The organism is Stenotrophomonas sp. JC08, assembly GCF_052180205.1.
Taxonomy (GTDB): domain Bacteria; phylum Pseudomonadota; class Gammaproteobacteria; order Xanthomonadales; family Xanthomonadaceae; genus Stenotrophomonas.
Window position 1 is genome coordinate 1,075,149 of record NZ_CP197473.1, and the last position, 225,409, is coordinate 1,300,557.

Annotated in this window: 206 protein-coding genes, 11 tRNA genes and 5 pseudogenes (1 of these 222 running past the window's edge); 134 read left to right on the top strand and 88 right to left on the bottom strand. The window is 66.2% G+C overall.

What is annotated here, in order from left to right; translation table 11 throughout:
* Positions 1–856 carry the 5' portion of a hypothetical protein gene (locus ACSBPQ_RS04835; RefSeq protein WP_442683918.1) on the bottom strand. Its footprint begins 413 nt before the window's first position, so the window shows 856 of its 1,269 coding nt (coding positions 1–856); it begins with the start codon at positions 854–856; its stop codon lies beyond the left edge, outside the window.
* Between the two features lie 75 nt (positions 857–931).
* On the bottom strand, positions 932–2,437 hold the full coding sequence (locus ACSBPQ_RS04840; RefSeq protein WP_442683919.1) for a helicase HerA-like domain-containing protein: 1,506 nt from the start codon (positions 2,435–2,437) through the stop codon (positions 932–934).
* 123 nt (positions 2,438–2,560) lie between these two features.
* Between ACSBPQ_RS04840 and ACSBPQ_RS04845 the strand changes: the two genes are divergently transcribed.
* Entirely contained in the window at positions 2,561–4,132 is a 1,572-nt protein-coding gene (locus ACSBPQ_RS04845; protein WP_442683920.1) for a transglycosylase SLT domain-containing protein, read from the top strand.
* A gap of 237 nt (positions 4,133–4,369) precedes the next feature.
* Here ACSBPQ_RS04845 and asd read toward each other — a convergent pair whose 3' ends face one another.
* Positions 4,370–5,212 (bottom strand): archaetidylserine decarboxylase, encoded by an 843-nt coding sequence (asd, locus tag ACSBPQ_RS04850; protein WP_442683921.1) that lies wholly within the window; start codon positions 5,210–5,212, stop codon positions 4,370–4,372.
* Positions 5,209–5,856 (bottom strand): SCO family protein, encoded by a 648-nt coding sequence (locus ACSBPQ_RS04855; protein WP_442683922.1) that lies wholly within the window; start codon positions 5,854–5,856, stop codon positions 5,209–5,211. Before ACSBPQ_RS04855 ends, asd begins: the two co-directional genes overlap by 4 nt.
* 217 nt (positions 5,857–6,073) lie before the next feature.
* Between ACSBPQ_RS04855 and prmB the strand changes: the two genes are divergently transcribed.
* The 13 genes from prmB (at position 6,074) to ACSBPQ_RS04920 (ending at position 24,292) form a co-directional block, all read left to right on the top strand.
* Positions 6,074–7,000: a 50S ribosomal protein L3 N(5)-glutamine methyltransferase gene (gene prmB / locus ACSBPQ_RS04860; RefSeq protein WP_442683923.1), complete on the top strand. Its 927-nt coding sequence runs from the start codon at positions 6,074–6,076 to the stop codon at positions 6,998–7,000.
* Complete coding sequence (gene aroC, locus ACSBPQ_RS04865; protein ID WP_442683924.1) at positions 6,997–8,100, top strand: chorismate synthase; 1,104 nt, start codon at positions 6,997–6,999, stop codon at positions 8,098–8,100. The genes prmB and aroC overlap by 4 nt, the downstream gene beginning before the upstream one ends.
* Complete coding sequence (locus tag ACSBPQ_RS04870) at positions 8,093–9,145, top strand: 2-hydroxyacid dehydrogenase (RefSeq protein WP_442683925.1); 1,053 nt, start codon at positions 8,093–8,095, stop codon at positions 9,143–9,145. The genes aroC and ACSBPQ_RS04870 overlap by 8 nt, the downstream gene beginning before the upstream one ends.
* Positions 9,146–9,228: 83 nt before the next feature.
* Entirely contained in the window at positions 9,229–10,254 is a 1,026-nt protein-coding gene (locus tag ACSBPQ_RS04875; protein ID WP_442683926.1) for an aspartate-semialdehyde dehydrogenase, read from the top strand.
* 93 nt (positions 10,255–10,347) lie between these two features.
* Complete coding sequence (locus ACSBPQ_RS04880) at positions 10,348–12,240, top strand: FimV/HubP family polar landmark protein (RefSeq protein WP_442683927.1); 1,893 nt, start codon at positions 10,348–10,350, stop codon at positions 12,238–12,240.
* Between the two features lie 13 nt (positions 12,241–12,253).
* The gene (locus ACSBPQ_RS04885; protein ID WP_442683928.1) at positions 12,254–12,613 is read left to right on the top strand and encodes a VOC family protein; all 360 of its coding nucleotides are present in this window, start codon (positions 12,254–12,256) and stop codon (positions 12,611–12,613) included.
* 43 nt (positions 12,614–12,656) lie between these two features.
* Complete coding sequence (truA, locus tag ACSBPQ_RS04890) at positions 12,657–13,430, top strand: tRNA pseudouridine(38-40) synthase TruA (RefSeq protein WP_442683929.1); 774 nt, start codon at positions 12,657–12,659, stop codon at positions 13,428–13,430.
* Positions 13,427–14,092, top strand: coding sequence for a phosphoribosylanthranilate isomerase (locus ACSBPQ_RS04895; RefSeq protein ID WP_442683930.1), 666 nt, complete (start codon positions 13,427–13,429; stop codon positions 14,090–14,092). The genes truA and ACSBPQ_RS04895 overlap by 4 nt, the downstream gene beginning before the upstream one ends.
* Before the next feature lie 159 nt (positions 14,093–14,251).
* On the top strand, positions 14,252–14,935 hold the full coding sequence (locus ACSBPQ_RS04900; protein ID WP_442683931.1) for a hypothetical protein: 684 nt from the start codon (positions 14,252–14,254) through the stop codon (positions 14,933–14,935).
* Positions 14,935–16,935 (top strand): hypothetical protein, encoded by a 2,001-nt coding sequence (locus tag ACSBPQ_RS04905; protein WP_442683932.1) that lies wholly within the window; start codon positions 14,935–14,937, stop codon positions 16,933–16,935. The genes ACSBPQ_RS04900 and ACSBPQ_RS04905 overlap by 1 nt, the downstream gene beginning before the upstream one ends.
* Before the next feature lie 131 nt (positions 16,936–17,066).
* Entirely contained in the window at positions 17,067–22,415 is a 5,349-nt protein-coding gene (locus ACSBPQ_RS04910) for a DNA repair ATPase (RefSeq protein WP_442683933.1), read from the top strand.
* The gene (locus ACSBPQ_RS04915) at positions 22,408–23,121 is read left to right on the top strand and encodes a hypothetical protein (RefSeq protein ID WP_442683934.1); all 714 of its coding nucleotides are present in this window, start codon (positions 22,408–22,410) and stop codon (positions 23,119–23,121) included. Before ACSBPQ_RS04910 ends, ACSBPQ_RS04915 begins: the two co-directional genes overlap by 8 nt.
* A 64-nt stretch (positions 23,122–23,185) precedes the next feature.
* Complete coding sequence (locus ACSBPQ_RS04920; protein ID WP_442683935.1) at positions 23,186–24,292, top strand: toxic anion resistance protein; 1,107 nt, start codon at positions 23,186–23,188, stop codon at positions 24,290–24,292.
* A 157-nt stretch (positions 24,293–24,449) separates the two neighbouring features.
* On the opposite strand, the gene ACSBPQ_RS04925 is transcribed toward ACSBPQ_RS04920, so the two are convergent.
* The gene (locus ACSBPQ_RS04925) at positions 24,450–25,340 is read right to left on the bottom strand and encodes a LysR family transcriptional regulator (RefSeq protein WP_442683936.1); all 891 of its coding nucleotides are present in this window, start codon (positions 25,338–25,340) and stop codon (positions 24,450–24,452) included.
* Positions 25,341–25,554: 214 nt separating this feature from the next.
* On the opposite strand from ACSBPQ_RS04925, the gene trpB reads away from it, so the two are divergent.
* The 45 genes and pseudogenes from trpB to ACSBPQ_RS05150 all read left to right on the top strand — a co-directional run bounded on the left by trpB (position 25,555) and on the right by ACSBPQ_RS05150 (position 70,107).
* Positions 25,555–26,772, top strand: coding sequence for a tryptophan synthase subunit beta (gene trpB, locus ACSBPQ_RS04930; protein ID WP_442683937.1), 1,218 nt, complete (start codon positions 25,555–25,557; stop codon positions 26,770–26,772).
* Positions 26,769–27,404: a hypothetical protein gene (locus ACSBPQ_RS04935; RefSeq protein ID WP_442683938.1), complete on the top strand. Its 636-nt coding sequence runs from the start codon at positions 26,769–26,771 to the stop codon at positions 27,402–27,404. The genes trpB and ACSBPQ_RS04935 overlap by 4 nt, the downstream gene beginning before the upstream one ends.
* Before the next feature lies 1 nt (position 27,405).
* Positions 27,406–28,215 carry a tryptophan synthase subunit alpha gene (trpA, locus tag ACSBPQ_RS04940; RefSeq protein WP_442683939.1) on the top strand — a complete coding sequence of 270 codons (810 nt, stop codon included), beginning with the start codon at positions 27,406–27,408 and terminating at the stop codon, positions 28,213–28,215.
* A gap of 240 nt (positions 28,216–28,455) precedes the next feature.
* Complete coding sequence (gene accD, locus ACSBPQ_RS04945; protein WP_442683940.1) at positions 28,456–29,343, top strand: acetyl-CoA carboxylase, carboxyltransferase subunit beta; 888 nt, start codon at positions 28,456–28,458, stop codon at positions 29,341–29,343.
* On the top strand, positions 29,344–30,714 hold the full coding sequence (gene glmM, locus ACSBPQ_RS04950; RefSeq protein WP_442683941.1) for a phosphoglucosamine mutase: 1,371 nt from the start codon (positions 29,344–29,346) through the stop codon (positions 30,712–30,714). It begins immediately after the preceding gene.
* A gap of 211 nt (positions 30,715–30,925) precedes the next feature.
* A complete protein-coding gene (locus ACSBPQ_RS04955) occupies positions 30,926–31,861 on the top strand; it encodes an isopenicillin N synthase family dioxygenase (protein ID WP_442683942.1) in 936 nt (311 codons plus the stop codon).
* Between the two features lie 164 nt (positions 31,862–32,025).
* The gene (tpiA, locus tag ACSBPQ_RS04960; protein WP_442683943.1) at positions 32,026–32,781 is read left to right on the top strand and encodes a triose-phosphate isomerase; all 756 of its coding nucleotides are present in this window, start codon (positions 32,026–32,028) and stop codon (positions 32,779–32,781) included.
* A gap of 27 nt (positions 32,782–32,808) precedes the next feature.
* A complete protein-coding gene (gene secG, locus ACSBPQ_RS04965; protein WP_442683944.1) occupies positions 32,809–33,231 on the top strand; it encodes a preprotein translocase subunit SecG in 423 nt (140 codons plus the stop codon).
* Between the two features lie 48 nt (positions 33,232–33,279).
* A tRNA-Leu gene (locus ACSBPQ_RS04970) sits at positions 33,280–33,364 on the top strand.
* 112 nt (positions 33,365–33,476) lie between these two features.
* A complete protein-coding gene (locus tag ACSBPQ_RS04975) occupies positions 33,477–33,833 on the top strand; it encodes an NADH-quinone oxidoreductase subunit A (RefSeq protein WP_442683945.1) in 357 nt (118 codons plus the stop codon).
* Positions 33,824–34,378 (top strand): NuoB/complex I 20 kDa subunit family protein, encoded by a 555-nt coding sequence (locus ACSBPQ_RS04980; protein ID WP_442683946.1) that lies wholly within the window; start codon positions 33,824–33,826, stop codon positions 34,376–34,378. Before ACSBPQ_RS04975 ends, ACSBPQ_RS04980 begins: the two co-directional genes overlap by 10 nt.
* Before the next feature lie 32 nt (positions 34,379–34,410).
* Positions 34,411–35,163, top strand: a complete 753-nt coding sequence (locus ACSBPQ_RS04985) for an NADH-quinone oxidoreductase subunit C (RefSeq protein WP_442683947.1) — start codon at positions 34,411–34,413, stop codon at positions 35,161–35,163.
* An 89-nt stretch (positions 35,164–35,252) separates the two neighbouring features.
* Entirely contained in the window at positions 35,253–36,482 is a 1,230-nt protein-coding gene (locus ACSBPQ_RS04990; protein WP_442684516.1) for an NADH-quinone oxidoreductase subunit D, read from the top strand.
* 91 nt (positions 36,483–36,573) lie between these two features.
* Positions 36,574–37,101, top strand: a complete 528-nt coding sequence (gene nuoE, locus ACSBPQ_RS04995) for an NADH-quinone oxidoreductase subunit NuoE (protein WP_442683948.1) — start codon at positions 36,574–36,576, stop codon at positions 37,099–37,101.
* A 3-nt stretch (positions 37,102–37,104) separates the two neighbouring features.
* On the top strand, positions 37,105–38,442 hold the full coding sequence (gene nuoF / locus ACSBPQ_RS05000; RefSeq protein WP_442683949.1) for an NADH-quinone oxidoreductase subunit NuoF: 1,338 nt from the start codon (positions 37,105–37,107) through the stop codon (positions 38,440–38,442).
* Positions 38,439–40,685 (top strand): NADH-quinone oxidoreductase subunit NuoG, encoded by a 2,247-nt coding sequence (nuoG, locus tag ACSBPQ_RS05005; RefSeq protein ID WP_442683950.1) that lies wholly within the window; start codon positions 38,439–38,441, stop codon positions 40,683–40,685. The genes nuoF and nuoG overlap by 4 nt, the downstream gene beginning before the upstream one ends.
* Positions 40,682–41,776, top strand: coding sequence for an NADH-quinone oxidoreductase subunit NuoH (gene nuoH, locus ACSBPQ_RS05010; protein ID WP_442683951.1), 1,095 nt, complete (start codon positions 40,682–40,684; stop codon positions 41,774–41,776). The genes nuoG and nuoH overlap by 4 nt, the downstream gene beginning before the upstream one ends.
* Positions 41,777–41,779: 3 nt before the next feature.
* Positions 41,780–42,268 carry an NADH-quinone oxidoreductase subunit NuoI gene (gene nuoI, locus ACSBPQ_RS05015; RefSeq protein WP_442683952.1) on the top strand — a complete coding sequence of 163 codons (489 nt, stop codon included), beginning with the start codon at positions 41,780–41,782 and terminating at the stop codon, positions 42,266–42,268.
* 9 nt (positions 42,269–42,277) lie between these two features.
* Complete coding sequence (locus ACSBPQ_RS05020) at positions 42,278–42,934, top strand: NADH-quinone oxidoreductase subunit J (protein ID WP_442683953.1); 657 nt, start codon at positions 42,278–42,280, stop codon at positions 42,932–42,934.
* A complete protein-coding gene (nuoK, locus tag ACSBPQ_RS05025; RefSeq protein WP_442683954.1) occupies positions 42,931–43,236 on the top strand; it encodes an NADH-quinone oxidoreductase subunit NuoK in 306 nt (101 codons plus the stop codon). Before ACSBPQ_RS05020 ends, nuoK begins: the two co-directional genes overlap by 4 nt.
* Before the next feature lie 7 nt (positions 43,237–43,243).
* Positions 43,244–45,364, top strand: coding sequence for an NADH-quinone oxidoreductase subunit L (gene nuoL / locus ACSBPQ_RS05030; protein ID WP_442683955.1), 2,121 nt, complete (start codon positions 43,244–43,246; stop codon positions 45,362–45,364).
* A 19-nt stretch (positions 45,365–45,383) separates the two neighbouring features.
* A complete protein-coding gene (locus ACSBPQ_RS05035) occupies positions 45,384–46,895 on the top strand; it encodes an NADH-quinone oxidoreductase subunit M (RefSeq protein ID WP_442683956.1) in 1,512 nt (503 codons plus the stop codon).
* Between the two features lie 36 nt (positions 46,896–46,931).
* Positions 46,932–48,392 carry an NADH-quinone oxidoreductase subunit NuoN gene (gene nuoN, locus ACSBPQ_RS05040; protein WP_442683957.1) on the top strand — a complete coding sequence of 487 codons (1,461 nt, stop codon included), beginning with the start codon at positions 46,932–46,934 and terminating at the stop codon, positions 48,390–48,392.
* Positions 48,393–48,589: 197 nt separating this feature from the next.
* A tRNA-Met gene (locus ACSBPQ_RS05045) sits at positions 48,590–48,666 on the top strand.
* Positions 48,667–48,868: 202 nt separating this feature from the next.
* The gene (gene rimP, locus ACSBPQ_RS05050) at positions 48,869–49,459 is read left to right on the top strand and encodes a ribosome maturation factor RimP (RefSeq protein WP_442683958.1); all 591 of its coding nucleotides are present in this window, start codon (positions 48,869–48,871) and stop codon (positions 49,457–49,459) included.
* 4 nt (positions 49,460–49,463) lie between these two features.
* On the top strand, positions 49,464–50,975 hold the full coding sequence (gene nusA / locus ACSBPQ_RS05055; protein ID WP_442683959.1) for a transcription termination factor NusA: 1,512 nt from the start codon (positions 49,464–49,466) through the stop codon (positions 50,973–50,975).
* A 95-nt stretch (positions 50,976–51,070) separates the two neighbouring features.
* Positions 51,071–51,593, top strand: a pseudogene (locus tag ACSBPQ_RS05060) (translation initiation factor IF-2 associated domain-containing protein); the annotation flags it as partial.
* Positions 51,594–51,688: 95 nt separating this feature from the next.
* Positions 51,689–53,707: pseudogene (gene infB / locus ACSBPQ_RS05065) on the top strand (translation initiation factor IF-2); the annotation flags it as partial.
* Positions 53,708–53,779: 72 nt separating this feature from the next.
* Complete coding sequence (rbfA, locus tag ACSBPQ_RS05070) at positions 53,780–54,163, top strand: 30S ribosome-binding factor RbfA (protein WP_442683960.1); 384 nt, start codon at positions 53,780–53,782, stop codon at positions 54,161–54,163.
* A 128-nt stretch (positions 54,164–54,291) separates the two neighbouring features.
* Positions 54,292–55,203 carry a tRNA pseudouridine(55) synthase TruB gene (truB, locus tag ACSBPQ_RS05075; protein ID WP_442683961.1) on the top strand — a complete coding sequence of 304 codons (912 nt, stop codon included), beginning with the start codon at positions 54,292–54,294 and terminating at the stop codon, positions 55,201–55,203.
* Between the two features lie 173 nt (positions 55,204–55,376).
* A complete protein-coding gene (gene rpsO / locus ACSBPQ_RS05080; RefSeq protein WP_442683962.1) occupies positions 55,377–55,637 on the top strand; it encodes a 30S ribosomal protein S15 in 261 nt (86 codons plus the stop codon).
* Positions 55,638–55,788: 151 nt separating this feature from the next.
* The gene (gene pnp / locus ACSBPQ_RS05085) at positions 55,789–57,897 is read left to right on the top strand and encodes a polyribonucleotide nucleotidyltransferase (protein ID WP_442683963.1); all 2,109 of its coding nucleotides are present in this window, start codon (positions 55,789–55,791) and stop codon (positions 57,895–57,897) included.
* 154 nt (positions 57,898–58,051) lie between these two features.
* Positions 58,052–60,581 (top strand): annotated as a pseudogene (locus ACSBPQ_RS05090) (DNA internalization-related competence protein ComEC/Rec2); the annotation flags it as partial.
* Complete coding sequence (locus ACSBPQ_RS05095) at positions 60,475–61,140, top strand: MotA/TolQ/ExbB proton channel family protein (RefSeq protein ID WP_442683964.1); 666 nt, start codon at positions 60,475–60,477, stop codon at positions 61,138–61,140. The pseudogene ACSBPQ_RS05090 and the gene ACSBPQ_RS05095, both read left to right, overlap by 107 nt.
* A gap of 4 nt (positions 61,141–61,144) precedes the next feature.
* Positions 61,145–61,567 carry an ExbD/TolR family protein gene (locus ACSBPQ_RS05100; RefSeq protein ID WP_442683965.1) on the top strand — a complete coding sequence of 141 codons (423 nt, stop codon included), beginning with the start codon at positions 61,145–61,147 and terminating at the stop codon, positions 61,565–61,567.
* Positions 61,564–63,309: a lipid A export permease/ATP-binding protein MsbA gene (gene msbA / locus ACSBPQ_RS05105; protein ID WP_442683966.1), complete on the top strand. Its 1,746-nt coding sequence runs from the start codon at positions 61,564–61,566 to the stop codon at positions 63,307–63,309. The genes ACSBPQ_RS05100 and msbA overlap by 4 nt, the downstream gene beginning before the upstream one ends.
* A complete protein-coding gene (gene lpxK / locus ACSBPQ_RS05110; protein WP_442683967.1) occupies positions 63,309–64,331 on the top strand; it encodes a tetraacyldisaccharide 4'-kinase in 1,023 nt (340 codons plus the stop codon). The genes msbA and lpxK overlap by 1 nt, the downstream gene beginning before the upstream one ends.
* 101 nt (positions 64,332–64,432) lie before the next feature.
* Positions 64,433–65,197 (top strand): 3-deoxy-manno-octulosonate cytidylyltransferase, encoded by a 765-nt coding sequence (gene kdsB, locus ACSBPQ_RS05115; protein WP_442684517.1) that lies wholly within the window; start codon positions 64,433–64,435, stop codon positions 65,195–65,197.
* A complete protein-coding gene (locus ACSBPQ_RS05120) occupies positions 65,194–65,682 on the top strand; it encodes a low molecular weight protein-tyrosine-phosphatase (RefSeq protein WP_442683968.1) in 489 nt (162 codons plus the stop codon). The genes kdsB and ACSBPQ_RS05120 overlap by 4 nt, the downstream gene beginning before the upstream one ends.
* Complete coding sequence (locus ACSBPQ_RS05125; protein WP_442683969.1) at positions 65,679–67,091, top strand: hypothetical protein; 1,413 nt, start codon at positions 65,679–65,681, stop codon at positions 67,089–67,091. Before ACSBPQ_RS05120 ends, ACSBPQ_RS05125 begins: the two co-directional genes overlap by 4 nt.
* Positions 67,088–68,935 carry an excinuclease ABC subunit UvrC gene (gene uvrC, locus ACSBPQ_RS05130; RefSeq protein ID WP_442683970.1) on the top strand — a complete coding sequence of 616 codons (1,848 nt, stop codon included), beginning with the start codon at positions 67,088–67,090 and terminating at the stop codon, positions 68,933–68,935. The genes ACSBPQ_RS05125 and uvrC overlap by 4 nt, the downstream gene beginning before the upstream one ends.
* Positions 68,936–68,942: 7 nt before the next feature.
* On the top strand, positions 68,943–69,557 hold the full coding sequence (pgsA, locus tag ACSBPQ_RS05135; RefSeq protein WP_442683971.1) for a CDP-diacylglycerol--glycerol-3-phosphate 3-phosphatidyltransferase: 615 nt from the start codon (positions 68,943–68,945) through the stop codon (positions 69,555–69,557).
* A gap of 50 nt (positions 69,558–69,607) precedes the next feature.
* A tRNA-Gly gene (locus ACSBPQ_RS05140) sits at positions 69,608–69,683 on the top strand.
* Between the two features lie 193 nt (positions 69,684–69,876).
* A tRNA-Gly gene (locus tag ACSBPQ_RS05145) sits at positions 69,877–69,952 on the top strand.
* A gap of 81 nt (positions 69,953–70,033) precedes the next feature.
* Positions 70,034–70,107, top strand: a tRNA-Cys gene (locus ACSBPQ_RS05150).
* A 530-nt stretch (positions 70,108–70,637) separates the two neighbouring features.
* On the opposite strand, the gene rnt is transcribed toward ACSBPQ_RS05150, so the two are convergent.
* Positions 70,638–71,258: a ribonuclease T gene (gene rnt / locus ACSBPQ_RS05155; protein ID WP_442684518.1), complete on the bottom strand. Its 621-nt coding sequence runs from the start codon at positions 71,256–71,258 to the stop codon at positions 70,638–70,640.
* Between the two features lie 430 nt (positions 71,259–71,688).
* On the opposite strand from rnt, the gene ACSBPQ_RS05160 reads away from it, so the two are divergent.
* The gene (locus ACSBPQ_RS05160) at positions 71,689–72,612 is read left to right on the top strand and encodes a M14 family metallopeptidase (protein ID WP_442683972.1); all 924 of its coding nucleotides are present in this window, start codon (positions 71,689–71,691) and stop codon (positions 72,610–72,612) included.
* Between the two features lie 17 nt (positions 72,613–72,629).
* The gene (locus tag ACSBPQ_RS05165) at positions 72,630–72,998 is read left to right on the top strand and encodes a transporter (RefSeq protein ID WP_442683973.1); all 369 of its coding nucleotides are present in this window, start codon (positions 72,630–72,632) and stop codon (positions 72,996–72,998) included.
* Between the two features lie 96 nt (positions 72,999–73,094).
* Here ACSBPQ_RS05165 and ACSBPQ_RS05170 read toward each other — a convergent pair whose 3' ends face one another.
* Positions 73,095–74,000 carry a LysR family transcriptional regulator ArgP gene (locus ACSBPQ_RS05170; RefSeq protein ID WP_442683974.1) on the bottom strand — a complete coding sequence of 302 codons (906 nt, stop codon included), beginning with the start codon at positions 73,998–74,000 and terminating at the stop codon, positions 73,095–73,097.
* A gap of 136 nt (positions 74,001–74,136) precedes the next feature.
* On the opposite strand from ACSBPQ_RS05170, the gene ACSBPQ_RS05175 reads away from it, so the two are divergent.
* Positions 74,137–74,772: a LysE/ArgO family amino acid transporter gene (locus ACSBPQ_RS05175; protein ID WP_442683975.1), complete on the top strand. Its 636-nt coding sequence runs from the start codon at positions 74,137–74,139 to the stop codon at positions 74,770–74,772.
* A gap of 46 nt (positions 74,773–74,818) precedes the next feature.
* Here ACSBPQ_RS05175 and ACSBPQ_RS05180 read toward each other — a convergent pair whose 3' ends face one another.
* Positions 74,819–75,598, bottom strand: coding sequence for an alpha/beta hydrolase-fold protein (locus ACSBPQ_RS05180; RefSeq protein WP_442683976.1), 780 nt, complete (start codon positions 75,596–75,598; stop codon positions 74,819–74,821).
* A gap of 148 nt (positions 75,599–75,746) precedes the next feature.
* Between ACSBPQ_RS05180 and ACSBPQ_RS05185 the strand changes: the two genes are divergently transcribed.
* Entirely contained in the window at positions 75,747–76,958 is a 1,212-nt protein-coding gene (locus ACSBPQ_RS05185) for an MFS transporter (protein WP_442683977.1), read from the top strand.
* Between the two features lie 39 nt (positions 76,959–76,997).
* The gene (locus tag ACSBPQ_RS05190; protein ID WP_442683978.1) at positions 76,998–77,294 is read left to right on the top strand and encodes a hypothetical protein; all 297 of its coding nucleotides are present in this window, start codon (positions 76,998–77,000) and stop codon (positions 77,292–77,294) included.
* Positions 77,295–77,378: 84 nt separating this feature from the next.
* On the opposite strand, the gene ACSBPQ_RS05195 is transcribed toward ACSBPQ_RS05190, so the two are convergent.
* Together ACSBPQ_RS05195 and ACSBPQ_RS05200 are read right to left on the bottom strand one after the other, a co-directional pair.
* Positions 77,379–78,440: a 4Fe-4S dicluster domain-containing protein gene (locus ACSBPQ_RS05195; protein ID WP_442683979.1), complete on the bottom strand. Its 1,062-nt coding sequence runs from the start codon at positions 78,438–78,440 to the stop codon at positions 77,379–77,381.
* A complete protein-coding gene (locus tag ACSBPQ_RS05200) occupies positions 78,437–78,724 on the bottom strand; it encodes a hypothetical protein (RefSeq protein WP_442683980.1) in 288 nt (95 codons plus the stop codon). Before ACSBPQ_RS05200 ends, ACSBPQ_RS05195 begins: the two co-directional genes overlap by 4 nt.
* Positions 78,725–78,883: 159 nt before the next feature.
* Here ACSBPQ_RS05200 and ACSBPQ_RS05205 point away from each other — a divergent pair, with 159 nt between their 5' ends.
* The 5 genes from ACSBPQ_RS05205 (at position 78,884) to ACSBPQ_RS05225 (ending at position 84,067) form a co-directional block, all read left to right on the top strand.
* Complete coding sequence (locus ACSBPQ_RS05205) at positions 78,884–79,270, top strand: group III truncated hemoglobin (protein WP_442683981.1); 387 nt, start codon at positions 78,884–78,886, stop codon at positions 79,268–79,270.
* A gap of 111 nt (positions 79,271–79,381) precedes the next feature.
* Entirely contained in the window at positions 79,382–80,791 is a 1,410-nt protein-coding gene (gene hemN, locus ACSBPQ_RS05210; protein WP_442683982.1) for an oxygen-independent coproporphyrinogen III oxidase, read from the top strand.
* Positions 80,792–81,014: 223 nt separating this feature from the next.
* Positions 81,015–81,101 (top strand) — tRNA-Leu (locus tag ACSBPQ_RS05215).
* Between the two features lie 22 nt (positions 81,102–81,123).
* Positions 81,124–82,413, top strand: coding sequence for a nucleotide sugar dehydrogenase (locus ACSBPQ_RS05220; RefSeq protein WP_442683983.1), 1,290 nt, complete (start codon positions 81,124–81,126; stop codon positions 82,411–82,413).
* A 31-nt stretch (positions 82,414–82,444) separates the two neighbouring features.
* Positions 82,445–84,067, top strand: a complete 1,623-nt coding sequence (locus ACSBPQ_RS05225) for an FMN-binding glutamate synthase family protein (protein WP_442683984.1) — start codon at positions 82,445–82,447, stop codon at positions 84,065–84,067.
* Positions 84,068–84,183: 116 nt separating this feature from the next.
* Here ACSBPQ_RS05225 and ACSBPQ_RS05230 read toward each other — a convergent pair whose 3' ends face one another.
* Together ACSBPQ_RS05230 and ACSBPQ_RS05235 are read right to left on the bottom strand one after the other, a co-directional pair.
* Positions 84,184–85,434, bottom strand: a complete 1,251-nt coding sequence (locus tag ACSBPQ_RS05230; protein WP_442683985.1) for a TIGR03862 family flavoprotein — start codon at positions 85,432–85,434, stop codon at positions 84,184–84,186.
* Positions 85,418–85,849: an FKBP-type peptidyl-prolyl cis-trans isomerase gene (locus ACSBPQ_RS05235; RefSeq protein WP_442683986.1), complete on the bottom strand. Its 432-nt coding sequence runs from the start codon at positions 85,847–85,849 to the stop codon at positions 85,418–85,420. Before ACSBPQ_RS05235 ends, ACSBPQ_RS05230 begins: the two co-directional genes overlap by 17 nt.
* Before the next feature lie 61 nt (positions 85,850–85,910).
* Between ACSBPQ_RS05235 and ACSBPQ_RS05240 the strand changes: the two genes are divergently transcribed.
* The 3 genes from ACSBPQ_RS05240 (at position 85,911) to ACSBPQ_RS05250 (ending at position 88,207) form a co-directional block, all read left to right on the top strand.
* Entirely contained in the window at positions 85,911–86,276 is a 366-nt protein-coding gene (locus ACSBPQ_RS05240) for a DUF6164 family protein (RefSeq protein ID WP_442683987.1), read from the top strand.
* A gap of 76 nt (positions 86,277–86,352) precedes the next feature.
* Positions 86,353–87,108 (top strand): sulfurtransferase, encoded by a 756-nt coding sequence (locus ACSBPQ_RS05245; RefSeq protein ID WP_442683988.1) that lies wholly within the window; start codon positions 86,353–86,355, stop codon positions 87,106–87,108.
* Positions 87,109–87,217: 109 nt separating this feature from the next.
* Entirely contained in the window at positions 87,218–88,207 is a 990-nt protein-coding gene (locus ACSBPQ_RS05250) for an LLM class flavin-dependent oxidoreductase (RefSeq protein WP_442683989.1), read from the top strand.
* A 55-nt stretch (positions 88,208–88,262) separates the two neighbouring features.
* Here the strand turns inward: ACSBPQ_RS05250 and ACSBPQ_RS05255 are convergent, their stop codons facing one another.
* Together ACSBPQ_RS05255 and ACSBPQ_RS05260 are read right to left on the bottom strand one after the other, a co-directional pair.
* Positions 88,263–88,916 (bottom strand): exopolysaccharide biosynthesis protein, encoded by a 654-nt coding sequence (locus ACSBPQ_RS05255; RefSeq protein ID WP_442683990.1) that lies wholly within the window; start codon positions 88,914–88,916, stop codon positions 88,263–88,265.
* The gene (locus ACSBPQ_RS05260) at positions 88,900–90,243 is read right to left on the bottom strand and encodes a hemolysin family protein (RefSeq protein ID WP_442683991.1); all 1,344 of its coding nucleotides are present in this window, start codon (positions 90,241–90,243) and stop codon (positions 88,900–88,902) included. The genes ACSBPQ_RS05255 and ACSBPQ_RS05260 overlap by 17 nt, the downstream gene beginning before the upstream one ends.
* Positions 90,244–90,520: 277 nt before the next feature.
* Here ACSBPQ_RS05260 and ACSBPQ_RS05265 point away from each other — a divergent pair, with 277 nt between their 5' ends.
* A complete protein-coding gene (locus ACSBPQ_RS05265) occupies positions 90,521–91,147 on the top strand; it encodes a DUF47 domain-containing protein (RefSeq protein ID WP_442683992.1) in 627 nt (208 codons plus the stop codon).
* Positions 91,148–91,159: 12 nt separating this feature from the next.
* Positions 91,160–92,281, top strand: coding sequence for an anion permease (locus ACSBPQ_RS05270; protein WP_442683993.1), 1,122 nt, complete (start codon positions 91,160–91,162; stop codon positions 92,279–92,281).
* A gap of 299 nt (positions 92,282–92,580) precedes the next feature.
* Here ACSBPQ_RS05270 and parE read toward each other — a convergent pair whose 3' ends face one another.
* On the bottom strand, positions 92,581–94,470 hold the full coding sequence (gene parE / locus ACSBPQ_RS05275; protein ID WP_442683994.1) for a DNA topoisomerase IV subunit B: 1,890 nt from the start codon (positions 94,468–94,470) through the stop codon (positions 92,581–92,583).
* A 160-nt stretch (positions 94,471–94,630) separates the two neighbouring features.
* Here parE and ACSBPQ_RS05280 point away from each other — a divergent pair, with 160 nt between their 5' ends.
* The 8 genes from ACSBPQ_RS05280 (at position 94,631) to truD (ending at position 101,772) form a co-directional block, all read left to right on the top strand.
* Entirely contained in the window at positions 94,631–94,882 is a 252-nt protein-coding gene (locus tag ACSBPQ_RS05280) for a hypothetical protein (protein WP_442683995.1), read from the top strand.
* A gap of 130 nt (positions 94,883–95,012) precedes the next feature.
* On the top strand, positions 95,013–96,677 hold the full coding sequence (locus tag ACSBPQ_RS05285) for a CTP synthase (protein ID WP_442683996.1): 1,665 nt from the start codon (positions 95,013–95,015) through the stop codon (positions 96,675–96,677).
* Positions 96,678–96,786: 109 nt separating this feature from the next.
* Positions 96,787–97,620 (top strand): 3-deoxy-8-phosphooctulonate synthase, encoded by an 834-nt coding sequence (gene kdsA / locus ACSBPQ_RS05290; RefSeq protein WP_442683997.1) that lies wholly within the window; start codon positions 96,787–96,789, stop codon positions 97,618–97,620.
* Positions 97,621–97,832: 212 nt separating this feature from the next.
* Complete coding sequence (gene eno / locus ACSBPQ_RS05295) at positions 97,833–99,125, top strand: phosphopyruvate hydratase (protein ID WP_442683998.1); 1,293 nt, start codon at positions 97,833–97,835, stop codon at positions 99,123–99,125.
* A 3-nt stretch (positions 99,126–99,128) separates the two neighbouring features.
* Positions 99,129–99,482, top strand: coding sequence for a cell division protein FtsB (gene ftsB / locus ACSBPQ_RS05300; protein ID WP_442683999.1), 354 nt, complete (start codon positions 99,129–99,131; stop codon positions 99,480–99,482).
* Positions 99,479–100,180: a 2-C-methyl-D-erythritol 4-phosphate cytidylyltransferase gene (ispD, locus tag ACSBPQ_RS05305; protein WP_442684000.1), complete on the top strand. Its 702-nt coding sequence runs from the start codon at positions 99,479–99,481 to the stop codon at positions 100,178–100,180. The genes ftsB and ispD overlap by 4 nt, the downstream gene beginning before the upstream one ends.
* A gap of 51 nt (positions 100,181–100,231) precedes the next feature.
* The gene (ispF, locus tag ACSBPQ_RS05310) at positions 100,232–100,732 is read left to right on the top strand and encodes a 2-C-methyl-D-erythritol 2,4-cyclodiphosphate synthase (protein ID WP_442684001.1); all 501 of its coding nucleotides are present in this window, start codon (positions 100,232–100,234) and stop codon (positions 100,730–100,732) included.
* Positions 100,729–101,772: a tRNA pseudouridine(13) synthase TruD gene (gene truD / locus ACSBPQ_RS05315; RefSeq protein WP_442684002.1), complete on the top strand. Its 1,044-nt coding sequence runs from the start codon at positions 100,729–100,731 to the stop codon at positions 101,770–101,772. Before ispF ends, truD begins: the two co-directional genes overlap by 4 nt.
* Positions 101,773–101,781: 9 nt before the next feature.
* Here the strand turns inward: truD and ACSBPQ_RS05320 are convergent, their stop codons facing one another.
* Positions 101,782–102,321, bottom strand: a complete 540-nt coding sequence (locus ACSBPQ_RS05320) for a Smr/MutS family protein (protein WP_442684003.1) — start codon at positions 102,319–102,321, stop codon at positions 101,782–101,784.
* A 181-nt stretch (positions 102,322–102,502) separates the two neighbouring features.
* Between ACSBPQ_RS05320 and surE the strand changes: the two genes are divergently transcribed.
* The 4 genes from surE to ACSBPQ_RS05340 are packed head-to-tail and all read left to right on the top strand — an operon-like array spanning position 102,503 to position 105,372.
* Positions 102,503–103,282: a 5'/3'-nucleotidase SurE gene (gene surE, locus ACSBPQ_RS05325; RefSeq protein WP_442684004.1), complete on the top strand. Its 780-nt coding sequence runs from the start codon at positions 102,503–102,505 to the stop codon at positions 103,280–103,282.
* Complete coding sequence (locus tag ACSBPQ_RS05330) at positions 103,279–103,956, top strand: protein-L-isoaspartate(D-aspartate) O-methyltransferase (RefSeq protein WP_442684005.1); 678 nt, start codon at positions 103,279–103,281, stop codon at positions 103,954–103,956. Before surE ends, ACSBPQ_RS05330 begins: the two co-directional genes overlap by 4 nt.
* Positions 103,957–103,975: 19 nt before the next feature.
* Complete coding sequence (locus tag ACSBPQ_RS05335; RefSeq protein ID WP_442684006.1) at positions 103,976–104,590, top strand: YqaA family protein; 615 nt, start codon at positions 103,976–103,978, stop codon at positions 104,588–104,590.
* Positions 104,587–105,372, top strand: coding sequence for a peptidoglycan DD-metalloendopeptidase family protein (locus ACSBPQ_RS05340; protein WP_442684007.1), 786 nt, complete (start codon positions 104,587–104,589; stop codon positions 105,370–105,372). The genes ACSBPQ_RS05335 and ACSBPQ_RS05340 overlap by 4 nt, the downstream gene beginning before the upstream one ends.
* Before the next feature lie 340 nt (positions 105,373–105,712).
* Here ACSBPQ_RS05340 and ACSBPQ_RS05345 read toward each other — a convergent pair whose 3' ends face one another.
* Positions 105,713–107,116: a GntP family permease gene (locus ACSBPQ_RS05345; protein ID WP_442684008.1), complete on the bottom strand. Its 1,404-nt coding sequence runs from the start codon at positions 107,114–107,116 to the stop codon at positions 105,713–105,715.
* 161 nt (positions 107,117–107,277) lie between these two features.
* Between ACSBPQ_RS05345 and ACSBPQ_RS05350 the strand changes: the two genes are divergently transcribed.
* Together ACSBPQ_RS05350 and ACSBPQ_RS05355 are read left to right on the top strand one after the other, a co-directional pair.
* Positions 107,278–109,515 (top strand): TonB-dependent receptor, encoded by a 2,238-nt coding sequence (locus tag ACSBPQ_RS05350; protein ID WP_442684009.1) that lies wholly within the window; start codon positions 107,278–107,280, stop codon positions 109,513–109,515.
* Between the two features lie 115 nt (positions 109,516–109,630).
* On the top strand, positions 109,631–112,969 hold the full coding sequence (locus ACSBPQ_RS05355; RefSeq protein ID WP_442684519.1) for a PAS-domain containing protein: 3,339 nt from the start codon (positions 109,631–109,633) through the stop codon (positions 112,967–112,969).
* A gap of 19 nt (positions 112,970–112,988) precedes the next feature.
* Here ACSBPQ_RS05355 and ACSBPQ_RS05360 read toward each other — a convergent pair whose 3' ends face one another.
* From ACSBPQ_RS05360 to ACSBPQ_RS05375, 4 genes are all read right to left on the bottom strand, one after another.
* Entirely contained in the window at positions 112,989–113,345 is a 357-nt protein-coding gene (locus ACSBPQ_RS05360; RefSeq protein WP_054667199.1) for a carboxymuconolactone decarboxylase family protein, read from the bottom strand.
* Positions 113,346–113,407: 62 nt separating this feature from the next.
* Positions 113,408–113,779, bottom strand: a complete 372-nt coding sequence (locus ACSBPQ_RS05365) for a rhodanese-like domain-containing protein (RefSeq protein ID WP_152984955.1) — start codon at positions 113,777–113,779, stop codon at positions 113,408–113,410.
* A complete protein-coding gene (locus ACSBPQ_RS05370) occupies positions 113,776–114,129 on the bottom strand; it encodes an ArsR/SmtB family transcription factor (protein WP_442684010.1) in 354 nt (117 codons plus the stop codon). The genes ACSBPQ_RS05365 and ACSBPQ_RS05370 overlap by 4 nt, the downstream gene beginning before the upstream one ends.
* Positions 114,130–114,131: 2 nt before the next feature.
* A complete protein-coding gene (locus tag ACSBPQ_RS05375) occupies positions 114,132–114,521 on the bottom strand; it encodes a rhodanese-like domain-containing protein (protein ID WP_442684011.1) in 390 nt (129 codons plus the stop codon).
* Between the two features lie 97 nt (positions 114,522–114,618).
* Here ACSBPQ_RS05375 and ACSBPQ_RS05380 point away from each other — a divergent pair, with 97 nt between their 5' ends.
* From ACSBPQ_RS05380 to ACSBPQ_RS05390, 3 genes are read left to right on the top strand one after another with little or no spacing between them, the layout of a single operon-like run.
* Entirely contained in the window at positions 114,619–114,822 is a 204-nt protein-coding gene (locus tag ACSBPQ_RS05380) for a YgaP family membrane protein (protein ID WP_054667196.1), read from the top strand.
* Between the two features lie 9 nt (positions 114,823–114,831).
* Positions 114,832–115,905: an efflux RND transporter periplasmic adaptor subunit gene (locus tag ACSBPQ_RS05385; protein ID WP_442684012.1), complete on the top strand. Its 1,074-nt coding sequence runs from the start codon at positions 114,832–114,834 to the stop codon at positions 115,903–115,905.
* 1 nt (position 115,906) lies between these two features.
* Positions 115,907–119,182: an efflux RND transporter permease subunit gene (locus tag ACSBPQ_RS05390; RefSeq protein ID WP_442684013.1), complete on the top strand. Its 3,276-nt coding sequence runs from the start codon at positions 115,907–115,909 to the stop codon at positions 119,180–119,182.
* A 33-nt stretch (positions 119,183–119,215) separates the two neighbouring features.
* Here ACSBPQ_RS05390 and ACSBPQ_RS05395 read toward each other — a convergent pair whose 3' ends face one another.
* Both ACSBPQ_RS05395 and ACSBPQ_RS05400 read right to left on the bottom strand, forming a co-directional pair.
* Positions 119,216–119,881, bottom strand: a complete 666-nt coding sequence (locus ACSBPQ_RS05395) for a response regulator transcription factor (RefSeq protein ID WP_442684014.1) — start codon at positions 119,879–119,881, stop codon at positions 119,216–119,218.
* Between the two features lie 14 nt (positions 119,882–119,895).
* Entirely contained in the window at positions 119,896–120,693 is a 798-nt protein-coding gene (locus tag ACSBPQ_RS05400) for a 3-hydroxybutyrate dehydrogenase (protein ID WP_442684015.1), read from the bottom strand.
* A gap of 214 nt (positions 120,694–120,907) precedes the next feature.
* On the opposite strand from ACSBPQ_RS05400, the gene ACSBPQ_RS05405 reads away from it, so the two are divergent.
* Both ACSBPQ_RS05405 and ACSBPQ_RS05410 read left to right on the top strand, forming a co-directional pair.
* Positions 120,908–122,641, top strand: coding sequence for a 3-hydroxybutyrate oligomer hydrolase family protein (locus ACSBPQ_RS05405; RefSeq protein ID WP_442684016.1), 1,734 nt, complete (start codon positions 120,908–120,910; stop codon positions 122,639–122,641).
* Between the two features lie 57 nt (positions 122,642–122,698).
* Entirely contained in the window at positions 122,699–123,286 is a 588-nt protein-coding gene (locus ACSBPQ_RS05410) for a HutD/Ves family protein (RefSeq protein ID WP_442684017.1), read from the top strand.
* Positions 123,287–123,393: 107 nt separating this feature from the next.
* Here the strand turns inward: ACSBPQ_RS05410 and ACSBPQ_RS05415 are convergent, their stop codons facing one another.
* From ACSBPQ_RS05415 to ACSBPQ_RS05505, 19 genes are all read right to left on the bottom strand, one after another.
* On the bottom strand, positions 123,394–125,004 hold the full coding sequence (locus ACSBPQ_RS05415) for a sulfite reductase subunit alpha (RefSeq protein ID WP_442684019.1): 1,611 nt from the start codon (positions 125,002–125,004) through the stop codon (positions 123,394–123,396).
* Positions 125,001–125,975 carry an FAD:protein FMN transferase gene (locus tag ACSBPQ_RS05420; RefSeq protein ID WP_442684020.1) on the bottom strand — a complete coding sequence of 325 codons (975 nt, stop codon included), beginning with the start codon at positions 125,973–125,975 and terminating at the stop codon, positions 125,001–125,003. The genes ACSBPQ_RS05415 and ACSBPQ_RS05420 overlap by 4 nt, the downstream gene beginning before the upstream one ends.
* Before the next feature lie 45 nt (positions 125,976–126,020).
* Complete coding sequence (locus ACSBPQ_RS05425) at positions 126,021–126,827, bottom strand: DUF4198 domain-containing protein (RefSeq protein ID WP_442684021.1); 807 nt, start codon at positions 126,825–126,827, stop codon at positions 126,021–126,023.
* Positions 126,828–126,854: 27 nt separating this feature from the next.
* Positions 126,855–127,376 carry a DUF2271 domain-containing protein gene (locus ACSBPQ_RS05430; RefSeq protein ID WP_442684022.1) on the bottom strand — a complete coding sequence of 174 codons (522 nt, stop codon included), beginning with the start codon at positions 127,374–127,376 and terminating at the stop codon, positions 126,855–126,857.
* 65 nt (positions 127,377–127,441) lie between these two features.
* Positions 127,442–128,056, bottom strand: a complete 615-nt coding sequence (locus ACSBPQ_RS05435; protein WP_442684520.1) for a PepSY-associated TM helix domain-containing protein — start codon at positions 128,054–128,056, stop codon at positions 127,442–127,444.
* Positions 128,057–128,411: 355 nt separating this feature from the next.
* On the bottom strand, positions 128,412–130,829 hold the full coding sequence (locus tag ACSBPQ_RS05440; protein WP_442684023.1) for a TonB-dependent receptor domain-containing protein: 2,418 nt from the start codon (positions 130,827–130,829) through the stop codon (positions 128,412–128,414).
* Between the two features lie 124 nt (positions 130,830–130,953).
* Positions 130,954–131,415, bottom strand: coding sequence for a hypothetical protein (locus ACSBPQ_RS05445; RefSeq protein WP_442684024.1), 462 nt, complete (start codon positions 131,413–131,415; stop codon positions 130,954–130,956).
* 41 nt (positions 131,416–131,456) lie between these two features.
* Positions 131,457–132,194 carry a tetratricopeptide repeat protein gene (locus ACSBPQ_RS05450; protein WP_442684026.1) on the bottom strand — a complete coding sequence of 246 codons (738 nt, stop codon included), beginning with the start codon at positions 132,192–132,194 and terminating at the stop codon, positions 131,457–131,459.
* Positions 132,179–132,871, bottom strand: coding sequence for a Fe2+-dependent dioxygenase (locus ACSBPQ_RS05455; protein ID WP_442684027.1), 693 nt, complete (start codon positions 132,869–132,871; stop codon positions 132,179–132,181). Before ACSBPQ_RS05455 ends, ACSBPQ_RS05450 begins: the two co-directional genes overlap by 16 nt.
* Before the next feature lie 51 nt (positions 132,872–132,922).
* Positions 132,923–135,208 carry a TonB-dependent receptor gene (locus tag ACSBPQ_RS05460; protein WP_442684028.1) on the bottom strand — a complete coding sequence of 762 codons (2,286 nt, stop codon included), beginning with the start codon at positions 135,206–135,208 and terminating at the stop codon, positions 132,923–132,925.
* 129 nt (positions 135,209–135,337) lie between these two features.
* On the bottom strand, positions 135,338–135,760 hold the full coding sequence (locus ACSBPQ_RS05465; RefSeq protein WP_442684029.1) for a hypothetical protein: 423 nt from the start codon (positions 135,758–135,760) through the stop codon (positions 135,338–135,340).
* Positions 135,761–135,915: 155 nt separating this feature from the next.
* Positions 135,916–136,248: a Rieske (2Fe-2S) protein gene (locus tag ACSBPQ_RS05470; RefSeq protein ID WP_442684030.1), complete on the bottom strand. Its 333-nt coding sequence runs from the start codon at positions 136,246–136,248 to the stop codon at positions 135,916–135,918.
* Positions 136,245–136,781, bottom strand: a complete 537-nt coding sequence (locus ACSBPQ_RS05475; RefSeq protein WP_442684031.1) for a GNAT family N-acetyltransferase — start codon at positions 136,779–136,781, stop codon at positions 136,245–136,247. The genes ACSBPQ_RS05470 and ACSBPQ_RS05475 overlap by 4 nt, the downstream gene beginning before the upstream one ends.
* 117 nt (positions 136,782–136,898) lie before the next feature.
* On the bottom strand, positions 136,899–138,155 hold the full coding sequence (locus ACSBPQ_RS05480; RefSeq protein WP_442684032.1) for a cysteine desulfurase: 1,257 nt from the start codon (positions 138,153–138,155) through the stop codon (positions 136,899–136,901).
* On the bottom strand, positions 138,152–139,414 hold the full coding sequence (gene sufD, locus ACSBPQ_RS05485) for a Fe-S cluster assembly protein SufD (protein ID WP_442684033.1): 1,263 nt from the start codon (positions 139,412–139,414) through the stop codon (positions 138,152–138,154). The genes ACSBPQ_RS05480 and sufD overlap by 4 nt, the downstream gene beginning before the upstream one ends.
* Positions 139,414–140,178: a Fe-S cluster assembly ATPase SufC gene (sufC, locus tag ACSBPQ_RS05490; RefSeq protein WP_442684034.1), complete on the bottom strand. Its 765-nt coding sequence runs from the start codon at positions 140,176–140,178 to the stop codon at positions 139,414–139,416. The genes sufD and sufC overlap by 1 nt, the downstream gene beginning before the upstream one ends.
* A 36-nt stretch (positions 140,179–140,214) precedes the next feature.
* Positions 140,215–140,625: a lysozyme inhibitor LprI family protein gene (locus tag ACSBPQ_RS05495; protein WP_442684035.1), complete on the bottom strand. Its 411-nt coding sequence runs from the start codon at positions 140,623–140,625 to the stop codon at positions 140,215–140,217.
* Entirely contained in the window at positions 140,622–142,097 is a 1,476-nt protein-coding gene (sufB, locus tag ACSBPQ_RS05500) for a Fe-S cluster assembly protein SufB (protein WP_442684036.1), read from the bottom strand. Before sufB ends, ACSBPQ_RS05495 begins: the two co-directional genes overlap by 4 nt.
* A gap of 20 nt (positions 142,098–142,117) precedes the next feature.
* Positions 142,118–142,564, bottom strand: a complete 447-nt coding sequence (locus ACSBPQ_RS05505) for an SUF system Fe-S cluster assembly regulator (protein WP_442684037.1) — start codon at positions 142,562–142,564, stop codon at positions 142,118–142,120.
* A 164-nt stretch (positions 142,565–142,728) separates the two neighbouring features.
* Here ACSBPQ_RS05505 and ACSBPQ_RS05510 point away from each other — a divergent pair, with 164 nt between their 5' ends.
* Positions 142,729–143,196 carry an SET domain-containing protein gene (locus tag ACSBPQ_RS05510; protein ID WP_442684038.1) on the top strand — a complete coding sequence of 156 codons (468 nt, stop codon included), beginning with the start codon at positions 142,729–142,731 and terminating at the stop codon, positions 143,194–143,196.
* 116 nt (positions 143,197–143,312) lie between these two features.
* Here the strand turns inward: ACSBPQ_RS05510 and ACSBPQ_RS05515 are convergent, their stop codons facing one another.
* The 3 genes from ACSBPQ_RS05515 to ACSBPQ_RS05525 form a co-directional block, all read right to left on the bottom strand.
* On the bottom strand, positions 143,313–143,900 hold the full coding sequence (locus ACSBPQ_RS05515) for a DUF1439 domain-containing protein (RefSeq protein WP_442684039.1): 588 nt from the start codon (positions 143,898–143,900) through the stop codon (positions 143,313–143,315).
* 100 nt (positions 143,901–144,000) lie between these two features.
* Entirely contained in the window at positions 144,001–144,306 is a 306-nt protein-coding gene (locus tag ACSBPQ_RS05520) for a DUF3861 family protein (RefSeq protein WP_442684040.1), read from the bottom strand.
* A 194-nt stretch (positions 144,307–144,500) separates the two neighbouring features.
* On the bottom strand, positions 144,501–144,899 hold the full coding sequence (locus tag ACSBPQ_RS05525; RefSeq protein WP_442684521.1) for an HU family DNA-binding protein: 399 nt from the start codon (positions 144,897–144,899) through the stop codon (positions 144,501–144,503).
* A 292-nt stretch (positions 144,900–145,191) separates the two neighbouring features.
* On the opposite strand from ACSBPQ_RS05525, the gene ACSBPQ_RS05530 reads away from it, so the two are divergent.
* The 3 genes from ACSBPQ_RS05530 (at position 145,192) to ACSBPQ_RS05540 (ending at position 148,214) form a co-directional block, all read left to right on the top strand.
* Positions 145,192–145,626, top strand: coding sequence for an OsmC family protein (locus ACSBPQ_RS05530; protein ID WP_442684041.1), 435 nt, complete (start codon positions 145,192–145,194; stop codon positions 145,624–145,626).
* Positions 145,627–145,729: 103 nt separating this feature from the next.
* Positions 145,730–146,422: a glycine zipper 2TM domain-containing protein gene (locus ACSBPQ_RS05535; protein ID WP_442684042.1), complete on the top strand. Its 693-nt coding sequence runs from the start codon at positions 145,730–145,732 to the stop codon at positions 146,420–146,422.
* Between the two features lie 100 nt (positions 146,423–146,522).
* Positions 146,523–148,214: an amidohydrolase gene (locus ACSBPQ_RS05540; protein ID WP_442684043.1), complete on the top strand. Its 1,692-nt coding sequence runs from the start codon at positions 146,523–146,525 to the stop codon at positions 148,212–148,214.
* 424 nt (positions 148,215–148,638) lie between these two features.
* On the opposite strand, the gene ACSBPQ_RS05545 is transcribed toward ACSBPQ_RS05540, so the two are convergent.
* Together ACSBPQ_RS05545 and ACSBPQ_RS05550 are read right to left on the bottom strand one after the other, a co-directional pair.
* A tRNA-Leu gene (locus ACSBPQ_RS05545) sits at positions 148,639–148,725 on the bottom strand.
* Positions 148,726–148,924: 199 nt separating this feature from the next.
* Positions 148,925–149,011 (bottom strand) — tRNA-Leu (locus ACSBPQ_RS05550).
* Positions 149,012–149,347: 336 nt separating this feature from the next.
* Here ACSBPQ_RS05550 and rnr point away from each other — a divergent pair.
* Positions 149,348–151,585 (top strand): annotated as a pseudogene (gene rnr, locus ACSBPQ_RS05555) (ribonuclease R); the annotation flags it as partial.
* A gap of 115 nt (positions 151,586–151,700) precedes the next feature.
* Entirely contained in the window at positions 151,701–152,447 is a 747-nt protein-coding gene (gene rlmB / locus ACSBPQ_RS05560; protein ID WP_442684044.1) for a 23S rRNA (guanosine(2251)-2'-O)-methyltransferase RlmB, read from the top strand.
* A gap of 450 nt (positions 152,448–152,897) precedes the next feature.
* Here rlmB and ACSBPQ_RS05565 read toward each other — a convergent pair whose 3' ends face one another.
* Entirely contained in the window at positions 152,898–153,230 is a 333-nt protein-coding gene (locus tag ACSBPQ_RS05565) for a hypothetical protein (RefSeq protein WP_442684045.1), read from the bottom strand.
* A gap of 161 nt (positions 153,231–153,391) precedes the next feature.
* Between ACSBPQ_RS05565 and ACSBPQ_RS05570 the strand changes: the two genes are divergently transcribed.
* Entirely contained in the window at positions 153,392–154,462 is a 1,071-nt protein-coding gene (locus tag ACSBPQ_RS05570) for an HDOD domain-containing protein (protein ID WP_442684522.1), read from the top strand.
* Here the strand turns inward: ACSBPQ_RS05570 and ACSBPQ_RS05575 are convergent.
* Positions 154,459–156,039 (bottom strand): phospholipase D family protein, encoded by a 1,581-nt coding sequence (locus ACSBPQ_RS05575; RefSeq protein WP_442684046.1) that lies wholly within the window; start codon positions 156,037–156,039, stop codon positions 154,459–154,461. The two genes, ACSBPQ_RS05570 and ACSBPQ_RS05575, sit on opposite strands and share 4 nt — an antisense overlap.
* Positions 156,040–156,162: 123 nt before the next feature.
* Here ACSBPQ_RS05575 and sstT point away from each other — a divergent pair, with 123 nt between their 5' ends.
* The 3 genes from sstT to ACSBPQ_RS05590 are packed head-to-tail and all read left to right on the top strand — an operon-like array spanning position 156,163 to position 158,394.
* Positions 156,163–157,368: a serine/threonine transporter SstT gene (gene sstT / locus ACSBPQ_RS05580; RefSeq protein ID WP_442684047.1), complete on the top strand. Its 1,206-nt coding sequence runs from the start codon at positions 156,163–156,165 to the stop codon at positions 157,366–157,368.
* 4 nt (positions 157,369–157,372) lie between these two features.
* A complete protein-coding gene (locus tag ACSBPQ_RS05585) occupies positions 157,373–158,095 on the top strand; it encodes an AzlC family ABC transporter permease (protein ID WP_442684048.1) in 723 nt (240 codons plus the stop codon).
* Entirely contained in the window at positions 158,092–158,394 is a 303-nt protein-coding gene (locus ACSBPQ_RS05590; RefSeq protein ID WP_442684049.1) for an AzlD domain-containing protein, read from the top strand. Before ACSBPQ_RS05585 ends, ACSBPQ_RS05590 begins: the two co-directional genes overlap by 4 nt.
* A gap of 82 nt (positions 158,395–158,476) precedes the next feature.
* Here ACSBPQ_RS05590 and ACSBPQ_RS05595 read toward each other — a convergent pair whose 3' ends face one another.
* On the bottom strand, positions 158,477–159,187 hold the full coding sequence (locus ACSBPQ_RS05595; RefSeq protein WP_442684050.1) for an RNA pseudouridine synthase: 711 nt from the start codon (positions 159,185–159,187) through the stop codon (positions 158,477–158,479).
* Between the two features lie 65 nt (positions 159,188–159,252).
* On the bottom strand, positions 159,253–159,750 hold the full coding sequence (locus tag ACSBPQ_RS05600; RefSeq protein WP_442684051.1) for a M48 metallopeptidase family protein: 498 nt from the start codon (positions 159,748–159,750) through the stop codon (positions 159,253–159,255).
* 73 nt (positions 159,751–159,823) lie between these two features.
* On the opposite strand from ACSBPQ_RS05600, the gene ACSBPQ_RS05605 reads away from it, so the two are divergent.
* Both ACSBPQ_RS05605 and ACSBPQ_RS05610 read left to right on the top strand, forming a co-directional pair.
* Positions 159,824–160,378, top strand: coding sequence for a DUF2058 domain-containing protein (locus ACSBPQ_RS05605; protein ID WP_442684052.1), 555 nt, complete (start codon positions 159,824–159,826; stop codon positions 160,376–160,378).
* Positions 160,379–160,451: 73 nt separating this feature from the next.
* Positions 160,452–160,715: a DksA/TraR family C4-type zinc finger protein gene (locus tag ACSBPQ_RS05610; protein ID WP_442684053.1), complete on the top strand. Its 264-nt coding sequence runs from the start codon at positions 160,452–160,454 to the stop codon at positions 160,713–160,715.
* An 18-nt stretch (positions 160,716–160,733) separates the two neighbouring features.
* Here the strand turns inward: ACSBPQ_RS05610 and ACSBPQ_RS05615 are convergent, their stop codons facing one another.
* From ACSBPQ_RS05615 to ACSBPQ_RS05630, 4 genes are all read right to left on the bottom strand, one after another.
* Positions 160,734–161,993 (bottom strand): sugar transporter, encoded by a 1,260-nt coding sequence (locus ACSBPQ_RS05615; RefSeq protein ID WP_442684054.1) that lies wholly within the window; start codon positions 161,991–161,993, stop codon positions 160,734–160,736.
* 195 nt (positions 161,994–162,188) lie between these two features.
* Positions 162,189–162,788, bottom strand: coding sequence for a hypothetical protein (locus ACSBPQ_RS05620; RefSeq protein WP_442684055.1), 600 nt, complete (start codon positions 162,786–162,788; stop codon positions 162,189–162,191).
* 87 nt (positions 162,789–162,875) lie between these two features.
* Positions 162,876–163,529 (bottom strand): mechanosensitive ion channel domain-containing protein, encoded by a 654-nt coding sequence (locus ACSBPQ_RS05625; RefSeq protein ID WP_442684056.1) that lies wholly within the window; start codon positions 163,527–163,529, stop codon positions 162,876–162,878.
* 142 nt (positions 163,530–163,671) lie between these two features.
* A complete protein-coding gene (locus ACSBPQ_RS05630; RefSeq protein ID WP_442684057.1) occupies positions 163,672–165,030 on the bottom strand; it encodes an Hsp70 family protein in 1,359 nt (452 codons plus the stop codon).
* Between the two features lie 164 nt (positions 165,031–165,194).
* Here ACSBPQ_RS05630 and ACSBPQ_RS05635 point away from each other — a divergent pair, with 164 nt between their 5' ends.
* Positions 165,195–165,527 carry a zinc ribbon domain-containing protein YjdM gene (locus tag ACSBPQ_RS05635; RefSeq protein WP_442684058.1) on the top strand — a complete coding sequence of 111 codons (333 nt, stop codon included), beginning with the start codon at positions 165,195–165,197 and terminating at the stop codon, positions 165,525–165,527.
* 9 nt (positions 165,528–165,536) lie between these two features.
* Here the strand turns inward: ACSBPQ_RS05635 and ACSBPQ_RS05640 are convergent, their stop codons facing one another.
* A complete protein-coding gene (locus ACSBPQ_RS05640; RefSeq protein ID WP_442684059.1) occupies positions 165,537–166,676 on the bottom strand; it encodes a tetratricopeptide repeat protein in 1,140 nt (379 codons plus the stop codon).
* Between the two features lie 274 nt (positions 166,677–166,950).
* Between ACSBPQ_RS05640 and thpR the strand changes: the two genes are divergently transcribed.
* The 5 genes from thpR to ACSBPQ_RS05665 all read left to right on the top strand — a co-directional run bounded on the left by thpR (position 166,951) and on the right by ACSBPQ_RS05665 (position 169,536).
* Positions 166,951–167,538, top strand: a complete 588-nt coding sequence (gene thpR, locus ACSBPQ_RS05645) for an RNA 2',3'-cyclic phosphodiesterase (RefSeq protein ID WP_442684060.1) — start codon at positions 166,951–166,953, stop codon at positions 167,536–167,538.
* Between the two features lie 62 nt (positions 167,539–167,600).
* On the top strand, positions 167,601–168,200 hold the full coding sequence (locus ACSBPQ_RS05650) for an HD domain-containing protein (protein ID WP_442684061.1): 600 nt from the start codon (positions 167,601–167,603) through the stop codon (positions 168,198–168,200).
* A gap of 44 nt (positions 168,201–168,244) precedes the next feature.
* Positions 168,245–168,436 (top strand): oxidoreductase-like domain-containing protein, encoded by a 192-nt coding sequence (locus ACSBPQ_RS05655; protein WP_442684062.1) that lies wholly within the window; start codon positions 168,245–168,247, stop codon positions 168,434–168,436.
* 87 nt (positions 168,437–168,523) lie between these two features.
* The gene (locus ACSBPQ_RS05660) at positions 168,524–169,192 is read left to right on the top strand and encodes a DUF998 domain-containing protein (protein WP_442684063.1); all 669 of its coding nucleotides are present in this window, start codon (positions 168,524–168,526) and stop codon (positions 169,190–169,192) included.
* On the top strand, positions 169,189–169,536 hold the full coding sequence (locus tag ACSBPQ_RS05665; RefSeq protein ID WP_442684064.1) for a RidA family protein: 348 nt from the start codon (positions 169,189–169,191) through the stop codon (positions 169,534–169,536). The genes ACSBPQ_RS05660 and ACSBPQ_RS05665 overlap by 4 nt, the downstream gene beginning before the upstream one ends.
* Positions 169,537–169,636: 100 nt before the next feature.
* Here the strand turns inward: ACSBPQ_RS05665 and rnfB are convergent, their stop codons facing one another.
* The 8 genes from rnfB to ACSBPQ_RS05705 form a co-directional block, all read right to left on the bottom strand.
* Positions 169,637–170,110, bottom strand: coding sequence for an Rnf electron transport complex subunit RnfB (gene rnfB / locus ACSBPQ_RS05670; RefSeq protein ID WP_442684065.1), 474 nt, complete (start codon positions 170,108–170,110; stop codon positions 169,637–169,639).
* Positions 170,111–170,162: 52 nt separating this feature from the next.
* Complete coding sequence (locus tag ACSBPQ_RS05675; RefSeq protein WP_442684066.1) at positions 170,163–170,753, bottom strand: HAD family hydrolase; 591 nt, start codon at positions 170,751–170,753, stop codon at positions 170,163–170,165.
* A 46-nt stretch (positions 170,754–170,799) separates the two neighbouring features.
* Positions 170,800–172,914 carry a methionine--tRNA ligase gene (gene metG, locus ACSBPQ_RS05680; protein WP_442684067.1) on the bottom strand — a complete coding sequence of 705 codons (2,115 nt, stop codon included), beginning with the start codon at positions 172,912–172,914 and terminating at the stop codon, positions 170,800–170,802.
* A gap of 129 nt (positions 172,915–173,043) precedes the next feature.
* Positions 173,044–173,490, bottom strand: a complete 447-nt coding sequence (locus tag ACSBPQ_RS05685; RefSeq protein ID WP_442684068.1) for a DUF2147 domain-containing protein — start codon at positions 173,488–173,490, stop codon at positions 173,044–173,046.
* Between the two features lie 119 nt (positions 173,491–173,609).
* On the bottom strand, positions 173,610–174,017 hold the full coding sequence (gene gloA2 / locus ACSBPQ_RS05690) for an SMU1112c/YaeR family gloxylase I-like metalloprotein (RefSeq protein WP_442684069.1): 408 nt from the start codon (positions 174,015–174,017) through the stop codon (positions 173,610–173,612).
* Positions 174,014–175,072, bottom strand: coding sequence for a serine hydrolase domain-containing protein (locus tag ACSBPQ_RS05695; RefSeq protein ID WP_442684070.1), 1,059 nt, complete (start codon positions 175,070–175,072; stop codon positions 174,014–174,016). The genes gloA2 and ACSBPQ_RS05695 overlap by 4 nt, the downstream gene beginning before the upstream one ends.
* A gap of 30 nt (positions 175,073–175,102) precedes the next feature.
* Entirely contained in the window at positions 175,103–176,998 is a 1,896-nt protein-coding gene (locus ACSBPQ_RS05700) for a DUF885 domain-containing protein (protein ID WP_442684071.1), read from the bottom strand.
* Positions 176,999–177,136: 138 nt separating this feature from the next.
* On the bottom strand, positions 177,137–177,829 hold the full coding sequence (locus ACSBPQ_RS05705) for a DUF502 domain-containing protein (protein ID WP_442684072.1): 693 nt from the start codon (positions 177,827–177,829) through the stop codon (positions 177,137–177,139).
* A 149-nt stretch (positions 177,830–177,978) separates the two neighbouring features.
* On the opposite strand from ACSBPQ_RS05705, the gene ACSBPQ_RS05710 reads away from it, so the two are divergent.
* The gene (locus tag ACSBPQ_RS05710; protein ID WP_442684073.1) at positions 177,979–179,373 is read left to right on the top strand and encodes a hypothetical protein; all 1,395 of its coding nucleotides are present in this window, start codon (positions 177,979–177,981) and stop codon (positions 179,371–179,373) included.
* Between the two features lie 56 nt (positions 179,374–179,429).
* Here ACSBPQ_RS05710 and ACSBPQ_RS05715 read toward each other — a convergent pair whose 3' ends face one another.
* The 4 genes from ACSBPQ_RS05715 to trxA form a co-directional block, all read right to left on the bottom strand.
* Positions 179,430–179,918 (bottom strand): DUF4442 domain-containing protein, encoded by a 489-nt coding sequence (locus ACSBPQ_RS05715; protein WP_442684074.1) that lies wholly within the window; start codon positions 179,916–179,918, stop codon positions 179,430–179,432.
* 66 nt (positions 179,919–179,984) lie between these two features.
* Complete coding sequence (locus ACSBPQ_RS05720) at positions 179,985–181,613, bottom strand: CHASE2 domain-containing protein (protein ID WP_442684075.1); 1,629 nt, start codon at positions 181,611–181,613, stop codon at positions 179,985–179,987.
* Positions 181,610–183,271, bottom strand: a complete 1,662-nt coding sequence (locus tag ACSBPQ_RS05725; RefSeq protein ID WP_442684076.1) for a FecR domain-containing protein — start codon at positions 183,269–183,271, stop codon at positions 181,610–181,612. Before ACSBPQ_RS05725 ends, ACSBPQ_RS05720 begins: the two co-directional genes overlap by 4 nt.
* 161 nt (positions 183,272–183,432) lie before the next feature.
* Positions 183,433–184,293: a thioredoxin gene (gene trxA / locus ACSBPQ_RS05730; RefSeq protein ID WP_442684077.1), complete on the bottom strand. Its 861-nt coding sequence runs from the start codon at positions 184,291–184,293 to the stop codon at positions 183,433–183,435.
* A gap of 327 nt (positions 184,294–184,620) precedes the next feature.
* Between trxA and ACSBPQ_RS05735 the strand changes: the two genes are divergently transcribed.
* The 9 genes from ACSBPQ_RS05735 (at position 184,621) to ACSBPQ_RS05775 (ending at position 192,036) form a co-directional block, all read left to right on the top strand.
* Positions 184,621–185,226, top strand: coding sequence for a DUF998 domain-containing protein (locus ACSBPQ_RS05735; protein ID WP_442684078.1), 606 nt, complete (start codon positions 184,621–184,623; stop codon positions 185,224–185,226).
* 140 nt (positions 185,227–185,366) lie between these two features.
* Complete coding sequence (leuS, locus tag ACSBPQ_RS05740; RefSeq protein ID WP_442684079.1) at positions 185,367–188,009, top strand: leucine--tRNA ligase; 2,643 nt, start codon at positions 185,367–185,369, stop codon at positions 188,007–188,009.
* 310 nt (positions 188,010–188,319) lie between these two features.
* A complete protein-coding gene (locus ACSBPQ_RS05745) occupies positions 188,320–188,871 on the top strand; it encodes an LPS-assembly lipoprotein LptE (RefSeq protein ID WP_442684080.1) in 552 nt (183 codons plus the stop codon).
* A gap of 43 nt (positions 188,872–188,914) precedes the next feature.
* Complete coding sequence (gene holA / locus ACSBPQ_RS05750; protein ID WP_442684081.1) at positions 188,915–189,958, top strand: DNA polymerase III subunit delta; 1,044 nt, start codon at positions 188,915–188,917, stop codon at positions 189,956–189,958.
* Between the two features lies 1 nt (position 189,959).
* Positions 189,960–190,652 carry a nicotinate-nucleotide adenylyltransferase gene (gene nadD, locus ACSBPQ_RS05755; RefSeq protein ID WP_442684523.1) on the top strand — a complete coding sequence of 231 codons (693 nt, stop codon included), beginning with the start codon at positions 189,960–189,962 and terminating at the stop codon, positions 190,650–190,652.
* A 58-nt stretch (positions 190,653–190,710) separates the two neighbouring features.
* A complete protein-coding gene (gene rsfS, locus ACSBPQ_RS05760) occupies positions 190,711–191,145 on the top strand; it encodes a ribosome silencing factor (protein WP_442684082.1) in 435 nt (144 codons plus the stop codon).
* Positions 191,146–191,230: 85 nt separating this feature from the next.
* Complete coding sequence (gene rlmH / locus ACSBPQ_RS05765; RefSeq protein WP_442684083.1) at positions 191,231–191,701, top strand: 23S rRNA (pseudouridine(1915)-N(3))-methyltransferase RlmH; 471 nt, start codon at positions 191,231–191,233, stop codon at positions 191,699–191,701.
* Between the two features lie 24 nt (positions 191,702–191,725).
* Positions 191,726–191,802: transfer RNA gene (locus tag ACSBPQ_RS05770), tRNA-Asn, on the top strand.
* A 75-nt stretch (positions 191,803–191,877) separates the two neighbouring features.
* Positions 191,878–192,036 carry a hypothetical protein gene (locus ACSBPQ_RS05775; RefSeq protein WP_442684084.1) on the top strand — a complete coding sequence of 53 codons (159 nt, stop codon included), beginning with the start codon at positions 191,878–191,880 and terminating at the stop codon, positions 192,034–192,036.
* 216 nt (positions 192,037–192,252) lie between these two features.
* On the opposite strand, the gene ACSBPQ_RS05780 is transcribed toward ACSBPQ_RS05775, so the two are convergent.
* A complete protein-coding gene (locus ACSBPQ_RS05780; RefSeq protein ID WP_442684085.1) occupies positions 192,253–192,804 on the bottom strand; it encodes a hypothetical protein in 552 nt (183 codons plus the stop codon).
* A gap of 75 nt (positions 192,805–192,879) precedes the next feature.
* Here ACSBPQ_RS05780 and ACSBPQ_RS05785 point away from each other — a divergent pair, with 75 nt between their 5' ends.
* Entirely contained in the window at positions 192,880–193,119 is a 240-nt protein-coding gene (locus ACSBPQ_RS05785) for a helix-turn-helix transcriptional regulator (protein WP_442684086.1), read from the top strand.
* 117 nt (positions 193,120–193,236) lie between these two features.
* Here the strand turns inward: ACSBPQ_RS05785 and ACSBPQ_RS05790 are convergent.
* From ACSBPQ_RS05790 to ACSBPQ_RS05825, 8 genes are all read right to left on the bottom strand, one after another.
* Positions 193,237–193,312 (bottom strand) — tRNA-Phe (locus ACSBPQ_RS05790).
* Positions 193,313–193,543: 231 nt separating this feature from the next.
* Positions 193,544–193,619: transfer RNA gene (locus ACSBPQ_RS05795), tRNA-Ala, on the bottom strand.
* A 158-nt stretch (positions 193,620–193,777) separates the two neighbouring features.
* Positions 193,778–194,374, bottom strand: coding sequence for an SCO family protein (locus ACSBPQ_RS05800; RefSeq protein ID WP_442684087.1), 597 nt, complete (start codon positions 194,372–194,374; stop codon positions 193,778–193,780).
* The gene (locus ACSBPQ_RS05805; protein WP_442684088.1) at positions 194,371–195,138 is read right to left on the bottom strand and encodes a formylglycine-generating enzyme family protein; all 768 of its coding nucleotides are present in this window, start codon (positions 195,136–195,138) and stop codon (positions 194,371–194,373) included. Before ACSBPQ_RS05805 ends, ACSBPQ_RS05800 begins: the two co-directional genes overlap by 4 nt.
* A 15-nt stretch (positions 195,139–195,153) precedes the next feature.
* On the bottom strand, positions 195,154–196,227 hold the full coding sequence (gene nirK / locus ACSBPQ_RS05810) for a copper-containing nitrite reductase (RefSeq protein ID WP_442684089.1): 1,074 nt from the start codon (positions 196,225–196,227) through the stop codon (positions 195,154–195,156).
* 171 nt (positions 196,228–196,398) lie between these two features.
* Positions 196,399–197,646 carry a hypothetical protein gene (locus tag ACSBPQ_RS05815; protein ID WP_442684090.1) on the bottom strand — a complete coding sequence of 416 codons (1,248 nt, stop codon included), beginning with the start codon at positions 197,644–197,646 and terminating at the stop codon, positions 196,399–196,401.
* Entirely contained in the window at positions 197,643–197,915 is a 273-nt protein-coding gene (locus tag ACSBPQ_RS05820; RefSeq protein ID WP_442684091.1) for a DUF2249 domain-containing protein, read from the bottom strand. Before ACSBPQ_RS05820 ends, ACSBPQ_RS05815 begins: the two co-directional genes overlap by 4 nt.
* A gap of 71 nt (positions 197,916–197,986) precedes the next feature.
* A complete protein-coding gene (locus tag ACSBPQ_RS05825) occupies positions 197,987–199,216 on the bottom strand; it encodes an NnrS family protein (RefSeq protein WP_442684092.1) in 1,230 nt (409 codons plus the stop codon).
* Positions 199,217–199,564: 348 nt separating this feature from the next.
* Between ACSBPQ_RS05825 and ACSBPQ_RS05830 the strand changes: the two genes are divergently transcribed.
* Positions 199,565–200,416 carry a pirin family protein gene (locus ACSBPQ_RS05830; RefSeq protein WP_442684093.1) on the top strand — a complete coding sequence of 284 codons (852 nt, stop codon included), beginning with the start codon at positions 199,565–199,567 and terminating at the stop codon, positions 200,414–200,416.
* A 46-nt stretch (positions 200,417–200,462) separates the two neighbouring features.
* On the opposite strand, the gene ACSBPQ_RS05835 is transcribed toward ACSBPQ_RS05830, so the two are convergent.
* From ACSBPQ_RS05835 to nfi, 4 genes are all read right to left on the bottom strand, one after another.
* On the bottom strand, positions 200,463–200,927 hold the full coding sequence (locus ACSBPQ_RS05835) for a hypothetical protein (RefSeq protein WP_442684094.1): 465 nt from the start codon (positions 200,925–200,927) through the stop codon (positions 200,463–200,465).
* A gap of 236 nt (positions 200,928–201,163) precedes the next feature.
* Positions 201,164–201,883, bottom strand: coding sequence for an aquaporin Z (aqpZ, locus tag ACSBPQ_RS05840; protein ID WP_442684095.1), 720 nt, complete (start codon positions 201,881–201,883; stop codon positions 201,164–201,166).
* A gap of 104 nt (positions 201,884–201,987) precedes the next feature.
* Entirely contained in the window at positions 201,988–202,848 is an 861-nt protein-coding gene (locus ACSBPQ_RS05845) for a pirin family protein (protein WP_442684096.1), read from the bottom strand.
* Positions 202,849–202,953: 105 nt separating this feature from the next.
* Complete coding sequence (gene nfi / locus ACSBPQ_RS05850) at positions 202,954–203,655, bottom strand: deoxyribonuclease V (RefSeq protein ID WP_442684097.1); 702 nt, start codon at positions 203,653–203,655, stop codon at positions 202,954–202,956.
* A 109-nt stretch (positions 203,656–203,764) separates the two neighbouring features.
* Between nfi and gpmA the strand changes: the two genes are divergently transcribed.
* On the top strand, positions 203,765–204,514 hold the full coding sequence (gpmA, locus tag ACSBPQ_RS05855) for a 2,3-diphosphoglycerate-dependent phosphoglycerate mutase (RefSeq protein ID WP_442684098.1): 750 nt from the start codon (positions 203,765–203,767) through the stop codon (positions 204,512–204,514).
* A 75-nt stretch (positions 204,515–204,589) separates the two neighbouring features.
* Here gpmA and ACSBPQ_RS05860 read toward each other — a convergent pair whose 3' ends face one another.
* Positions 204,590–205,021 carry a helix-turn-helix domain-containing protein gene (locus tag ACSBPQ_RS05860; RefSeq protein ID WP_442684099.1) on the bottom strand — a complete coding sequence of 144 codons (432 nt, stop codon included), beginning with the start codon at positions 205,019–205,021 and terminating at the stop codon, positions 204,590–204,592.
* A 312-nt stretch (positions 205,022–205,333) separates the two neighbouring features.
* Between ACSBPQ_RS05860 and ACSBPQ_RS05865 the strand changes: the two genes are divergently transcribed.
* A complete protein-coding gene (locus ACSBPQ_RS05865; RefSeq protein WP_442684100.1) occupies positions 205,334–205,834 on the top strand; it encodes a GNAT family N-acetyltransferase in 501 nt (166 codons plus the stop codon).
* A gap of 234 nt (positions 205,835–206,068) precedes the next feature.
* Here ACSBPQ_RS05865 and ACSBPQ_RS05870 read toward each other — a convergent pair whose 3' ends face one another.
* The 4 genes from ACSBPQ_RS05870 to ACSBPQ_RS05885 form a co-directional block, all read right to left on the bottom strand.
* Entirely contained in the window at positions 206,069–206,689 is a 621-nt protein-coding gene (locus tag ACSBPQ_RS05870) for an HD-GYP domain-containing protein (protein WP_442684101.1), read from the bottom strand.
* 103 nt (positions 206,690–206,792) lie between these two features.
* Positions 206,793–210,266 carry a transcription-repair coupling factor gene (mfd, locus tag ACSBPQ_RS05875; RefSeq protein ID WP_442684102.1) on the bottom strand — a complete coding sequence of 1,158 codons (3,474 nt, stop codon included), beginning with the start codon at positions 210,264–210,266 and terminating at the stop codon, positions 206,793–206,795.
* A 120-nt stretch (positions 210,267–210,386) separates the two neighbouring features.
* The gene (locus ACSBPQ_RS05880) at positions 210,387–210,932 is read right to left on the bottom strand and encodes a GNAT family N-acetyltransferase (protein WP_442684103.1); all 546 of its coding nucleotides are present in this window, start codon (positions 210,930–210,932) and stop codon (positions 210,387–210,389) included.
* A gap of 99 nt (positions 210,933–211,031) precedes the next feature.
* Positions 211,032–211,889, bottom strand: a complete 858-nt coding sequence (locus ACSBPQ_RS05885; protein ID WP_442684104.1) for a 23S rRNA (adenine(2030)-N(6))-methyltransferase RlmJ — start codon at positions 211,887–211,889, stop codon at positions 211,032–211,034.
* A gap of 45 nt (positions 211,890–211,934) precedes the next feature.
* On the opposite strand from ACSBPQ_RS05885, the gene creB reads away from it, so the two are divergent.
* From creB to creC, 3 genes are read left to right on the top strand one after another with little or no spacing between them, the layout of a single operon-like run.
* Positions 211,935–212,633 carry a two-component system response regulator CreB gene (creB, locus tag ACSBPQ_RS05890; RefSeq protein ID WP_442684105.1) on the top strand — a complete coding sequence of 233 codons (699 nt, stop codon included), beginning with the start codon at positions 211,935–211,937 and terminating at the stop codon, positions 212,631–212,633.
* A gap of 10 nt (positions 212,634–212,643) precedes the next feature.
* Positions 212,644–213,123, top strand: coding sequence for a hypothetical protein (locus tag ACSBPQ_RS05895; RefSeq protein WP_442684106.1), 480 nt, complete (start codon positions 212,644–212,646; stop codon positions 213,121–213,123).
* Complete coding sequence (gene creC / locus ACSBPQ_RS05900) at positions 213,108–214,544, top strand: two-component system sensor histidine kinase CreC (protein ID WP_442684524.1); 1,437 nt, start codon at positions 213,108–213,110, stop codon at positions 214,542–214,544. The genes ACSBPQ_RS05895 and creC overlap by 16 nt, the downstream gene beginning before the upstream one ends.
* Before the next feature lie 30 nt (positions 214,545–214,574).
* Here creC and ACSBPQ_RS05905 read toward each other — a convergent pair whose 3' ends face one another.
* A complete protein-coding gene (locus ACSBPQ_RS05905) occupies positions 214,575–217,595 on the bottom strand; it encodes a bifunctional diguanylate cyclase/phosphodiesterase (RefSeq protein ID WP_442684107.1) in 3,021 nt (1,006 codons plus the stop codon).
* A gap of 235 nt (positions 217,596–217,830) precedes the next feature.
* Here ACSBPQ_RS05905 and creD point away from each other — a divergent pair, with 235 nt between their 5' ends.
* The 3 genes from creD (at position 217,831) to ACSBPQ_RS05920 (ending at position 221,448) form a co-directional block, all read left to right on the top strand.
* Positions 217,831–219,189 carry a cell envelope integrity protein CreD gene (gene creD, locus ACSBPQ_RS05910; RefSeq protein WP_442684108.1) on the top strand — a complete coding sequence of 453 codons (1,359 nt, stop codon included), beginning with the start codon at positions 217,831–217,833 and terminating at the stop codon, positions 219,187–219,189.
* 64 nt (positions 219,190–219,253) lie between these two features.
* Positions 219,254–219,805, top strand: a complete 552-nt coding sequence (locus tag ACSBPQ_RS05915; protein ID WP_442684109.1) for a hypothetical protein — start codon at positions 219,254–219,256, stop codon at positions 219,803–219,805.
* Between the two features lie 44 nt (positions 219,806–219,849).
* Positions 219,850–221,448, top strand: a complete 1,599-nt coding sequence (locus tag ACSBPQ_RS05920; RefSeq protein WP_442684110.1) for a M20/M25/M40 family metallo-hydrolase — start codon at positions 219,850–219,852, stop codon at positions 221,446–221,448.
* Between the two features lie 322 nt (positions 221,449–221,770).
* On the opposite strand, the gene ACSBPQ_RS05925 is transcribed toward ACSBPQ_RS05920, so the two are convergent.
* Positions 221,771–222,781 carry an IS110 family transposase gene (locus ACSBPQ_RS05925; protein ID WP_442682525.1) on the bottom strand — a complete coding sequence of 337 codons (1,011 nt, stop codon included), beginning with the start codon at positions 222,779–222,781 and terminating at the stop codon, positions 221,771–221,773.
* A 258-nt stretch (positions 222,782–223,039) separates the two neighbouring features.
* On the opposite strand from ACSBPQ_RS05925, the gene gltX reads away from it, so the two are divergent.
* The 3 genes and pseudogenes from gltX to ACSBPQ_RS05940 form a co-directional block, all read left to right on the top strand.
* Positions 223,040–224,443 carry a glutamate--tRNA ligase gene (gene gltX, locus ACSBPQ_RS05930; protein WP_442684111.1) on the top strand — a complete coding sequence of 468 codons (1,404 nt, stop codon included), beginning with the start codon at positions 223,040–223,042 and terminating at the stop codon, positions 224,441–224,443.
* Positions 224,444–224,460: 17 nt separating this feature from the next.
* Positions 224,461–224,946, top strand: coding sequence for a transcriptional repressor (locus ACSBPQ_RS05935; RefSeq protein ID WP_442684112.1), 486 nt, complete (start codon positions 224,461–224,463; stop codon positions 224,944–224,946).
* Positions 224,947–225,108: 162 nt separating this feature from the next.
* Positions 225,109–225,363, top strand: a pseudogene (locus ACSBPQ_RS05940) (IS3 family transposase); the annotation flags it as partial.
* Positions 225,364–225,409 lie beyond the last annotated feature (46 nt).

The window sequence follows — 225,409 nt, forward strand, 5'->3', positions numbered from 1 at the left end:
GCAGCAGGCGCTGATACAGCTCATGCACCGGCAGCGAGACCGCGCGGGTGCGCACGGCGCCGCGCAGTGCTTCCATCGCCGCCTCCGGATGGCCTTCGCGGACGAAATGCTCGGCCTCGTCCAGCAGCTGCTGGTCCGGCGCATGCCGCGACAGCGCCTCCGGCGCACCTTCCGGCTCGAAGCCCAGCTCGGCGTGGTACTGGTAGACCAGATAGCCGAGCAGGTGGAAGGTGGTGAACAGTCCCCAGATGCTGAAGAAGGTGAGGGTCAATTCACCAATCACCGGCGGCATGAGCTTGTGCAGCCAGGTGCCGGCGGTCAGTGCGCTGGCCTGGATCACGAACAGCAGCGCGAAGGCCGCCAGGTACGGCCAGCCGATCCGCGCGGCCAGGGTGATCGGAGTGGCCGGATTGGCGGCGGCGCGCAGGCTGCCATCCATCGCCAGCGAGATCACGCAGCCCGGTTGCAGGAACACCACCGCCGCCAGCGACAGCAGGCCGATCACCGGGCCGAGGAAGCCGGCCACCAGCACCACGAAGATGCCCATCAGGATCATCAGCGCCAGCAGCCGGATCACGGTGCCGTCGCTGGAGCCGAGTGTGTGCTCGGGCGAGGTCATGCGGCCATGGGCGGTTTCGCGCAGGATCTCGAACGCATAGCGGTACACCGCCACCCAGACGATGAGGCCGATGATCCAGCCGATCATCGGCAACATGCCCAGCAGCGTGCACAGGGTCAGCGCGATCAGCGAATACAGGGCGGGTCCGCGCAGCGGATAGAAGGTGATGGCGCGCAGCTGCAGCCAGAACGGCTGCGGCGGCTGGCGGGTACTACGGCTGTGATTGCGGTCCTGCATGGCATCCCCCGGTGACAGCGCCGATTGTGGCGGGGATGCCGGGGAGCCGGCAATGGGCCGGCTCCGTGCGGGAATTCAGCGCTTGCCGCCGAAGATGCCGCCGAGGATGCCGCGCACGATCTGGTTGCCCAGCTTGGTGCCGACCGTGCGGGTGGTCTGCTTGGCCATGGTTTCGATCATGCCCTGGCGACGCTTGGTGCCGAAGATCGCGTCCTTGACCGCCTGGCCGAAGCCTCCCTCCTGTTCCTCGTCCTGCTGGCGGGTGCGGGCCTTGGGCGCCTGTGCCTGCTCGGCGGCCTGCTCGGCGCGACGGGCGAGGATTTCCGCCGCCGATTCGCGGTTGACCGCGGTGTCGTAGCGGCTGCCCACCGGGCTGCCGGCACGCACCTGGGCGCGTTCGGCCTCGGTGATCGAACCCATGCGGCAGCGCGGCGGGGCGATCAGCGTTTTCTGCACGGGCGAAGGGATGCCCTTGTCCTGCAGGGTCGACACCAGCGCCTCGCCGGTGCCCAGCTGCGACAGTGTGGCGACCACGTCGAGCCTGGGGTTCTGCACGAAGGTTTCGGCTGCGGTCTTCACCGCCTTCTGGTCGCGCGGGGTGAAGGCGCGCAGCGCGTGCTGCACGCGGTTGCCGAGCTGTCCGAGGATGTTGGCCGGCACGTCGTCGGGGAACTGCGAGCAGAAGTACACACCCACGCCCTTGGAGCGGATCAGCCGCACCACCTGCTCGATGCGCTGCACCAGCGCGGCCGGGGCGTCGTCGAACAGCAGGTGCGCCTCGTCGAAGATGAACACCAGTTTCGGCTTTTCCAGATCGCCGACTTCCGGCAGCTTCTCGAACAGCTCCGACAGCAGCCACAGCAGGAAGGTGGAGTACAGGCGCGGCTTGAGGATCAGCTGCGCGGCGGCGAGGATGCCGATCACCCCGCGGCCGTCGTGGTTGACGCGCATGATATCGGCCAGTTCCAGCGCCGGCTCGCCGAAGAACTGCTCGGCGCCGTCCTGCGACAGCCGCAGCAGTGCGCGCTGGATCGCCGCCACCGACTGCGCGCTGACCAGCCCGTACTCGGTGGAAATGTCCTTGCGCTCGGCAGCGACCAGGGTCAGCAGGGCGCGCAGGTCGTCCAGATCCAGCAGCAGCAGGCCACGGTCGTCGGCCAGCTTGAAGACGATGTCGAGCACACCGGACTGGGTGTCGTTGAGTTCCAGGATGCGCGCCAGCAGGGTCGGGCCCATCTCGCTGACGGTGGTGCGCACCGGGTGGCCGAGCTGGCCGTACAGGTCCCAGAACACGGTCGGGCTGGCGGCCGGGCCGTAACCCTGCACGCCGATGTCGGCCGCCCGCTGGGCCAGCTTCTCGCTGATCTCGCCGGCGACCGCCAGACCGGCCACGTCGCCCTTCACGTCGGCCATGAACACCGGCACGCCGAGCCGTGAAAAGCCCTCGGCCAGCGTCATCAGCGTCACCGTCTTGCCGGTACCGGTAGCGCCGGCCACCAGACCGTGGCGGTTGCCGAAGCGCGAGAGCAGGGTGACGGCGATGTCGTCGGTGACGCCTTTGCCGAGCAGGATCGGATCCATGGAGACACTCATTGATGAACGGAAGAGGGATTCTAACGGCCGACTGTATCGGCGCGCGGCGCATGTTGCCCGTGGCCAAGGCGGGCGGCTACCCTGCCTGACCTCCCGTCCGCAGTGCCGCTGATGTCCGCTTCCCTGTTTTCCCTCCGTCCCTGGCCGCTGCTGCTGGCCACCGCGCTGTTGACCGTGATGCCTGCGGCGCATGCCCTTTCGGCCCGTGACAAGGCCAGGGTGGACGCCCTCCACGCGCGCATGGCTGCTGCCGAGAAGCGCTATGCCGACGCACTGGTGCTGGTCAACAACGCCGATCCCAAGGGCAGCAGTGAAGGCGACGCGGCGCTGGAGGACATGGAGGATGTGATCGCCGACTGCATCGCGCAGAAGGGCTGCCAGGTCAGCGGCCTGCTCAGCAGCTACAAGCGGTTGCTGAAGCAGCGCGTGGACGGGGCCGGTGAAGCAGGCGAGGACCAGGAGCTCGGGCCGCTGGAGGCGGATCCGGACCATGTCGCGCCGCTGGTTGCCGACGTGCCCGAGGCCGCGCGTGCGGCGGCGCTGCTCAACGACCACCGGCATGCCTTCGACGACATGGTCGAGTACAACCCGGCGGTGCAGGCCGGTATCCGCCGCTGGCTCACCGACATGCGCCCGGCGTTGCTGACCAGCTATGAGAACTACATGAACCTGCGCGCGGTGATGTGGCCGGAGTGGGAGAAGAGCACGCTGCCGGAAGCGTTGCTGTTCGGCATCATGGCCAAGGAATCCAACGGCCGCGTGCATGCCTCCTCGCGCGCCGGTGCGGCCGGGCTGATGCAGTTCATGCCCGCCACCGGGCGCCGCTTCGGCCTGGGCCCGGACGGCACCGGTTTCGATACCCGCTTCGATGCGCGCAGCTCGGCCGAAGCCAGCGCCGCCTACATGAACGAGCGGATGCGGGCGCTCAACAAGAACATCGAATACGCGCTGGCCGCCTACAACGGCGGCGAGGGCCGCGCCGCGCGCATCTACCGCGAGGCGGGCGGGCAGAGTTTCTGGACCGAATCGGCTTACACCCAGTTTCCCGGCGAAACCAAGGACTACGTGCCGATGGTGATCGCCGCAGCCTGGATCTTCCTGCACCCGCAGCAGTACGGCGTGGAATTCCCCAGGGTCAACGCACAGCCGGCGACACTGCGGTTGAGTAAATCGACCACGATCTACGAGCTGACCATCTGCCTGGGCAGCGCCGGCACCCGCGACGGCTACATGCGCGTGCTGCGCAACCTCAACCCGCGCTACGAGGCCGATGGCTGGATTCCTGCCGGTACCACGCTCAACGCGACCACCCGCATCGCCGGCCTTTACAACCGCTATTGCGTCAGCGGCCCGCGTGCCGACCTGGCACGGGCGCTGATCACCGCCGACCTCAATGCCGCGATCAAGCGCCCGTCGGCGGCATCGGTCACCGGCAGTGTCGCGGTGGGCGATGTCCAGTCCATGCAGGCCGCACAGGCGGTCGCCCCGGTGGCGGCATCGGCACCGCGTCCGGCAACCCGCACGCCGCGCACCTACAAGGTCGCCAAGGGCGACACGCTGGGGCGCATCGCCAGCCGCTTCCAGTGCGAGGTACCGGCGCTGGCCCGCGCCAACGGCCTGCGCGCGCCGGGCTATGCCATCAGGCTGGGGCAGACGATCAAGCTGGAAGGCTGCGGCCGCTGAGTGATCGGCTGACCGGATAAGGCAAAGGGCGCCGTGGGCGCCCTTTGTCATTCATGGCTTCTGCGCTGCCGCAATGCGGGATTACTTCAGCCGCGCCAGCGCCTGATCGAGCTGCACGGGGCTTTCGGCGTACAGTGAAGGATCGAACTCGGCCACGCCGCGCCTCGCAGAAAGACAGGCGCCGGAGTGGTGGGCGCGTCGCCACGCGCCGCGGTGTTGCCGGGTCGGAATCGAGCGTTACTTCAGCCGCGCCAGCGCCTGCCCCAGTTGCACAGGGCTCTCCGCATGCAACGAAGGATCGAACTCGGCCACATCCGGCGGCAGCAGCACGATCACGGTGGAGCCGTAGTTGAAACGGGCCATCTCACCAAACCGTTCCAATGTGACTCCCTTGCCGCGCCAGTCCTTGCGAGTGATGCGGTCGCCATAGGCGGGGATCTCCTCGCCGCTCCATACCGTTTCCACGCCGCTGACCAGCAGTGCGCCGACCATCACCTGCACCATCGGCCCGAAATCGGTGTCGAAATGGCAGACCAGACGCTCGTTGCGGGCGAACAGGCGCGGCACGTTGGCGACCGCGTCGGTGCCGACGCTGAACAGGCGGCCGGGCACGTGCACGGTTTCGCGCAGGGTGCCGGTCCACGGCATGTGCACACGGTGGTAGTCGCGCGGCGACAGGTACACGGTGGCGAACAGGCCGTCGCGGAACGGCGCCGCATCGGTGGCATCGCCGAGCAGTTCGGCGGCGGTGAAGGACTGCCCCTTGGCCTGGAAGATGCGGCCGTCCTCGATCGCGCCCAGCTGGCTGATATGGCCGTCGGCGGGCATGGTCAGCGTGCGCGGATCGGCGGCGGGCACGCGCGCACCGGTTTTCAGGGCGCGGGTGAAAAACGCGTTGAAACTGGCATAGCTGCGCGGATCGGGATTGGCGGCTTCGGCCAGGTTGACGTTGAATTTCTCCGTCACCGTATCGATCAGCCAGTGCGAGATGCGCGGATTCTGCGAATAGGCCAGCGAGCGCGCCATCGAGGACAGCAGGCGGTGCGGCAGGACGTAGCTGAGCGTTGTTACCAGACTCATGGGGCGGATTTCTCGGTGAGCTTGAGCAGATCGCTGGCGATCGCCTGCGGGTTGAGCGGAGGACGGATCAGCCCGGCCAGGCGGCCTTCCGGGTCCAGGACGGCGATGCTGGCCGAGTGGTCCATGCTGTAGTCGGCGGGATTTTTGTCGAAATGCTTGCCGGGGGCCTTCTGGAAGACCATGCCCAGCGCGGTGGCGAAGCGCTCCAGCGACGGGATGTCGGCGGTCGCGGCCAGGGTGTCCTTGTGGAAGGCGTGGGCGTACTCGCCCAGCCGCGCCGGCGTGTCACGCTCCGGATCCACCGATACCAGCACCACGCGCGGACGCAGGCTGTCGGGCAGGTTTTCCCACTGCTTCTGCGCCCCGGCCAGCTCGGTCAGCGTGGTCGGGCAGATGTCCGGGCAGGAGGTGAAGCCCAGGAACACCAGCGTCCAGTGGCCACGCAGCTCACCGGGAATCAGCCGGGTGCCGTCGGACTGGGCCAGGTCGAAGTCCGGCAAGGTGCGCGGGGTGCCGTAGAACACGATCGAACTGCTGTCGTGGTTGCCGGCCTTGCCCGGGCCGAAGACCTTCTGTGCCAGCAGCAGACCGAGGCCGGCGGCCAGGGCGACGGCGAGGATGATGCCGGTATTGCGATTGAACATGGGCCGTTTATCCATACTGGTGCCGGCGGCGCAGGCAGCGGTCGCGGGCGGGACAGGCGAGTGTAGGGGATGCAGCGATAGGCTGGCCGCGCCCCGGAGCAGGGCGCCGGTGCCGGGCCCGATAGCGGCGCCTGCCGAAGTTTCGGCTGCAACTGGGCAGTCAATATACCGGCCAAGTGCCTATAATCGCAGACCTTTCAAGTATTTCCGTATTCCCATGACAGCCGAAGCGGCCGCCGAACTCCACACGATCATCGATCTGATCCGCTACGGCGCCAGCCGTTTCAATGCCGCAGGCCTGACCTTCGGCCACAGCTATGACAACGCGCTGGACGAGGCCACCCAGCTGGTGCTGCACAGCCTGCAGCTGCCGCCGGATCTGGGCCCCGCCTATGGCGCGGCGCGCCTGCTGCGGCACGAGCGCGAGCAGGTGCTGGCGCTGTTCGAACGGCGCATCAACGAGCGCCTGCCGGCCGCCTACCTGACCGGCGAGGCCTGGTTCGCCGGCCTGAGCTTCAAGAGCGATGCACGTGCGCTGGTGCCGCGTTCGCCGATCGCCGAGCTGATCCTCGGCGGCTTCGAACCGTGGCTGGCCGGCCGCGATGTCACCCGCGCACTGGACCTGTGCACCGGTTCGGGCTGCATCGCCATCGCCATGGGCCACTACTACCCGAACTGGCAGGTGGACGGCAGCGACATCAACGATGCCGCGCTGTCGCTGGCCCACGAGAACAGGGAGCGCCTGCTCGCGAACAATGTCGAGATCGTCAAATCCGACCTGTTCAACGGGCTGGAAGGCCGCGTCTACGAGCTGATCGTCACCAATCCGCCGTACGTCACCAATGACGAAACCGATGCGCTGCCGCAGGAGTATTCGTACGAACCGGACCTGGCGCTGCGTGCCGGCGACGATGGCCTGGATCTGGTGCTGAAGATTTTGCGTGATGCACCGGACCACCTCACCGAAGACGGCCTGCTGATCTGCGAGGTGGGCGATTCCGAGCAGCACCTGGTCAAGCTGCTGCCGGAGGTGTTCATGTCCTGGATCGAATTCAAGGTCGGGCAGATGGGCATCTTCGCGGTTGAAGCCAGCGAGCTGCGCGCGCACCACGCCCGCATTGCCGAACTGGCGGCGCAGCGATGAGTGCCAATGCCTTCGGCAAGCTGCTGACGGTCACCACCTTCGGCGAGTCGCACGGGCCGGCCATCGGCTGCGTCATCGACGGCTGTCCGCCGGGGCTGGAGATCAGCGTCGAAGAGTTCGCCCATGACCTGCAGCGCCGCGCCACCGGCAAGAGCCGCCACACCTCCGCGCGCCGCGAGGCCGACGAGGTGGAGATCCTGTCCGGCGTCTACGAAGGCCGCACCACCGGCACGCCGATCGGCCTGCTGATCCGCAATACCGACCAGCGCAGCAAGGACTACAGCAACATCGCCGCGCAGTTCCGGCCGGGCCATGCCGACTACAGCTACTGGCAGAAGTACGGCATCCGTGATCCGCGCGGTGGTGGCCGCTCCTCGGCGCGCGAGACCACCATGCGCGTGGCCGCCGGCGTGATCGCCAAGAAGTGGCTCAAGCAGCGCTACGGCGTGAGCGTGCGCGGCTATCTGTCGCAGCTGGGCGAGATCGTCCCGGCCGGGCACGACTGGAGCGCGGTGGAGGAAAATCCGTTCTTCTGGCCCGACGCCGCGCAGGTGCCGGCGCTGGAGGCGTACATGGATGCGCTGCGCAAGTCCGGCGACTCGGTCGGCGCGCGCGTGACCGTGGTCGCCGATGGCGTGCCGGCGGGCTGGGGCGAGCCGGTCTACGGTAAGCTTGATGGCGATATCGCCGCGGCGCTGATGAGCATCAACGCGGTCAAGGGCGTGGAGATCGGTGACGGTTTCGCCAGCGCCGCGCAGAAGGGCACCGAGCACCGCGACCTGATCACGCCCGAAGGCTTCCAGTCCAACCACGCCGGCGGCATTCTCGGTGGCATCGCCACCGGGCAGCAGATCGTCGCATCGATGGTGCTCAAGCCGACTTCCAGCCTGCGCCTGCCCGGCGCCACGGTGGACACCGCCGGCAACGCGGTGGAGGTCATCACCACCGGTCGCCATGACCCTTGTGTCGGCATCCGCGCCACGCCGATTGCCGAGGCGATGCTGGCGCTGGTGCTGATGGACCAGGCGCTGCGCCACCGCGCGCAGTGTGGCGATGTGGGCGAGGTCACGCCGCGCATTCCCGGCAGCGTCGATGGCTGACCAGCGACCCCGCGTCTGGGTTTCGCAGCCCCTGTTCGACGATACCGTCGCGCAGCTGGCCGCGTACTGCGACGTGGTCGCCACCCCGGAGATCACCGCGCACGACAGTGCCGCGCTGGCCGCGCAACTGGCCGGTGTGGACGGTGCACTGGTGACGCTCAACGACCGTATCGGTGCGGCGGAAGTTGCCGCTGCGTCCCAGCTGAAGGTCATCGCCAACGTCGGCGTCGGCTACAACAACCTCGATATCCCGGCGCTGAGCGCGGCGGGAATTCTGGCCACCAACACCCCGGACGTATTGACCGAAACCACCGCCGATCTGGGCTTCGCGCTGCTGATGGCGGCGGCGCGGCGCATCGTCGAATCCGACCGCTGGCTGCGTGACGGCCAGTGGGGACAGTGGTCGTTCACCACCATGCTCGGCACCGACCTGCATGGCAGCACGCTGGGTATCCTCGGCATGGGCCGGATCGGCCAGGCCATCGCCCGCCGCGGCCATCACGGCTTCGGCATGAAGGTGCTGTACCACAACCGCTCGCCGCTGCCGGAAGACGTGGAGCGCGAGGTTGGTGCCCGTTACGCCGGTTTCGACGAGCTGCTGTCGCACGCCGATCATCTGCTGCTGGTGCTGCCGTACACCGCGCAGAACCACCACATCATCGATGCCACCGCACTGGCGAAGATGAAGCCGAGCGCCACGCTGGTGAACATCGCCCGTGGCGGTATCGTCGATGAGCTGGCGCTGGCCGATGCGCTGAGCAATGGCCGGCTGGCTTCGGCGGCGCTGGATGTCTACGAGAACGAGCCGCAGGTGCGGCCGGAACTGCTGGCGCTGCGCAACATCGTGCTGACCCCGCATATCGGCAGCGCCTCGCTGGCCACGCGCCGCGCGATGGTGCAGCTGGCGGTGGACAACCTGCAGGCCGGGCTGGGTATCGGCCCGGACGCAGGCCGTCCGGTCAATGTGGTCAACGCCGACCTGCTGGACTCCGGTACGGCTCGCGTTGCCACTTCCGGCGGCAAAACCATTATCAAAAAACGGTAGGGAGCCTCCGCGGCTGTCTGCCGGAGGTTCCCCGAACCTGGCTCGACGTGTGTCCCCCATCTCCCTTTTTTCGAGTGCACCCCATGAGCAATGAAGCCCGTCGTTTCCACGTAGCCGTTGTCGGCGCCACCGGCGCGGTCGGCCAGACCATGTTGTCGATCCTTGCCGAGCGCAAGTTCCCGATCAGCACGCTGACCCTGCTGGCCTCGTCGCGTTCGGCCGGCCAGCAGGTCGACTTCAACGGCGAGAAGATCACCATCCAGGACCTGGCCACGTTCGATCCGGCCGGTGTCGAGATCGCGCTGTTCTCGGCTGGCGGCGGCATTTCCAAGGAATTCGCGCCGAAGTTCGCCGCGGCCGGCGCGGTGGTGATCGACAACTCGTCCTCGTTCCGTTACGACGATGACGTGCCGCTGGTGGTGTCCGAGGTCAACCCGGAAGCGGCGAAGAACCGTCCGCGCGGCATCATCGCCAACCCGAACTGCTCGACCATGCAGCTGATGCCGGTGCTGGCACCGATCCACCGCGAGTACGGCATCGAGCGCGTCAACATCGCCACCTACCAGTCGGTGTCCGGCGCCGGCCAGACCGGCATGGAGGAGCTGGGCAAGCAGACCGCGCAGCTGCTGGGCTTCCAGGAGATCGAGCCGACGAAGTTCCCGGTGCAGATCGCCTTCAACCTGATCCCGCACATCGACGACTTCCTCGACAACGGCTTCACCAAGGAAGAGATGAAGCTGGTCTGGGAGACCCGCAAGATCCTCGGCGATGACAGCATCCAGGTGAACCCGACCGCGGTGCGCGTGCCGGTGTTCTACGGCCACTCCGAGGCGGTGAACGTGGAGACGAAGAAGAAGATCACCACGGAGAAGGCGCGCGCGCTGTTGGCCGCCGCGCCGGGCGTCGAGGTCGTGGACGAGCGCAGGGCCGGCGGCTATCCGACCCCGGTCACCCACGCCTCGGGCACCGATCCGGTCTATGTCGGCCGTATCCGCGAGGACATCTCGCACCCGCGTGGCCTGAACATGTGGGTGGTGGCCGACAACATCCGCAAGGGTGCCGCGCTCAATGCGGTGCAGGTGGCCGAACTGGTCGCCGCCGGCGGCTGATGCACCGGCGGGGCCGGCCCGACGGGTCGGCTCCGCAGCGGGACTGTGCGTGCGCGGTATTCGAAAGCCGGGTGAGCCGTTATATTGGCCGCCATGACAAATAGGGGCAGGAGCGCCATGCGCTCGATACAAGGCGCGCTGGTTCTGATCCTGGCGCTGTTCAGCAGCGCGGCGATGGCCCTGGGGTTGGGCGATATCCGCGTGCTGTCCAAGCCCGGGCAGCCCTTTCTGGCCGAAATTCCGGTCATTTCCAGCGATCCGGGCGAGCTGCAGAGTGCCAGCGTCGGGTTGGCATCGCCGGCCACCTTCGAGCGGGTCGGGCTGGCACCGCCGCAGGGCCTGGTCAGCGAGCTGCAGTTCCAGTTCGCACAGGATCGTGAGGGCCGTTCGGTTATCCGCGTGAGCAGCGCCACCCCGGTGGACGTGGCTTCGCTGGGTTTCCTGATCGAAGTGGACTGGGGGCAGGGCCGGCTGGTGCGCGAGTATTCGGCGCTGGTGGCCGCGCCGCAGACCGCCACGGCGGTGGCCGAGCCGGTGATCGACGCACCGGCGGGCGCATTGTCCAACCTGATCACCCGCGACCCGGAACCGTTTCCGGAAACACCCTCGCCGGTCCCGCCGCCGGCGGCACCGGAACCGGCAGCTGTGCCTGCATCGGCAACGCCCGCACCCGCACCCGCACCAGTGGTCCAGGCGCCGCCAGCCCGGACACCCGGCCAGCTGGCGCCGGTGCAGCGCGGGCAGACCCTGTCGCACATCGCCCGTGAGCTGTCGCGCGAGAGCGGCGTTTCAATGAACCAGGCGATGGTGGCGTTGCTGCGCGCCAACCCGGAGGCGTTCATCCGCGGCAACATCAATCTGCTCAAGCAGGGCGCGGTACTGCGTAATCCGGGGCAGGAAGAACTGGCGCAGGTGGATGTGGCGCAGGCGCGCGCGATCGTGCGTGAGCAGACTGCGCAGTGGCGACAGGCGCGTGCGGCGATACCGCAGCCGGCGGTGGCCGATGCCGGGGAACGCCCGGTTTCTTCACCATCGGCAGGCACCGCTGCCCCCACGGGGGCGCGGCTGGAAATCGCTCCGGCAGTGGCGGGCGGAGAGCAGACTGCAGGAATGACAACCGGACTCGATGCCGGTGGCGAGGGCGACATGTTGGCAAACGAACAACTGCGGCAGGCGCGGGAAGACCTGGCCACGCGTGATGCGGAGCTGCAGGAACTGCGTGAGCGCGTCGGGGAGCTGGAAAAGCTGCAACAACAGCAGCAGTCCCTGATCGCGATGAAGGATTCGGATCTGGCCGCGGCCCAGCAACGCCTGGCCGAAGCCGGCAAGCGTGATGACGGTGCCTCGTTCGGCTGGCTGTGGCTGGGACTGGCATTGCTGGTACTGGGAGCGATCGGCTGGTGGCTGTCGCGGCGGCGCAAGCCGTTGCCGCCTGCGCCCGGTCGCGGCTTCGGCCCGGAAGGCCTGGCGGCGGCGATGCCGGCGATGGGGACGGCGGCTGTCGATGAGGCGGTCGACGATGAGGCAATGCCGGCCGATGAAGCGCTGCCGGAGGAGGCCGATGTCACGGCCCAGGCGGCGGAGGACGACTTCGACCCGTCACCGGCCACCTATGAAGAGCCGATGCCGGCATGGTTGCGTGCGGCCGCCGCGGTCGACCCTGATCCCGTGCCGGCCCCCGTGGCGGACAAGCCGGTACTGCTGTTCGAGGCCTCGCAGCCGCGTGCGGACACCGTGCAGCGGCAGGAGCCGACGTTTGGTGCTGAGCCGGTGGCCCGGCAGGAAAGCGCCTGGCTGGCCGATGACATGGCTGCGGTGATGCCGCTGAATCCGGCGCCGGCGGGCCGCGAGCGGCTGGAGCTGGCCATCGCCTACCTGGATCTGGGTGATGCCGAAACCGCGCGCACCCTGCTCAGTGAAGTGGCGCTGGGCAGCGACCAGCAGGCCCGCGCCGAGGCGCTGGAGCTGCTCGGGCGGATGGGATGAAAGAGGGGCCGGGATGAAGCGCGAGCGCGGTATCGACTACGTGGAGTTCGCTTCATCCGATCCGGCAGCCAGTCGCCGCTTCTTCGAGCAGGTGTTCGGCTGGCGCTTCGAAGACTATGGCCCGGACTACACCGCCTTTGATGACGGTCAGCTGCAGGGCGGTTTCTTCCGCGGCACCCCCGTGACCTCAATTGCAGGTGCGCCGCTGGTGGTGCTGTATGCGGCGCAGCTGGCACCACTGCAGGCGGCGGTGCAGACGCATGGCGGCGAGGTGGTGAAGCCGGTGTTCGTGTTCCCGGGTGGCCGCCGCTTCCAGTTCATCGAACCCGGTGGCAACGAGCTGGCGGTGTGGTCCGACAGCGACAGCGACTGAGCACGGCATCCGCCGCGCCAGCGAAATTCCAAGAGGTTTGACGATGCGTTATGCGCTGGGCGTGGAATACGACGGCAGCGAATTCAAGGGCTGGCAGCAGCTCGGTGAGCACGGCTGCGCCAGTGTGCAGGCGACGTTGCAGGACGCGCTGTCATCGGTGGCCAATGCGCCGGTCCATGTGGTCTGTGCCGGCCGTACCGATGCCGGCGTGCACGGCGAATGCCAGGTGGTGCACTTTGACAGCGAGGTCGAGCGCACGCCGCGCGGCTGGGTCCTGGGGACCACCACGCGCCTGCCACCTTCGGTCTGCGTGCGCTGGTGTGTGCCGGTCGATGAACAGTTCAGTGCGCGTTTTTCGGCCCAGGCGCGGCGCTACCGCTACCGGTTGATGAACCGGCAGATCCGCCCGGCGCTGTACCGGCAGACGCTGGGCTGGGAGCGGCGCCCGCTGGATACACCGGCCATGCACCGCGCCGCGCAGGCGCTGCTGGGCGAGAACGACTTCGGCGCGTTCCGCAGCGCGCAATGCCAGGCCCTGCATGCCCGCCGTGAGCTGCAGGCGATCTCGGTCCACCGTCATGGCGAGCTGGTGGAAATCAATGTGCAGGCCAATGCGTTCCTGCACCACATGGTGCGCAACATCGTCGGCTCGCTGCTGATGGTCGGGGCCGGCGAGAAACCGGAAAGCTGGATCGGCGAGGTGCTGGCAGGGCGCGACCGCAACCAGGCCGGGCCGACCGCGCCGCCGCAAGGTCTGGTGTTCGTCGGCCCGCTGTATCCTGCACAGTGGAAATTGCCGGACGAGGTGACGCTGTGAGCCGTACGCTGTTCCGTACCCGCATCAAGTTCTGCGGTATGACCCGTGCCGGCGATATCCGCCTGGCCAGCGAGCTGGGCGTGGACGCGGTCGGCTTCATTTTCGCCAGGGAGAGCCGCCGCCGGGTGGCGCCGTCCGAAGCGCGGGCGATGCGCCAGGCGATCGCGCCACTGGTCGATGTGGTGGCGCTGTTCCAGAACAATGGCCGCGAAGAAGTGCGCGAGGTGCTGCGTGCGGTGCGGCCCACCGTGTTGCAGTTCCATGGCGACGAGGATGACGGCTTCTGCCGCAGCTTCAACCTGCCATACCTGAAGGCGATTGCGATGGGGGGCGATGCCGAGGTCAGTGCGCGTGGACTGCAGCAGCTGTATCCGCACGCGGCCGGCTTCCTGTTCGACAGCCACTCGGCCGGCGGCAGTGGTGGTACCGGCGTGGCATTCGACTGGTCGCAGATTCCGCCGGGTATGCAGCGGCCTTATCTGCTGGCCGGCGGCATCCGGCCGGAGAACGTGCACGAGGCGGTCATCGCCACCCGCCCGTGGGGCGTGGATGTCTCCAGCGGCATCGAATCGGCGCCGGGCCTGAAGGATGGCGACAGGATGCGCCGCTTTGTCGAGGAAGTGCGTCGTGCCGATGTTGCCGAGGTTGAGCCGGCAGCCTGAGCGGGCTCTGCTGCACCCACCGATTATGTGGCCGTTTTGGCATCCGTCCGCAGGGGCTATCCCGTATGATGCGGACGAAGGTGGAGGTGCAGCTGCGCGGGATGCAGCGACGCGGAGGTGAACGCCGCAATCCGCCGGGGACCACAGGGAACGGGGTGCATGGCGGAATTTCTGGAAGTAGCGCTGTCCTATCCGACACTGCCGTACAGCGTTGTGCTGTGCTTTGCGGTCATCTACTGGATGCTTGCCGCCACCGGCATCATCGACGAGGGCGGCATTGGCAGCGGTGACGGTGCCGATTTCCATAGTGGCGCTGATGGCGCCAGTGGTCTGGCGGGCATGTTCGCGCGCATGGGCCTTGGCGGCGCGCCGACCATGCTGGTGGTGTTGCTGCTTGCGTTCTTCGGCTGGTCGATCACCTACCTGGTGCAGCTGTTCTTCCTGCAGCCACTGCCGGCCCTGCTGCGCTGGGGCATCGGTACCGGCGTGGCGTTTGCCGCGCTGATTCCGGGGGCGATCGTCTCGTCCTGGGTGCTGCGGCCGATCCGCCGTTTCCTCATGAAGCTGCGCGCGGTGCCCCAGGAAAACATCCTCGGCAAAGTCGGACAGGTGTCCTCGCCCGAAGTCACCGCCGGGCATGGCTACGCCAGCATCGATGATGGCGGGGCCGGCCTGATCCTGCAGGTGCGTGCGCAACCTGGCAGCCGTTTCGAGCGCGGTGAGCGCGTGCGCCTGGTCCGCTACCTGCCGCAACACAATCATTACCTGGTGGTTGGCGAAGCCGACCTGCCCACGTTGGACATTCCCATTTCCCAAGTATCAGTTGGCAAGGAGAAGCACTGATGAGTCAAGCTGCGCTGGCCCCGTTCATTATTGGCGTAGGCATCCTGCTGGTGTTTTTCCTCGGGCTTGCAGGCCTGTTCAAAGCGTTCTACAAGAAGGTCGACCAGGGCACCGCCCTGATCGTCAACGACATGAGCTCCACGCCGAAGGTGCATTTCACCGGTGCGCTGATCATCCCGGTGCTGTACCGCGCCGAGCACATGCGCATCAGCCTGATCACGCTGCAGGTGGACCGCCGTGGCAAGGAAGGCCTGATCTGCCGCGACAACATGCGCGCGGACATCACCGTGGCCTTCTACCTGCGCGTCAACGAGACCCAGGCCGACGTGCTGCGCGTGGCCAAGGCCATCGGCGCGGATCGGGCCTCGGACAAGCACGCGGTGGATGAGCTGTTCAACGCCAAGTTCTCCGAAGCGCTGAAGACGGTGGGCAAGAAGTTCGACTTCACCCAGTTGTTCGAGAAGCGCCAGGAGTTCCGTGACGAGATCATCGCGGTGATCGGCAACGACCTCAACGGCTATGCGCTGGAAGACGTGGCCATCGATTACCTGGAACAGACGCCGAAGAATCTGCTGGATCCCAGCAACATCCTCGACGCCGAAGGCATCCGCAAGATCACCGAGCTGACCGCTGCGCAAAACGTGATCACCAACGAGCTGGCGCAGAACGAGCGTCTGGCCATCACCAAGAAGAACGTCGAGGCCAAGGAAGCCACGCTGGCGCTGGAGCGCCAGCAGGCCGAGGCTGAAGCGCGGCAGAAGCGCGAGGTGGAAACCATCCGCGCCCGCGAGGAAGCCGAGACCCTCAAGGTGCAGGAAGAGCAGCGCCAGCTGTCCGAGAACGCCCGCATCGAGGCGCAGCAGCTGATCGACATCCGTGACCAGAACCGCCTGCGCGAAGTGGAAGTGGCCGAGCAGAACCGCCAGCGTGCCGTGGCCATCGAGGTCGAGCGCGTCGCCCGCGCGCGCCAGTTGGAGCAGGTCACCACCGACCGCGAGGTGCAGCTGCAGGGCGTGGAGCGTGACAAGGTGGTCGAGCAGGGCAAGATGGACGTGGCCAACATCACCCGCGAACGCATCTCCATCGACAAGACCGTGGCGCAGGAGGAAGAGCGCATCAAGGAAGTGCGACAGGTGTCCGAGGCCGATCGCCTGAAGCAGGTGGCCATCCTCGAGGCCGAGGCCGAGGCGCAGGAGGCGCTGCTCAAGCAGGTCAAGGAGGCCGAGGCCGCCGAAGCCGCCGCCAAGCACAAGGCGGTGGAGATCACCACGCTGGCGCAGGCCGAGTTCGATGCGGCCGGCAAGCAGGCCGAAGCCAAGAAGGCCCTGGCCGAGGGCATCCGTGCCGAACGTGCGGCGCCGGGTCTGGCCGACGCGCAGGTTAAGGAGGCCGGTGCGCTGGTGATCGAGAAGGTCGGCATCGCCGAGGCCCGCGTGGTCGATGCGATGGCCGACGCCAACCTCAAGCAGGGCACCGCCGAAGCCAAGGTGCTGGCCGAGCAGCTGGCCGCACGCGCGCAGGGCGAGGAACAGATGGGCCGTGCCAAGGCCACCGCCGCCGAAACGCTGGGCGTTGCCGAAGCCTCGGTGATCGAGAAGAAGCTGTTTGCCGAAGCCGACGGTCTGACCCGCAAGTTCCAGGCGATCGATTCGCTGGGCGATACCGCGCGCGGTCATGAAGAGTTCCGCATGACGTTGGATACCGGTCTCAAGCAGGCTCTGGCCACGCTGGAAGCCGGCAAGGAGATCTCCAAGGAGAACGCCGAGGTCATCGCCAGCGCGTTGCGCAATGCCGACATCGACATGGTGGGCGGCGACGGCGGCATGTTCGAGAACCTGGTCAAGGCGATGTCGCTGGGCCGCTCGATCGAAGGCCTCACCGACAAGAGCCCGATCGTGCAGGACCTGATGCAGCGCTACCTGGGCGTGGACATGGCCGCACGCGGCAAGCCGGCCAAGCGGCTGGCCGATGACGCCGCAGCGGCAAGCGACGCAGGCTGAGTGTGCATGCACCCGTGCGCTGGCGCGCGGGTGTGCAACCGGGGTCGCCACTGTCTGGCAGCGGCGACCCGCGTGGATGATGGCGCCCGCTCCGCCACCGGCCGGGTGGGGGCCATGGCAGGGAACAATCGATGGCTGATAGCAACGAGGGCGCAAGCCCGCTGGACAGCGCGTCCATCGCCGACCAGGCGGTGGCACAGGGCGGTGCCTACGAGGTGCTGCGCAAGCGCCTGAGCGACCAGGGCGCGCGCCTGCGGCAGGTGGTGGAGGCGATGAACCAGCGCCGCCTGCAGGAGTTCGGTGACAGCCGCATGGAGGTGATCGAACGCTTCCGCATCCGCACCGAGAACAATTGCGTGGGCCGCGACATCGTCCAGGTCGGCGATGACCTGCTGCTGTTCGGCTACAACGTTTTCATCGGCCTGAAGACGCAGACCCGGGTGGAGGATGTGTTCGGGCTCTACCGCATGGTGGAGGGCGCCGAAGGCTACGACGTCACCCCGGTGGACCTGAAGACCAGTTTCCTGGCGCAGCCGGGCTTCGTCCACGATTTTTCCGAGCTGTACGCCTATTACAAGCACGCGCGCCTGCTGCAGCTGATCGTGCGCGACGGCAAGCTGCTGGCCGCGTTCCAGATCGGCGAGCGCAGCAGCGATGTGCGCGTGTTCCGCTGGGCCATGGCCAGCAGCGGTGAGTTGACCTATATCGACGCACGCGGCGAGCGCGACATCGCCTTGCCGGCCCCGTTTGATTTCGAGTGGATGCGCGCCGGGCGCGACATGCTGGTCAGCGGCCGCTTCCCGCACCTGAACCTGCTCGACACCATCTTCGTAGAGACCACCGGTGGCAATCTCACCATCAAGGTGGAGAACAACACCGAGACCGGGCAGGGCGTGTACAGCGAGCCGGTCGAGGACAGCACGCAATCGGTGGACGATGCCACCATCGATTTCGCCCGGGTCGGCTCGCTGATCCTGCTCAAGGTGCAGCCCTACCGCGAGGACAGCTGGCGCGGCCTGATCTACAACACGCTGACCGGCAAGGTGGTGCGCAACGACGCCATCGTCCAGGCCTGCGTGCAGCTGCCCGATGATCACGGCATCATCTTCCCCGGCGGCTACTACCTGCAAAGTGGCGAGCACAAGGCGTTCGACGCCTCGATGCAGGGCATGAAGTACAAGCGCTCGGTCCGCTCGCCCAACGGCGAGGACATGCTGTACATCTTTTACGAGCGCGAGGCCGGCAAGTCGGCGCTGTTCGTCTACAACAGCATCCAGCGGGCGCTGCAGAACCCGGTGTTCGGGCTGGGCTACGCCTTCCTGCGCGATGGCCGCATGGTGCTGTTCAATGCCGAGAACGGGGAGCCCACCCGCATCCATCCGATGCAGGTCTGGCAGACCCCGTTCAGCAGCGACGAGTTCGCTGCCCACCGCCAGGCCGGCACCAGTTTCATGGCCCGCATCGGCAATGCCGAACTGGTGCGTGGCATCTCCAACCTGCTGGACTTGGGGCGCGAGATCGACAGTCGCGAAGTGTCGCTGGCACGTTACGAGCTGCTGACCCACAACGCGCGCCGCCTGTTCGATGCCCATCATTGGCTGGACGACGCCCACTGCGACGGCGCCGCCACGCTGCTGCGCGAGATCAGCGCGACCGGCGAGTCGATGCTCGACGAGTACGAGAAGGTCGAGAGCATCCGCAAGCAGTCGGCGCAGGCGATGGCCGAGGTCACCAGCCAGCACAGGACCCTGCTCGGCCGCCTGCAGCCGCAGAACTGGTCGAAGATCGGCGAGTTCGTTGACAGCCTTGGCGAGATCGGCAAGCTGCGCGGACGGCTGCTGACCGTGCGCGACTTCCGTTATGTGGATGTTGCCACCATCGATGCGATGAATGCCTCGTTGCAGGAGGCACATGACCACGTGGGTGCGGCGGCGGACGAGTTCCTGGGTGGCGACAAGGCCCTGCAGCCGTTCAACGAGCGTCTGCAGGAGCTGGATGCCACCGCGCAGGCGGCGCAGACCGCCAGGCAGCTGTCCGAACAGATTGCGCAGATGCAGGCGATGTCGGCCGAGCTGGACATGCTGTCCGAGCTGATGGCCGGCCTGAAGGTCGACGATGCCGCGCAGCGTACGCGCGTGGTGGAAGCCATCTCCGGCATCTACGCCAAGCTCAACCAGGCGCGTGCACGCGCCGACCAGCGTCGCCGTTCGCTGGGCTCGGCCGAGGCCGTGGCCCAGTTTGGCGCGCAGTTTTCCTTGTTCAGCCAGGCCATCACCAGCGCACTGGGACTGGCCACGGATCCGGAACGCGCCGACGAACAACTGTCGCGCCTGATGGTGCAGCTGGAAGAGCTGGAGAGCCAGTTTGGCGAGCACGAGCAGTTCCTGGGTGACATCCTCAGCAAGCGCGAGGAGTTGCTGGACACCTTCGAGTCGCACAAGCAGACCCTGCTGGATGCCCGCCAGCGCAAGGCGCAATCGGTGCTGGATGCGGCCAACCGCATCCTCGACGGCCTGGCCAAGCGCACCGAGCGTTTCACCACGGTTGACGAGCTCAATGCGTTCTTCGCCGGCGATCCGCTGATCCTGAAACTGCGCGAGCTGGCCGAGCGCCTGCGCGAGTACAGGGACAGCGTCAAGGCCGATGACGTGGAAGCACGGCTGAAGGGCGTGCGTGACCAGGCGGTGCGGGCGCTGCGTGACCGCAGCGATCTGTTCGAGGGCGGCGGCAATGTCATCCGTCTGGGCCGGCACCGCTTCAGCGTCAACACCCAGCCGCTGGACCTGACCATCCTGCCGCGCGGCGACGGCCTGGCCGTGCACCTCACCGGCACCGACTACTACGAAACCATCGTCGATCCGGAACTCGAAGCGCTGCGTGCGTATTGGCCGGTGACGCTGGATTCGGAATCGCCATCGCTGTACCGCGGCGAGTACCTGGCCGGCCTGCTTCTGGATGCAGCCATCAACAACCGCGATGGCCTGAGCATCGAACTGCTGCTGCGCGAGGCCGCGCAGCCCGAAGCGCTGGCCAGGCGGGTACGCGACTTCGCCGCGCCGCGCTATCGCGAAGGTTATGAAAAGGGCATCCACGACCACGATGCCAGCCTGATCCTGCAGGCGGTGTTGCCGCTGTACCAGGCCGCCGGTTCGCTGGTACATGCGGCAGCGCCGCGTGCCCTGGCGTTGTTGTTCTGGGCGCGCGAAGGCAAGCACGAGAATGTCAGCCAGTGGGTGGAGCGCGCCGCCGGTGCGTTTGCCATCGCCCAGCTGTTCAATGTGCGGGATGGGCTGGAGGCCTTGCGCGGTGAGATCGCGTTGGCGCTGGCCGAATTCCAGCAGGTGCACGCGCTGCCGTTCGACAGCGGCATGCCGGCGCTGGCGGCGGAGTACCTGCTGGCCGAGCTGGCCAATGGTGAGCCGACCTTCGCCTTCAGTGGCTATGCGCGGCAGCTGTTGACTGGCTTGCGCGAGCAGTTGCAGGCGGCTGGCCAGGCCGATGCCTTCGATCGCAGTCTGCAGCGGTTGTCCAAGCGCCTGGCGTTGCAGTGGGCGCAGGCGGTGCAGTGGTTGCAGGCGATGTGCGGGCAGGGCAAGTACGCAGCGATGACCGGCTATGTGCCGGAAGCCGCGGCCATGCTGCTGGGCGAACGCGATCTGCGCAGCCAGGTGCGCGAGGTGACCTTGATTGCCGACGTTGCCGGCCTGCTGGGCGAGCATGCCCGCATCAGCCAGGGCCATCTGCAGTTGGCGGTCGATGACTTCCTGCAGCGTTGGCAATCCCACCGGCGCCAGTTCCAGCCGGGCTTCGAGCAGTACCAGGCGCTGCGCCAGCGCATCAGTGCGCGCGAGCGTGAGGCGCTGCGGCTGGGTGAGTTCCAGGCGCGGCCATTGAGTTCCTTCGTCCGCAACAAGCTGATCAACGACGTCTACCTGCCGATCATCGGTGACAACCTTGCCAAGCAGATGGGCACGGTGGGCGAGAACAAGCGCAGCGACCTGATGGGCCTGCTGATGATGATCAGCCCGCCCGGCTACGGCAAAACCACCCTGATGGAGTACGTGGCCAACCGCCTGGGCCTGGTTTTCATGAAGATCAATGGCCCGGCGCTGGGCCACGAGGTGCGTTCGCTGGATCCGGAGCAGGCGCCGGACGCCACCTCACGGCAGGAGCTGCACAAGCTCAACCTGGCGCTGGAGATGGGCAACAACACCATGCTGTATGTCGACGACATCCAGCACACCCATCCGGAATTCCTGCAGAAGTTCATTTCCCTGTGCGATGGCACCCGCCGTATCGAAGGCGTGTGGAAGGGCCGCACCAAGACCTATGACCTGCGCGGCAAGAAGTTCTGTGTGGTGATGGCCGGCAATCCGTATACCGAGTCCGGCGAGGTGTTCAAGGTGCCGGACATGCTGGCCAACCGTGCTGACATCTACAACCTCGGCGATGTGCTGGGTGGCATGGAAGACGCGTTCAAGCTCAGCTATATCGAGAACAGCCTGACCTCCAGCCAGGTGCTGGCGCCAATGGCCACCCGCGACCTGGACGATCTCTACCTGCTGGTCGACAAGGCCAATGGCAAGGAGGTGTCCACCAACGCGCTCAGCCATGCCTACAGCGGCGCGGAGATCAACGAGATCGTCGCCACCCTGCAGCGGCTGATGCAGGTGCGTGAGGTGGTTTACCGGGTCAACCAGCAATACATCGCCAGTGCCGCCCAGGCCGACAAATACCGCGTCGAGCCACCGTTCCGCCTGCAGGGCAGCTACCGCAACATGAACAAGCTGTCGGAGAAGATCTCGCCGGTGATGAATGCCGCCGAGCTGCAGCAGCTGATCGCCGATCACTACCTGGGCGAGTCGCAGCTGCTGACCAGTGGCTCGGAAGAAAACCTGCTCAAACTGGGCGAGCTGCGGGGTGTGCTCGATGCGCAGCAGCTGGCGCGCTGGGAGCAGATCAAGCGCGACTTCATGCGTGACAAGGCGATGGGCGGCGACGATGCCGATACCGGCGCGCGCGTGGTGGCGCAGTTGGCCGATATCGCCAGCGGCCTGCAGGGGTTGCGCAACAATGAGCCGGAGCAGGTGGCGGCAACCACGCCAGCAGTGGAAGCACCATGGGAGCAGATCCTCGCCTTGCTGCAGGCGGTGGCCGAGCGCCCCGCGGCGGTGATGCAGGCGGCCGTACCTCCGCCCACAACGCCGGCGCAGGATCTGGCTCCGTTGCTGCAGGCACTGGTCGCCGCCCAGCAGCAGCAAGGGCAGGTCGGTGATGCGTTGTCCGCATTGGTGGCGCAGCTGCATGAATGGTTGTCGAAGGAGGGCGGCACGACCAAGTCCGCACCGCGTGTGCGACGGGCGCGGACACCCGAAGAAAAAGCGCTGGATGAAGCGTTGATGCGCCACTTCTACGGCGGCAGCGTCGTGGTGCCCGGCCAGCAGGGCAGCCACGGCAAGGACACGCCGGGCGATGCCTGATCTACTGCTGCCCACGCCGCCGCATCCGGCCTTGCAGACCACTGATCCGCTGGCGGTGGCCGGCTATGGCGGTGAGCTGCTGGCTGCGGTGGAGCGCTTGATCGGCGCGCCTGCCAAGACGGGGGCGGCCGCCGTGCTGGTGGCGGAAATGGACAACGTCCGTCAGGCCATGCAGGCCCATGATGGCCGCCGGATCCGGCGCTCGGTGGGTTTGTGGGGGCGGCTGCTGGGCCGTGATGTCGAAGCGCAGGTGCAGGCCGAACAACTGGCCGGACAGCTGGATGTCTGCCTGCTGCGCGCCGATGACGGCTTGCAGGCATTGCAGCAGGAGCTCGACCGGCACCAGCAGCAACTGGCGCGGGTGGAAGCGGCGGTGGCGGCAATCGATGTCTGGGCTGCCGCCGGCGAGGCCCTGCCAGCGCCCAAGGAACCCGTATCGCAGGCCGCGCTGCAACGGCGCCTGCAGCACCTGCGCGGGCTGGCCCGGCTGCGGCAGACCGAAGCCGGTCAGCTGCGCCTGCTGCATGCCCAGGGCGTGGAGTTGATCGAACGCTACCAGCGCATCCGCGACGTGCTGCTGCCGCTGTGGCGACAACAGACCTTGGCGCAACACGCCGCAGGCATGCCCGCGGCACTGGCCAAGGCGGCCGAAGCCCAGGCGCGCATTGTCGATGAAGTCATGGCCATGCAGGCTAGACTGCGTTGAATAACCGCCCCGCAACTGACTGCTCGCGCGATGTGTCGCGCGTCTTGCTCAAGGAGAACAGCTGATGACCCAGGACACCCTGCCACTGCCGGCCGGTCCCTCCGCGGACGTGGACGCCACCACGCTGGTGGCACTGGGCCTGACCGAGGCCGATCGCCCGCAGATCGCGCAGATCGTGCGCACACTGGATGACATCAGCCCGGGCAACCTGCACGTGTTCGGCCGCGAGGCGGCGGGCAAGAGTGCGGCGTTTTCCAGCCAGCTGCTCGAGCACGTGCGCAACCGCGACCTGGATGCGTCCGGCGACAAGTTGGGCGAGGTGGTGCGTATTGCCCGCTCGCTGAAGCTGGATAGCCTGCATGAGCGCTCCAAGGTGCCGGTCATCGGCGGTCTGATCGACCGCATGCGCGCGTCCAAGGGTGAGCTGGTACAGAAGTTCAGCGACACCAACCAGCAGATCGAGCAGCTGATGCGCGACGTGGGTGAGCAGCAGTCACAGATGGGGCAGCGGGTCGGTGAGTTCGACCGCATGCACGCCATCATCCGTGACGAGCGGCAGAGCCTGGGCCTGCACATTGCCGCCGGCAAACAGCGGCTGGCCGGACTCAACGCCGAGCTGCATGCCTTGGCCGGCCACGAAGACCCGCAGTCGCGCATCCGTCGCGGCGAGGTCGACAACGCCATCCGCCTGCTCGACAAACGGGTGGGCGACCTGACGGTGATGCAGCATGCCGCCGACCAGTCGCTGCCGATGATCCGGCTGATCCAGGCCAACGCCATCCAGCTGATTGAAAAGTTCAATGCGGTGCGCGACATCACCATTCCCTCGTGGAAGCGCCAGTTCGCCATCCAGCTGTCACTGGGCGAGCAGAAGAACGCGGTGGACCTGTCCAACGCCATCGACGACGCCACCAACGAGCTGATGCGGCGCAATGCCGACCTGATGCGGCAGACCTCGGTGGAAACGGCCAAGGCCAACCAGCGGGCGGTGATCGACGTGGCGACCTTGCGGCATGTGCACGAGCAGCTCATCGCTACCGTGGAGGAGGTGCGCACCATCCACCGCGAAGGCATGCAGCAACGGCAGCAGGCCGAGGTGGAGCTTGCACGCCTGCGCGAGGATGTGCAGCAACGGTTGGCGCTGCCGACCCGGCCGGCAGGCGCGGCGTAAGCCGCAGAACAGGAGCCTGCCGGTAGTGAGGGCTGCGGTCTGTTGCAGCCCCTGCGCGCATCAATGAAGTGAGACTTCGCCGCCTTCCTGTTGCGCGGCAAAGGGGAGGAGGCTTCAGGCTTTTGGGGCTGTACCCGCTTCGCGGCTTGCGCCGCTCTTACCGGGCCAGCTGCTTTTCCAGCCAGTTGGCGAGCATGGCGGTCCGCGGATCCTCGCGCCCCCCCGCCGTGCACAGCGCCCAGCAGCCTTCGGTATCGACAAAGCCCCAGGGCGCGATCAGGCGGCCGCTGGCAAGTTCCCCGGCGACCAGTGGCTGTGGTGCGATGGCCACTCCCAGTCCGGCGACAGCCGCTTCCAGCAGGTAATAGAGATGCTCGAAACCGGTGCCGTAGTGCAGGCGCTGGTGATCGATACCGTTGCGCGTGGCCCAGGTTGGCCAGGCCTGCGGGCGCGAGCGGGTGTGCAGCAGCGCCTGCTCGTGCAGGGCGCCGGGCGGCTGCTGTGCCAGCAGCTGCGCGCCGGGCATGGCTGGACTGAACACCGGGCCGATCCGCTCCGGCGCCAGGGTGTGGACCTGCCAGCCCGGCGGCCACGGCGCCTGTCCCAGCATCAGCGCGGCATCCAGGCCGTCCAGGCGCGGAGCGAAATCGCCTTCCTGCGCCGCCAGGTGCAGGGTCAACTGCGGCAGGTCGCGCTGCAGGTCGTGCAGGCGCGGGATCATCCAGCGGGCGAGGATGCTGCCCGGGCAGCCGAGCACGAAGGCCTCGTCGCGCTGCGGCCGGCGCAGCGCCGCCACGCAGTTGCCGATCTGCGCGAATGCCGCCGAGCTGGCCTCCAGCAGGCGATGGCCGGCGGCGCTGGGGCGGATGCCGCGGCCATCGCGTTCGAACAGCGCCAATCCCAGCTTCTCCTCAAGCAGTCGTAACTGGCGGCTGACCGCACCGTGGGTGACGTGCAGCTCGGTGGCGGCCAGACTGACGCTGCGCAGCCGCGCGGCGGCCTCGAAAGCGCGCAGGGCGTTGAGTGAGGGCAGGGCATGGTCGCTCATGGCGCACATCTGACCGCCATGGATGGCGGGAATGCCGGTTTTGCATGAGCAAAAACCGGCCCTGCGCCATCCTTAGGGCGGCTTCGCTGTGGAAAACAGCTGTCCTGTCGCTTTTTCATGTGAGTTTTTCTAACACATGGCCGAGGAATTATCGATATTCATGTCAGCTTGGCTGCGCTAGATTGCAGTCCTGTTTATTGCTGCCGTGATTGCCATGACCGCCTCGCCGATCGACGATTTCCACGCCTTCCCGGACGCCCGTGGCCACTTCGGCCGTTATGGCGGCAGTTTCGTCGCCGAGACGCTGGTCGGGCCGCTGCAGGAATTGACCGCCGCCTACGACCAGGCGCGGGTTGATCCGGCTTTCATCGCCGCCTACGACAAGGACCTGAAGCACTACGTCGGCCGTCCCAGCCCGATCTATCACGCCGAGCGCCTGAGCCGCGACGTCGGCGGGGCGCAGATCCTGCTCAAGCGCGAGGACCTGAACCACACCGGCGCGCACAAGATCAACAACACCATCGGCCAGGCGCTGCTGGCCGCGCGCATGGGCAAGACCCGCATCATCGCCGAGACCGGCGCCGGCCAGCACGGCGTGGCCTCGGCCACGGTGGCCGCGCGGCTGGGCCTGGAGTGCGTGGTCTACATGGGCGCCACCGACATCGAGCGGCAGAAGATCAACGTCTACCGGATGAAACTGCTGGGTGCGACGGTGGTGCCGGTCAACAGCGGCTCGGCCACCCTCAAGGACGCGCTCAATGAGGCCATGCGCGACTGGGTGACCAACGTGCGCGACACCTTCTACATCATCGGCACCGTGGCCGGGCCTGAGCCGTATCCGCGCATGGTGCGTGACTTCAACGCGATTGTCGGCCGCGAGGCGCGGGCGCAGATGCTGGAGGACTACGGCCGTCTGCCCGATGCGATCACCGCCTGCGTCGGCGGCGGCTCCAATGCCATCGGCCTGTTCCATGCTTTTCTCAACGACCGTGAGGTGAAGATCTACGGTGCCGAGGCCGCCGGCGACGGTATCCATACCGGCCGCCATGCCGCATCGATCTCGGCCGGTCGGCCGGGTGTGCTGCACGGCAACCGCACCTATGTACTGTGCGATGACGACGGCCAGGTCACTGAAACCCATTCGATCTCCGCCGGGCTGGATTACCCCGGTGTCGGCCCGGAGCACGCGTTCCTGTCCGACAGCGGCCGCGCGCAGTACGTCGGCATCACTGACGAGGAAGCCCTGGCCGCGTTCCATCGCCTGACCCGCACCGAAGGCATCTTGCCGGCGCTGGAATCCAGCCATGCGGTCGCGCAGGCGATCAAGCTGGCGCGTGAGCTGCCGAAGGACGCGCTGGTGTTGTGCAACCTGTCCGGTCGTGGCGACAAGGACGTGCACACCATCGCCGCGCGCGAAGGCTTGTCGCTGTGAGCCGGCAGTTGATCCGCAGCGGCGCGCTGGCCTGCCTGGGCATGGCGCTGCTGGCCTGCAAGCCGCCGGAGCCGGAAGTGCGTCCACTGCCAGCAAGCGCGCCGCCCACATCGCCGGAAGCTGCACCGGTAGCGGAACCGGCCTCGCCGGCTGCCGCCGCGCAACTGGCCGCCGTTGGCGAACTGCGCATCGGTGCGTTGTTCGGCAAGGGGCCGGGCGATGACGCCTTCGTATCGGCAGGTATGCGCGAGGCGATGGAAGGCGACTGCGAGTATTACGACCGTGGCACCTTGCCGGAAGGCATGTCGATGATGGTGATCGGCGAGCGCATCGCACGCTTCGACGTGCATGGCGAAGGTGACCTGAGCGTGCGCGTCGATGCGCCGCCGGCTGCCGCGCCGCCAATTCCGTTTGGCCTGTGGGTGGGCATGGGCGTAGCCGAGGCGAAGCAGCGCCTGCCTGCCGGCGTGGTGGTCAGCCCGCACGCCTATGTGTCGCCCGACGGCGATTACCTGACCTGGGCCGACAAGGCCACCCAGCTGGCCTTGCGCCTGGAAACACTCAATGGTCTGGTCACCTCCATCTACTGGGGCCAGCCTGACGCGGTTGAACTGATTGAAGGATGTGCCTGAGATGGCTGTGACCCGAATCGACGAATGCTTCGCCCGCCTGCGCGCCTCCGGCCGCAAGGCGCTGATCCCCTTCATCACCGCCGGCGATCCGTCGCTGGAGGCGACCGTGCCGGTGATGCACGCGCTGGTGGACGCCGGTGCCGATGTGATCGAGCTGGGTGTGCCGTTCTCCGACCCGATGGCCGATGGCCCCACCATCCAGCGCAGCTCCGAGCTGGCGCTGGCCCGCGGCGCCGGCCGCCAGTACGTAATGGACACGGTGGCGCAGTTCCGGCAGACCGATGCGGTGACGCCGGTGGTGTTGATGGGCTACCTGAATCCGGTCGAGATCCGTGGCGCCAGCCGCTATGCCGAAGAGATGGTCGCGGCCGGTGTGGATGGCGTGCTGCTGGTGGACCTGCCGCCGGAAGAGGCCGATGAGATCCGCGCCGCGTTCGACGCCGTAGGGCTGGCGCTGGTGCTGCTGGCCTCACCGACCAGCAGCCCCGGGCGCATGGATACCTTGTGCGCGGCTGCGCAGGGCTATCTGTATTACGTCAGCTTTGCCGGCGTTACTGGCGCGTCGGAGCGGTTGGACAGCGCCGCTGCCGGCGAGCGCCTGCGCCTGCTGCGCAGCCGCACGAAAACGCCAGTGGTGGCCGGCTTCGGCATCAAGGATGCGGCCAGTGCGGCGGCGATGGCGGTTGATGCCGATGGCGTCGTGGTCGGCAGCGCGCTGGTGGCGACGATGGCGGGCGCAGGATCGGCCGAAGAGGCCGCACGTCGTGCGGCGGAGTTCCTGATCCCGCTGCGACAGGCATTGGATGCCTGATTCCGGGTGTCACGTCGTGCTTCGGCGGTTTGCCACAGGCAGCGTAGCCGCCTCCGCTATCTGTCCGCTGGCGCGGCGATAGACCGCCGCTTTTCGGTCCGAGCCCTAAGCGCCGGCGCCGTGTTTCCCCGCGGAATAAGTAGGGGCGGCTTCTGTACGCTACCGTCGGTTTGCGACCGCGCGCTAGACTGTCGGTCTGTCGCGGCCGCAGGGTCGCCCTGAACGGAAGTGTCATCCAGCATGAGTTGGCTCAGCAAGTTGATGCCGTCCGGCATCCGTACCGACAACACCCCCTCCAAGAAGCGCAGCGTTCCCGAGGGCTTGTGGGAAAAGTGCAGCAGTTGCGGCGTGGCCCTGTACCGCCCGGAGCTGGAGGAGAATCTCGAGGTCTGTCCCAAGTGCGGGCACCACATGGCGATCCGCGCGCGCGCGCGCCTGGCTGCGCTGTTCGACCCCGGCAGTACCGCCGAGATCGCCGCACGCCTCGGGCCGACCGACGTGCTCAAGTTCAAGGACCAGAAGAAATACGTCGATCGCATCAAGGCCAGCCAGAAGAGCACCGGCGAGTACGACGCGCTGATCGCCATGCGCGGCTTGCTGAAGGGTCGGCCGCTGGTGGCGTCCTCGTTCGACTTCGCCTACATGGGCGGTTCCATGGGCTCGGTGGTGGGCGAGCGTTTCTCGCTGGCGGCCGAAACCGCGTTGGAGCTCGGTTGCCCGTATGTGTGCTTCTCCGCCAGCGGTGGCGCGCGCATGCAGGAGGGCCTGTTCTCGCTGATGCAGATGGCCAAGACCTCTGCGGCGCTGGGCAAGTTGCGCGCCGCCGGCCTGCCGTACATCTCGGTGCTGACCCACCCGACTACCGGTGGCGTGTCGGCTTCGTTCGCGATGCTGGGGGATATCAACATCGCCGAACCGCAGGCGCTGATCGGCTTTGCCGGCCCGCGCGTGATCGAGCAGACCGTGCGCGAGAAGCTGCCCGAAGGCTTCCAGCGCTCGGAATTCCTGCTGGAACATGGTGCCATCGACCAGATCTGTGATCGCCGTGAAATGCGTGATCGCCTGGCCGCATTGATGGCGATGATGATGCTGCAGGAGCAGCCCGAAAAAGACTCTGTGGCCGCCTGAATGTCCGCACGCAAATACTTCGGGACCGACGGCATCCGTGGTCGGGTTGGTGAAGGGGCGATTTCCGCCGATTTCGTGCTGCGTCTTGGCAACGCCTATGGCCAGGCACTGGTACAGGAGGTTCGTGCCCGTGGCAGCGACCGCAAGCCGCTGGTGGTGATCGGCAAGGACACCCGCATCTCGAACTACATGTTCGAGGCGGCGCTGGAGGCCGGGCTGGTCGCGGCCGGTGTGCATGTGCAGTTGATGGGGCCGATGCCGACACCGGCGGTGGCACACCTGACCCGCTCGTTGCGTGCCGATGGCGGCATCGTCATCTCCGCCTCGCACAATCCACACCACGACAACGGCATCAAGTTCTTTTCCGCACAGGGCGAGAAGCTCGACGATGCGACTGAACTGTCGATCGAGGCTGCGCTTGACCAGCCTTTCACAACGGTAACGTCGGAGCGGTTGGGCAAGACCGTGCGCACGCGCGATGCCATCGGCCGCTATGTGGAGGCCTGCAAGAATTCCGTGCCGCGCGACTTCGGTCTGGAGGGCATGCGCATCGTGGTGGATTGTGCCAATGGCGCGACCTATCAGGTGGCGCCGCTGGTGCTGCGTGAGCTGGGCGCCAGTGTCGATGCCATCGGTGCCGAACCCAATGGCGTGAACATCAATGCGGGCGTTGGCTCGGTCCACCCCGAGGCGCTGGTTGCGCGCGTGCGCGATACCGGCGCCCATCTGGGTATCGCCTTCGATGGTGATGGTGACCGGCTGCTGTTCGTCGACAGCGATGGTGGCATCCATGACGGTGACGACCTGCTGTACCTGCTGGCGATGGACTGGAAGGAAAGCGGGCGGCTGCACGGGCCGGTCGTGGGCACGTTGATGACCAACTTCGGTTTCGAGCAGGCGCTGTCGCAGGCCGGTATCGGCTTCGTACGCGCCAATGTCGGCGACCGCTACGTGCACAAGGCCTTGCTGGAACACGGCGGGGTGCTCGGCGGTGAGGCGTCCGGCCACCTGCTGTGCCTGGACCGGGCGACGACCGGTGACGGCATCATCAGTGCATTGCAGGTGCTGGAGGTGCTCAAGCGCCGGGACATCACCCTGCAACAGGCGCTGGAAGGCTTGAGCCGGGTACCGCAACAGACGGTCAATGTCCGTATCGGCGCAGGAGTGTCGGCCAGGGATGTGGTCCAGTCCGCGGCGGTGGTCGCGGCGCTGGCTGGCGCGCAGGAAGCGGTGGCCGGACGTGGTCGCGCCTTCCTGCGTCCCTCCGGCACCGAACCGGTAGTCCGGGTGACGGTGGAGGCCGGGGATGCCGCGCTGGTGCAGGCCACGCTTGGGCGTCTGGCCGAAGCGGTCGAAGCCGCCGCCGCGTAAACACGTATCCACGCTGCCTGGCGTAGCGGTGCTGGCTGGGAGGAAAGGGCCGGGCAGAGGGGTGACCTTCTGCCCGGTATTTTTTTGCCGGGCAGCCATCCGGACGCCTGGATTGGCGGCACCTGACGGCATGCAGGGGCTGATCTGCGACAATGCAGGCACGTCCGGCGCGGCCGGACCCCTGTCCAGAATCCTTCTAGAGAATTGTGTTGTGAGCCAGATTCCAACCCTCGATATCACCCGTTTCGAGACCGACCGCGACGCCTTCGTCGCCGAGCTGGGGGCCGCTTATCGGCAGTGGGGCTTTGCCGGTATCCGCAACCACGGCATCGCCCAGACCGATATCGATGCCGCCTACGCCGCGTTCAAGGCGTTTTTCGCGCTGCCGGAAGAGGTGAAAAAGCGTTACCACGTCGCTGGCGGGGGGGGCGCGCGCGGCTATACCCCGTTCGGCGTGGAGACCGCCAAGGGCTCCAAGCACTTCGACCTGAAGGAGTTCTGGCACGTCGGCCGTGAGATTCCGGATGACTCGCCGTACCGCGAGGTGATGCCGCCGAACCTGTGGCCGGAGGAAGTGCCGGGTTTCCGCGAGCATGGCTATGGCCTGTACCAGAAGCTCGATGCCCTCGGCTCGCGTGTGCTGTCGGCGTTGGCGCTGCATATCGGCCTGCCGCAGGACTATTTCGCCGACAAGACCAACAACGGCAACTCGATCCTGCGCCCGATCCATTACCCGCCGATCACCACCGACGACATCCCCAATGTCCGTGCCGGTGCCCATGGCGACATCAACTTCATCACCCTGCTGGTCGGTGCCAGTGCCGCCGGTCTGGAGGTGCAGTCGCACGAGGGCGAGTGGGTGCCGTTCACCTCCGATGCCGACACCATCGTCGTCAATATCGGCGACATGCTGCAGCGCCTGACCAACCACGTGTATCCGTCCACCATCCACCGGGTGGTCAATCCTCCGGGTGAGCTGGCCCGCCAGCCGCGCTACTCGGTGCCGTTCTTCCTGCACCCGAACCCGGATTTCCTGATCGACGTGCTGCCCTCGTGCATCACCGCGGAGAACCCGAGCCGGTATCCGGAGGCGATTACCGCCCATGGCTTCCTGGAAGAGCGTCTGCGCGAGATCAAGCTGAAGTAAGCCTCGGCTGGCCGGGTCATCGGCCTTGCCCATTCATGGCGCCGCCAGGCCTTCGGGATTGGCGGCGTGCGTGCATGTTGTCCCGGATTGTCTGCGGGCTGTCCTGCCGGTGTCTGCATTTCGGCTATCCTTCGCCCACCTTTTTAGCTGGGAGTCACTCCGCAATGCGCCAGAAGATCGTTGCCGGTAACTGGAAGCTGCATGGCAGCCGTCAATTCGCCGCTGAACTGCTCGGACAGCTGGTTGCCGGGCTGCCGCAGGCCGGGGTGAAGCTGCTGGTGCTGCCGCCGTCGCCGTATCTGGCCGCCTTGTCGGAGGATTTCAGTGGCGCTGGCGTGGCCTTCGGCGCGCAGGACCTCAGCTGCCATGGCGAGGGGGCCTACACCGGCGAGGTGTCGGCTTCGATGCTGGTGGATGTGGGCGCGGAGTATGTGCTGGTCGGGCATTCGGAGCGACGCCAGTACCATCACGAAAGCAATGAGCTGGTGGCGCGGAAGTTCGTTGCTGCCATCGAGGCCGGGCTGGTGCCGGTGCTGTGCGTGGGCGAAACGCTGGAACAGCACGAGGCGGGGCAGACCGAGCAGGTGATCGCCGCGCAGCTGGCGCCGGTGCTGGAACTGGCGGGCGTGGAGGCCTTCGGCCGGGCCGTGGTGGCCTACGAGCCGGTATGGGCCATCGGTACCGGCAAGACCGCCACGCCGGCACAGGCGCAGGCCGTGCATGCGTTCATTCGTGGCGTAGTCGCCCGGGGCGATGCTAGAATTGCCGATTCGCTGCCGCTGCTCTATGGCGGCAGTGTCAAGCCCGGCAATGCCGCAGAGCTGTTTTCGCAGCCTGACGTTGATGGCGGGCTGGTAGGCGGCGCTTCGCTGGTGGCGGCTGATTTTCTGGCCATCGCGAGGGCGGCAGCCGGTCGCTAACGGGTAATTGTCCGGGACGGATTTCAAATGCTGATGTTGATCCTCAATGTGGTCTATGTGCTGGTGGCGATCGCGATGATTGCGCTGATCCTGATGCAGCGTGGCTCGGGTGCCGCCGCCGGCTCCGGCTTCGGTGCAGGGGCGTCGGGTACGGTGTTCGGGTCGCGTGGCGCCTCCAACTTCCTGTCCAAGTCCACCAAGTGGCTGGCGGTGGTGTTCTTCGGCATCAGCCTGTTCATGGCCTGGTATGCCAGCCACGGCTCGCGCCCGGCCGGTGAGGGGCTTGGCGTGATGTCCCAGGTCGAAGCGCCGGCAGCGGCTCCTGCAGCGCCGGTAGGCGACCTGCAGCCGGTGCCTGCTGTGGGTGAGGTGCCGCAGGCGGCCGCCCCGGTGGAAAATATTCCCGCGCAAGCTGAAGAAAAGCCGGCTGAAGGCGCACAGAAAGACTGAAGACGGTTACAATGCGCGGCGCACTGCAGAGCAGCTGCGCTGACGTAGGCCCAGGTGGCGGAATTGGTAGACGCACTACCTTGAGGTGGTAGCGACGAGAGTCGTAGGGGTTCGAGTCCCCTCTTGGGCACCATTAGTACTGGCGGGTTCGCGGGATGCGGCAGCATTCCGCCCTGATATTCCCGACAATCACCCACGCCGGGCAGCCTGCAGGCTCGCCCCGGCTGAGGCAAGAGAGAATCGCTGTGCTGGCCGAATATTTGCCGTCTCTGCTGTTTCTGATCGTCGCCACCGGCATTGGTGTATCGCTGATGCTGATCGGCCGGTTCCTCGCTCCCCGTAGCCCGGACAACCAGAAGCTTTCGCCGTACGAATGCGGCTTCGAGGCGTTCGAGAACGCGCGCATGAAGTTCGACGTGCGCTATTACCTCATCGCCATCCAGTTCATCGTGTTTGACCTGGAAATCATCTTCATCGTGCCTTGGACCCAGGTCTTCATGGAGCTGGGTGCCCGTTCGCTGGTCACCATGGGCCTGTTCGTCGGCATGCTGTTTCTCGGCTTTATCTACGTGTGGAAGAAGGGGGCGCTGGAATGGGAGTGATCCAAACTCTCGACGGCCTGATGAACAACCCGATCCCGGAAGGGCGGGTGGATGACATCCTGCGGCCTGAAGGCGACAACCCGCTGCTCGACAAGGGCTATGTGACCACCAGCGTCGATGCGCTGCTGAACTGGGCGCGTACCGGTTCGATGTGGCCGATGACCTTCGGTCTGGCCTGCTGCGCGGTGGAGATGATGCATGCCGGTGCCGCGCGCCTCGATCTGGACCGTTACGGCATCGTGTTCCGTCCGTCACCGCGCCAGTCCGACGTGATGATCGTGGCCGGCACGCTGGTCAACAAGATGGCCCCGGCGCTGCGCAAGGTCTACGACCAGATGCCCGACCCGAAGTGGGTCATCTCCATGGGCAGCTGCGCCAACGGTGGCGGCTATTACCACTATTCCTATTCCGTGGTGCGCGGTTGTGATCGCGTGGTGCCGGTGGACGTTTACGTCCCGGGCTGCCCGCCGACCGCCGAAGCCCTGGTCTACGGCATTTTGCAGTTGCAGAAGAAGATCTGGCGCACCCAGACCATCTCCCGCTGAATTCCTTTCATTTCAAGAGCACGCCAGCCCCCATGGCCCAGCAAGCACATTCATTGATCGATCGACTTCGCGCGCGTTTCGCCGGTGCGCAGGTCTTCGTGATCGAACCGCGCGGCGAAGTTACCCTGGAGCTGGCTGCCGCCGACTGGAAAGCCGCCGCACTGGCGTTGCGTGACGAGTTCGGCTTCGAGCAGCTGGTCGATCTTTGCGGGGTCGACTACCTCGGCTACGGCAGCGCCGAGTGGGACACCTCGGACGTGTCCTCGAACGGTTTCAGCCGTGGCGTGGAGGGCAAGAACGTCGGGCGCTTCGCCTGGGGCGAGTTCCCCAGTCACGAGAGCGGCGAGGGCGCCCGTCCCGATGCCATGCCGAAGCAGCGCTTCGCCGTCGTCGCCCAGCTGCGTTCCTACCAGCACAACCAGCTGCTGCGTATCCGTTGCTACGCGCCCAGTGAAGAGCTGCCGGTGGTGGCGTCGTTGACCGATGTCTATCCGGGCGTGAACTGGTTCGAGCGTGAGGCGTTCGACCTGTTCGGCGTGGTCTTCGAAGGCCATCCGGACCTGCGTCGCATCCTGACCGACTACGGTTTTGTCGGCCATCCGTTCCGCAAGGACTTCCCGCTGATCGGCAACGTCGAAGTGCGTTACGACGAAGAGAAGAAGCGGGTGATCTACGAGCCGGTGACGTCGGTCGAACCGCGCGTCGGCGTGGCACGCGTGATCCGTGAGGATTCGCGCTACCAGACCGCCGAAGGCGAGCGTGCGCAGTCGGAGGCAAGCAAGTGAGCGCTGAAGTGAGCAAGTCCCTGCCGCAGGCCAGCCAGGCCTTCGCCAGCAATCCTGCTGAAGAACAGCAGGAAATCCGCAACTACACGATGAATTTCGGTCCGCAGCATCCGTCCGCGCACGGCGTGCTCCGCCTCATCCTCGAGATGGATGGCGAGACCGTGATGCGCGCCGACCCGCATGTCGGCCTGCTCCATCGTGGTACTGAAAAGCTTGCCGAGTCCAAGCCGTTCAACCAGTCGATCGGCTACATGGATCGTCTGGATTACTGCTCGATGATGTGCAACGAGCATGCGTATGTGCGCGCCATCGAGAACCTGGTCGGTATCGAGGTGCCCGAGCGTGCGCAGTACATCCGCACCATGTTCGACGAAATTACCCGCATCCTGAACCACCTGATGAACATCGGTACCGGTGCGCTGGATCTGGGTGCGATGGCGGTAATGCTGTACACCTTCCGCGAGCGTGAAGAGCTGATGGACTGCTATGAGGCGGTTTCCGGCGCACGCATGCATGCGGCCTATTACCGTCCGGGCGGCGTGTATCGTGACCTGCCCGACACGATGCCCAAGTACAAGGAATCGCGCTGGCACAAGGGCAAGGCCCTCAAGCGCCTGAACGCTTCGCGCGAAGGCTCGCTGCTGGACTTCCTGGAAAACTTCACCAACGAGTTTCCCTCGCGTGTCGACGAATACGAGACCCTGCTGACCGAGAACCGCATCTGGAAGCAGCGTACCGTCGATGTCGGCATCGTCACTCCCGAGCATGCCCATGCATGGGGCATGACCGGCGTGATGCTGCGCGGCTCCGGTATTGCCTGGGACCTGCGCAAGAAGATGCCGTACGCCAAGTACGACGCGGTGGATTTCGATATCCCGCTGGGAACCAATGGCGACTGCTATGACCGCTACCTGGTTCGTGTCGCCGAGATGCGTGAATCCAATCGCATCGTCAAGCAGTGCGTGCAGTGGCTGAAGGCCAATCCGGGCCCGGTGATCGTGCAGAACTTCAAGGTCGCTCCGCCTTCGCGTGCGGAAATGAAAGACGACATGGAAGCGCTGATCCACCACTTCAAGCTGTTCAGCGAGGGCTACTGCGTGCCGGCCGGCGAAACCTATGCGGCGGTGGAAGCGCCGAAGGGCGAGTTCGGCTGCTACCTGGTTTCCGACGGTGCCAACAAGCCGTTCCGCGTGCACCTGCGCGCGCCGGGCTTCGCCCACCTGTCCTCGCTCGATTCGATCGTGCGTGGCCACATGCTTTCCGACGTGGTGGCGATGATCGGCACCTACGATCTTGTGTTTGGTGAGGTTGACCGCTGATGTTGGCCGATTTCACAACGTCCGTTGCCTGCGCGGTTGTGCTGCCGCAAGCGCCGGTTTTCCTGAATCTGGTTTTCGTTGAGGTCGGCCAATGAAGGCGACAGGTAATTACGAGGCGGCGCGCGACGTCGATCCGATGGTGGTGCTGAGCGACAAGACCCGCGCTCATATCGATCACTGGGTGGCAAAATTCCCGCCGGAACGCAAGCGCTCGGCCGTGCTGCAGGGCCTGCATGCGGCGCAGGAACAGAATCAGGGCTGGCTCAGTGACGAACTGATGGCGGGCGTGGCCAAGTACCTGGACCTGCCCTACGTGTGGGTCTATGAAGTCGCCAGCTTCTACTCGATGTTCGAGATCAAGCCGGTCGGCCGCAACAACGTCGCCATCTGTACCAACATCAGCTGCTGGCTCAACGGCGCCGACAATATCGTCCGCCATTGTGAGAAGAAGCTGGGCATCAAGCACGGTGAATCGACCCCGGACGGCCGCGTCTACCTCAAGAAAGAGGAAGAGTGCCTGGCCGGCTGCGCGGGCGCGCCGATGATGGTCATCAACGGTCACTACCATGAACGTTTGACGCTGGAGCAGGTTGATGCGCTGCTGGACGGGCTGGAGTAAGACATGGCACATCAGAAATCCACGGGACCGGTAGGTCCGGCGCCGCTTCCGCACAACGTGGTCTACACCACGTTGCATTACGATACTCCGTGGTCGTACGAGAACTACCTCAAGACCGGGGGCTATGCCGCGTTGCGCAAGATCCTCGAAGAGAAGATCGCGCCGGCCGATGTCATCGAAATGGTCAAGCAGTCCGGTCTGCGAGGCCGTGGCGGCGCGGGTTTCCCGACCGGCCTGAAGTGGTCGTTCATGCCCAAGGGCGACATGCAGAAGTACATCCTCTGCAACTCGGACGAATCCGAGCCGGGCACCTGCAAGGACCGCGACATCCTGCGCTACAACCCGCACGCGGTGATCGAGGGGATGGCCATCGCGTGCTATGCCACCGGCTCGAGCGTGGGCTACAACTACATGCGTGGCGAGTTCCACCACGAGCCGTTCGAGCATATCGAACAGGCGCTGGCCGATGCCTACAAGCATGGCTGGCTGGGCAAGAACATCCTTGGCAGCGGCGTGGACATCGACATCCACAACGCGCTGGGTGCCGGTGCCTACATCTGCGGCGAGGAAACCGCGCTGATGGAATCGCTGGAAGGCAAGAAGGGACAGCCGCGCTACAAGCCGCCGTTCCCAGCCAATTTCGGCCTGTACGGCAAGCCGTCGACGATCAACAACACCGAGACCTACGGGTCGGTGCCGGCGATCATCCGCAACGGTCCGGAGTGGTTCAAGGGCCTGAGCAAGACCGCCAGCGGCGGGCCGAAGTGCTTCTCCGTTTCCGGCTGCGTGCAGCGTGGCGGCAATTTCGAAGTGCCGCTGGGCACCACCTTCAACGAGCTGCTGGAAATGGCCGGTGGCCTGCGTCCGGGCCGCAAGCTGAAGGGCGCGATTCCCGGTGGCGTCTCGATGCCGGTGCTGACCGCCGCCGAGCTCGACGGGCTGCCGATGGACTACGACACCATCCGTGCACTCGGTTCCGGCCTGGGTTCGGGGGCGATCGTGGTGATCGACGACAGCGTCTGCGCCGTCAAGTTCACCTGCCGCATCAGCCGCTTCTTCCACAAGGAATCCTGCGGCCAGTGCACCCCGTGCCGTGAAGGCACCGGCTGGATGCATCGTGTGCTGGAGCGCATCGTCGCCGGGCAGGCCACGATGGAAGACCTGCACCAGCTCAAGACGGTGGCCGGTCAGATCGAAGGCCACACCATCTGCGCGTTCGGTGAGGCCGCCGCATGGCCGGTCCAGGGTTTCCTGCGCCAGTTCTGGGATGAATTCGAGTACTACATCGTCAACGGTCATTCGATGGTTGACGGCAAGAAGGTGGAGGCTGCTGCCGTATGAGCGCGCAACCGGTAAATTCCAACGAGGCGCCCGTGGCTCCGGAAGGGCACGTCACCATCGAGATCGATGGACAGACGATGTTCGCCCCCAAGGGCTCGATGATCATCCATGCGGCTGACAAGGCCGGCATCCCGATTCCGCGCTTCTGCTATCACGAGAAGCTCTCGATCGCCGCCAACTGCCGCATGTGTCTGGTCGACGTGGAGAAGTCTCCCAAGCCGTCGCCCGCCTGCGCCACGCCGGTGATGGATGGCATGAAGGTGCAGACCCGCAGCGACAAGGCGCTGAAGTACCAGCGTTCGGTGATGGAGTTCCTGCTGATCAACCATCCGCTGGACTGCCCGATCTGCGATCAGGGCGGCGAGTGTGAGCTGCAGGACGTGTCGCTGGGCTACGGCCGCTCGGTCAGCCGCTTCAACGAGCGCAAGCGCGTGGTGGCCGATGAGGACATGGGGCCGCTGGTCGCCACCGAGATGACCCGCTGCATCCAGTGCACCCGTTGCGTGCGCTTCACCGACGAGGTGGCCGGTACCCAGGAGCTGGGTGGCCTGTACCGCGGTGACGAGCTGCAGATCGGCACCTATGACGGCAAGCCGCTGACCACCGAGCTGTCCGGCAACGTCATCGACGTGTGCCCGGTCGGTGCATTGACCAACAAGGTGTTCCAGTTCAAGGCGCGTCCGTGGGAGCTGACGGCCCGCGAATCGCTGGGCTACCACGATGCGATGGGTTCGAACCTGTTCCTGCACGTGCGCCGCGGTGAAGTGCTGCGCGTGGTGCCGCGTGAGAACGAGCTGGTCAACGAATGCTGGCTGTCCGACCGCGACCGTTATTCCCATGAAGGCCTGTATGCCGCTGATCGTGCGACCCAGCCGCTGCAGAAGATCAATGGCGAATGGAAGGAAGTGAGCTGGGCTGAAGCGTTGGCGGCTGCCCGCGAAGTTCTCGAGGCCAATCGTGGCGACGACCTGGGCGTGCTGGTGCATCCGTCGACGTCGAACGAAGAGGGCGCGCTGCTGGCACGCCTGGCGACGGCGCTGGGCTCGGGCAACATCGACCACCGCATCAACAACCGCGATTTCTCCGATGCTCCGGTTGCCGAAGCATTCGGCATGCCGCTGGCCGAAATTGAGAAGGCCGACCACATCGTGTTGCTCGGCAGCAATGTGCGCCATGAACTGCCGCTGCTGCATGCCCGCATGCGCAAGGCGCAGACCAGCAACGGCGCGCAGATCCATGCGATCAATCCGGTCGATTTCGACTTCACCTTCAAGCTGGCCGGCAAGCAGATCGTCGCGCCGTCGCGCTTTGCCGAGGCGCTGGAAAACGTCCAGCTGATCGATGCGGTGAAGGCCGGTGGCAACACCGTCATCATCGTCGGCGCAATCGCCGAGAACCATCCGCAGGCGGCCTCGATCCGTGCGGCGGCGAGCCGTTTTGCGGCAGCCACCGGTGCGCGCGTGTGCCGGATTCCGCAGGGCGCCAACGCACTGGGTCTTGCCCGCGCTGGCGTGCTGCCGGCGGGCAAGGATGTCAATGCGATGCTGGCGCAGGCGCGCAAGGCATACGTGTTGTACGGCATCGAGCCGGGCCTGGACTTCGCCGATACGGCCGCGGCGCGCAAGGCGCTGGCCGGCGCGACGGTTGTCGCTTTCAGCCAGTTCGCATGCGCCTCGACCCGTGATGTGGCCGATCTGATCCTGCCGATCGGCGCGCTGCCGGAAATCGATGCGACGCTGACCAATCTCGATGGCCGCGAGCAGCAGGCCCGTGCCGGCGGCAAGCTTCCGGGCGAAGCCCGCGAAGGCTGGCGTGTGCTGCGCGCCCTGGGGGGCGACATGCAGCTGGACGGTTTCGGGTTCACCGATCTGGCCGGCCTGCGCGCCAGCCTGCAGCCGGTGGCCGTGAAGGTGGCCGCTTCGGCGCAGCCGCAGATCAGCGGTGAGGGTTTCGAAGTGGCTTCGACGCCGGCGATCTATCGCACCGATGCCGTTGTGCGTCGTGCCCAGGCCCTGCAGTCGCACCCGTTGAACCACGCACCGCGCATCGTGCTCAATGGTGATGACGCCGCGCGTCTGCAGCTGGTCGAGGGGCAGATGGCCAAGGTCGGCACCGATGCCGGCAAGGCGACGCTGCCGGTGGTGGTCGACGCACGCGTCGCCGCCGGTACGGTTTGGATTGAGTCGGGCCATGGCGCAACCGCGCCGCTGGGCGCCGCTCGGGTAACAGTGGTGGCTGCATGAACGAGTTGCTGTTGAACGCGGTCGATCCGCTGTACCAGTGGTTTGTCGCCCTGGGTGATATCGGCATCGTGCTGTGGACGGTGCTGAAGATCCTGTGCATCGCGATGCCGGTGATCATCTCGGTCGCCTTCTACGTGTTGTGGGAACGCAAGCTGATCGGCTGGATGCATATCCGCCACGGACCCATGTATGTCGGTCTGGGTGGCCTGCTGCAGGCGTTTGCCGACGTCACCAAGCTGCTGTTCAAGGAAATCATTGCGCCGACCAGCGCGCATCGGGCGATGTACATCCTCGCGCCGCTGGTGGTGCTGGCACCGTCGTTCGCGGCCTGGGCGGTGGTTCCTTTCGACTACCAGCTGGTGCTTTCGAACTCCAACGTCGGTCTGCTGTACCTGCTGGCGATGACCTCGCTCGGCGTGTACGGCGTGATCCTCGCCGGCTGGGCCTCCAACTCCAAGTACGCCTTCCTCGGTGCGATGCGCTCGGCCGCGCAGGTGGTCAGCTACGAGATCGCCATGGGCTTTGCGCTCATCGGCGTGATGATCGCCGCCGGCAGTTTGAACCTGAGTGACATCGTGCTGGCGCAGAAGGGTGATTCGGGCCTGTTCGACTGGTTCCTGCTGCCGCTGTTCCCGCTGTTTGTCGTGTACTGGGTTTCCGGCGTGGCTGAAACCAACCGCGCGCCGTTCGACGTGGTGGAAGGCGAGTCGGAAATCGTTGCCGGCCACATGGTCGAGTATTCCGGCGGTGCATTCGCGCTGTTCTTCCTGGCCGAATACGCGAACATGATCCTGATCAGCTTCCTGATCGCATTGTTCTTCCTCGGCGGTTGGCTGAGCCCGATCCAGGGCTGGGTCACGGCGGATATCTCGCCTTGGATCAACTGGATCTGGATGGGCGGCTGGCCGTGGCTGCTGCTGAAGATGCTGTTCTTCGCAAGCTCGTATATCTGGTTCCGTGCCAGCTTCCCGCGCTTCCGCTATGACCAGATCATGCGTCTGGGCTGGAGGGTTTTCATCCCGTTGACCATTTTCTGGATCGCGGTGACGGCACTGATGGTGTTCTACGGCGTGATCGAGAAGGGCGTTTGATTCATGAATAAGATCACCCATTATTTCAAGAGCCTGCTGCTCATCGAGCTGATCCAGGGGTTGTGGCTGACGTTGAAGTACACGTTCAAGCCCAAGTACACCGTGCTGTATCCGATGGAGAAGTTCCCGCAGTCGCCGCGCTTCCGTGGTCTGCACGCGCTGCGCCGTTATCCCAACGGTGAAGAGCGTTGCATCGCCTGCAAGCTGTGCGAGGCGGTGTGCCCGGCGCTGGCCATCACCATCGATTCGGCCAAGCGCGAGGATGGCACCCGCCGTACCACGCGTTACGAGATCGATCTGTTCAAGTGCATCTTCTGCGGATTCTGTGAGGAGAGCTGCCCGGTGGACTCGATCGTCGAGACCCACATCCTCGAATATCACTTCGAGAACCGTGGCGAGAACATCATCACCAAGCCGCAGCTGCTGGCCATTGGCGACCGGCTTGAAGCCGAAATCGCCGAGCGCCGTGCCGCCGACGCCGCTTTCCGCTGAGGTCTTGAGATGGATTGGATCAATATTTTCTTCTGGCTGTTCTCGATCATCGCCGGCATTTCCGCCGCCGCGGTGATCAGCGTGCGCAACCCGGTGTATGCCGTGCTGTGCCTGATCCTGACCTTCTTCTCGGTGGCCTGCGTGTGGTTGCTGGTCGGGGCCGAGTTCCTGGGCGTCACGCTGGTGCTGGTCTATGTCGGCGCGGTGATGGTGCTGTTCCTGTTCGTGGTGATGATGCTCGACATCGACACCTCGACCCTGCGCCAGGGCTGGGTGCGTTACCTGCCGGTCGGACTGCTGGTAGCGGTGGTCATGCTGGTGCAGATGCTGATCCTGATCGGTGTCAAGGCGCGCTCGGCGGTGCCGTTCCCGGCGGACAATGCCGCGGCCATGGCTGCTGAAAGCTCCAACATCACCTGGCTGGCGCGCAGCCTGTTTACCGAATACCTGCTGCCCTTCGAATTCGCCGCAGTGATCCTGACCGTTGCGGTGGTCGCTGCCGTGACCCTGACCCTGCGTCGCCGCGAGGGCCTGAAGAAGCAGGATCCAACCGAACAGACCATGGTCCGCGCCGGGCATCGCCTGCGCATCGTCAAGATGGCCGCCGAGAAGCCGGTGGTGCAGGTCGATACCAAGAACGCCGGTGGCGAGGAGGCCAAGCCATGATTTCCCTGGGCCACATGCTCGCGCTGGGGGCGGTGATGTTCTGCATCAGCGTCGCCGGCATCTTCCTGAACCGGAAGAACATCATCGTCCTGCTGATGTCGATCGAGTTGATGCTGTTGTCGGTGAACATCAACTTCATCGCCTTTTCGCGCGAACTCGGCGATACCGCCGGCCAACTGTTCGTTTTCTTCATCCTGACCGTGGCCGCAGCCGAAGCTGCAATCGGGCTCGCGATCCTGGTGACTCTGTTCCGTACTCGCCGCACCATCAACGTGGGCGAAGTCGATTCGCTGAAGGGCTGATCCGAAGATGGAAATCACTCTCTCCAAGAGTCTGTTGATTGCAGTGGTGCTCGCACCGCTGTTCGGCAGCATCATCGCCGGTCTTTTCGGACGTCAGGTGGGGCGCAAGGGTGCCCAATACGTCACGATCCTCGGTGTGGCCATCAGCTGCGCGCTGTCGATATACGTCTTCTCGCAGTTGCTGTGGGGGGGCGCGCAGCCGTTCAACCAGAACGTCTATACCGTGTTCGAGGTTGGGCAGTACGCGGCCCATGCCGGCTTCATGGTCGACAAGCTGACCGCGATGATGATGGTGGTGGTGACCTTCGTGTCGCTGCTGGTGCACATCTACTCGATCGGCTACATGGCGGAGGATGACGGCTACCAGCGTTTCTTCAGCTACATCTCGCTGTTCACCTTCTCCATGCTCGCGCTGGTGATGAGCAACAACTTCCTGCAGCTGTTCTTCGGCTGGGAAGCGGTGGGCCTGGTGTCGTACCTGCTGATCGGTTTCTATTTCAAGAAGCCGACCGCCATCTTCGCCAACATGAAGGCGTTCCTGGTCAACCGTGTCGGCGACTTCGGTTTCCTGCTCGGCATCGCTGGCGTGCTGTGGGCCTTCGGTTCGCTGGACTACGCCACGGTGTTCGCCAACGCGGGCATGCTGGGCGACCCGAACGCGCTGATCCAGGTGTGGTCGGGCTCGATCAACTTGTTCGGCCAGCAGATCCAGGTGTTCGATGAGCCGCTGATCTGGTCGGTGGCGACGCTGATCTGCATCTGCCTGTTCATCGGTGCGATGGGCAAGTCGGCGCAAGTACCGCTGCACGTGTGGCTGCCCGATTCGATGGAAGGCCCGACCCCGATCTCGGCACTGATCCACGCCGCGACCATGGTCACCGCCGGTATCTTCATGGTCACCCGCATGTCGCCGCTGTTCGAGCTGTCGCAGACGGCCTTGAACTTCGTGCTGTTCACCGGTGCTACCACTGCGTTCTTCACCGGCCTGATCGGCATCGTGCAGAGCGACATCAAGCGCGTGGTCGCCTACTCGACGTTGTCGCAGCTGGGCTACATGACCGTGGCGCTGGGTGTATCGGCCTACTCGGGCGCGGTGTTCCACCTGATGACCCACGCCTTCTTCAAGGCGCTGCTGTTCCTCGGCGCCGGCTCGGTGATCATCGGCATGCATCACGAGCAGAACATGCTGAAGATGGGCGGCCTGCGCAAATACATGCCGATCACCCACATCACCATGTGGATCGGTACCCTGGCGCTGGTGGGTACGCCGTTCTTCTCCGGCTTCTATTCGAAGGACACCATCATCGAGGCGGCCGCGCTCAATGCCCATGCCGCCGATGCGAGCTGGGTAGCGACCTACGGTTACTGGGCGGTGCTCGGTGGCGTGATCGTCACCAGCTTCTACAGCTTCCGCCTGCTGTTCCTGACCTTCTTCGGCGAGGAGCGCTTCCGCAACAACAGCCATGACGACCATGGTCACGGCCATGGCGCGCATGTGCCGCACGAGTCGCCGTGGGTGGTGACCCTGCCGCTGGTGTTGCTGGCGATTCCTTCGATCTTCATCGGCTTCTTCACCGCCGGCCCGATGCTGTTCGGTACCGACTGGGCCGGAAACGCCAGCGTCCACGGGGTTCCGGGACAGGCGATGACGTTCTTCACCGGTATCGTCGATTTCTATGATCCGGCGCGAGACAGCATCGCTGCGGTGGCGGCCGAGTTCTGGCACGGCCCGGTGAAGTTCGCCTTGCACGGCATGATGATGCCGGCGTTCTGGCTGACGGTTGCAGGCCTGGTACTGGCATGGGTGTTCTACATCTGGAAGCCGGAACTGGCAGGCAAGGCACGCAAGTCGCTGGCACCGGTGGTTTCGGTGCTGGAAAACAAGTACGGCTTCGACAAGCTCTGGATTGACGGTTTTGCCGGCGGCAGCGTGCAGCTCGGCAAGGCCGCACGCACCGTGGACAGCTCGATCGTCGACGGGGTGATGGTCAACGGTTCGGCCCGCGTCATCGAGCTGGCTGCCAACCTGTTGCGCCGTACCCAATCCGGCTTCCTCTACCACTACGCCTTCGCGATGATCATCGGTGTGATTGCCCTGCTGGGCGTCCTGATGCATTTCTGGCGTTGACTTGTACGGAATAGAAAACGTGTCGAACTGGCCCTTGCTTAGTATTCTCATCTGGCTGCCGATCTTTGGCGGTGCATTGATCCTTGCCGTGCGCAATGCACAGGCGGCCCGTTGGGCGTCGCTGGCGGTGGCGCTGCTCACCTTCCTGCTCAGCCTCGGCCTGTACACCGGTTATGACCGGGGTGCGACGGAGGTGATGCAGTTCGTCGAGCAGCACCCGTGGATTCCGGCCTTCGGCATCGGCTACAACCTTGCCGTCGACGGTATAGCCATCGCGCTGGTCCTGCTGACCACCCTGGTCGGGGTGCTGGTGCTGGTCGGTGCCTGGGGCGTGATCGACAAGCGCGTGAACCAGTACGTCGCCGCACTGCTGATCCTGGAAGGCGTGACCGTCGGTATTTTCGCCGCGACCGACGCGATGCTGTTCTACGTGTTCTTCGAGGCCATGCTGATCCCGATGTTCCTGATCATCGGTGTCTGGGGTGGTCCGCGCCGCATCTACGCGGCAATGAAGTTCTTCCTGTACACCTTCCTCGGCTCGGTGCTGATGCTGGTGGCGCTGGTCTACCTGTACATCAAGGGTGGCAGCTTCCAGCTGGCAGACCTGTACCAGCTGCAGCTGTCGGCCAAGGAACAGACCTGGATCTTCTTCGCCTTCCTGGTCGCTTTCGCGGTCAAGGTGCCGATGTTCCCGGTGCACACCTGGCTGCCGGATGCGCACGTCGAGGCGCCGACCGCCGGTTCGGTGATCCTGGCCGCCATCGCGCTGAAGATCGGTGGTTACGGTTTCCTGCGCTTCAACCTGCCGATCGTGCCGGACGCGAGCAGCGAGTGGGCTTGGCTGGTCGTCGCGCTGTCGCTGGTGGCGGTGATCTACGTCGGCCTGGTGGCGATGGTGCAGGACGACATGAAGAAGCTGATCGCCTATTCGTCGGTCGCGCACATGGGCTTTGTCACTCTGGGTACCTTCATCGCCCTGTGGCTGGTGCGTGAGGCCGGCAACGCCGATGCCGCCCGCCTGGGCCTGCAGGGTGCGATGGTGCAGATGATTTCGCACGGTTTCGTGTCCGGAGCCATGTTCTCCTGCATCGGTGTGCTCTACGACCGGCTGCACACCCGTCGCATCGCCGATTACGGCGGCGTGGTGAACGTGATGCCGTGGTTTGCCGCTTTCGCGCTGCTGTTCTTCATGGCCAACTCTGGCCTGCCGGGCACCAGCGGTTTCGTTGGCGAATTCATGATCGTGTTGGCCAGCTTCCAGTGGCACCCGCTGGCGGCACTGGCGGCGGCAAGCACGCTGATCATCAGCGCGGCGTACTCGCTGTGGCTGTACAAGCGCGTGTTCTTCGGTGAGGTGGGCAACTCCCATGTTGCCGGGATGAAGGACATCAACGGCCGCGAATGGCTGGTGCTGGGTGTGTATGCGATCGGTACGCTGGTGCTGGGCTTCTACCCGATGCCGCTGACCGACCTGATGGAGCCGTCCATCGCCAAGCTGGCGATGCAGATCGCTTCGAGCAAGCTGCTGTAAGCGGCCCGTCGAGAGTATTGATTCCAGGATTTGATGATGACCACGCCGACGCTTCTGCCGTTGACCACCACTGACCTCCTGCCGCTGCTGCCCGAACTGGCAGTGATCGGCGGCGCCTTTGCCCTGTTGATGCTGGACCTGTTCATCAGCAACCGGAACAAGGTCTGGACCCATTTCATTTCGGTGGCCATTCTCGCCGTCGTCCTCATGCTGCTGGTTGGCGGCGTGGGCGGGCAGGGCGAAGTGTTCCAGGGCATGTTCGTCCGCGACACCGCTGCGGACGTCATGAAGACGGTCATCGTGCTGGTCAGTGGCCTGAGTCTGCTTTATGGCTGGAGCTACCTGCGCGAACGCAACCTCTACCAGGGCGAGATCGCCGTGCTGATCCTGTTCGCCACCGCGGGCATGATGATCCTGGTATCGGCCGGCACGCTGCTGATGGTGTACCTGGGCCTGGAGCTGCTGGCGCTGTGCTCCTATGCGCTGGTCGCCAGCAATCGTGACAACAAGCTCGCCGCCGAAGCCGGCATGAAATACATCGTGCTGGGTTCGCTGGCCTCGGGCCTGCTGCTGTACGGCATGTCGCTGGTCTATGGCGCCACCGGCACGCTGCATCTGGACGTGATCCATGCCTCCATTGCGCAGTCCGACGAGCGCTTGTTGCTGCTCACCGGTGCGCTGTTCATGGTGGCCGGCGTGGCCTTCAAGCTCGGCGCGGCACCGTTCCACATGTGGCTGCCTGACGTCTACCAGGGCGCACCGGCACCGATCGCGCTGTTCATCAGTTCGGCACCGAAGCTGGCCGCGTTCGGCATGGCCTACCGCCTGCTGGAAGCCGGGGTCGGCCCGCTGTCGACCGAACTGCAGTACGTGCTGGCCGGCCTGGCGGCGCTGTCGCTGATCGTCGGTAACCTGATGGCGATCGCGCAGACCAACCTGAAGCGCATGCTCGGCTATTCGACCGTGTCGCATATCGGCTTTCTGCTGATGGGCATCGCCGGTGGCGGTGAGCAGGGCTATTCGGCGGCAATGTTCTACGCCATCACCTATGCGCTGATGTCCACCGCCGCGTTCGGTGTGATCATCGCGCTGTCGCGTGCCGGCTTCGAGGCCGAGAGCATCGACGACTTCAAGGGCCTGAACGCGCGCAACCCGTGGATGGCGGGGCTGATGTTGTGTGCGATGTTCTCGTTGGCCGGTATTCCGCCATTCCTCGGCTTCTGGGCCAAGCTGTCGGTGCTGGGTGCGGCGGTCAACGGTGGTCTGCTGTGGCTGGTGATCCTCGGCGTCATCAGCGCAGTGGTCGGCTGCTTCTACTATCTGCGCGTGGTCAAGGTGATGTATTTCGACGAGCCGGTCGGTGAGCCGCTGCCGCGTCACAACGACCGTATCCTGGGTATCGTGCTGGGCGTGAACTCGCTGGTGCTGCTGCTGCTGCCGGTAGGCTTGGGGCCGATCATGGAGTGGATGCGCAATTCTTTTGCACATTTGTCCTGAAACAGGATACAAAACGGCGCAAAGTGTGTAGTATGTGCGACCTGAGTTGAGTGCAATACCGGTTCGCCGGTTTTGCAGGAGTCGCCAAAGTGCGGCTCGACCGGAAGAATTATTCCGGGCCTTTCCGGAGACGGGACGGCAAGAAGTAAATCAAGGCTTGCATTATTTTCTTGGTTACTTCATAATTCCGCTTCTGATGCGGGGTGGAGCAGTCTGGCAGCTCGTCGGGCTCATAACCCGAAGGTCGCAGGTTCAAATCCTGCCCCCGCTACCAGCTTCGGTCTTTAGCAGCACAGTCGTGTTGATGAGGCAAAAGTTGGGCTCGCAGGAACGCTTGCTTCCGTTCCTGCAACCGGAATCCAGTCATCGGATTCATATCGGACAAAGGGCCCAGTCGGGCCCTTTGTTGTTTCCGCAATATGGAAACCCGGCCGGGTGAAGCCGCACTCTTAAACTTCTATGAATCAAGGCGGGCTGTGAGCGACAAGGCTAGTGAAATCGCGAATCTGCTGAGCCCCACCGTGCAGGCGTTGGGGCTCGAGTTGCTTGGTGCTGAATATCTGCCGGCTCCGGGTGGTGCGACATTGCGTCTGTATATCGATGTGCCGCTGTCCGAGCAGCCTGCGCGCATGGTCAATATCGATGACTGCGAACGGGTGAGCCGCGAAGTCTCGGCACAGCTGGACGTCGAAGATCCGATCAGTGGCAATTACACGCTGGAAGTGTCGTCTCCGGGTGTGGATCGCCCGTTGTTCACGCTGGAACAGTTCGAGCGTGCCATCGGCGAGTCGGCCAAGGTCGGCCTGAAGCTGCCGCAGGAAAAGCGGCGCCGGCTGCAGGGCGAGATCGCCGCGGTCGATGCGCAGGAAGGCACGGTGACGTTTGTTGTCGATGGCAAGCCGTTTGTCGCCGCCTTCGACAACATCGACAAGGCGCGCATCATTCCGGACTGGGCCGCGCTTGGCCTGGCTCCCACCAAACCGACCGGTCCGGCGCCCAAGCAGGGTGGCAAGGCCAAAAACAAATCCAACAACGAAACGGCGGCGGACAAGCCGCGCGCGGAGTGAGTCGATGAGCAAGGAACTTTTGCTGGTAGTTGATGCAGTCGCCAATGAAAAGGGCGTGCCGCGTGAAGTGATTTTCGATGCGATCGAAGCGGCGCTCGCATCTGCTGCGAAGAAGCGTTATGTCGACCAGGACGTGCTGACGCGCGTGTCGATCGACCACAAGGACGGCACCTATGAAACCTTCCGCCGCTGGGAAGTGGTGGCCGATGACGTGGTGATGGAGTCCCCGGACCGCCAGCTCCGCATGATGGACGCGGTCGACGAGGCCGATGACGTCGAGATCGGCGACTACATCGAAGAACAGATCGAGAACCCGGATTTCGGGCGCATTGCCGCGCAGGCTGCCAAGCAGGTGATCGTGCAGCGCGTGCGCGAGGCCGAGCGCCAGCAGGTGGTCGATGCGTGGAAGGACCGCGTGGGCGAACTGGTCACCGGTGTGGTCAAGCGTGCCGAGCGCGGCAACATCTATGTCGACCTGGGCGGCAACGCCGAGGCGTTCATTTCCAAGGACAAGGGTATTCCGCGCGATGTGCTGCGCGCCGGCGACCGCGTGCGCGGCTATCTGGCCGAAGTGCGCTCGGAGCCGCGTGGCCCGCAGCTGTTCATCAGCCGCGCTGCGCCGGAGTTCATGATCGAGCTGTTCAAGCTGGAAGTGCCGGAAGTCGGCCAGGGTCTGGTCGAGATCAAGGCCTGTGCGCGTGACCCGGGCGACCGCGCCAAGATCGCCGTGCTGGCCCACGACACCCGCACCGATCCGATCGGCGCCTGCATCGGCATGCGCGGTTCGCGCGTGCAGGCGGTGTCCAACGAGCTCAACGGTGAGCGCGTGGATATCGTGCTGTGGAATGAAAGCCCGGCCAACTTCGTCATCAACGCGATGGCGCCGGCAGAAGTGCAGTCGATCATCGTCGATGAGGAAAAGCATTCGATGGACCTGGCGGTGGCTGAAGACCGCCTGGCCCAGGCCATCGGCAAGGGCGGCCAGAACGTGCGCCTGGCCAGCCGTCTGACCGGTTGGCAGCTGAACGTGATGACCCAGGACCAGGTCACCGCCAAGTCCGAGGCCGAGCAGGCCGTGGCCCGCCAGCTGTTCATGGACAAGCTGGAAGTGGACGAGGAAATCGCCGGCATCCTGGTCAGCGAAGGCTTCAACACCGTCGAGGAAATCGCCTACGTCCCGGTGGGCGAGTTGCTGGCGGTGGAAGGCTTTGACGAGGGCATCGTCGAGGAACTGCGCGCCCGTGCGCGCGATGCGCTGCTCAATGAAGCGCTGGCGGTGGAAGAGGGTGCAGAGAGCGGCGTGCCGGCCGAAGACCTGCTTGCCCTGGAAGGCATGGATGAAGCCACCGCGTATGCGCTGGCCGGCAATGGCGTGTGTACAAGTGAGGATCTGTCGGACCTGGCTGCTGACGAGATCCTGGAATTCGGCATCGAGGGTATGGATCTGGAGCGCGCCGCGGCGTTGGTCCTGGCAGCCCGCGCCGAGGAGATCGCCCGCCTGGAGCGTGGCGAATGAGCCAGCGATGAACAGTGCCCTGATCCGCTCAGGGCGTAGACTCTGCGCTGCCTTCGTTCGTGACGAGGGGGCGCCAACAAGATCATAGGATCCGAATGTCGCAGCAAACCACCATCCGCAAGCTCGCCGAACTGGTCAATACGCCGGTTGAGAAACTGCTGGAGCAGCTGGCACAGGCCGGCATGAAGTTCAGCGGTCCCGACCAGGTCGTGACCAGCGCCGAAAAAGTGAAACTGCTTGGCTTCCTGCGCCGCTCCCACGGCAAGGACGAGCCAGCGGCAGAAGTTGCCGAAGCGGCGCCGAAGCGAATCGTCCTGAACCGCCGCAAGGTGCAGGAAGTGACGGTCAACGCCGGCCGCAACAAGACCACGGTCAATGTCGAGGTGCGGCAGAAGCGCAGCTACGTCAAGCCGGACGGTGGCAAGGCGGCGATGACGCCGGACGAGGAGCGCGCCGATATCCTGCGCAAGCTGGAGGAGTCGCGGCAGCGCAACCTTGAAGAGCAGCGCATGCTGGCCGAGAAGGACCGTCAGCGTGACGAGGAAATGGTGCGGCAGAAGGAAGCTGCCGAAGAGGCCGAGCGCAAGGCAGCCGAAGAGGCCGCCGCGGAAGCAGCGCGGGCGGCAGAAGCCCAGAAGGCACCGCCGGTCAGGCAGCGGATCGTCGAGACGCTGGAGAAGCCCGAGCGCAAGACCCCGACGCAGCGTGCTGCGGCGGCAACGCCGGCACCCGCGCGCGAGGAGCGCGGCGGAGCGGCGGCCAAGGCCGGCAACAAGTCGCGTGGCTCCGAGGGTGAGGGCGGCAACCGCTTCGGTGGCCAGCTGCACCTGTCTGCCGCCGACCGTGCGCGCCGGGGCAACAGCAACAATTCGCGTGGTCGTCCGGGTGCCCGTGCACCGCACGGCCGTCGTGGCCAGGACCAGTCGCGTAGCGGCAGTGGCAGCCACGCCTTCGAGCGGCCGGTCGCTCCGGTGGTGCGTGAAGTCGCCATCGGCGACACCATCACCGTGGCCGATCTGGCGCAGAAGATGGCGCTGAAGGGCGGCGAGGTGGTCAAGGCGCTGTTCAAGATGGGCGTGATGGCGACCATCACCCAGAGCATCGATCACGACACCGCGGCGCTGGTGACCGAAGAACTGGGCCACACCGTGGTGCGTGCCAACAGCAATGACGCTGAAGACGCGCTGCTGGCAATCGCCGATGCCGACCAGGGTGAGGCGGTGGCACGTCCGCCGGTGGTCACCATCATGGGGCACGTCGACCATGGCAAGACCTCGCTGCTGGATTACATCCGTCGCACCAAGATCGCCACGGGTGAAGCCGGTGGTATCACCCAGCACATCGGTGCCTACCATGTGACCACGCCCAAGGGCGTGATCAGCTTCCTCGACACCCCCGGCCATGCCGCGTTCTCGTCGATGCGTGCCCGTGGCGCGCAGCTGACCGACGTGGTGGTGGTGGTGGTGGCGGCCGATGACGGTGTCATGCCGCAGACCAAGGAAGCCATCCAGCACGCCCGTTCGGCCAATGCGCCGATCGTGGTGGCGATCAACAAGATCGACAAATCCACTGCCGATCCGATGCGCGTCAAGAACGAATTGCTGGCCGAGCAGGTCGTTGCCGAAGAGTTCGGTGGCGATGTGCAGATGGTGGAGATCTCCGCCAAGACCGGTCTGGGCATCGACGACCTGCTGGATGCGATTTCGCTGCAGGCCGAAGTGCTTGAACTCAAGGCGGTGGCCGAAGGCCGCGCCAGCGGCGTGGTGATCGAATCGTCACTGGACAAGGGCCGTGGCCCGGTGGCGACTGTGCTGGTACAGCAGGGCCAACTCAAGAAGGGCGACTATCTGGTGTGCGGTATCCAGTATGGCCGTGTACGTGCCCTGTTCGACGAGACCGGCAGCCAGGTGGACGGTGCCGGCCCGTCGATCCCGGTGCAGGTGCTGGGTCTGTCCGGCGTGCCGGAAGCCGGTGACGATTTCGTCGTCGTGGAAGACGAGCGTCTGGCCAAGGAAGTCGCGCAGGCGCGTGAAACCAAGCGGCGCGAGTCGCGTCTGGTGGCCACCGCGGGCAGCCGCATGGAAGACATCATGGCGCAGCTGGGCAAGGGCGAAGGCCAGCAGGTGCTGAACCTGTTGATCAAGGCCGACGTCCAGGGTTCGGTGCAGGCACTGAGCCAGTCGCTGGTAGGCCTGTCCAACGACGAGATCCGCATCAACGTGATCCACTCCGGCGTGGGCGGCATCACCGAATCGGACGCCAACTCGGCGGCGGCCTCCAAGGCCACCGTGATCGGCTTCAACGTGCGCGCGGATGCATCGGCGCGTCGCATCATCGAAACCCACGGCGTGGACCTGCGTTACTTCTCGATCATCTATGACGTGATCGACCAGGTGAAGCAGGTGGCCTCCGGCCTGCTGGGCGTGGAGATCCGTGAAGAGATCATCGGTATCGCCGAGGTCCGCGACGTTTTCCGCAGCTCCAAGCTGGGTGCCATTGCCGGCTGTATGGTGGTCGAGGGTGTGGTCAAGCGGAACAAGCCGATCCGCGTGCTGCGTGATAGCGTGGTGGTGTTCGAGGGCGAGCTGGAATCGCTGCGTCGCTTCAAGGAAAACGTCGAGGAAGTCCGCAACGGTACCGAGTGCGGTATCGGCGTGAAGGCCTACAACGACGTCAAGGCTGGCGATCAGATCGAGTGCTTCGAGCGTATCGAAGTGGCGCGTACGCTGTAATCGTCACAACAGCCGGCCCGCACCGCAGCGGGCCGGCCGATTTTCTCCGTATCGAACCAGAAGAGCTGACAAGTGCCCAAGACTTTCCACCGTACCGACCGTGTTTCCGCACAGATCCGTCGCGATCTGGGCACTTTGGTGCATGCCATCGTGCGCGAGCACGGGCTGCCATCGGTCAGCGTTTCCGATGTGGAAGTCACCCGTGACATGGCCCATGCCAAGGTGTTCGTGACGGCGCTGATGCCGGAACGTTCAGCCGAGGCGGTCCAGGGACTGCGTGAGCTGGCGGGCGAACTGCGCACCGGTCTGGCGCGGGCGATGAAGCTGCGGCACGTTCCGGAGCTGCATTTCCATTACGACGATTCGGTGGATCGCGGCGAGCGGATCGACAATCTCCTGCGCAGTCTTCCCGATACGCTGGCGGCGCAGTCGTCCGCCCCGGACGAAGACGAATAAGTCCGAGACAGCCCGCAAGGGCTGTTCTTTTATCTGCCTTCCGGGCGGCGCACCGCCGTCGGGCGGGCGCTGTTTTCAACAGCGCGTGTGGCCGCGCCATCCGCGCAGATCCGACCCCCAGGTGGTGCATGCGTCCTCGAATCCAATTCCGTCGTCTGGACGGTATCGTGCTGCTCGACAAGCCCGCGGGCATGAGCTCCAACACCGCGTTGCAGGTGGCCCGGCGCCTCTTCCGCGCGGAGAAAGGCGGTCATACCGGCAGCCTGGATCCGCTCGCCACCGGCCTGCTGCCGCTGTGTTTCGGCGAGGCGACCAAAATCGCAGGCCTGCTGCTGGGCTCGGCCAAGGCCTATGACGCGGACATCGTGCTGGGCGTGACCACCGACACCGATGATGCCGATGGCGTGGAGTTGTTGCGACGCCCGGTGCCGGACATTGCCGAGGCGACCCTGTCCATGGCGCTGGCATCGCTGACCGGCCATATCCGCCAGCGTGCCCCGATCTATTCGGCGCTCAAACAGGGCGGTGAGCCGTTATATGCCAAGGCCCGCCGGGGGGAGGTGATCGAGGCCCCGGAGCGCGAGGTGCACGTGCAGGCGATCGAGGTGCTTGTGCGCGATGGCGAGCGTCTGTCGCTGCGGGTCACCTGCGGCTCGGGCACCTACATCCGCGCCCTGGCACGGGATCTGGGCGAACTGCTGCGCTGCGGCGCGCACATTACCGGGTTGCGCCGGCTGTGGGTGGAGCCTTTTCTGGCGCCGCGCATGATCGGGCTGGATGCGCTGCGGACGCTGGCCGAAAGTGGTGACGAAGCCGAATTGATGGAATGGCTGCTGCCGGTGGATGCGGGGCTGAGCCACTTCCCGCGGATCGAACTTGATGCTGAACAGGTGCGGCGCGTTCGCATGGGGCAGCGTCTGCGCGATCCGGCCTGGCCGGAAGGGCTGGCCGCGCTGTTCGAGCGTGATGGTGGGGCGGTGGGGCTGGCGCAGGTGGAGGCGGGCGGGCGTTTGTCGCCGCAGCGCCTGTTCAACCTGTGAACGGTTTGCCGCATGTCCGGTCATGCGCCTTGTGAGCGGGAGCCGGGATCGTTACAATTTTGCGGCCCTTGATAGGGCACCGTCTGCCGTCGGCAGGCGGATTCCTGAAACGGCGAGCTGCGCGGTGCGTCAACAGAACGTTCCTGCGGGCCACGCATCCATGAGAAAAAGAAATGTCGATCGACACCCAGAAGGTTATTGAAGCCAACGCGCGCGGCGCCAACGACACCGGCTCGCCGGAAGTCCAGGTCGCCCTGCTGACCGCCCGCATCGAACTGCTGACCGGCCACTTCAAGGAACACAAGAAGGACCACCACAGCCGTCGCGGCCTGCTGCAGATGGTCAACCGCCGCCGCAGCCTGCTGGACTACCTGAAGAAGAAGGACGTCGAGCGTTACAAGGCCCTGATTGAAAAGCTCGGCCTGCGTCGCTAAGAACTCCACCGGCCGCGGCGCAGCGATGCGCCGCGGTTTTGCTTTTACCGTTTCAAATTGCAGTAGAGCGGTCGGAACCGTCCGGCCAACCATCGCTGGCAAGGGTCGGCGGCGGTCCATCTGAAGAAAGCATCATCCAAGGACACCCCCCGTGGCAAAAATCACCAAAACCTTCCAGTACGGCAAACACACCGTCACGCTTGAGACGGGCGAAATCGCCCGCCAGGCCGGCGGCGCCGTCATCGTCAAGATGGACGACACCGTGCTGCTGGTCACTGCCGTCGCCGCCAAGAGCGCGCGCGAAGGCCAGGACTTCTTCCCGCTGACCGTCGATTACCAGGAAAAGTTCTACGCCGGTGGGCGTATCCCGGGTGGCTTCTTCAAGCGCGAAGGCCGCGCGACCGAGAAGGAAACACTGATTTCGCGCCTGATCGACCGTCCGATCCGTCCGCTGTTCCCGGAAGACTACAAGAACGAAGTGCAGATCATCGCCACGGTGATGTCGCTGAACCCGGAAGTGGACGGCGATATCGCCGCGCTGATCGGTGCTTCGGCCGCCCTGTCGCTGGCCGGCACGCCGTTCAAGGGCCCGATCGGTGCCGCCAAGGTGGGTTACAAGGATGGCGAGTACATCCTCAACCCGACCGTGTCCGAACTGAAGGAATCGCAGCTGGAGCTGGTGGTCGCCGGTACCGCCAATGCCGTGCTGATGGTGGAATCGGAAGCCGCACTGCTGTCCGAGGACGTGATGCTGGGCGCCGTGACCTTCGGTCACCGCGAGCTGCAGAAGGTCATCAACGCGATCAACGAGCTGACCGTGGAAGCCGGCACCAAGCCGAGCGACTGGGTGGCCCCGGCCAAGAACGAGGTGCTGATTTCGGCGCTGAAGGAAGCCGTCGGCGGCAAGCTGGCCGAAGCCTTCCAGGTGCGCGACAAGCTGCAGCGCCGCGACGCCATCGCCGCGATCAAGAAGGACGTGCTGGAATCGCTGGCCGGTCGTGCCGAGAGCGAGGGCTGGAGTGTCGCCGAGCTGGCCAAGGAATTCGGCGAGCTGGAATACCACACCATGCGCGACTCGGTGCTGGACACCAAGGTCCGCATCGACGGCCGTGCGCTGGACACCGTCCGCCCGATCGCCGTGAACACCGGCGTGCTGCCGCGTACCCACGGTTCGGCGCTGTTCACCCGTGGCGAGACCCAGGCCATCGTGACCATCACCCTGGGCACCGCCCGTGACGGCCAGGTCATCGACGCCGTTGCCGGCGAGTACAAGGAAAACTTCCTGTTCCATTACAACTTCCCGCCCTATTCGGTCGGTGAGTGCGGCCGTTTCGGCGCGCCGAAGCGTCGCGAGATCGGCCACGGCCGTCTGGCCAAGCGTGGCGTGCTGGCGGTGATGCCGTCGCTGGAAGCGTTCCCGTACACCATCCGCGTGGTCTCGGAAATCACCGAATCCAACGGCTCCTCGTCGATGGCCTCGGTCTGCGGCTCGTCGCTGGCGCTGATGGACGCCGGCGTGCCGGTGAAGGCTCCGGTGGCCGGTATCGCCATGGGTCTGGTCAAGGAAGGCGAGCGTTTCGTGGTCCTGTCCGACATCCTGGGTGATGAAGATCACCTGGGCGACATGGACTTCAAGGTGGCCGGTACGTCCGAGGGCATCTCCGCCCTGCAGATGGACATCAAGATCGAAGGCATCACCGAAGAGATCATGAAGCAGGCGTTGCAGCAGGCCAAGGCCGGTCGTCTGCACATCCTGGGCGAAATGGCCAACGGTCTGACCGCGCCGCGTTCGGAGCTGTCCGATTACGCACCGCGTCTGCTGACCATCAAGATCCACCCGGACAAGATCCGCGAAGTGATCGGCAAGGGTGGCTCGACCATCCAGGCCATCACCAAGGAAACCGGCACCCAGATCGATATCCAGGACGATGGCACCATCACCATCGCTTCGGTAAACAACGCCGCCGCGCAGGCTGCCAAGGCCCGCATCGAGCAGATCACTTCGGACGTCGAGCCGGGCCGCATCTACGAAGGCAAGGTCGCCAAGATCATGGACTTCGGTGCGTTCGTGACGATCCTGCCGGGCAAGGACGGTCTGGTCCACGTGTCGCAGATCTCCAGCGATCGCGTCGAGAAGGTCGGCGACGTGCTGAAGGAAGGCGATGTGGTCAAGGTCAAGGTGCTGGAAGTCGACAAGCAGGGCCGTATCCGCCTGTCGATGAAGGCCGTGGAAGAAGGCGAGGGCACCCCGGCCGAATAAGGTCGCGGAGTTGCGCTGAGAGAAAAGCGGGCCTTGCGCCCGCTTTTCTTTTGTCCGTCACTTTCCTCTTCACCTACCCGCAGGTAGTCGCTTGCCTGATAGCCGCCCGCAGGCAGGGGCGCGAGCATCGTTGACCTCCATCAGGGACGAGGGGATGGCGGTGGGCGTCGTGGCGCGGGGCAGGGCATGGGCGGTGCGGACGCGGCCTGCAGCCGCAGTGGCACCGTTCGGCGTGGCGGTGGCGGCGCTGTTCGTGGCCGGCACCTGTGCCGCGCTGTACGCACCGTGGCTGTTGCCGGACGCATTTCGGCAGTGCTGCTTGCCGCCGGCATCGTTGGCTGGTGGTGGGGAGGCATGTGGCGCTGCGTGGGCGCATTGTTGGCCGGCGCGGGCTGGGCGGCGCTGCACGCGGGCTGGGTGCTGGGTGGCCAACTGCCGCCTGCGCTGGAAGGACAGGCGCTGCAGGTGAGCGGGGTGGTCGCCGGTCTGCCCGATGCCGAGGCACGCCGTACCCGTTTCCAGCTGCGGGTGGACGCCGATGCCACTCAGGTGCCGGCCCTGCAGGGGCGTCTGCTGCAACTGGCCTGGTATGACGATTTCGGGGCGACCGGGATCGGGCCACGCCATGCGCTTAAAGCCGGCAGTCGCTGGCAGTTCCAAGTGAAGCTGCGGGCGCCACGTGGCCTGCAGAATCCCGGTGGTTTTGACGCCGAGCGACATGCGCTGGCCCGGCGTCTGGTTGCGACCGGACTGGTCAGGCCGGGAACGGAGCAGGCGCTGATGCCGCCACGCGGCATCGATGCGTGGCGCGAGCGGATGGCGACGCGGATCGACGCGGCGGTGGTTTCGCATTCCTCACGCTATGTACGGGCATTGGCACTGGGCGATACGCGGGCATTGGCGGATGGCGACTGGCACATATTGCGGGCGACAGGCTTGACCCACCTGATCGCCATTTCCGGTTTCCACGTCGGAATGGTTGCCGGCTGCGTCGGGTTGTTGGCCGCGCTGCTCTGGAGGATGGCGCCGTGGTTGGGACGTGTCCTGCCGCGACCGCAGGCGGCGGCATTGGCAGCGTTGGCCGGTGCTGTGGGTTACGCGGCGGTGGCGGGATTTTCCCTGCCGACGGTGCGCACGGTGCTGATGATCGCGGTGGTGGTGGCGGCACGCGGGTGGCGAAGGCCGCTCGACCTGCCCGGCTCGCTGGCGCTTGCGGGGCTGGCGGTCTTGCTGTGGGATCCGCTGTCGATCCTGATGGCGGGGTTCTGGCTGAGTTTCGCCGGCGTGGCCTGGTTGCTGTGGTGCCTGCCCGAACGCCAGCACTGGTTCCGTGGATTCCTTGCGGCGCAGTGGGTGGCCACGCTCGGGCTGCTGCCGTTGACGGTGATGCTGTTCGGCCAGGCTTCCGCTGCCGGTCCGCTGGCCAATCTGCTGGCGATCCCCTGGTGGACGCTGGTGGTGGTGCCGCTGGCCTTGCTCGGTACGGCCCTGGAAGCGCTGCTGCCCGGGGCCGGTGGCTGGGCCTGGCAGTTGTCGGCCGCCTGCTTCGATCTGAGCTGGCCGCTGTTTTCATGGTTGTCCGGCAGCCGCTTCGCGCTGTGGTGGCTGCCGGAGGCGGGGCCATTTGCATTGCCGCTGGCGCTGGCCGGGGCGTTGTGGCTGTTGCTGCCCAACGGTGTGCCGGGCAAGGGGATGGCGCTGCTGCTGTGGCTGCCACTGTTGTGGCCGTCCCGCGAGCTGCCGGCAGAAGGCGAGTTCGAGTTGCAGGTGTTCGATGTCGGGCAGGGGCTGTCGGTGCTGGTGCGGACTGCACGGCACAGCCTGCTCTACGACACCGGCCCGGCGGTCCGGGATGGTTTCGATGCCGGCGAGCGGGTGGTGGTGCCGGGACTGCGGGCACTGGGTGTCGCATATCTGGATGCGGGCGTCATCAGCCATGGCGATGCGGATCATGCCGGTGGCCTGGAGGCGGTCCGCGCGGGGGTGCCGGTTGCGCGCTGGCAGGTGCCGCCCGGATGGACCCTGGAGGGGGCTACGTCCTGTGTGGCCGGGCAGCGCTGGCGCTGGGATGGTGTCGAGTTCGAATTCCTGCATCCGACACCCGGCTTCCCCTACCTGGGCAATGAATCCAGCTGCGTGCTGCGGGTGGGCTCGGCCCATGGTGTGGCCTTGCTGACCGGCGATATCGGCGAAGTGATCGAGCGGCGACTGGTCCGCTCCACGCCGGCGCTGCTCAAGGCCGATGTGGTGCTGGCACCGCACCATGGCAGTGGCGGCTCCTCGCAGGCTTCCTTCATCGCCGCCACGCAGGCGCGGCTGGTGCTGGTTTCGGCCGGGCATGGCAACCGCTTCGGGCATCCGCGTGCGGAAGTCGTGGAGCGCTGGCAGCGTGCCGGCGCCGAAGTGCTGCAGACCGGCAGCAGCGGCGCGGTGCGGGTATGGCTTGGGAAGGCCGGCCTGCAACTGCGTGAGCGGCGCACCTGGCGGCCACGTATATGGGATGCCGCGGAGCGGACGCGGGCGGCTGCTATCCTATCGCCGATCGAACAGGCGGCCGTGGTGCCGGAGGGTTGAAACGTGTGGGAACTGGTCAAGGCCGGCGGTTGGCCGATGGTGCCGCTGCTGCTGTTGGGTGTGCTGGCTTTGGCGATTGTCCTGGAGCGTTTCTGGACGCTGCGGCGCAACGAGGTGTTGCCGCCGGGGCTGGGGCAGGAAGTCCGCAACTGGGCCGCGCGCGGCAAGCTGGATGCTTCGCATATCCAGTCGCTGCGGGCCAACTCGCCGCTGGGCGAACTGCTGGCCACCGCGCTGGAGGCCCGCAACCGTCCGCGTGAGCAGATGCGCGAACGTATCGAGGACACCGGACGCCACCTGGTGCACCGGATGGGCCGCTTCCTCAACGCGCTGGGCACGATCGCCTCGGCCGGGCCGCTGCTGGGCCTGCTGGGGACGGTGATCGGCATGATCCAGATGTTCCTGGGCATCCTCGACCACGGCGTGGGTGATGTGAACCAGCTCGCCGGCGGTATCGGCAAAGCGCTGGTCTGCACTGCCACCGGCATGATCGTGGCGATTCCCGCGCTGATGTTCCACCGTCATTTCCGCAGCGTCATCGATGGCTATGTGATCGAGATGGAGAAGGAGGCCTCGGCGCTGCTGGATTCGCTCGATGGCCGTCCGGCGGTGCTGGCTGCCGGCAAGGCGGTGGGCGGCAAGCAGCCGGCGGCAATGGAAAAGGCCTGAGCCGATGCGTATACGCGACAACCGTGCGCAGGATGAGCCGCATATCGATCTGGTTCCGCTGATCGACGTGATCCTGGTGCTGATCATCTTCTTCGTGATCACCACCACCTTCGATGCACGCTCGACCTTGCAGGTGCAGCTGCCGACCGCCAGCGACCAGAAGAGTGCCGAGCCACCGCGTTCACTGAGCGTGCTGGTCAACGCTGATGGCCGTTATTTCGTCAACGACCAGGAAGTGCTGCGCACGGACGTGGAGTCGGTCAAGCAGACGATTGCCCAGGTGGCCGGTGATGATCGCGAGCAGACGGTATTGCTGCGTGCCGATGCGCGCACGCCCTACCAGGCGGTGGTGACGGTGCAGGATGCCCTCGGGCAGCTGGGCTTCCGCCGCATCGCCATCGCCACCGCGCCGGAAACCGGCCAATGAGCGTGGAAAGCACCGCGTGGCAGACCTACAAGCGGTTGCTCGGCTTCGCGCGGCCCTATCGTGGCCTGCTGCTGCTGGCCGGGGTGGGCATGCTGATCGAGGCGGCGGCGGGCAGCTATTTCGCGCTGATGATGAAGCCGATCACCAACAGCCTGGTGAACCCGGCCGACATCAACCTCTTGATGCCCCTGACCATCGTCGGCCTGTTCGTGTTGCGTGGTATTGCCGGTTACCTGACCGACATCGGCATGGGCAAGGCCGCGCGCAGCATCGCCCGCGACATGCGGGTGCGGGTGCTGGCCAAATACCTGCGGCTGCCCGGCCAGCGCTTTGATGTCGAACCGGTGCCATCGATGCTGGTGCGGCTGGGGTCGGACAGCGACCAGGTGGCGCAGGCCGCGGTCGATGCGATGAAAGTGGTGTTGCAGCAGTCGTTGCAGGCACTGGGGCTGCTGCTGGTGATGCTGTACCTGAGCTGGCAGGTCACGCTGACGATCTTCGTGCTGGCGCCACCGCTGGCCTGGGTGATGAACAAGGTGGCCAAGCGTTACCGGCGCATCAGCCACCGTATCCAGGAAAGCGGTGCGGAGCTGCTGCAGGCCGCGGACCAGACCCTGTCCAGCCAGCAGGAAGTGAAGGTCTACGGCGCGCAGGACAGTGAGCTGGGGCGCTACACGTCACTGGCCGATACCAACCTGAAGCTGGCGATGAAGGTGGAGGCCACGCGCAGCATCTCCTCGGCGATGGTGCAGCTGATCGGTGCCATCGGGCTGGCGGCGCTGCTGCTGATCGCCAGTTACGAAGCTGCCGCCGGGCGCCTGACCGCCGGTGATTTTGTCGGCCTGATGGTGGCGATGATCGGCATCATCCCCGCGCTCAAGCAGCTGACCAATGTGCAGAACATGACCCAGCGCGGCATCGCCTCGGCCCAGCGCCTGTTCACCGTACTGGATGCGGACGACGAGCCCGACCACGGCACGGTGCCGTTGCAGCGTGCCAGTGGTTTGCTGGAGTTCCGCCAGGTCACGGCCCGTTATCCGGGGCAGGAGAGGCCGGCGCTGGAGGACATCAGTTTTGTCGCGCGTCCGGGCACGGTCACCGCCATCGTCGGCCGTTCCGGCAGCGGCAAGTCGACGCTGATCAAGCTGATTCCGCGTTTCTACGAGATCGAGGCCGGGCAGATCCTGCTCGATGGGCACTCGTTGAACGACTACAAGCTGGCGGACCTGCGCCGGCAGATCGCCTTCGTGGGGCAACAGGTCACGTTGTTCAACGGCAGCGTCGCGCAGAACGTGGCCTACGGCGAGCTCAGCGGGCGCAGTGCCGGTGAACTGGACAAGGCCATCGCCGGTGCCAATGCGCTGGAATTTGTCGCGCAGATGCCCCAGGGCCTGCAGGCGCAGGTGGGGGCCAAGGGTGGCAAGCTGTCCGGCGGCCAGCGCCAGCGCCTGGCCATCGCCCGGGCGATGCTCAAGGACGCGCCGATCCTGATCCTGGATGAGGCCACTGCGGCGCTGGACAATGAATCCGAGCGGCTGGTGCAGGACGCGCTGCAGAAGCTGATGCCCGACCGCACCACGCTGGTGATCGCACATCGCCTGTCCACCATCGAGCATGCCGACCAGGTACTGGTGATGGACCAGGGGCGCATCGTCGAACGGGGCACCCACCAGCAGCTGCTGGAACTGGGCGGCCTGTATGAGCACCTGTACCGCATGCAGTTCCGGGAACGGCAGGACTGATGGCAAAGCAAGGTCCACAGACACCGGCGTACTGGTACGACGGAGGAAACGTGCCGGTGCCCGCACGCGTGCTGGCGCTGCTCTATGGGGCGCTCGCCGGGATGCGGCGCGGGCTGTACCGTCGCGGCATATTGCGCAGCCGGCAGGTGCCGGTCCCCGTGATCGTGGTAGGCAACATCACCGCTGGCGGCACCGGCAAGACGCCGTTGACCATCGAGCTGGTGACACGCCTGCGTGAAGCCGGCTGGAAGCCGGGCGTGGCGAGTCGCGGTTATGGTCGTGATGATGCCGGTACCGCCCGCTGGGTCACGCCGGACATGTCGCCGGCACTGGCCGGTGACGAGCCGTTGCTGATCGCCTGGAAAACCGGTGTGCCGGTGCGGGTGGATCGCAACCGGGTCGCGGCTGCGCGGGAACTGCTGGCGGCCGGTTGCAATGTGGTCGTCTGTGACGACGGTCTGCAGCACTATCGGCTGGCCCGCGATATCGAGATCGAGGTGGTCGATGCCCAGCGCCGTTATGGCAACGGCCTGCTGCTGCCCGCCGGCCCCTTGCGTGAGCCGGTGGCGCGCGCGGCCAACTGCGACTTCCGCGTGGTGAACCTGGGGCAAGCCAGTGATGCGGGCGCTGAAACGTCCACTTCAGGCTTCGGCGAATGGGCGATGCGGCTGCGCATCGACTCGGCGCGTCCGCTCAAGGGCGGGCGCAACCGGAGCTTGCAGAGCTTTTCCGGGCAGCGCGTGCATGCGGTGGCGGGCATCGCCCATCCCCAGCGCTTCTTCCAGATGCTGCGTGCGCGCGGCATCGGCGTGGTGCCGCATGCCTTCGCCGACCATCACCGCTATCAGCCAGCGGATCTTTCTTTCGGCAGTGAGCTGCCGGTTTTGATGACCGAAAAAGATGCGGTGAAGTGCCAGTCGCTGGCGACGGACTGGCACTATGCGGTGCCGTTGCAGGCCGAATTGCCGGCCGCCTTCTGGGTGGCGTTGCTGGACCGGCTGGGAAAGCTGGCCCGCGGGTGATTCGCTGATGGCGGCTGTCGTGCAGTCAGGCTCCGCGCCGCGTGTGCGGTAGGGATGGATTGCCGGCGCTCACCGCCGGCCAAGGAGTGAACATGGATTCGATACCCGATTTTGTCGTCGCCATTCCGGCGCGTTACGCCTCCACCCGGTTGCCGGGCAAACCGCTGGCATTGCTGGCCGGTGAGCCGATGGTGCTGCACGTGGCCCGGCGTGCGCTGGCCGCCGGCGCGCGCGAGGTGTGGGTCGCCACTGATGATCCGCGTATCGCCCGCGTGCTGGAAGATGTGGCGGGTATCCGTGTGGCGATGACCGGTGCCGGTCATGCGTCGGGCACCGACCGTCTGGCCGAATGCGCGCGCCACGCCGGCTGGGGCGACGATGTGATCGTGGTGAACCTGCAAGGTGATGAGCCGTTCGCACCTGCCAGCGGTATCCGTGCAGTGGCGGCGGCGCTGGCCGGCAGCGGTGCGCCGATGGCGACCCTGGCCACACCGGTGGAGGATGCGGCCGCGCTGTTCGATCCGAACGTGGTGAAGCTGGTGCGTACCGCCGGGGGAGATGCGCTGTACTTCAGCCGGGCGCCGATTCCGTGGCATCGCGATGCGTTCGCACACTCCACTGCGCGCCTGCCGGCCGGGGAGTGGCTGCGCCATATCGGCATCTATGGTTATCGCGCGGGGTTTCTCCAGCAGTTCGCGGCGATGCCGGCGGGCCGGCTGGAGCAGATCGAGTCACTGGAGCAGTTGCGTGTGCTCGAGGCCGGTTTCCGCATTTCGGTGGCACTGTCGCCGGCGCCGTTCCCGCCGGGCATCGATACTCCTGAAGACCTTGAGCGTGCCGATGCGCTGATGAGGGCACAGGCATGAGGCTGCTGGTGGTGTGCCTGGGGAATATCTGCCGCTCGCCGATGGGCGAGGGGGCATTGCGGCAGCAGATCGCACAGGCCGGCCTGGCGGGGTGGATCGAAGTGGATTCGGCGGGCACTTCCGACTGGCATATCGGCCGTGCGCCGGATCCACGTGCCATCGCCTGTGCCGGACGGCACGGCGCCGATATCAGCGCTCTGAAAGCGCGGCAGCTGCTGCGCGAGGACTTCAGCCATTTCGACCTGATCCTGTGCGCCGATCAGAGCAATCTGGACGATGCGCGCGCCATTGCCCCGGCCGACAGCATCGACAAGGCCGTACTGTGGCTGCCATGGCTGGGGCTGGAAGGGCCGGAATCGGTACCTGATCCGTACTACGGCGACGAGCGTGATTTCGAACACAGCTGGTCGCTGGTGGATGCCGCGGCGCGGGCCACGGTGCAGCGTCTGTCAGCGACGGTGGACTCCGGCATAATCGGCCCATGAACGATCTGTCCGCGATGGAACTGCCCAAGACCGGCATCTGGCTCAACGCCGCTCCTTCAACCTTGCAGGATTACCGTGGGCGACCACTGGTAATGGCTTTCGTCAACGCCGCCTCGGTGTGGTGTTCGCAGCGCCTGGCCGAGATCGCGCAATGGCAGGCGCGTAATCCCGGGCGGCTGCAGCTGCTGGTGATCCATGTGCCGCGCTTTGATTTCGAGCGGGAGCCACAGCCGGCGCTGAAGCTGCTGCGCCGGCACGGGGTGAGTGCGCCGGCCATTCTGGATGCGCAGTGGGAAATCTGGCGCAAGTTCAATGTCGAAGCCTGGCCGACGCTGCTGCTGATCGATGCACAGGGCCAGGAGCGTGAGCGCATCGTCGGCAGCGCGACCGACCTGGAGCGCGCATTGAATGGCCTGTGCGAAGGCCTGATGCGGCCGTTGGACGTGGAGGGCGAGACACGCGAAATCAATGCCGAACCGATCCTGCCATTGCGTTTCCCGGCAGGGCTGGTGGCCACCGATGAGCGTCTGTATGTCGCCGACACCGGCCATCACCGCATTCTGGAGTGCTCACACAACGGGCGCGTGCTGCGCCAGTTCGGTGTGGGTACTGCGGACATGGTGAACGGCTCCGCCGCCGAAGCCGCTTTCAACCGCCCGCAGGGCATGGCGCTGGTGCGTGATGTGCTGTACGTGGCCGACACCGGCAACCATGCGCTGCGCCGGATCAACCTGGTGTCCGGGCAGGTCGATACGCTGTGCGGCACCGGGCGTGCCGGCGACCCGGTGGAAGGCGTGCTGTCGCAGCCCTGGGACAGCCAGTTGAACCATCCGATGGACGTGGTGGTCGCCGACAACCAGGTGCATATCGCCATGGCTGGCGACAACCACATCTGGAGTTATGACCTGGGCAGTCGGGCGCTGCGCTGGCGGGCCGGTGCGGGGGCGAACGAGATCCGTGATGGCAGTGGTCACCTGGCCGCGTTCGCGCAGCCGTGCGGGCTGGTGGCGGTGCAGCAGGTGCTGTACGTCTGTGACGCATTGGGTTCGGCGATCCGCTCCGTGCAGTTGCGTGGTGACCTGGTGCAGACGCTGGTTGGCAAGAGCGTGTGGGAATTCGGCTGCGAAGATGGCGAGCGTACGCAGGCGCGCATGCAGTATCCGCTGGCGCTGGCGCTGGGTGCGGAGTCGCCGCTGCTGTGGATCGCCGATGCCGGCAATGGCAGCCTGCGCACCTTGCGACTGGGGGGCGGCGTGCTTTCCACCGTCGATCTTCCTCGCCGCCTGCATGGCCCGGGCGCGCTGGCGCTTGCCGCAGGTGTGGTATGGATCGCGGAAACCGATGCCCATGCGGTGCTGCGTTTTGATCCGGCCACCGGCGAGCTGAGCGACGTGCCGATCGACGGATGAGTGGCGGGCAGTCCAGCGGTTTCGACGGCAAGGCTTTCGCGGCGGCGTTAAGCACCGCGCCGGGCGTCTACCGCATGTATGCCGAAGACGACACCTTGCTGTATGTCGGCAAGGCCGGCGCGCTTCGCAAGCGCGTGGGCAGCTATTTCAACGGCTCGCCGAAGAACCGGCGGATCATGATGATGCTGTCGCAGGTGGCGCGCATGGACGTCACCGTGACCCGCAACGAAGCCGAAGCGCTGTTGCTGGAAAACCAGCTGATCAAGTCGCTGGCACCGCGCTACAACGTGTCCTTGCGCGATGACAAGACCTATCCGCAGGTACTGCTCACCCGTGAACAGTGGCCGCGGATCGCGCTGCATCGGGGCCCGCGCGCGGTTCCGGGGCGCTACTTCGGGCCGTACCCCAGCGTCGGCGCCGTGCGCGAAACCCTCAATCTGATGCACAAGCTGTTCCGCCTGCGCAATTGCGAGGACAGCGTGTTCCGCAACCGCTCCCGGCCCTGCCTGCAGTACCAGATCGGCCGCTGCAGCGCGCCGTGCGTGGATCTGGTCGCGGCCGAAGAGTATGCCCGTTCGGTTCATCGCGCCGAGCTGTTTCTTGAAGGAAAAAGCGACCTGCTGGCACAGGAGCTGGCGCAGTCGATGCAGGAGGCCAGCGATGCACTGGAGTTCGAGCGGGCCGCTCGACTGCGTGACCTGATCACCTCGCTGCGCAGCATGCAGAACCGGCAGTATGTCGATGGCCGTGCCGCCGATCTGGACGTGCTGGCCTGTGCGATGCAGGGCGCCAGCGCCTGCGTGATGCTGCTGTCGTTCCGTGATGGACGCAATCTGGGAACGCGCGCCTTCTTCCCGCGTACCAACGGCGAGGAAAGTGCCGATGAGGTGCTCGCCGCCTTTGTTTCCCAGTATTACGGTGAGCACGCACCGCCCGCGGAAATCCTGTTGGACCGGGAGATACCCGACGCGGATGTGATCGAAACCGCACTGAGCACCGCGGCCGAGCGCAAGGTAGTGTTGAAGTGGAATGTGCGCGGTGAGCGGGCCGGCTATGTGGAGCTGGCCAACCGCAACGCACAGATCACCCTGGCAAGCGAACTCGACAGTCGTGGCGCGCAACAGGCACGCAGCGATGCGGTAAGGGATCTGCTGGGACTGGCCGAGCCGGTCAAGCGTGTGGAATGTTTCGATATCAGCCACACGATGGGGGAGGCGACGGTGGCCTCCTGCGTGGTATTCGATGCTGCCGGACCGGTGCGTGCGCATTACCGTCGCTTCAACATCAGCGGCATCGAGCCGGGTGATGACTACGCCGCGATGCGCCAGGCGATTGACCGCCGCTTCCGGCGTGCGGTGGCAGAAGGCGGGCCGCTGCCTGACGTGCTGCTGATCGATGGCGGTGCAGGGCAGCTGGCTCAGGCTGCCGCTGCGCTGGTCGAACTCGGTGTTGAGGGGGTGATGCTGGTTGGAGTGGCAAAGGGCGTGGAGCGGCGTGCCGGCCATGAGGCATTGGTCCTGCCCGATGGCCGCGAACTGCGCCCGGGAGCGGCATCGCCGGCGCTGCAGTTCATCCAGCAGGTGCGTGACGAGGCCCACCGTTTTGCGATCACCGGGCATCGCGGACGGAGGCAGAAGGCACGCATGACCAGCAAGCTGGAGGATATTCCGGGCATCGGTCCCCGACGCAGGGCCAGTCTGCTGAAACATTTCGGTGGCCTGGCCGGGCTCAAGGCCGCCGGTGAGGCGGAGATCGCGCGCGTGGAAGGCGTCAGCGCAGCCCTCGCCGCACGGATATACGCTAACCTTCATGGACTGTCGGTTCCGGATTCGGCAGCGGAGTAGAGCTGCAATGAATTTGACTGTACCCACCTGGCTGACGTTGCTGCGGATCCTGATGATCCCGGTGCTGCTGCTGGTGTTCTATCTGCCGTATGGCTGGACCAACTTCGCCGCTGCGGCGATCTTCGGTCTGGCGGCCATCACCGACTGGCTGGATGGCTGGGTGGCGCGCCGCTACCAGATGCATTCGGCATTCGGCGCCTTCCTGGATCCGGTGGCGGACAAGCTGATGGTGGCTGTCGCGCTGTTCCTGATCGTGCAGGGGCACCCGACGCCGTGGATGGCGTTCTGGGCGGCGGTCATTGTCGGCCGTGAGATCGCCGTGTCCGCACTGCGCGAATGGATGGCGGAAATCGGCCAGCGCGCGAAAGTCCGCGTGGCGATGATCGGCAAGATCAAAACCACCGCACAGATGGTCGCCTTGCTGTGCCTGCTGTATTCGGTTTCGCCCAACACCGCCATTGCCGACATCTGGATGGGTGTTCCGGTTTTCCACATCGGTGACTGGATGCTGGCCATTGCCGCGGTACTCACGCTGGTGTCGGCATTGCAGTACCTGCGTGCCGCCTGGCCGAGCCTGCGCGAGGATGAAAAAGCCGCCCGCTCGCAGATGAAAAAAAGTTGAGGAAAGGCGGTTGACACATGCGTGAATGCATGTAGAATTTCGCCTCCCAAGCGGGAATAGCTCAGTTGGTAGAGCGCAACCTTGCCAAGGTTGAGGTCGCGAGTTCGAGTCTCGTTTCCCGCTCCAGTCGAGTATCAGTACGAACTCTATGTTCAGCTGATATCGGCGGGATAGGAGTGAATTCCAGTGTGTCGTGGGCGTTGCCGGTCGCAATGCTTGACTGTTCGGAAAGCACTCCATCTTCTTCCAGTGATGTGAAGAAGAATGTTAAAAAGCTGGCGCAATTGATACGAAGTCTGTACAATAAGCCGGACACAATGCGGGAATAGCTCAGTTGGTAGAGCGCAACCTTGCCAAGGTTGAGGTCGCGAGTTCGAGTCTCGTTTCCCGCTCCAAATTACTGAAAAAACCCCGGCAGCGGGGTTTTTTCATATCATCGGAAGTCGCGACTGTAATCCGGTGATGAAGCGTTTCAAGGCCTGGTAGCAGAGTGGTTATGCAGCGGATTGCAAATCCGCGTACGCCGGTTCGATTCCGACCCAGGCCTCCAATAAGTTATACCGGGATATCCCGGTGCATCATTTGACCCCTGAGAAATCAGGGGTTTTTCTTTGCCTGTTGTCTGGCGATATCCGGATAGACCACTGCAGATCCCAAGAGTCTGCCGGTATGGCTGGTAGCGTGACTTTCCGGCCATGTACCACCGAAACGGATGCCGCCGTTCTGCTTGAGCGGATCTGGCCGCTTTCCCGGCCGGATAAATGCCAGGGCGCATCCGGACTCTGCCCGCTATCCGGCGATATGTTCTGTTGATGAGTCCAGGTGATGGCGAGGTTGTGATGATTGGACGGCTGGCGTCCGGGACGCTGCTACCAGGTGTGCTGCCGCGTTGATGTGTTCGATGCTCCGTGGAGCGCTACAACCCGGTTCGGAAAAAGGCGGTCAGGCGCGGCAGAGGCCGTCCATCTTTTGAACCCTCGGTGTAAACCTCCGCGATCCGCCGGATGACCGTCGATACGGACGGCGGAAGTTGGTTGTATGCGGTGATTCAGATCCCGGCACCGCGGGCCGCGGCAGGGTTCAGCGCGAGTCGGAAGCGGCCGGGCTGGCCAGCGGTGTAGTGGGCCACGCATTGACGATCTTGCAGAACAGGCGTGCTGTCTGCTCGGTGTCGTAGACCGCGCTGTGTGCTTCGTTTGCATCCCACGGAAAGCCGGCGGCCTGTACCGCGCGTGCCAGCACGGTCTGGCCGTAGGCCACGCCGGCGAGGGTCACCGTGTCAAACACGCTGAACGGATGGAACGGATTGCGCTTGTGGCCGCAGCGGGCAACCGTGGCGTTGAGGAAGTTGAGATCGAAATGGGCGTTGTGCCCGACCAGGATCGCGCGCTGGCAGTTGTGCTTTTTCATTGCCGCGCGAACAGGGGCGAATACATGCTCCAGCGCCTCGCGCTCGGGCTTGGCCAGGCGAAACGGGTGGTCGAGCACGATGCCGGTCACTTCCAGTGATTTCGGATCTATTTCGGTGCCTTCTGCCGGGATCACGTGTGCGCTGGCGGTCTGGCCAGGATGAAGCAGGCCGTTTTCGTCGATCTCCAGCGGCACTGCGGCGATTTCCAGCAGGGCGTGCCGGTTCCAGTCGAAGCCACCGGTTTCCACATCCACCACGACCGGCAGGAAGCCGCGGAAGCGCTGTGCCATCGGCGTGAAATGGGGCGCGGAGGAGATGGCGTGTTCATCCTGGGTGGAAGGGGTCATCGGCATGCCACGACTCCGTCCGCCAGTGTGTATACGAGTCTGCCGGCGTACGGCTCCAACCGGATTGAAGCCTCCACGGGAAGGCCGGTTTTGCGACGCTCAAGCCAGGTTGATGGACTCGGATATGACATGCGGGATGTGGAACAAGGCGGCTGGCCAGTGTATCCGACCCGTCCATCGCCCTGCAGGCAATGCGACGATCGCGCCATCGGATTTCCGGACTGTCACCGCTGCCGCAGGGTAATTGTGGGCGTGTGTTCCACGCTGGATAACCGCCAGCCGCTGCCTGCCGGTAGTGACACGTCCGTCCTGAGCGGGGTTGTGGCTTGGGTGTAGAGTTCTGTCCTGTCTTCGGCTTTTGACGGATTTCCGTATGAATACCACTGCTGCTTTCTATCCCGTGGGTACGCCCGGCCAGTCGTGGGGGACGCCGGAACGAGCGCAGTGGCTGGCGCGGCAGACGGTGCAGCGCAGCTACGCCGACGAGGTGGTCAGCAAGATCAATGCGCTGCGCGGGCGTTTCGATGTGTCGCAGCATGGCGAGCTGGACTATCCGGGCGGCCCTTATCCGCTGTTCGCGATCCGCAGCCGCAACTGGGACGATGCGTTGCCAGTGATGCTGGTGACCGGCGGCGTGCATGGCTACGAGACCAGTGGCGTGCAGGGTGCGCTGCAGTTTGTCGATCGCCATGCGGATGATTACGCAGGCAGATGCAATCTGCTGGTTGCACCGTGCGTGAGCCCGTGGGGCTATGAGCGTATCCAGCGCTGGAATGCGATGGCGCTGGACCCGAACCGCTCCTTCGTGACCAACAGCCCGGCGCAGGAATCAGCGGCGCTGATGGCCTTGGTGGCACCGTTGAAGGGTCACTTCCTGATGCATATCGATCTGCACGAGACCACCGACAGCGACGAATCCGAATTCCGTCCGGCGCTGGCCGCGCGCGATGGCCTGCCGTTCGAGCCGGGCGGGATTCCCGACGGCTTCTATCTGTGTGCCGACTCGCTGAACCCGCAGCCAGCGTTCCAGCAGGCGGTGAACGCCGAGGTCGCCAAGGTGACGCATATCGCCCCGGCCGATGCGCAGGGGCAGATCATCGGCTCGCCGGTGGTGGCGCAGGGTGTCATCGAATACCCGCTCAAGGCGCTGGGGCTGTGCGCCAGCATCACCGGTGCACGCTACACCACCACCACCGAGGTGTATCCGGACAGCCCCCGGGCGACGCCGCAACAATGCAATGACGCGCAGGTGGCAGCGGTCCGCGGTGGACTGGACTACGCGCTGGCGCATCGCTGAATGATCGTGGCTGCGGTTTGAACGCGCTCTTGCCGGAGAGCGGGAGCGAAGCCTGGCGGGCACGGTGCCTAGGTCATCGCAGCGCTTCTGTAAAGCGCGGTACCGACAGTTGGAGCCATCCTGCGCTGTATGGCGAGCGGCAATGGGGGGATGCTGGCAGCGGCTGGCTGTTCTCGCTCAGTTACGGTTTTCCACTTGGCGAAGAGGTTTCGGCCTACGTTGAGGCCGGTTACGGTACCGGTGCCCAACACATGCGTGCGGCCGGTGCCGGTGTGACCTGGATGGCCACTTCGCGGTTGCAGCTGGATGCCTCCTTCCTGCGTGGGCTGGATGCGGCGAGTAGTGACTGGCAGGGCGGCATGGGACTGGCGCTGTATTTCGACTGAGCCGGGGGCGTTGTAAACCACCGCTGCGGGAGGCATCGCAATCCTGTCCATGTGACGGCAGGCGATGAAGATGTGCATCGATCGGTAAGCAGGTGGCTACTTGCGCTTGCGCACCAGCAGTGTCGAGGCCTGCAGCACGGCACGGGTGAGCAGCGCCATGCTGTTCACCTCACCCTTCCAGTGCTGCCAGTAAAGCGGCACGTCCTCCCATGCACGGGTTTTGACGTAGACCAGCCGCCCGCTTTCCAGATGCCGGCGCACCAGTGGCAGTGGATTCATGGTCCAGCCCAGGCCGCCCAGATTGGCGTGTACGAAGGCGCGGGTGGAGGGAATCCACCAGGTGGGGGCGTCCAGCGGGTGCTCGACACCGGCCAGCCGCCGTGCATAGCGCGCTTGCATGTCGTCCTTGCGGTTGAACACCAGCACCGGTGCCTGCGCCAGTGATTGCGCATTCACCCCCTTGGCGAAATAGCGCGCATGGAACTCCGGGGTGCAGGTGGCGGCGTAGCGGATGCTGCCCAGGGCGTGGATCTGGCAGCCCTGCACCGGCTCGGACAGGGTGGTGACCGCGCCGAGCACAGCGCCCTGGCGCAACAGGGCGACAGTGTGATCCTGGTCTTCGGTGTGCAGGTCCAGCGTGGTGCTGGTGCTGCGCGAGAAGGCCAGCACCGCCTCGGGAAACCAGGTTTCCATGCTGTCGTGGTTGACCGCCACGGCGATGCTGGCCCGCGGCAGGTGGTTGTCCGACAGGCCGATCCGCTCGAAGGCGTCGCGTTCGAGCAGCGCGGTCTGCTCGGCCAGCTGCACCAGCACCTGGCCCTCGGTGGTGGCGACGGCAGGAATCGAGCGCTTGACCAGCAGCTTGCCGACGCGTTCCTCCAGCGCCTTGATCCTCTGCGAGATCGCCGAGGCGGTGACATTGAGCGACAGCGCGGCACGTTCGAAGCTGCCTTCGCGGATGACTGCGGCCAAAGCCCGCAGCTGGGCGTGGTCGATGCGCATCTATTAAGTTCTGCTAAAGATGGTTAACGAAGTTTAGCTGTGTTTCTTGATGTTGCGCTGCGACAATGTGCGCATTCAGCCAGTGCGGTGTGCGTCCCCGCCACGGCTTTCCCCATGCAGCAAGGCGGTTTTTTCCATGTTTTCGGTTATTTCCACCCAGGCGGCCACCAATGCCTGGCTCAGTGGTGCCGGTATCGGCATCGGCCTGTTCGCCATCGTCGGCGCACAAAGTGCATTCATCCTGCGCCAGGGCATCATGCGGCAGCACGTGATTCCGATCATCGCCACCTGTTTTGTCATCGACGCCAGCTTCATCTTCGCCAGCGTGGCCGGCCTGCGCACGCTCACCGACCAGTTGCCGTGGCTGACCACGGTGCTGCTGTGGGGCGGCGTGGCATTCCTGGGCTGGTATGCATTGCAGTCGGCGCGGCGGGCGGTCATCGGTGGTGGCGGCATGCAGCTGGACGACAACGCCGAGCAGTCATTGCGCACCGCACTGATGGCGGCGGCGGGTTTTTCCATCATCAATCCACACTTCTGGCTGGACATGATGGTGATCGGCTCGATCGCCGAGAATTTCGGCAACCAGCGCATGGCCTTTGCCGCCGGCGTGGTGACCGCCAGTGCCACCTGGCTGACGTTGCAGGGGCTGGGGGCGCGCATGCTGGCGCCGCTGTTCACCCGTCCTGCCACCTGGCGGGTGCTGGATGGCACCATCGCCGCGATCCTGAGCGTGCTGGCCTTGACGCTGGCCATCCGCGGCGTCAACTGAGCCGCTGTCTGCCGCGCCCTTGTCCGGATGGCGATGGCACCGGTTTTCAGTCACGGCGCTGCTGGAACAGCCAGCGCCACATCGCCGGGTTGCGATAGGTCGGGTCCCAGGCGTTGTGGTTGACGCCGGGGAACTCGGTATAGCGCAGGTTGGCCCCGCTCCGGAGCGCGGCCTGGTGCAGCTGCCGCGCATCCTCCGGAGAAACCACCGCGTCGTCGGCCCCATGGAACATCCAGACCGGTACCTCGTGCAGCCGTGTCACCACCGCGGTATAGGGATCGGCTTCATCGGCCACCTGTGCCACCCGCAGGCTGGAGCGCCGCCCATGCGGCGGGAGGATCGCCGCACACACCGGCACCAGGGCAGCGAACCGCTGTGGCTGCAGCAACGCCAGCTCCCAGGTGCCATAACCGCCCATCGACATGCCGGTGAGATAGGTGCGTTGTGGATCGGCGTCGAACTCGGCCATCGCGGCATCCAGAGCGGCCAGGGCCATGCGTGCATTGCGGCCCAGCCACTCCTCGCCTTCGGGAACCTGCGGCAGCACCACCAGTGCCGGGAAGCTGCCGGCGGTTTCCTGCAGCCACGGGCCAAGCCCGGCCTGCAATTGCCGGCGGCCATCGTCACCGCGCTCGCCGGAGCCATGCAGGAACAGCACGATGGGCGTACCCGCGGGATCGCGCCGGGCCGGCACGAAGACCTGGTAGCGGAACAGCCGGCCTTCGAATTGCAGCGAGCGTGCCTGGAAATGGCCGTGGCCGGTGGCGGTCATGTGGGTGCATCCGGTGGTAAGCAGCAGTGCGAACAGCAACAGCAGGCGCGTCATCGCCGGGCTCCGGCAGTGCGGTTGCCGGGAAGCATAGTTGTAGCGCCGCCGTTGCGGGAACCAATACGCCGCTCCCATGCCGGACAGTGCCGCGCAGGTATGGCTGTTCCGGGGGAGCTCATACAGCACTTGTTATAATCGACCGAATATGACCAAGCAAAAACCTGTCCTGTGGACACCGGGTTTCATGTTGGCCTGTATCGCCAACTTCCTGCTGGGCATGTCGTTCTATGTGTCGATGCCGACGTTGCCGTTCCATCTGGTGGAGCAGCTGCGGATCGGTGAGGCGACCGTGGGCGGCATCCTGTCCAGCTATGTGATTGCCGCGCTGCTGGTGCGGCCGTTCTCCGGTTTCATCGTCGACCGCTTCAATGCCAAGCATGCCTATCTGGCGGCGCTGGCGGCCTATGTGCTGTTCACCTCCGGCTATCTGCTGGCACAAACCGTGCTGGCGTTCGTGATCGTGCGCCTGGGCATCGGCCTGACCTTCGCGGTGCTCAGTACCGCCGCCAACACCCAGGCGATCGACATCATTCCCTCGGTGCGTCGCGGTGAGGGCATCGGCTTTTTCGGGTTGATGAGCAGCCTGGCGATGGCGCTGGGGCCGATGTTCGGCCTGTGGCTGATGGATCACTATCCGTTCGAGCTGGTTTTCCAGGCGGCGATCGGTGCTGGCGTGGCCGGGCTGCTGGTTGCCAGTCTGGTGCACTCGCCCCGCAAGCAACGCCGCCAGCCTGCCACGGTGCTGTCACTGGACCGCTTCCTGCTGGTGCGTGGCATACCGCTGGCCTTGAACCTGGCGGTGATCGGACTCGGTTACGGCATGCTGCTGGCGTTCGCGGCGATCTACGGCAAGCAGCTGGGCGTGACCAATACCGGTGTCTTCTTCACCCTGATGGCGGTGGGGATGATGGTGTCGCGGGGTTTTTCCGGACGCCTGATCGACAGCGGCAGGGTGGTATTGACCACCAACTGCGGCACGGCCGCGATCATCCTCGGGCTGGGCCTGATGGCGCTGGCCGGCGGTTCGCTGCTGTATTACCTCGCCGGGTTGCTCGCCGGCTTCGGTTTCGGTGTGGTCTATCCGGCCTACCAGACGATGATGGTCAACCTGGGCAGCCATGCGCAGCGGGGTACGGCCGTGGCGACCTATTTCTCGGCACTGGATGTCGGCATCGGCGTGGGCATGCTGGTGGCCGGAGTGATCGCCTCGCGCCTTGGCCTGGCCAGCGCCTTCGGTATTGGCGCGCTGCTGACCCTCGGTGCCGGTGCGATGTTTGCCTGGGGGCTGGCGCGAGACGCGGCACCGTCAAGCGTGTTGCCGTCACCGCCGGTGCCGGCCGACGGCGGCGAACGCTGATATGGGAAACTTCCATCGCCGCATACCGCTGGAGGGGCAATGCCGTTGAGGAAACTGCTGGCAATTGCATTGCTTTGCCTGTTGTCGGCGTGCGGCAAGGGGATGGATGGCACCTGGGCCGACGCGATGGGGGCAAGCCGTTACCACTTCCAGTCCAATGGCACGGTGACGGTCGAGGTCATGGGGACGTCGCAGGTGCTGGACTACACCCGTGATGGAGACAGGCTGGAGCTGCAGCTGCCGGATGGCACTGCGCTGGACTTCACCCTGGCCGGGGACGGTGCGCTGCAGGGGCCGTTGGGAATCCGGCTGGAAAAGGTCGATGCCCCGCGCTGATCTGCGGGGCAGTACGGTTCCGGGAGCTGGCCAGCCGGGTTGACGGGCAACTTCCTGTCTTTGTCGACAGGGAAGCCGGCCTGCTCAGCCTAGGCCGTGTGCGCTGACCAGCGCCAGCACCAGGAAAGCGGCTGCAAGGCTGGCGAACAGCAGGGGCTTGATGCGGAGCGAGCTGCGATCACCGCTGGCTTCCGTTGCCGTGCGGGTCCGGCGGATGAGCCCGGCAGGAAAGCAGAGGCGCTGCATCGTGTCATCACAGGCGTCGATGCAGGCGCTGCACTCGATGCAGTCGCCGGCAGGCCCGTTGCGGATATCCAGGCCGATCGGGCAGGCGCTGACGCAGGCGTTGCAGTCAACACAGTCACCCAGGTGCATGGCCGAGAAGTTGGGCAGGGCACCGGCGATGGCGGGATGGGCGGCGCGGAAGACGTAATCGCGCGCGGTGTCCGGATCGAGCAGGCCGCGTGGGCGCTCCAGCACGCTTGGGATCACCTCCGGGCGTGCCCCTCGGGGTTCACCGCGCGGCGCGTTGTACTGGATCGAAGGCGTGCAGGCATCGCTGAGAAAGCCCTGCACCCGCGCATAGGGGCACAGGGTGGTGCAGACCTGCTCATGCAGGAACAGCACATTGGCCCAGGTGGCCAGCGCGTAGAAGCCGATCCAGAAGGATTCCCAGCCGCCAAGCGAAAACCCGGCCAGATTGGCGACCAGACCGGTGATGGGCGTGAAATAACCGACGAAGCTGATTCCAGTCCACAGGGCGATCGCCCCCCAGAGGCCGTGCCTGAGAGGAGCCGCCAACGGTTGCAGCGCACCGTCGAAGCGGGTGATCCGCTCCAGACTGCGGAACAGCCGGCTCAGCACGCTCTGTGGGCAGGCGTATCCGCACCAGAGGCGGCCATAGAGCACGGTCACCAGGCACAGGACCGCCGCTAGACCCAGCCCGGACCACAACAGGAACAGCGACTGCTCGGGCTGCACGGACAGGCCGAACACATGGAACTGCCGGGTGCCGATATCCAGCAGGAACAGCGGCTGCCCGTTCCAGCTCAGCCACGGGAGGGTATAGAACAGGCCGAGCATGAGGACGGCGGCGGCCCCGCGTGCCCACGCGCGCTGTCTGGTGGCAGACAGGACGGCACTCATTCATAGGGCTCCTCTACCGCGCGTGAGGGCCGCAGCAGTAGGGCGGTGACCCCGCAGGCGCAGACCGTGCCCAGCCACAGGCAGAAGAATCCCAGGGTGTAGCCTTGGCCGCGGCTCAGACTCAGCGAAGGGAAGCCGATCCGCTGCAGCTCGAGTGGGTCCCAGAAGGCGAACATGCCCGATGCCATGGCCGCGGCGGCAAAGAAGCTTGGCCACAGCACCGCGCCCAGCGTCCGGACCAGCGGATGGGGCGTGGCGGCTGCGGGCGTGTCGGGAAGGTTCATCGCGTAATCCAGTGGAGCTGCGTAAGGGAATAAAATGCGCACGACGCGCACAGCCGTCGGGCACACGTGGGATGCCAGTGTGTAAGGCTAGGCGGCGTGTTTTTTTCCGTCCTTGATTCTGATCAAGACGGCGTGGGCAACATCAGCAGGAGAAGTGTGGTGACAAGGCCGGGTCCGGATATATGTACCGAGCAGGACGTTGAAGCACTGGTGCGGCGCTTCTATGCGCGGGTGCAGGAAGATGCGCTGATCGGGCCGGTTTTTGACGCGCGGGTGCATGACTGGGAGGCCCACATCCAGCTGCTGGTGGATTTCTGGTCGGCGCTGCTGCGTGGCACCTCCCGCTTCCGTGGCGCGCCCATGCCCAAGCACCTGGCGATACCGGGGCTGGAATGGGCGATGTTCCAGCGCTGGCTGCAGCTGTTCGAGCAGACCACCGCGGAACTGGGTAATCCTCCGATGCAGCAGCTGGCCGATGCCGCCGCGCATCGGGTCGCCAACGCGATCTGGCGGCGCTACCGCGCCCCGGCCTTCCCGTTCCTGTAAGCGGCTGCGGGAATCACCGCCGGCTGAACGGGGGCGGATGCCATCGCCGTTACCGCCATGTGTTTGATCTTGCTCAATGCGGTGGCGGTGGGCCTGCGGCACGCTTTGCCCATGGACACACTCACCAAATCGCCCAATCCGCTCGGCTGGACGTTCGATCCGGAGCTGCTGCGGCGCCATGACCGCCCCGGCCCGCGTTACACCTCCTACCCGACGGCACCGCATTTCCACGACGGTTATGGCGTGGAGCAGTTCCGTGCGGCGATCGCGCGCAGCAATGCCTCTTCCCGGCTGCTGTCGCTGTATGTGCACGTACCTTATTGCACCAGCCCCTGCTTCTACTGTGGCTGCAACCGGGTCATCAGCCGTGACCGCAGCAAGGGCAAGCCCTATGTCGACCGGCTGCTGCAGGAAGCCGAGCGGGTGGGCGCATTGTTCACGCCCGAGCGCGAGGTGATCCAGCTGCATCTGGGCGGCGGTACGCCCAACTTCCTGGCACCCTCGGAGCTGGAGCGGATGGTGGCCGGCCTGGGCCGGTACTTCCACTTCAGTGAAAGCGCTGACCGGGATTTTTCCATCGAGCTGGACCCGCGCTGGGTCAGTATCGAGGACATCGGGGCGCTGGCACGGCTGGGCTTCAACCGCGCCAGCCTGGGCGTGCAGGATTTCGACCCGGAGGTGCAGCGGGCGATCAACCGCATCCAGGGCGTGGATGAAACCCTGGCGATCATCAATGCCTGCCGCGATGCGGGCATGCGCTCGGTGAATGTCGATCTGATCTACGGCCTGCCGCGGCAGACGCTGGAAGGTTTCGCGCGCACGCTGGACACGGTGCTGCAGGTGCGCCCCGACCGGCTGGCGATCTACGGCTATGCGCACCTGCCGCAGATGTTCAAGGCGCAGCGGCAGATCGTGGATGCCGAATTGCCCGGCCCGGAGCTGAAGCTGGCCTTGCTCGGGCTGGCGGTGCAGCGCCTGTCGGCCGCCGGTTACCAGTACATCGGCATGGACCACTTCGCCCTGCCGGAGGAGGATCTGTCGCGGGCGCAGCGGCAAGGCTCGCTGCACCGCAATTTCATGGGCTATACCACCCATGCCGACAGCGATCTGGTGGGGCTGGGTGTCAGTGCGATCAGCCGCATCGACAACAGCTACAGCCAGAATCCGCGTGATCTGAAGAGCTGGGAGGCCAACATCGATGCCGGCAAGCTGCCGGTATGGCGCGGGCTTGAAATGACGCAGGACGACCTGCTGCGTGCCGAACTGATCCAGCAGCTGATGTGTCATGGCCGTGTCGATGGGCGCGCGCTGGCCGCCGCCTACGGACTGGATTTCGAACGCGACTTCGCCGCCGAGATCGGCGCCCTGCAGCAGCTGGTGGATGACGGCCTGGCCCGGATCCAGGACGGCGTCGTCTCGGCGACAACGCCGGGCCGCCCGCTGCTGCGGCTGATCGCCATGTGCTTTGACCGCTACCTGAAGGCGCCGCAGCAACCGGCGACCTATTCCAAGGCGATCTGATCCGGACGATCTGATCCATAGCGGCGGACCGGAAGCCGATGCCGCGTATGGTGGGGAACAACCGGGGCAGGGGATCGGCAGGGCAGGGGCTGTCTGTTGCCACGCGTGACCGTGCGGACGCACAGGTGGTGCGTCCCGCCGGCTGCTGTCCGGGCGGTGATGGGGGATGGCGGACAGGCTCCACAATTCACAAGCGACGCCCGATAAGGCACGCTATGCCGATGCCCGGATGGCGAAACTGGTAGACGCATCAGACTTAAAATCTGCCGGCCGCAAGGCCATGCCGGTTCGATTCCGGCTCCGGGCACCAGTTCGCGACAATCGAGGAATGCATGAGCGACGGCATAACGGCGGCGGTGGCACCCAGAATCGCCATCATCGGCCTGGGATACGTGGGCCTGCCACTGGCCGTCGAATTCGGCAAAACGATCGACACGCTGGGCTTTGATATCGACAGCAGGCGGGTTGCCGAGCTGCAGGCCGGTCACGACCATACGCTGGAAACCGATGACACCGAGCTGGCCGCGGCGGTGCATGCGCGCTTCACCGCGGATGCGACGCAACTGGGCGACCGCAATGTGTTCATCGTCACCGTGCCGACGCCGATTGACGCCCATGAGCAACCGGACCTGGCGCCGCTGTGTGCGGCCAGCACGCTGATTGCCGCGCAGCTGAAGCCGGGGGATCTGGTGATCTACGAATCCACGGTGTATCCCGGCACCACCGAGGAAGTGTGTGTGCCGCTGCTCGAGCAGGGCTCCGGCCTGCGTTTCAACGTCGATTTTTTCTGCGGCTACAGCCCGGAGCGGATCAATCCGGGCGATCGCCAGCGGCGTCTGCCGGACATCCGCAAGATCACCTCCGGCTCCACCGCGCAGGCGGCGCAGGTGGTGGATGCGCTGTATCGCCGCATCATCCGCGCCGGCACCTGGCTGGCACCGTCGATGAAGGTGGCCGAGGCGGCGAAGGTGATCGAGAACATCCAGCGTGACGTGAACATCGCGCTGGTCAACGAACTGGCGCTGATCTTCGACCGGCTGGGCATCGATACGCTGGATGTGCTGGAGGCGGCGGGCACCAAGTGGAATTTCCTGCCGTTCCGTCCGGGCATGGTGGGCGGGCACTGCATCGGCGTGGATCCGTATTACCTGCTGCACAAATCCGAGAGCGTGGGCTATCACCCCGATCTGATCCACACCGCACGGCAGGTCAACAACCGCATCGTCGCGCATGTGGTCACGCGGGTACGGACCCTGCTGGAAGGGCGCGGCAAACCGCTGCAGGGCGCGCGGGTGCTGGTGCTGGGCATTACCTTCAAGGAGGACTGCCCGGACCTGCGCAACAGCCGCGCATTGGACCTGGTGCAGATGCTGGCCGCGGCCGGCGCGCAGGTGCAGGCGCATGATCCGTGGGCCGATGTGGCGATGGCACAGGACAGTGCCGGGGTGACACTGGTCCCGACGCCGCGCAGCGGGCACTATGATGCGATCGTGCTGGCAGTCGCGCACCGCCAGTTCCGTCATTACGGCGTGGAAGAAATCCGGGCGATGGGTGTACAGGACGTGATCGTTTATGACGTGAAATCGGTCTGGCCCCGACAAGCAGTCGACGACCGGTTGTAGAATCCGCGCCATCCCTGATTCGAGTACGGTAATGCATCGTTATCTGGTCTATGTGCTGGCACTGGTCATGTTGCCGGTTTCTTTGGCGCTGGCCTCGTATTGGCCTGCGTGGTACTGGGGAGTGGGCCTGTTCGGAGTGATGTCGCTGCTGGGCACATGGGACGTGCTGCAACGTCGCAGCGTGCTGCGCCGCAATTACCCGGTACTGGCGCACTTCCGCTACGGTTTCGAGTCGATCGGCCCGGAAATCCGCCAGTATTTCGTACAGAGCGACCTGGAAGACGTACCGTTCTCGCGCCAGCAGCGGCAGCTGATCTACCAGCGTTCGCGCAACGAGATGGACGTGGTGCCGTTCGGTACGCTGCGCAGTACCTATGCGGTGGACTACGAGTGGATCAACCATTCGCTGGCCACGACCACCATTCCGCACCATGACTTCCGCGTCACCATCGGTGCCGGCTGTGCCAAGCCGTATTCGGCCAGTGTGTTCAACATTTCGGCGATGAGCTTCGGCTCGCTGTCGGCCAATGCCATCCGCGCCTTGAACAAGGGTGCCAAGCTGGGCGGCTTCTATCACGACACCGGCGAAGGTTCGATCTCGCCCTACCACCGTGAGAACGGCGGCGACCTGGTGTGGGAAATCGGTTCGGGCTACTTCGGCTGCCGTGACGAGAACGGCCGTTTCAGCGAAGAGCGCTTCCGCGAAACCGCCGGCACCGAGCAGATCAAGATGATCGAGCTCAAGCTGTCGCAGGGCGCCAAGCCCGGCCATGGCGGCGTGTTGCCGGCGGCCAAGGTCAGTGCCGAGATTTCCGCTACCCGTGGCGTGCCGATGGGGGTGGATTGTGTCTCGCCGTCCAAGCACTCGGCCTTCTCCACGCCGGTGGAGCTGCTGCAGTTCGTTGCGCGCCTGCGCGAGCTTTCCGGTGGCAAGCCGGTCGGCTTCAAGCTGGCCATCGGCCATCCGTGGGAATGGTTCGGCATTGCCAAGGCGATGCAGGAAACCGGGCTGCTGCCGGACTACATCGTGGTCGATGGCGCCGAAGGCGGAACCGGCGCATCGCCAGCGGAATTCATGGACCACGTCGGCGTGCCGATGAACGAGGCGCTGATCCTCGTCCACAACACCCTGGTCGGCCTGAACCTGCGTGACCGCATCCGCCTGGGTGCGGCCGGCAAGATCACCAGCGCCTTCGACATCGCCCGCACCATCGCGCTGGGCGCGGACTGGTGCAACGCCGGCCGTGGCTTCATGTTCGCGCTGGGTTGCATCCAGGCGCTGAGCTGCCACAACGACAAGTGCCCGACCGGTATCGCCACCCAGGACCCGAGCCGCTGGCGCCATCTGGAGCCGGAAGACAAGGGCCAGCGCGTGCGCAATTACCACGAGAACACCATGCGCGCCCTGCGTGACCTGTTGGGTGCGGCGGGGCTGAATGATCCTTCCGAACTGGGCCCGGAGCACATCCTGCGGCGTGTCTCGCCGGTGGAAATCCGCTCGCTGGCCGCGCTGTACCGCTACCTGGGCCCGGGCGAATTGCTGGACAAGGTGCCCGAGCACACGGTGTTCCGCGAGTACTGGGCCGATGCACGCAGTGATTCGTTCACACCGCCGGCACGGGTTTCCACGCTGCGTACCAGCAAGTTGCAGTGAATCCGGTTGCATCCGTGCCGTGATGCGCGGCTGCCGGCAGCAGTAAAAAACGCCGTCTCTGCTTCACAGGGGCGGCGTTTTCGTTGACGGCAATGACGCTGGCGTGGGTGCGACCGTCAGCCGCGCAGCCGCCGGATCACGCCTTCGGCGGCACGCTGGCCGCTGGCATTGCAGGCGGTCAGCAGGTAGCCGCCGGTGGGCGCCTCCCAGTCCAGCATCTCCCCGGCACAGAACACGCCGGGCAGGGCATGCAGCATCAGGTCTGCGGTCAGCGCCTCCAGCCGCACGCCGCCGGCGGTGCTGATGGTTTCGGCCATCGGTCGTGGTCGCCGCAGTGACAGCGGCAGGCGTTTCAGGGTGCGAACGACACGCTCCAGGTCCTGCCCCGCGTCCTTGCCCAGCACTTCGAACACCAGCGCGGCTTTGGCGGCATCGAGCCCGGCGGCGCGGCGCAGGTGTTCGCCGAAGCTGCGGCCCTTGCGCGGCCGCGCAAGGTCGGCATGCAGGCGTTCCGGTTCACGCCCGGGGACCAGGTCCAGCTGCAGTTCCGCTGTGCCGTCACGCAGGAGGATGTCACGCAGGTCCGCAGCCAGCGCATAGACCAGGCTGCCTTCGATCCCGTAGTCGCTGGCGATGCATTCGCCCTGCAGCTGCCGGGGATGGCCTTGCGGGTCGCTCCAGTGCGCGACCACCGGCTTGAGCGGACTGCCGGCATGGCGCTGGCGGAAGTGATCGCTCCAGTCGATATCGAAACCGCAGTTGGCCGGCTGCAACGGCGCGATATCGACCCCGTGCGCGGCGAGGATTCCGGCCCAGCTGCCATCGGAGCCGAGTTGTGGCCAGCTGCCACCGCCCAGTGCCAGCACCGTGGCATCGGCGGTGACGCTGACCGTGGCGGCCGGCGTTTCCAGCCGCAGCGTGCCGTCCTCATGCCAGCCGCTCCAGCGGTGCTGGACATGGAAACGCACGCCTTGTTCCTTCAGCCGGCGTACCCAGCCGCGCAGCAGCGGCGCCGCCTTGCGGTCCACCGGGAACACACGGCCGGAACTGCCGACATAGGTTTCCACGCCCAGCGCCTGGGCCCAGCGGCGCAGCGCATCGGCATCGAAGCCGTCCAGCCAGTGGCCGACCTCGGCCTGCCGCTCGCGGTAGCGGGCGTCGAACTGTGGCCGTGGCTCGGAATGGGTGAGGTTGAGCCCGCCCTTGCCGGCGATCAGGAACTTGCGTCCGGGTGAGCCCTTGGCTTCATACAGATCCACCTGCAGGCCGGCCGTGCGCAGGTGTTCGGCGGCGAACAGGCCGGCCGGGCCGCCGCCGATCACCGCGACCCGCTGCGCGGCGCAAGCGGGCTCAGCGGGACTGGACATCGAGCAGTTCGACATCGAACACCAGCGAGGAACCGGCCGGGATCGGCCCGGTACGGCGGTTGCCGTAGCCGTATTCGGCCGGAATCATCAGCGTGCGCTTGCCGCCGACCTTCATGCCGGCGACGCCCTCGTCCCAGCCGCGGATCACCTGCTTCTCGCCAAGGTTGAAGGTGAACGGTTCGCCGCGATCGAGTGAACTGTCGAATTTCTCGCCGTGCTTGTCGGCGCTGCGCTCGTCATACAGCCAGCCGCTGTAATGCACGGTGACTTTGGTGCCGGGGACGGCTTCGGCACCGGTGCCGGGCTGGGTGTCGATGCGCTCGAAGCTGGCGATGCTGCCTCCCGGCGGCGGCCCGGGTGGAGTGCAGCCGGCGGCGAGCAGGGACAACAGCAGCGGGATGAACAGGCGGCGCATGGCGGCCTCCGATATGCAGGGCGGGCAAGGGTAGCGCATCGGCGCCGGGTATCATGGTGCGATGGCTAAACTGCTGCTCAATCTGCGCAATGTCGGCGAGGACGAGATCCGTGAAGTCGGCGAACTGCTCGACCACCACGGCCTTGCCTGGTACCGCACCGAGCCGAGTCCGTGGGGCATCTCCAACGGCGGCCTGTGGCTGCGCGACAACACCGACCATCCGCGCGCCAAGGCACTGATGGCCGATTACCAGGCCGAGCGCGGCCAGCGGATGCGTGCAGAACGCGAGGCCGCGTTGCGCGATGGCAGTGCCGAGACCTTTGCCACCCTGCTGCGTCGGCGCCCGCTGTACGTGCTCGCGGGCCTGCTGGGGATGCTCGCGGCGGCGGCGCTGGTGCTGCTGCCGTTCATGCTTTTGCGTGGTTGAGCCGATTGCCGGCACCCCCGTTTTTCACCCATGCCGTTGCCGCTGTGCACGGCGCGCTTTCCACCGGAATCCACACATGATCGTCAACACCGCCGCCTACCTCTTTGTTCCGCTGGATGATGCCGAGGCGTTGGCCGGCTCCCTGTTCGAGCGCGCACAGGCCCAGGCGTTGCGCGGCACCCTGCTGGTGGCGGGTGAGGGCATCAACCTGTTCCTGGCGGGCACGCGTGAGGGGATCGATACCTTCTACGCGGCGCTGAAGGAAGATGCGCGTTTTGCCGATATGCGCATCAAGTACAGCTACAGCAGGATGCAGCCGTTCGCCCGGCTCAAGGTCAAGGTCAAGCCGGAGATCATCAGCTTCCGCCGCGATGACGGCCAGCCGCTGGACTATCCGCGCGCGCCCAGCGTGAGCCCGGCTACGCTGCAGCGCTGGCTGCGGCAGGGCCACGACGACGCCGGCAAGCGCGTGGTGATGCTCGATACCCGCAATGTGCAGGAATTCGAGCACGGCACCTTTGCCGGCGCCCTGACCCTGCCGATCGCGAAATTCACCGAGTTGCCGGCGGCGCTGGAGCCGCACCGTGAAGCACTGGCCGATGCCACCGTGGTCAGTTTCTGCACCGGCGGCATCCGCTGCGAGAAGGCGGCACTGTGGATGCAGAACGATGGCATGGACAATGTGCTGCAGCTGGAAGGCGGCATCCTCGGTTATTTCGAGGAGGTCGGTGGCGAAGGCTATGACGGCCGCTGTTTCGTGTTCGACGAGCGCGTGGCGCTGGACCCGCAGTTGCAGCCGCTGGTCGACCAGGAAGCGGGGCAGGTCGCCTGAGCGGCGCCTTTCTGGAAATCACTGTTGTGCCGTCGCCGTGCCGTGATGGCTGGCAAAGCGCGGCCGGCAGGCCCATATGCTGGACATCTCCCATGGAAGTCCGCCCACGATGATTCCCCTGTCGATTCTCGATCTGGCGCCGGTGTGCGAAGGCGCCACGCCGCCGCAGGCCTTCGCCAACATGCTGGATCTGGCCCGTCATGCCGAAGGCTGGGGCTATCAGCGCTACTGGCTGGCTGAACACCACAACATGCCCGGGATCGCCAGTGCCGCGACCTCGGTGCTGATCGGGCATGTGGCCGGTGGCACCTCGCGCATCCGCGTCGGTGCCGGCGGGATCATGCTGCCCAACCATTCGCCGCTGCAGGTGGCCGAGCAGTTCGGCACGCTCGCCTCGCTGTATCCGGGCCGTATCGATCTGGGGCTGGGGCGCGCGCCGGGTACCGACCATGCCACCGCGCGGGCGCTGCGCCGCTATTTCGACAGCGCCGACCAGTTCCCGCAGGATGTGGCCGAACTGCTGCACTACTTCGAGCCGGTGCAGGCCGGGCAGAGCGTGCAGGCGGTACCGGGTGCCGGGGTCGAGGTGCCGGTATGGCTGCTGGGCTCCAGCCTGTTCAGTGCGCGGCTGTCGGCGGCGATGGGCTTGCCGTTCGCCTTCGCCTCGCACTTCGCCCCGGATGCGATGGACGAGGCGCTGGCCCTGTACCGGCGCGACTTCCGCCCGTCGGCGCGGTTGGCGGCGCCCTACGCGATGCTGGCGTTGAACGTGGTCGCCAGTGAGTCGGAGGCCGAATCGCGGCGCCTGTTCACCACCCAGCAGCAGAGCTTTGTGAAGCTGCGCCGTGGCCAGCCGGGGCTGATCCCGGCGCCGGTGGCCGACATCGAAACATTCTGGGAACCGCATGAAAAGGCCGGGGTCGAGCGCGCACTGGCATGCATGGTGCTGGGCGATCCGGCGCAGGTTGCCGAAGGGATGGCGGACTTCGTCAGCCGTCATCAGCCCGACGAGCTGCTGCTGACCGCCAACATCTTCGACCACGCCGCACGGCTGCGCTCCTTCGAACTGGCCATGCAGGCCTGGCAGGCGCGGCACTGAGATCGGTGTGTTGCTGACGGGCGGTGTCCAGTTGGATGCCGCCCGGGCTGGCGGCTCAGCCGGCGTTCCAGCGCTGCAGCAGATCGAGCACACCGGTGACCAGCTGTCCCGAGCCCAGCCCGAAGAACAGGGCCGCGGCGATGGCGGAAACCCAGTTGAACAGCATCAGCGCGCCATCGCGTTCGATCAGCGCCAGCGCAAACAGCAGCAGCTGGAAGCCGAACAGATAGTTGGTGAACGGGATCGGCAGGGACAGCAGCAGCCCGGTCAGGATCAGCAGCAGGCCGCTGAACATGCGTGCCGGCAGCGGCTGGATCACCAGTGCCAAGCGTGGTTTCAGCATCTGGTCCAGCCGTCGCAGCGGACGCGCGATCTTTCCCAGGAACCGGTGCATGGTGGCGCGCCTGGGGCCATGGCGGCGGATGAAGCCGGGCAGCCATGGGCGCGACAGGCCACCGAGCAGCTGCAGGCCGATCAGCAGCACCAGCGGGCCGCTGACTGCGCCGCCGATCCCCGGGATCGGGATGAACGCGGGCAGGATCGCGATGAACAGGAAAACGCCGAAGGCACTTTGCTGCAGGTCCTGCAGGATTTTTCCCAGTGGCAGGTGTTCCTGCGGATCCCCGTGCTCGAACATCGCCAGCAGGGTACGGATGCCCTCGTTGCGGTAGCTGCCGCTGCCGGCGGAAGGATCAGCCGGTGAGCTCATCGGCCTCTTCTTCCGGCAGTTTGCTCAGCAACAGCTTGTCGATCCGGGCGCCGTCCAGGTCGACGATCTCGATGCGCCAGCCGGCCCAGTCGAAATACTCGCCGGCATGCGGAATGCGGCCGAACTGGTGCGTGCACATGCCGGCCAGGGTGTAGTAATCGCCTTCCTCGGCATCGGGCAGCACCGCGCCTTCCATCAGTTCGCGCAGGTCATCCACCGGCAGCGAGCCGTCGACCAGCAGCGAGCCGTCGGCGCGGGTGACCACCAGCGCGTCCTCGACGGTATTCTCCGGTGCCTGCAGGCGACCGACCACCGCGCCCATCAGGTCGCTGATGGTGACCAGCCCCTGGATCTCGCCGTATTCGTCCACCACCAGCGCCATCGACTGCTGCTCCTCGCGGAAGATTTCCAGCAGCTTCATTGCATGGGTGGATTCGGACACATACAGGGTTTCGCGCAGCTCCTGGAACAGCGGCGCGCCCGGATCTTCCAGGTGGGTCACCAGCCTTTTCACTTCCAGGATGCCGATGATGTCCTGGTCGTTGCCGCGGTAGACCGGGTAGCGCGAGAAAGAATGCTCGCGCATGGTCTTCAGGTTCTTGGCGGCATCGGCGGTGGTGTCCAGCCAGGCGATGCGGTTGCGCGGGGTCATCAGGCTGTCGGCGGTACGATCGCCCAGCCGCATCACCCGGTTCATCATGTTGCGCTCGTCGGCGTCGATCACCCCGGCCTCGTGGCTTTCGGCCACCAGCATGCGGATCTCCTCTTCCGTCACCGACACCGACTCGGTCTGCCCCAGGCCCAGGACGCGCAACACCAGCTGGGTGGAGCGCGACAGCAGCCACACGCCGGGGGCGGCGATGCGGGCCAGCCAGCTCATCGGTACCGAAACGACACCGGCGATATCCTCCGACCGGGTCAGGGCGACGCGTTTGGGCACCAGTTCGCCGAAGATCAGCGTCAGATAGGTGATCAGGGCCACGGCCAGCGTCTTGCCGAGGAAGTCGGCATAGGGCTGGGTCGAACCGAACAGGGAGAAGTTGGCCGACAGTGCCGGGAACAGCGCCTGCAGCTGCGCGGCAATGGCGCCGCCGATGGCGTCACCGCCGTAGACACCGGTCAGGATGCCGATCAGGGTGATGCCGATCTGCACCGTTGACAGGAAATTCTCAGGCTTTTCAGACAGTTCCAGCGCACGCGCGGCGCGCTTGCTGGTGCCGGCCATCTGCTTGAGGCGGCTTTTGCGCGAGGTCATCACCGACATCTCGGACATGGCGAAGAAGCCATTGAGAAGAATCAGGGCAATGACGATCAGGAATTCAAACACGGGACTCTCCCCGGGTTGGTGGCAGGGGAGGGTGTGTCAGGCAAGCGGCAACCACGTCACCACGGGTGTGGCACGCTGGGGTTCGCGGCGGGGGATGAGGGTCGTCGTCCATAGGATGCGCCTGGCGGGCGCTCACGCATCTTAGCAAAAGAGGGCTGCGGAGCGTTAACCGGACATCATGCCGCACCGGGAAAACGTGAAGGAATACCCGAGATGCCATCTAGCAGTCATAATTCACGCCGGTGCCGTCCCTCCCGCGACGGCGAATAGGCTCCCCATGTTTTCGTTGCAGACCATTTTCGGCTCCGGCAAGCAGTTCTACACCTATCTTGATGAGGCCGCGCAGGCGGCTTCCGATGCCGCCAAAGCGTTGCACGCGATGATGCGGGAAGCCGATCGCCAGCCGGCACTGGATGCGTTCAAGCTGGCGCGTCTGCGCGAACGCGCCGCCTCGGACAAGATCAGCCAGGCGCTGGTGGACAGCTTCATGACACCGATCGAGCGCGAGGACATCGAGGCGCTGGGTTCGGCGCTGTACAAGATTCCCAAGCAGATCGAGAAGTTCGCCGACCGCTATTCGCTGGCGGTGCAGCACCTGGAACAGATCGACTTCGCGCCGCGCGCGGCGATGCTGGAACAGGCTGCCGGGGTGGTGGTGGAGATGGTCAACGACCTGCGCCACATGAACCTGGATCGCATGACCGCGCTGAATGAAAAGCTGCGCGCGCTGGAGAACGAGGCCGACCGGCTGATGCTGGAGCTGTATCGCGACATCTATTCCGGGCGCCTGGACAACCTGCAGATGTTCCTGCTCAAGGAATTCTTCGAGATTCTGGAAAAGGCCATCGACCGTTGCCGTGAGGCGGGTGTGGTGGCATACCAGATCGTGCTCAAGAACAGCTGACGGGGTCTGCTGATGCTCACCCTAGTCCTGGTGGTGATCCTGGCCGCGCTCGTCTTCGAGTTCATCAACGGCTTCCACGACACCGCCAACTCCATTGCCACCGTGGTGGCCACCAAGGTGTTGTCGCCCGGCTGGGCGGTGATGCTGGCCGCCTTCATGAACCTGATCGGTGCGCTGACCGGCACCGCGGTGGCGTTGACCATCGCCAACGGCCTGATCAACACCGAGGTGGTCGATGTGACGCCGCAGGTGATCCTGTGTGCGCTGCTCGGCGGTATCGTCTGGAACCTGATCACCTGGTGGAAGGGCCTGCCGTCCTCCTCATCGCACGCCCTGATCGGCGGCCTGTGCGGCGCCGGCCTGGCCGCCGCGCACAACAACTGGGATGCGCTGATCTGGTCGCAGAACCTCGGCAACTGGGCGCAGAACAAGGGCCTGCTGTGGAAGGTGTTCGTGCCGATGATCACCTCGCCGATCGCCGGCTTCTTCCTCGGTGTGGTGGTGATGTGCCTGCTGTGGGCGATCATCGCCGGCATGGCCCGCATTGGCGGCGTGCTCGGTCGCCTGGCGCGCCCGCGCTGGGTCAACGCCTTCTTCGGCAAGGCGCAGATCGTCTCGGCGGCCTACATGGGCTTCGCCCACGGCCACAACGATGCGCAGAAGACCATGGGCATCATCGCGATGACCCTGATCGGTGCCGAGGCGACCGGTGCGCTGAATGACCTGCCGTCGTGGCTGGGCTTCATGCATCCGGACACCCATGGTGGCGACGGCATCGCGATGTGGATCGTGTTGACCTGTGCGGTGGTGATGGCGGCCGGTACCGCTTCCGGCGGCTGGAAGATCATCAAGACCCTGGGCCACAAGATGGTCAAGCTGCATCCGATCCATGGTTTTGCCGCGGAAACCAGTTCGGCCACGATCCTGACCCTGGCCGCGCACTTCGGTATGCCGGTGTCGACCACCCACAGCATCTCCACCGCGATCATGGGTGTCGGCTTTGCCAAGAACCCCAAGTCGCTGCGCCTGGGCGTGATCGAGCGCATCCTGTGGGCGTGGATCCTGACGATTCCGGCCGCAGGTGGCTGTGCCTATCTGATCCTGATGCTGTTCAAGATGTTCGGCTGGAACTGACCGGTTCCCGCTTGTGGAAAATGCAAAGCCCGCCAGTGATGGCGGGCTTTTTTGTTGCTGCGGGTGAAGCGGCAAGGATGTTTGCCGGCGTGGCCCAAGCCGCGAAGCACGGACATCACCAGGTGGCAAATGCTCCTGGATCGGCAGCATTGCCCGCTTCGCGGCGTATGCCGCTCCTGCACGCAGTCAGACTTCCAGCGAAGTCAGGTCGCCCTTGTTCTCCAACCGCGCCAGGCGGTCCTGTCCGTTTCGGGAATGCTGGCGCCGTTGCCACGGCCGGGAGCGGTGAATTGCCGGGATCAGACTTCCAGCGAAGCCAGGTCGCCCTTGTTCTCCAGCCACTGCTTCCTGTCAGGCGCGCGCTTCTTGGCCAGCAGCATGTCCATCAGCGAGCGGGTCTGTTCGCCGTCATCAACCGTCAGCTGCACCAGCCGGCGGGTATCGGGATGGATGGTGGACTCGCGCAACTGCTGCGGGTTCATCTCGCCCAGGCCCTTGAAGCGGGTGACGTTGACCTGGCCTTTGAGCTTCTCGCGCTGGATCTTCTCCAGCAGCGAACGCTTTTCGTCTTCGTCCAGCGCATAGAACACCTGCTTGCCCACGTCGACGCGGAACAGCGGCGGCATCGCCACGAACACATGGCCGGCATCGACCAGCGCCGGGAAGTGCTTCAGGAACAGCGCGGTCAGCAGGGTGGCGATGTGCAGGCCGTCGGAGTCGGCGTCGGCCAGGATCACCACCTTGCCGTAACGCAGGCCGGACAGGTCGTCCTTGCCCGGGTCGCAGCCGATGGCCACGGCCAGGTTGTGCACTTCCTCGGAGGCCAGCACGCTGCCCGAAGCCACTTCCCAGGTGTTCAGGATCTTGCCGCGCAGCGGCAGGATCGCCTGGAAGTCCTTGTCGCGGGCCTGCTTGGCGCTGCCGCCGGCCGAGTCACCCTCGACCAGGAACAGCTCGGTGCGCGACAGGTCCTGGCTGATGCAGTCGGCCAGCTTGCCGGGCAGGGCCGGACCCTGGGTGACCTTCTTGCGGGTGACCTGCTTTTCGGTCTTGAGCCGTGCGCTGGCACGGTCGATGGCGATCTGCGCGATCTTCTCGCCGACCTCCACGTTCTGGTTCAGCAGCAGGCTGAAGGCATCGTGGGCGGCGCCCTCGACGAAACCGGCGGCCTGGCGCGAGGACAGGCGTTCCTTGGTCTGGCCACTGAACTGCGGGTCGGTCATTTTCAGCGACAGCACGAACGACACCCGGTCCCAGACGTCTTCCGGGGCCAGCTTGACGCCACGCGGCAGCAGGTTGCGGAAGTCGCAGAACTCGCGCAGCGCCTCGGTCAGGCCGGTGCGCAGGCCGTTGGCGTGGGTGCCGTGCTGCGCGGTGGGAATCAGGTTGACGTAGCTTTCCTGCACCAGCTCGCCTTCCGGCAACCAGGCCACGGCCCAGTCGACGATCTCGGTTTCCTTCTTCAGGCTGCCGGTGAACAGCTCGGCCGGCAGCATTTCGCACTCGCCCAGCTCGGCCTTCAGGTAGTCGCGCAGGCCGTCCTCGTAATACCAGGTGTCGACCTCGCCGGTGGCCTCGTCGGTGAGCTTGACGGTCAGCCCCGGGCACAGCACGGCCTTGGCGCGCAGCAGGTGACGCAGGGCGCGCACATTGAATTTGGCGGTATCGAAATACTTCGGGTCCGGCCAGAAGTGCAGGCGCGTACCGGTGTTCTTCTTGCCGACGCTGCCCACCACTTCCAGCGGGCTGGCACGGTCGCCGTTGCGGAAGGTGATGCGATGCTCACTGCTGTCGCGGCGGATGTGGATTTCCACCAAGGTGGACAGGGCGTTCACCACCGACACGCCAACGCCATGCAGGCCGCCGCTGAAGGTGTAGTTGCGGTTGCTGAATTTGCCGCCGGCATGCAGGCGGGTGAGGATCAGCTCGACACCGGGGATGCCTTCTTCCGGGTGGATGTCCACCGGCATGCCGCGGCCGTCATCGCTGACCTCGCAGCTGCCATCCTTGAACAGCGTGACCTCCACCGTTCTGGCATGCCCGGCCAGGGCTTCGTCGACCGAGTTGTCGATGACTTCCTGCGCCAGGTGATTGGGACGGGTGGTGTCGGTGTACATGCCAGGACGGCGTTTCACCGGGTCCAGACCGGAAAGGACTTCGATGTCGGCGGCGTTGTAACGGGTGTTCATGTGTCTCGGCAGGGCGCAAAACTGACCCGCGAGTGTGCGGGCTGACGGTGATTTTTGCACGCGGGATATTCAGGGCACGGCCGGTCGGGTGCGCGTATCCTGTAGGCGGTTCCAATCCCTGCGCCGCCGTCTGGCGCGCGAGTTTTGAGGAGATGTCCGGATGAAAACATCAAAGATGCTGGTGCTGGCGGCGATTGCCGCCGCGATGGTCGCCGCTCCGCTGGTGATGGCGCAGAGCGCGGACAAGGAGAAGAAGACGGCAGGCGCCGCCCAGGATGCCCCTGTGGACAAGGCGCAGGTCGAGGCGGAGCAGAAGGCCAAGCGCCGTGCCGCCGCTGCCGCACAGGAAAAGGCCAGGGCCGATCAGCCGGCCCCGCGCGAGGAAGAGGAAGAAGAAAGCCGCCGTCGTTGACGCGGATTTCAAACGGTATGTGGACGCCCCGGCGCAGGCCGGGGCGTCTTTTTTTTGATGTCGCCACATCCGCGCTTGGGTGTTGCTGCGACAACCTTTAAACTAGGGCTTTCCGGGAGGCAAGTGAGCCATGACCCCCCTTATTTTTGTTACCGGCGGCGTGGTGTCCTCGCTTGGCAAGGGCATCGCAGCCGCATCGTTGGCCTCCATCCTCGAGGCGCGTGGCCTGAAGGTCACGATGATGAAACTGGATCCGTACATCAACGTCGATCCGGGCACCATGAGTCCCTTCCAGCACGGCGAGGTCTATGTCACCGATGACGGTGCCGAGACCGACCTCGATCTGGGGCATTACGAGCGTTTCCTGCGGACCCGTCTGAGCCGCAAGAATTCGATCACCACCGGGCGCATCTACGAGAACGTGATTCGCAAGGAGCGCCGTGGCGACTATCTGGGCGCCACCGTGCAGGTGATCCCGCACATCACCGACGAGATCCGCCGCTGCATCGACGAGGCCACTGCCGGCTTCGACGTGGCGCTGGTGGAGATCGGCGGCACCGTGGGCGATATCGAATCACTGCCGTTCCTGGAGGCGATCCGCCAGGTGCGCACCGAGCGCGGTCCGGAAAAGGCCTTGTTCATGCACCTCACGCTGGTGCCCTACATCGGCGCGGCCGGTGAGCTGAAGACCAAGCCGACCCAGCATTCGGTCAAGGAGCTGCGCTCGATCGGTATCCAGCCGGACGTGCTGCTGTGCCGTTCCGAGCAGGCCATTCCCGATTCGGAGCGGCGCAAGATCTCGCTGTTCACCAACGTTTCCGAACGCGCCGTGATCAGCGTGCCGGACGTGGAAGTGCTGTACCGCGTACCGATGGGGCTGCACGCACAGGGGCTGGACGAGATCGTGGTCAACCAGTTGAAGCTGGGTGACAAGGCCGCTCCGGCCGATCTGTCCGAATGGGAGGCGGTGCTGGATGCGGCGCTGCATCCGCTGGACGAGGTCACCATCGCCGTGGTCGGCAAGTACGTGGACCACCAGGATGCCTACAAGTCGGTGGGCGAGGCGCTCAAACATGGCGGCCTGCGCCAGCGCACCAAGGTCAACCTGAAGTGGCTGGAAGCGCAGGAGCTGGAGACCTCGGGACTGGCAGGGCTGGAGGATGTCGACGGCATCCTGGTGCCGGGTGGTTTCGGTGATCGCGGCTTCGAGGGCAAGGTGCTGACCTCCCGATTCGCCCGCGAGCACAAGGTGCCGTACTTCGGCATCTGCTACGGCATGCAGGCGGCGGTGGTGGATTTCGCCCGCCACGTGGCCGGGCTGGAAAATGCCAACAGCACCGAGAACGACCGCCAGTCGCCCAATCCGGTAATCGGCCTGATCACCGAATGGCGCACCGCCAGTGGCGAAGTCGAGAAGCGCGACGAGAAGTCCGATCTGGGCGGCACCATGCGCCTGGGGCTGCAGGAGCAGCGCCTGAAGCCGGGCACGCTGGCGCACGAGCTGTACGGCAAGGACGTGGTGGCCGAGCGTCATCGCCACCGCTACGAGTTCAACAACCGCTACCGCACCCAGCTGGAAGATGCCGGGCTGGTGATCGCCGGCAAGTCGATGGACGACACGCTGGTGGAAGTGGTGGAACTGCCGCGCGACCAGCATCCGTGGTTCCTGGCCTGCCAGGCGCATCCGGAGTTCCTGTCCACGCCGCGCGAAGGGCATCCGCTGTTCGTCGGCTTCATCCGCGCCGCGCGCGAGAAGAAAGCCGGTGGCAAGCTGCTGAAGCAGGCGCAGGCGTAAGTGTTGCCGGAACGGGTGGAGGGGAAAGGCAGACGGGTGGACAGACCTTGCCTTTTCCGCCCATCTTCACCTGTCCCTTGTCTGACCTCCTAGTTAAGCGAGAAACAGCATGAAACTCTGTGGATTCGAAGTCGGCCTGGACCAGCCGTTGTTCCTGATCGCCGGCCCGTGTGTGATCGAGTCGATGCAACTGCAGCTCGATACTGCCGGCAGGCTGAAGGAGGTCACCGGCAAGCTGGGGATGAACTTCATCTTCAAGTCCAGCTTCGACAAGGCCAACCGCACCTCCGGCACCAGCTTCCGTGGCCCCGGGCTGGAAGAAGGGCTGAAGGTGCTGGCCGAGGTGAAAAAGCAGATCGGCGTGCCGGTGCTGACCGACGTGCATGAATACACGCCGATGGACGAGGTCGCCTCGGTGGTGGACGTGCTGCAGACCCCGGCTTTCCTGGTGCGGCAGACCGACTTCATCAAGAAGGTGTGCAGTGCCGGCAAGCCGGTGAATATCAAGAAGGGCCAGTTCCTGTCGCCGTGGGACATGAAGCCGGTTGTGGAGAAGGCCAGGTCCACCGGCAACGACGCCATCATGGTCTGCGAGCGCGGCGCCAGCTTCGGCTACAACAACCTGGTCAGCGACATGCGCTCGCTGGCGGTGATGCGCGAGACGCAGTGCCCGGTGGTGTTCGATGCCACCCATTCGGTGCAGTTGCCGGGCGGGCAGGGCAGCAGTTCGGGCGGCCAGCGCGAGTTCGTGCCGGTGCTGGCGCGGGCGGCGGTGGCGGTGGGCGTGGCCGGGCTGTTTGCCGAGACCCATCCGGATCCCTCCAAGGCGCTGTCCGACGGCCCCAATGCATGGCCGCTGGACAAGATGGAGGCGCTGCTGGAAACCCTGCTGGCGCTGGATTCGATCACCAAGAAGAACGGTTTCCTCGAATCCGGCGTGTGACCCCGGGCGCGGATGACCTGCCGCCAGGTCGTCCGCACCGGTCTTGCGCAAGGTGCGGAATACTGCCCATACCGTTCAGCTGTGCCTGCAATTGCCGCTTTCAACGGTAAGCAACGCGCCGCGCGGATACCGGCTTCGTTTAGACTTGCCGGCGGTTTTACGTTCTTTTCCTGACATCCGATCCACTTCAAGACGAGTCCTTTCCCCCGATCATGACCACTATCGCCAAGATCCACGCCCGTGAAATCCTCGACAGCCGTGGCAACCCCACGCTGGAAGCCGAAGTCACCCTGCAGGACGGCTCGTTCGGCCGCGCGATGGTGCCGTCGGGTGCTTCCACCGGCACCAAGGAAGCGGTGGAGCTGCGTGATGGCGACAAGACCCGTTACCTGGGCAAGGGCGTGCGCGATGCGGTGGCCAACGTCAATGGCGCCATCGCCACGGCGCTGAAGGATTTCGATGCGGCCGACCAGGAAGGACTGGACCGTCGCCTGATCGATCTGGACGGTACCGACAACAAGGGCCGCCTGGGTGCCAATGCGCTGCTCGGTGTTTCGATGGCTGCCGCGCACGCCGCCGCCGCGTCGAAGAAGCAGGCGCTGTGGCAGTACCTGGCCGGCAAGACCGGCGCCACGCCGTCGCTGCCGGTGCCGATGATGAACATCATCAACGGCGGTGCGCATGCCGACAACAACGTCGACTTCCAGGAATTCATGGTGCTGCCGGTCGGCTTCGATTCGTTCGCCGAATCGCTGCGTGCCGGCACCGAAATTTTCCATTCGCTCAAGTCGGTGCTCAAGGGCCACGGCCTGAGCACGGCGGTGGGTGACGAAGGCGGTTTCGCCCCGGACTTCCGCAGCAATGTCGAAGCGCTGGACACCATCCTCGAAGCCATCGGCAAGGCCGGTTACACCGCCGGTGAGGACGTGCTGCTGGGTCTGGACGTGGCGTCCAGCGAGTTCTACGAGAACGGCAAGTACAACCTGGTGGGCGAGAACAAGCGCCTGACCTCCGAGCAGTTCGTCGACTTCCTGGCCGGCTGGGCCGCGCAGTACCCGATCATCACCATCGAGGACGGCCTGGCCGAGAACGACTGGGCCGGCTGGAAGCTGCTGACCGAGCGCATCGGCAGCAAGGTGCAGCTGGTCGGTGACGACCTGTTCGTCACCAACCCGAAGATCTTCAAGGAAGGCATCGACTCGGGCACCGCCAACGCGATCCTGATCAAGGTCAACCAGATCGGCACGCTGACCGAGACCCTGGAAGCCATCGCCATGGCCGACAAGGCCGGCTATGCCGCCGTGGTTTCGCACCGTTCGGGCGAGACCGAGGACACCACCATCGCCGACATCGCCGTGGCCACCACCGCCACCCAGATCAAGACCGGCTCGCTGTGCCGCAGCGATCGCGTGGCCAAGTACAACCAGTTGCTGCGTATCGAGGAAGCCCTCGGCGGCAACGCGCGTTACGCCGGTCGTAACGCGTTCGTCTCGCTCAAGCGCTGAGCCATGCGCAACTGGCGCTGGCTGCTGCTGGTGCTCGCGGTACTGCTGGCATTGCTGCAGTACCGCTTCTGGTTCGGCCCGGGCAATTCGGGTGAAGTGATGATGCTCGAAGCCCAGGTCGCCAGCCAGAAACGCGACAACGAAGGCCTGCAGCAGCGCAATGATGCGCTCGCTGCCGAGGTCAAGGACCTGAAGGAAGGCGAGGCCGCCATCGAAGAGCGGGCACGCAGCGAGCTGGGCATGATCAAGCCGGGCGAGAAGTTCTACCGGGTGGTGGAAAACGCACCGGTAACGACGCGCGCTGGGGCAGGCGGTGGGCAAGGCAATCCGTCCAATCCCTCGGAGGAACTGCCATGAGCGTGACCCAGGTCTGGGCGGTGGTGCCGGCCGCCGGGCGTGGCACCCGCTTTGGTGGCGCGCTGCCCAAGCAGTATCTGCAGGCCGGCGGCCAGCCGTTGCTGGCGCATACGCTGGAAGCACTGCTGTCGCATCCCGGTGTGGCCGGGGTGATGGTGGTGATCGCCGAGAATGACGCGGACTGGCCGGGCTGGAGCGCGTTTGCCGACAAGCCGGTGCTGACCTGCACTGGCGGTGAGACTCGCGCACTGTCGGTGCTGGCTGGGCTGCAGGCCTTGCCGGACAGCGTCCGCGCCGACGATTTCGTGCTGGTCCATGATGCCGCGCGCCCCAATCTGGCTGCGGCGGATCTGGGGCGTCTGCTGGAGGTGGGGCGTATGGATCCGGTGGGCGCGATTCTGGCGGCCCCGGTACGCGATACCCTCAAGCGTACCGGCGATGATGGCGGTATCGACCGCACCGAGCCACGTGAGCGGCTATGGCGTGCGTTGACGCCGCAGCTGTTCCGCCGTCACCAGCTTGCCCGTGCGCTGATGGAGGCTTCCGCCGCTGGCGTCGAAGTGACCGACGAGGCGATGGCGATGGAGCGCCAGGGCACGCGGCCGCTGCTGGTGGAAGGTGACGAGAGCAATTTCAAGGTCACCACGCCGGCCGATCTGGCGCGATTTGAATTCGAGCTGTCGCGTCGCGGCAGCTGATCCGACCGCTGGCGCTGCCGGTGCCGGCTTTGAGCAGAAGTGGCAAATTCCATGAGCAATCCTGTTTCCTTCCTGCCGATCCGCATCGGCCAGGGCTATGACGTGCATGTGTTCGGGGAGGGTGACCACGTCATGCTCGGCGGCGTGCGCGTTCCGCATCGTTGCGGCGTGCTGGCGCACAGCGATGGCGATGTGGTCCTGCACGCGCTGTGCGATGCGATGCTCGGTGCGTTAGCGCTGGGCGATATCGGCGTGCATTTTCCGCCGTCGGATGACCGCTGGAAGGGCGCGGACAGCAGCCGATTCGTCACACATTGCAACGCGCTGCTGGCCGAACGTGGCTGGCAGGTCGGCAATGCCGACATCACCGTGATCTGCGAACGGCCCAAGGTTGGCCCGCATGCGCTGGCGATGCGCGAGCAGGTCGCACAGCTGCTGGGGATCGAACTGGAGCGGGTCAGCATCAAGGCCACCACCAGCGAGAAGCTCGGTTTCACCGGTCGCGAGGAAGGCATCGCCGCGCAGGCCGCCGTATTGCTGGTGGCGCTGTGAGCGCGCTGCCGCTGGCGTTCGGCGAGCCGCTGCTGAGCGCGGCCATCCGCACTGTGCCGGAAGATTTTCAGGTCGATGAGCTGTCCGCATTCGAGGCGACGGGCGAAGGCGAGCATCTGCTGCTGGAGATCCGCAAGCGTGGCGCCAATACCGTGGCCGTGGCCAAGCGGCTGGCGCAGTGGGCGGGCATACCCGAGATGGGCGTCAGCTACGCCGGCCAGAAGGACCGCCATGCGGTGACCACGCAGCGTTTCAGCGTGCACCTGCCCAAGCGCGTGTCGCCGGACATTGCCACGCTGGAATCCGATGAAATCCATGTGCTCTCGGCCACCTGGCACAACCGCAAGCTGCAGCGCGGCGCGCTGGCCGGCAACCGCTTCAAGCTGGTGCTGCGCGACGTGCAGGGCGATGTGGCGGCGATCGATACGCGGCTGCAGACCATTGCCGCGCGCGGCCTGCCGAACTGGTTCGGTGAGCAGCGCTTTGGCCGTGACGGCGGCAACGTGCCGGCGGCATTGGCGATGTTCGGCGGGCGCCGGGTGCGCCAGGACCAGCGCTCGATGCTGCTGTCCGCGGCCCGTTCGGCCTTGTTCAATCGGGTGCTGGCCGCGCGAGTGGAGCAGGGGAACTGGGACCGGCCGCTGGAGGGCGAGGTATGGATGCTGGACGGCAGCCGCTCGGTGTTCGGCCCCGAGCCGATGAGCGAGGTGCTGGCCGAGCGTCTGGCACGTTTCGACATCCATCCCAGCGGGCCGCTGTGGGGTGTGGGCGAGTTGCGCTCCACTGGCGAGGCGCTGGCACTGGAGTCGGCGGCGCTGGCCGATGAGCAGGCGCTGACGTTGCGCGCGGGGCTGGAAGCGGCCGGTCTGAAGCAGGAGCGGCGCTCGCTGCGGCTGCGGCCGGCACTGCTGCAGCACCAGTGGTTGCAGCCGGATGTGCTGGAAATCTCCTTTGCGCTGCCGCCAGGCTGCTATGCCACGGCGGTGCTGCATGAGCTGGGCACGGTCACCGATGCCAGCCAGGTGCTTGCCGCAAGCTGAGGCTCGACCTCAGCGCCGTGCCAGCAGCACCAGTACCGCGCCGGTCCCGCCCTGCGCGGTAGGAGCGGAGTGGAACGCCAGCACGTCATTGCGCAGCCGCAGCATGCGGTCGACCAGGTTCTTCAGCGCCGGTGCGCCGCCATCGGACTGCAGGCCCTTGCCGTGGATGATGCGCACGCAGCCGAATTCATGGGCGTGCGCCTCCTGCAGGAATTGCCGCAGCAGCAGCTCGGCCTGGAGCGTGGTGGCGCCGTGCAGATCCAGTTCGTCCTGCACTGAATACTGGCCACGCTTGAGTCGCTGGAACATCCGCGGCGGCAGGTTTTCACGGCGGTAACTGGCGACGTCGCCGGCTTCCAGCGGTGTGCCGGACTGCAGCAGCCGGGCGAATTCGCCCAGCGCCAGCGCCTCGTCCTGTTCAGCCATGCGCGCGCGCGGCTTCGGGCGCGGCTTGCCGGTCACCGGCGCATCCACTTCGGGCAGCCGGGTCACCTTGCCGATGGCGGAAAGGAACAGCGCGCTGTCATCTTCATCTTCGGGGTACGACATGTGCACAGCCTACCGTGCCGGACGCGGCGGGCATATGCCGGCGGGGGTCAAGGCGGCCAGTCCATTCCGGTATCATGGGCGATCAGGCCGGTGTGCATCCGCAGAGGTGGCGCACCGGCACGGCAGCAGGAGCGGTGAGGCAAGGTGTGCACCGCCGTTGATTGAGTGAACCAGGTCTTCAATGCGCGTACTTGTATCAAACGACGACGGTGTGGATGCCCCCGGCATCAAGGTGCTTGCCGAGGAACTGCGCAACGCCGGCCATGAGGTCACGGTGGTTGCACCGGACCGCGACCGCTCCGGCGCCAGCAATTCGTTGACCTTGGACCGACCGGTACGGCTGCGGCGCATCGACCACTACACCTGCGCGGTGGCCGGCACCCCGACCGACTGCGTGCACCTGGCGCTGACCGGCATGCTCGAGTACGAGCCGGACATCGTGGTGTCGGGCATCAACAATGCCGCCAACCTGGGCGATGACGTGATCTATTCCGGTACGGTGTCGGCGGCGATGGAGGGGCGCTTCCTCGGCCTGCCGTCGGTGGCGGTATCGCTGGTCACGCACAAGCATGACGCCCGCCATTTCCGCACCGCGGCCAAGGCGGCGGTGGAGATCGTGGCACGCCTGAAGGCCGACCCGCTGCCGGCCGACACCATCCTCAACGTCAATGTCCCGGATCTGGCCTGGGAAGATATCCGCGGCTTCGAGGTCACCCGGCTGGGCAACCGCCACCGTGCCGAAGCCTGCATTCCGGCGACCGATCCGCGCGGCAACACCGTGTACTGGATCGGCCCGGCCGGCAGCGAGCAGGACGCCGGTCCCGGTACCGATTTCCACGCGGTACGCACCGGCCATATCTCGATCACGCCGATCCAGGTCGATCTGACCCGCTATTCGGCGCTTGAAAAAGTCGCCGGCTGGGTGGGCGGGCTTTCGGCCACGCTGGGGACGAAGGCATGACGCCGCGTCTGCGGCTGCAACCGGAGGCGATGGGTATCGGCATGACCTCGCAACGGGTGCGTGACCGCCTCGTGGATCGTCTGCGCGAGGCCGGCATCGCCAGCGAGCCCACGCTCAACGCGGTGCGGGTGGTGCCGCGGCACCTGTTCATCGACGAGGCGCTGGCCTCGCGTGCCTATGAGGACACCGCGTTGCCGATCGGCCACGGCCAGACCATCTCCCAGCCGTGGGTGGTGGCGCGGATGACCGAGGCGGTGCTGGCGGTCGCGCCGAAGACCGTGCTCGAAGTCGGTACCGGCTCCGGGTACCAGGCGGCGATCCTCGCCGCGCTGGGGCTGGAGGTCTACACGGTCGAGCGCATTGGCGAGCTGTTGCGGCAGGCACGCAAGCGTTTCCGCCAGCTGGGGATGAACGTGCGCAGCAAGCACGACGACGGCCGAATCGGCTGGCCCGAGCACGGCCCCTACGACGCCATCGTGGTCACCGCGGCGGCACCGGCGCTGGTGGATGCGCTGATCGAACAACTGGCCGTTGGCGGTCGACTGGTGGCGCCGGTCGGCGGCCCCGGCGGACAGGCCCTCCTGCAATTGACACGACTGGCCGATGGCAGCATCCAGCAGGAGGATCTGGCGCCGGTCAGCTTCGTGCCGCTGCTGTCGGGCATGCTGGACTGAACTCCGGGACATACGAATCATGAAGATTTTCGGGCCGTTGTACGACCGCGCGATGGTATGGGCCGCCCATGAGCGCGCGCCGACCTATCTGACGGTATTGAGCTTCATCGAGGCCATCATTTTCCCGGTGATGCCGGAAGTGATGCTGATGCCGATGTGCGTGGCGCAGCCGCGCAAGGGCTGGCGTTTTGCCACGCTGAGTTTGATCGGCTCGATGCTGGGCGCGATGGTCGGCTATGCGCTGGGCCACTACGCGTTCGAGGCGTTGAAGCCGCTGTTCGAGATGATGGGCATGCTGCCCGCGATCGAGTCGGGGATCGCCACGCTGCAGGAAAAGATGGCCCAGTCGCCGTGGGCGGTGGTTACTTTCCTGGTGCTGGGCGGCTTCATGCCGATTCCGATGAAGGTCTTCACGTGGGCTTCCGGTATCGTCGGCGTGCCGCTGCCGCAGTACGCGTTGAGCATGCTGATCGGGCGCGGTAAGCGCGTTTATATTCTGGCTGCGGTCATCCGTTTCGGGGGCGCGCGTGCCGCCAGCGCATTGCGGCGCTGGATTGAACCACTGGGCTGGATCGCGACCGTGCTGGTCGCCGGCATGGTGGGTTGGCTGGTCTGGAGGGCGAAGTTCGCATGAGTGCACAGATGATGGGCAAAGGATTCCGCGGCGCGGCGATGGCTGCGCTGATGGTGGTGTTGGCGGGCTGCGGCACGGCGACCGTGGTCAAGCCTTCCGGCGCTGGCAGTAGCGCTGGCGGTAGCGCACGCCCCAGCACACCGCAGACTTCCGTGGCCAAGCCCGGGCAGACGGCGACTGTGCGGCGCGGCGATACGCTCTATGCGTTGGCGCGCATCCATGGCATCACCCCGCGTGACCTGGCCGCCTGGAACGGCCTGTCGGAGCCGTACACCATCTATCCGGGCCAGACGCTGCGGCTGTACCCGGCGGGCACTGTGGCTGCGGGCAACCGTCCGTCAACCGGTACCACCACCGGCACCTCGCGGCCGACTACACCGCCGGCAGCCACCGCGGCCCCGGTCAACAGCGGCATCAGCTGGCGCTGGCCGGCCGATGGCGCGCTGGTCGGGCGCTTCGTGGCGGGTGAAACCACCAAGCAGGGCGTGGACATCGCCGGCACCAGCGGCCAGCCGGTACGTGCCGCCGGTCCAGGCGTGGTGGTGTATTCCGGCGCCGGGCTGGTGGGTTACGGCGAACTGATCATCATCAAGCACAGCGAGCAGTGGCTGTCCGCCTATGGCCACAACCGCAAGCGGCTGGTGAATGAGGGGCAGAACGTCAAGGCGGGCGACCAGATCGCCGAGATGGGCCGTACCGGTACCTCGCGCGACATGCTGCACTTCGAGATCCGCCACAACGGCAAGCCGGTGGACCCGCTGCTGTACCTGCCGAAAAAGTAAGCCGGCGACCATTGCAGGCGCGCCGGCGGCCTGCTGGCGCTGGCCTGGAAGACGTCCATGAGTGCGGGGATTTCCGTCGCCGCCGTTACGAAAAGTGCCGGTGTCCTGCGTGGGCACGGGATGCCGGCGGCCTTGCCGTTCACCGCGTCGCCCACGGTGCCCGGCGCTGTCGAGGCGCGCATTGTGGACTGGCGCAATCCGGGGTGTGGCGTTGCCTGCAGCGCTGTAGCTGCTGAACGCACTGCGGCCACGAAGGCGGGCAGAAGCGCGCACCTTCGTGGCCATCATGATGACAACGGGATGATGGCCGGCACAGGCGCGGCAATCCTCCTGAACCGGCTCAGACGATTCCGGTGGCGTAATACACGCCGATGATCGCGAACACCGCCAGCGTCTTGATGATGGTGATGGCGAAGATGTCCTTGTAGGACTGGCGATGGGTCAGGCCGGTGACCGCCAGCACGGTGATCACCGCGCCGTTGTGCGGCAGCGTGTCCATGCCGCCGGAGGCCATCGACGCCACCCGGTGCAGCACTTCCATCGGGATGCCGGCCGCCTGCGCATTGGCGATGAAGCTGTCGGCCATCGCTGCCAGCGCGATCGACATGCCGCCCGACGCCGAGCCGGTGATGCCGGCCATCGCCGTCACCGACACCGCCTCGTTGACCAGCGGGTTGGGGATCGAGCCCAACGCGTTGGCCACCACCAGAAAGCCGGGCAGGGCGGCGATGACCGCACCGAAACCGTATTCGGAGGCGGTGTTCATCGAGGCCAGCATGGCGCCGCCGATGGCCGCCTTGGTGCCTTCGGCAAAGGCGCTGATGACCGGCTTCCACGCGAACGCGATCACACTGAGGATGCCCACCAGCAGTGCGCCCTGGACGGCCCAGATCGCCGCCATCTTCGACACTTCCTGCACCACCGGCGCCGGGTTGCCGATCACCGCGGGGAGGAAGGACTGGCTTTCGCCGTAGAAACCGGGAATCCAGCGCGTGAACAGGTAGTTGGAGACGCCGACCAGCACCAGTGGCAGCAGGGCGATGGCCGGATGGGCCAGCGCTTCGCCGCGGAACGCCTCGGGCTCGTTGAGCAGCGGCGCGTTGCCGGCATAGCCTTCACCGGCGGCCAGCGCGGCGCGGCGGCGCCACTCCAGGTAGCTCATGCCCAGCGCCAGGATGATTACCGTACCGATCACGCCCAGCGTCGGCGCGGCCCAGCTGGTGGTGCCGAAGAAGCTGGTCGGGATGATGTTCTGGATCTGCGGCGTGCCCGGCAATGCATCCATGGTGAAGGTGAAGGCGCCCAGCGCGATGGTGCCGGGGATCAGCCGCTTGGGGATGTTGCTTTGGCGGAACAGCTCGGCGGCGAACGGATAAACCGCAAACACCACCACGAACAGCGACACGCCGCCGTAGGTGAGCAGGCCGCAGACCAGCACGATCGACAGCATCGCGCGCTGCGCACCGACCAGCCGGATGGTGGCGCTGACGATGGACTTGGAGAAACCGGAGATCTCGATCAGCTTGCCGAACACCGCACCCAGCAGGAATACCGGGAAATACAGCTTCAGAAAGCCGACCATCTTGTCCATGAACAGCCCGGTGAACATCGGCTGCACCAGCGCCGGGTCGGTCAGCAGCACCGCACCCAGCGCCGCCACCGGCGCGAACAGGATCACGCTGTAGCCGCGGTAGGCCACGAACATCAGGAAGCACAGGGCCGCCAATACGATCAGAAACGACATCCACGGCTCCCCGGCCAATACGTTGCCGGTGAGTATCGGGAGCCGCGGTGCGGCGGCCCACTGTACGAAGGGACGATACGCGCCCGTCTAACGCTCCGTTAACGTGCGCTCCATGGCGGCATCCGTATGCCGCAACGTCACACCCGGGAGGAGGGAGACACATGAAGCGCAAGTATCTGAGCATCGCCATCGGCGGCATCCTGTTGGCACCGGCCACTTTCGTGCAGGCCCAGGAGCAGCAGGCCGCAGCGGCCGGCACCCAGGCCACGCAGCTGGACGAAGTGACCGTCACCGCGCGCCGTCGCAGCGAGTCCATCCAGGACGTACCGGTGGCGGTGAGCGCCTTCGGCGAGGAGCAGATCAAGGATCTGCAGGCCTCGACCGTGGAAGGCCTGCAGGGCGCGGTGCCGAACATGAACATCGCCCAGGGCCGCGGTTCGGCCAACAGCGTCAACGTCTTCATCCGCGGCATCGGCCAGCCGGACGCGCTGCAGACCTTCGATCCGGGCGTGGGCATGTATGTCGACGACGTGTACTACTCGCGCATCAACGGCGCGCTGTTCTCGCTGTTCGACATCCAGCAGCTGGAAGTACTGCGCGGACCGCAGGGCACGCTGTACGGAAAGAACTCCACGGGCGGCGCGATCAAGCTGACCACCAAGAATCCGTTCGACAACGAAGGTGGCGCGGTGGAAGTCACCGCCGGCGACTACGGCCGCCTGGAAGGGCGCTTCTACGTGTCGGGCAAGTTGAGCGATACCGTGGCCGCCAGCATCGCCGGGGCCAAGATCACCAACGACGGCTATGTGAAGGACGCCGACACCGGCAAGCGTTACAACGATGACGACACCGAGGCGCTGCGCTTCAAGCTCGCCCTCAATCCCACCGACAACTTCCGCGCCACCCTGAGCGTGGATACCACCAGGCAGGATGCGGCGCTGACGCTGGGCCGGCCGATGGCCGACCTGAAACAGACCGATCTGGCACTGGGCACCGTGGTGCTGCTGCCGGGTGAAAAGGGCGAGTGGAACCGTCGTGCGCGGACCTCGTTCGATGACGGCCAGGGCCAGTACCTGAAGCACTCCGGTGCGTCGCTGGCGATGGACTGGGACCTCAACGAACAGTGGACGCTGAAGAGCATCAGTTCCTACCGCAAGCTCAAGACCAACTCGTATATCGATATCGACGCGTCCGAGTATGAGCTGGGCGATGTGCTGGTGGCACTGGACCAGGACCAGAAGAGCCAGGAGTTCCAGCTGCATTACGACAACGGCTCCAACCTGCATGCCACCTTCGGCGCGTACTACATGAAGGAGAACGTGCCGTCCTACCAGGAAGCCTATGCCGACGACCTGTTCGCACTGGCAGGCACGCCGTTGGACTTCCTGCGCACCATCGATGACGACCTGACCACCACGTCCACCGCCGCCTTCGCCCATGTGAACTGGGAATTCGTGCCGAGCTGGACCGTGGCCGCCGGCGTGCGCTGGACCAAGGACAAGAAGGACTACGACCGTAGCACCAGCACCTTCTGGGGCGCGCCGTTCTCCGCGCTGAACGAAACCGTGGCCTTCGCCGCCAATGCCTCGTGGACTGCGGTGACGCCGTCGGTCAGCCTGCAGAAGGCCTTCAGTGACAACCTGATGGCGTATGTGTCGGCCAACCGCGGCTTCAAGTCCGGCGGTTTCAACGGCCGCGCCAATACCGTGTTCGATACCCAGCACGCCAAGTTCGACCCGGAATACGTGTGGACCTACGAGCTGGGCCTGAAGGGCAGTTCGTCCGACAACCGCCTGCGCGGCAGCGCGGCGGCGTTCTACAGCAACTACAGCGACTTCCAGGCACGCGTGTCGCAGGACGTGGGCACCTTCCCGGTGCTCAACGCAGCCAAGCTCAACATCAAGGGCATCGAACTGGAAGGCAGCGCGCTGCTGGGCGAGGCCACCACGTTGAGCGCGCAGCTGGGCTGGATGGACGCCAAGTACGACAAATTCGAGGATTTCCGCCTGGATCCGTCCTATCCGGGCTTCGATCCGAACGTGAACCACGACCACGTGCCGTTCTCGCCGGACTGGACCGCCCGCGTCGCCCTGCAGCACGTGTTTTCGCTGGGTGACAGTGGCAACCTGACCTTTGGCGGCGATGTCTCCTACCGCGGCGATACCTGGTTGTCGGTGGACAACCGCGCGGTGTTGAGCCAGGACGCCTATACGCTGGTCGGCGCCTATGGCGTGTGGGATTCGCCGCAGATGGCCTGGCAGGTCCGTGCCGGCGTGCGCAACCTGACCGACAAGCAGTACAAGACCGAAGGCCAGGAGTTCGCCAGCGTCGGCAATATCCAGACCGCCTACTACGGTCTGCCGCGCAACTGGTATGTGTCGGTGCGTTACAACTTCTGATCGGATGACCGGAAGTGACCTTGAGCGGCGGCATGTCTGACGGCATGCCGCCGCTTCCGTATTCTGTAGCCGCCTCCGCTGCTGGAGGCGGGCAATGGCAGGGGATGCGGCAGGCATGTTGAGTCTGGTGACGGTGGTACTGGCGGGGCTGGCATGGCTGGCGCTGATGTTCGGCGCGGCGCTGTATGGCGAGCGCCGGCCGGCGGTGTTCGCCCGTCATTGGCGGCATGTCTATGCGCTGTCGCTGGCGGTGCACTGCACCTCGTGGACCTTCTACGGCACCGTCACCCAGGCGGCGCGCCACGGCTGGCCGCTGCCGCCGACCTTCGTCGGCGCGATCCTGTTCTATGTGCTGGCGATGGGTGTGATGGTGCGGCTGGTGCGGCTGGCGCGCGAGACCAACGCCACCTCGCTGGCCGACCTGATCGCCGCGCGGCTGGGGCGCGATGCGTGGCTGGCCGCCACCGTCACCCTGGTCACCGTGCTCGGGCTGATTCCCTATATCGCGCTGCAGCTCAAGGCGGTGGCGATGAGTTTCGGCATGCTCACCTCGCGCACGGTGGCGACCGGCGCGGAGGATTCGATCTGGCAGGACAGCGCGCTGTACGTGGCGCTGGCGATGGCGCTGTTCGCGATGCTGTTCGGTGCGCGGCGCGCGGACATGTCCGAGCACAACCGCGGGCTGGTGCTGGCGATGGCGGTGGAGTCGGTGTTCAAGCTGTGCGCGATGCTGGCGCTGGGCCTGTTCGTCTGGTTCGGGCTGAAGGGACTGCCGGCGGCAGCGGCGTTGCCGTTGGACGCGCCGGCCGGTGGGTTCGTGCCGCTGGTGCTGCTGGGCGGACTGGCGATGTTCCTGCTGCCGCACCAGTTCCATGTCGGCGTGGTCGAATGCCGCGATCCGGCCGATGTGCGCACCGCGCGCTGGCTGTTCCCGCTGTACCTGCTGCTGATCGCGCTGCCGATCCTGCCGCTGGCGCGGGCCGGCAGTGCGCTGCTGGGCGACAGCGTGCCCTCGGACATGTACACGCTGGCGCTGCCGTTTTCCGCCGGGCATGAGGGCATTGCGCTGTTCGCCTTCCTGGGCGGACTGAGCGCCGCCACCGGCATGGTGGTGGTCAGCACGCTGACGCTGAGCCTGATGATCGGCAACCACTGGTTCGCGCCCGGCCTGTTGCGGGGTGCGTGGGCGCGCAGTGGTGGCGATCACCGGCGCCAGCTGGTGTGGCTGCGGCGCGGTGGCATCTGCGTGATCATGCTGCTGGCCTGGGCCTACAGCCGCCTGATCGCCGGCGGCAACGTGCTGGCCGACATCGGCGGGGTGTCATTCTCGGCGATGGCCACGCTGCTGCCGGTGCTGGGGTTTGCGATCTGGCGGCCGCAGACACCGCCGCGTGCGGCCATCGCCGGGGTGCTGGCCGGTTTCCTCACCTGGGCCTGGGTGCTGCTGCTGCCGTCGCTGCTGGCCGATGCGCAACCGCAGCCCGCCTGGTTGCTGGAGGGACCACTGGGCTGGCACTGGCTGGCACCGGAAGGGCTGTTCGGCCTGACCGGATGGACGCCGTTGGGGCGTGCGGTGGGCGCCAGCCTGTTCGTCGGCACGCTGGTGACCCTGCTGGCGATGGCCTGGCGGCGCGACACTCCGCGGAATACCCGGCGCAGTCTGGATGCGGACACCTTGCGCAATGCCGGCCGTCGCTTCCTTCCATTCGAGCAGGTCGAGCGCCTGCTGGCCGATGCGCCGCGCAACGGGCCGGTGCCGGTGGCGATCGAAGCGCGGCTCGAGCGCGAACTGTCGGCGGTGCTGGGGACGGCATCGGCACGGCTGCTGCTGGACGCCGCGCGCGGCGAGGACCGCGAGCTGGCAACCGTGGCGGCCATTGTCAGCGAGGCCTCGCAGGACCTGCGTTTCAACCAGCAGGTGCTGCAGGCGGCGCTGCAGAACATGAGCCAGGGCATCAGCGTGATCGATCGCGACCAGCGGCTGGTGGCCTGGAACCGGCCCTATGCGCGCATGTTCGGTTTTCCCGACGAGCTGCTGCAGGTGGGGCGGCCGATCATCGACCTGACGCGCTGGGCGCTGGAGACGATGCCACAGCGCGGCAAGGGCGAACGCGCGATCGACCGGCGGCTGGCCTTCATGCGCGCCGGCACACCGCATCTGACCGAGCGGGTGTTTCCCGATGGCCGCATCGTCGAGATCCGTGGCAACCCGATGCCCGGGGGCGGCTTTGTCGCCACGTTCACCGATGTCACCGAATTCCGCCGCAGCGAGGCCGCGCTCAAGCGCAGCAACGAGACGCTGGAGCAGCGCGTGGGCGAGCGCACCGCGTTGCTGGAGGCGGCCAAGCGTGAGGCAGAGCGGGCAAACGATGCCAAGAGCCGCTTCCTCGCCGCGGTCGGCCACGACCTGCTGCAGCCGTTGCACGCCGCGCACCTGTTCACCGACACGCTGGCGCAGCAGGTGGAAGCGCCGCAGCAGAAGCAGGCGGTGGTGCAGATCCGCGGCGCGCTGGATTCCACCACCGACCTGCTGACCGGCCTGTTCGACATGTCGCGGCTGGAGGCCGGTGGGCTGGTGTCGCAGCCGCGCGACCTGCCGCTGGCCGAGGTGCTCGATCCGCTGGCATCCGAGTTCCGCGCACTGGCGCAGGCGCGCGGGCTGGCGTTCCACTACCGGCCAACCCGCGCCTGGGTGAACAGCGACCCGCAACTGCTGCGGCGGGTACTGCAGAACTTCCTCGCCAATGCGGTGCGCTATACCCGCAGCGGTGGCGTGCTGCTGGGCGTGCGCCGCGAAGGCGGGCGCCTGCGCATCGAGGTGCATGACACCGGCCCGGGCATCGCCGCCAGCGAGCAGCAGCGGATCTTCGAGGAATTCCGTCGCGGCGAGGACAGCAGCGGGCAGGGCCTCGGGCTGGGACTGGCGATCGCCGACCGCATCGCCGGGCTGCTGCAGGCGCCGTTGCGGCTGCGCAGCGAGAAGGGGCGCGGCACGGTGTTTTCGGTCGCGGTCGCGCAGGTGGCAACACGGCCGCCGCCGGCCGAGGCGCGTGCGCACATGGAGGTCGCCCGTGGCGGTATCCCGGTGCTGGTGGTGGACAACGATCCGGCGGCGTTGCAGGCGCTGGCCGGGCTGCTGCGGGGCTGGGGCTATGCGGTGGCCGAAGCGTCCGGTGAGGCGCAGGCGGTGGCCGCGCTGCAGGCGCAGCCGGCGCTGCTGTGGCTGTTCGACTACAACCTTGATGACGGCGATACCGGCACCGCACTGCAGGCGCGGCTGGGCGAGCGCTTCGGCTCCCGACCGACCTTGATCCTCAGTGCCGATGACAGCCTGGCCACGCGCCGCGAGGTGATGGAGCTGGGCCTGACGCTGCTGCACAAGCCAGTGCGGCCGCTGGCGTTGAAATCGATCATGGATCGCCTGCTGGCCGCGCGCGCGGTGGCCAGGCCATAGCGCGCGCGGTGTGGTGTGCTCAGCCCTGCGCGGTGCTGAATTCCTCGAACGCCGCCAGCGCGTTGGCCGCGTACATCAGCGACGGGCCGCCACCCATGTAGACCGCCACGCCGAGCATCTCGCGGAACTCCTCCGGGGTGGCGCCCAGCCGGACCAGCGCCTTGGCGTGGAAGCCCAGGCAGCCGTCGCAGCGGTTGGCCACGCCGATGGCCATGGCGATCAGTTCCTTGGTCTTCTCATCCAGCGCGCCGGCCGCCATCGCCGCCTTGCTGAGCGCGCCGAAGCCCTGCATCACATCGGCGTTGTGGGTGCGCAGCGGGGTGAGGTTGCGCGAGATGTCGCGGGTCAGGTCGGTGTAGGACGGAATGGCGCTCATCGGTGTTCTCCTTGGGGATCGGGGGCGCACGGTAGCTTGTGCGCAGGGAATAAACGGTACGTTCAACCGCGCGGCGTGGTCATCGGCAGGCCCGCGTCGACCCAGGCCTGCATGCCGCCGGCGACGTTGACGCAGCGCACGCGCCGGTGCCCGGCCAGCGCCGCCTGGGCGATGCGCGAGCGCATGCCGCTGTGGCAGATCAGCAGCAGCTCGTCGGTGGTATCGGGCAGGTCCAGGGTCGCCAGCGCGCCGGCCGCATCCGCGCGGATGCGCGACAGCGGCAGCAGGCGTGCGCCGGGTGCGTGGCCGCGGGCGAACTCGGCCGCTTCGCGCACGTCCACCAGCACCGCGCCCGCGCGCAGCCGCGCGGCCGCCTCATGTGGCGCGAGCTGTCCGCCGCGGCCGCCGAACAGGGCCCGGAGCAGCGCGATCATGGCTTGCCCGCCTTGCCGCGGGCCGCGGGGCGGCCGCAGTAGATGCCGTGCAGGGTATGCATCACCGCCGCTGCCGGGCCGTCGGCCAGGGCGTAGACGATGGTCTGCGCTTCGCGCCGGGTCAGCACCAGGCCTTCCTCGCGCAGCACGGCCAGGTGCTGGGACAGGGCCGACTGGCTCAGGTCCAGCAGGGCGTTGATCTCGCCGACCGAACGCTCGCCTTCGGCCAGCAGGCACAGCACCTGCAGCCGGTTCTCGTTGGCCAGCGCCTTGAGCAGCTGCACGGCGTCGCCGGCATGCGCGCGCATCGCGGTCACGTCGAACGGCGGGTGGGAAGCGGTGTCGGCCATCATCATTCCAGTTCCAGGGGAAGCGCATCATTGCGCCATGCGTTGACGCCGCCGGCAAGCGAACGCACGTCGCTGAAGCCGAGCTGGCGCAGGCTGTCGGCGGCCAGCGCCGAGCGGCCGCCGGTCAGGCAGTACAGCAGCAGCGGACGGTCGGGGCGGGTCAGTTCCTGGCTGGTGGAACACGCCAGCGCCGGGTGGGCGTGGATGCGGAACTCCAGTACCCCGCGCGGGATGTTGACCGCGCCGGGCAGGTGGCCGGCGGCATATTCGTCCGGCTCGCGCACGTCGATGATCGCGACGCTGCCGGCCGGCCAGGCAGCAACTTCCTGCGGGGATGCCTCGCGGATGCGGGCGCAGGCGGCGGCGACCAGGTCGTTGATGGAGGTAAGCATGGCGCTTTCTTATATCAGTTGACGATAATATTAGTAGATGCTAATGTTCATCGCAACCCGGCATCCATGCCGTCCCGTGCAGCCCAGGAGAATCCGTATGAACCTCGATCGTGCCGTCCTTGCCTTCGCCGGCGTGATGGTCCTCGCCAGCGTCGCCCTCGCGCATTTCGTATCGCCGCTGTGGCTGTGGCTCACCGTGTTCGTCGGCGCCAACCTGCTGCAGGCCAGCTTCACCGGCTTCTGCCCGGCCGCCATCGTGTTCCGCAAGCTGGGCGTGCCCGGCGGCTGCGCGTTCAAGTAAGGCGGCGCCGTGGAACAGAACACCATGCGCGTGCGCCATGCCCTGGCATTGCTGCTGGCCGCCTCTTTGGCGGCCTGCGGCGGGGGCCAGCCGCAGCCCGCCCCGATCAAGGTCGAGGGCCTGTCCAGCATCGAAGTGCGGTCCGCCGACGCCGGCGAAGGGCGCGGCTGGGATGGCGTGGTGGAGGCCGTGCGCCAGGCCACGCTGTCGGCGCAGACCAGCGGGCGGGTGGCGCAGGTGGAGGCCGATGTCGATGACCGGGTGGCTGCCGGGCAGGTGCTGTTGCGGCTGACCGCGGTCGAACAGCAGGCGGGGGTCGATGCGGCGCGTGCGCAGGTGCGTGCCGCCGAGGCCGCCGCGCGCGAGGCCGAGCTCGACTATCGCCGCCATGCCGAGCTGGCGCAGGGACAGTACGTGTCGCGGGCGCAGCTGGACCGCACACGCGCCGCGCGCGACACCGCCGTGGCCGCGCGCGATGCGGCCCGGGCGCAACTGGCCAGCGCCGGCCAGCAGGGCAGTTACACCCTGGTGCGCGCGCCCTATGCCGGCATCGTCAGCAGTCGCGACGTCGAGCCGGGCGAGAGCGTGAACCCGGGCCAGCCGCTGATGACGGTGTTCGCACCCGACGCGCTGCGGGTGGAAGTCAGCGTGCCGCAGTCCGAGGCCGATGCGATCCGTGCCGATGCCGTGGCCCGGCTGCAGCTGGACGACGGGCGCCAGGTCGACGCGGCGCAGGTGACGGTATTCCCAGCCGCCGATGCCGCAACCCATGCGGTGAAGGTGCGGGTGCTGCTGCCGGTGCTGGAGGCAGCGCCGGTGCCCGGCAATACGGTGCGGGTGGTGTTCCCGGCGGTGAAGGGCGGCGCGTATCCGCAGATACCGGTCTCGGCGCTGCTGCGGCGGGGCGAGGTCGATGCCGTCTACGTGCTGGCCGATGGCCGGCCGTCGCTGCGGCAGCTGCGCCTGGGCGAACGCCGCGGCGACCAGGTGGAGGTAATCGCCGGGCTCGCGGCGGGCGAGCGCATCGCCGCCGATCCACTGGCGGCGATGCAGGCGCTGGCCGCTGCCCGCGTGGAGCGTTGACATGGCGCCGCACGATACGCCGCGGCTGGGTGTTTCCGGCCGCCTGGCCCGCATTTTCCAGGACAACCCGCTGACCCCGATCCTGGCGTTGCTGGGGTTGCTGCTGGGCCTGGTCGCGGTGGCGATCACCCCGCGCGAGGAAGAGCCGCAGATCGACGTGACCATGGCCAACGTCATCGTGCCGTTCCCCGGCGCCGACGCGCGCCAGGTGGAGCAGCTGGTGGCGTATCCGCTGGAGCGCCGGCTGGCCGGGATCGAGCAGGTCAAGCACACCTATTCGGTCAGCCGCCCGGGGCTGGCGGTGCTGACCGTGGAGTTCGACGTCGGCGTGCCGCGGCAGGCGGCGCTGGTGCGCCTGTACGACAAGGTGTTCTCGAACATGGACTGGATGCCGCCGGACGTGGGCGTCGGCCAGCCGATCATCAAGCCACGCGGCATCGACGACGTGCCGGTGATGGCGCTGACGCTGTGGGCCGATGCGCCCGCGCCGACGGCGGCGGACCGCGGTGCCGGCGGGCGTGGCGCGCTGGAACTGTCCCAGGTCGCGCATACCCTGGAAACCGAGCTCAAGCACCTGCCCGGCACCCGTGACGTCTACACCATCGGCGCGCCCGAGCGGGCGATGATGGTGACGCTGGATCCGGCGCGCTTGGCCGCCCATGGCCTGGCGGTGAACGACCTGGCCGCGGCGCTGCAGGCGGCGAACCTGGCGCGCCAGGCCGGCGAACGCATCGGTGGCGACGGCGTGGTGCAGGTCAGCGCCGGGCGCTTCCTGGCCGACCGCGCCGACGTGGCCGGGCTGGTGCTGGGGGTGGACGGCGGGCAGCCGGTGCGGCTGGCCGACGTGGCCACGGTCAGCGATGCCACCGACCTGCCGTCGCGTTATGTCTGGCACGGCGCGCCGCCCGGGCGCGCCGGCCCGCGCACCGGCGTGGCGCCGGCGGTGACCCTGGCCATCACCAAGCAGCCGGGCAGCAATGCGGCCGACATCACCGGCGCGGTGCTGGAGCGGATCGAGGCGCTGCGCGGGCAGGTCATTCCCGAGGGCGTGGAAGTGGCCGTCACCCGCGACTACGGCGCGACCGCCAGCGACAAGGCGCAGACCCTGATCAAGAAGCTCGTGTTCGCGACCGGTTCGGTGGTGCTGCTGGTGCTGTTCGCGCTGGGCCGCCGCGAGGCGCTGGTGATCGGTTCGGCGGTGGTGCTGACCCTGGCGGTGACGCTGTTCGCGTCCTGGGCCATGGGTTTCACCCTCAACCGGGTGTCGCTGTTCGCGCTGATCTTCTCGATCGGCATCCTCGTCGATGATGCCATCGTGGTGGTGGAGAACATCCACCGACACATGGCGCAGGGCGGAAAGACCCTGCGCGAGGCGATCCCGCCGGCGGTCGACGAAGTGGGCGGGCCGACCATCCTGGCGACCTTCACCGTGATCGCCGCGCTTATGCCGATGGCCTTCGTCAGCGGCCTGATGGGGCCGTACATGCGGCCGATCCCGATCAATGCCTCGGTCGGCATGGTGCTGTCGCTGCTGATCGCGCTGGTGGTTACGCCGTGGCTGTCGCTGAAGCTGCTGCGCCGCCATGCCGGCGCAGCGGTGGCCGGCGCCCACGGCCATGTCGAAGGCGGCATGGCCGCGCGCCTGCACCACGTGTTCGCGCGGGTGATGACGCCGTTCCTGGCCGGTGACGGCGCCGCGCGCCGGCGGCGCTGGCTGTTCCTAGCCATGGCCGTGCTGGTGGCGCTGGCCGCGAGCCTGGCGGTGTTCCGCCTGGTGGTGCTGAAGATGCTGCCGTTCGACAACAAGTCCGAACTGCAGCTGGTGGTGGACATGCCCGAAGGCAGCACACTGGAGGCCACCAACGCGGTGCTCGCCGAACTGGCCGGTGTGCTCGACCGCACCCCGGAGGTGCTGCACTACCAGGGCTACGCCGGCACCGCCGCGCCGATCAATTTCAACGGGCTGGTGCGCCAGTACTACCTGCGCGAGGGCGCCAACGCCGGCGACCTGCAGGTCAACCTGGTCGACCGCCACGCGCGCAGCCGCAAGAGCCACGACATCGCCGTGGCGCTGCGCCCGGAAGTGGCGCGGATCGGACGCCGCCATGGTGCCTCGGTGAAGGTGGTGGAAGTGCCGCCGGGACCGCCGGTGCTGTCGCCGATCGTGGCCGAGCTGTACGGCCCGGACCATGCGCGCCTGCGCCAGATCGGGCGCGCGCTGACCCAGCGCTTCCTCGACACCGACGGCATCGTCGACGTCGACAGCAGCGTCGAGGCCGATGCCGCGCGCGAGGTGCTGGTGGTGGACCGCGAGCGCGCGGCGCGGCTGGGCGTGTCGCAGGCGGACATCGTGCAGACCATCGCCGCCGGGCTGTCGGGCAGCGACGCCAGCCACGTCATCGACAGCGGCTCGCTGTACCCGCGCCCGATCCGGCTGCGGCTGCCGGCCACCGGCCAGGGCACGCTCGACGGCGTGCTGGCGCTGCGGGTACGCGGCGGCAACGGCCAGCTGGTGCCGTTGTCGGAGCTGGTGACGGTGCGGCGCGCGCAGTGGGATGGCGCGATCCAGCACAAGGACCTGCTGCCGGTGGTGTACGTGATGGGCGACGAGAGCGGCAGCATCGACAGCCCGCTCTACGGCATGTTCGACCTGGTCGGCCAGGTCGGCGACAACGCCATCGACGGCCAGCGCCTGTCGCAGTTCTTCGTGCGCCAGCCGACCGACGGCGCCGGCTTCGGCATCAAGTGGGACGGCGAATGGCAGATCACCTACGAGACCTTCCGCGACATGGGCATCGCCTATGCCGCCGGCATGGTGCTGATCTACCTGCTGGTGGTGGCGTACTTCCGCAACTACGCGGTGCCGCTGGTGATCATGGCGCCGATCCCGCTGACCGTGATCGGGGTGATGCCGGGCCATGCCCTCCTCGGGGCGCAGTTCACCGCGACCAGCATGATCGGCATGATCGCGCTGGCCGGCATCATCGTGCGCAACTCGATCCTGCTGGTGGATTTCATCAACCACCTGGTCGAGCGCGGACAGACCCTGGAGCAGGCGGTGGTCGATGCCTGCGCGGTGCGCGCCCAGCCGATCGCGCTCACCGCGCTCGCGGCGATGGCCGGTGCGTTCTTCATCCTCGACGACCCGATCTTCAACGGCCTGGCGATCGCGTTGATCTTCGGCATCCTGGTGTCGACCGTGCTTACGCTGGTGGTGATCCCGCTGCTGTACTACGCCCTGCTGTCGCACCGTCGCCGGCGCCAGGCGCAGGCATGACCCGCGGCGCGGCGCGTACCGGCGCGCCGCGCGTTACAGGTCGCTTTGCCGGCTGGGGTCGCTCAGTTCCAGTTCGCGCAGCACCACGCTGGCCTGGGTGCGGTTGCGCACGCCCAGGCGCTCGAAGATCGCCGACAGGTGCGCCTTGACCGTTCGCTCCTGCACGTCCAGGCGGTCGGCGATCTGCTTGTTGAGCAGGCCCTCGGCGACCAGCGCCAGTACCCGGAACTGCTGCGGCGACAGGCTGGCCAGGCGTGCGGCCAGTTCACTGTCGTGGCTGGAGGACTGCGCCCGCGCCACCGCCGCGCGCAGCGACGCCGGGAGCCACTGCTCGCAGGCCATCACGCTGCGGATGGCCTCGCGCAATTCGTTCAGGCCCGAACTCTTGGGCAGGTAGCCGGCCGCGCCGTGATCGAGCGCGCGGCGGACCACGCGCGGATCGTCATTGGCCGAGACCACGATCACCGCCACACCCGGGTGCTGCGCGCGGATCGCCGCCAGTCCGGCCAGCCCGTGATTGCCGGGCATGTGCAGGTCCAGCAGGATCAGGTCGGTTTCCGGCGCGGCGTCGAGCGCGGCCAGCACCCCGTCCAGCGATTCGGCTTCGCGCACCTGCAGATCGCTCATGGCTTCGCTGGCGGCCTGGCGCAATGCGGCGCGGAACAGCGGGTGGTCGTCGGCAATGAGTAGGGTCGGCATGGTCACGGTCTGGGTTACTGGGCGGTCCAGCCCCCGTCCATCGGCAGGGAGGCAGCGGTGACATTGTGGGCCTCGCGGCGGCAAAGCCAAACCACCATCGCGGCGATGTCCTCCGGCAGCGACATGCGCAGGCTCGGCTGCTTCTCTTCCAGCAACGCGCGCACGCCGTCCTCGCGGCTGCCACCGTTGCGGTGTGCCTGGATCTGCGGCTCGATCAGCGGCGTCTCCACCCAGCCCGGGCACACGCAATTGACGGTGACGCCCCCGCTGTCGCGGCTGCCGGCGCTGGCGTATTCCAGCGCGGCGACCTTGCTCAGGCCGACGATGCCGAACTTGCTGGCCACATACGGCGCCTTGTTCTTGGAGGCCACCAGACCGTGCACCGAAGCGATGTTGACCACCCGGCCGTAGCCGCGTTCGGCCATGCCCGGCAGCGCCTGCTGCATGGTGTGGAAGGCGGCGCTGAGGTTCAGCGCGATGATGTCGTCCCACTTCGAGGCGGGCTGTTCGGCCAAGGGTGCGGCATGCTGGATGCCGGCGCAGTTGACCAGCACGTCGATCGCGCCCCAGCCCTGCACCGCGTCGAGCAGGTGGGCGATCTCATCGGGGCGACGCAGGTCGGCGGCGAAGTGGCGTGCCTCACTGCCTGCGCTGCTCACGCTGGTGAGTGCGTCCTCGATCTGCTCGGGCGTGCCCAGGCCGTTGATCGCCACGCGCGCGCCGGCCGCCGACAACGCCTGGGCGATGGCCAGGCCGATGCCGGAGGTGCTGCCGGTCACCAGCGCGGTGCGGCCTTGCAGGAAACGGTCCATGGGAAAACTCCGGGGATATAGGGGGAATGGCGGGAAACGTAACAGTCGCGGCGCCAACCGCGCGTGGTACTTAAGTACGATGAGCGCCGCAGGATCGCTCTGCTAGGGTGCGTCCATGAGCCAATCCCTGTTGCGTGCCGCCTGCGGCCTATTCGTCGGACTGAGCCTGGCCTCCTGCGCCAGCGGTCCAGCCTCCAAGCCCGTGGAGTCCTCCATGTTCAGCAACGAACTGCGCAGCGAGCACCGCGGCAGTGACGACCTGCTCAGCGCCGGGCTGGGCCTGGCCGGGCTGCGCAGCATGCTGCCGCCGGCCTTTGCCGATGCCACTGCACCGACACCGGACGAGCTGCGCCGGCGCGCGCTGTGGGGCAGCTGGCGCGGCATCGCCGATCTGGCGCCCGGAGGCGGCTATGGCGAACTGTTCGGCAGTCTTGAAAGCGTGCCGGGCCGTGAGTATTCGGCCTATGCGCGACTGCCCGGTGCCGCCCAGCCGCACCGGGTGCTGGCGCAGGTTCCGGACAACTTCGACCTCGCCAAGCGCTGCGTGCTGGTTGCCCCGGCCTCCGGCTCGCGCGGCATCTATGGCGCGGTATCGGTGGCGGCGGCCTGGGGCCTGCCCAAGGGCTGTGCGGTGGTCTACACCGACAAGGGCGCCGGCAGCGACTACTACGATCTGGACGCGCAAATGGGCGTTCGCGCCAACGGCACGGTCGGCGCGCTGGGCGAGGTGGCCGATCTGGCGTTTGTGCCCGATGCCCCGGTCAACGCATCGGGCGTGGCCTTCAAACACGCCCACTCCAAGGACAACCCGGAAGCGGACTGGGGCCGTCACGTGAAGCAGGCGTCCGAGTACGCGCTGCTGGCGCTGGCGCAGGCCTACCCACAGGCCGCGCCATTCACCTTCGAAAACACCCGCATCATCGCCGTGGGTATCTCCAACGGTGGCGGCGCGGTGCTGCGTGCGGCGGAGCTGGACGGCGACTGGCTGGACGCGGTGGTCGCTGGCGAGCCGAGCATCTACTCCGACGGCCCGGGTGCACGCGCGCTGTACGACTACAGCACCGAAGCGGCGCTGCTGATGCCGTGCGCGCAGCTGCACATGAGCGATCTGCCGCAGCCGCCGCTGACTGCCGCGCTGCAGGCCGGCGCCACGCTGCGCTGTGCCACGCTGGCCGCCGAAGGCGTGATCGACGGTGCCACGCCGGCGGCGCAGGCCAAGTCGGCGTACGAGCTGATGCTCAGCAAGGGCTGGACCGATGAGGCGTTGCGCGCAGGGGCGCTGTCCACCGGCTTCGACCTGTGGCGTGCGGTCGCCGCCACCTACGCCTCGGCCTACGGCCGTTATGGCGTGGGCGAGCACCCGTGCGGTTTCAGCTTCGCCGCGCAGAATCCGGATTTCTCGCCGCGCACAGCTACCGCGGCCGAACGTGCGGCGTGGATCGTCGATGGCAGTGGCATTCCGCCGGGTGCCGGCGTCGGCCTGCTCGACAGCAAGGTGATGCTGCCCGACCTGACCTATCCCGGTCTGAAGTGCCTGCGAGGCTTGTGGGCCGGGCAGGGCGAGGCGGCCACGCGCGTGCAGGCCGGCATCGCCGCCACCCGCGCCGGGCTGCCGCGCCAGGGCCTACCGGTGATGGTGGTGCACGGCACCGACGATGGCCTGATTCCGCCGGCTTTCAGCAGCGCGCCGTATGTGGCCGCAGCCAAGGCGGCCGGACGTGAAGTGAACTACTGGCAGGTCAAACACGTGCAGCACTTCGATGGTTTCCTCGGTTTGCCGGACTACGGCGCGCGTTACCTGCCGTTGCTGCCGTATGTGTACGCTGCGCTGGATCGCGTGCAGGCACGGCTGGATCACGGCACTGCGCTGCCGGCCGATGCGGTGATCGCCACCACGCCACGTGCCGACCGGCCGCTGGACGCCAGCCATCTGGCGCTGCCGCGCTAACGCCGCGGCGACCGCTCCCCGCGTGGCCGTGCGCCGCGCGGATGGCATCATCGGCGCATGGACATCCTGACTTTCCCTTCCCGGGTCATCCCGGCGACGCAGTACCGGCGTGAGCGCTGGCGCAATGGCCTGGGCTGGACCAACGAGATCCTGCGCCTGCCCGAACAGGGCGACTGGCAGTTGCGGCTGTCGATCGCCGAGATCGAGCAGGACGCGGCGTTCTCCGCCTTTCCCGGCATCGAGCGCGAGCTGGTGCTGCTGCAGGGCGAAGGCCTGCGGCTGCGCTTTGACGATGGTCGCTGCGAAACCCTGTTGCCGCCCTATCAACGCCTGCGTTTTGCCGGTGAGGCCGAAGTGGCCGGTGAACTGGTCGATGGTGTGACCCAGGACTTCAACCTGATGTGGCGCCGTGATGCGCTGCAGGCCGAGCTGCTGCACCGGCCGCTGGTCGGCAGCATGCTGTTTTTCACCGAGCCGCAGGTTGGCTGGGCGATCCATCTGTTGGCCGGGCAGGCCGCGTTCGAGGGCGACGTGTTGCCGGCACTGGCGGCCGGCGATACCGCCTGGTTGGGTGCCGGTGCACGCACGCGGTTCGCCTTGAATGGCGGCGGCGAGCTGCTGGCGATCCGGGTGTCGCCGGCGTAGCCCGCGTAAGCAGAGCGCACCCGGGGATCCGCACCCCTCCGACCTGCCGAACCCCGGGTGCGGCCTTTGGCCTTACCGGGGCTACGCTCGTTTCTCGTTCCTCGCGGTCAGTACACGTCGCGGCGGTAGCGGCCGGCGATGCGCAGCGCTTCATGCGCGTCGTTGCCCAGGGCCTGGGCGATCACCGCATCCACCGCCGGTGCCATGCCCTGCAGGCTGCCGCAGACCAGGATCGTCGCACCCTCATCGACCCAGTCACGCAGCCGTTCTGCGTGGGTGGCCAAGGCGTGCTGCACGTAGCGCAATTCGCCGCCGTCGCGGCTGAACATCGCATCCAGCTGTTCGATCCAGCCCTCGCGCTGCCACTGCCGCAGTTCATCGCCGAAGTGGAAATCGTGGGCGGCGTTGCGCTCGCCGAACAGCAGCCAGTTGCGCCGGGCGCCGGCCTCGATGCGGGCGCGCAGGTGCGCGCGCAGGCCGGCGATACCGGTGCCGTTGCCGATCAGGATCAGCGGTACATCGTGCGCCGGCGGATGGAAGTTGGGGTTGCTGCGCAGGCGCAGGTCGATCAGATCGCCGGGCAAGGTGTAGTCGCACAACCAGCCACTGGCCAGGCCGGGGCTGCCATCGGCGCATACCTGGCGGCGGAGCAGCAGCTGCAACGCGCCTTCGGCCGGGATCGAGGCGATGGAGTATTCGCGGTGCGGCAGCGGCTTGAGGCTGGCGGCCAGTGTCTCCACGTCGGCGTGCTCGATCTGCCCGGGCAGAGACGAGGCGGCGAGCAGGTCGCGCAGCAGGCGGCCATCGGCCAGCGTTGTGGTCGCGGCGAAGCCGTGCACCTGCAGCCATTGGGCGACGGTGTCACTGGAATGGCGTGGGCCGATCTCGGCGATATCACCGGCCTGCCATGCGTGCAGGACGCCGTCGACCGGCGCCAGCGTCAGCTGGAACACGCCACCGCCGACACTGCCCGGGTTGAGCTGCTGCCGTTGCTGCAGCCGCCAGGGCTGGTAGTCCGGTGCGCTCCAGTCCGGCAGGTCGGCGACTTCGCCGCCGAGCTGGCCGAGCAGCTGCTGCCAATGGCGCAGCGCGTCCGCATCGGCGTTATCCACTTCCACCGTGTCGAACAGCGGCTGCGCGCCGTGTTTGCGCAGCCAGTCATCCAGTTGGTAGCCAAAGGCGCAGTAGTGATCATAGGTACGATCGCCCAGGGCCAGTACCGCGTACTGCAGCTGCGGCAGCGCGACAGGCTGCGGCATCACCCGGCTGAGAAAGGCCAGCGCATGGTCGGGCGGATCGCCTTCACCGGTGGTGCTGGCAATGAACAGAGCGGTGCGGGTGCTGCCGAGCAGGGCGGCATCGACCTGGTCAAGCGCACGCAGGCGGACAGTTTGGCCCGCGGCGCGCAGGCTGTCGGCGCTGCGTTCGGCCAGCTGCCGGGCGAAACCGGTCTGGCTGGCCCACACCACCAGCAGCGGCGGTTGGCCATCAACGCTGGCGGCTTCCTTGCGTGGGCGCACCCGCCACCACAGTGCAGCGCAGGCAATGGCATAGATGGCGGCGGCAGCCAGCGCGGTGAGCCACTGCGCGGGCAGGGGCGAGGCCAGCCACCAGCTTTCGCCCAGATGCAGGCGCAGCAGCGCGAAAGCGATGATCGCCAGCACGGCGATCACGGCGAGATTGCCGGGCAAGGCGCGGGGGGAACGGTTGGAACTCATTGCCGGTCCGCATCCAGATACTGCTGGAAGGCCGGGGTCATCGACTCTTCCAGTCCGTTGCTCCCTCGCGACACGAAACGCGCGGCCAGCCCATGCTCGGCGGCGAAGGCCAGGCCCTGCTGCGCGCCCATCACGGTCAGCGCGGTCGCCCAGGCATCGGCATGCATCGCCTCGCGCTCGATCACCGTGACCGCGGCGGCGGCACGGGTCACCGGCGCCTGCGTGCGTGGATCCAGGGTGTGGCTGTAGGAAACGCCGTCATGTTCATAGTGATGCCAGCGGTCGCCGGAGGTGGCGACGGCCAGATCATCCAGGGCCAGCACGCGCGGCGGGTAGTGGGCGCCGGCGCCTTCTTCCGGGGCGGACTCGACCAGCACGCGCCACGGATGGCCGTCGGGTTTGCGGCCGTAGCCATGCAGCTCGCCGCCGACCTCGACCAGCGCCGCTGCAATGCCGTTGCGGCGCAACCAGCGGCTGACCAGATCCACGCCGTAGCCCTTGGCGATGGCCGACAGGTCCAGCTGCAGGCCGCCGGGCTGCAGCACGGCCTGTTTTTGCACATCGAGCTGCAGCTTGTGCCAGCCACAGCTGCTGCCGACTTCGGCCAGCTGCGCGGCATCGGGCACGCGCTGCGCACCGGCCTGCGCGCCAAAGCCCCACAGCGCGACCAGCGGGCCGACGCTCGGGTCGAACGCGCCGTCGCTGCGCCGGGCGATATCGTGCGCGGCGACCAGCACGTTCCAGAAATCTTCGGGAATGACCTGCCAGCTGCCGGCCGCGGCGCGGTTGTAGCGGCTGATATCCGACCCGTCCTCCCAGGTGCTCATCTGCGCGACCACGCGCTTCAGCTCGGCTTCGATGCCGGCGTGCAACGCATGCAGGTCACGGCTGCGCGGGGCGCTGAGCTTCACGCTCCAGCGCGTGCCCATGGTGCGGCCGCCGAGGGCGGCGATGTCGGATTCGGTAGACATGGAGAGAGCGGCCCGGCGCGCTGCGGCGGCCTGGCCTGTGGGTCCTTACTGCGGCAGCACTTCCAGCGTGGCCACGTAGCTCAGGCGGCGCACGTTGGCCTGCGGCACGGAGGTCTTGCTGTCTTCGCTGCCGGTCTCCAGCCAGTACATTCCGGCCTCCGGCCAGGTCACGGCGAACTCGCCGTTGGTGTCGGTGGTGACTTTGATCTCTTCCTGCGCGTTGCGGTAACGGGTACCGCCGCGGGTGATCTCCACTTCCAGCCCCGCGGCCGGCCTGCCGTCCACCAGCAGGCGGAACCTGGCTTCCTCACCGCTGAACAGGTCGTTCGGATGACCGAGGGCGACCATCTCCATGCCCTTGCCGGTCGGCGTGAGCGCGGTGTCGTTCGGCGCGCCGTTGGTGACGAAGGTCTCCACGCGGCCGGCGGTCTCGGAGACCTTCAGTTCCTTGGCATCCTTCGGCACTTCGGTGGCGAACTTCTCCGGGGTGCCGCGCCAGCGCCTGGGCTTGCCGTCTTCCTGCCAGTTGGCCATCAGCCCGGCGTTGACGTTGGCCAAGCGGTAGGTGCCCTGCTGGATGAGTTCCACATCGAACACGCTGCGGTACTTGCCGGTGGCCACGTTCTGCGGCTGCACGGTGCTGCCGTCCGGGGCGGTGATCAGCAGGTTGTCGATGCGCAGCGGCACGTGGTTGAAATAGAACAGGTCGTTGGACACGGCCGCGTCCACCGTGATCCACGGGTTGGTGCCGGCAATCACCGTCTGCGACGGCTGCAGCCATGCCTTGTGCGCGGCGGCAGAGAACGGGAGAACAGCGGTGATGGCAACGGCAAGCAGAAGAGAACGCTTCATTCGATAGCTCCGGTGGAGTGGGGCGGATCAGGGTTTGACGGCAAGGGTGACGGTGCCCAGCTCGGAGGTGCCCTGGGCACGACCGTTCTGCGCGCTGCGTGCCGGCCAGCTGAAGGGGATCTTGACCAGTTCGCGCCCGCCGACTTCGCGCACGGCTTCCACCACCAGCGTGTACTGGCCGGCGGGCAGGTCACGCAGCTGCGGCTGACGATCATTGAAGCTGAGCGGGTGCTTGCCGACCGGACGGGTCGGGCCGGTCACACCGTCCACCGGCACCTGCAGGGTGCGGCCGCTCTTGCGCCACCACTGGCGCAGGTCCGGCAGCCACTTGGTGCCATGGCCTTCGGCGGTGTCCTTGAGCTGGTACCAGACCGACAGGTTGGCGGCGACCTTCTGGTCCGCGCCTTCGATCCACACCGCCACATACGGGCGGTGATATTCGGCCACGTTGAGCTTGGGCACTTCGACGTTGACGTTGAGGCTGGCGGCGTAGGCGGCCGGGGTAGTGGCGATCAGGCCGCTCAGGGCGATGGTCAGGGTGACGCGCATGGTGCGACTCCGGGGAGGAAAGCGTTCGTGGAAACTTCGATCAGAAACTTCGATAAAAAACTGGGTCAATGGATCAGCAGCAGGGCGATCAGCAGCGGAATCAGCAGGCCCAGACCGACCAGCGGCCAGGTCATGCGCCGTTGCCGCGCATGCAGATGCAGCAGGAACAGACCGGTGATGCAGAACACCAGGCAGGCCACCGCGAACAGGTCCAGGAACCAGCCCCAGCCCGGGCCCGCGTTGCGGCCCTTGTGCAGATCGTTGAAATACGAGATCCAGCCGCGACGGGTTTTCTCGAATTCCACCGCACCGGTTTCGCGGTCGATGCTCAGCCACGCATCGCTGCCGGGGCCGGGCATGGACAGATAGATTTCTTCCGGCGACCACTCGGCCTCACGCTTGCCGATGGAGACATCCAGCTCGCGCGACAGCCAGTCGGCCACCTTGCCCGGCAGCGGCGCGTTGCCTTCTTCGCGGCTGCCCAAGGCCTTGAGCATCGGCGCGGATAATTCGATTTGCTGGTTCTGCACCTGCGGCGTGGCCTCGATTTTCGAGGCGTGGTTCAAGGTGATGCCGGTGAGGGAGAACAGCAGCATGCCGATCAGGCACACCGCCGAGCTGATCCAGTGCCACTGGTGCAGGGTGCGCAACCAGAAGCCACGGTTGGCCTGTTGCTGCACGGCGTTGGCGGAAGCGCGTTCGGAAGACAAGTGGTGGGGCAGGCGGTGATCAGGAAACCCGGATTACACCATGAATGAGAATGATTCGCAATTTGTTTCTTTTCGCATATCACACTGCGGACGCACATTCCGCAGCGGCCTGTGGCAGTCGCAACGCGCGCCTGCACAGTGCTGCAGCGGGAATGCCTCAGCGGCTTGCATGACAGCCGTGATTGGCGCGAAGGACTGCTCCTGCGGGAATGGGGCCGCGGGACGACCGGGGCTGCGCAGGTTGTCGGCGGTGGTGCCGGTAGCGGGACTCAAAAAGTAAAAGCCCGCCTAGGGGGCGGGCTTTTTCCTGAGTGCAGCAACCGCCTCAGAAACGGGCGTTGAACGATACCCAGAAGCTGCGGCGCTGTTCCTTCACCGCGTAGTCGTCCACGCAGCTGTACTCGGTGTCGGAGGACAGCACACAGGATTGCGCGACGAAGTCCTTGTCGAACAGGTTGTTGATGCGGCCGTTGACGGTGAGCCAGTCGTTCGCCTTCCAGCTGGCACCGAGGTGGAAGGTGGTGTAGTCCTCGTAGTAGCGCACGGTCGAGCTGCTGACGCCGCCGACATTGGAGACCAGCGTGTCGCGGTAGCGGTCGTAGCGGCCTTCGCCGATCAGACTCAGGCTGATGCGATCGCTGGCCTGCCAGGTCAGGTTGGCGTTGGCCATGTGCTTGGCCGGGTTGCCCGCGATCGGCTGGCCACGGGTAGCGCCGCTGGTCTGCTCGCTCTTGGTGAAGGTGTAGTTGCCGCGCAGCTGCAGCCTGTCCAGCAGGTCGACCTGGCCGGCCAGTTCGACGCCACGGGTCTCGGCCTTGTCGATGTTCACGCTCTGGCTGAAGGTGCTGTAGCCCAGCGCCGCCCAACCGGGGCCGACGTCCACGCAGTAGCTGCCGTCGGCCGGCGCCACCTCGCAGTTGGCGAAGACGCCGCCGCTGGCGATCTTGTCGTCGAACTTGTTGAAGAACGCGGTGGCGTTGACGTTCCAGCGCTGGCCTTCGTAATAGGCGGCCACTTCATAGTTGGTGCTGGTTTCCGGCTTGAGGTGCGGCGAGCCGACCAGCGGCAGCACGCCCTGGCCGCCGAAGCCGACCACGCCGGGGAACAGCTGGTCCGGGCGCGGAGTCTTGTAGCCGGTGCTGATGCCGCCCTTGATCGTCCAGGCGTCGTTGGCCTCCCACACCAGGTAGGCGCGCGGGCTGGTGTGGCTGCCGAAGATGTTGTGGTCGTCGTAACGCACACCCAGCGTGGCGGTCAGGGTGTCGGTCAGCGCCCAGTTGTCCTCGGCGAACACCGACCACATGCGGTGCTTCTGCTTGACGTTGTCACGGTAGCCGCCGCCATCCATGCCGAACACGCCGTCGGTCATGTCGGTGTCGTTGTACTGGCCGCCGATGGTGAGCTGGTGGTCGCCCAGCGACATGTCCAGCTTGCTGTCCAGCACATAGCCGTCCAGCTCCATCGTGCGTTGCGGGCGTGGCAGGAAGCTGGACAGGCGCGCCAGTTCGTCGGCGTTGAGCACGTCCAGATTGCCGGAGGTCATATTGCAGTGGGCGGCCTGGCCGCGACGCGCGCACACATCGTTCCACAGTCCCTGCAATTGTGCGCGCTCGTCCAGCGTCAGCGGCAGCGAGCGGCCCAGGTTGTTGGTGGTGTGGCGGGTCAGGCTGGTCTGCCAGGTGCCGAACTCGTAGCGGCCCTGATGGGTCAGCGCCAGCTGGTCACGCTCGTAACGCTGCCAGGCGGTGTAGCCCACGCGCGGCTGCACCACGCGGCGGGTGAGGGTGCCGCTGCCATCGGGATCGGGGATGGTCGCGTTGCCGCTGCGCCACAGGCTTTCCAGGCTGTCCAGGGTGCCGGTCTGGCCTTTGCGGTTGTCGTACTTCTGCCGCGAGACATCGTAGTCCAGCCAGAATTCGTTGTTCTCGAAGGCGGTCAGGTTCAGGCGGATGCCGGTGTTCCAGTTGGTGTTGGCCACCGCCTTGCCACCGCCGCCGAAGCCCAGGCTGCGTTCCCACATCGAGCCGTCCGGCAGCGGCAGCGCATCCCACTCGGGCATCGATTCATCGGCATCGTAGTAGCTGCCGCGGATGGCCACGCCCAGCGTGTCCTTGAGCAGCGGCCCGGTCAGGTACAGGTCGGTGGTGCGGGCGTCGCCGAACTCCTTTTCCTGCTGGACGGTGAAACCCTGGGTGATCGAGCCCTGCCACTGGTCCTTGTTGCGACGGGTGATGATGTTGATCACCCCGCCCATCGCATCGGAGCCGTACAGCGTGGACATCGGGCCACGCACCACTTCGATGCGCTCGATCGCATCCAGCGGCGGCAGGTAGGCGAACTGGCCGCCACCGAAGTTGTTCGGATACAGGCTGCCGACGTTGCTCTGGCGGCGGCCGTCGATCAGCACCAGCGTGTATTCCGAGGGCATGCCGCGCATGGAGAGGGTGGCGCGGCCGTTCTTGTCGGTGGTTTCCATGCCCACGTCGATGCCTTCCACGTCGCGCAGGGCGTCGATCAGGCTGGTATAGGGACGCTGGGCCAGTTCCTCGCGCGAGATCAGGCTGATGCTGGCCGGGGCTTCGGCGATCTTCTGCTCGAAACCGGTGGCGGTGACGACCACCTTGTCCAGCGTGGTGGGTGCCCCGTTGCCGTTGGCCTGCGCGCTGGCACTGAGGGCGGCGAGCACGGCGAGGCCGAGCAGGTGGCGGGAAGCGGACAGGGAACGGCGATGGCGCAGGGCCATGGGATTACCTCGGATTTCGGAATGCGGGAGGTGCGCGCCGCGCCACGGGCGGAAATGCGTGTGGGGGCTGCGACGGAAAGGGGTAAGGCGTGCGGGTTGATCCGGTCGGTGGACCGGGCCCGGCTCAGACCAGCGGCGGCGCCTGTCCGCGTTGCTGTCGCCGGCCGGGTGCCGGGCGGGCGATATCGCTGGTCGCGGCCGGGACCCGCGCGTTGGCCGGGGAGGCCGGCAGCCGGGAAACCAGCAGCGGGTCAGCCGGTCTTGCGGAGGCTGCAGGGGTGAGGCGCGGCTTGGCAACCCGGCGCAGCGTGGCGGGATTTTCTTGCGCCAGGGAATTCCCGTCGCCGGGCAGGTCGGTGCCGGTTGCCGAAGTGCTGATGCCCACAGGCGCGGACGTGGTTGCCTGCGTGCCGTCCTGCCACAACGGGGTCGGCAGTGCGAACAGAAGCAGCAGGCCCAGCAGCATCACCTGTACGGCGATGGCTGCGTGCGTCGCGGTAAGCGGGTGCTGTGGGCGTTGCGGATGCTGCACGTGAATCCCCTGATGGTATGGCGGGCGCGCCGGATGGGTGTTGCGCGGCAGCATTGTAGATGGGATTCGTTTACTTATGCAAATGAGAATTGATATCAACAATGACGGGCAGTCTGATCTGTGACGAGTGCCCGTATCTGTGGATGCGGCGAGGCCGCCAGCTGCGGCCGGATCTGCGCCAGAAACGCCGGGCTGCCGTGCGCCAACGCCATGACCAGCCACTGCGCGGCGTCCTCGATCCGGCCGGCGGCCAGCAGCAGCGAGGCGTGGCTGGCCTGGCCGCGGAAATCACCCGCCTCGGCCGAGCGCCGATACCAGTCCGGAGCGGCGGCCGGATCGGCGACCACGCCGATGCCGTCCTCCAGGCACCGGCCGACCAGATTCATCGACTTGGCATGGCCGCTTTCGGCCGCACGCCGGTACAGCGCGTACGCGGCGGCCTCGTCCTTGCCAACGCCACGGCCGGTGGCCAACAGGTTGGCAAGGTTGTACATGCCCCAGTCCAGCCCGTTGTCCGCGGCCTGCCGGTACCAGACCGCGGCCAGCTCGAGGTTTACCGCTGTGCCCTGGCCCAGCTCATGGCAGCGCCCGAGCTGGTTCATCGCCAGTGGCAGGCCGCCGTTGGCGGCGCGTTCGAACCAGGCCATGCCGGCCCCGGTGTCGATCTGGCAGGCGCGGCCTTCCATGCAGGCCTGGCCGAGTACGAACTGCGCCAGCACGGCACCGTCCTGTGCGCGCCGCTGCAGTTCGGCCATGACCGCCGCCGGATTGTCGGGCAGCTGTTGCAGCAGCGCCTGCAGTTCCTGTCCGGCTGCGCTCACGCCTCGGCCCATTGCCGCAGCAGGTTGTGATAGACGCCGGTCAGGCTGACCAGCGAGGGGTGTTGTGGATGGTCGTGGGTGAGGCGACGGATCGACAGATCCAGCTCCCACAACAGGCGGCGATGGCCGTCGTCGCGGACCATGCTCTGGGTCCAGAAGAACGCCGCCACGCGTGCGCCGCGGGTGACCGGGGTGACCTGGTGCAGACTGGTTCCGGGGTACAGCACCATGTGGCCGGCCGGAAGCTTCACCCGCTGGTTGCCGTAGGTGTCCTCGATGACCAGCTCGCCGCCGTCGTATTCGTCCGGATCGGACAGGAACAGCGTCGCCGACAGATCGGTGCGCACCGGCTGCGGCTCACCGGCGCGGCTGATGTGGTCGTAGCGGATGGCGTTGTCGACGTGGAAGCCGAAGGTCTGGCCTTCGCGGTAGCAGTTGAACAGCGGCGGATAGATCCGTCGCGGCAATGCGGCGGCGAAGAAGGTGTTGTTGCGGCCGAGTGCGTCAAGAATCAGCGAACCCAGCGCCCGTGCGGCCGGGTCCGATTCGGGCAGCTGCAGGTTCTGCTTGGCCTGCGCCGACTGGTAGCCGGCGGTGGCCTTGCCGTCGGCCCAGTCCGCTTCCTGCAGGCGCTGGCGGGCCAAAGCGACCTGTTCGCGCGTCAATACGTCGGGGATATGCAGCAGCATCGGGTTGCCTCGTGGACGAGGCCCCCGGCGCGGAGCCGGGGGCGGGTCGGGTCAGAATTTCACATTGAGCGCCAGCGTGGCCGCGCGCCCCGGGGCGATGGCCGCGTAGTGCGAGGCGTAGGCCTTGGTGAAATAGGTCTTGTCGGTGAGGTTCTGCAGGTTCAACTGCAGGCTGATGTTGTCCTGCAGGACGTAGCTGGCCATCGCGTCCCAGCGGGTGTAGCCGGGAATCCACTTGGTGTTGGCGACATCACCGTACTGCCTGTCCGAATAGGTGGCGCCGGCGCCCAGGGTCAGACCGAACGGCAGCGTGTAGCTGCTCCACAGGCTGGCGCTGTGCCTGGCGGTGTTCGGGAACAGGTTGCCGTTGTTCGGCGAGGGCACATAGACCCCGCCCGGACAGGTGCGGCCCACCGGCGCCGCGCAGACGTAGCCGATGTCCTTCAGCTCCGAATCCAGCCAGGTGTAGCCGCCGTACAGGCTCCAGCGGTCGCCGAGCTGGCCGGTGAAACCGATCTCGGCGCCATTGATCGCCTTCTTGCCGGCGTTCTGGCTGGTGCCGTTGTCGATGGTGACGCGGGCGTTGTCCATCACCGTGTGGAATGCCGCCGCGGTCAGGTTCAGGCGGTTGTCGAACAGGTCCCACTTGGTGCCCAGCTCGATGTTGGTGGTTTCCTGCGGCTTGAGATCGGCCACTGCGGTGGTCAGGCCGTCCGAGCCGTCGCCGCCATCCATGCCCGGCGGCGTGGAGGAGGTGCCCCAGGACAGGTAGATGCTGCCGTTGGCGGCCGGCTTGTAGACCACGCCAGCCTGGTAGTTCACAAAGTCGCTGTCATGGCGCACCCGCGTCGGTGCCTGGCCGGCGACCGGCGTGACCAGCTCGGTGGAGAAGTCGTCATAGCGCAGGCCCAGATTGACCGACCACTGCGCAGTGAACTCGATGGTGTCGAACAGGTAGGCCGAGCGGGTCAGGGTGGTCTGCCGCACATCCAGCGCCTTGTCGCTGCGATAGAGCAGATGGCTGGCCGCCCATGGGTCGTTCGGGTTCGGATTGTCGAAGTCGGTGCAGTTCCAGCCGGTGGCCGCACCGGTGGTCGGGCAGCTGGTGCCATTGGTCAGCGGGTTGTTGGTGCCCGGCGACATCAGGTAGCTGCCGCGGCGCATCTTCTCGTCGCTGTATTCCACGCCGGCGCTGTAGCTGTGCTGCAGTGCGCCGGTCTCGAAACGGCCGGTCAGGCTCAACTGGTCGACAAAGCTCTTCACATCGACCGCGCGGCTGTTGGTGCGGCGCCACAGCGTGCCGTACAGGTTGGGATTGCCCTTGCTGTCGTCCGGCTGGGTCCACAGGTAGTCGTTGCTGGTGTTGCCCAGGCGCGCGATGTTGCGCAGCTTGTGGCCGCCGAAGTCGTAGCTGGCGTCCAGCGTGCTGATGTCGGCGCGGGTGCGCTGGAAGTCGCGCTCCTTCAGACCGTAGTAGTTGTTGCGGTCCGGCACCAGCGGGCTGCCATCGCCGTTGAGGCCGGCATTGGGCGAATTGGCCGGGAACGGATTGCTGTACGGGAAGCCGCCGGCGTCGGGCAGGTCGTCGGTTTCCATGTGGTAGTGGCTGGCGATCAGCTGCGCCGGGCCGTTCAGGCCGAACGCGATCGATGGCGCGATGCCCCAGCGGCTGACATTGGCCGCATCACGGCCGGCGATGTCGGACTCGTGCTTCATCAGGTTCAGGCGCGTGGCGATGCCGTCGCCGAGCACATGGTTCGCATCCACGGTGCCGCGCGCGTAGCTGTCGGTGCCCACGCCCATGCTGGCGCGGGTCTCGTTCTTCAGCTTCGGGGTCTTGCTGACCAGATTGAGGCTGCCACCGCCCGAATCGCGACCACCGTAGGCCGAGCTCGGGCCCTTGACCACTTCCACCTGCTCCAGGTCGAAGATCTCGCGGGTCTGCGAGCCGACGTCACGCAGGCCGTCGACGAAGATGTTGCTCTGCGAATCGAAGCCGCGGATGAAGGGGCGGTCACCGGTCGGGTTGCCGCCTTCGCCGGCCCCGAAGGTGATGCCCGGCACCATGCGCAGCGCATCCTGCAGGCTGGTCGCGCCGGTCTCGCTGATCAGCTTTTCCGGGACGATGGATACCGACTTCGGCGTGTCCAGCAGCTCGGCGGTGAACTTCGGTGAGGACGGGTTGAACCAGCTGCCGCGGACCTGCACGCGATCCAGATCGGTGGCGCTGCCCGATGCGGAATCGGCGTTCGCGTCGTCGGGTGCGGCATGGGCGGCAAGTGGGCTGCCGATGGCGAGCAGCAGGGCGGAGGTCAACGGAGTACGGATGGAATTCATGGAGGAACTCTGGAAAAGGGAAAGCGGCAGACGGCCTGGCGGTGCGACGGCAGGGTCAGCGCGATGGGAGCCGGTAGGCGCGGCAGCAATGGCGATACCCGCGACGGGGGCGGCGGGTGGAGGCTGGATTCAGGCCAGTGGCGGGGCGTTGCCGGGGTTGAGCAGGCGCAGGTGCGGATCCAGCGGATAGGCCTGCTGGCGGCAGCAGGCACGCCTTACCCCGGTTTCGGTGGCGGCCGCATGGAGCACGTCTTCGGTACGAGGCGGCGATGCGCCGGTGTCGGCCGGCACGGCCCGGCGGAGGCGCTGGCGCAGGGTACGTAGGGTTTCCAGTTCCGACTCGGCCGATGCGATGGCGACCACCGGCAACGTGTCCGGCAGCTTCCCGCCGGGTGTCTGCAGCGCGATGGTGAGGCTGTCGGCAGCGGTGGTGCCGGGAGTTGCCATGTCGGGCAAGGCCGGCAGGGACGAGGCGGCCACTGCCAGGACCAACAGGACGCCACCCCACAGCGCCGCTTGCCGCACGAAGGCGGAGTGGAGGACGACAGCCATGGAGTGCAGGCGGAGCACGGGTGGGCGGAGGCCGAATCGTCGCGGGTTGCGACAGACCTATATCTTATTGAGAATTGTTTGCGTTCGCAATGCGATTACGGCTGGCGATGTATTCCACTGGCTCAAGTCAGCGGCAGTGGTTTCTGCCGGGGGACTCAGTCGCGGTTGTCGCGGGCCCAGATGCCGCCGTTTTCACGCTTGACCGGGAACTTCGGCACCGGGGTGTAAGCCGGGGCGCACAGCGCGCTGCCATCGCGGATATCGAAACGGGCGCCATGCAGGATGCATTCGACACTGCCTTCGACCGGATTGATGGCACCGGCGGACAGTTCGAACTCCTCGTGGGTGCACTGGTCCTCCAGCGCGTACAGCTCGCCGTCCAGATTGAACACGACGATGGCGGCATCGGTCACCTCATCGAAGGCGGTCTTCATTTCACCGGGCAGCAGTTCCTCGCTGGCGCAGATGAAGGTCCAAGTCTCGCTCATGCAACGGCTCCCAGGGGCTTTTCCAGTATTTCGAATTGCAGGTCATCGCGCTTGGGAATGCCGAAGCGCTCATCGCCGTACGGAAACGGCTTCTTGATGCCGGTCCGGACATAACCACGACGTTCGTAGAAGGCGATCAATTCCTCGCGGCAATCGATCACCGTCATCTGCATCGTCGGCAACCGCCACTGCGTGGCGACGAACTGCTCGGCATGGTGCATGACCTGCTTGCCGACACCGCCGCCCTGCGCCTGCGGGTTCACCGCGAACATGCCGAAATAGCCGTGACCGTCCTCATCGGCGATATGGCAGCAGGCCATCAGGATGCCGGCCTGCTCGGCCAGCAGGATCACGCTGCGTGGACGGTTGAGGTCGGCGGTGATCGCCTCCGCGTCCACGCGCTGGCCATCGAGAATGTCGGCCTCGGTGGTCCAGCCGGCGCGCGAGGCGTCACCGCGATAGGCGGAAGTGACCAGTTCGATCAGCGCCGGGATGTCGGCTGCGGTGGCGATGCGGAAGGTAAGCAGGTCCATGTGCGCATTCTAGCGGTCGCGGCACCGATGGGGTTTGCGTGGCGCCACTGCTGCGGGCGGGGCGTGGTACAGCCGGGGCCGCATTGCACGTGCCCCGGCGCGGAGATCGTCAAGGTCTCAGCCCAGCAGGGTGCGGACCTTTTTCAGCGCGGCCATGAACGCCTCGATTTCCTCATGCGTGTTGTAGAACGCCAGCGAAGCGCGGCAGGTAGCGGCCACGCCGAAATACTGCAGCAGCGGATGCGCGCAATGCTGACCCGAGCGCACCGCCACGCCCTGCAGGTCGAGCAGGGTGGCCAGATCGTGGGAATGTGCACCTTCGATCTGGAACGACACCACCGCCGCCTTGTGCGGAGCGGTGCCGAAGATGCGCAGGCCGTCGATGCGTTGCAGTTCCTCGGTGAGGTGGGCCAGCAGTTCCTGCTCGCGGGCGGCGATATGCTCGCGACCCCGTGATTCCAGATAATCCGCCGCCACGCCCAGGCCGATGAAGCCGGCGATGTTCGGGGTGCCGGCTTCGAACTTGTGCGGGGCATCGTTGAACACGGTGCCGTCGAAGCTGACTTCCTTGATCATCTCGCCGCCGCCGAGAAATGGCGGCATTTCCTGCAGCAGCTCGCGGCGGGCCCACAGCGCGCCGGTGCCGGTCGGACCGCACATCTTGTGGCCGGTAATGGCGTAGAAATCGCAGCCGACGGCGGCGATATCCACGCTCAGGTGCGGAGCCGCCTGCGAGCCGTCGATAACGGTGGTGATGCCGCGCTTGCGCGCCTCACGGCAGATCTCGCGCACCGGGTTGATGGTGCCCAGCACGTTGGAGACGTGGGTCAGCGCCAGCAGCTTGACCTCGGGCGTCATCGCCGCATGCAGCGCGTCCATGTCCAGGCTGCCATCGGGGCTGATCTCGGCCACGCGGAGGGTGGCGCCGGTGCGCTGGGCGACCAGCTGCCACGGCACGATGTTGGCGTGGTGTTCCATGCGCGACACCAGGATCACATCGCCGGCCTTCAGTCGCGGCAGTGCCCACGAGTAGGCCACCAGGTTGATCGCGAAGGTGGTGCCGCTGCACAGCACCAGTTCGTTGGCGCGCACGTTGAAAAAGCGTGCCAGCTTGGTGCGCGCGCCTTCGTAGGCCTCGGTGGCCTCGCTGCCCAGTGCATGCACCGCGCGGCTGACATTGGCGTTGTAGCGGCGGTAGAACTCGTCCACCGCGCCGATCACCGACACCGGTTTCTGCGCGGTATTGGCATTGTCGAAGTACACCAGCGGCTTGCCGTTGACTTCCCGCATCAGCAGCGGGAAATCGGCACGCACACGCTGCCAGTCGGGGGCGCTGGCCGGCGGACGGATCAGGCGCGGGGAGGAGAGGTTCATGCCATGCCTGCCTGCTGCAACGCCTGGTCCAGATGCCGGGTCAGGGTGCCGGTAAGGTCGGCCGCCACTGCGGACAGCGGCTCATGGCAGAACGCGGCGCTGAGCATGGCGCGCGCCTGCTCGGCCGGCAGGCCACGCGAGCGCAGGTAGAACAGCGCGTTGTCATCGAGCTGGCCCACGGTGGCGCCGTGGGCGGCCTTGACCTCCTCGGCATCGATCACCAGCGTCGGCTGGGTATCGATCTCGGCATCGGCCGACAGCAGCAGGTTCTTGTTGGACAGGTTCGCATCGGTGCCATCGGCGCCGGCACGGATATGGATGCCGCCATGGAACACCACGCGGCTGCGGTTGGTGGCCACGCCGCGCCACACCAGTTCGGCACTGGTATCGCGGGCGATGTGCTCGATGCCCAAACGGGTGTCGATATGGCGCCGTCCGTTGCCCAGCAACACGCCATTGGCGGTGACGTGGGCGTTGTCGCCTTCCAGCCGCACGTTGAGCTCATGGCGGCTCAGCGCGGCGCCCAGTTCCAGATCGATACGACGGTACTGTGCATCGCGGGCCAGCACCGCATCGGTGCGCAGCAGCGATGTCGCACGTGCGCTTCCGGCCTGCACGCGGGCATGCGCGAGCACCGCGTCCTGGGCGAGGTGCACGTGCACCAGCGTGTTGTCGAAATGGGCGTTGTCGCCGGCCTGCAGGTGGTGCTCGACCAGGCCCAGCGAAGCACCACGCCGCAGCTCGACCAGATGGCGGTGATGCCAGGCGTGGTCGGTGCTATCGGTTGCACTGACGAATACCAGATGCAGCGGGACTTCGCTGACGATGCCTTCTGCCACCTGTACCAGCACGCCTTCATCGGCAAGTGCGGCATTGAGCTGGGCGAACACCTCATCGGCACGCTCGAAGCGGCGATCGAGGAAACGCAGCGCCTCAGGCTCCTGGTCCTTCACCGCGGAGACGGTACGTACCTGTACGCCGGCATCAAGGCCGGTCAGGTCGCTGTGCGTGGTGCAGGGGCGGCCATTGACGAACACAAGCCGTGGCGAGGGAATACCCGCCAGCAGCGCGGCATCGATGGACGGTGCCTGCAGCGGCGCGGCGCTGAACGTGCGACGTTCGAGCTGGCGCAGCGAGGTGTACTTCCACGCCTCGTTGCGGGCGCCGGGCAGACCGGTGCGCAGCGCGGCATCGAGCCGCTCGCGGCGTTCGTCATTGCCGCAGAAGCCTGCGGCCAGTGATTCCAGGAGCGCGCTCATTACTTGACCGCCTCGCGCACCACGCGGTCCTTCAGGAAGTCGTAGCCGTGCGCTTCCAGTTCCAGCGCCAGTTCCGGGCCGCCGCTCTTGACGATGCGGCCTTCGCCCAGCACATGCACGAAGTCCGGCTTGATGTAGTCGAGCAGGCGCTGGTAATGGGTGATGACCACGAACGAGCGCTCCGGGCTGCGCAGCGCGTTGACGCCGTCGGCCACGCTCTTGAGCGCGTCGATGTCCAGGCCGGAATCGGTCTCGTCGAGGATCGCCAGCTTCGGTTCCAGCACGGCCAGCTGGAAGATCTCGTTGCGCTTCTTCTCGCCACCGGAGAAGCCTTCGTTGACGCCACGGTGCAGCAGCTCGTCCTTCAGGTGCAGCACCGCCAGCTTCTGCCGGACCAGCTTCAGGAACTGCATCGAATCCAGCTCCTCTTCGCCGCGCGCCTTGCGCTGGGCGTTGAGCGCGGCGCGCAGGAAGTAGGTGTTGTTCACGCCGGGGATTTCCACCGGGTACTGGAACGCCAGGAACAGGCCGGCGGCGGCGCGCGCTTCCGGCTCCAGCTCCAGCAGGTTGCCGCCTTCGAACTGCACGCTGCCGTCGGTCACTTCATAGCCTTCGCGGCCGGACAGCACGTTGCCCAGGGTGGATTTGCCGGCGCCGTTGGGGCCCATGATGGCGTGCACTTCGCCGGGCTTCACGTCCAGTGACAGGCCCTTGAGGATTTCCTTGCCGGCAATGCTTGCGTGGAGGTTTTCGATCTTCAGCATGAGGGTGCGTTCTTCAATGTGTAGGGGACGGGGCGATCAGAGCTCGCCTTCGGCGCGATCGAGGAAGGTGGCGCGCAGCCACCGGGTGCGCTGCCGGGTCAGTTCGGCCTTGTTGGCCGAATACAGCATCGGGTACATCGAGCCGTACAGGACGTGCGGGTTCTCGTCCTTGCCCACCGGGTAGCGTGCGGCAATGTCGGCATCGCGCAGCGGGATCCACAGGCGCTGGGCGGCGCGCAGCTTGTCGATGGCGACCGGCTGGCCCTGCAGTTTCTGCATCACCTGCCGGTAGACGGCGTTGAGCTCGGCATCGGCCGCCTCGGCCTCGTGTGCGGCGCATTCGTTGATGTCCAGCTGGGTGCGGGCATCGTCGCAGGCCTTGCCCGGCGCGGCGGCCGAGGCAGCCACGGGCAGCAATGCCAGCAGGAGCAGCGGCAGGCGGCTCATCCGACCGATCCTTCCAGCGAGACTTCCAGCAGCTTCTTGGCTTCCACCGCGAATTCCATCGGCAATTCGCGGAACACCTGCTTGCAGAAACCGTCGACGATCATCGACACCGCGTTTTCCTGGTCGATGCCGCGTGCGCGGCAGTAGAACATCTGGTCGTCGGAAATCTTGGAGGTGGTGGCCTCGTGTTCGACGGTGGCGCTGGGGTTCTTCACCTCGATGTAGGGGAAGGTGTGGGCGCCGCACTTCTTGCCGATCAGCAGCGAGTCGCACTGGGTGTAGTTGCGCGCGCCATCGGCGCCGGCAGCGACCTTGACCAGGCCGCGGTAGGTGTTCTGGCCACGGCCGGCGCTGATGCCCTTGGAGATGATCTTGCTCTTGGTGCGCTTGCCGACATGGATCATCTTGGTGCCGGTGTCGGCCTGCTGACGATGGTGGGTCAGTGCCACCGAGTGGAATTCGCCAACCGAATCGTCGCCCAGCAGCACGCAGGACGGGTATTTCCAGGTGATGGCCGAGCCGGTTTCCACCTGCGTCCAGGTGACTTTGGAGCGCGCGCCACGGCATTCGGCACGCTTGGTGACGAAGTTGTAGATGCCGCCGACGCCGTTCTCGTCGCCCGGGTACCAGTTCTGCACGGTCGAATACTTGATCTCGGCATCTTCCAGCGCCACCAGCTCGACCACCGCGGCGTGCAGCTGGTTCTCATCGCGCATCGGCGCAGTGCAGCCTTCCAGGTAGGAGACGTGGCCGCGGTCCTCGCAGATGATCAGCGTGCGCTCGAACTGGCCGGTGTTGTTGGCGTTGATGCGGAAGTAGGTGCTCAGCTCCATCGGGCAGCGCACGCCGGCCGGCACGAACACGAAGCTGCCGTCGGAGAACACCGCCGAGTTGAGCGCGGCGAAGTAGTTGTCGCCCACCGGTACCACGCTGCCGAGGTACTTCCTGACCAGCTCCGGGTACTCGCGGATGGCCTCGGAGATCGAGCAGAAGATCACGCCCTTGTCGGCCAGTTCCTTGCGGAAGGTGGTGCCGACCGACACCGAGTCGAACACCGCATCCACCGCCACGCCGGCCAGCTTGGCGCGCTCGTGCAGCGGTACGCCCAGCTTCTCGTAGGTATCCAGCAGTTCCTGCGGCACCTCGTCCAGCGACTGGTACTTCGGGCCTTTGGGCGCGGAGTAGTAGCTCAGCGCCTGCAGGTCGATCGGACCGATCTGCAGCTTGGCCCAGTCCGGCTGCTGCATGGTCAGGAAGTGGCGATAGGCATCCAGGCGCCACTGCGTCATCCATTCCGGCTCTTCCTTCTTGGCGGAAAGCGCACGGATGACATCCTCGTCCAAGCCCGGAGCGAACGATTCGGATTCGATATCGGTGACGAAGCCGGCGTCGTACTTGCGGCCCAGCTGTTCGTGGATTTCGCGGTTTGGAGTATCGGCGGTGCCGATGGATTCAATGGTTTCGGTGGCCATGTGGGCTGCCTACGTTTGATTCAGGAGACGACGGCGACATCGATGCGCCGGCGATCGGTGAGCGGTAAGGGACGCAGCATCTGTGCCAGGGTGACGCCACGCAGCGCGTCGGCCAGCACATCGTTGATCAGGCGCCAGTTGGAGCGCACGCTACACTGTTCGGCGATGCCGCACTGGCTGTCGTCCTGGCTGCATTCGGTGATCGCCAGCGGGCCTTCCATCGCCTCGACGATCTCGATCAGGGTGATCTCACTGGCCTGGCGGGTCAGCCGGTAGCCGCCGCGCACACCGCGCAGGCCTTCCACCAGCTTGGCCTGGGCCAGCGGCTTGAGCAGCTTGCTGACGGTGGGCGGTTCCAGCCCGGCGGCCTCGGCCAGCTCGGTCGCGCTCAGCACTTCGGCCGGCCGTGCGGCGAGCACGGTCAGCACGACGGTGGCGTAATCGGTGAGCTTGGTGACGCGGAGCATTTCGGCCGGAAATTCAATGTGGACCAAAATTGTACGCTTTACTGGCGCCGACTCCAAGTTCCCCGGTTCAGTGATCTGCAAGGCGGGCGTTCTTTTCCCGTGCTTGGGTTGAACTGCCGGTATGGGGGAGAATCCGGGCTTCCCTTTGAATCCTGGCCGCATCCATGACGAAGAAGATCCAAGCGCGCAAATCCTCCATTCATGGCAATGGCGTTTTCGCCTTGGCGCCCATCAAAAAGGGCGAGCAGGTCATCGAATACAAGGGCATGCGCCGCACCCACGATGAAGTGGATGCCGATGACAGCGGCGATGTGGAGAGCGGGCATACGTTCCTGTTCACCCTCAACGAGGTCTACGTGATCGATGCCAACTACAAAGGCAACAGTGCGCGCTGGATGAACCACAGCTGCGAGCCGAACTGCCAGGCGCTGATCCACGAGACGGACGGCGATGATCCCGCTGACGACAAGGTGTTCATCGAGGCCATCCGCGCTATCAAGCCGGGCGAGGAATTGACCTACAACTACGGCATCACGTTGGCCGAGCGGCATACACCCCGGCTGAAAAAGATCTGGGAATGCCGCTGCGGTTCGAAAAAGTGCACCGGGACGATGCTGCAGCCCAAGCGCTGATCCCGCGCTGCGCTGTCGACAGGCCGGGCGGGTGAGGGCATCCACCCAGCCCGGGCGCGGGCAATATGCAGAAGGCCGCGATGTGGCCTTCCTGCTGTCTGCTGCCGGAGGCGGACTCAGTTGTCGAACAGGCCCTGTGGTACGAGGCTGTCCAAGTTCTGGTTGAACTCCACCGCGATGCGGCCGTTCTGGATGCCGACCGATTTGACCTGCAGGACGCCCATCACCTTGGCGATGGCCGGGTCGATGCGGTAGATCGGTTCGCGCCGGGCATAGTCGGCCAGCCATGAATTGAGCAGGCTGCGGGTACTGGCATCCAGTTCGGCGCCGGCCATCGCCGGGCGGAAATCATCCACGGTGGGTTGTTCCAGATGGAAGCCCTGGGTCTGCGTGTCGTAGCGCAGGCCGCTGCTGATGTGCACATTGCCCACCGGCATGCGCGCGCTGCCGGCGGCAGACATGCCCAGGTCGAAGCGCAGGTCCAGACGGCTGCCTTCCGGCAGGGTCAGCTGCGGCTGGCTCACATCCAGTGCCAGCAAACCGCCGAGCGCTTTCTGCGTGCGCGGGAAGCTTCCGTCCAGATAGTGCTGCACATCGGCGGCGCCGACGGTGAGCTGGCGTCCGCTGATCTGCGGTGCGGCGTAGGCGCTGGTCGTCATGACCATGCAGGCGATGACGGGAACAAGCATGGCGCGATGGTTCATGGAGGACTCGCAGGTATGGCGCCGGAAGTGGCCGGGCGATCACGATAACCGGCGCCGGTGAACCGGCGGTTAGCACGCACGGTGCTGCTGCGCGCCCGTTTCAGTCGGCCGGGTGCAACTGCGCCAGCTTGGCCAGCAGGCCGTCGAGTTCCGGCTGCAGCAGTGAAAGCAGGTTGTCGTTGTCGCGTGCGCTGGCGGCGAGGTTTTCCAGCAGCCCGGTGGCGACCACCATGCTGGTGACATCGTTGCAGGACAGGCGCCGCTGGCTTTGTGCGTATTCCAGCTGGTGCATCCAGTTCTGCGGGCTGCGCTGTTCGAATTCGATGGTGCAACGCCCGCTGGACGGCAGGCCATTGGCTTCGATGGGCGTGACGGTGATGCGGTAGCGATGCTTGCTGCTGGACATGACGGCAATGCGGGAGTGGAGGTGACTCCACCATAGGCCGCCGCTGGGGTGCGGGCGAGGGGGCAGGCCACGACGCTGTGTTCCAGTCCGGTGGGCCGTGGTTATTCTGGCGGTGGTGGCAAAGATGCTGCCGACGGGCGAAAAAAAACGGGACGGCAATGCCGTCCCGTCCGGTCTCACACGCGTACGCTCGCTTAGAGCGCGGCGTCCTTGAGCTTCTTGAGCGGGCGCACCTTGAGCTTGGTGGTGGCCGGCTTGGCGGCAAACCACTGCTCTTCCTTCGTGAACGGATTGATGCCCTTGCGCTTCGGCTTGGCCGCCACGCTCACGGTGGTGATCTTCAGCAGGCCCGGCAGGGTGAAGCTGCCAGCACCCTTCTTGTGCACCGATGCGGTGACAGCACCTTCAAGTGCGGCGAAAACGGCGCGCACGTCCTTGGCGGCGATGTTGGTGGTTTCGGCAATGTGGGCAACCAGACCCGACTTGGTCAGGGCTTCCTTGATCGGCTTCGGTGCAGCAGGCTTTGCGGCGGCCTTGGTGGCGACTTTCTTCACTGCCTTTTTCGGGGCAGCCTTTTTAGCGGTCTTTGCCATGATTTCCTGTTCCGTGAACGGTTGGTTGTTGGTCATGCCGACCCCGTCGGCAAGCAAAATGTAGGGCATGTAGTGGGCGCCGCCAATAGGAAGACGCTGAAAAACCCTTGCAAAGCGGGCTACAGGGCGGTGCCGATGGCCGCGAATGCACGTAACCCACTGAAAAACAGCGGTTGCGCTGCACTGGCAGTCAGGCTCTGTTGCCGCATGTAAAGCGTGTGGCGCTGCAGCGCACAAGGCCATAACAGTCATCGGCCTATCCTGCCCGCACCATCCACGCAGGAGAGGCACCATGGGTATTTCGCGTTATGCCACCGCACACTGGGAAGGCGACCTGAAGTCCGGCAAGGGGCGTCTGGACACCCCGCAGAGTGGATTGCTGGAGGGCACCCGCTACGGCTTCAACAGCCGCTTCGGGGACGAGAAAGGCACCAGTCCCGAGGAGCTGATCGCCGCCGCGCATGCCGGCTGTTTCACGATGGCGCTGTCGGCCAAGCTTGCCGAGGCGGGCTTCCCGCCGACCTCGCTGGACAGCCGGGCCGATGTCGACCTGTCGATGGAGGGTGGCCCGCAGCTGTCGCAGATCCGCTTGAAGGTAAAGGCGGTGGTGCCGGGTCTGGATGAGGCCCGGTTCCGCGCGGTGGCCGAGGATGCCAAGCAGAATTGCCCCGTTTCCAAGGCGTTGAGCGCGGTGCCGGTCAGTCTGGAAACCGAGTTCTCCGGCTGAGGCGAGGCTGGTCCGGCCCGCTTGCGTAGGCATCCGGGCCGGTTCAGGATCGGCTCACCCGATGCAGTCGAGCATCGGCCATCCCAACCCGAGTGGTCCTGCCATGTTCCGATCGCTGTCTTTTGCCGGTGTCCTGATGCTGGGAGGCCTGACCGCTTTCGAAGCGTCCGCGCAGCGCTATGACGACGGCCGGTACCGGCCCAATCCCGCGTATGACGATGGCCACTATCGGCCGGGTGGCTACCCGGACGGCAATGGTCCCGTGTACGACTACGCACGCGTGGTGCGGGTCGATCCCATCATTGTCGGCAGCGGGCAGGGACGCGGCGAGCGTTGCTATGAGCGCAATGATGGCGGCTATGTCGGTGATGGCTATGGCAACGGTGGTTATCGCGAAGACGGCTACCGGAACAACGACTATTACGGTCGCGGCTACGACAACGGGCAGTACCGGCAGGGAGGTGATGGCGGGCGTCAGCTGGCGACCGTGATCGGCGGACTGGCCGGTGCGGTGCTGGGCAGTCGGGTTGGCGGCGGCGATGGACGCTATCTGGGTACCGCCGTGGGCACCATCGCCGGTGGCGTGGCCGGGCGGGCGATCTATGAAACCAGCAATCGTCCCGACTGCCGGCGTGGCGATGTGCGCGTCTGTGAGCCGAGCGGTTACGGCAGCGAAAGCGAGCGCGTGGATGGCTATGACGTCACCTACGAATATGCCGGCCGCCAGTACCGCACCCGGCGCGACTATCACCCGGGTGAGCGTATCCGCGTCCGGGTCGATGTCAGCGCGGACTGAGCAGCTGCGCCAGCGGGGTGTCGCGTATGCGTGGACGGGCCGGTTTGTCAGCACCGCCTGATGCCGGCATAGTCGCCACGTCCCGTCCAGGAGTTGCCTGATGCGCCGTTTCGCCTGCGTTGCCCTGTTGCTTCCCTGCCTGCATGCCGCCTCCGTCAATGCCGAGGTGAGGCTGCTGCTGGCCGATACCATCCGCACCGGTGATCCGGCGCAACCGGTGGCTGGGGCGATGGCCTGGGACAGTACGACGGGGCGCGTGCTCGACGTCGGCAGTGCCGATGCCTTGCAGCAGCGTTATCCGCAGGCGCGTCGTGTCGACGTGGGCAAGTCCACCGTGGTGCCGGGTCTGATCGACGCCCACGCGCATCTGGTCTATCTGGGCAACACGCTGGCGCAGGCGGATCTGTCCGGTGCGAAAAACCGGGCGGAAATCATCGAGCGCTTGCAGGCATTCGAAAAGACACTGGCACCAGGTGAATGGCTGCTGGGCCGTGGCTGGGACCAGAACCGCTGGGACAACACCGCCTTTCCCACCGCCGCCGATCTGGATGCGGCCTTCCCGGAGCGGCCGGTCTATCTGGACCGGGTCGATGGGCATGCGGCCTGGGTCAACAGCGCCGCGCTGCGTATTGCCGAAGCAGGCGGGAAATCATTGCTCGGTGATTGGCAGCCACAGGGTGGGCGCATCGTTCGCGATGCCGCCGGCAGGCCGGAGGGCGTGCTGGTGGATGCGGCTGCGGCGCTGGTAGCCGATCACATCCCCGCGCTGGATGATTCCGCACGTGAAAAGCGCCTGCAGGTGGCCTTGCAGGCGGCGGTCGGCAATGGATTGACCGGTGTGCATGACATGGGTGTGTCGCGTGAGGATCTGGCGTTGATGAAGCGGCTGGCGGATGAGGGCAAGCTGCCGCTGCGTATCGATGCGTATGCCGATGGCAACCAGGCCGCACTGGATGACCTGTGCAGCAGCGGGCTGTATCAGCATGCCGGTGGCCGCCTGCAGATGCGCGGGGTGAAGCTGTTCATGGATGGTGCCCTCGGCAGTCGTGGCGCCGCACTGCTGGCCGACTACAGCGACGATCCGCACAATCATGGCCTGCTGATGACCACGCCGGAAGAGTTCGAAGCGGCGGTGCGCAAGGCCGATGGCTGCAAGGTGCAGGTGGCCACCCATGCCATCGGTGATCGCGGCAACCGCATCGTGCTCGATACCTATGAAAAGGTGCTGGGCGCGCGCAAGGACAGCGATCACCGCTGGCGCGTCGAGCATGCGCAGGTGGTGGCGCTGGATGATATCGCCCGCTTCGCACCGCTGGGGGTGATCGCCTCGATGCAGCCCACCCATGCGACCTCGGACATGGGCTGGGCCGAGCAGCGTGTCGGCCCGGAGCGGATCAAGGGGGCCTATGCGTGGCAGCGTTATCTGCACAGCGGCGCACGACTGGCGCTGGGGTCGGACTTCCCGGTCGAGCAGGTCGACCCGCGGCTGGGCCTGTATGCCGCGGTGACGCGCCAGGATGCCGAGGGCCAGTCGCCGGGCGGGTGGCAGCCGGACCAACGCCTGAGCGCCGCCGAAGCGCTGCGCGGCTTTACCCGTGACGCGGCATTGGCCGGCCATGATGAAACCGAGGTGGGCATGCTGCAGCGCGGCCTGCGCGCGGACTTCGTAGTCCTGGACCGCGACCCGCTGGCAGTGGACCCCGCCGAACTGGACAACCTGCAGGTGCTGTCTACCTGGGTCGATGGTGAGCCGGTGTACAGTGCCAGTGACACTTCGCACAACGAGTCGTGATCTTTCCAGCGGGAGTCTGCCCACCAGCGGCCCCGCATTCGCGCCTTGCGCGGCGGCACCTCGATGATGACCGCGCAAGTCGTAGCGATTTCAGGCGCCGGGGTGGGGGGCACATCCGGTCCTCGATGAGAGCGGTGCGGAAGTGGTGTTCGCGGCCTTCTCCCAGCTGCCCCTGTTGAATAGAAGGGACATCACCTTCCCGCAACGATTCCATCACCGCACGTCTTTGTGGAGAAGACCGGTGCTGCTGTTGCAGGCCATCCGGGCGAACGGGGAGGGGCTGCGCGTCTTCCCGCATCAGGGCGTGGGGCTGCAGCCGCCTGAAGGGCTCAACCACTGCAGCTGACCACGTTGTCCGCATGTGCAGCGCGGCGACGACAAGGCACAAAAAAACCCGCTTGCGCGGGTTGTTTCGTTTGAGTCGTGGTGCCCAGGAGAGGACTCGAACCTCCACGGAGTTGCCCCCGCTAGCACCTGAAGCTAGTGCGTCTACCAATTCCGCCACCTGGGCGACTCAGGAGCGAGATTATGCAGAGCGGTTTTGTAACCGTCAACACTTTTGTGAATACATGCAGAGGGCGCCGGCGTGGAGGTGAGGTGTTGATCCGGCGCACCGGTGTGGGCCGTTATTCCAGCGTGGCTCCCGGCCTGCAGGCTGCGGCTGCGGCAGATACGAAAAGACCCGCTTGCGCGGGTCTGATCTTGAAACGTGGTGCCCAGAAGAGGACTCGAACCTCCACGGAGTTGCCCCCGCTAGCACCTGAAGCTAGTGCGTCTACCAATTCCGCCACCTGGGCACTTCAGGCCGGCGATTCTGGCCAGCACGATGGAATTTGTCAACGGTTCCCGCATTGCTGCCCGTTGTCGGCATGCGCACTGCGTACACGGTTCAGCAGGTACCATGGCGGTCGATGAAAAACAAAAAGACCACTGGGGCCGGAAAGGCCCACAAGTCCGCCGCCGGCAGCAAGCCGGGCAAGGCCCCGGGCAGTGCCCGCAAATCCAATAAGTTGCCGCCCTGGATGCCTGAGAGCCTGGCGACGCCGGCCAAGACTGGCAAGGGCAAGTCCCAAGACCGGGCTGCCCCGCAGAGCTTTGTCCGTGGCCGCCGCAAGCCGGATCCGGCAGCAACCTTCGACGACCCGTATGCCGCACGCGAGGCCGAGCGTTACGCGCAGCCGATCGCCAGTCGCGAGGCGATCCTGCAACTGCTGGAGCGTTGCGAGGGTCCGCAGAACGCCGAGGAGATCGGTGCGCAGCTGGGGCTGACCGAGCCGGATCGTGCCGATGCCTTGGCCAAGCGCCTGGGCGCGATGGTGCGCGATGGCCAGCTGGTGCAGAACCGCCGTGGCGGCTTCGCGCCGGTGCTGGCGCTGAGCCTGATTCCGGGTGTGGTGATCGCCAATCCGGAAGGCTTCGGTTTCCTGCGCCCGGACGAGGGGGGCGACGATCTGTTCCTGTCGCCCTATGAGATGCGCAAGGTCATGCACGGTGATCGCGCGCTGGCCAATGTCACCGGCATCGACCGCCGTGGCCGCCGCGAAGGCGCCATCGCGCGCGTGCTGGAACGCGGCGTCAATCGCCTGATCGGCCATTTCAGCGTTGAAGCCGGCATCAGTTATGTGGTGCCGGACGACAAGCGCATCCAGCGCAACATCCAGATCCCGGCCGACGCGACCGGTGGTGCGAAGGATGGCCAGCTGGTGGTGTGCGAGCTCACCCATGCGCCGGATTCGCGACGCCCACCGATCGGCAAGATCATCGCGGTGCTGGGCGACAAGCTGACACCGTCGCTGGTGGTGGAAACCGCCATCCACGGCCACGAGCTGCCCTACGAGTTTCCGCCGGAAGTACTGGACGAGGCCACCGCCATCCCGATGACGGTGGAGCCGTCGATGATCGGCAAGCGCGTGGACCTGCGCTCCATGCCGCTGGTGACCATCGACGGCGAGGATGCCAAGGACTTCGATGACGCGGTGTACTGCGAGCCCAACCGTGACGGTTTCCGTCTGGTGGTGGCCATCGCCGACGTGTCCAACTACGTGCGCCCCGGCACGCCGCTGGATGATGAGGCGCAGAAGCGCGCAACGTCGGTGTATTTCCCCGGTTTTGTCGTGCCGATGCTGCCGGAGACGCTGTCCAACGGCATCTGCTCGCTGCGGCCGAACGAGGACCGCATGTGCTTCGTCTGCGACATGCAGGTCGGGCGCGACGGGCAGGTGAGCGCATCACGCTTCTATGAGGCGGTGATGAGTTCGCACGCGCGGCTGACCTACACCCAGGTGTGGAATGCGGTCGGTGAGGATGACGCCGTGGCCAAGGCCGAGATCGGCGCGCTGCTGCCGCAGATCCAGGCACTGCACCAGCTGTACCGGGTGCTGGCCAAGGCGCGTGAGCACCGTGGCGCGATCGAGTTCGAATCCTCCGAAGTCCGCTTCGTGCTGGACAACCGCGGCGAAGTCACCCAGGCCGGCATGCTGGTGCGCAACGATGCGCACAAGCTGATCGAGGAATGCATGATCGCGGCCAACGTGGAGGCGGCGCGTTACCTGCTGTCCACCCACATTCCGGCGCCGTACCGCGTGCACGAGCGGCCACCGGAATCCAAGTACGCCGACCTGCTGGAATTCCTCAAGGAGTTCAAGCTGAGCCTGCCGGCGTGGAGCAAGGTGCAGCCGGGCGACTACACCCGACTGCTGAAGAAGGTGCGCGAGCGCCCGGATGCGGCGTTGCTGGAGTCGGTGCTGCTGCGCAGCCAGTCGCTGGCGGTGTATGCGCCGGACAACAACGGCCACTTCGGCCTGGCGCTGGAAGCGTACGCGCACTTCACCTCGCCGATCCGTCGTTACCCGGACCTGCTGGTGCACCGCGCGATCAAGTACGCACTGACCGGCGCGCCGCGCGAAAAGTACACCTACACCCCGCGCGAGATGGCGGCCTTGTCGCTGCAGTGTTCCGAGCGGGAGCGCCGTGCCGATGAGGCCGAACGCGAGGTCGACGAGCGCTTCCGTGCGGCGTGGATGGAGAAGCACGTCGGCGGCCAGTTCGATGGCGTGATCAGCGGCGTGACCAGCTTCGGCCTGTTCGTCGAGCTGGACGAGTCCAAGGTCAACGGTCTGGTCCATGTGACCCAGCTGCCGCACGACTATTACCAGTTCGATCCGATCCGCAAGACCCTCAGCGGCGACCGCCGCGGCAACGCGTTCCGCCTCGGTGATCGGGTCCGCATTCTGGTGCTGAAGGCCAGCATGGAAGAGCGCAAGATCGATTTCCGGCTGGTCGAGAAACTGGACGGCGAAGCCATCGACACTGGCCTGTCGCCATTGCCCGAGCGCGGCAAGCCGGCCAAGCGCAGCAAGAAGAAATACTGACCGTGATGGCGGCCGCCGCGTGGTGGCCGCCATTGGACCCCCGTAGGCCGGTGGCAGCTGCGGGTGGCGCCGAATGGGCCTACCATTGCCACCCCGTTTTCCCCATGTGACGCCCATGAGCAAGCAGAACCAGTGGATCGTCGGCGTCAATGCCGTGGCCTCCTCGATTGAAAAAGACCCGGAGAACGTCCGCGAGGTGCTGATCGAAGCCGGCGCCAAGAACCCGCGCCTGGTTGAAATCGAGGAAGAAGCCCTGCGCAAGGGCATCGACGTGCGCAAGGTCAATGCGCAGGCGTTGGGCGGCGTGGCCGGGCAGGTGCGTCACCAGGGCGTAGCCGCACGCTATGCCGCTGCGAAACTGTGTGCCGAGAACGAACTGCAGGGGCTGATCGAGGCTGCCGAAGGCAAGGCGCTGGTGCTGGTGCTGGATGAAGTGCAGGACCCGCACAACCTCGGCGCCTGCCTGCGCAGCGCGGCCGCTGCCGGTGTCACCGCCGTGGTCATCCCCAAGGACAAGAGTGCCCCGGTCAATGCCACCGTGCGCAAGGTCAGCGCCGGCGCCGCCGACCGCATCCCGGTGGTGGCGGTGACCAACCTGGTCCGTTGCATCAAGGACATGCAGAAGCTGGGCGTGTGGGTGTACGGCCTGGCCGGTGAAGTGGATACCACCGTCCACCAGCTCGACCTGCGCGGCAACGTGGCGCTGGTGATGGGTGGCGAGGCCGAAGGCCTGCGACGGTTGACCCGCGAAACCTGCGATCAACTGGTCCGCATTCCGATGCCCGGGGATGTCGAAAGCCTCAACGTCTCCGTCGCGACCGGTGTGGCATTGTTCGAAGCGGTGCGCCAGCGATTGGTGTAACCCGGATTGTTGAAGGAACGATGCTGCAGACTACGTTGCGCTTTCCGCTTTCCGCTTTCCGCTTTCCGCTTTCCGCTGCAGCGCTGCTACCTGTCCGGCTTCGGCTCTGTGATATCTCCGCCATTTCCGGCCATGCCGTCCGAGGGTAGTGATCGAAGAGGGGGCTTTACCGCAGAGGCATTGCCGGTCGTAACTGGTCGAGAGCTTCTGATCCTGTCCGGTGGACCTTCGCCAGAATCATCTGGTTGTTGAAATGCCTGATGGCTTCACCCGGGCCGGTCTGTGCGGCATCACCCGCCATCCGCCCATGGTCCATGGATATACAGCGTAAGCGACGTCTGTACCTGCGTTGATCTCCCCGGCCAAACCGTGATTCGGATAGGCCCTTCGTACTGGTAAAGAAGTGGGAAGGCGAAGGTGGGATAACTCCGGACAGATCTGTCCCGGTCTTTACATTGCCGGACAGGCGGGATCTTTCCCGGTGACGCTGGCGCATATGCGTCGGCGACACTCCAGGCCCTGCAGGGTGTTGGCACCCGGGCAAAAGCGCAGCTGTGCCTGGACGCTGGATTCGGTCGAGGCCGACTTCTTGCTTGCGACCTGGTCGAAGGCGGTACGTTCGTCTCGGGTGCGCTGCTGCTGGTCGGCTTCGATCTTGGCGATCAGATCGTCCATGGTGCGTGGTTGCTGCGTTGCCGGCCTGGGCTTTTCGTCTTCCTTGATGATGCCGAGCAAGGTGCCGAGCAGATTGTCGTCTTCCTTGTCCTTGGCACCGGTGAGCATTGCCGGTTGCGGATTGTCTTGAGCTGCTCCCAGGGGGGAGCATCGAGTCGCAATTCTGCATGGAAGCCGGACAGCTACATCCTCCAATCTCCGGCTTCAAGTCCACGCAGGCGGTGCCGATAACGATGCCGGGGTTCTGCTCGGGTTGCGTAGACGTGGACATGATGATTCTGGCGGCCGCTGTGGCTGCGCTGGTAGTGGTGTTGATCGCACGCAGGGGCACGCTCCGTGCGCGGGTTTCGCCGCGGCGGCAATACGTGGGTGAGATGGTGGAGGCGGCTGGCGCCGTGCCCGGGGTCGAGCCGATGGCGTTGGCGGTGTTGCGGCAGCGCTTCCATATGTTGGCGCTGGGGCTGGCAGAGGTACCGGCGGAAGAGCCGGGGCCGGAGCATCACGAGATCAGCGGCAGGGTGATGGCCGCGTTGCAGCGGGCGGATCTGTCGCCGCGCTATATACCGCGCCGCCCGCAGCTGCTACCGCAGCTGATCCAGAGCGTGAATGACAGCACCGCTTCGGCGCGCTCGATCAGCCGCATCATCGGCAGCGATCCGGTGCTGGCGGTCAACCTGCTGCGCATCGCCAATAGTCCGCTGTACCGTATCCAGCGCCATGAGGTGCAGAGCATCGAGCGGGCGGTGACGCTGGTCGGCAATGACGGCATCCGCCAGATCATCACCGCGGCGCTGGTGCAGCCGGTGATGAATCCACCCGACCGCGATGGAGGGCGCTACTCGAGGCAGCTGTGGGAATACACCCTGCGCATGTCGTTGGCCGCGGCCGACCATGCCCGCAGCATGGACAACGAGGACGGATTTTCCGCACAGCTGGCGGGGCTGTTGCGCGGTCTGGGCGTGGCGATGGTGGTGCAGGCCACGGCCGATGCCTATTCGCGCCGGCAGACACTGCCGCCTTCGCCGCAGGTGCTGCTGCGCTTGATCGACAGCTGTGCGGCGGCAACCGCCGCGCGTATCGCCCGCGAGTGGGAACTGGAGCCGGCCATCGTGCAGGCACTGGAAGCGCAGGCCCGGGAGCAGGCCCGGGAGCAGGCGGGGAGCGGGCTGGCACGCTCGCTGCAGCGGGGCGAACTGGCGGCCTCGCTGTCGATGCTGTGCGACGGGCAGGTGCTGTCGGTCGAGCAAGCGCAGGCGCAACTGGCCCTGCACCTTCCGCCACATGTGGCCGGCTGGCTGTGGCGGCGGGTCCATCCGCAAGAACGTGAAGGCATCGCTTAAAGCTGCGACTCCAGTGGCAGCCAGCTGATCACACGGGCGATTGCGCGTTGCAGCCAGGTGCTGTCCGGCTCGGTGGTGAGTACGGTGGGCGGCGGTGTTTCCCACTCCAGCCAGCGCAGCCGGTTCCCTCCGTCCAGGTAGACCCGGTAGCTGAGCTGCGGGCCTGACAGACGCAGGTATTCAGTGCGCAGCCGTGCGGCCAGCTGGGGATCGTCGAACACCGCGCCCATTTCGGTATTGAGATAGGCCGAGCGCGGGTCCAGGTTGAACGAGCCGACGAAGCCGCGACGGTCGTCGATCATGAAGGCCTTGGTATGCAGGCTGGCGCCGCTGCTGCCGAAGGTGGAGGCCTTGTGTTCGTTGCCGCGTGCCTTCAGTTCGTACAGCTGCACGCCACCGGCCAGCAGCGGCATGCGGTAGTTCATGTAACCGCTGTGCACGGCGGCGACATCGTTGGCGGCCAGCGAATTGGTGACGATGCCAACATGTACGCCCCGGGCTACCTGGTCGACCAGGGCGGCGGTGCCGGTATCGCCGGGAACGAAATAGGGAGAGATGAACAGTGCCTTGTGGCGCGCGCTGCCCAGTTCATCCACCAGCCGGGTGACCAGCCAGTCGCTGCGGTCGGTGGTGTGGCGTTTCTGCGGCGGGTCGGAATGCAGCTGCACGTCTGCGCTCCAGTGCAGGTCCAGTTGCTTGTCGAAATAGGCCTGGCCGAGATGGGCTTGCACCCGTTGCAGATACGGCTGCGCCCCGATCAGGCGGGTGTCCTGTTCCGACCGGCTGATGAAGCGTTCCAGGTCATGCGGCGATGTCGGGTGCAGCGCGGCGATCGGCACCACCATCGTGCTGTTCCAGTAATCGTCGAAGATGCTGCCGGCCTGCTGCGCCGCCGGGCCGGCCAGCAGCAGGTCGAGGTCGCGGAAGTTCACGTCCGGGCGCGCATCGAAATATTCGCCGCCGATATTCCGGCCGCCCACAATCGTCACCTGGCCATCGGCGGTCCAGGCCTTGTTGTGCATGCGGTGGTTGATGCTGAAAACCCGCTGCACCATTTCCACCAGCCGCCACAGGCCGTCGCGGTTGCGGAAAGGGTTGTACAGGCGGATCTCGATATTGGGATGGGCATCGAGCGCCATCATCAGCGGGTCCATGCCGACCGCGTTCATGTCATCGAGCAGCAGTCGCACCCGCACACCGCGCTCGGCCGCGGCGTGTACCTCGCGCGCCAGCAGGTGGCCGAGCATGTCGTCGTGCCACATGTAGTACTGCAGGTCGAGGCTGCGCCCGGCCATGCGGGTGATGAGGGCGCGGGCGGCGAAGGCTTCCAGGCCTTCGGACAGGAACACCGTGCCGTTCTTGCCGGGATGGGCCACGAACAGCGGCTGCAGCTGCTGGTCCAGCAGCGTCTGCCCGGCTTCCACCGGCAACACGTGGGAGGGCGTGCCGATCGCCTTGGGAGTAAGCCGGTCGCCCAGCAGCAGGCCGCTGATGACCAGCAGCACCAGCACGCCGAGGAGGCGGCCGAACAGGCGCAGCAGCCGTCGGGGAAAGGAGCGGGGAGGCGTTGTTTCCATGGGCGGATGCTAACGGCGTTTGCCGCGGATGGGGGATGGCAGGGCGATCCATGACGTTATGGGGGTGCGGTGGAGGGCACCGCCGGGAGAGAATCGCGGTTTGCCTTTGTGCCGAGTCCTGCGATGAGCGACCGTCCGTTTTCCTTCCGCGCGCCGAGCCTTGTGGTGCAGATCGTCATCGGCCTGGTGGCCGGCATTGTGCTGTCGCAGCTGTGGCCGGGCGGGGCGCGGGCGGTCGGCCTGCTTGGCACGGTGTTCATCTCGGCGCTGAAAGCGGTGGCGCCGATACTGGTGCTGGTGCTGGTCACCGCCTCCATCACCAACCACCGGCACGGGCAGAAGACCAACCTGCGCTTCATCATCGTGTTGTATGTGCTCGGCACCCTGGCGGCGGCACTGGTGGGCGTGACCGCCAGCTTCCTGTTTCCCAGCACGCTGACGCTGAAGGCCGCCGAGGTCGGCTTGAATGCGCCCAGCGGCATCGACCAGGTGCTGCGGACGCTGCTGATGCAGATCGTCGACAACCCGGTGCATGCGCTGCTCAATGCCAACTACATCGGCCTGCTGGCCTGGGCGATCGGACTGGGCCTGGCCTTGCGCCATGCCAGCGAGAGCACGCGCACGCTGGTGTCCGACCTGTCCCAGGCGGTGACCTGGCTGGTGCGGATGGTGATCCGGCTGGCGCCGTTGGGCGTGTTCGGCATCGTCGCCTCGCTGCTGGCCGAATCCGGCCTGGGCGAGCTGAAAACCTACCTGCACCTGCTGTATGTGCTGGTCGGCGCGATGCTGTTCATGGCGCTGGTCGGCAATCCGCTGATCGTGGCGGTGGTGACCCGTCGCAATCCGTATCCGCTGGTACTGCGCTGCCTGCGCGAAAGTGGCATCACCGCGTTCTTCACCCGTTCCTCGGCGGCCAACATCCCGGTCAACATGGAGCTGTGCCGCAAGCTGGGGCTGCAGGAGGAAACCTATTCGGTGGCGATCCCGCTGGGTGCGACCATCAACATGGCCGGTGCGGCGATCACCATCTCGGTGCTGACGCTGGCGGCGGTCAATACGCTGGGCATCGCCGCGGACCTGCCGACCGCCTTGTTGCTGAGCGTGCTGGCGGCAGTGGGTGCCTGCGGTGCTTCAGGTGTACCGGGTGGTTCGCTGCTGCTGATTCCGCTGGCCTGCAGCCTGTTCGGAATTTCCAACGACATCGCCATGCAGGTGGTGGCGGTGGGCTTCATCGTCGGCGTGGTGCAGGACTCGGCTGAAACCGCGCTCAACTCCTCCACCGACGTGGTGTTCGTCGCCGCTGCAGAACAGGCGCGCGCGCGAGGTTGACCCCATGCATCAGCGCTTCACCCCGGCGGTACGCATCGGCCTGTCGATCGCGCTGGCGACCGGCCTGTATGGCATCTCCTTCGGCGCGCTGGCGGTGGCCTCGGGTTTCAGCGTGCTGCAGACGGTGGCGCTGAGCCTGCTGATGTTCACCGGAGGCTCGCAGTTCGCCTTCATCGGCGTGATCGCGGCCGGTGGTACCGGTGCGGCGGCGTTCGGTGCGGCCACGCTGCTGGGCATCCGCAACGCGGTGTACGGGGCACAGATCAACCATCTGCTGCAGCCGCGCGGGTGGCTCAAGCCGCTGGCGGCGCAGGTGACCATTGACGAATCGGCGGCCACCGCTGCCAGCCAGACCGATCCGGCCGAACAGCGCCGTGGTTTCTGGGTGGCCGGTATCGGCGTGTTCGTGCTGTGGAACCTGTTCACCCTGTTGGGAGCATTGCTGGGCGATGCGCTCGGCGATCCGCGCCGCTGGGGCCTGGATGGGGCGGCGGTGGCAGCATTCCTCGGGCTGTTGTGGCCGCGGCTGCGCTCGCGCGAACCGGTGACCATTGCCGTGGTCTGCGCGCTGGTCACGGTGCTGGCCTTGCCATGGCTGCCGCCGGGTCTGCCGATCCTGCTGGCAGCCGCGGTGTCGGCGTTGTGGGGCTGGTTCGGGCAGGGGCCGGCCGATGAAGGATTGGAGCCGGATGTGGCGCCAGACACCGGCAAGGAGCCGGTGCAATGATGCTGTGGGGCTGGATCCTGCTGGGGTGCGCGGCGGCGTGGGCGATCAAGTTCGCCGGTTATCTGGTACCGGTGCGCTGGCTGCAGTCACCGCGCATGAGCCGGGTGGCCGGCTGCCTGACCATCGGCCTGCTGGCCTCGTTGACGGCGATGAACACGGTGTCTGCGGGCACCGGCCTGGCACTGGATGCCCGGCTGGGAGCATTGATCGCCGCCGCGTTGGCGTTAGTGTTGCGGTTGCCGTTCCTGGTGGTGGTGCTGGCCGGTGCGGCTGCGGCGGCGTTGCTGCGTCTGCTGTAGGACAATGATCTCCCGCTGACGTCGCTGGCCGCTTGCGTAGACCAAATCCAGCGGGCGCTGCGGTGCTTCCCGAAGCGAGCGCTCAGAAGCGCTGGCCGACCGGGAGATAGCGCCACTGGCCTTCGGGCATCTTGCTCAATCCCACCTGGCCGATGCGCAGGCGACGGACCTGGCCGGCTTGCAGCCCGACCTGGGAACACATCCACGGCAATTGGCCCGGCTGCACATCCTTGATCGCAAAACGCAGCCGCTGCTCGCTCTGCCAGCTGACCTTGCAGCCGGGTAGCGCGCGATTGCGGTACACCAGCCCCTGGGTGAGCTTGGGCATTGCCCACGGCGTGGGCTCGCCGCTGACATCCACCATGTACTCCTGCTCCAGTGTCGGGCCGGCTTCCAGCAGGTGGCGACGCACGCGCCAGTCCTGGGTGAATACGACCAGCCCGCTGGCGCCATCGTCCAGCGGCATCAGGGCGTCCAGCCGCTGGAAATGGCGACGCAGCAGGCGGATATCGGAGGCATCGTCGGCAAACCGGTTGCCTTCGACCAGCAATGCCGGCAGATCGGCGGCACGGGCGCCGGCGGGCTTGTTGAGCAGCAGGGTGGCCGGCTCGGCGGCCTCGGCGCTGGCCTCGGCGGCCAGGGTGACGACTTCAGTGGTCACCATCGTCTGCGGGGTTTCCACCACCACGCCGTCGACGCTGATCCAGCCGCCTTCGATGTACTGCCGGGCCTGCGCGCGCGAGCACTGCAGCAGCGCGGACACGCGCTTGTCGAGACGGATCGGGGAGGTCATGGCAGCTGCAAGGTCAAGGCGGGCGGGGAGTGTAGCGCCGCTGGCCGGCAGCGGCGATGGCCGGTTCAGCTGCCTTCGTGTTCCAGCGCGGTCAGATACAGACGCAGATCGAACTCGTACTGGTGGTAATCCGGCTCCATGTGCAGGCACAGCTGGTAGAAGGCCTTGTTGTGCTCGGCCTCCTTCATGTGCGCCAGTTCATGCACGACGATCATCCGCAGGAACTCGGCCGGCGCTTCGCGGAACACGCTGGCGATGCGGATCTCGCGGCTGGCCTTGAGTTTTCCGCCGTGGTTGCGGGAAATGGTGGTGTGGGTGCCCAGCGCGTGTTTGAGCACCTGCAGCTTGCCGTCGTAGAGCACCTTGCCCAGCGGCTGCGACTGGCGCAGGTGACGGTCCTTCAGCGCCTGCACGTAGTCGTAGAGCTGGCGGTCGTTGCGCACCGTGTGCGGCTGCGCGTAACGCTTGCGCACCGCCTCGCCGAGCTTGCCGGCGTCCAGCAGCTCGCGGGCGCGCTGCTGCAGGTGCTCGGGATAACCGTTCAGGTACTTCAGGGTGTGCATCGATGTGTCGGCAGGGCGTGGGGCTGGCCGCTATCATGGCAGGCCACGGCAACACGAAACCCGAATCACGAACATGGCAAAGGCGAATCCACTGCAGGAACAGCTGCTCAAAGCGGGGCTGGTCAAGAAATCACAGGTGTCGCAGGTGGCGCGCGAGCAGGTCAAGGCGCGCCATGGCAAAGGTCCGGCGGCTCCCACCGAGAGCCAGCGCGAGGCCGAGCGCGTGCGCGCCGAGAAGGCCGAGGCCGATCGCCTGCTGGCCGCCGAGCGCAATGCCCAGCGTCGTGCCGAGGAACTGCGCGCGCAGGCCCGGCAGATCATCGCCGACCGCAAGCTGCCGCGTGCCGGCGAGCAGGAATACCGTTTCAACGACGGCACGCTGATCCGTACGTTGCTGGTTACCGAGGGCTTGCGCAAACAGTTGGCCGACGGTGCGGTGGTGATCGTCCGTCACGGCGAGGGTTTCGAGCTGTTGCCGCGTGTTGCTGCCGAGAAGGTGCGCGAGCGTGCCGCCGACCTGATCGTGCTCGACCACGGCCAGAGCGCCGATACGCCGGCGTCCACCGGCAACGCCGAGGACGATGCCTACTACGCGCAGTTCCAGGTGCCCGACGATCTGATGTGGTGAACCGCGGCGGCGTTGATCCGTTGTTCAAGCAACTGCGCTAGGCTGCAGGCCGGTCACTTCGGAGTCGGCAGCCATGGCCACCGGTTGGGCGGGCGATACCGCCGTTCAGGATCAGATCGACGCGACGGTCGAGGACGCGATCAAGCGTGCCCGCAGCCGCCTGCCCAGCGGGCCTGGACTTGAGCACTGCGAGGAATGCGACGCGCCGATCCCCGAGGCGCGGCGCAAGGCGGTGCCCGGCGTGCGATTGTGTGTCGCCTGCCAGCAGGCGCAGGACGAAGACGAGGCGTTCAGCGGCTACAACCGGCGCGGCAGCAAGGACAGCCAGCTGCGGTAGCCGTTGCCGGCGCAATCCTCAGCGAGGGTCCACGCGCAGCTGGAAGCTGTCGCGCCAGCGCAGCATCGCCAGCAGCCACCACAGTCCACCGGCGCTGGCGATCAGGCCACCGACCAAGCCGATGTGCTGCATGCCCAGGTGCAGGCTGACCTGGCTGCCGATCAGCGCGCCGGCGCCGATGCCGATATTGAAGATGCCCGAGAACAGCGCCATCGCCACATCGGTCGCATCCGCGGCCAGATGCAGCACCTTGGACTGCATCGACAGCGAGAAGCAGATCATCGCCACGCCCCAGATCGAGACCAGCAGATACAGCGCGCCCAGGTTGCCCAGGCCAGGCCGCAGCAGCAACAGGCAGGCGGCCAGGGTGCCAATGGCCGTCAGCAGGAAACCGCGCGGCCAGCGCAGCCCGTAGCGCGAGAACAGCACGCTGCCGGCAAACCCCATGCCACCGAACAGCAGCAGTACCAGCGTGGTGACGTGCGCATCGAAGCCGCCGATGGCCTGCACGAACGGTTCGATATAGCTGTAGCCGGTGAACTGTGCGGCGACCACCACCATCACCAGCAGGTACAGCGCCATCAGCGCCGGGCGTCGCAGCAGCAGTGGAATGCTGCTGGCCGAACCGCTGTTCTGGCTGGGCAGGGCCGGCAGCAGCCGTGCCAGCACCAGCATCACCAGCAGCGCGACCCCGCCGATGGCCATGAAGGTGATGCGCCAGCCCAGCCATTCGCCGACGATGCGGCCCAGCGGAATGCCCAGCACCATCGCCACCGAGGTGCCGGTGGCCAGCAGGCCCAGTGCCTGCGGGCGTTTGCCTTCCGGTGCCACGCGCACCGCCAGCGAGGCGGTGATCGACCAGAACACCGCATGCGCCAGGGCGATGCCGATGCGGCTGGCCATCAGCACCGGATAGCTCCAGGCCACACCCGAGAGCACATGGCTGGCGATGAACAGGGCGAACACGCCCAGCAGCAGACGGCGGCGGTCGAAGTTGCGGGTCAGCAGCATGCACGGCAGCGAGGTCAGCGCGACCACCCACGCATAGATCGTCAGCATCAGCCCGACCTGCTCGATCGGCTTGCCGAAGCTGGCGCCGATATCGCTCAGCAGCCCGACCGGGACGAACTCGGTGGTGTTGAAAATAAAGGCGGCCAGCGCCAAGGCGATGACGCTGAGCCAGCGCTGGCGGTCATTGCGCGGAGCGTGGATTGCGGAAACGGGAACAGCGTCGCCGGCCTGTGGGGCAGGGCAGGAGGAAACCGGAGAAGAAGGCATCGAGAGCTGGAGCGGCGACCGGTGGGGGCGGTCAGTGCGGGAATTTTCGCACGCGCAAAGCGGATGCGGATGAAACGCAGCAGCCCATCACGCCAGGGTTCTGGAGCCGCTCCTGCCGCCCGCAGCGCTCCGGGGCAGGGCATTGCGGTGGACGAACCGGTAAGCCCGGTCGTCCCCGCAGGCATGGTGTGGGCGTCAGCCGGCCGGCACCCAGGTACCGCCCGCACCGGCGCAGGAGGCTGGCAGCGGGGTGAGGTCGGTGCGCTGGTAGTAGTACGCATCCATGCCCGAATTCATGAAATTGCGGCAGCTGCCCTGTGCCGGCGTGGGGCAGCGCGGCAGGTAGTCGATGCGCGCCGGCGCGTTGCCGGCAACGGTCAGCCCGTTGGCCAGCCCTTCGCAGGCACGCTCGAATTCGGCCTTGGAGTAGCGCCCGCCGGAGGCCATGCAATCACGGATGTCCTCGGTGTGGCCGGCGAGGGTGACGCGGCCACTGAGCATGCACGCCTGTGGCGGGCCACCGCTGCCGCGCGCCGCGGGTTGCCGGGCGAGCTGACGGCGCACATGCGCGGCCGGGTCGAAGTTGCCGTCGGCATCGAGCGACATGTCGTCATCGTCCATTTCGTCCAGATCCGCGTCGCTGTCGTGATCGGGGGCGGGATCGGGATTGGAAAGCGTGGCCAGCGCGAGGGTGTCGGCGGCGCGGGCCTGCGCGCTGGCGCTGCAGGTGAGGCCGATGGCGGCCACCAGCACGCACAACAGCAATGGGGTCAAAACCGGGGACAACGGCTTCATCTGATGACTTCCTTGGCAAACAGCGGGCGAGCGTGGCAAGTGCGCTTACCTGCTGTCAAAGCGCAGGCGCCGATGTTGTGCGGGCGATCACGCATCTTCCTTGGGTGCAGCCATCGAGCCACCGGCCGCCGGGTATGCGCTGGCGCCAGGAATACCTTCCGCCGGAAGCGTTGGCGTGCTGCTGGTCGGCTCGCTGCCGGGCTTCCAGCGGCGCAGGCCGCGCTGGAAGAACAGGCTGTTGGGGATCTGCATCAGGGTGGTGCCGGCAGGGGCGCCGACTTCCTGCAGGGTGGTGTAGATCAGGTTGATGTCGATGACCTGGCCCTTCAGGCCGGGCTTTTCACCATTTTCCAGCAGCTCGATCCAGTCGCCGAGGCGGAATGGCCGGGTGGTGAAAATCAGGAAGGTGCAGAAGATGTTGGACAGCACGCTCCAAGCGGCGAAGAACGCCACCGCGCCGACGGCGGCAAAGCCGGTGAATGCCGTCCACAACACCGACGGAGCGACGCCGATCTGGTTGAGCAGGGCCAGCACGGTGGCGGTCCAGATGACGAAATTGGACAGTCGCCGGATCGCCACCTCGATCTGTGCCGGCAGCGTGTAGTGCCGGCCCAGGCGGGCCAGCAGGCGACGCGTGAGCCGGCGCAGCAACCAGGCCACGAGCAGGATCAGCAGGATCCCGACCACGGTGTTGATCGGTTCGAACCACTGCTGCAGCGAGGGTGGGAGGTAGTGCTTCATCCTGGAAATCCTTGTGGGGCGTGATGCCGTGTTGCGCTGGAGCGGCGGTGGAAAGCGCTATCCGGCGCGGGCTGATTGTCGATGAGCAGGAGCGCTGCCGCCAGCCGGGAATACCGGCCGCGATGGTGTGGAGGATGTCTGCTCAGTCCCGGCTTGCCGCCAGTGCCAGCCCCTGCACGACGCCGAACGAGGGATCGCCCTGGACCAGCGTCGCTTCCGGGAACACGTTTGCTGCGGCCTGCCGGATATAGTCGGCACGTGACATGCCGCCGGTCAGGAACACTGCCGCCGGTGCCGGCCCGATATCGGCGCGGACCTGTTGCAGCAGTGCTTCCAGCTGATCCAGATAGCCACGCGCGGCGCCGGCGAGTTGCGGCGCGGCGGTCTCCACGACCAGTGCCGGCTCGATGAAATCCAGCGGGCTGGCGTGGAGTGTGTCCGTGCTCAGCGCGATCTTGCAGTCTTCCACGGCGCGGTACAGGCGCGCGGTGTTGCCGGTGTCCTGCAATGCCTGCAGGCGCGGACCGTAGGGTGCGTCCACCGCGCGGTAGTCGTGCTGGCGGAAATCGCGCTGGCGGGTCATGTCCTGCACCGTTGCCGCTTCCACGTAGTGGTGCGTGGGCACGCGGGTGATGCCGCGTCCAAACAGCGGCATGTAGCCGGCCAGGCTCAGTGCCAGATCGATATCGGTGCCGCCGCGGGCGATGCCCCAGGCGCGGTGGATCTGTGGCGCGCTGTCACCGCCGACACTGGCATGGGCGATATCGGTGGTGCCGCCACCAACGTCGACAATCACCGCGTCATGCCGCTGCGTGCTGACCGCGTGGTAGTGCATGGCTGCGGCGGCCGGCTCCTCGAGGAATTCGATCTCATCGAAGCCGGCGGCCAGTGCCGCGCTGCGCAGGATATCCAGCGCCTGGTCGTTGCCGGCCGCCCCGATCGAGCTGCGGAACTGCACCGGCCGGCCGAGCACGGCGCTGCGCACGTTGTGCCGCAGCTGGCGCGAGGCGGTCAGGCGGATGTGTTCGAGAATGTGGGTGGCAATGCCGGTGATGGTCTGCCGCGCGCGTGGATGCAGGTTGTAGCCGAGCATCGACTTGGGGCTCTGCACCAGGTTGCCTTCGTTTTCCTCGAAATAGGCTTCCAGTGCCTCGTCGCCATACAGCGCGTTCTGCAGCAGCGTGGTGGAGCTTTGCGGCTCGCGGATACGCTCTTCCATCCATTGCCGGCGCACCACGCGCAGCGCATCGGCACGCAGCTGTTCGGGGCGGCGGCTGATGCCGCTGGCGCGGATGTCGCGGCGCGCCGATTCGACCAGCTGCTCGACCTGCTGCTCCAGTGCCGGGGTCAGTTCGAAATCGCTGGGGTCGCGCATCACCCCGGGGAAATACACCGTGGTGCGGAACTGCAGCGCCTCGCCGAAACGGATCGGGACGGAGGTGCCGTCGATATGGGCGGCAGCGGCGGAATTGCTGGTGCCGAAATCGATGCCGAGTTTCATCTGGCGGAGTCATGCGGAAAGCGGCCGCGCACTTTACTACGGGCGGCCCGGCGGGCCATGGCCCATGGTTCAGGTGGATAGCGCTGGCGGGCGCATGGCGTGCGCGGGGGGCATGGGCCCGAGCGGCTACAATACCGGGTCTTTCACGCTGTCCTGGAGACGCCATGCCTACCTCATCCTGCCCGCAGTGTTCGCTGGAGAACGTCTATCCCGATGGCGCGCTGTGGATCTGCGCCGACTGCGGCCACGAATGGATGCCCGGCGAAGCCGATGCCGATGTGATGGTGGTGCGTGACAGCAACGGCAATGTGCTGGTGGCCGGCGATACCGTCACCGTCATCAAGGACCTGAAGGTCAAGGGTTCCTCGATCCCGCTCAAGCAGGGCACGGTGATCCGCAACATCCGCCTGGTCGAGGACGATCCGGAGAACATCGAAGGCAACTCGGACAAGATCAAGGGACTGGTGCTGAAGACCTGTTTCCTGCGCAAGGCCTGAGCCTGCGCTTCAATGGACGCTGCGGCGGGCCTGGAGCCGCCGCAGGCTGTCCAGCTTGGCCTGGTAACGCGCGCGCTGCCCGGTGGTATCGGCCAGCCGCCGCGCGCGTTCCATTTCCCGCCCGGCTGCGCGGTTGTTGCCGTTGAGGAAATAGGCGCGGGCCAGCCCGAAATGGAACTGGTGGGCGTTGCCGTGCAGCCCCACCGCCGCGCGGTAGTAGCGCACGGCCTGTGCGTAGTCGCCGGCATGCTCCGCTTCGGTTCCCAGCATGAATTGATACAGCGGGTCGCGTTTGCGCACCTGCGCCAGCCGTTTCTGCAGCGGCGCCGCGCGGGCCGTGTCGCCCAGCCGGATGAACAGCGCGCTGGCATTGGACAGTGCCGAAGGGTGGTTGCGGTCGATCGCCAGCGCCCTGTCGAAATCGCGGGTGGCGGCCACGTTGTCGCCACTGCGCGAGTCGAGCACGCCGAGATTGTTCCAGGCCGGGACGAAGCGCGGCTCCATCCGCAGCGACGCTTCGAAATACCGGCGTGCCAGGGCGGGGTCATGGGCGGCCAGGTGGTCGGCGCCGAGGTTGTTGTAGAAGTGCGCCAGTGCGCGCTGGTCGGAGATCGCACGCGGTCCGCGGCGGTCATAGAGCACGTTGCGGTCCAGGTCCAGCGTGGCGTGGCGGCCCTGCACGCGCATGCCGACATTGACGTGGCCGGCGTTGAACAGCAGCCCGCGGTCCTGGTACCAGGTGACCACCTGGCCGACTTCCTGCAGGCGCGCCTCCACGCCGATCTCGCGCGCCAGCGCCACGAACAGCAGCGAGAATGACAGGCAGTTGGCGCGGCGCTGGCGCCACACTTCGCCCACGCTCAAGGTCGCCTCGGGGTCGTACTGCAGGGCCAGTCCGTCAGGCTGGAACACCAGTTCGACCAGTCGCTGCAGGGCCAGTCCGTCAGGCTGGAACACCAGTTCGACCAGTCGCTGCAGGCGCTGTTCCGGCGAGTTGGCGGGGCGGATCACCCGCGCCTGCAGTTGCGCTTGCAGCTCCGGTGGAATGCGCATCACCTCGGCGGCGGGTGGCACTTCAAGGGGCGCAGTGGGCGGCACAGGCGCAAGGCCCGTGGTGGTGAGCAGGAGCAGGGCATTCCAACCGGTCATGGCGACCACCCGGATGCGGTTGTGACGCCGCCAGTGTATGCCTGTGGATGTGTGATGGCGCTGTACGCCGTTCATCCACAGGGGGTGTGGACCAGCACTTGGCAAAGGTGTGGATAAGCGGCGCAGCGCCTTGTCCGGCGCGGCCTTGCGAAGGCTGGTCAAAAATTGACCAGTGCCGGGCCGTTGCGGGTGGGGTCTGCTAGTATCCGCGGCCCCAGACAGTCTTGTCCGCGGCAAGGACAGCTTCGCGCCGGCCGGCCTTTCACGTCCCACCATGACCAACTATCTCCCTTCTTCCGAGGCGCAGCTTTCGCTGGGCCTTGGCAGCGACATTCCCACCGAGCGGCTGTTCTTCGCGGTGATGCCGGACCCGGCCACGGCCGCGCGGATTGTCGAGCTGGCCGAAGGGTTGCGTGAGGACCATGGCCTGGCCGGCCATCCGCTGGCGCACGACCGCCTGCATGTCACCCTGCATCACCTGGGCGATTACGCCGGCCTGCCGCCGAGCCTGCTGGCACGGGTGCAGCAGGCGGCGGCGCGGGTGCGCATGCCTGAATTCGAGGTCTGTTTCGACCAGGCCGGCAGCTTTGCCGGCAACCGTCAGAATCCGTTCGTGCTGCGCAGCGATTATGGCGCCGAACTGCTGCATGAACTGCACGCCGAGCTGGCACGCTGCCTGCTGGGTGTTGGCGGCAAGCCCGACACCCGTTTCACCCCGCATATCACCCTGCTGTACGACAAGCGGCGTCTGCCGTTGCAGCCGGTGCAGCCGCTGCGCTGGTTCGTGCGCGAATTCATGCTGATCCGCAGCTTCCTCGGCCAGACCCGTTACCAGCTCGAAGGGCGCTGGCAGCTGGGTTGAGCAGGCGCGCCAAGGTGCGGTAACAGGCTTGCAGCCACGCGCCGGCCTGCGAAGATGCGGGTATGGACGATCTGCTGATGTCACTGCCACCGCCGCTGCTGGCCGAGGTGAAAACCGCCTACGCGCAACCGCCGCGGGCGTACCACAACTTCGCCCATGTACAGGCGCTGCTGCACCACTACCGCGATGTCGCCGTCGGTCCCGGCTGGCAGCAGCCGCTGGAAGTGCTGCTGGCGGTGGTGTTCCACGATGCGATCTACGAGGCCGGGCGCAGCGACAACGAGCTGCGTTCGGCGCAGCTGGCACAGGTGGCGATCACGCGCTGGCTGGCCGACCGTGATGTCGATGTGACCCGGGTGATGGCGTTGATCGAGCTGACCGCACGCCATGGCAGCCTGCGCGCCGAGGAACTCGATGCCGATGCCGCGCTGTTCCTGGACAGCGACATGGCCATCATCGGCGCACCGGAAGCGGTGTTCGACGCCTATGACCGGGGCATCGCCGAGGAATATCGCGGCAAGGTGCCCGGCTTCCTGTTCCGGCTCAACCGTCGCCGATTCCTGAAAGGCGTCCTGGCACAACCACGCATCTTCTTCAGCGACTTCTTCCACGACCGCTATGACGCGGCGGCCCGCGTCAACCTTCGGCGGGTTACGGCATGAGTGACGCCGCTGGCTAGAATGAGGGTCGATGAACTGCCGGTGTGATGTCTGTGGCCGATGTGATTCCCCTTCCTGATCCGGACCCGCGTCCGCAACCGCCGGAGAAACCCGGTCCGAACGAGTGCTGCGACAGCGGCTGCCCGCTGTGCGTGCTGGACCTGTATGCCGAAGAGGTGAGCCGGTACCGGCAGGCGCTGGCTGAATGGAAGCAGCGCCATCCGGACGAGGGAGGCTGACAGCGCAACGCCTGTCTTGACGATAGGCGGGTACTCCATTCCACCGCCAGCTCCCGGATCAGCTTGCCCCTGCCTGCCTCCCTGCCCATGCGATTGAAGCGATACGCGGCACCGACCGCGCTTGTCGCGGTGTTGCTGTTCGCCGTCACGGCGACGTGGCTGCAGTTCGTCCGCACCGATCTGGACTGGGTGCGCGCCACGCTCAGCCTGTACCTGCACGGCCCCGGCGGGCTGTGGTTGCGCGCCGCTTACTGCTTTCTGGCTGTAGGAGTGATCCTGCTAGGTGGGAGCCTGTACGCGCAGCTGCGCGGGGCTGCCCGTCGTGGCCTGCCGGGCGCGCTGTTCGGCATGGCCGGGCTGGGGCTGGCCGGTGTGGCGATCGGCGACAGCTGGCTGCCGGCGTATACCCCGTTGCTGGCGCCGCTGGTACACGGGTTGTCGGCGCAGATGGCGTTCCTGTGCGTGACCGTGGCGATGCTGGTGCAGGCCTGGTGTTTCGGTCGCGACGCGCGCTGGCGCCGCTGGCATCGCCCGGCGTGGTGGTGGGCATGGCTGACCTTCGCCGCGCTTTGGGGGCATGTGCTGTGGCGCGCCAGTCCGCGCGGTCTGGGGCAGAAGCTGGTGATCGCGCTGGTGGTGGGCTGGCTGCTGCTGGTCAGCCTCGCGCTGTGGCGCGCCGGGCGCAAAGAACCAGCTGAAACTTCCGGTTCAGGTCACAATAACGGCCACTCTCACCACAGGGATTCAGCCCCATGATCCAGCGCTTCGATACCGGCCCGCGCATGTCGGAAATGACCATCTTCAACAAGGTCGCCTATCTGTCCGGGCAGGTGCCGGAAGACACCAGTGCCGACATCGTCGGCCAGACCGAACAGGTGCTGGCCGCCATCGATGAGCTGCTGCGCCTGGCGGTGACCGACAAAACCAACATCCTGCGTGCGGAAATCTTCCTGGCCGACATGGCCGATTTCGCCGGCATGAACCAGGCCTGGGAAGCATGGGTGCCGGCCGGTGCCACGCCCGCCCGCGCCACCGTGCAGGCCAGGCTGGCCAAGCCGGACTGGAAGGTCGAGATCGTCATCACCGCCGTGGTGCCGTAAGCAGCAGGAGTGAAAAACGTGAAGTGAGGAGTGAGAACAGGCAAAGGCAGAGGCTCGCATCACCTCACAGGTGAAAACTGCTGCTGTTTTCTCTCACTCCTTACTCCTCTCCGCTCACTCCCCGCACCTCGATGCAGTCCACCGGGCACGGCGGAATGCACAGCTCGCAGCCGGTGCACAGATCGGCCAGTACCGTGTGCATGTACTTGGCGCCGCCGACGATGGCGTCCACCGGACAGGCCTGGATGCATTTGGTGCAGCCGATGCAGTCGGCTTCGACAATGATCGCCACCTGTGGCGGCTTGTGCTCACCACGGCTGCGGTCGAACGGCACCGGGGCCACGCCCAGCACATGCGCCAACGCGCGCGCACCGGCATCGCCGCCGGGCGGGCAATGGTCCACGCCTGCCTCGCCACATGCCATCGCCTCGGCATAGGGGTGGCAGCCGTCAAAGCCGCACTGGCCGCACTGGGTCTGCGGCAGCAGGCGGTCGAGGCGTTCGACCAGCGCAACCCTTCCTTCTCCCTCCGGGAGAAGGTGGCGCGCAGCGTCGGATGAGGGTTGGGTAATCATTCGTTTGTCCTGCTCTGTGCCCGTACTCCAGCCCCGTCTCCGGGAGGGGAGCTCAGGTCAAGCATTTGCCGCAGTACCAGCGCTCGTGTGCCAGCGCCAGCATCGGTTTGTCTTCGCGGCTGTCGCCGTAGGCGTGCACGCGCTGGTACTTGCCCAGGTCGAACAGTCGGCGGATATGCGCCACCTTGCGCGGCCCGCAATCGGCATCGGCATAGCGCCCGGTCAGGCGGTTGTCCTGCACTTCGAGCCGGTTGCAGATCATCTGCAGGCCGAGCCCGTCACACCAGTGCTGCAGGTACAGGTCGAGTGAGCCGGACACCACGACCACGGTGTGGCCCTGTGCCTTGTGCCACTGGATCTGCTCGAGCATCTGCGGCCGGACCATGCCGGGCAGGTGCTCGAGCGCATAGTCGCGCGCCATCCGGGTGATCTCGCCGGCATCGCGACCGGTGAAGACCTGCGCGGTGACGCGGCGGCGGATGCGTTCGGCCGAGATCAGCTTCAAGCGGTACGCCAGCAGCCACGGTCCGATCCGCCACCACGCCTGCGCGCGCTGTTCTGGCGTGGCCACGCGCCGCAGGAAGCGGCTGTAGGTGTCGCAGACGGTGATAGTGTGATCGAAATCGAACAGCGCCAGTTCCAAAGCCGTTCTCCGGTCAAAGGGCGCGCAGTCGGCGCGCCCGTGGCCATCAGCGGACCGGCATGCCCGGCAGGGCGCCGGCGTCGGCATCGAGCAGGGCCAGCGCGCCGCCATCGAAACCGGCCGACAGGATCATGCCTTCGCTCAGGCCAAAGCGCATCTTGCGCGGGGCCAGGTTGGCGATGAACACCACGTTGCGGCCGACCAGCGCTTCCGGCTCGGCATAGCTGCCGCGGATGCCGGAGAAGATCTGCCGCTGGCCCAGTTCGCCGGCATCCAGCAGGAAGCGCAGCAGCTTGTCCGAGCCTTCCACGAAACCACACTCGAGCACCTTGCCGATACGCAGGTCGAGCTTGGCGAAATCGTCGATGCCGATATACGTGGACGCTTCACCCTCGGCCTTGGCTTCCACCTTCGCTTCAACCTTGGCGGGCTTTTCGGCCTTGGCCGGCTTGGCCTCGGTGGCGGGCTTTTCGGCCTTGGCCGGCTTGGCCTCGGTGGCGGGCTGGGCGGCGAGGGTGTCCCTGGAGGCGTCGGTCATCGCGTCAATCATCTTCGGGTCGATACGGGTGAACAGCGCCACGTACGGCGCGATGGTGTGGGCGGTGAGCGGCTGGGCGATATCACTCCAGCCGTGCATCGGCGCGTTGAGGAAGCCCTCGGCCTGCTGCGCGGTGGTCGGCAGCACCGGCTTGAGCGCGGCCACCAGCACGCGGAACAGGTTCAGGCCCTGCGTGCAGACCGCCTGCAGCTGCGCGTCGGCACCCTCCTGCTTGGCGATCACCCACGGCTTGTGGTCGTCGATGTACTTGTTGGCCTCGTCGGCCAGCGCCATGGTCAGGCGGATGGCGGCAGCCGGATCATTGCGCTCGTAGGCCTCGCGCACCGGTGCCAGCGCGGCGACGAAGCGGTCGTACTGGGCCGGGTCCGGCAGCGCGGCGGCCAGCTGGCCGTCGAAACGCTTGGAGATGAAGCCGGCGCAGCGGCTGGCCAGGTTGACGAACTTGCCGACCAGATCGGCATTCACGCGGGCGCTGAAGTCGGCCAGGTTCAGGTCCAGATCGTCCACACCGCCGGAGGACTTGGCGGCGAAGTAGTAGCGCAGCGCTTCCGGGGCCAGGCCCACGTCCAGATAGGTGCGGGCCATCACGAAGGTGCCGCGCGACTTGCTCATCTTGGCGCCATCCACGGTCAGGTAGCCGTTGACGTGCAGCTTTGTCGGCGCGCGCAGGCCGCTGCCGTGCAGCACCGACGGCCAGAACAGGCCGTGGAAGTTGACGATGTCCTTGCCGATGAAGTGGTGCAGCTCGGTGTTGCTGCCCTGCGCCAGCACCGCGTCGAAGTCGTCGCCGGTTTTCGCGCACAGGTTCTTGAAGCTGGACAGGTAGCCGATCGGCGCGTCCAGCCACACGTAGAAATACTTGCCCGGGGCGCCGGGGATCTCGAAGCCGAAATAGGGCGCGTCACGCGAGATGTCCCACGCGCGCAGGCCGCCTTCGGCATCCAGCCACTCGGCCAACTTGGCCTTCACGCCCGGCACGGCCACATCGCCGGCCAGCCAGCCGCGCAGGAATTCCTGGAAGCGGCCCACTTCGAAGAAGTAGTGCTCCGAATCGCGCATTTCCGGGGTGGCACCGGACACCACCGACTTCGGTTCGATCAGGTCGGTCGGGCCGTAGGTGGCGCCACAGACCTCGCAGTTGTCGCCGTACTGGTCCGGCGACTTGCACTTGGGACAGGTGCCCTTGATGTAGCGGTCCGGCAGGAACATGCCCTTGGCCGGATCGTAGAACTGGGCGATCGAGCGGCGGCTGATATGGCCGGCGGCATCGAGCTTGTTGTACAGCGCCTCGGTCAGCTTGCGGTTGGTGGCCGAGTTGGTCGAGTCGTAATGGTCGAAGTCCACGCCGAAGGCGGCGAAATCGCGCTCATGGCTGGCCTGGATGTTGGCGATAAAGGCTTCCGGGGTCACTCCGGCCTTCTCGGCGGCCAGCATGATCGGTGTGCCGTGGGTGTCATCGGCGCAGACATACCAGACCTTGTCGCCCATCAGCCGCCGTGCGCGCACCCAGATGTCGGCCTGGATGTAACCGACCAGGTGGCCGAGGTGGAGCGGGCCGTTGGCATAGGGCAGGGCATTGGTGACAAGCGCGGTACGGGTCATGGCCGTTGGGGGAGTACAGGGGACCGCCGATTATCGCATGTCGCGCTGTACAGGCCGGAAAACCCCGGGCGGAGAATGCAGAAACCCGGCCGGAGCCGGGTTTCTGCGCTATTCAGATTGCGGCCGGGATCAGATGCGTTCCCACACCTGCGACTTGCAGATGAAGGCGATGCAGCCGGAAACCTGCAGCTTGGCGCCACCTTCGATCAGCTCCATCTTCGATTTGTACACCTTGCCTTCGTCGGGCTTGAGGATGGTGCCGCCGCTCCACTTGTTGGCACCATCGGTGCGCATGCCGCGGATGATCTCCATGCCGGTGATCGGCTTGCCCTTGCGGTCGTCGCTGCACTTGTCGCAGGTCGGGTTGGGGCGGCTGGGGTTGAGCAGTTCGATGATGCGACCGTGCAGCGTGCCATTGCCGGTGCGATTGATCTCGACAATGGACTTGGCGCGGTGGGTATCCGGGTCGATCTGGCGCCAGCGGCCTTCGGCGCTGGCGTTGTCGGCCTGTGCGGCGGTGATGCCGGCCATGGCCAGCGGCAGGGCCAACAACAGGGTCTTGAAGGTCTTGTGCATGCGTCCCCTCCCAGGGTCTGTTTCAACAGCCGGCGACGCCGGTATGGCACCGAATGTATCGACATTCGCTGCGGTACGGAAGTGCGCGACGGTCGCCCGGCGCCATGGTTGTGCGGGCTTCAGGGTTCGACCTGTCGCGGGACTTCATACAGTTCCAGCGGCAATCCGTCCGGGTCGGCGAAGAAGGTGAAGCGGCGGCCGGTGTATTCATCCACGCGGACCGGTTCGCAGACGATGCCTTCCCGTTGCAGGCGGACGATCACTGCCTCCAGCACCTCTACACGGAAGGCCAGGTGGCGCAGTCCGTAGGCCTCGGGCCGGCTCGGGCGTGGCGGTGGCGCCGGGAAGGAAAACAGCTCCAGCTGGCCTCCATCGGGCAGGCCAAGGTCCAGCTTCCAGGAGTCGCGCCCGCCGCGGTAGTTCTCGGCAATGACGCGCAGGCCGAGGATGCGCACGTAAAAGTCTCGCGACCGTGCAAAGTCGGATGCGATCACCGCGACGTGGTGGATGCCCGCCAGCAGGCTCACCTCGCCGTATCCAGCCAGCGGCGGGCGATAGCCAAGGCCAGCGGATACGGCTCCGGATCGTTGCGGTTGCTCAGCACGATCACGGTCAATTTCTGCTTGGGGTAACGCACGATCACATTGCGGAAGCCGATGCTCTCGCCGCTGTGCCACAGCGCATCGCCATTGATGCGCCAGCCGAAGCCGTAATGTGGCACGTCCGGCTCATCGGTCTTCGTGGCCGGGCTGAAGGCCAGTTGCAGCGATTCGCGCCGCAGCAGGCGCTGGTCATACAGCGCCGCGTCCCACTTGGCCAGATCGTCGATGGAAGAATAAATGCCACCATCGCCGAGCACCGCGCTGGTGGTGCTCTGGTCGGTGCGCTGCCAGTGGCCGTCGATCCAGCTGTAGCCGTAGGCGCGGTGGGGCACGTCGTCCACGCCGTCCTGATGGGCGAAGGTGCTATTCATGCCCAACGGCAGGAAGATGCGCTGGCGCAGGAAACTGGCGAAATCGCTGCCAGATGCCTTGCCCACCACCAGCGCCAGCAGCGCATAGCCGCTGTTGCTGTAGCGGTAGTCGCTGCCGGGCGCGAAGTAGCTGCGATTCTCTTTCTCCAGCAGCTGCAGCACATCGCTGTCGTGGACCTGGCGGGTGTCGGCCGGATCCATCAGGTCTTCGTAGTCGAGCAGGCCGCTGGTGTGGCTGAGCAGCTGTCGCAGCGTGACCGTGTCGGCGACCGCCGGCAGGCTGGGCAGCCACTGTTTCACTGGATCATCGATGGACAGCTTGCCGTTCTCGGCCAGCAGCAGGATCGCCGCGGCGGTGAACTGCTTGCTCACCGAAGCCAGGCGGAAGTTGCTCTGCGGTGAAACCGGCGTGCCGTCCTCAACCACGGCCAGCCCGTAGCCGCGCCGGAACACCGGGTGCCCGTCCTTCAGCACCAGCACCGCGGCACCGGGAAAGCGGCCGTCGTAAGGCTGCATCAGGCCGTCAATGCCCGCATCCGCAGGGGTGCCGGCGCCGGCCATGGCCGCGGTGGAGAATGCCAGCAGGCACAACGGGGCGAGTCGGTTCATCCAGCGGCGCATGGCGGCTCCTTGGGGAAATCAGGTCTTCTGGCTGGCGATCCAGCGCTCGATCTTGGCCTGCAGGATATCCAACGGCATCGAGCCGTCTTTGAGGATCTCGTGGTGGAACTGGCGGGGATCGAAGCGCTCCTCGAGGTCGGCCTGCGCCTTCTCGCGCAACTGGCGGATGCGGGCCTCGCCGATGCGAGGGGCCAGCGTCTGCCCCGGCAACGCCATGAAGCGCTCCACTTCGGCGGCGGCATCGGTGGCGCTGAGGTCGGCGTTCTTCATCATGTAGTCGATCGCCTGCTGGCGGCTCCAGCCGGCCGCATGCAGCCCGGTATCGGCGACCAGCCGCACCGTGCGCAGCAAGCTGACCTGCAGGTAGCCCAGGTGGTCGTACGGATCGCTGTACAGGCCCAGCTCTTCGCCCAGCGACTCGGCATACAGGCCCCAGCCCTCGACGAAGGCGACATCGCCGCCGAGACGGCGGAAACGCGGCAGTGCGGCCAGTTCCTGCTGCGCGCCAAGCTGGAAGTGATGCCCCGGTATGCCTTCGTGCAGGTACTGCACGGCCACGCCCCAGCGTTTGCGCGAGGGCAGGTCGCCGGTGTTGACATACAGAACGCCCGGCTGTTCGCCGTCGGCACTGCCGGGCTGGTAGCTGGAGGAACTGGCGGTGAGCACGCGTTCCGGCTCGACCGGTCTGATCTCCAGTGCAGCCTTCGGGCGGCTGTTGAACAGTGCCGGCAACGCGGCGTCGACGCGCCGGCCGACATCGGCATAGTGGGCCAGCAGCGCATCGGTATCCTTGAACACGAACTGGCGATCGCTACGCATCGTGGTGAAGGTCTTCTGCATCGAACCGCGGATTTTCGCCGTCTTTTTCAGCGTGGCGATGCGCTGCTTCAGGTCGGCCACTTCCTGTTCGCCCTGCGTATGGATCGCTGCCGGCGAGGCTTCCAGCGTGGTGCTGCTGGCGATGTTGTGCGCATACCAGTCCTCGCCGCCGGGCAGCGCGCCCAGGCCATCGGTGGTACGGGTGGCGGGCAGGTATTCGGTGGCGATGAAGCCGCGCAGGGCGCGGTAGGCCGGCATCAGCCGGTACTCGATCATGCGCTTGTATTCGGCGCTGAGGCGCGCGCGGTCTTCGGCGGAAAAGTCCTCTGGCATGTTGCGCACCGGTGCCCAGAAAATGCTTTCCTCGGCGGTCGGCTTGATCACCGCATCCAGCTGCGGCAGCACTTTTTCCATCAACGCACGCGGCTGCACCACACCGGCCTGCATGCCTTCGCGCATGTTGGCGATGGCCTGGTCGAACAGCGCCGCCACGCCCAGCGAACGCTTTGACCAGTCCTCGTAGTCTTTCACCGTGCGGAACGGCTGCGCGCCGGCGCCAGAGCCCAGCACCGCGATGAGGCTGCTGAGGTTGTTGTAGGGGTTGATCGGCAGCATCCAGGCCGGATACCGCTCGGCCGCCAGCGACAGCTGCGCATCGCGGATGAAGATCTCGTAGCTGAGCAGGTCCTGGCCCTGCAGCTCGTCCTTGCCGACGGCTTCGACCTTGTCGCGCCACTGGAGCATGAAATCGTGCGCCTGCCGGCGCGAGGCCGCCGACAGGAAATTGGGCAACTGGTCGTTGAAACGCGGGTCGCCCTGGAAGGTCGCCTGCAGAGGATTCAGCCGCATCGCCGCGTCCCAGTATTCATCGTAGATGCGGTTCAGCTGCGCGGCCTTGTCCTGCTTGACCGCCAACGCACCGGGTGCGGCGCGGCGCGGCGGTGCGCTGGGTGGCCTTGCCCGGGGTTTGCCCCGGCTCTGCGTGGCGGCGGTGCGCTGCGCCTTCTTTGGCGCGGCGTCGGCCGGGGCGGGGGCAGGCAGTATCAGCAGGGCGGCGATGGCAAGGGCGAGCGCACGTGGCAGACGGGAGGGCATCGACAGTTCCGGAAGCACACAGGCGGGGGAGCTTGCCTGAGAAGGGGGCATGAGTGAAGCGGCGTGCGTGCCGGCACTGGCAACGGTACAGGTAGCTGTTGCGTTGCCAACGGATGCGGTTTTCCGCCGCCTGGCCGCTTACGACGGGTTCGGTTGCTGCTCGCCGGCGCGGGTGAACGGCATGGTTTCCGGTGCCACCGCGCCGCCGGAAATGATGAAGCTCATCGCCTGGTCCACGCTCCAGTCGGTCGGCGTCAGCAGCTCCACCGGCACGATCTCCAGATAGCCGGAAGTCGGGTTGGGCGTGGTCGGCACATATACCGCCGCCAGTTCGCGACCGGTGCCGGTTTCACGGATGACGCGGGTAACCAGGCCCACCGACTTCATCTCGCGGTGCGGGAAGTCGATCAGCACCACGCGCTGGGTGCTGCCGGGCTTGGTCTGCAGGATGTCCAGCAGCTTTTTGGCGCTGTCGTAGATGATGCTGGCCAGGGGGATGCGCTGGATGATCGCGCCGAACCAGCGCAGCAGCTGCTGGCCGACCACGCGGCGGCTGAGGATGCCCACCAGCAGGATCACCAGCAACGTCGCCAGCAGCGCGATGGTGTCCTGCACCCACTCGGCCTTCACCCAGCCCAGATAGTCCGGGAAGGAGGCGGCGATGCGTTCGGACAGCGGGATCACCAGCGGGCTGCTGATGCCCGACAACATGACAAAGACGAATTTGACGACCACCCAGGTCAGCCAGATCGGCAGCAGGGTCAGCAGGCCGGTCAGGAAAAGACGTTGCAGGGAGGCACGGGGAGCGGGGGAGGTGGCATTGGGCGACATGCGGCGATTGTAGCGTTGCGCCCGTTCTGCACAGGCGGAATCGTCTGCGGGTGGGATATAACGGCAACAGGCCGCTGTTCATCATGGCGGCAGGATCCAGGGGCGGCGCCGGGGACACGGGGTGCCGTACAACATCAGGGAGAAAGTTGATGGGCAAGGTGTTGTTGCGGGTGGTCGGCGGGCTGGTCGGCCTCTTGCTGGTGGCGGTGATGATCCTGCTGGCCTCACGGCTGTGGCCGCTGTCGGCGGCGCAGAAACGCGCGCTGGCGGTATTGGAAGCGCCGCGCGACCTGCCGGGCAGCAATGCCTATGCCACCCTGGCGACGTTGGCCATGGAAGGAACGTCGGCGCAGCGGCAGGCGCGGGTGGATGCCTATGTCACCGACTATGCCAGGTGGTATCACGGTTTCCGTGCCCGCATGATCGAAAGTGGGGGTGAGGGGGGCGCGGACGCCATGCAGGCCATGCCGCAGTTGGCCGGTGCAGCGGAAGCGGCGTTGCCGCGTGATCCGGCCCTGTGCCGCAACGGAACCGGCTGCCTGGCCCAGGTACGCGCGCAGCCGCAGGCGGTGGCCGACGCGTTATTGCCGCAGGCCACGGTGCTGGCGCGCATGGACGAGCTGGCCGCGCACGGCCATTACCTTTCGCCGTTGCCCCTGGATGCCGCCACTCCCGTGCCGGCACTGCAACCGCTGTTTGTGCCGTTGAGCGCGCATGCGCTCGCCCACGTGCAGGGCGACAGCCCGCGTGCGCTGGCGGGGCTGTGCCGCGATGCCGGCATCGGGCGCATGCTGCTGGATCACGGGGAAAACCTGCTCACCGGCATGGTGGGCGGCGCGATGCTGACGGCCAATGCGGAACTGTTTGCCGATGTGCTGGCCGAGTTGCCGGTCGATACGCCGCTGCCGACCAGCTGCGCCACGGCACTGGCGCCGTTGTCACCCAGGCAGGCCAGCAATTGCGCCAGCCTGCAGGGCGAGTTCGCGATGATCCGTGACGGCTACATGCTGACCGGGGAGATGACCCGTACCGGTTTCGATCTGGCAGGAGAGGAGTGGTGGGCGACGCCGGCTACGGCGAAGTTCTTCTACAACCGTGACAAGAGCGTGGCCCGTTCGGCCGAGACGCTTGGCCATGCCTGTCTGCCGGACACCTTGCAGGCCATTGCCGAGGACATGCCCATGCCGGCCATGCCGGTGCCCTCGGTGTGGCGGCTGGAGTGTGCGGCCAATGCGGTCGGCTGCATCCTGAGCAACATTGCCGGGCCGGCGTATTCCCGCTATGGGCAACGGCAGCAGGATGTCGCCGCGCAGCTGCGGCTGTTGCAGGCGGTGGTGTGGTTGCGGCAGCACGCGACGGCGGATGCGGCCATGCCACTGGCTGAGCGTCTGCACGAACTGCCCGCCGGGCTGCGCAGCCGGCATCGCCCGATCAGCGTCGCGGCCGATGGCAGTGCGTTGGAAACAGCGTCCTATGCCCGACACAAGGGCGTGGACACCGTGCGGGTGCCGTTGCCGCAGGCATTGCGACCGGAATCGCAGTAACCGCATCGGGGCGGAGGCGCACGCGGCGGGCGCGGCAGAGGTGCCCCGCGGCGGCTTCAACGCGAGGACGCCGGCGCGGCGCTGTTCCGCTTTTCGCGAGCTTCGGGTTTGAGGCGCACGTAGACCTGTTTGCGCACCCGCGCGACCACTTCGCCCTGTGCGTCGAGGATGTCGTTCTCGAACCAGCGCAGGTGCTTGTGCCCCGACGCGGTGGCGACTTTGATCTCATCCAGCAAGGCGTCGTCGACGCGGAACTCGGTGGCGACCACGCCGCGGCCGGGTTTGACGAACTCGATCTCGCCAGCCTTGTCCCACACGTAATAGTCGCGGCCCAGATTCTGCAGCAGGCACAGCATCCAGAACGGATCGGTCATGGCGAACAGGCTGCCGCCGAAATGGGTGCGCACGTAATTCATGTTCCACGGCCGCTGGCGCAGCTCGACCCGCACGTGGCGGTAGCCGGCATCGATGGTGGTGACATGGATGCCGGCAAACAGGAACGGCGGCCACATATTGATACCGTGGCGGAAGAGGCTGGCTTTCATCATGGAACGGTGGCAGGCAGGGCCCTGGAGTCTAGCATTCGCATGCGTATGGGGCCGGCGCCGCGATCACGGTGTGGCGGCATGGTAGCCGCCGCGACCGGCTTCCTTGGCTGTGTACAAGGCTGCGTCAGCAGCCTGGTACAGCGACGAGGCGGTGTCGTGGGTATCGGGCACCACGCTGTAGATGCCGACCGTGACGCTGGTATGGGCGGTTCTGCCCTTGCCGATCGGCAGCGACATGTGCCGCACCGTGGTGATCAGTTGCTGCACCAGCGCGAGCGCGCCTTCCTGCGGGGTGTCGGGGAGGATCAGGGCGAACTCGTCGCCACCGAAACGGGCGGCGACGTCGCGTGGACGCCGGGCGATGTCGCCGATGGCCTGGGCAACCTGGCGCAGCATCTGGTCGCCCAGGTGGTGGCCGTGGGTGTCGTTGTAAGCCTTGAAGTGGTCCACGTCGATCAGCATCAGCGTCAGCGGCTTGCCACTGCGGCGCGCGGCATCGGTCTCCAGGCGCAGGATGCCCTCGAAGCGCATGCGGTTGGCCAGACCGGTGAGTGGGTCGTGGTTGGCCTGGCGGCGCCAGTAGCGTGCCTGCCACAGCCCCCAGCCCAGCAGCAGGACCAGTCCGGCGCTGAGCGCGCAGACCGGCGCGTACCAGATGTGGAAGCCGCGCAGCAGCACGAGGCTGGACAGCAGCGGCAACGGCAGCAGCAGGCAGGTGATCAGCCAGCGCCGTGAGGTGGGCGCGGTGACGGCCAGGGTCGTGAGCAGCACCAATGCCACGCTAGCCAGCATCTGCTGCAGTGGTGACAGCGGCACGATCGCCCGGTCGGTGAGCAGCATGGAGGCAACGTTGGCCTGGTACTCGCTGCCGCTCATCCATGCCTCGCGCGAGGTCGGGGTGAGCAGGCGCAGCGCCATGCCGCTGGCGGTCATGCCGACGATGACCAGGCGGTCATGCAGCAGGCTGGCGGGGACGCGTCCTTCGAGCACGTCGATGTAGGACACCTGCGGGAAGCTGCCCGGCGGGCCGGCGTAGTGCACGCGGACGTAGTTGTCGCGCCGCCATTGGTACGGGCTGGCCTCCCCGTTCGCCGGACCACGCAGGCCCGGCAACGGCGGTGGGCTCCCGGCCAGCGCGACGCCGAGCGCCGGCCAGTGCGGGGAGTCCATGCCGGCCTTGAGGTAGATGCCGCGGGCCACGCCGTCGCCGTCGATCTCGATGTCGGTATGCGCCAGCGCCGCGGCAACGCTGGCGATCTGCGGCACCGGCAGCAGTTCCTCCGGCACCGCCTCGTCGCTGCCGGCCGAGGCCAGCACCGGCAGGATCACGTTGCCGCTGCGAGCGATCGCCGCGGCCAGCTGCGCATCCTGGCGGCTGTCCTTGCGGTCGGGTTCGGGGAACATCAGGTCCAGTGCAATGCGCCGGACGCCTGCGTCCTGCAGGCGGTCGATCAGCTGTGCATGGGTGCTGCGCGGCCACGGCCATTGGCCGAGCTGCTGCAGGCTGCGGTCATCGATGGCGACGATGGCCAGGCGCGGGTCGGCGGGGTAGTCCCATTGGCCGACGAGGTTGTCGTAGATGCTTTCGTCCGGCTGCCAGAACAGGCGGAAGTGGCAGGAAAGGCCGGTCAGCGCGCCGAGTGTGACGGCGAGCAGCAGGCGTTGGTGCCACGGCAGCCGCAATGGCCTCATAAAGCCAGCAGCAACAGCAGGGCCCCTGCGCCGGCGCCATAGCAGAGCGGGCAGGGCAGCTTGACTTGCTGCGGGGCCGAGAACGGACCGGCATAGCCGTCCCCGGCGATGGTCTGCACGCGGACGTACAGGGTGCCGCCGCGCAGCGGTCGCTTGAGCGAGGCCTCGGGTGCATCCACCTCGGCATCGAGCAGCAGGCGTTCGAAGTCGGCGTTGCGGCTCACCTGCACGCGGTAGCGGCTGGCTTCGGCGGCGGCCTGCCAGCGCAGGGTGAGCTGGCGACCTTCCGGCGCCGGCTGCAGTTGCGGATCGACCGGCGCGTCACTGAGCGACAGCGGCAGCGCCTGGCCGAAGCGGCCACGCGTGCCCTGGGCATCGACGGAGGCGACGCGCCAGAAATAGTCACCGGCGGGCAGGGAATCGGCGGTGCGCAGATGGGTGCTCCGGGTCGTCTGTTCCACCAATGGTTGCAGGAACAGGGGCTCGCTGGCGACCTGGACCACGCTGCCATCGGCCTGCGCCACCTGCGCCCACTCGAACCGCGGGCGCAGCTGGTGCAGTGTCTGCCCGTGCTGCGGCGACAGTGTCAGTGGCGGCTCGGGGCCATCGGGGAGCAGGAAGTCGCGGTTGCCGTCCAGGCCCTCGACGCCATCGGCATCGACGGCCCGGACCAGCAGGCGCAATGCGCCCGCCGGCAGGGCGTCGATCACCACCCGGGTGTTGGCCAGGTCACGGGCGAACAGCAGCACGTCAGGGGCATCGGCGCGCACCACTTCCACGCGATAGCCCGCCGCGCCAGCCACCGGCTGCCAGCCGGCGAGCAGCGGCAGCGCCTTGATGTGGGTACGTGCTTCGTCGAAGGCCGGGGCCGGCAGCAGCGCCTGGCTCGGGCTGGGGGCGAGTTCCGCGCTGCGGCTCAGTGTGGCGTGGCCAGGGTCGACCATCTGCCGGCCACCGCGGTTGTCCACCTGCACGCGGCCTTCGACCACCTCGGTGCTGGCCACGGACTGCCCGCCACCGGCACTGACCCGGAACACCGTGCCGCGCACGCTGCTGGTCGCGGTGGGGGCGGTGATGATGTAGCGCGAGGCCGGCCCGCGCGCCGGGGTCACGCGGTTGCTGCTGCGGCCACGCTGCAGGCGCAGGCGGGTATCCACCATGCCGGTGGCCCCGTAGGTGCTGAGCTGGTCCAGCAGCAGCTGCGAGTTCTCGCGCAGCAACAGGTGCGAATCGTCGGCAAAGGCCAGCGTCACGCTCGCATCGGCACCGGTGCTGATCTGGCTGCCGATCGGCAGTTGCATGCCCGTGCTCACCGTGCGATGGGTGCTGGACGGGCCACTGACCTGGACTTCACCCCGCACCGCCAGCACGCGTGCCGGCGCCGGCTCCACGCGCAGCCAGGCAATCGGGAACTTGAGGACACGGCCCGGTGGCAGCTGGTACGGGTCACCGACCGTATTGTGTGCCTGCAACTGGTGCCAGCTGATGCTGGGCTTGAGGTAGCGCCCGCCCAGGTCCCACAGCGTATCGCCGGGGCGCACGCGGTAGGTCCAGTCCTGTGCCGCTGCGGCCAGACAGGGCAGGAACAGGGTCATGGCCAGGGCAAGCCGGGGCAGCATGAAGCGGAGGCACGACAGACGCTGTTGAACACGTGTCACGGACGCTGGAATCCTGGGCAAAGGGGAAGCGGTGCCCGGTAATGATGCCGTGATCCCCTTGTCCCCCTGTTATCGCGGTGAATGCCGCGAGGCGATCAGGACTTGATCGCCATCACATTGTCCACCAGTTTCCATTTCACGATCCTGAACCTTGGCTGACTTCAGAACAGCAGCGAGGACATCCTGCGGCGATAACGGCCCACCAGATCCTCGTCCTCGATCACGCGGAAGGCGTCGATCAGGGCCTTTCGCGGCAGGCCTTCACGGAAGCCGCGGTCGATGCGCAGCATTTCGATGAACTGCTCCAGCGCGGCTTCATCCTCGCCACCGAGCAGGTGGTGGATACCGAGTTGGTAGCGGGCTTCCAGGTCGCTGCCATCGTTGTGCACGCGGGCGGCCAGTGCGTCGGCTGCCGGCGCCCCCTGCAGGGCATTGCCGAAGTCCAGGCGGGCACGGGCGCGCACCGCACGGTCATCGGTTGAGAGGTTGGCGGGCAGGGCGTCGAGCAGTTGCCCGGCCTCACCCGAATCGCCGGTTTTGAGCAGCGCCAGCGCCAGGTCCAGCTTCAGCTCGTCCTTTTCCGGCTCGGCGGCAACCGCGTCGCGCAGCGCGGCGACCTGGGCCTGCGGATCCAGTGGCGCGGGCTCGGCACTCCCGGCGTCGGCCGGCGCCTCCAGCGGTGTTACGCCGTGCTGGGTCAGGAATTCGCGCAGCTGGCCCTCGGGCATCGCGCCGGGGAAACCGTCGACGATCTCTCCGTTCTTGATCAGGAACACCGTCGGGACCGAGCGGATCTGGAACGCGGCGGCGACCTGCTGTTCCTTGTCCACGTCGACCTTGGCCAGTTCGAAGGCGCCGTTGTACTCGCCGGCCAGCTTTTCCAGCATCGGTCCCAGCGTCTTGCACGGACCGCACCAGGTGGCCCAGAAATCCACCAGCACGGGGGTCTGCAGGGATTTCTGCAGGACCTCGGCTTCGAAGGTTTCAGTGGTGGCGTCGAATACGTGGGGAAGCTCGCTCATGACGGTTGCTTGCTGGCAGGACGGGAATTCCCTTTATGGCGACGGCGGGCCTGCTTCTCAACCTGCAGGGCGAAACGGGCGCCCACTGGCGGCAATCCGCCGCAGGCTCGCGCATGCCCGGCTGGGCAAGTGGCGAGAGCTGGTGCACTGTACTGGCGCGCTCGCCGTCGTGCGGTACGGCTGTCGGCGATGACACCCGGGCTGTTGTAATCGCACGGGAAGGGCGTCACCGCCGGTTGTGGTGGATGGCCGGACGACATGCACGTTCGTGGAAGCGGCCAGTGGACGTAGGCGGGATTTCTCGATGGGGCTGGAACAGGTATCTGGATGGAAGCAATGATGCGATGGGCGGCGACGGTCGCGGCGACGCTGCACGTAGTGGGGGTGCTCGGTTTTGGCGTGGCGCTGGAGGGATACGCGATGCTGCAGCACCCGGTGGCGCTGCTCGGTGCCATTGGCGTGCCGCGCGCGCAGGGCTTCAATCTGCTGGCGTTGCTGCTGCCGGGGGCGGTGTCGGTCGCGTTGGCGGTGCAACTGCTGCGCACCCTGCCGGAGGCGGCGTCGCGCTGGTCGCGGGTGGCCGCACAGATGCTGCTGCTGGCCGGCCTGGCCTTCGTGGCGATGGGACTGCTGCCGCTGGATACCGCTGACATCGATGGACCGGCCAGCCGCCTGCATGCCGGGGTGTGGATGTTGTGGATTGTCGCTTTCGTACCCGGCACGCTGCTGCTGGGCGCGGGGTGTTGGCGGCTGCCGGGCTGGAAGGTGGTGGCATGGGCCTGCCTCGGGGCAGGGCTGGGGGTACTGCTGGGCGCACTGGTGCTGCCGGGTCTGCTGCCTGCGGCGCTGGCGCAGCGGCTGGCTTTCCTTTCCTGGGCGGTGTGGCTGGCGCTGCTGCCGTGGTGGCTGCCGCGCGGCAGGGGCCGCCGCTGAATCGGCAGCTGCGCGCGGGTGCAGCCGGGATTTGCGGCTTCTGAACCGGAGGGAGCCGCACCACCGGAAAGCGGGCGGCTGGAGTGGTCTGTTGCACTGCGGTACTCTTTACGGCTTTGCCGTCGCCAGCAGCCGTTGCCATGTCCAGCGTCGAACCCGTCATCTACGATCCCCAGCAGGTTGAAACCGCCGCCCAGAAGTTCTGGGAGGCCACCCGGGCATTCGAGGTCGATGAGACCTCCAGCAAGCCCAAGTACTACTGCCTGTCGATGCTGCCGTATCCCTCCGGTGCGTTGCACATGGGGCATGTGCGCAACTACACCATTGGCGATGTGATCAGCCGCTACAAGCGCATGACCGGCCACAACGTGCTGCAGCCGATGGGGTGGGACGCCTTCGGCCTGCCGGCCGAGAACGCCGCCATCAAGAACCAGACCGCGCCGGCGAAATGGACCTACGCCAACATCGACCACATGCGCAGCCAGCTCAAGTCGCTGGGCTATGCGATCGACTGGTCGCGCGAGTTCGCTACCTGCACGCCGGACTACTACGTCCACGAGCAGCGCATGTTCACCCGGCTGATGCGCAAGGGCTTGGCCTATCGCCGCAATTCGGTGGTGAACTGGGACCCGGTCGACAACACCGTGCTGGCCAACGAGCAGGTCATCGACGGCCGTGGCTGGCGCTCCGGTGCGCTGGTGGAAAAGCGCGAGATCCCGCAGTGGTTCCTGCGCATCACCGATTACGCGCAGGAACTGCTGGACGGCCTGGATGAACTGCCGGGCTGGCCGGATTCGGTCAAGACCATGCAGCGCAACTGGATCGGCCGCTCCGAAGGCCTGGAAATCCAGTTCGACGTGCGCGACGTGGATGGCACCGCGCTGGATCCTCTGCGCGTGTTCACCACCCGTCCAGACACGGTGATGGGCGTGAGCTTCGTTTCCATCGCCGGCGAGCATCCGCTGGCCATGCACGCGGCCAGGAAAAACCCGCAGCTGGCCGCCATGCTGGCCGAGCTGAAGCAGGGCAGTGTTTCCGAGGTCGACCTGGAAACCCAGGAAAAGCGCGGCATGGATACCGGTCTGAAGGCCATCCATCCGGTCAGTGGCGAGCAGGTGCCGATCTGGGTCGCCAACTTTGTGCTCATGGGTTACGGCACCGGTGCGGTGATGGCCGTGCCCGGCCATGACCAGCGCGATTTCGAGTTCGCCGGCAAGTACAACCTGCCGAAGCTGCAGGTCATCGCGCTGAAGTCGCCGAAGAACGATGACGAGCGCAATTACGATCCGACCCGCTGGCAGGACTGGTACGGCGACAAGAGCCGCGAAACCGAACTGGTCAATTCGGCCGAGTTCGACGGGCTGGATTTCCAGGGCGCGTTCGAGGCACTGGCCGAGCGTTTCGAGCGCAAGGGCCAGGGCCAGCGCCGGGTCAACTACCGTCTGCGCGACTGGGGCGTCAGCCGCCAGCGCTACTGGGGCTGCCCGATTCCGGTGATCTACTGCGACAGCTGCGGCGCGGTGCCGGTGCCGGAAGACCAGTTGCCGGTGGTGCTGCCGGAAGATGTGACCCTGCTGGGCACCGGTTCGCCGATCAAGGCCGATCCGGAATGGCGCAAGACCACCTGCCCGGAATGTGGCGGCGCCGCCGAGCGCGAAACCGACACCTTCGACACCTTCATGGAGTCCAGCTGGTACTACGCCCGCTACACCTCGCCGGGTGCGCGCGACATGGTCGACAAGCGCGGCAACCACTGGCTGCCGGTGGACCAGTACATCGGCGGCATCGAGCACGCCATCCTGCACCTGATGTACTTCCGTTTCTTCCACAAGCTGCTGCGTGATGCGCGGATGGTGGACAGCAACGAGCCGGCCACCAATCTGCTGACCCAGGGCATGGTGATCGCCGAGACCTTCTATCGCGAGCTGCCCAACGGCGGCAAGGACTGGTTCAATCCCGCCGACGTGGATGTGGTACGCGACGAGCGTGGCCGCATCACCGGTGCCACCCTGCGTGCCGATGGCCAGCCGGTGGTGATCGGCGGCACCGAGAAGATGTCCAAGTCCAAGAACAACGGCGTCGACCCGCAGACCATGGTGGGCAAGTACGGTGCCGACACCGTGCGCCTGTTCTCGATGTTCGCCGCGCCGCCGGAACAGTCGCTGGAGTGGAACGAGGCCGGTGTCGACGGCATGGCACGCTTCCTGCGCCGGCTGTGGGCGATGGTGCACAAGCATGCCGAAGGCGGCAGTGCGCCGGCGCTGGATGTCGCCGCGCTCGATGCCGGGCAGAAGGCCATGCGCCGCAAGACCCACGAGACCATCGGCAAGGTCGGCGACGACTATGACCGCCGCCATGCGTTCAACACCGCCATCGCCGCGGTGATGGAACTGCTCAACAGCCTGGCGAAGTTCGACGACGCCAGCGCGCAGGGCCGCGCGGTGCGCCAGGAAGCGTTGCAGGCGGTGGTGCTGCTGCTCAACCCGATCACCCCGCATGCCTGCCATGTGATGTGGCAGGTGCTGGGCAATGCCGAAGCGCTGCTGGAAGACCGGCCGTTCCCGCAGGTGGACAGCACCGCGCTGGTCAAGGATTCGCTGATCCTGGCGGTGCAGGTCAACGGCAAGCTGCGCGGCACCATCGAAGTGGCTGCCGATGCCAGCCGCGAGCAGGTCGAGGCCCGCGCCAAGGAAGAGCCGAACACCGCCAAGTTCCTGGACGGCAAGGAGATCCGCAAGGTCATCATCGTCCCCGGCAAGATCGTCAACATCGTGGCGGGTTGATCCGCCTGTGGTGGATCCCCCCCCAAGTTTCGCTTGTGGAACTTGGGGGGCCGCGCCTTGAGCTTTCATCCGCGCTACGCGCGGATCGCCCCCGGTTTTGGGGCTGGGGTACGCAACAGGTTTTTATGCGAGTGCTATGCGGACGGTGCATATGGGCGTCTGATCCGGCTGCGCGTTGCCACCGCACGCACGGTGCGCGTTTCGGAACAGCTGAACCGGCGATGTGGTTTCATCCCCGCTCACACCCGATGGGCGATGATGCGGGCCGTTTTCTGTTGCCGCTCCCAGCCGGCTCCGCCAGACTGTGTCCATGACCCGATACCTGATCCCCCTGTTCCTTGCCGTGAGCCTGTCGGCCTGCGGCTTCCACCTGCGCAATACGCTCACTCTGCCGGAAGACACCCCGGCGGTGAAGGTCGATTCAGCGGTGCGCTACAGCGAGCTGGTGAAACTCCTGAATCGCGGCCTGCGGGCTTCCGGTGCGAGCATTGTCGAGGACGATGTGCCTGCTGCGGCAGGCAAGGAATCTTTCGCACGGCTGCAGATCCGTTCCGAGCGCTGGGGAGACCTGCCGATCGCGATCGATGGAAGCGGGCGTGCGCAGGAATACAGCCTGCGCTATGCGGTGATCTTCAGTTTCACCCATCCCGATGGCAGCGTGCTGGTGCCCGAGCAGGTGATCGAAATTTCCCGCGATTACGTTTCACAGCCGACCGATGTCACCGGTACCGCCACCGAGCGCGAGATCCTCGCCGACGAGTTGCGCCGTGAGATGTCGGCCTCGATCCTGCGCCGGATCGACAGCGTGATCCGTGCCCGGACGCAGGAAAAGCCGGCCGATGACGGCAATGGCGCTGGCTGAGGCCGTGTCTGCACCCGTTGGATTCCGGCAGGAGCGCGGCTAGATGGAACTGCGTCCTGAGCAGCTTGCCAGCCAGCTGGCATCGCAGCCGTTGGCGCCGGTCTACCTGATCGCCGGACCGGAACTGCTGCGGGTACTCGAGGCCGCCGATGCGGTGCGCGCACGGGCACGTGCCGAGGGTATTGGCGAGCGGGAAGTGTTCGATGCCGATGGCCGCGATTTCGACTGGGCGCAGTTGGCCTCCAGTTTCAACGCGCCAAGTCTGTTCAGCAGTCGCCGGCTGGTCGAACTGCGCTTGCCTACCGGCAAGCCGGGCAAAGAGGGCGCGCAGGTCATCAGTGATTTCTGCGCGCAGCCGCCCACCGATGTGGTGCTGCTGATCACCGCCGGCGAGTGGAGCAAGGCCCACCAGGGCAAATGGGCCGATGCGGTGGCGCGTGCAGGCGTGCTGTCGGTGGCCTGGGCAATCAAGCCCCACGAGCTGGCCGACTGGATCGAGCGGCGCCTGCGCGGCAAGGGTCTGCGTGCGGAACCGGCAGCGGTGCAGCGGCTGGTCGAGCGGGTGGAGGGCAACCTGCTGGCCGCCGCGCAGGAGGTCGACAAGCTGGCACTGCTTGCCGATGGCCAGGTGCTGGACGTGGCAACAATGGAAGCGCTGGTGGCCGATGCTGCCCGCTATGACGTTTTCCGGCTGAGCGAGGCGGCATTCTCCGGCCAGCCGCAGGCGGTGCTGCGCATGCTCGCCGGTCTGCGCGCCGAAGGAGAGGCCGTGGCGGCACTGATGCCGATCCTGATCCGCGAGCTGCTGCTGACAGCGGGACTGGCGCGGGTCAATGCCGCCGGTGGCAATCTGGCCGCCGAGATGAAAAGCAAAGGTATCTGGGAATCACGGCAGGCGCCGTTCAAGCGCGCACTGCAGCGGCATCCGGATCCGCGGCGCTGGGAGCGCTTCGTTGCCGAAGCCTCGCAGGTCGACCGCATGGCCAAGGGGCGGGCGGAGGGTGATCCTTGGCGCGCGCTGGAGCGGCTGTTGATCGCACTGGCCGAGGCGGGAGCGATACGCCTGCTGGTGCGTGGCGCACGCTGAGGTGGACGTGCGCGAAACCGGAGCATCGCTGCAGTTGTTCTATGGCGGCACTTTCGATCCGGTCCATCACGGCCACTTGGCGATCGCCCGCAGCGCCCGCGATGAACTGGCGGTGCCTGTCCGGCTGGTGCTGGCGGCCGACCCGCCGCATCGCGCACCCCCGGGGGCCGATGCCGGCCAGCGTGCGGCCATGCTGCAACTGGCTATCGCCGGTGAGCCGGGCCTGCAGGTGGATCTGCGCGAGCTGCGTCGTGCACAGTGGCAGCCGGGAAGGCCGTCGTGGACGATCGACACGCTGCGGCAGATCCGTGCGGAGATCGGCATGCAGGTGCCGGTGGCGCTGCTGATGGGCGCCGACAGCCTGCTGGGCCTGCCGGGCTGGCATGAGTGGGAGCACCTGCTCGATCTGGCGCACATCGTGGTGGCCGAGCGCCCGGGCAGCGCGCTTGATGGTGGCCAGTTGCCGCCGCTGCTGGCCGCGCATCTGCATGGTGCATGGGCATCCTCGGCAGCGGAGCTGGATGCGGCAGCGGCTGGCAGGGTGTTGCGCCTGCGGCAGCCGTTGCACGCCGGTTCGGCAACGGCGGTACGGCAGATGATCGCCAGCGGTGGCCCCTGGCAGTCGCAGGTGCCGGAGCCGGTGGCGGCCTTCATCATTGAAAACGGCCTGTACGGATGCCATGTATCGCCGTGAATGCCGGCAGCAGCCGGGTTCACTATAATCACCGTCCTATTTATCGAGTTATGCCGCTTTGACCACCGAAGCCCAAGTCATCAAGACCCACCTGCCCAGCCCGCCGCCTTCCGTTCCGGCATTGCTCGCCTGCGTGCATTCGGCGCTGGAAGAAATGAAGGCCAAGGACGCGGTCGAGATCGATGTCCGTGGTCGTTCCAGCGTCGCCGACTACCTGGTCGTCGTCTCCGGCACCTCCACCCGCCACGTGAAATCCATTGGCGATGAAGTCGTGCGCTTTGCCAAGGAACTGGGCGTCATGCCGCTGGGTGTGGAAGGCGAGCGCGAGGCCGAGTGGGTGCTGGTGGATCTGGGCGACGTGATCGTCCACGTCATGCTGCCGCGCGTGCGCGAGTTCTATGCGCTGGAGCGCCTGTGGATGGCGGGCGACCAGTCGCCGGCCGCTGCCACGCAGGACGAGGAAAGCGACAACGAAAGCCACGCCGGAAACTGATCCGGCGGCAGGTATCGACGCGACGGCGCCGCAGGGCGCCGTTCGTGTTTGCAGGAAACGACTTTGATACGGGAGGCCATGGCCGATGAAAGCCAGATTGATCGCGACCGGTGAGCGCGCGCCGTCCTGGGTGGCGCAAGGCTTTGCCGAGTACCAGAAGCGGCTCTCGCACTGGCTGCCACTGGAGCTGGTCGAGATCGAGCCGGGACTGCGTGGCAAGGGGCGTGATCCGAAGCGTGCGATCGAAGAGGAAGGGCGGCGCGTGTTGGCGGCGCTGCCAAGGAATCCGCATGTGGTGGCGCTGGACGTGCCGGGCCGGCAGTTGAGCTCGGAACAGCTCTCGCAGCGGCTGGAGCACTGGCGTACGCAGGGCCGCGACCTGGCCTTCCTGATCGGTGGGCCGGAAGGACACGCCGCCGAGGTTTCAGCGGTAGCCGATGAAAAGTGGTCGCTGGGCCCGCTGACTTTGCCGCATATGCTGGTACGGCTGGTGGTGGCCGAACAGCTGTATCGCGCAGCAGCGATGATCGCCAATCACCCCTACCATCGTGCGTGAATACCCTATAGAATACGCATCCCCGCCCGAATAGCTCAGCCGGTTAGAGCACTTGACTGTTAATCAGGGGGTCGTTGGTTCGAGTCCAACTTCGGGCGCCAGGATTTACAAGCACTCAGGCCACGCATTGTCGTGGCCTGAGTATTTTGTGGCTCGAGAAAACACGCAAGCCGCATGTGAGCATCGCCCTTGTTGCTTTGATCCTTGCCAATGGATGCAGGCGCGAGGGCGAGCAGAAAGAATGTGGTACGCACCGCAAGGCATCCGTGTTTCCAGAAGTGACCGGACAAGTGGTTGCCAGTGGGATCGCCAACGGCGGGCTGCATAGCAGCTGACTCCACACTCAATGTCCGCCATTGGCCGGTGGGTTGCTGCAGAGCAGGGAAGGGCGCCTTTATGAGCCCTTCGTATGGCCCCGGTCTTTCTCTTTGCAGACTCCATCGGAAAGTGGACAGGTGAACCTGCAATGGCGGGTGGGCGCCATCACCCCGGCCCAGGAAGAAAGACACGGTTCTGCATTGGCAAGGTCAACCCACACTGAGGCTTTTCAATCACCTCGGTTGGGCGGGTTCCTCGATCACCATGCTGCCCAGCACTTTGTCGGCCTTGGCTTCCAGTTGGGGATCGCGGTTGGCATCGACATAGCGGTGGAAGTAGCGCAGCTCGTAGCCGACATCGGCGTACTGCAGCGAGCCGCAGGACAAGGTGTACTGCTCGGTCCACTGCTGCTGTCCATCGGCGGCGGGTTCTTTCAGCTGCAGCCGCAGGTGGATCCGGACGCAGCGCCTGTCAGCCGGATATTCGCCTATCTGCAGGCTGTCGATACTGACCAGCGGGCTGTTTGAAAAGTCCCCTTCGATCCTGCGCCTGACGTTCTCGATATAGCCGGAGATCGGCGTGGCCGGGCCATCCGGCCGGGTCATATAGGCCTCGATCGTCTTGGTGTTGGTGGTCGAGCCGGCATTCCAGTCGACCCTGACGTTTCCGCTGCCCCATTTCTCCGCTTTCCAGTCTTTGCCGGCCGGTGGAATGAATGCCAGGCCATAGGTCCGCTCCGGTTCGGTATAGCGGATGCGGATCGGCTCGGAGCCTGGGGCTGCCAATGTCGATGCTGGCTGTCAATGATGGAACGTGGTGCAACGGGTATCACGCGATGACCTGCCAGGAAGGAACAGAGCATGATCGACCAGAGCACCGCCGCCCCTATCAACCTCGACATCATGCCGCGCCTGCTGCGGCAGTCGGAGGTCAAGCGCGCCACGGGTCTGAGCCATAGCGCTATCTACGCAATGATGGAGGCCGCCAAGTTCCTGCGACAGTGCGAGGTATCGCTCGCCATCGCGGTATGGACTGAGGTGATCGCGTGGGTGCAAGTCGTGCTGGCGATACCCGCTGATGCGAAGCCCATAGCTGCCTGATGCATATGGAAATGGCAACGATGGCCTGAGTTCCGCACGAACGGCAATGGAGCGGCAACGAGCTTTTCGTTGAGACAAAAGAAAAGAGCCTGCATCGCTGCAGGCTCTTGAATCTTGTGGTGGCCGAGGACGGAATCGAACCGCCGACACGGGGATTTTCAATCCCCTGCTCTACCAACTGAGCTACTCGGCCACTTTGTTTTCGGCGACGTTCCCGTCGGCGAGGACGCGTATATTACGTAGGCATTCCGGTTTAGGCAAGTGAATTCCATGAAATTTCTCATGCAAAGTGGAATTCACGCGCAGGCCTTGGCAAACCGGTGCATCTGAAGCGCTGCCTGTCGCTGCTGGGAGAATCCGTCGAAGGCGGATGTCTCCAGAAGAGAAGAGCCGCATCTTCCGATGCGGCTCTTCTGCAGGCATATGGTGGAGCGGAGGAGGATCGAACTCCCGACCTTCGCATTGCGAACGCGACGCTCTCCCAGCTGAGCTACCGCCCCATACGACGATGAAATTCTAGCGCGCGTTTGCCGGCTGCGCCAAGGGGAAATTTAGCGAGCCGGCAATCATGAAGCTTGTTGCTTCCTGCGCCGGACGCCCGTGTGGGCCGGTGCCCGTCCCTGGGCGGCAGTGTGTTGGCGCCGGAAGCGGGGGCTACTCATGGCTCGGAAAGTACGGCCTGGATGCTGGCAACCAGTTTTGGATCGGGTGCGATGCCTTCGACTTCGCTGCGGGCGCGGACGCGGCCCTCGGCATCGAGCAGCACCAGCACGCTGGTGTGGTTGATGCTGCCATCCTCACGGAAGCGGTAGCGGACTTCCAGCAGGTTGGCGATGGCGCGCACCTCGTCTTCGGCCGGGCGCAGGAAAAGCCATTCGTCGGGGACACGATGGCGTTGTGCGACCTCCGCCAGTGCCGCAGGCGTGTCGCGCACCGGATCCAGGGTGAGCATGGTCACCTGCAGCTGCTTGTGCTGCTCGGCCGGCAGCTGTTTCTGCACGGCCTTGGCGTTCTCCAGGATCAGTGGGCACATCAGGTGGCAGTTGCCGTAGAACATCGACACCAGTTGTGGACGGCCGCGCAGCGAGGCCCATTCCACGGTCTGACCATGTTGATCGGTGAGGGCTATCGGCAGGTGGTACAGCGATTGGCCGGGCAGGGCGGCGGGGTCTGCAGCCGGAGCATCACTGGCGTGGGTCGCCGGTGCGATGCCCAAGGCCAAGCCCAGGAGGAGAAGTGCGGCAGGTTTGTTCATGGCTGGCTCCTTGCGCAGCGGAAACCGAGGTTGCCCAGAGTGGCCCCGGGCTGAAGGGCGGAAAGCAGTACGAAACGCTTGACCACGGCGTAGTCGCCGGGATCGTTGAAGGCCATGGCGCTGGCGCCGCAATAGCGCAGGGCATCGCCGTCCTCCTGGCCGCGGCTGTCGCTGCCGGCCATCATCGAGGCGAAATCCTCGCTCCATTCCCAATGGGCGCCGTGCATGCCATACAGGCCATAGGCGTTGGCCGGTGCATCGGTGGCGGCATCGACGGCATGCGGGGTGCCGTCACTGACCTGGCGCATGCGCCAGGCGCGATCACTGCGTGCATCGTGGCGGGTGGCATCGGCGGCGGCCGCATATTCCCATTCGATGAAGCGCGGCAGGCGCGCCTGCTGGGAGCGGCAGTAGGCGTCGGCCGCGTACCAGTTCACATGGGTCACCGGTGCCTGCGGATCGAGCCGGTCACCGGGTGTGTCGGCCTGGGCCCAATGACCCAGATAGCCGGGGCTGGAGAACACCGCCGGTACCCGGTCGCGCCGCCACTGCGGATGGGTTGCGAGAAAGGCGGCGAACTGGGCGTTGCTGACCGGGCGTGCCATCAGTGAGAAGTCCGCCACTTCCTGCGTGGCGGACGTTTCCTCGAAGCGCACGGAAGAACGGAACTGCCCGCCGGAAATGTCGCGGTAATCCGCATCGGCCTCCACGGCACCGGCCGCAGCCGGTGCCAGGAACAGCATCAGGAAAAGCTTCCGTTGCATGCGTGCGTGCCTCGCTTACTTGTACTGGCTGCCCTGCGGCTCGCCTTCCGGATAGTCGATGTCGTGCTGCTGGCCGGTGTAGATCTCCGGATTCTCCTCACCCTCGACCTTGAGGATGCCCAGCGAGCCCTTGTGGAACGTGCGGAAGATGCTGTGGTCCACCAGCACGAAGTTGCCCGGTACGTCGGCCTTGAACTCGACCATCGTCGCACCGCCCGCCGGGATCAGCGTCGTCTGCACGTTCTCCTGGTACTTCGTGCCACCTTCGGTATAGACCTTGTCGAAGATCTCGCCGATGACGTGGAAGCTCGACACCAGGTTGGGGCCACCGTTGCCGACGAACATGCGGATCGTTTCACCGGCCTTGGCCGTGAGCGCGTTGTCACCCTGCAGGGCATCGACCGAACCGTTGAACACCACATACGTGGGATGCTCGTCGATGGCCTTTTCCAGGCTGAAAGGCTGCAGCCCCGGCTCGCCGTGCGCACCTTCGGTGTAGAAGTCGCCCTGTACCACGTAGAACTCCTTGTCCACCGGCGGCAGGCCATCCTTCGGCTCGACCAGGATCAGGCCATACATGCCGTTGGCGATGTGCTGGCCCACCGGCGCCATGGCGCAGTGGTAGATGTACAGGCCCGGATTGAGCGTCTTGAAGGTGAACTGCGTTTCCTTGCCCGGCAGCGTGAACGTGGCTTCGGCGCCACCGCCCGTGCCCGTGACCGCATGCAGGTCGATGTTGTGGGAGAAGTGCGAGCTGTGGTGGTTCTTCAGCTTGAACTCGACCGTGTCACCCTCGCGCACGCGGATGAAGCTGCCCGGCACCGTGCCGCCGAAGGTCCAGAAGTTGTAGCTCACGCCATCGGCCATGCGCATGTCCTTCTCGACCATTTCCAGATCGACGACCACGTGGGCCGGCGTCTTGCGCGTGATCGGCGGCGGTGCGAACGGCGGTGCCGTCAGTACGGCCTGGATCGTTTCCAGCGGCGCTTCGGCAGCCGGCTTCTTGGCGGCGAATGCGTTCCCGGCGAAAGCGGCGGCGATGGCGCCAGCCAGGGCACAGGCGATGAGGGGGTGTTGCGAGCGCTTCATGAGACCTTCCCGTGAATGGCCGTTGGGCCGATGGGTCCATTTTTTGGAAAGGGCGCCCATGCAGCGTTGATCAGGATCAATTCAGGGCCGCGAAACGGCGGTGAATGCCGCCTGCCTGATTAAAGTCAAACCGGTGTCTGCTGCAGGGCAGCAGACGTGCTCGGCATCTGCTTAGCGCGAGGCTGCAGCGGGCAGCCAGTGCATCGCCGAGTGCCAGCAACGACCCAGCGCAAACAGGGTGTAAAGCCAGGCCAGCAGCACCAGCAGGCCCGCAGGCCGTGCCAGCACGGGCAGTACGCAGGCGCCAGCCAACGCCAGCGCGGCGATGGTGTGCAGCCACCATGCGCGGCGCTTGGACTGTTCCTCGAAGAGACTGCCGACGCCAGGTACGCGGGTGCCGCGTGGTGCGCGCCGGCGCAGTTCGATCCAGGCCAGGAAGCCGGTGATCTCCATCAGCATTCCCAGCACCAGCGCCGGAAAGCCCACAGCCAGCACCAGCACGCCGGCCAGCAGTGCCTGCCCGTGCCACAGCAGTACCGGCAGCGTGCTACCCAGTGCCAGCGCGCCCAGTGCCCAGAAGCGGCGCAGCACCGGCCCGCGGCGGTGGGGCGCATGCCGTTGCAGGATGATCATCGTGGTGGCGAACAGCAGCAGCGGCAGCGCGGCCAGTACCCACGGCAGCCATGCCGGCGATGCAGGCCCCACGATTTCCAGCAGGGCCATGGCCAGCAGTATGCCGGTGAGCAGGCCCAGCCAGGTCCACTGCCCGCGGCTGGACAGGGTGCGGGTGCCCTGCAGCATCGGCACCACCACGGTGCCGACGGCCGCCAGCAGCCCGAGTACCCAGCCGAGCAGGCCGAAGCTGGCATGCAGGCCGGTCAGCGGCCGTGCGAATGGCGCGATCCAGCCCAGCCGTGCCGCCAGCAGGGCCGTACCCAGCCCGATGGTGATCAGCAGGGCGGTGGCTGCCAGTCCGATACCGGCGCGTACGCTGCGGCTGCCGGCGCCACGCACCACCGCCACCAGCACCAGGGCTGCGAACAACGCCAGCGTGAGCAGCAGCAACGGCGCGGCAAACAGTCCGCAGACCGCCGCACCCCAAGCGATGGCTGGCAACAGCAGGGCCACACCGAGGTTGAAGGTGACATGCAGCAACGGCACAGCGGTGGCCAGCGGCAACGGGCTGCCAGCCGCAACCGGCAGGAACTGCACCAGGCTGCCGAGCATCGCGTTGCCGAGCACGCCCAGCGCGAAGACGTGCGCCAGCGCGATGGTGGCCGGTGCATGCACCGAATGCAGCAGCGGGGCGCCTTCCAGCAGCAGCCACACCCCGGCCAATGCCCCCCAGACCAGCGCGCTGACCAGGAGACGCAGCGGATGCCACGGCGGCGGCGCCTGTGCGAAGGCCAGGCCGCTCATGGAGGGAGCGGGGCCCCAAGCAGGTGTCGATCCGTGTCGTGGCAGATCACCAGACGCGCACCATCGCCGGCCGCCTGCGCATCGTAGGCAAAGCCGCTCTGCGCCAGCAGCGGCAGCAGTGGTACCGGGTAGAAAGGAGTCAATGCCAGCAGTCGCTCACCGGGCTGCAACCTGTCGAGGCGGGCGAGAATCCGCTCCATCGGCTGCGGCGGTGGCAGATCGCGCAGGTCCAGCAGGTGCACGGTGGCGTGGGGGATAGCGTCGCTCATGAGCCGTGGCCTGCGCGGAAGGTGACGGGCCGGCCGTGTGCGATGGCGGAACGGGAGCAACCGGGCATCGCTCAGCCCGGTCGCCCATCGGCACGCGGTGCCAGATAGATGCGACCGATCCGCACTACCCACGGTGCCAATGCCAGCAGCCAGCCGATCGCGGCGACGGCCTGCCAGGCCATCGTGTCCGGGGCGATGTCGGCGATGATGCGTACCACCGCGACGATCTGCAGCAGGACGAAGGCGAACCATGCCACCTTCGGCATCATCAGCGGCCGCCCGGAATGGCCCTGTGTCACCCGCGTCACCATCGCCACCAGCAGGCTGCCGAAAAAGCCGATGAACAAGGCATGCATCGGCGCGCGCCCGAGGATGAATTCGCCGCTGGCCAGGTAGACCGTGCTCTGCAGCAGATACAGCGCGAAGGTGACGGGTAGCCAGAGGGTGCCGATGAACAGCACCGCCAGCAGTCCGGGCATCCGCCCCCGCGGCCACCAGCGCCAGACCGCCCAGCCGGTCAATGCCAGCAGCGGCACGTCGGCCAGCCACAGCCATGCGTAGCCATGCACCAGCTCCAGCCCCAGGTGCAGCAGCAGCAGCCCCCATACCGCGCCCAGCCACGGCAAGGGCCGCCACGGCCGATAGCCCGGCACGGTGTTGCCGGCGAAAAACGGGAACATGCGGTGTGCGACGGTCACGTACACCGGCAGCAGCAGGCCGAAGCCCCCCAGCTTGATGCTGGCAAAGGCCCAGCCGGGTGCGGCGCCGAGCACAAAGGCGATGAACAGCACCAGGCCCAGCCAGCCCAGCACCAGCCCGGCGTAGCAGGAGCGTGCATGCCAAGTCTTGCCCTTCTCATCGGCCAGCAGCCGGCCCAGTGTGAACAGTGCCGAGGTCCAGCCGGCCAGCGCCATCCACAGGCCCACGGTCAGTCCGGCCTGCCAGCCGGCCGCGCCCAGCAGGATCGCCAGTTGCCCTCCCATCAAGCCCACGCCCACCGGCAGGTAGTGCCAGCGCAGCAGGTCGGGCAGGCCCATCCAGCGGGGAAACACGGTCAGCAGGAAGCCGAAGATGAAGCTGGGCAGCACCAGGTACTGCATCAGGAAGGCATGCAGCCAGCCGGCGGGAACCGCCAGCTCCGGCATCGTCCATGCTCCCCAGCGGGTGGCGGCCAGCCACAGCGCCCACCACAGCATCGCCAGCAGCACGTTGCCGGCGCCGACGAAGAACATCAGCCGGTGCGGGGCATGGGCCAACCAGGCGGGAGAAAGACGGGGTGAGGGCGTGGCTTCGGTTGTCATGCGGGCAGTCTGCGTCGGTGCCCACACCCCCGCCTTGACGTGGGTCAAGGGCGCGGCAGTTTGGTGGGCGGGTGGCGATGGTGATCACACAACGACCTGTACATGAACCGTGGGCGGGGAGATTGCGGTCATCTGTGCCGGGCCGCTTCCCGGAAGCGCCGGTGGCCTGCTTCCCGTTTATGGACCAACCCGCTGGCGGGGAGCAGGCCCGGGCCCGCAGGGTGACCGGTGGGGCGGCTGCATCCGCTGCCGTCCATATCGATGGCTGGAACAAACGGTTGCGGGGAGCGCTGTTGGCATGGGCGCCGGCAGCCGCCATTGTCTGGACATCTTTCCAGGAGCCTGAACATGAGCACTGCAACCCCGGCCCATGTGGTCCGCATCATCGGCGGCATGCCCGCTTCCGATGGCGCCGGTGTGCGCCTGACCTGGGTGATCGGCACGCCGTCGTTGCCGGAGCTGGATCCGTTCCTGATGCTGGACGAGTTCGGCACCGACAGGCCGGAAGACTATCTGGCCGGCTTCCCCGACCATCCGCATCGCGGCTTTGAAACGGTCACCTACATGCTCGATGGCCGCATGCGGCACAAGGACAACCACGGCAACGAGGGCCTGCTGACCCCGGGCAGTGTGCAGTGGATGACCGCCGGGCGCGGGCTGGTGCATTCGGAGATGCCCGAACAGGAGTCCGGGCGCATGCGCGGCTTCCAGCTGTGGGTGAACCTGCCGGCGCGCGAGAAGATGACCGATCCGCGCTACCAGGAGTTCGCGCCCGAGCGCATTCCGCAGGTCGAACCCGCCGAGGGCGTGAGTGTCAAAGTCATCGCCGGCAGCGTCGGTGACATCAGCGGCCCGATCGTGCAGCCGGCGACCGATCCGCTGTATCTGGATATCACCTTGGCCGCTGGCAGCCATTGGCGGTACACGCTGCCGGCCGGGCACAACGCGTTCGCCTATGTGTTCGAAGGCGGCGTGGCAGTGGGCGAGGGCGAGAGTGCGCGCGCGGTGGCGCAGAGTGAGCTGGCCGTACTCGGCGGTGGTCGCCAGCTGCGGTTGCAGGCCGGAGCGCAGGAGGCCCGCTTGATCCTGGTCGCCGGCCGGCCGTTGCGCGAGCCGGTCGCCCGTCATGGGCCGTTCGTGATGAATACCCGTGAGGAACTGATGCAGGCCTTCATCGACTACCAGGAAGGCCGCTTCTGAATGGCATCCGCCCCGTGCGCCGTCGTGCAGGGGCGGATGCGGTGGATCAGTTGCTGCTGCCGGCCAGTGCCGACGGGTTGAGGTTCAACCCCTGCGTCAACGATTGCAGGCTGGCCAGCTCGCTGGTGTCGGCCGCCTCGATCCAGATCTGCGCATAGCGCTTCTTGTCCAGCTTGACCACGGTGATGCGCCGTGACTCCAGCCCGGGCAGGTCGCGGCCGCCCATGTCCAGCTTGTACCAGTGCATCGACTCCCCGCCGAACGCGCCTTTCTCCGCACGCAACGCGCGGCTGAGCGTCATGTCCGGATCGCGTGCGGTCAACATCATGTTCAGTACGGTGCGGCCGTCTTCGGTGGAGGCCTTGCAGACGATGAAATCGCTTTGCTGCTGTTCTTCCCAGTGCAGGCCGCTGTTGGCTGGCAGCAACGGGCATTGGGCGGCCTGCTGGGCCGAGGCGCTGGCACAGGCGGCAAACAACAGGGCGGCACAAATGGTGCGGACAGTCTTCACTTCGCTTTCCCCATAAAACATCGCCCGGTGCCGGCGCGATGGAAGTTGTGTGGATCGTTTGAAGGCGGTTGCGCGGCTGGTGGGTCTGTTCCCTCGTGCCCGTTTCGCGCATCCCCATGCGCGCCAGTCGTGGCCCTGACGTTATTACACAAACACCATCACTTGCAAAACCGGTCCCGGGTCACAAAAAAAGCGGCCCCGGAGGGCCGCTTTTCCAGAACGGAGCAGGCGACGGTTTACTTGCCGCTGCCGATCCACTTGTAGGCGATACCGCCGATCATCGCGCCCAGGATCGGCGCCACCCAGAACAGCCACAGCTGGCTGATCTGGCCGGAGCCGGCGAACAGCGCCACCGCGGTGGAGCGGGCCGGGTTGACCGAGGTGTTGGTGACCGGGATGGAGATCAGGTGGATCAGGGTCAGCGCAAGACCAATCGCGATCGGTGCGAAGCCGGCCGGCGCCTTGCCGTGGGTGGAGCCCATGATCACCACCACGAAGAACGCGGTCAGCACCACTTCGCACAGAAACGCGGCCGCGACGCTGTAGCCGCCCGGCGACAGCGCGCCATAACCGTTGCTGGCGAACGCGCCGGCCTGGCTGCCATCGATGACGAAATCGGCATTGCCCTGGGCGATCTGCAACAGGATGAACGCGGCGACCACACCGCCCAGCACCTGCGCGACGATATACGGCAGCAGGTCCTTGCCGGCAAAGCGGCCGCCAGCCCACAGGCCGAAGCTCACCGCCGGGTTGAAGTGCGCCCCGGAGATGTGGCCGAAGGCGTAGGCGCCGGTCAGCACGGTCAGGCCGAAGGCCAGCGCCACGCCGTGGAAACCGATGCCCAGCGGATTGCCGTCGCCACCGAAATGGGCCGCCAGCACCGCGCTGCCGCAGCCGCCCAACACCAGCCAGAAGGTGCCGAGAAATTCGGCCGCCAGTCGCTTGCTCATATCCATACGTGTGTTTCCCCTGTTTCCCCAGAGTTCCCCGAAGCGGGTAGCGGAAACATAAGCCAAGGTCGTGACCGGCGGCGTATTTAAATCGTTAAGACCGCGGCCGCTTACGCCGGCAGCGGAATGAACTCCTTGTCATCACCGGGAATCGTGCCGAAGCGGCCGGCCTGCCAGTCGTCCTTGGCCTGCTCGATGCGCTCCTTGGAACTGGAGACGAAGTTCCACCACAAATGGCGCGGCCCATCCAGCGGCTCGCCGCCCATCAGCATCGCCTTGAGCGGGGTCTTGGCACGCAGGCGGCCGCGTGTACCGGCTTCGGGAATGATCAGGTGCATGGCCGGCACATCCACACCGTCCAGTTGCGCGTCGCCTTCCAGGATGTAGAGCGCCCGCTCGACGTGCGAGGTGTCCAGGTCGATCTCGGCACCGGCATCCAGGTCGATGGCGACATTCAGGGTGTCGGCAAACACCTTCACCGGCGATTCCTCGCCATAGGCGCGGCCGGCGATCACCCGCAGCCAGGCACCATCGCGGCGCTGTTGCGGCAGCTGGTCGGCGGAGAAGTGGAAGAACGCAGGGTCGGTTTCCTCGTGCGACTTTGGCAGCGCCACCCAGGTCTGCATGCCGTGCACGGCCTGTTCGTGTTCGCGCGCCGCCAGCGGCGTGCGTTCGGAGTGGGCGATACCGCGCCCGGCGGTCATCCAGTTCACATCGCCGGGGCGGATGATCTGCTCCGAGCCGAGCGTGTCGCGGTGGCCGATCTGCCCGGCCCACAGGAACGTCACCGTGGCCAGGCCGATATGTGGATGCGGACGTACATCGATGCCTTGGCCCGGGGCGAAGATCGCCGGGCCCATGTGGTCGACAAACACGAAGGAGCCCACGCTGCGCGCCTGCAGGGTCGGCACCGCGCGGCGCACCTGGAAACCGCCGAGGTCGTGTACGCGCGGATTGATGATCGTGGTCATGGAGAACTCCCGGTTACGTTGGGCCGCAGGATTGCATGTGCGCGATGCGCTGTCGGCACCGGCAGGGAAACGGATTGTTGCGGCGGGCGGCGGTCACCGTGGATTTCACCGGGACCGATCGCGGCCATCGCGGCGTGAGGCCAGCCGGTCGGCCAGGCGTGTTGGTTCGGGCAACCGGTAGCGGTCAAGGCAGGCCAGCACCAGCGCCAGACTGCGCTGTATCGAGACCCGGTGTCCGGGCGAGACAAACAGCGGATTGCAGCGCGGCTTGCTGCGCAGCACCCAGCCGACCTGTTGGCCCTTGTGCCACAGCGGCTGGTGGTCGCCGCGCAGCGGGCCGGGTTCCTCGTAGTCACCGACCAGCCGGCGCTTGGCCACCCCGATGGTTGGCAAGCCGCTCAGCACGCCCAGATGGGCGGCGATGCCCAGCCCGCGTGGATGGGCGATGCCGTGGCCATCGACCAGCACCAGTGCCGGAACCTCCTTCAGCTGCTGCAGCGCCTGCCAGGCTGCTGGCAGTTCACGGAAACTGAGCAGCCCGGGGATATAGGGCAGGGTGGTGGGCAGCCGTGCCACGCTCGATTCCAGCACTTGCAGGTTGCCGCCATCCAGCAGTACCGCCGCGGCGCGGGTGATGCGGCCCTCATCCTCCAGGCCGCTGTCCACCCCGGCCACCCGCGCCGGCAGCGTGTCGAGCGCATCGTCCAGCGACACCTGCGTGGCCAGCCGGCCCTGCAACGCCCGCAGCCGGCGCAGATCGTCCGTGGAAGGCTGTTCGGGCAACGGTGGCAAGGCGCTGTCGTGCATGCGGCCAGCATGGCACGGCCCGCATCAACGCGATGTCGCGCGCGCAGGGCCTGATTCCGGGAAACGGCTACAATCCGGCCCTTACCCCCACCATCCGGAGACCTCCGCAGTGACCCGTAAACTCGTGCTGTTGCGCCATGGCCAGAGCCAGTGGAACCTCGACAACCGTTTCACCGGCTGGGTCGACGTCGACCTGACCGCACAGGGCCGCGAAGAGGCCGCCAACGCCGGCCGGTTGATGAAGGAGGAGGGCCTGCTGTTCGATGTCGCCCATACCTCGGTGCTCAAGCGCGCCATCCACACGCTGCAGGGCGCGCTGGCTGAAATGGGCCAGGACTGGCTGCCGGTCAACAAGTCCTGGCGCCTGAACGAGCGCCACTACGGCGGCCTGCAGGGCCTGGACAAGGCCGAGACCGCCGCCAAGCACGGCGAGGAGCAGGTCAAGGTGTGGCGCCGTTCCTACGACATCCCGCCGCCGCCGATGGATCTGGCTGATCCGGGCCACCCGATCCACGACCGCCGCTATGCCGGCCTGGACCGCAACGCGCTGCCGGCCACCGAGTCGCTGGCCACCACGCTGGACCGCGTGCTGCCGTACTGGTTCGACGCCATCGCCCCGCAGCTCAAGGACGGCAAGACCGTGCTGGTCACCGCCCACGGCAACTCGCTGCGTGCGCTGTACAAGTACCTCAACAACGTCAGCAAGGAAGAAATCCTCGAGCTCAACATCCCGACCGGCATCCCGCTGCTGTTCGAATTGAACGATGACCTCACCGTCAAATCGTTCCGTTACCTGGGCGATCCGGAAGCGGCGAAGAAGGCCGCCGAGGCCGTGGCCAATCAGGGCAAGGCGAAGTAACTCACTATCGCCCCGTGATATCCGACAACACCCGGTCGATGCCGGGTGTTGTCGTTTATGGGAGTGTTCAGGGCTCTATCCCGGGTTGGCAGGTATTTCCCAATAGGGCCGTAGTTGCCGGCCGCACTCGGCTGGGGTGTTTTTGCAGGTCTCGTTTATCCGGTTGTCGCGCAAGGCGGTATCCCTGCCCAGAATGAAGCCAGCGACTAGCTGGAACATGATTGCAGCCAGCATAAGACTCACGATCCACAGAATGATCTTGGCGCGATCCACCGGGCTTACAGCGGAGGCTGGTGCCGATGCTGGCACTGTTTCGATGCCGGCCAATTGCTTCGGGTCGATGTCCAACGCCGCAGCCACCGCCATCCGCGATTCGTGCGAGGCCTTGCCCTCGGCTTCCAGCCGCTGCACGGTGCGCGGACTGAGCCCGGCGACAGTGGCCAGATGTTCCTGTGACCAGCCCCGCGCCTCGCGCAATGCCCTGATCCGTCGGGCGTCGATCTTCATCGCTTCCTCATTCACTGATGGCAGCTCCTGGCGATGCTAGTGGAGCGGGCAGCCTGCCGCCACAGCCGTTTGCAGACCACGACAGCAACACGCCAGGCTCACGACAGCTCTTTGAAAACAGTGGCTTGCATGGGCTGCGTAGCACGGCGGTTTATCCCTGCCTGCCTGTCGCTGTCTTCCGGTTCCATCATCGCGCCGATTTACGGCGGCCGGCTGGAACTCCCCGCGGGCTGGCCTGTGCGTATGCGGTTCTTTCAATCCCGATCCGGGCGCGGCATGGTGTGATGCGGATAGCAGCAGTGGGCCGTCGTCATGGAAATCCGCAGTGAAACTCCCGCCGACATTGCCGCCATCGAGGCGGTGACGGTCGCCGCGTTCCAGCATGCCGCGCATACGCAGCATACCGAGCAGTTCATCGTCGCTGCCTTGCGCCGTTCAGGCGCACTGACGGTATCGCTGGTGGCCGAAGAGGAGGGTGAGGTGATCGGGCATGTGGCGGTATCGCCGGTGACGGTTTCCGGTGGCGTGGCGGGCTGGTACGGACTCGGGCCGGTTTCGGTGGCGCCGGCGTGCCAGGGCAGGGGCGTGGGACGTGCTCTGGTGAAGCGGGCACTGGCGGAGCTGCGTGCACAAGGCGTGGCCGGCTGCGTGGTGCTCGGGGAGCCGGACTATTACGCGCGCTTCGGCTTCGTCGCCGAACCAGCGCTGGTGCTTGCCGGCGTGCCAGCGGAATATTTTCAGGCGCTTGCGTTCATCGGCCCACCGCCTTCGGGAACGGGCGCCTATCACTCCGCCTTCGCGGCCACGGTGTGAGTGGCTGCTGGAACTGCCGGACCGGAAGTATGCGCTTTGAGTGATGCAATCCGGTTGGCGCCACTGCGGTATCAAGGCCGGTGGCTGCAGGGCTTTCAGCGCGAGCCCTGTTGTAGAGGCTCGCGGTGTCGCAGCGGATGACGTGGGAGCAGGTTGACGGCTGGCCGTTCGCCACGCGGCTGGTGCAGAACGCGGTGGCGATGATGTCGCTTGTACTGGAAAGCCGGTTGTGCTTCAGCAGGCCGTGACGCGGCTGTCGTGCAGCAGGCCGCGCAGTTCATCGAGCAGGTACGGGTCGATCAGCCGGCCCTGGTTGCGATCGAGAATGGCGAGTGCTTCGTCGCCGCTCATCGGATCGCGATAGGGGCGGATCGAGGTCATCGCATCGTATGCGTCGGCGATGGTGAGGATGCGCGCTTCCAGCGGAATTTCCTCACCCTGCAGCCCATGCGGATAGCCGCTGCCGTCCCAGGCTTCGTGATGGTGGCGGATCAGCCTGGCAACCTGCTGTGCGTCCTTGCGGCCGGTGGCGGCGAACAGTCGCGCTCCGCGTTCCGGATGGCTGCGCATGACCGACGCCTTGTGCTCGTCCAGTTTGCCCGGATGCAGCAGCACATCGTCGCGGATACCGATTTTTCCGACATCGTGGAAGCGTGCGGCCAAGGCCAGATGGGCAAGCCGTTCTTCGGAAAGCTCACACCGGTTGCCCATCGCATGGGCCAGTTGCGAGACGCGGTCGCAATGTCGGTCGGTATAGCTGTCGCGCTGGTCAAGGGCGGCGGCCAATACGTCGATGGCGCAGGAGGCATCGTCCGGAGGAATGGACAAGCCCACCGTGGTGGAGATCGGGAGCATGGGAAACAACGCCGTGGAGAACGGCTGTGGGCGTGCGGGGAGGGCTCCATTCTGGTTGCACCGTCCCAAACGGGCAAGCGTCAAAGTCTGGCTTGCCGCAGCATCAGCCCGGATGCAGCGTGGTCAACAACGCCCGCGCGGCATTGAAGCGGTCCACGCCTTCCGGCAGCGGATGGCGGATGCGCAGCTTGTCCGGGCCGTCCATCTGGTACAGCTTGGGCTGCTTCTGGATCAGCTGGATCACCGCCATCGGGTCGATGTTGGGCTGCGCCTCGAACACGATGCGGCCGCCGTTCTCGCCCAGTTCCAGCTTGCGGATGCCCAGCGCGTTGGCCTGCAGCTTCAGCTCGGCGATCGCGAACAGATGCTTGACCGGATCGGGCAGCAGGCCGAAGCGGTCGATCATCTCCACCTGCAGCTCGCGCAATGCGACGCTGTCGCGGGCGCTGGAGATGCGCTTGTACAGGGTCAGGCGGGTGTGCACGTCGGGCAGGTAGTCCTCCGGAATCAACGCCGGCACATGCAGCTCGACCTCGGCGCCGCGGACCTCTTCGCCGGCATCCAGATCCGGAAGTTTGCCGGCCTTGATCGAACGTACCGCGCGTTCCAGCAACTCGGTATAGAGGCTGAAGCCGACTTCGGCCATCTGCCCGCTCTGGTCTTCGCCGAGCAGTTCACCGGCGCCGCGGATTTCCAGATCGTGCGTGGCCAGGGTGAAGCCGGCACCCAGTTCGTCCATCGAGGCGATCGCCTCCAGCCGCTTGTGCGCATCGGCGCTGATCGAACGCTTGTCCGGCGGCACCACCAGATAGGCGTAGGCGCGGTGGTGCGAGCGGCCGACGCGGCCACGCAGCTGGTGCAGCTGGGCCAGGCCGAACTTGTCGGCGCGGTTGATGATGATGGTGTTGGCGTTGGGGATGTCGATGCCCGATTCGATGATGGTGCTGGCCAGCAGCACGTTGAAGCGCTGCTTCTGGAAATCGAGCATCACCTTCTCCAGCTCGCGCTCGGGCATCTGCCCGTGGGCGACGCCGATGCGCGCCTCGGGCACCAGCTCGGCCAGCTCGCGCTGCATCCGGCCCATGCTTTCCACATCGTTGTGCAGGAAATACAGCTGGCCACCGCGCGCGAGCTCGCGCTGGAACGCCTCGCGCAGCTGCGCGTTGTCCCAGGCGGTGATGAAGGTCTTGACCGCCAGCCGGTTCGGCGGCGGCGTGGCGATGATCGACAGGTCGCGCAGCCCGGCCATGGCCATGTTGAGCGTGCGCGGGATCGGGGTGGCGGTGAGCGTGAGCAGGTGCACGTTGGCACGCATCGCCTTCAGCGCTTCCTTCTGGCGCACGCCGAAACGCTGCTCCTCGTCGACGATCACCAGACCCAGATCCTTGAACTTCACGTCCGGCTGCAGCAGGCGGTGGGTGCCGACGATCACATCGATGCTGCCTTCGGCGACCTTGTCCAGCTCGGCCTTGATCTCTTTGCTGGTCTTGAAGCGCGACAGCACTTCCACCCGCAGCGGGTAATCGGCAAAGCGGTCGCGGAAGTTGCGGTAGTGCTGTTCGGCCAGCAGCGTGGTCGGCACCAGTACCGCCACCTGCTTGCCACCACTGGCGGCAGCGAACGCGGCGCGCAGGGCGACTTCGGTCTTGCCGAAACCGACGTCGCCGCAGACCACGCGGTCCATCGGCTGGCTGGACTGCAGGTCGCGCAGGGTCGCATCGATCGCGGCCTGCTGGTCGGCGGTTTCCTCGAACGGGAAGCCGGCGGCGAACGGCTCGTACATCGCCCGGTCGATGTCCAGCGCCAATCCGGCGCGTGCCTGCCGGCGGGCCTGGATCTCCAGCAGTTCGGCGGCGACGTCGCGCACCTTCTCGGCGGCCTTGCGCTTGGCCTTGGCCCACTGCTCACCGCCCAGGGAGTGCAGCGGCGCGGTTTCCGGCGAGGCGCCGGAGTAGCGGCTGATCAGGTGCAGCTGCGCCACCGGCACGTACAGGCGGTCGCCCTTGGCGTACTCGATGTCGAGGAACTCGCCGGGCATGCCGCCGACGTCCATCGCGATCAGCCCGCGATAGCGGCCCACACCGTGGTCCTCGTGGACGATGGGCGCACCTTCGCTCAGCTCGCCCAGGTCGCGGATGATCGCCTCGGGCTCACGCCCGGCGCGGCGGGTGCGGCGCGGCTGGCCGGCGCGTTCGGGGAACAGCTGGCGCTCGGTCAGCACCGCCAGCGGCGGTTCGACCAGTGCGAAGCCGTCATCCAGTGGCGCGACGGTGATCGCGAACGTCGGCGCGTTGTCGGTGAGGAAGGTGGGCAGGTTGGGCACCACCGGCGGTCGCAGATCGGCGGCCTGCAGCACTTCCAGCAGCGCCTCGCGGCGGCCCGGTGAATCGGCGGCGATCAGCACCCGGCCCGGATAGTTGTCCAAAAACGACTTCAGCGCCTGCCCGGCTGGCGCATCCTTGGCGGCCACCGGCAGTGGTGGCAGCGGCTGGTCGCCCAGCGCCTGCGCCTCGGCAATGCGCGGGTGGTCGGCCGGCCACACTTCCACGCGCGGCAGCTTGTTGAACTGCTCGCGCAGGCTGTCCGGGGTCTGGTAGATCTCCTCGGGCGGCAGCAGCGGCCGTTCGATATCGTGGCGGCGCTGTTCGTAGCGGCTGCCGGTCTGGATCCAGAAGGCGTCGGCGGCTTCGGCCACGCCGGTGCCGACGACGGTGAGGAAACCTTCCGGCAGGTAATCGAACAGCGTGGCGGTCCGGTTGAAGAACAGTGGCAGCAGGTACTCGATGCCCGAGGGCAGCACGCCGGCCTTGAGGTCCTGGTACAACGGGCTGCGGCGCGTATCGACATCGAAGCGCTCACGCAGCGTGCCCATCACCCGCTCGAGAGAGGCCGGGTCGGTCGGTACTTCGCGGCCGGGCAGCATCTTCACCGCCGACACCTTGTCCAGCGAGCGCTGCGACTCGGGGTCGAAGGCGCGGATCGTATCGATATCCTCGTCCAGCAGCTCGATACGCAACGGCGCGTCGGCACCCATCGGATAGACATCGAGCAGGCCGCCACGCACGGCGAAGTCACCCGGGTCCATCACCTGTGCCACGTTGCGGTAGCCGGCGCTTTCCAGCCGGCGCTTTTCCGCATCCATGTCCAGCCGCTGGCCGACCTTCAGGTCGAAGCTGCCGCCGACGATATGGCTCAGCGGTGCCAGCCGTTGCAGCAGGGTCTGTACCGGTACCACCACGATGCCGCGGGCCAGCGTGGGCAGGCGGTGCAGCGCGGCCAGGCGCTGGGAAATGATGTCCGGATGCGGGCTGAACTGGTCGTAGGGCAGGGTTTCCCAGTCCGGGAACGGCACCACCGGCAACGTCGAGTCGGCGCCGAGCAGGGTCTGCAGGTCACCGACCATGTGGTTGGCGCTCTGGTTGTCGCGGGTGACCAGCAGCAGCGGCTTGCCGTGTACCTCGGCGGCACGGGTCACATGCCAGGCAAGGGCGCTGGGAGAAACCGGGGTGCGCCACCAGGCGCGGAGCTGGCCGGGACGCGGCAGCGGCGGAGAGGGGTAGGAGATGTGATGCGGCATGAGGCCGCTGATTTTAGCAGCGTAGCAACGAGCGGAGAGGAACGGGCAATGAGCCCGGGCAACGGTGGAGCCGGCCCGCCCTCACGTGTTGCCCGTTTCTCCGCATCTGTTGCCTGTCTTTCAGCTGCCCAGTTCCAGCACCATCCGCACCAGCCCCGGTGCCGCGGCGGGGTGAGGGGCCTGTTTGAAGCCCAGCGAGGCGGCCAGCTGCAGCATCGGCTCGTTGTCCTCGGCGATGTCGCCGTACATGCGGTCCAGATATTTGCCACGCGCCCACTTCACCAGTTTGCGCATCAGCTGGCGGCCCAGGCCCTGGCCGGCGAGGAAGCGGCTGACCAGGATGGCGTACTCGGCATCGCGGGTGCCGGGGATGATCGAGGCCCGCGCCACCGCGCCGACCACCGCTTCGCCGGGCGGCAGCGGTTCGGCGGCTACCAGCGAGATCTCTGTCTTGGGGTTGGGGTGGGTCAGACGCTGCGCGGTTTCATCGGACAGGGTTTCCACCGATTGCAGGAAGCGGTCACGGACTTCTTCCGGTCCGAACAGGGCGAAGGCGCCCTGCAGGGGCGCGCCGTCCTCGGGCCGGATGGGACGGATCAGCAGTTCCCGGCCACTGGGGGCTTTGAAATTTTCATGCCACGGCGGCATGCGGTTGCGGGTTGCCATAACTACGTTCCTCCAAAGTCGGCTGATTCTGGCACTGGCCGGGCGAAACTCTGTGAACGCTGTCAAACGCGCAGCGGCATGGCCCGGCGCGTACGAGGCTTACTCGGCCGCCTTGAGCCACTCCATGCGGGTCGATGCCCCGGCCTCGCCCAGGTGCTTCTTCAGCACCGGCAGTGCCGGCCCCAGCACCCGGTCGAACTGCCAGGGTGGATTGAGCAGCAGCATGCCGCTGCCATTGAGACGCAGCGGCGAATCATCCGGGCGTACCAGGAATTCGACCAGCAACGCCGACCTGGCTGGCAGCGCGGCGGCCTTGCGGAAGAAATGCAGCACACTGCGGCGCTGTTTGATCGGGAACCACACCGCGCAGGTGGCCTGCGGCCAGCGCGTCAGGGTTTCGCTCAATGCCGCAAGGATGCGCGGGTACTCGGCGTCCTGCGCTTCGTAGGGTGGATCGATGAGCACCAAGCCTCGGCCGATCTTCATTCCGTTGAATTTCGGCGGCAGCAGCGAGCGGATCTGCGCGTAACCATCACCGGGATGTACGCCCACACGGCTGTCGCGGGCGAACAGCGCCTTGAGCGCGGCGGCTTCTTCTTCCTGCAGCTCGCAGGCGGCCAGGCGGTCCTGCGCGCGCATGGCCTGGGCGGTGAGCAGTGGCGAGCCGGGGTAGGTGATCATCGCGCCGACCGGGTTGTCGGCCTGCACCGCCTTCAGGTAGCGCTCGACCACCTCCGGCAGCGTGGGCTGGGCCATCAGCCGCATCACGCCGTCGTCGATCTCCGCGGTCTTGCGGCTTTCCTCGCTGGACAGCAGGTAGCGACCGCGGCCGGCATGGGTGTCGAGCACGAAGAACGGGCTGTCCTTGCGCTTGAACGAATCGATCAGCGCCAGCAGCGTGATGTGTTTGAGCACGTCGGCGTGGTTGCCGGCATGGAAGGCGTGACGGTAATTCATCGGCAAAGTGTACGGGGCGGGGGAGGTGGCGGCTATGCTGGGCGCATGTCCGATCAGCCTGCCCGGGTGCTCGTCGTCGAAGACGAGGCCGCCATTGCCGATACCCTGCTGTACGCCCTGCGCAGCGAGGGTTATGCGGCAACCCATTGCACGCTGGGGCGCGAGGCGCTGCAGCAGCTGCGCGACGGCGGTGCGGAGGTGGTGGTGCTGGATGTGGGGCTGCCGGATATCGGTGGTTTTGAAGTGTGCCGGGAGTTGCGCACCTTCAGCCAGGTGCCGGTGATCTTCCTGACCGCGCGCAACGACGAGTTCGACCGCGTACTGGGGCTGGAGCTGGGCGCCGACGACTATGTGACCAAGCCGTTCTCGCCGCGCGAGCTGGTGGCGCGGGTGCGGGCGCGGCTGCGCCGGGCGACGCCTGCGGCCGCCGCGGCGGGGGAGTCCGGCTGGACGCAGCGCGGTGGTTTTGCGATCGACGGCGAGGGCCGGCGCATCCGTTACGGCGAGGTGCTGCTGGACCTGACCCGCTATGAATATGCGTTGCTGGCGGCGCTGCTGGCCCGACCCGGGGCGATCCTGAGCCGGGCGCAGCTGATGGAGCGGGGCTGGGACCATGCCAGCGACAGCGCCGACCGTACCGTGGATACCCACGTCAAAACCCTGCGTGCCAAGTTGCGCGCGGCCGGGGTGCCGGGAGAGCCGATCCGTACCCATCGGGGGGTGGGATATGCGCTGGAGGTTTGAGGCCGGCGCTGTGCCGGATGTGCTGCTGCGACCCAACCAGCATCAAGGGTTTTCACTCCTGCTGCGCAGGATCGAGTCACCTTTCTTTGCTTGTGCAGAGAAAAGCAACCAAAAGAAGGCCTGGCCTTTCAGCTTTGAAAAGAAAAAGCAGCCAAGGCATGAAGCAAAGCTTTCACTCCTGCTGCGCAGGAGCGAGCACACCTTTCTTTGCTCGTGCAAAGAAAGGTGGCCCAAAGAAAGCACTGCCGGACGCGAGCCGATGCGATGGAACCGCATCGGTCCCCTGTGCTCCTTGCGGATCGGGGCGGCGCGGAACTCGCTGCGCTCAGACACCCGCGCCTTCTTTCCCCGATCCGCTGCGGTGCTCGGCCTGCTCTACGGCGGTGAAAATCGAAAGCTGAAGCAAATGCGGAAGCAGAATCAGGGCAGCGGCGGTCACAATTACGGCCAAGGCGGCGTGCGTGCGGGGTGGTTGTGCGCCTGGGCCTGAAACTCTTCCTCGGTTTTTTCCTGATCGTCGGCATCGCCGCGTTCTTCGTGATGCGGGTGTTCGTCAACGAGGTCAAGCCGGGTGTGCGTCAGGCGATGGAGTCGACGCTGGTGGATACCGCCAATGTGCTGGCGGTGATGGCCGCGCCGGATCTGCAGGCCGGGCACATCGGTGATGGCGCGTTCGCCATGCATATGGCCACGGCGCAGCGGCGTGATCCACGTGCGATGGTGTGGCGCTTTCCCAAGCGCAGCATCGATTACCGGGTGACGGTGACGGATACCGCGGGCATCGTCGTCTACGACTCGCGCGGGCAGGATGTGGGGCGCGACAACTCGCGCTGGAATGATGTCTACCTCACCCTGCGCGGGCAGTACGGGGCACGCTCCAGCCCTGAAACCCCCGGCGATGAGAGCAGTACGGTGATGCATGTGGCCGCACCGGTGTATGACCCCGGCGATGGACGCACGCTGATCGGCGTGCTGACCCTGGCCCAGCCCAACGACAGCATCGATCCGTTCATCACCGCCAGCCAGCGCGCCATCGTCGCGCGTGGGGCGTGGCTGATCGGCCTGTCGGCACTGATCGGCCTGTTGATGACCTGGTGGCTGTCACGCGGCATCAGCAGCCTGAGCCGCTATGCCAAGGCGGTCAGTGCCGGAGAGCCGGTGCCGCCGCCGCGCAGGCGCCGCGATGAGATCGGCGATCTGGGCCAGGCGCTGGAGACCATGCGCCGCCAGCTCGAAGGCAAGGCCTACGTGGAACAGTACGTGCAATCGCTCACCCATGAGATGAAAAGCCCGCTGGCGGCGATCCGTGGTGCCGCCGAGCTGTTGCAGGAGCCGTTGCCGGAAGCGGAGCGGCAGCGCTTTGCCGCCAATATCGTCCAGCAGGAGCGGCGCCTGACCGAAACCATCGACCAGTTGCTGCGGCTTGCCGAGGTGGAGCAGCACGGCTGGCTGCAGCGGCGTGCGCAGGTCGATCTTGTCCAGTTGTGCCGCGCGCTGGCCGAGGATGCCGCACCGCGCCTGCAGGCTGCGAATGTGGCACTGGAGTGCGAGTTGCCCGCCGAAGCGGTGGTACGTGGCGATGCGTTCCTGTTGCGGCAGGCATTGTCGAACCTGCTGGACAACGCGCTGGCCTTCTCGCCCGAAGGCGGACGCATCCGGCTGTGTGTCCGCGCCGGTGACGAAGGCTGGGAAGCCAGGGTGAGCGACGAGGGCCCCGGCGTTCCGGACTATGCGCTGGATCGGGTGTTCGAGCGTTTCTATTCCCTGGCACGGCCGGGCAGCGGGCAGCGCAGCTCCGGGCTGGGGCTGCCGTTCGTGGCCGAGGTGGCGCGCCTGCATGGCGGCAAGGCGCTGCTGTACAACCGCACCGGAGGCGGGGCCGAGGCCTGCCTCGGACTGCCGGGGTTGTAGGTACGGCTCCCCCGGCTCCTGCAGGTGGGGTTATTGCTTGGCTAGGGCGGGATGATCGGCGCGGGGCCGGTCCAGGTGATAGCCCTGTACCATGTCCACGCCCATCTCGCGCAGCATCTGCAAGGTGTCGGCATCTTCGACGAACTCGGCCACGGCGAGTTTGCCCATGCCGTGCGCGACTTCGATGATCGCGCGCACGAACACTTGGTTGTCGCGCTCGTCCGGCAGGTTGCGGATGAACATGCCGTCGATCTTGAGCACGTCGGCCTGTAGGTTCTTGAGGTAGGCGAAGGAGGCGAAGCCGGTGCCGAAGTCGTCCAGACAGATTGGGCAGCCGGTCTCGCGCAGTGCTGCGATGAAGCGCGCGGCATCACCCATGTCCGAGATCGCCGCGGTCTCGGTCAGTTCCACCAGTAGCCGCTGTGGGGCCACACGCTGACGTTGTAACTGGCTGCCGATCCAGACCGGTAGTTCGGGGTCGTCGAAGGAGCGACCGGAGATGTTGATGGCGATGGCAGGCAGCTGCGGATGAGAGGCCAGCAGCTTGATGCACTGGTGGATCACCCAGCGGTCGATCTCCAGAATCTTGCCGCTGCGTTCGGCCGGGACGATGAACTGTCCGGGCATGATCAGCTGGCCGGTGTGGACTTCGTCTCGCATGCGGATCAGCGCTTCCAGATGGGCCAGACGGCCATCGTCGGCGTGGTATACGCCTTGGAAATGCAGGCACAGCAGGTCCTGCTCCAGTGCGCGTGCGATGCGGTCGTTCCAGACCAGTCGACTGGCCATCTCGCGCGAGCTGTCGCGGTCGGGACGATACAAGTTCCAGCGGTTCTTGCCCTGGTGCTTGGCCTGGTACATCGCAGCGTCGGCATGGGCGACCAAGTCGTCGGCGTTGTCGGCATGAGTGGGAAAATGGGCGATTCCCAGACTGGCGCCCAGGCGCACGGTCTGCTCAAGCAGGCGCAGCGGCGTGCGCGCGATCCGCTGCACGATCCGCTCGGCGAGATGCTGGGCATCGTATTGGCTGGCGTGCGGCATCATCACGGCGAACTCGTCGCCGCCGAGGCGGAACAGGGTCTCGCCGGAACGCACCAGCGTACGCACCTCCAGCGCCAGTCGGTTCAATACCGCATCACCGGCGCGATGGCCGAAGGTGTCGTTGATGTACTTGAACTCGTCCAGGTCGAAAAATAGCAGCGCTGCCTGGCAGGGCGTGTGCTGCGCATCGTGGAAGAAGCTGGTCAGGTCGTTCTCGAAGCGGCGCCGGTTGTACAGGCCGGTAAGTGGATCGTGGTGGGCCAGCCGCACGAGCTGCTGTGCGGTGCGGCGCTGGTGGCTGACATCCTCTTGCACCCACAGGTGGCCGATGTGCTGGCCTTGTGCGTCGGGAACCGGGTAGGCGTTGTGCATGATGGTGCGACCGTCGCGCAGGCGGATCTCCAACTGCCGGGTCGACTGGCCGGAGACGGGAGCCGCCTCCAGTTGTGCCAGGACCGTTGCCTGATCGACCATCAGCTGCTTTGCCTGCTGCAGGTTCTCGGCCGTAGTGCGGCCAACCACCGTACTGCTCTCGGGGAATTGCCACATAACCAGGAACGTGGCGTTGCAGTAGGTCACCCGGTTATCGATGCTGATGAACACGATGCCCAGGTTCATCGCGCCAAGCAACGCTAGCAACCTTGCGCGTTCTTCCTCCAGCCGGTTCATGAACTGGCGGCGCTCATCCACTTCGGCCTGCAGCGCCTTGGCATGGGCAAATTGCAGGGTTCGCTGATGCCCCAGCTCCTCGACCATGTCGTCGAAGGCTGTGGCCAACCGGCCAAGCTCATCGTCGCCACGCATGTCGATCGGTGACGGTACGCGGCCTTGACCCAGTTCGTCCACGGCTTGCGTCAGACGTTTCAGCGGCACGGCGAACAGCGTGTTTACCCGACGCCGTAGTACCCACATTGCCGGTAGTAGGCCGAGCATGCCGGCGGCCGCCAGCGCTAGCAGGCCCCATGACAGCAGGTCGTTCACTCGCGCCTGCGGCAGCAGATAGATTTGGTACCAGCCCGGTCCCCGGATCTTCGACCACGCAACCCAGTGGCTGCCATCTGGTGAGCGTCCGGCGCCGGCATCCATGCTCGCCTGCGAGATCATGCGGTGCACCTGTGGTAGCAATGGATCGTCAAGTGTCGCCAGTTGCAGTTGGCCGTCGGCAGCAACGATATGGCGATGCAGTTGCGGGTGGGCGATCACTGTGCCATCGGCGTCCATTACCAGTTGTATCCCGTCCTCGGTGCCGCCGGAATCGATCCGATCGATCAGGCTCTGCACCGAGACATCGTGACCCAGTGTGCCAACCCAGCGTTGCCGCCAGTCCAGCGGTTTGATCACCGACACCATCCAAGTGGCAGCCTGCCTGTCCAGGTAGACGGGTGTCCAGAACACCTGTCGCTGTGGATTGCGCTGTGGATTGGCGCCAAGCATTGTCGGATAGCTGGTATTGCTGGCCGTTGCGTCGGCGCCTTTGCCCCAGTCGATATCCGGGGAGTACACCATCAGTCCGTCTTCGACGAAATCCATGTAGACCGAGAAGAATGGCGGTGCCAGCGCCGGTCCCTGTTCGCGCAGTAGGTCGTAGGCGGCCACTGCACGTAGGCGAATGGAGTCGTCCAGCCCCTGTGGGGGATGGTGCAGGTAGAGCGTGGGGGCCGAGGCGGGTGCCACCTGCTCCGGGCGCAGCCGCCACAGACCATCGCTGCTGCGGGCGAAGAGAGTATCGAAACGGACCAACGTGGTTGCCTGATCGGCACTGTCCAGCCGCCGCAGCAGTTCCAGCTGCAGCCGCGACACGCTCTGCTCGGCTTGCAGGAACAGGCCTTCCGACGCACGGGCGCGTAAATCGACAGTACGCTGTGCGACCATCGGCACCACACGATCGGCGGCCATGCGCATGGCCAGGTAGCCCAGCGTAGAAAGTAGTAACAGCAGGGCCACGAACAGGCCCCATATGTTCAGGGACAGCCGATGGATCAGCGACGTACGTGACCGGGTATGCGGCACAAGGGTTCCTTGGGAGAAGCGCTGACGGTCCGTGCGGACGTTTTGTCTCCATTCATACTATGGCGCGCTGCTCATTCGCAACCGCCTTGGGCTCGGGCGAACGGATTCGCTGGGCTTCGCGATGTTGGCGGTGGCGTTACCGCGCCGGCCTGACTTCACACCCGCTTCAAATTCGCCACAAACCCTGTTCACCGTGCAGCGTCAGGCTGGCCCCGTTTCCACACGAGGACCGGACATGACTTCCCTGAAACTGCTGTTGCGCTGCGCCATTGTCGGCGGGCTGGTGTTGTTGCTGTTGATTCCGTTGATGTTGATCCGTGGCACGGTGCAGGAGCGCGAACGCTATCGCGACCAGGCCATCGAACGGGTGGCGCAGAGCCGTGCCGGCGCGCAGTCGCTGATCGGCCCGGTGCGGGTGTTGCCGTGGACGCAGGAGCAGGAGGTCGAGGTGGTCGGCCCGACCGGCCTGAAGACCCGCGAGCTGCAGAAGGAACAGGGCTATGACCTGCAGATGCCGGCGCGGCTGCGCGTGCAGGGCGAGATGCGTCCGGACGAGCGCCGGGTGGGGTTGTTCAGGGTGCCGGTGTACAGCTGGCACGCGCGGGTGCAGGCCGAGTTCACCGACAGCGAATACAAGCCGGTGGCCGGACGCAGTTACGGCCAGCCGTATCTGGCGCTGGGCATTGCCGATGTGCGCGGGCTGGTGGGCAGCCCCAATCTGCGCGTGGATGGCCGCAGTGTCGCGCTGCAGGCCGGCGCACGCGCGCTGGAGGCGACCTCCAAAGGCCTGCATGCGCCGTTGAAAATGCAGGGCGATGCCGGCTCCGGGGTACTTGCCGATGGCCGCAAGGTCGAGCTGGAGTTCGTGCTCGATGGCACGCGTACGCTGTCGGTGGTACCGCTGGGTGACGACACCCGCGTGGATATCGCCTCGACGTGGCCGCATCCGCAGTTTTCCGGCAGTTTCTCGCCCAACGAACGCAGCATCGACGACAGCGGCTTCAAGGCCAGCTGGGCGGTGTCCTCGCTGGCTTCGGCGGCACAGGAGCAGCTGCGCCGCAGCCTGCACTCCGATGGCACGGTGGAGTCGCTGACCGTGGCGCTGGTCGACCGGGTGGACGTCTACACCCAGGCCGACCGTGCCACCAAGTACGGCATCCTGTTCGTGCTGCTGACCTTCGTCGGCTTCGCCCTGTTCGAGCTGATCAAGCAGCTGCGGATCCACCCGCTGCAGTACCTGCTGGTCGGGCTGGCACTGGCGATCTTCTTCCTGCTGCTGCTGAGCCTGTCCGAGCAGATCGCGTTCTGGCAGGCGTACCTGATTTCGGCGGCGGCATGCATCGGCCTGCAGGGCTTCTACCTCAGCGGTGTGCTGCGCAGCGCGAAATACGGGCTGATGTTCTCGACCATGCTGACCCTGCTGTATGGCGCGCTGCACATGTTGCTGGGATCGGAGAACAACGCATTGCTGCTGGGCTCGCTGCTGCTGTTCGGCATCCTCGCGCTGATCATGTGGATCACCCGCAGGATGGACTGGTACGAGCTGGGCAGCCGGCCGGTGGCCAGCCCGACCACACCGCCGCGCATGCCGTGAGTGCACCGGTCGTCATGACCGGACGGGGCGGAATACACCGCCCCGTCTACCGGGGAGGATCGATGTGAACCGGGTTTTGATCCATCGTCGCGCCCAGCAGTTGTTGCCCGCGGCCATTGAAACCAGCGGGTTGCTGCAGTTCGGCCTGTCGCCGGTGCAGGCCGGTGAGATGGTGCTGGACTGCCTGTTCGGCACGGTGGCCCGCGGTGTGGTGGTGTTGCGTCTGGCCGCAGACGCGTTGCCCGGCATCCGGCGGCAGGGACTGGCGTTCTTCGCGCAGGCGCGGGTTGCCCGGGGCGGACTGGCGGGGGCCGCTCCCGTGCGATATGCGCAGTGGCGGCAATTGCGGCTTGGCCCCAATGTCCCGTCGTCCGGCTGGACCGGTACTGCCTACGTCGTCGCATCGCGGGATGGCCGGGCCTGGCTGGCAGTGCTGCCGGTCGAGCGGCTGGTGATATGCGGCTGGATGGGCCGCCAGCGGGCAAAGCTGCGGTCAGTGGCTGCTTCCACCGGGCGCGCAATGAGGGATGTCACCGGCAGCCGTTGTGCGGCAATGGCTGGAATTGCCCACGACCATGACCATTGGCCGGCTCGCCGCCCCGTGGCGTCTGGCTAGACTGGCCGCTTTGTCGTCATTGGCTCAAGGGCCGGGGGAAGATAGTGATCAAGCGAGGTTTGCTGGCGTTGTGCATGGGTCTGGCGGTGGGCGCTCCGGCGCAGGCCAGCGAGAAGGTCGATCTGGACGTGGTCACCCGCATCCGTGCTGAGGCGTTCCACAACTCGCAGGTCATGGATCACCTGACCCACCTGACCGAGAACATCGGCCCGCGCCTGACCAACTCGCCGCAGATGGCCGCCGCCAACGCCTGGAGCCGCGGCAAGTTCAACGAATGGGGGCTGAGCAACGTCCATGACGATGCGTTCCCGGCGTTCGGCCGTGGCTGGGAGTTCACCCACGCCAGCGTGGAGATGATCGGCGACCGCGTGCTGCCGCTGCATGCGCTGCCCAAGGCGTGGACGCCGGGTACCGACGGTGCCGTGGAAGGCGAGCTGGTCCGCGTGGACATCAAGAAGCTGGCCGACCTGGACAAGTACAAAGGCAAGCTGCGCGGCAAGGTGCTGCTGCTGGGCGATGCCCGCGCCTACAAGCGCGGTACCGAGGCCGACAGCCATCGCCATGACGCCACCTCGCTGGAAGGCCTGCAGCAGTTCACCATCCCGGCCACCGCCGCGGCCGACCGGGCCAAGCGCCTGAAGGAATACAACGAGCGCCAGGAACTGGTCCGCAAGACCAACGAGTTCTTCGTCGCCGAAGGCGCGCTGGCGGCGATCTCGCTGTCGAGCTGGGACAACGGCATCATCCGTGTGGCCGGCGGCGGCTCGCGCAAGGCCGGTGAATCGGCCGGCGTGCCGGAACTGACCATGATCACCGAGCACTTCAACCCGCTGGTGCGTTCGCTGGAAGCCGGCGAGACGGTCAAGCTGCGCATCCGCGTCGATGCCCGCTTTACCGACGAGGGCGACAAGCCCGGCTACAACACGCTGGCCGAGATCCGCGGCAGCGGCAAGGCCGACGAAGTGGTGATGATCGGTGCGCACATGGACTCCTGGCACACCGGTACCGGTGCGGCCGACAACGGCGCCGGCGTGGCCGTGGCGATGGAAGCCATACGCATCCTCAAGGCGATCGGCGTCAAGCCCAAGCGCACCATCCGCGTGGCGCTGTGGAGCGGCGAGGAGCAGGGCCTGATCGGCTCGCAGGATTACGTGGCGCGCAACTTCGCCCGTTTCCCGGAGCCGACCGACCCGGCGCAGAAGACGCTGCCGGCCTCGCTGCGCGAGCCGACCGGCCCGCTGCAGAAGCTGCGCGACTACGACAAGCTTTCGGTCTACTTCAACATGGACAACGGCTCGGGCCGCTTCCGTGGCATCTACGCGCAGGAAAACATGGCCGCGATGCCGATCTTCGAAGCGTGGCTGAAGCCGTTCAATGACGTCGGCGCCACCACCGTGGTCGCCCGCAACACCGGCTCCACCGACCATATCGCCTTTGACCGCGTCGGCCTGCCGGGCTTCCAGTTCATCCAGGACCGTCTGGACTACTTCTCCAACGTCCACCACACCCACCTGGATACCTGGGACCACATCGAAGCCGAAGACCTCAAGCAGGCCGCTGCGGTGATGGCCAGCTTCGCCTACAACGCGGCGATGCGTGACGAGAAAATGCCGCGCAAGCCCGAGCCGAAGCCGGCGCCGTAAGCGGCACCGCGGTTGCTCGACACGAAGGGCCGGCATTGCCGGCCCTTTGTCATTGTGGTGTCCGCCAGCGCGTAGCCCGTATATGGACTCCTCCCGATTGCCAAGCCGCTTTTGAGTTTTTCCGGTAGAGACTGCGAACGTATATTCGGCCTGTGAGTGAAGCCTGTGCTTCTGGCCATGATGGAGCAGTCGCCCGCGGGTGCCTCATTGGGTAAGCGGCCTTGTGGCCACCGGGCTACTCAGGCTCTTCCCGCGACGGTCTTACCGAAATTCCTCATCAACCACTGAGCAAACTCAAGGTGAAGTGACGCGTGCCCCATTCTCAGGGGCGATAGGGCTCGTTGCGTGCCAGCACCGCCCAGGCGATGCGTGCGGTCTTGTTGGCCTGGGCCACGGTGGCGGTGTTGCGGTGTTTGCGGGTCGACAGATTCACCAGCCAGCGGCTGCGATCATCGGGTTTGTTGGCGGCGGTGCGCAGTACGCTGCGTGCGCCATGCACCAGCAACTGGCGCAGATAGCTGTCACCGCGTTTGTGAATCCCCAGCAGCCGTGCCTTGCCGCCACTGGAGTGCTGCCGCGGTACCAGCCCCAGGAACGCGGCCAGTTGCCGACCATTGCGGAACTGGGTCGCATCGCCTATTGCTGCGACCAGCGCGCTGGCGGTCAACGGGCCGATGCCGGGGATCTGCATCAAGCGTTGCGTGTCCGGTTCCTGGCGCACCTGCTGCTCAATGCGGCCCGTCAGTTGCTCAACCCGCGCATCCAGCACGACCAGTTCGTCATACAGCTCGGCCAGCAGTTGGCGAAAGTCCAAGCTCAGGCCGTTCTCGGCATCTTCCAGCAACTCGGGGATTGCCTGGCGCAAGGTTCCTCGGCCGCGGCCGACCACCAACCCATACTCGGCCAGCAGCCCACGGGTCTGGTTGACCAGCGCGGTACGCTGCGCCACCCGCGCACTGCGGATCCGATGCAGGGCCTGCCGATCTTGCTGGGCGATGGTCTTGACCGTCACTGCAGGAATCTCTGGTCGGCTCATGGCTGCACAGATGGCAGCGGCATCGTTGGCGTCGTTCTTCTGCCCTAGCACGAACGGCTTCACGTACTGCGGTGGCAACAACCGCACCCGATGCCCCATCGCCTGCAACTGCCGCGCCCAGTGATGAGCGCCACTGCAGGCCTCCATGCCCACCTCGCACGGCACAAGCTCACGGAAAAACGGCAACAGCTGGGTTCGGCGCAGCGGCTTGCGCACCAGCACCTTGCCCGAAAGATCCACGGCATGCACCTGGATCAGCTGCTTTGCCAGATCCAATGCAACACGATTAATCTGCATGACGGACTCCTCCTGCTGTGGGACTGGTTGATCAACACCTCCAGTCTGGCACCTCGATGCCGGATCAGTGGGAGGAGTCCATTCCATTGGGTAAGCGAAGCGCACCCGGGTGTCCTTGATGCACTCGCCGAGGCCCCGGGTGCGGCCGTTGGCCTTACCGGGGCTACTGGCTGCCGCAGTCGGTGCGGCGGAGCGGTCAGGCAGGTAAAAGTCGGGCGGGGTAAAATCGCCGCATATTTGCCATCCAGTGCTTTCCACATGACCGTCCGCACCCGTTTCGCTCCCAGTCCCACCGGCTACCTGCACATTGGTGGCGCCCGCACCGCGCTGTACTGCTGGCTGGAGGCGCGCCACCGTGGTGGCGAGTTCGTGCTGCGTATCGAAGACACCGACCGCGAGCGCAGCACCCAGGGCGCGATCGACGCGATCCTCGAAGCGATGCAGTGGCTGGGCCTGGACTATGACGAGGGCCCGATCTACCAGACCGCGCGCGTGGCCCGTTACCAGGAAGTGGCCGAGCAACTGGTCGCCGCCGGCAAGGCCTACTACGCCTACGAAACCCGCGAGGAACTCGACGCGATGCGCGAGGCCGCCATGGCCAAGCAGGAAAAGCCGCGCTACAACGGCGCCGCCCGCGAGCTGAACCTGCCCTACAAGGATGATCCGAACCGCGTCATCCGCTTCAAGAATCCGCTCGAAGGCACCGTGTTGTTCGACGATCTGATCAAGGGCCCGATCGAGATCGCCAACAGCGAGCTCGATGACATGGTGATCTTCCGTCCGGATGGTTTCCCCACCTACAACTTCGCCGTGGTGGTGGATGACTGGGACATGGGCATCACCGAGGTGATCCGCGGCGATGACCACATCAACAACACCCCGCGCCAGATCAACCTGTACGAAGGCATCGGCGCGCCGGTGCCCAGGTTCGGACACATGCCGATGATCCTGGACGAGCAGGGCGCCAAGCTGTCCAAGCGCACCGGTGCGGCCGACGTGATGCAGTACAAGGACGCCGGCTACCTGCCCGAGGCGCTGCTGAGCTACCTGGCCCGGCTGGGCTGGTCGCACGGCGACCAGGAGCTGTTCACCCGCCAGGAACTGATCGAGCTGTTCGACGTCACCCACTGCAACTCCAAGGCCTCGCGCCTGGACATGGCCAAGCTGGGCTGGGTCAACCAGCACTTCCTGAAGACCGAAACGCCCGAGTCCATCGCCCCGCACCTGGTCTACCAGCTGCAGAAACTGGGCCTGGACGTGGCCGCCGGCCCGGCCCCGGCCGACGTGGTCATCGCGCTGCGCGAGCGCGTGCAGACGCTGAAGGAAATGGCCGAGAAGGCGGTGGTCTGGTACACGCCGCTGAGCGAATACGACGAAGCCGCCGTGGCCAAGCACTTCAAGCCCGGTGCCGAAGTGCCGCTGGCCAAGGCCCACGAGCTGCTGGCCGCGCTGCCGGAATGGACTGCGGAGGCGGTGGGTGTGGCCCTGCATGACACCGCCGCCGCCCTGGAAATCGGCATGGGCAAGGTCGCCCAGCCGCTGCGCGTGGCCATCACCGGCACCCAGGTCAGCCCGGACATCTCCCACACCGTGTATCTGGCCGGCCGCGAGCAAGCGCTCAAGCGCATCGATGTGGCCCTGACCAAGGTTCCCACGACCTGACTTTTCCCGAGGTAGACATGACCGACGCGCACGCCTGCACCGCCCCCCACCACCACGTTGAAGACGCGGCGGATTTCATCGCGGTGGTCGAACGGGTGTGCCGCGAGCGCGGATTGCGGCTGACCCCGATCCGCGCCAACGTGCTGCGCCTGATCGCCGAGGCCGGCAAGCCGGTCAAGGCCTACGAACTGCTGGAATGGGTGCGCGAAGGCAAGGGCGTCGGCGCCGATGCCCCGCCCACGGTCTACCGTGCGCTGGATTTTTTGATGGCCAACGGCTTCGTGCACAAACTGGCCTCGGTCAATTCGTTCATCGCCTGCCACCATCCCAGCAGCAGCCAGCATTCGGTGCCGTTCCTGATCTGCAACCGCTGCCACAGCGCGGTGGAGCTGGAAGACAGCGAAATCGTCCGCCTGCTCGACATCCGCGCCCGCGCGCTGGGCTTCAAACCGCAGGCCCAGACCCTGGAAGTGCACGGTCTGTGCGCCAGCTGCGCTGGTTGAAGCCTGGTATTTGCTGGTTACTGCAAAGGCCGCACATAGTGCGGCCTTTGTTTTTCCACAATCGTGCGCGGTAACGCTTCCGCCAACGAGAACTGGTCATCGGCAAGTGTTGCATCGACGTTTACGGGCTCGGAGCAAGATAAGTGAGCCTGCCCCTAGGATTTGCTGGAAGCTCATGGCATCGTTTGCAGCATGAGCCGACGCGGCAACTGTCATGACAATGCAGTGGCCGAAAGCTATTTTCAACTACTGAAGCGGGAGCGAATCAGGCGCAGGATCTACCTGGCCCGGGATGCCGCACGCAGCGATGTATTCGACTACATCGAAATGTTCTACAACCCCAAGCGCCGTCATGGTTCAAACGGGGGTATCTCTCCGGTAGAGTTTGAACGGCAGGAGGGACAATCTGGCTTGTAGGTGCCTACAAAACCCGGGGCGATTCATGGTGTAATATTGGCACATG

Bases quoted from the DNA above. Each gene is read 5' to 3' on its own strand.
- ACSBPQ_RS04840 (WP_442683919.1), bottom strand. From the start codon at position 2,437: ATGGATCCGATCCTGCTCGGCAAAGGCGTCACCGACGACATCGCCGTC.
- ACSBPQ_RS04845 (WP_442683920.1), top strand. From the start codon at position 2,561: ATGTCCGCTTCCCTGTTTTCCCTCCGTCCCTGGCCGCTGCTGCTGGCC.
- asd (WP_442683921.1), bottom strand. From the start codon at position 5,212: ATGAGTCTGGTAACAACGCTCAGCTACGTCCTGCCGCACCGCCTGCTG.
- ACSBPQ_RS04855 (WP_442683922.1), bottom strand. From the start codon at position 5,856: ATGTTCAATCGCAATACCGGCATCATCCTCGCCGTCGCCCTGGCCGCC.
- prmB (WP_442683923.1), top strand. From the start codon at position 6,074: ATGACAGCCGAAGCGGCCGCCGAACTCCACACGATCATCGATCTGATC.
- aroC (WP_442683924.1), top strand. From the start codon at position 6,997: ATGAGTGCCAATGCCTTCGGCAAGCTGCTGACGGTCACCACCTTCGGC.
- ACSBPQ_RS04870 (WP_442683925.1), top strand. From the start codon at position 8,093: ATGGCTGACCAGCGACCCCGCGTCTGGGTTTCGCAGCCCCTGTTCGAC.
- ACSBPQ_RS04875 (WP_442683926.1), top strand. From the start codon at position 9,229: ATGAGCAATGAAGCCCGTCGTTTCCACGTAGCCGTTGTCGGCGCCACC.
- ACSBPQ_RS04880 (WP_442683927.1), top strand. From the start codon at position 10,348: ATGACAAATAGGGGCAGGAGCGCCATGCGCTCGATACAAGGCGCGCTG.
- ACSBPQ_RS04885 (WP_442683928.1), top strand. From the start codon at position 12,254: ATGAAGCGCGAGCGCGGTATCGACTACGTGGAGTTCGCTTCATCCGAT.
- truA (WP_442683929.1), top strand. From the start codon at position 12,657: ATGCGTTATGCGCTGGGCGTGGAATACGACGGCAGCGAATTCAAGGGC.
- ACSBPQ_RS04900 (WP_442683931.1), top strand. From the start codon at position 14,252: ATGGCGGAATTTCTGGAAGTAGCGCTGTCCTATCCGACACTGCCGTAC.
- ACSBPQ_RS04905 (WP_442683932.1), top strand. From the start codon at position 14,935: ATGAGTCAAGCTGCGCTGGCCCCGTTCATTATTGGCGTAGGCATCCTG.
- ACSBPQ_RS04910 (WP_442683933.1), top strand. From the start codon at position 17,067: ATGGCTGATAGCAACGAGGGCGCAAGCCCGCTGGACAGCGCGTCCATC.
- ACSBPQ_RS04915 (WP_442683934.1), top strand. From the start codon at position 22,408: ATGCCTGATCTACTGCTGCCCACGCCGCCGCATCCGGCCTTGCAGACC.
- ACSBPQ_RS04920 (WP_442683935.1), top strand. From the start codon at position 23,186: ATGACCCAGGACACCCTGCCACTGCCGGCCGGTCCCTCCGCGGACGTG.
- ACSBPQ_RS04925 (WP_442683936.1), bottom strand. From the start codon at position 25,340: ATGAGCGACCATGCCCTGCCCTCACTCAACGCCCTGCGCGCTTTCGAG.
- trpB (WP_442683937.1), top strand. From the start codon at position 25,555: ATGACCGCCTCGCCGATCGACGATTTCCACGCCTTCCCGGACGCCCGT.
- trpA (WP_442683939.1), top strand. From the start codon at position 27,406: ATGGCTGTGACCCGAATCGACGAATGCTTCGCCCGCCTGCGCGCCTCC.
- accD (WP_442683940.1), top strand. From the start codon at position 28,456: ATGAGTTGGCTCAGCAAGTTGATGCCGTCCGGCATCCGTACCGACAAC.
- glmM (WP_442683941.1), top strand. From the start codon at position 29,344: ATGTCCGCACGCAAATACTTCGGGACCGACGGCATCCGTGGTCGGGTT.
- tpiA (WP_442683943.1), top strand. From the start codon at position 32,026: ATGCGCCAGAAGATCGTTGCCGGTAACTGGAAGCTGCATGGCAGCCGT.
- secG (WP_442683944.1), top strand. From the start codon at position 32,809: ATGCTGATGTTGATCCTCAATGTGGTCTATGTGCTGGTGGCGATCGCG.
- ACSBPQ_RS04980 (WP_442683946.1), top strand. From the start codon at position 33,824: ATGGGAGTGATCCAAACTCTCGACGGCCTGATGAACAACCCGATCCCG.
- ACSBPQ_RS04985 (WP_442683947.1), top strand. From the start codon at position 34,411: ATGGCCCAGCAAGCACATTCATTGATCGATCGACTTCGCGCGCGTTTC.
- ACSBPQ_RS04990 (WP_442684516.1), top strand. From the start codon at position 35,253: ATGAATTTCGGTCCGCAGCATCCGTCCGCGCACGGCGTGCTCCGCCTC.
- nuoE (WP_442683948.1), top strand. From the start codon at position 36,574: ATGAAGGCGACAGGTAATTACGAGGCGGCGCGCGACGTCGATCCGATG.
- nuoF (WP_442683949.1), top strand. From the start codon at position 37,105: ATGGCACATCAGAAATCCACGGGACCGGTAGGTCCGGCGCCGCTTCCG.
- nuoG (WP_442683950.1), top strand. From the start codon at position 38,439: ATGAGCGCGCAACCGGTAAATTCCAACGAGGCGCCCGTGGCTCCGGAA.
- nuoH (WP_442683951.1), top strand. From the start codon at position 40,682: ATGAACGAGTTGCTGTTGAACGCGGTCGATCCGCTGTACCAGTGGTTT.
- nuoI (WP_442683952.1), top strand. From the start codon at position 41,780: ATGAATAAGATCACCCATTATTTCAAGAGCCTGCTGCTCATCGAGCTG.
- ACSBPQ_RS05020 (WP_442683953.1), top strand. From the start codon at position 42,278: ATGGATTGGATCAATATTTTCTTCTGGCTGTTCTCGATCATCGCCGGC.
- nuoK (WP_442683954.1), top strand. From the start codon at position 42,931: ATGATTTCCCTGGGCCACATGCTCGCGCTGGGGGCGGTGATGTTCTGC.
- nuoL (WP_442683955.1), top strand. From the start codon at position 43,244: ATGGAAATCACTCTCTCCAAGAGTCTGTTGATTGCAGTGGTGCTCGCA.
- nuoN (WP_442683957.1), top strand. From the start codon at position 46,932: ATGACCACGCCGACGCTTCTGCCGTTGACCACCACTGACCTCCTGCCG.
- nusA (WP_442683959.1), top strand. From the start codon at position 49,464: ATGAGCAAGGAACTTTTGCTGGTAGTTGATGCAGTCGCCAATGAAAAG.
- truB (WP_442683961.1), top strand. From the start codon at position 54,292: ATGCGTCCTCGAATCCAATTCCGTCGTCTGGACGGTATCGTGCTGCTC.
- rpsO (WP_442683962.1), top strand. From the start codon at position 55,377: ATGTCGATCGACACCCAGAAGGTTATTGAAGCCAACGCGCGCGGCGCC.
- ACSBPQ_RS05100 (WP_442683965.1), top strand. From the start codon at position 61,145: ATGCGTATACGCGACAACCGTGCGCAGGATGAGCCGCATATCGATCTG.
- msbA (WP_442683966.1), top strand. From the start codon at position 61,564: ATGAGCGTGGAAAGCACCGCGTGGCAGACCTACAAGCGGTTGCTCGGC.
- lpxK (WP_442683967.1), top strand. From the start codon at position 63,309: ATGGCAAAGCAAGGTCCACAGACACCGGCGTACTGGTACGACGGAGGA.
- ACSBPQ_RS05120 (WP_442683968.1), top strand. From the start codon at position 65,194: ATGAGGCTGCTGGTGGTGTGCCTGGGGAATATCTGCCGCTCGCCGATG.
- ACSBPQ_RS05125 (WP_442683969.1), top strand. From the start codon at position 65,679: ATGAACGATCTGTCCGCGATGGAACTGCCCAAGACCGGCATCTGGCTC.
- uvrC (WP_442683970.1), top strand. From the start codon at position 67,088: ATGAGTGGCGGGCAGTCCAGCGGTTTCGACGGCAAGGCTTTCGCGGCG.
- pgsA (WP_442683971.1), top strand. From the start codon at position 68,943: ATGAATTTGACTGTACCCACCTGGCTGACGTTGCTGCGGATCCTGATG.
- rnt (WP_442684518.1), bottom strand. From the start codon at position 71,258: ATGGCACAGCGCTTCCGCGGCTTCCTGCCGGTCGTGGTGGATGTGGAA.
- ACSBPQ_RS05160 (WP_442683972.1), top strand. From the start codon at position 71,689: ATGAATACCACTGCTGCTTTCTATCCCGTGGGTACGCCCGGCCAGTCG.
- ACSBPQ_RS05170 (WP_442683974.1), bottom strand. From the start codon at position 74,000: ATGCGCATCGACCACGCCCAGCTGCGGGCTTTGGCCGCAGTCATCCGC.
- ACSBPQ_RS05175 (WP_442683975.1), top strand. From the start codon at position 74,137: ATGTTTTCGGTTATTTCCACCCAGGCGGCCACCAATGCCTGGCTCAGT.
- ACSBPQ_RS05180 (WP_442683976.1), bottom strand. From the start codon at position 75,598: ATGACGCGCCTGCTGTTGCTGTTCGCACTGCTGCTTACCACCGGATGC.
- ACSBPQ_RS05185 (WP_442683977.1), top strand. From the start codon at position 75,747: ATGACCAAGCAAAAACCTGTCCTGTGGACACCGGGTTTCATGTTGGCC.
- ACSBPQ_RS05190 (WP_442683978.1), top strand. From the start codon at position 76,998: ATGCCGTTGAGGAAACTGCTGGCAATTGCATTGCTTTGCCTGTTGTCG.
- ACSBPQ_RS05195 (WP_442683979.1), bottom strand. From the start codon at position 78,440: ATGAGTGCCGTCCTGTCTGCCACCAGACAGCGCGCGTGGGCACGCGGG.
- ACSBPQ_RS05200 (WP_442683980.1), bottom strand. From the start codon at position 78,724: ATGAACCTTCCCGACACGCCCGCAGCCGCCACGCCCCATCCGCTGGTC.
- hemN (WP_442683982.1), top strand. From the start codon at position 79,382: ATGGACACACTCACCAAATCGCCCAATCCGCTCGGCTGGACGTTCGAT.
- ACSBPQ_RS05220 (WP_442683983.1), top strand. From the start codon at position 81,124: ATGAGCGACGGCATAACGGCGGCGGTGGCACCCAGAATCGCCATCATC.
- ACSBPQ_RS05225 (WP_442683984.1), top strand. From the start codon at position 82,445: ATGCATCGTTATCTGGTCTATGTGCTGGCACTGGTCATGTTGCCGGTT.
- ACSBPQ_RS05230 (WP_442683985.1), bottom strand. From the start codon at position 85,434: ATGTCCAGTCCCGCTGAGCCCGCTTGCGCCGCGCAGCGGGTCGCGGTG.
- ACSBPQ_RS05235 (WP_442683986.1), bottom strand. From the start codon at position 85,849: ATGCGCCGCCTGTTCATCCCGCTGCTGTTGTCCCTGCTCGCCGCCGGC.
- ACSBPQ_RS05240 (WP_442683987.1), top strand. From the start codon at position 85,911: ATGGCTAAACTGCTGCTCAATCTGCGCAATGTCGGCGAGGACGAGATC.
- ACSBPQ_RS05245 (WP_442683988.1), top strand. From the start codon at position 86,353: ATGATCGTCAACACCGCCGCCTACCTCTTTGTTCCGCTGGATGATGCC.
- ACSBPQ_RS05250 (WP_442683989.1), top strand. From the start codon at position 87,218: ATGATTCCCCTGTCGATTCTCGATCTGGCGCCGGTGTGCGAAGGCGCC.
- ACSBPQ_RS05255 (WP_442683990.1), bottom strand. From the start codon at position 88,916: ATGAGCTCACCGGCTGATCCTTCCGCCGGCAGCGGCAGCTACCGCAAC.
- ACSBPQ_RS05265 (WP_442683992.1), top strand. From the start codon at position 90,521: ATGTTTTCGTTGCAGACCATTTTCGGCTCCGGCAAGCAGTTCTACACC.
- ACSBPQ_RS05270 (WP_442683993.1), top strand. From the start codon at position 91,160: ATGCTCACCCTAGTCCTGGTGGTGATCCTGGCCGCGCTCGTCTTCGAG.
- parE (WP_442683994.1), bottom strand. From the start codon at position 94,470: ATGAACACCCGTTACAACGCCGCCGACATCGAAGTCCTTTCCGGTCTG.
- ACSBPQ_RS05280 (WP_442683995.1), top strand. From the start codon at position 94,631: ATGAAAACATCAAAGATGCTGGTGCTGGCGGCGATTGCCGCCGCGATG.
- ACSBPQ_RS05285 (WP_442683996.1), top strand. From the start codon at position 95,013: ATGACCCCCCTTATTTTTGTTACCGGCGGCGTGGTGTCCTCGCTTGGC.
- kdsA (WP_442683997.1), top strand. From the start codon at position 96,787: ATGAAACTCTGTGGATTCGAAGTCGGCCTGGACCAGCCGTTGTTCCTG.
- eno (WP_442683998.1), top strand. From the start codon at position 97,833: ATGACCACTATCGCCAAGATCCACGCCCGTGAAATCCTCGACAGCCGT.
- ftsB (WP_442683999.1), top strand. From the start codon at position 99,129: ATGCGCAACTGGCGCTGGCTGCTGCTGGTGCTCGCGGTACTGCTGGCA.
- ispD (WP_442684000.1), top strand. From the start codon at position 99,479: ATGAGCGTGACCCAGGTCTGGGCGGTGGTGCCGGCCGCCGGGCGTGGC.
- ispF (WP_442684001.1), top strand. From the start codon at position 100,232: ATGAGCAATCCTGTTTCCTTCCTGCCGATCCGCATCGGCCAGGGCTAT.
- ACSBPQ_RS05320 (WP_442684003.1), bottom strand. From the start codon at position 102,321: ATGTCGTACCCCGAAGATGAAGATGACAGCGCGCTGTTCCTTTCCGCC.
- surE (WP_442684004.1), top strand. From the start codon at position 102,503: ATGCGCGTACTTGTATCAAACGACGACGGTGTGGATGCCCCCGGCATC.
- ACSBPQ_RS05330 (WP_442684005.1), top strand. From the start codon at position 103,279: ATGACGCCGCGTCTGCGGCTGCAACCGGAGGCGATGGGTATCGGCATG.
- ACSBPQ_RS05335 (WP_442684006.1), top strand. From the start codon at position 103,976: ATGAAGATTTTCGGGCCGTTGTACGACCGCGCGATGGTATGGGCCGCC.
- ACSBPQ_RS05340 (WP_442684007.1), top strand. From the start codon at position 104,587: ATGAGTGCACAGATGATGGGCAAAGGATTCCGCGGCGCGGCGATGGCT.
- ACSBPQ_RS05345 (WP_442684008.1), bottom strand. From the start codon at position 107,116: ATGTCGTTTCTGATCGTATTGGCGGCCCTGTGCTTCCTGATGTTCGTG.
- ACSBPQ_RS05350 (WP_442684009.1), top strand. From the start codon at position 107,278: ATGAAGCGCAAGTATCTGAGCATCGCCATCGGCGGCATCCTGTTGGCA.
- ACSBPQ_RS05355 (WP_442684519.1), top strand. From the start codon at position 109,631: ATGTTGAGTCTGGTGACGGTGGTACTGGCGGGGCTGGCATGGCTGGCG.
- ACSBPQ_RS05360 (WP_054667199.1), bottom strand. From the start codon at position 113,345: ATGAGCGCCATTCCGTCCTACACCGACCTGACCCGCGACATCTCGCGC.
- ACSBPQ_RS05365 (WP_152984955.1), bottom strand. From the start codon at position 113,779: ATGATCGCGCTGCTCCGGGCCCTGTTCGGCGGCCGCGGCGGACAGCTC.
- ACSBPQ_RS05370 (WP_442684010.1), bottom strand. From the start codon at position 114,129: ATGGCCGACACCGCTTCCCACCCGCCGTTCGACGTGACCGCGATGCGC.
- ACSBPQ_RS05375 (WP_442684011.1), bottom strand. From the start codon at position 114,521: ATGCTTACCTCCATCAACGACCTGGTCGCCGCCGCCTGCGCCCGCATC.
- ACSBPQ_RS05380 (WP_054667196.1), top strand. From the start codon at position 114,619: ATGAACCTCGATCGTGCCGTCCTTGCCTTCGCCGGCGTGATGGTCCTC.
- ACSBPQ_RS05390 (WP_442684013.1), top strand. From the start codon at position 115,907: ATGGCGCCGCACGATACGCCGCGGCTGGGTGTTTCCGGCCGCCTGGCC.
- ACSBPQ_RS05395 (WP_442684014.1), bottom strand. From the start codon at position 119,881: ATGCCGACCCTACTCATTGCCGACGACCACCCGCTGTTCCGCGCCGCA.
- ACSBPQ_RS05400 (WP_442684015.1), bottom strand. From the start codon at position 120,693: ATGGACCGTTTCCTGCAAGGCCGCACCGCGCTGGTGACCGGCAGCACC.
- ACSBPQ_RS05405 (WP_442684016.1), top strand. From the start codon at position 120,908: ATGTTCAGCAACGAACTGCGCAGCGAGCACCGCGGCAGTGACGACCTG.
- ACSBPQ_RS05410 (WP_442684017.1), top strand. From the start codon at position 122,699: ATGGACATCCTGACTTTCCCTTCCCGGGTCATCCCGGCGACGCAGTAC.
- ACSBPQ_RS05415 (WP_442684019.1), bottom strand. From the start codon at position 125,004: ATGAGTTCCAACCGTTCCCCCCGCGCCTTGCCCGGCAATCTCGCCGTG.
- ACSBPQ_RS05420 (WP_442684020.1), bottom strand. From the start codon at position 125,975: ATGTCTACCGAATCCGACATCGCCGCCCTCGGCGGCCGCACCATGGGC.
- ACSBPQ_RS05425 (WP_442684021.1), bottom strand. From the start codon at position 126,827: ATGAAGCGTTCTCTTCTGCTTGCCGTTGCCATCACCGCTGTTCTCCCG.
- ACSBPQ_RS05430 (WP_442684022.1), bottom strand. From the start codon at position 127,376: ATGCGCGTCACCCTGACCATCGCCCTGAGCGGCCTGATCGCCACTACC.
- ACSBPQ_RS05440 (WP_442684023.1), bottom strand. From the start codon at position 130,829: ATGGCCCTGCGCCATCGCCGTTCCCTGTCCGCTTCCCGCCACCTGCTC.
- ACSBPQ_RS05445 (WP_442684024.1), bottom strand. From the start codon at position 131,415: ATGCTGCCGCGCAACACCCATCCGGCGCGCCCGCCATACCATCAGGGG.
- ACSBPQ_RS05450 (WP_442684026.1), bottom strand. From the start codon at position 132,194: ATGGGCCGAGGCGTGAGCGCAGCCGGACAGGAACTGCAGGCGCTGCTG.
- ACSBPQ_RS05455 (WP_442684027.1), bottom strand. From the start codon at position 132,871: ATGCTGCTGCATATCCCCGACGTATTGACGCGCGAACAGGTCGCTTTG.
- ACSBPQ_RS05460 (WP_442684028.1), bottom strand. From the start codon at position 135,208: ATGAATTCCATCCGTACTCCGTTGACCTCCGCCCTGCTGCTCGCCATC.
- ACSBPQ_RS05465 (WP_442684029.1), bottom strand. From the start codon at position 135,760: ATGGCTGTCGTCCTCCACTCCGCCTTCGTGCGGCAAGCGGCGCTGTGG.
- ACSBPQ_RS05470 (WP_442684030.1), bottom strand. From the start codon at position 136,248: ATGAGCGAGACTTGGACCTTCATCTGCGCCAGCGAGGAACTGCTGCCC.
- ACSBPQ_RS05475 (WP_442684031.1), bottom strand. From the start codon at position 136,781: ATGGACCTGCTTACCTTCCGCATCGCCACCGCAGCCGACATCCCGGCG.
- ACSBPQ_RS05480 (WP_442684032.1), bottom strand. From the start codon at position 138,155: ATGAACCTCTCCTCCCCGCGCCTGATCCGTCCGCCGGCCAGCGCCCCC.
- sufD (WP_442684033.1), bottom strand. From the start codon at position 139,414: ATGAGCGCGCTCCTGGAATCACTGGCCGCAGGCTTCTGCGGCAATGAC.
- sufC (WP_442684034.1), bottom strand. From the start codon at position 140,178: ATGCTGAAGATCGAAAACCTCCACGCAAGCATTGCCGGCAAGGAAATC.
- ACSBPQ_RS05495 (WP_442684035.1), bottom strand. From the start codon at position 140,625: ATGAGCCGCCTGCCGCTGCTCCTGCTGGCATTGCTGCCCGTGGCTGCC.
- sufB (WP_442684036.1), bottom strand. From the start codon at position 142,097: ATGGCCACCGAAACCATTGAATCCATCGGCACCGCCGATACTCCAAAC.
- ACSBPQ_RS05505 (WP_442684037.1), bottom strand. From the start codon at position 142,564: ATGCTCCGCGTCACCAAGCTCACCGATTACGCCACCGTCGTGCTGACC.
- ACSBPQ_RS05510 (WP_442684038.1), top strand. From the start codon at position 142,729: ATGACGAAGAAGATCCAAGCGCGCAAATCCTCCATTCATGGCAATGGC.
- ACSBPQ_RS05515 (WP_442684039.1), bottom strand. From the start codon at position 143,900: ATGAACCATCGCGCCATGCTTGTTCCCGTCATCGCCTGCATGGTCATG.
- ACSBPQ_RS05520 (WP_442684040.1), bottom strand. From the start codon at position 144,306: ATGTCCAGCAGCAAGCATCGCTACCGCATCACCGTCACGCCCATCGAA.
- ACSBPQ_RS05525 (WP_442684521.1), bottom strand. From the start codon at position 144,899: ATGGCAAAGACCGCTAAAAAGGCTGCCCCGAAAAAGGCAGTGAAGAAA.
- ACSBPQ_RS05530 (WP_442684041.1), top strand. From the start codon at position 145,192: ATGGGTATTTCGCGTTATGCCACCGCACACTGGGAAGGCGACCTGAAG.
- ACSBPQ_RS05535 (WP_442684042.1), top strand. From the start codon at position 145,730: ATGTTCCGATCGCTGTCTTTTGCCGGTGTCCTGATGCTGGGAGGCCTG.
- ACSBPQ_RS05540 (WP_442684043.1), top strand. From the start codon at position 146,523: ATGCGCCGTTTCGCCTGCGTTGCCCTGTTGCTTCCCTGCCTGCATGCC.
- rlmB (WP_442684044.1), top strand. From the start codon at position 151,701: ATGAGCAAGCAGAACCAGTGGATCGTCGGCGTCAATGCCGTGGCCTCC.
- ACSBPQ_RS05565 (WP_442684045.1), bottom strand. From the start codon at position 153,230: ATGCTCACCGGTGCCAAGGACAAGGAAGACGACAATCTGCTCGGCACC.
- ACSBPQ_RS05570 (WP_442684522.1), top strand. From the start codon at position 153,392: ATGATGATTCTGGCGGCCGCTGTGGCTGCGCTGGTAGTGGTGTTGATC.
- ACSBPQ_RS05575 (WP_442684046.1), bottom strand. From the start codon at position 156,039: ATGGAAACAACGCCTCCCCGCTCCTTTCCCCGACGGCTGCTGCGCCTG.
- sstT (WP_442684047.1), top strand. From the start codon at position 156,163: ATGAGCGACCGTCCGTTTTCCTTCCGCGCGCCGAGCCTTGTGGTGCAG.
- ACSBPQ_RS05585 (WP_442684048.1), top strand. From the start codon at position 157,373: ATGCATCAGCGCTTCACCCCGGCGGTACGCATCGGCCTGTCGATCGCG.
- ACSBPQ_RS05590 (WP_442684049.1), top strand. From the start codon at position 158,092: ATGATGCTGTGGGGCTGGATCCTGCTGGGGTGCGCGGCGGCGTGGGCG.
- ACSBPQ_RS05595 (WP_442684050.1), bottom strand. From the start codon at position 159,187: ATGACCTCCCCGATCCGTCTCGACAAGCGCGTGTCCGCGCTGCTGCAG.
- ACSBPQ_RS05600 (WP_442684051.1), bottom strand. From the start codon at position 159,750: ATGCACACCCTGAAGTACCTGAACGGTTATCCCGAGCACCTGCAGCAG.
- ACSBPQ_RS05605 (WP_442684052.1), top strand. From the start codon at position 159,824: ATGGCAAAGGCGAATCCACTGCAGGAACAGCTGCTCAAAGCGGGGCTG.
- ACSBPQ_RS05610 (WP_442684053.1), top strand. From the start codon at position 160,452: ATGGCCACCGGTTGGGCGGGCGATACCGCCGTTCAGGATCAGATCGAC.
- ACSBPQ_RS05615 (WP_442684054.1), bottom strand. From the start codon at position 161,993: ATGCCTTCTTCTCCGGTTTCCTCCTGCCCTGCCCCACAGGCCGGCGAC.
- ACSBPQ_RS05620 (WP_442684055.1), bottom strand. From the start codon at position 162,788: ATGAAGCCGTTGTCCCCGGTTTTGACCCCATTGCTGTTGTGCGTGCTG.
- ACSBPQ_RS05625 (WP_442684056.1), bottom strand. From the start codon at position 163,529: ATGAAGCACTACCTCCCACCCTCGCTGCAGCAGTGGTTCGAACCGATC.
- ACSBPQ_RS05630 (WP_442684057.1), bottom strand. From the start codon at position 165,030: ATGAAACTCGGCATCGATTTCGGCACCAGCAATTCCGCCGCTGCCGCC.
- ACSBPQ_RS05635 (WP_442684058.1), top strand. From the start codon at position 165,195: ATGCCTACCTCATCCTGCCCGCAGTGTTCGCTGGAGAACGTCTATCCC.
- ACSBPQ_RS05640 (WP_442684059.1), bottom strand. From the start codon at position 166,676: ATGACCGGTTGGAATGCCCTGCTCCTGCTCACCACCACGGGCCTTGCG.
- thpR (WP_442684060.1), top strand. From the start codon at position 166,951: ATGACCAACTATCTCCCTTCTTCCGAGGCGCAGCTTTCGCTGGGCCTT.
- ACSBPQ_RS05650 (WP_442684061.1), top strand. From the start codon at position 167,601: ATGGACGATCTGCTGATGTCACTGCCACCGCCGCTGCTGGCCGAGGTG.
- ACSBPQ_RS05655 (WP_442684062.1), top strand. From the start codon at position 168,245: ATGTCTGTGGCCGATGTGATTCCCCTTCCTGATCCGGACCCGCGTCCG.
- ACSBPQ_RS05660 (WP_442684063.1), top strand. From the start codon at position 168,524: ATGCGATTGAAGCGATACGCGGCACCGACCGCGCTTGTCGCGGTGTTG.
- ACSBPQ_RS05665 (WP_442684064.1), top strand. From the start codon at position 169,189: ATGATCCAGCGCTTCGATACCGGCCCGCGCATGTCGGAAATGACCATC.
- rnfB (WP_442684065.1), bottom strand. From the start codon at position 170,110: ATGATTACCCAACCCTCATCCGACGCTGCGCGCCACCTTCTCCCGGAG.
- metG (WP_442684067.1), bottom strand. From the start codon at position 172,914: ATGACCCGTACCGCGCTTGTCACCAATGCCCTGCCCTATGCCAACGGC.
- ACSBPQ_RS05685 (WP_442684068.1), bottom strand. From the start codon at position 173,490: ATGCACAAGACCTTCAAGACCCTGTTGTTGGCCCTGCCGCTGGCCATG.
- ACSBPQ_RS05695 (WP_442684070.1), bottom strand. From the start codon at position 175,072: ATGAACCGACTCGCCCCGTTGTGCCTGCTGGCATTCTCCACCGCGGCC.
- ACSBPQ_RS05700 (WP_442684071.1), bottom strand. From the start codon at position 176,998: ATGCCCTCCCGTCTGCCACGTGCGCTCGCCCTTGCCATCGCCGCCCTG.
- ACSBPQ_RS05705 (WP_442684072.1), bottom strand. From the start codon at position 177,829: ATGTCGCCCAATGCCACCTCCCCCGCTCCCCGTGCCTCCCTGCAACGT.
- ACSBPQ_RS05710 (WP_442684073.1), top strand. From the start codon at position 177,979: ATGGGCAAGGTGTTGTTGCGGGTGGTCGGCGGGCTGGTCGGCCTCTTG.
- ACSBPQ_RS05715 (WP_442684074.1), bottom strand. From the start codon at position 179,918: ATGAAAGCCAGCCTCTTCCGCCACGGTATCAATATGTGGCCGCCGTTC.
- ACSBPQ_RS05720 (WP_442684075.1), bottom strand. From the start codon at position 181,613: ATGAGGCCATTGCGGCTGCCGTGGCACCAACGCCTGCTGCTCGCCGTC.
- trxA (WP_442684077.1), bottom strand. From the start codon at position 184,293: ATGAGCGAGCTTCCCCACGTATTCGACGCCACCACTGAAACCTTCGAA.
- ACSBPQ_RS05735 (WP_442684078.1), top strand. From the start codon at position 184,621: ATGGAAGCAATGATGCGATGGGCGGCGACGGTCGCGGCGACGCTGCAC.
- leuS (WP_442684079.1), top strand. From the start codon at position 185,367: ATGTCCAGCGTCGAACCCGTCATCTACGATCCCCAGCAGGTTGAAACC.
- ACSBPQ_RS05745 (WP_442684080.1), top strand. From the start codon at position 188,320: ATGACCCGATACCTGATCCCCCTGTTCCTTGCCGTGAGCCTGTCGGCC.
- holA (WP_442684081.1), top strand. From the start codon at position 188,915: ATGGAACTGCGTCCTGAGCAGCTTGCCAGCCAGCTGGCATCGCAGCCG.
- rlmH (WP_442684083.1), top strand. From the start codon at position 191,231: ATGAAAGCCAGATTGATCGCGACCGGTGAGCGCGCGCCGTCCTGGGTG.
- ACSBPQ_RS05785 (WP_442684086.1), top strand. From the start codon at position 192,880: ATGATCGACCAGAGCACCGCCGCCCCTATCAACCTCGACATCATGCCG.
- ACSBPQ_RS05800 (WP_442684087.1), bottom strand. From the start codon at position 194,374: ATGAACAAACCTGCCGCACTTCTCCTCCTGGGCTTGGCCTTGGGCATC.
- ACSBPQ_RS05805 (WP_442684088.1), bottom strand. From the start codon at position 195,138: ATGCAACGGAAGCTTTTCCTGATGCTGTTCCTGGCACCGGCTGCGGCC.
- nirK (WP_442684089.1), bottom strand. From the start codon at position 196,227: ATGAAGCGCTCGCAACACCCCCTCATCGCCTGTGCCCTGGCTGGCGCC.
- ACSBPQ_RS05815 (WP_442684090.1), bottom strand. From the start codon at position 197,646: ATGAGCGGCCTGGCCTTCGCACAGGCGCCGCCGCCGTGGCATCCGCTG.
- ACSBPQ_RS05820 (WP_442684091.1), bottom strand. From the start codon at position 197,915: ATGAGCGACGCTATCCCCCACGCCACCGTGCACCTGCTGGACCTGCGC.
- ACSBPQ_RS05825 (WP_442684092.1), bottom strand. From the start codon at position 199,216: ATGACAACCGAAGCCACGCCCTCACCCCGTCTTTCTCCCGCCTGGTTG.
- ACSBPQ_RS05830 (WP_442684093.1), top strand. From the start codon at position 199,565: ATGAGCACTGCAACCCCGGCCCATGTGGTCCGCATCATCGGCGGCATG.
- aqpZ (WP_442684095.1), bottom strand. From the start codon at position 201,883: ATGGATATGAGCAAGCGACTGGCGGCCGAATTTCTCGGCACCTTCTGG.
- ACSBPQ_RS05845 (WP_442684096.1), bottom strand. From the start codon at position 202,848: ATGACCACGATCATCAATCCGCGCGTACACGACCTCGGCGGTTTCCAG.
- nfi (WP_442684097.1), bottom strand. From the start codon at position 203,655: ATGCACGACAGCGCCTTGCCACCGTTGCCCGAACAGCCTTCCACGGAC.
- ACSBPQ_RS05860 (WP_442684099.1), bottom strand. From the start codon at position 205,021: ATGAAGATCGACGCCCGACGGATCAGGGCATTGCGCGAGGCGCGGGGC.
- ACSBPQ_RS05865 (WP_442684100.1), top strand. From the start codon at position 205,334: ATGGAAATCCGCAGTGAAACTCCCGCCGACATTGCCGCCATCGAGGCG.
- ACSBPQ_RS05870 (WP_442684101.1), bottom strand. From the start codon at position 206,689: ATGCTCCCGATCTCCACCACGGTGGGCTTGTCCATTCCTCCGGACGAT.
- mfd (WP_442684102.1), bottom strand. From the start codon at position 210,266: ATGCCGCATCACATCTCCTACCCCTCTCCGCCGCTGCCGCGTCCCGGC.
- ACSBPQ_RS05880 (WP_442684103.1), bottom strand. From the start codon at position 210,932: ATGGCAACCCGCAACCGCATGCCGCCGTGGCATGAAAATTTCAAAGCC.
- ACSBPQ_RS05885 (WP_442684104.1), bottom strand. From the start codon at position 211,889: ATGAATTACCGTCACGCCTTCCATGCCGGCAACCACGCCGACGTGCTC.
- creB (WP_442684105.1), top strand. From the start codon at position 211,935: ATGTCCGATCAGCCTGCCCGGGTGCTCGTCGTCGAAGACGAGGCCGCC.
- creD (WP_442684108.1), top strand. From the start codon at position 217,831: ATGACTTCCCTGAAACTGCTGTTGCGCTGCGCCATTGTCGGCGGGCTG.
- ACSBPQ_RS05925 (WP_442682525.1), bottom strand. From the start codon at position 222,781: ATGCAGATTAATCGTGTTGCATTGGATCTGGCAAAGCAGCTGATCCAG.
- gltX (WP_442684111.1), top strand. From the start codon at position 223,040: ATGACCGTCCGCACCCGTTTCGCTCCCAGTCCCACCGGCTACCTGCAC.
- ACSBPQ_RS05935 (WP_442684112.1), top strand. From the start codon at position 224,461: ATGACCGACGCGCACGCCTGCACCGCCCCCCACCACCACGTTGAAGAC.